General features: G+C 57.1%; 222 protein-coding genes, 4 tRNA genes, 3 pseudogenes and 1 riboswitch (2 of these 230 running past the window's edge). Of the genes and pseudogenes, 102 read left to right on the top strand and 127 right to left on the bottom strand.

The annotated features are described in order from the left end of the window. Window positions 1-2, bottom strand: partial view of a Zn-dependent hydrolase gene (locus ACR0I8_RS07260; protein WP_170689968.1) — a 2-nt sliver only. Its footprint begins 1,249 nt before the window's first position; just 2 of its 1,251 coding nucleotides fall inside the window; the start codon is cut by the window's left edge — 2 of its three bases fall inside, at window positions 1-2; the stop codon falls past the left edge of the window. A gap of 171 nt (window positions 3-173) precedes the next feature. Between ACR0I8_RS07260 and ACR0I8_RS07255 the strand changes: the two genes are divergently transcribed. After that, window positions 174-788, top strand: a complete 615-nt coding sequence (locus ACR0I8_RS07255) for a TetR family transcriptional regulator C-terminal domain-containing protein (RefSeq protein ID WP_170689966.1) — start codon at window positions 174-176, stop codon at window positions 786-788. 3 nt (window positions 789-791) lie between these two features. Here ACR0I8_RS07255 and ACR0I8_RS07250 read toward each other — a convergent pair whose 3' ends face one another. The 5 genes from ACR0I8_RS07250 to ACR0I8_RS07230 form a co-directional block, all read right to left on the bottom strand. Next, window positions 792-1,271, bottom strand: a complete 480-nt coding sequence (locus ACR0I8_RS07250; RefSeq protein WP_170551386.1) for a PAC2 family protein — start codon at window positions 1,269-1,271, stop codon at window positions 792-794. Between the two features lie 73 nt (window positions 1,272-1,344). Next, entirely contained in the window at window positions 1,345-2,649 is a 1,305-nt protein-coding gene (gene preA / locus ACR0I8_RS07245; RefSeq protein ID WP_170551389.1) for an NAD-dependent dihydropyrimidine dehydrogenase subunit PreA, read from the bottom strand. Window positions 2,650-2,667: 18 nt separating this feature from the next. Then, window positions 2,668-3,504: a methyltransferase domain-containing protein gene (locus tag ACR0I8_RS07240; RefSeq protein WP_170689964.1), complete on the bottom strand. Its 837-nt coding sequence runs from the start codon at window positions 3,502-3,504 to the stop codon at window positions 2,668-2,670. Between the two features lie 46 nt (window positions 3,505-3,550). Then, window positions 3,551-4,885 (bottom strand): NAD(P)-dependent oxidoreductase, encoded by a 1,335-nt coding sequence (locus ACR0I8_RS07235; protein ID WP_170689962.1) that lies wholly within the window; start codon window positions 4,883-4,885, stop codon window positions 3,551-3,553. 157 nt (window positions 4,886-5,042) lie between these two features. Continuing rightward, window positions 5,043-5,675, bottom strand: coding sequence for a cupin domain-containing protein (locus ACR0I8_RS07230; RefSeq protein WP_170689961.1), 633 nt, complete (start codon window positions 5,673-5,675; stop codon window positions 5,043-5,045). 127 nt (window positions 5,676-5,802) lie between these two features. Here ACR0I8_RS07230 and ACR0I8_RS07225 point away from each other — a divergent pair, with 127 nt between their 5' ends. The 3 genes from ACR0I8_RS07225 (at window position 5,803) to ACR0I8_RS07215 (ending at window position 8,884) form a co-directional block, all read left to right on the top strand. Then, window positions 5,803-6,792: a hypothetical protein gene (locus ACR0I8_RS07225; protein WP_170376527.1), complete on the top strand. Its 990-nt coding sequence runs from the start codon at window positions 5,803-5,805 to the stop codon at window positions 6,790-6,792. Window positions 6,793-6,876: 84 nt separating this feature from the next. Then, window positions 6,877-8,169 (top strand): O-acetylhomoserine aminocarboxypropyltransferase/cysteine synthase family protein, encoded by a 1,293-nt coding sequence (locus ACR0I8_RS07220; RefSeq protein ID WP_170551394.1) that lies wholly within the window; start codon window positions 6,877-6,879, stop codon window positions 8,167-8,169. 4 nt (window positions 8,170-8,173) lie between these two features. Further along, window positions 8,174-8,884 carry a GNAT family N-acetyltransferase gene (locus ACR0I8_RS07215; protein WP_170689959.1) on the top strand — a complete coding sequence of 237 codons (711 nt, stop codon included), beginning with the start codon at window positions 8,174-8,176 and terminating at the stop codon, window positions 8,882-8,884. 2 nt (window positions 8,885-8,886) lie between these two features. Here ACR0I8_RS07215 and ACR0I8_RS07210 read toward each other — a convergent pair whose 3' ends face one another. Then, the gene (locus tag ACR0I8_RS07210; RefSeq protein ID WP_170376520.1) at window positions 8,887-9,582 is read right to left on the bottom strand and encodes an SIMPL domain-containing protein; all 696 of its coding nucleotides are present in this window, start codon (window positions 9,580-9,582) and stop codon (window positions 8,887-8,889) included. Window positions 9,583-9,746: 164 nt separating this feature from the next. Between ACR0I8_RS07210 and ACR0I8_RS07205 the strand changes: the two genes are divergently transcribed. After that, window positions 9,747-11,636, top strand: coding sequence for a hypothetical protein (locus tag ACR0I8_RS07205; RefSeq protein WP_170689958.1), 1,890 nt, complete (start codon window positions 9,747-9,749; stop codon window positions 11,634-11,636). Continuing rightward, window positions 11,629-12,264: a class I SAM-dependent methyltransferase gene (locus ACR0I8_RS07200; RefSeq protein WP_170689956.1), complete on the top strand. Its 636-nt coding sequence runs from the start codon at window positions 11,629-11,631 to the stop codon at window positions 12,262-12,264. The genes ACR0I8_RS07205 and ACR0I8_RS07200 overlap by 8 nt, the downstream gene beginning before the upstream one ends. 84 nt (window positions 12,265-12,348) lie before the next feature. On the opposite strand, the gene hppD is transcribed toward ACR0I8_RS07200, so the two are convergent. Continuing rightward, entirely contained in the window at window positions 12,349-13,446 is a 1,098-nt protein-coding gene (gene hppD / locus ACR0I8_RS07195) for a 4-hydroxyphenylpyruvate dioxygenase (RefSeq protein WP_170376512.1), read from the bottom strand. A gap of 147 nt (window positions 13,447-13,593) precedes the next feature. On the opposite strand from hppD, the gene ACR0I8_RS07190 reads away from it, so the two are divergent. After that, window positions 13,594-14,049: an Lrp/AsnC family transcriptional regulator gene (locus ACR0I8_RS07190; RefSeq protein WP_170376867.1), complete on the top strand. Its 456-nt coding sequence runs from the start codon at window positions 13,594-13,596 to the stop codon at window positions 14,047-14,049. A 19-nt stretch (window positions 14,050-14,068) separates the two neighbouring features. Further along, window positions 14,069-15,949 carry a monovalent cation:proton antiporter-2 (CPA2) family protein gene (locus ACR0I8_RS07185; RefSeq protein ID WP_170689954.1) on the top strand — a complete coding sequence of 627 codons (1,881 nt, stop codon included), beginning with the start codon at window positions 14,069-14,071 and terminating at the stop codon, window positions 15,947-15,949. Between the two features lie 30 nt (window positions 15,950-15,979). Here ACR0I8_RS07185 and cobT read toward each other — a convergent pair whose 3' ends face one another. Then, window positions 15,980-16,990, bottom strand: a complete 1,011-nt coding sequence (gene cobT, locus ACR0I8_RS07180) for a nicotinate-nucleotide--dimethylbenzimidazole phosphoribosyltransferase (protein ID WP_170689953.1) — start codon at window positions 16,988-16,990, stop codon at window positions 15,980-15,982. A gap of 78 nt (window positions 16,991-17,068) precedes the next feature. Between cobT and cobS the strand changes: the two genes are divergently transcribed. Next, window positions 17,069-17,833 carry an adenosylcobinamide-GDP ribazoletransferase gene (cobS, locus tag ACR0I8_RS07175; RefSeq protein ID WP_170689951.1) on the top strand — a complete coding sequence of 255 codons (765 nt, stop codon included), beginning with the start codon at window positions 17,069-17,071 and terminating at the stop codon, window positions 17,831-17,833. Here cobS and ACR0I8_RS07170 read toward each other — a convergent pair. The 6 genes from ACR0I8_RS07170 to ACR0I8_RS07145 form a co-directional block, all read right to left on the bottom strand. After that, entirely contained in the window at window positions 17,830-18,591 is a 762-nt protein-coding gene (locus ACR0I8_RS07170) for a potassium channel family protein (protein WP_170469956.1), read from the bottom strand. The two genes, cobS and ACR0I8_RS07170, sit on opposite strands and share 4 nt — an antisense overlap. A gap of 118 nt (window positions 18,592-18,709) precedes the next feature. After that, window positions 18,710-19,225 carry a CarD family transcriptional regulator gene (locus tag ACR0I8_RS07165; protein ID WP_170376497.1) on the bottom strand — a complete coding sequence of 172 codons (516 nt, stop codon included), beginning with the start codon at window positions 19,223-19,225 and terminating at the stop codon, window positions 18,710-18,712. A gap of 286 nt (window positions 19,226-19,511) precedes the next feature. Then, complete coding sequence (gene fdxA, locus ACR0I8_RS07160; protein WP_170469959.1) at window positions 19,512-19,850, bottom strand: ferredoxin FdxA; 339 nt, start codon at window positions 19,848-19,850, stop codon at window positions 19,512-19,514. A gap of 53 nt (window positions 19,851-19,903) precedes the next feature. Further along, window positions 19,904-20,278 (bottom strand): RNA-binding S4 domain-containing protein, encoded by a 375-nt coding sequence (locus ACR0I8_RS07155; protein WP_170551423.1) that lies wholly within the window; start codon window positions 20,276-20,278, stop codon window positions 19,904-19,906. Window positions 20,279-20,284: 6 nt separating this feature from the next. Beyond that, complete coding sequence (locus ACR0I8_RS07150) at window positions 20,285-23,095, bottom strand: helicase-related protein (protein WP_170689950.1); 2,811 nt, start codon at window positions 23,093-23,095, stop codon at window positions 20,285-20,287. 23 nt (window positions 23,096-23,118) lie between these two features. After that, window positions 23,119-23,727, bottom strand: coding sequence for a tetratricopeptide repeat protein (locus tag ACR0I8_RS07145; RefSeq protein WP_170689948.1), 609 nt, complete (start codon window positions 23,725-23,727; stop codon window positions 23,119-23,121). A 30-nt stretch (window positions 23,728-23,757) separates the two neighbouring features. Between ACR0I8_RS07145 and ACR0I8_RS07140 the strand changes: the two genes are divergently transcribed. The 3 genes from ACR0I8_RS07140 (at window position 23,758) to ACR0I8_RS07130 (ending at window position 26,908) form a co-directional block, all read left to right on the top strand. Beyond that, the gene (locus tag ACR0I8_RS07140; protein ID WP_170457946.1) at window positions 23,758-24,048 is read left to right on the top strand and encodes an SCP2 sterol-binding domain-containing protein; all 291 of its coding nucleotides are present in this window, start codon (window positions 23,758-23,760) and stop codon (window positions 24,046-24,048) included. Continuing rightward, a complete protein-coding gene (locus ACR0I8_RS07135) occupies window positions 24,048-24,995 on the top strand; it encodes an alpha/beta hydrolase (RefSeq protein ID WP_170689947.1) in 948 nt (315 codons plus the stop codon). The genes ACR0I8_RS07140 and ACR0I8_RS07135 overlap by 1 nt, the downstream gene beginning before the upstream one ends. A 92-nt stretch (window positions 24,996-25,087) precedes the next feature. Next, window positions 25,088-26,908, top strand: a complete 1,821-nt coding sequence (locus ACR0I8_RS07130; RefSeq protein WP_170689945.1) for a M3 family oligoendopeptidase — start codon at window positions 25,088-25,090, stop codon at window positions 26,906-26,908. Here ACR0I8_RS07130 and ACR0I8_RS07125 read toward each other — a convergent pair whose 3' ends face one another. From ACR0I8_RS07125 to ACR0I8_RS07105, 5 genes are all read right to left on the bottom strand, one after another. Beyond that, window positions 26,909-27,766 carry a DMT family transporter gene (locus ACR0I8_RS07125; RefSeq protein WP_170689944.1) on the bottom strand — a complete coding sequence of 286 codons (858 nt, stop codon included), beginning with the start codon at window positions 27,764-27,766 and terminating at the stop codon, window positions 26,909-26,911. Window positions 27,767-27,808: 42 nt separating this feature from the next. Then, window positions 27,809-28,078: a DksA/TraR family C4-type zinc finger protein gene (locus tag ACR0I8_RS07120; RefSeq protein WP_170689942.1), complete on the bottom strand. Its 270-nt coding sequence runs from the start codon at window positions 28,076-28,078 to the stop codon at window positions 27,809-27,811. Window positions 28,079-28,138: 60 nt separating this feature from the next. After that, a complete protein-coding gene (locus ACR0I8_RS07115) occupies window positions 28,139-29,113 on the bottom strand; it encodes a Gfo/Idh/MocA family protein (protein ID WP_170689941.1) in 975 nt (324 codons plus the stop codon). A gap of 168 nt (window positions 29,114-29,281) precedes the next feature. After that, window positions 29,282-30,178 carry an RNA polymerase sigma factor RpoH gene (gene rpoH, locus ACR0I8_RS07110; protein WP_170469987.1) on the bottom strand — a complete coding sequence of 299 codons (897 nt, stop codon included), beginning with the start codon at window positions 30,176-30,178 and terminating at the stop codon, window positions 29,282-29,284. A 145-nt stretch (window positions 30,179-30,323) separates the two neighbouring features. Continuing rightward, on the bottom strand, window positions 30,324-31,358 hold the full coding sequence (locus ACR0I8_RS07105) for an RluA family pseudouridine synthase (protein ID WP_170689940.1): 1,035 nt from the start codon (window positions 31,356-31,358) through the stop codon (window positions 30,324-30,326). On the opposite strand from ACR0I8_RS07105, the gene ACR0I8_RS07100 reads away from it, so the two are divergent. Continuing rightward, on the top strand, window positions 31,357-31,665 hold the full coding sequence (locus ACR0I8_RS07100) for a DUF6476 family protein (RefSeq protein WP_170689938.1): 309 nt from the start codon (window positions 31,357-31,359) through the stop codon (window positions 31,663-31,665). The genes ACR0I8_RS07105 and ACR0I8_RS07100 overlap by 2 nt on opposite strands. Here the strand turns inward: ACR0I8_RS07100 and lipB are convergent. Both lipB and ACR0I8_RS07090 read right to left on the bottom strand, forming a co-directional pair. Then, window positions 31,662-32,318, bottom strand: a complete 657-nt coding sequence (lipB, locus tag ACR0I8_RS07095; protein WP_170689936.1) for a lipoyl(octanoyl) transferase LipB — start codon at window positions 32,316-32,318, stop codon at window positions 31,662-31,664. The two genes, ACR0I8_RS07100 and lipB, sit on opposite strands and share 4 nt — an antisense overlap. Window positions 32,319-32,357: 39 nt before the next feature. Next, the gene (locus ACR0I8_RS07090) at window positions 32,358-33,017 is read right to left on the bottom strand and encodes a DsbA family oxidoreductase (RefSeq protein ID WP_170689934.1); all 660 of its coding nucleotides are present in this window, start codon (window positions 33,015-33,017) and stop codon (window positions 32,358-32,360) included. Between the two features lie 130 nt (window positions 33,018-33,147). On the opposite strand from ACR0I8_RS07090, the gene ACR0I8_RS07085 reads away from it, so the two are divergent. After that, window positions 33,148-33,234: transfer RNA gene (locus tag ACR0I8_RS07085), tRNA-Leu, on the top strand. 665 nt (window positions 33,235-33,899) lie between these two features. Here ACR0I8_RS07085 and ACR0I8_RS07080 read toward each other — a convergent pair. Further along, window positions 33,900-34,322: an HIT family protein gene (locus tag ACR0I8_RS07080; protein WP_170689932.1), complete on the bottom strand. Its 423-nt coding sequence runs from the start codon at window positions 34,320-34,322 to the stop codon at window positions 33,900-33,902. Between the two features lie 307 nt (window positions 34,323-34,629). Between ACR0I8_RS07080 and ctaD the strand changes: the two genes are divergently transcribed. From ctaD to ACR0I8_RS07065, 3 genes are all read left to right on the top strand, one after another. Then, on the top strand, window positions 34,630-36,288 hold the full coding sequence (gene ctaD, locus ACR0I8_RS07075; RefSeq protein ID WP_170376446.1) for a cytochrome c oxidase subunit I: 1,659 nt from the start codon (window positions 34,630-34,632) through the stop codon (window positions 36,286-36,288). Between the two features lie 146 nt (window positions 36,289-36,434). Further along, complete coding sequence (locus ACR0I8_RS07070) at window positions 36,435-37,034, top strand: DsbA family protein (RefSeq protein ID WP_170689931.1); 600 nt, start codon at window positions 36,435-36,437, stop codon at window positions 37,032-37,034. Between the two features lie 44 nt (window positions 37,035-37,078). Next, a complete protein-coding gene (locus ACR0I8_RS07065) occupies window positions 37,079-37,570 on the top strand; it encodes a DUF2244 domain-containing protein (protein ID WP_170689929.1) in 492 nt (163 codons plus the stop codon). A 10-nt stretch (window positions 37,571-37,580) separates the two neighbouring features. Here ACR0I8_RS07065 and ACR0I8_RS07060 read toward each other — a convergent pair whose 3' ends face one another. Next, complete coding sequence (locus ACR0I8_RS07060; RefSeq protein ID WP_170551479.1) at window positions 37,581-38,066, bottom strand: GatB/YqeY domain-containing protein; 486 nt, start codon at window positions 38,064-38,066, stop codon at window positions 37,581-37,583. Between the two features lie 182 nt (window positions 38,067-38,248). On the opposite strand from ACR0I8_RS07060, the gene carA reads away from it, so the two are divergent. Beyond that, window positions 38,249-39,415 (top strand): glutamine-hydrolyzing carbamoyl-phosphate synthase small subunit, encoded by a 1,167-nt coding sequence (carA, locus tag ACR0I8_RS07055; RefSeq protein WP_170551492.1) that lies wholly within the window; start codon window positions 38,249-38,251, stop codon window positions 39,413-39,415. A gap of 95 nt (window positions 39,416-39,510) precedes the next feature. After that, window positions 39,511-41,394 (top strand): glycosyltransferase, encoded by a 1,884-nt coding sequence (locus ACR0I8_RS07050; protein ID WP_170689928.1) that lies wholly within the window; start codon window positions 39,511-39,513, stop codon window positions 41,392-41,394. 96 nt (window positions 41,395-41,490) lie between these two features. Here ACR0I8_RS07050 and ACR0I8_RS07045 read toward each other — a convergent pair whose 3' ends face one another. After that, on the bottom strand, window positions 41,491-42,138 hold the full coding sequence (locus ACR0I8_RS07045) for a GntR family transcriptional regulator (RefSeq protein ID WP_170470033.1): 648 nt from the start codon (window positions 42,136-42,138) through the stop codon (window positions 41,491-41,493). Between the two features lie 100 nt (window positions 42,139-42,238). On the opposite strand from ACR0I8_RS07045, the gene ACR0I8_RS07040 reads away from it, so the two are divergent. The 3 genes from ACR0I8_RS07040 (at window position 42,239) to ACR0I8_RS07030 (ending at window position 44,488) form a co-directional block, all read left to right on the top strand. Then, window positions 42,239-42,883: a pyrimidine 5'-nucleotidase gene (locus ACR0I8_RS07040; RefSeq protein ID WP_170470036.1), complete on the top strand. Its 645-nt coding sequence runs from the start codon at window positions 42,239-42,241 to the stop codon at window positions 42,881-42,883. Between the two features lie 86 nt (window positions 42,884-42,969). Next, window positions 42,970-43,218 carry a hypothetical protein gene (locus ACR0I8_RS07035; RefSeq protein WP_170689926.1) on the top strand — a complete coding sequence of 83 codons (249 nt, stop codon included), beginning with the start codon at window positions 42,970-42,972 and terminating at the stop codon, window positions 43,216-43,218. 73 nt (window positions 43,219-43,291) lie between these two features. Next, on the top strand, window positions 43,292-44,488 hold the full coding sequence (locus ACR0I8_RS07030) for a UbiH/UbiF family hydroxylase (protein WP_170689924.1): 1,197 nt from the start codon (window positions 43,292-43,294) through the stop codon (window positions 44,486-44,488). A gap of 12 nt (window positions 44,489-44,500) precedes the next feature. On the opposite strand, the gene ACR0I8_RS07025 is transcribed toward ACR0I8_RS07030, so the two are convergent. Beyond that, the gene (locus tag ACR0I8_RS07025; protein WP_170689923.1) at window positions 44,501-45,628 is read right to left on the bottom strand and encodes an aminotransferase class V-fold PLP-dependent enzyme; all 1,128 of its coding nucleotides are present in this window, start codon (window positions 45,626-45,628) and stop codon (window positions 44,501-44,503) included. Window positions 45,629-45,859: 231 nt separating this feature from the next. On the opposite strand from ACR0I8_RS07025, the gene ACR0I8_RS07020 reads away from it, so the two are divergent. After that, a complete protein-coding gene (locus ACR0I8_RS07020) occupies window positions 45,860-46,561 on the top strand; it encodes a GntR family transcriptional regulator (protein ID WP_170470049.1) in 702 nt (233 codons plus the stop codon). A gap of 6 nt (window positions 46,562-46,567) precedes the next feature. On the opposite strand, the gene ACR0I8_RS07015 is transcribed toward ACR0I8_RS07020, so the two are convergent. Both ACR0I8_RS07015 and ACR0I8_RS07010 read right to left on the bottom strand, forming a co-directional pair. Then, a complete protein-coding gene (locus ACR0I8_RS07015; protein WP_170376412.1) occupies window positions 46,568-47,026 on the bottom strand; it encodes an Lrp/AsnC family transcriptional regulator in 459 nt (152 codons plus the stop codon). Next, complete coding sequence (locus ACR0I8_RS07010) at window positions 47,023-47,478, bottom strand: Lrp/AsnC family transcriptional regulator (RefSeq protein WP_170376410.1); 456 nt, start codon at window positions 47,476-47,478, stop codon at window positions 47,023-47,025. The genes ACR0I8_RS07015 and ACR0I8_RS07010 overlap by 4 nt, the downstream gene beginning before the upstream one ends. A gap of 131 nt (window positions 47,479-47,609) precedes the next feature. Between ACR0I8_RS07010 and ilvC the strand changes: the two genes are divergently transcribed. Together ilvC and ACR0I8_RS07000 are read left to right on the top strand one after the other, a co-directional pair. Beyond that, window positions 47,610-48,632, top strand: coding sequence for a ketol-acid reductoisomerase (ilvC, locus tag ACR0I8_RS07005; protein WP_170689921.1), 1,023 nt, complete (start codon window positions 47,610-47,612; stop codon window positions 48,630-48,632). Between the two features lie 122 nt (window positions 48,633-48,754). Beyond that, entirely contained in the window at window positions 48,755-49,657 is a 903-nt protein-coding gene (locus tag ACR0I8_RS07000) for a DMT family transporter (protein ID WP_170689919.1), read from the top strand. On the opposite strand, the gene glmM is transcribed toward ACR0I8_RS07000, so the two are convergent. The 8 genes from glmM to ACR0I8_RS06960 form a co-directional block, all read right to left on the bottom strand. Then, a complete protein-coding gene (glmM, locus tag ACR0I8_RS06995) occupies window positions 49,654-50,997 on the bottom strand; it encodes a phosphoglucosamine mutase (RefSeq protein WP_170689917.1) in 1,344 nt (447 codons plus the stop codon). The two genes, ACR0I8_RS07000 and glmM, sit on opposite strands and share 4 nt — an antisense overlap. A 34-nt stretch (window positions 50,998-51,031) precedes the next feature. Then, window positions 51,032-52,030, bottom strand: a complete 999-nt coding sequence (gene folP / locus ACR0I8_RS06990) for a dihydropteroate synthase (RefSeq protein ID WP_480702927.1) — start codon at window positions 52,028-52,030, stop codon at window positions 51,032-51,034. After that, a complete protein-coding gene (locus ACR0I8_RS06985) occupies window positions 52,027-52,947 on the bottom strand; it encodes a dihydroneopterin aldolase (RefSeq protein ID WP_170689914.1) in 921 nt (306 codons plus the stop codon). The genes folP and ACR0I8_RS06985 overlap by 4 nt, the downstream gene beginning before the upstream one ends. A 163-nt stretch (window positions 52,948-53,110) precedes the next feature. Continuing rightward, on the bottom strand, window positions 53,111-53,752 hold the full coding sequence (locus ACR0I8_RS06980) for a cell wall hydrolase (RefSeq protein WP_170638959.1): 642 nt from the start codon (window positions 53,750-53,752) through the stop codon (window positions 53,111-53,113). A 186-nt stretch (window positions 53,753-53,938) separates the two neighbouring features. Further along, window positions 53,939-56,500, bottom strand: a complete 2,562-nt coding sequence (locus tag ACR0I8_RS06975; RefSeq protein WP_170689912.1) for a pyruvate, phosphate dikinase — start codon at window positions 56,498-56,500, stop codon at window positions 53,939-53,941. Window positions 56,501-56,568: 68 nt separating this feature from the next. Then, the gene (glyS, locus tag ACR0I8_RS06970; RefSeq protein ID WP_170689910.1) at window positions 56,569-58,788 is read right to left on the bottom strand and encodes a glycine--tRNA ligase subunit beta; all 2,220 of its coding nucleotides are present in this window, start codon (window positions 58,786-58,788) and stop codon (window positions 56,569-56,571) included. A 9-nt stretch (window positions 58,789-58,797) separates the two neighbouring features. Beyond that, entirely contained in the window at window positions 58,798-60,009 is a 1,212-nt protein-coding gene (gene gltS / locus ACR0I8_RS06965) for a sodium/glutamate symporter (protein WP_170376394.1), read from the bottom strand. 10 nt (window positions 60,010-60,019) lie between these two features. Beyond that, window positions 60,020-60,541: a DUF6446 family protein gene (locus ACR0I8_RS06960; RefSeq protein ID WP_170376392.1), complete on the bottom strand. Its 522-nt coding sequence runs from the start codon at window positions 60,539-60,541 to the stop codon at window positions 60,020-60,022. 79 nt (window positions 60,542-60,620) lie between these two features. Here ACR0I8_RS06960 and ACR0I8_RS06955 point away from each other — a divergent pair, with 79 nt between their 5' ends. Further along, a complete protein-coding gene (locus ACR0I8_RS06955) occupies window positions 60,621-61,253 on the top strand; it encodes a MarC family protein (protein ID WP_170376390.1) in 633 nt (210 codons plus the stop codon). Between the two features lie 8 nt (window positions 61,254-61,261). On the opposite strand, the gene ACR0I8_RS06950 is transcribed toward ACR0I8_RS06955, so the two are convergent. Continuing rightward, the gene (locus ACR0I8_RS06950) at window positions 61,262-62,191 is read right to left on the bottom strand and encodes a glycine--tRNA ligase subunit alpha (protein ID WP_170689909.1); all 930 of its coding nucleotides are present in this window, start codon (window positions 62,189-62,191) and stop codon (window positions 61,262-61,264) included. A gap of 205 nt (window positions 62,192-62,396) precedes the next feature. Here ACR0I8_RS06950 and ACR0I8_RS06945 point away from each other — a divergent pair, with 205 nt between their 5' ends. Further along, window positions 62,397-64,136, top strand: coding sequence for a serine protease (locus ACR0I8_RS06945; RefSeq protein WP_170689907.1), 1,740 nt, complete (start codon window positions 62,397-62,399; stop codon window positions 64,134-64,136). A gap of 60 nt (window positions 64,137-64,196) precedes the next feature. Here ACR0I8_RS06945 and ACR0I8_RS06940 read toward each other — a convergent pair whose 3' ends face one another. After that, window positions 64,197-65,771, bottom strand: a complete 1,575-nt coding sequence (locus tag ACR0I8_RS06940; RefSeq protein ID WP_170689905.1) for a 5-guanidino-2-oxopentanoate decarboxylase — start codon at window positions 65,769-65,771, stop codon at window positions 64,197-64,199. Beyond that, the gene (locus ACR0I8_RS06935) at window positions 65,771-67,219 is read right to left on the bottom strand and encodes a TrkH family potassium uptake protein (RefSeq protein WP_170689903.1); all 1,449 of its coding nucleotides are present in this window, start codon (window positions 67,217-67,219) and stop codon (window positions 65,771-65,773) included. The genes ACR0I8_RS06940 and ACR0I8_RS06935 overlap by 1 nt, the downstream gene beginning before the upstream one ends. Between ACR0I8_RS06935 and ACR0I8_RS06930 the strand changes: the two genes are divergently transcribed. Further along, window positions 67,218-68,027 carry a hypothetical protein gene (locus tag ACR0I8_RS06930; protein WP_170689901.1) on the top strand — a complete coding sequence of 270 codons (810 nt, stop codon included), beginning with the start codon at window positions 67,218-67,220 and terminating at the stop codon, window positions 68,025-68,027. The two genes, ACR0I8_RS06935 and ACR0I8_RS06930, sit on opposite strands and share 2 nt — an antisense overlap. Window positions 68,028-68,321: 294 nt before the next feature. Here ACR0I8_RS06930 and folE2 read toward each other — a convergent pair whose 3' ends face one another. Together folE2 and metZ are read right to left on the bottom strand one after the other, a co-directional pair. Beyond that, window positions 68,322-69,425 carry a GTP cyclohydrolase FolE2 gene (gene folE2, locus ACR0I8_RS06925; protein WP_170689900.1) on the bottom strand — a complete coding sequence of 368 codons (1,104 nt, stop codon included), beginning with the start codon at window positions 69,423-69,425 and terminating at the stop codon, window positions 68,322-68,324. A gap of 219 nt (window positions 69,426-69,644) precedes the next feature. Beyond that, entirely contained in the window at window positions 69,645-70,838 is a 1,194-nt protein-coding gene (gene metZ, locus ACR0I8_RS06920; RefSeq protein WP_170376376.1) for an O-succinylhomoserine sulfhydrylase, read from the bottom strand. Between the two features lie 65 nt (window positions 70,839-70,903). Beyond that, a riboswitch (SAM riboswitch) is annotated at window positions 70,904-70,981 on the bottom strand. A 132-nt stretch (window positions 70,982-71,113) separates the two neighbouring features. Between metZ and ACR0I8_RS06915 the strand changes: the two genes are divergently transcribed. Beyond that, a complete protein-coding gene (locus ACR0I8_RS06915) occupies window positions 71,114-72,049 on the top strand; it encodes a DUF726 domain-containing protein (protein ID WP_170689898.1) in 936 nt (311 codons plus the stop codon). Window positions 72,050-72,072: 23 nt separating this feature from the next. Beyond that, entirely contained in the window at window positions 72,073-72,762 is a 690-nt protein-coding gene (locus tag ACR0I8_RS06910) for a glutathione S-transferase N-terminal domain-containing protein (protein WP_170689896.1), read from the top strand. A gap of 28 nt (window positions 72,763-72,790) precedes the next feature. Here the strand turns inward: ACR0I8_RS06910 and ACR0I8_RS06905 are convergent, their stop codons facing one another. Beyond that, on the bottom strand, window positions 72,791-73,690 hold the full coding sequence (locus ACR0I8_RS06905) for a hypothetical protein (RefSeq protein WP_170689895.1): 900 nt from the start codon (window positions 73,688-73,690) through the stop codon (window positions 72,791-72,793). Window positions 73,691-73,791: 101 nt separating this feature from the next. Then, complete coding sequence (locus tag ACR0I8_RS06900; RefSeq protein WP_170689893.1) at window positions 73,792-74,172, bottom strand: OB-fold nucleic acid binding domain-containing protein; 381 nt, start codon at window positions 74,170-74,172, stop codon at window positions 73,792-73,794. A gap of 127 nt (window positions 74,173-74,299) precedes the next feature. Between ACR0I8_RS06900 and ACR0I8_RS06895 the strand changes: the two genes are divergently transcribed. Together ACR0I8_RS06895 and ACR0I8_RS06890 are read left to right on the top strand one after the other, a co-directional pair. Next, complete coding sequence (locus ACR0I8_RS06895) at window positions 74,300-74,623, top strand: 2Fe-2S iron-sulfur cluster-binding protein (RefSeq protein ID WP_170376365.1); 324 nt, start codon at window positions 74,300-74,302, stop codon at window positions 74,621-74,623. Further along, window positions 74,623-75,390 (top strand): FG-GAP repeat domain-containing protein, encoded by a 768-nt coding sequence (locus tag ACR0I8_RS06890; protein WP_170689892.1) that lies wholly within the window; start codon window positions 74,623-74,625, stop codon window positions 75,388-75,390. Before ACR0I8_RS06895 ends, ACR0I8_RS06890 begins: the two co-directional genes overlap by 1 nt. An 80-nt stretch (window positions 75,391-75,470) precedes the next feature. Here ACR0I8_RS06890 and purD read toward each other — a convergent pair whose 3' ends face one another. Further along, the gene (purD, locus tag ACR0I8_RS06885) at window positions 75,471-76,733 is read right to left on the bottom strand and encodes a phosphoribosylamine--glycine ligase (protein ID WP_170689891.1); all 1,263 of its coding nucleotides are present in this window, start codon (window positions 76,731-76,733) and stop codon (window positions 75,471-75,473) included. A 76-nt stretch (window positions 76,734-76,809) separates the two neighbouring features. Between purD and xseA the strand changes: the two genes are divergently transcribed. Continuing rightward, window positions 76,810-78,294 carry an exodeoxyribonuclease VII large subunit gene (gene xseA, locus ACR0I8_RS06880; protein WP_170689889.1) on the top strand — a complete coding sequence of 495 codons (1,485 nt, stop codon included), beginning with the start codon at window positions 76,810-76,812 and terminating at the stop codon, window positions 78,292-78,294. Between the two features lie 3 nt (window positions 78,295-78,297). On the opposite strand, the gene ACR0I8_RS06875 is transcribed toward xseA, so the two are convergent. Beyond that, window positions 78,298-78,693 carry a hypothetical protein gene (locus tag ACR0I8_RS06875; RefSeq protein WP_480702922.1) on the bottom strand — a complete coding sequence of 132 codons (396 nt, stop codon included), beginning with the start codon at window positions 78,691-78,693 and terminating at the stop codon, window positions 78,298-78,300. A 129-nt stretch (window positions 78,694-78,822) separates the two neighbouring features. On the opposite strand from ACR0I8_RS06875, the gene ACR0I8_RS06870 reads away from it, so the two are divergent. The 5 genes from ACR0I8_RS06870 (at window position 78,823) to ACR0I8_RS06850 (ending at window position 83,025) form a co-directional block, all read left to right on the top strand. Next, window positions 78,823-79,461 carry a lysoplasmalogenase gene (locus ACR0I8_RS06870; protein WP_170689887.1) on the top strand — a complete coding sequence of 213 codons (639 nt, stop codon included), beginning with the start codon at window positions 78,823-78,825 and terminating at the stop codon, window positions 79,459-79,461. A 59-nt stretch (window positions 79,462-79,520) separates the two neighbouring features. Beyond that, window positions 79,521-80,624: a signal recognition particle-docking protein FtsY gene (gene ftsY / locus ACR0I8_RS06865; protein ID WP_170689886.1), complete on the top strand. Its 1,104-nt coding sequence runs from the start codon at window positions 79,521-79,523 to the stop codon at window positions 80,622-80,624. A gap of 86 nt (window positions 80,625-80,710) precedes the next feature. Next, window positions 80,711-81,613, top strand: coding sequence for a DMT family transporter (locus ACR0I8_RS06860; protein ID WP_170689884.1), 903 nt, complete (start codon window positions 80,711-80,713; stop codon window positions 81,611-81,613). Window positions 81,614-81,629: 16 nt separating this feature from the next. Continuing rightward, complete coding sequence (locus ACR0I8_RS06855) at window positions 81,630-82,235, top strand: inner membrane-spanning protein YciB (protein WP_170689882.1); 606 nt, start codon at window positions 81,630-81,632, stop codon at window positions 82,233-82,235. Window positions 82,236-82,356: 121 nt separating this feature from the next. Beyond that, window positions 82,357-83,025, top strand: coding sequence for a Crp/Fnr family transcriptional regulator (locus ACR0I8_RS06850; protein WP_170376330.1), 669 nt, complete (start codon window positions 82,357-82,359; stop codon window positions 83,023-83,025). 222 nt (window positions 83,026-83,247) lie between these two features. Here the strand turns inward: ACR0I8_RS06850 and ACR0I8_RS06845 are convergent, their stop codons facing one another. The 6 genes from ACR0I8_RS06845 to rpiA form a co-directional block, all read right to left on the bottom strand. Next, window positions 83,248-84,684 carry a Do family serine endopeptidase gene (locus ACR0I8_RS06845; protein WP_170642501.1) on the bottom strand — a complete coding sequence of 479 codons (1,437 nt, stop codon included), beginning with the start codon at window positions 84,682-84,684 and terminating at the stop codon, window positions 83,248-83,250. Window positions 84,685-84,869: 185 nt separating this feature from the next. Beyond that, on the bottom strand, window positions 84,870-85,064 hold the full coding sequence (locus ACR0I8_RS06840; RefSeq protein WP_170381551.1) for a DUF2065 domain-containing protein: 195 nt from the start codon (window positions 85,062-85,064) through the stop codon (window positions 84,870-84,872). Beyond that, window positions 85,064-85,942, bottom strand: coding sequence for a protease modulator HflC (gene hflC / locus ACR0I8_RS06835; RefSeq protein ID WP_170689879.1), 879 nt, complete (start codon window positions 85,940-85,942; stop codon window positions 85,064-85,066). Before hflC ends, ACR0I8_RS06840 begins: the two co-directional genes overlap by 1 nt. Beyond that, window positions 85,942-87,087 carry an FtsH protease activity modulator HflK gene (hflK, locus tag ACR0I8_RS06830; RefSeq protein WP_170470140.1) on the bottom strand — a complete coding sequence of 382 codons (1,146 nt, stop codon included), beginning with the start codon at window positions 87,085-87,087 and terminating at the stop codon, window positions 85,942-85,944. Before hflK ends, hflC begins: the two co-directional genes overlap by 1 nt. Window positions 87,088-87,159: 72 nt before the next feature. Then, window positions 87,160-88,518, bottom strand: coding sequence for a glutathione-disulfide reductase (gene gor / locus ACR0I8_RS06825; protein WP_170677561.1), 1,359 nt, complete (start codon window positions 88,516-88,518; stop codon window positions 87,160-87,162). A 124-nt stretch (window positions 88,519-88,642) separates the two neighbouring features. Continuing rightward, entirely contained in the window at window positions 88,643-89,431 is a 789-nt protein-coding gene (gene rpiA / locus ACR0I8_RS06820) for a ribose-5-phosphate isomerase RpiA (protein WP_170457893.1), read from the bottom strand. 169 nt (window positions 89,432-89,600) lie between these two features. Between rpiA and ACR0I8_RS06815 the strand changes: the two genes are divergently transcribed. Genes ACR0I8_RS06815 through ACR0I8_RS06800 form a run of 4 tightly spaced genes read left to right on the top strand, consistent with a single transcriptional unit; the run spans window position 89,601 to window position 93,075 of the window. Beyond that, entirely contained in the window at window positions 89,601-90,302 is a 702-nt protein-coding gene (locus ACR0I8_RS06815) for a glutathione S-transferase family protein (protein WP_170376856.1), read from the top strand. A 1-nt stretch (window position 90,303) separates the two neighbouring features. Beyond that, on the top strand, window positions 90,304-91,677 hold the full coding sequence (locus ACR0I8_RS06810) for an L-serine ammonia-lyase (RefSeq protein ID WP_170690134.1): 1,374 nt from the start codon (window positions 90,304-90,306) through the stop codon (window positions 91,675-91,677). 21 nt (window positions 91,678-91,698) lie between these two features. Further along, a complete protein-coding gene (locus tag ACR0I8_RS06805; protein ID WP_170376319.1) occupies window positions 91,699-92,115 on the top strand; it encodes a GFA family protein in 417 nt (138 codons plus the stop codon). Between the two features lie 45 nt (window positions 92,116-92,160). Continuing rightward, the gene (locus ACR0I8_RS06800; protein WP_170689877.1) at window positions 92,161-93,075 is read left to right on the top strand and encodes a DMT family transporter; all 915 of its coding nucleotides are present in this window, start codon (window positions 92,161-92,163) and stop codon (window positions 93,073-93,075) included. Here the strand turns inward: ACR0I8_RS06800 and ACR0I8_RS06795 are convergent. Next, entirely contained in the window at window positions 93,020-93,631 is a 612-nt protein-coding gene (locus ACR0I8_RS06795; RefSeq protein ID WP_480524587.1) for a thiamine diphosphokinase, read from the bottom strand. The genes ACR0I8_RS06800 and ACR0I8_RS06795 overlap by 56 nt on opposite strands. Window positions 93,632-93,850: 219 nt before the next feature. On the opposite strand from ACR0I8_RS06795, the gene ACR0I8_RS06790 reads away from it, so the two are divergent. Together ACR0I8_RS06790 and ACR0I8_RS06785 are read left to right on the top strand one after the other, a co-directional pair. Further along, window positions 93,851-95,464, top strand: a complete 1,614-nt coding sequence (locus tag ACR0I8_RS06790) for a hypothetical protein (protein WP_170689873.1) — start codon at window positions 93,851-93,853, stop codon at window positions 95,462-95,464. Window positions 95,465-95,640: 176 nt separating this feature from the next. Then, window positions 95,641-96,201 carry a GNAT family N-acetyltransferase gene (locus ACR0I8_RS06785; protein ID WP_170689872.1) on the top strand — a complete coding sequence of 187 codons (561 nt, stop codon included), beginning with the start codon at window positions 95,641-95,643 and terminating at the stop codon, window positions 96,199-96,201. Between the two features lie 151 nt (window positions 96,202-96,352). Here the strand turns inward: ACR0I8_RS06785 and ACR0I8_RS06780 are convergent, their stop codons facing one another. The 5 genes from ACR0I8_RS06780 to nthA all read right to left on the bottom strand — a co-directional run bounded on the left by ACR0I8_RS06780 (window position 96,353) and on the right by nthA (window position 99,724). Continuing rightward, the gene (locus ACR0I8_RS06780) at window positions 96,353-96,595 is read right to left on the bottom strand and encodes a DUF2842 domain-containing protein (RefSeq protein WP_170642268.1); all 243 of its coding nucleotides are present in this window, start codon (window positions 96,593-96,595) and stop codon (window positions 96,353-96,355) included. Further along, window positions 96,595-97,890, bottom strand: coding sequence for an adenylosuccinate synthase (locus tag ACR0I8_RS06775; RefSeq protein WP_170689870.1), 1,296 nt, complete (start codon window positions 97,888-97,890; stop codon window positions 96,595-96,597). The genes ACR0I8_RS06780 and ACR0I8_RS06775 overlap by 1 nt, the downstream gene beginning before the upstream one ends. Window positions 97,891-98,109: 219 nt before the next feature. Then, window positions 98,110-98,439 (bottom strand): nitrile hydratase accessory protein, encoded by a 330-nt coding sequence (locus tag ACR0I8_RS06770; RefSeq protein WP_170642271.1) that lies wholly within the window; start codon window positions 98,437-98,439, stop codon window positions 98,110-98,112. Next, window positions 98,436-99,113 (bottom strand): nitrile hydratase subunit beta, encoded by a 678-nt coding sequence (gene nthB / locus ACR0I8_RS06765; protein ID WP_170642273.1) that lies wholly within the window; start codon window positions 99,111-99,113, stop codon window positions 98,436-98,438. The genes ACR0I8_RS06770 and nthB overlap by 4 nt, the downstream gene beginning before the upstream one ends. Further along, window positions 99,110-99,724: a nitrile hydratase subunit alpha gene (gene nthA / locus ACR0I8_RS06760; RefSeq protein WP_170689869.1), complete on the bottom strand. Its 615-nt coding sequence runs from the start codon at window positions 99,722-99,724 to the stop codon at window positions 99,110-99,112. Before nthA ends, nthB begins: the two co-directional genes overlap by 4 nt. Before the next feature lie 150 nt (window positions 99,725-99,874). Here nthA and secG point away from each other — a divergent pair, with 150 nt between their 5' ends. The 13 genes from secG to ACR0I8_RS06695 all read left to right on the top strand — a co-directional run bounded on the left by secG (window position 99,875) and on the right by ACR0I8_RS06695 (window position 112,904). Continuing rightward, complete coding sequence (gene secG / locus ACR0I8_RS06755) at window positions 99,875-100,240, top strand: preprotein translocase subunit SecG (protein ID WP_480702917.1); 366 nt, start codon at window positions 99,875-99,877, stop codon at window positions 100,238-100,240. 160 nt (window positions 100,241-100,400) lie between these two features. Continuing rightward, window positions 100,401-102,044 carry a CTP synthase gene (locus ACR0I8_RS06750; RefSeq protein ID WP_170689868.1) on the top strand — a complete coding sequence of 548 codons (1,644 nt, stop codon included), beginning with the start codon at window positions 100,401-100,403 and terminating at the stop codon, window positions 102,042-102,044. Between the two features lie 96 nt (window positions 102,045-102,140). After that, the gene (locus ACR0I8_RS06745; protein WP_170689866.1) at window positions 102,141-102,917 is read left to right on the top strand and encodes an isocitrate lyase/PEP mutase family protein; all 777 of its coding nucleotides are present in this window, start codon (window positions 102,141-102,143) and stop codon (window positions 102,915-102,917) included. Between the two features lie 62 nt (window positions 102,918-102,979). Beyond that, complete coding sequence (locus tag ACR0I8_RS06740; protein WP_170689865.1) at window positions 102,980-103,273, top strand: DUF1330 domain-containing protein; 294 nt, start codon at window positions 102,980-102,982, stop codon at window positions 103,271-103,273. 42 nt (window positions 103,274-103,315) lie between these two features. Further along, window positions 103,316-103,765 (top strand): tellurite resistance TerB family protein, encoded by a 450-nt coding sequence (locus tag ACR0I8_RS06735; RefSeq protein ID WP_170470193.1) that lies wholly within the window; start codon window positions 103,316-103,318, stop codon window positions 103,763-103,765. 20 nt (window positions 103,766-103,785) lie between these two features. Next, entirely contained in the window at window positions 103,786-104,223 is a 438-nt protein-coding gene (locus ACR0I8_RS06730) for a tellurite resistance TerB family protein (RefSeq protein WP_170487737.1), read from the top strand. 5 nt (window positions 104,224-104,228) lie between these two features. Next, window positions 104,229-104,972, top strand: a complete 744-nt coding sequence (locus tag ACR0I8_RS06725) for a PhnD/SsuA/transferrin family substrate-binding protein (protein WP_170690132.1) — start codon at window positions 104,229-104,231, stop codon at window positions 104,970-104,972. Between the two features lie 125 nt (window positions 104,973-105,097). Continuing rightward, a complete protein-coding gene (locus ACR0I8_RS06720) occupies window positions 105,098-105,874 on the top strand; it encodes an ABC transporter ATP-binding protein (RefSeq protein WP_170718231.1) in 777 nt (258 codons plus the stop codon). 34 nt (window positions 105,875-105,908) lie between these two features. Then, the gene (locus tag ACR0I8_RS06715) at window positions 105,909-106,658 is read left to right on the top strand and encodes a transporter substrate-binding domain-containing protein (RefSeq protein ID WP_170689863.1); all 750 of its coding nucleotides are present in this window, start codon (window positions 105,909-105,911) and stop codon (window positions 106,656-106,658) included. A gap of 81 nt (window positions 106,659-106,739) precedes the next feature. Next, window positions 106,740-107,627, top strand: a complete 888-nt coding sequence (locus ACR0I8_RS06710; protein ID WP_170689861.1) for an ABC transporter permease subunit — start codon at window positions 106,740-106,742, stop codon at window positions 107,625-107,627. After that, window positions 107,624-108,430: an ABC transporter permease subunit gene (locus tag ACR0I8_RS06705; RefSeq protein ID WP_170689859.1), complete on the top strand. Its 807-nt coding sequence runs from the start codon at window positions 107,624-107,626 to the stop codon at window positions 108,428-108,430. The genes ACR0I8_RS06710 and ACR0I8_RS06705 overlap by 4 nt, the downstream gene beginning before the upstream one ends. 403 nt (window positions 108,431-108,833) lie before the next feature. Then, entirely contained in the window at window positions 108,834-110,048 is a 1,215-nt protein-coding gene (locus ACR0I8_RS06700) for a site-specific integrase (protein WP_170689858.1), read from the top strand. A 567-nt stretch (window positions 110,049-110,615) separates the two neighbouring features. Further along, window positions 110,616-112,904: a P-loop ATPase, Sll1717 family gene (locus ACR0I8_RS06695; RefSeq protein WP_170689856.1), complete on the top strand. Its 2,289-nt coding sequence runs from the start codon at window positions 110,616-110,618 to the stop codon at window positions 112,902-112,904. Between the two features lie 588 nt (window positions 112,905-113,492). Here the strand turns inward: ACR0I8_RS06695 and ACR0I8_RS06690 are convergent. Beyond that, window positions 113,493-114,350 (bottom strand): DUF559 domain-containing protein, encoded by an 858-nt coding sequence (locus tag ACR0I8_RS06690; protein WP_170689854.1) that lies wholly within the window; start codon window positions 114,348-114,350, stop codon window positions 113,493-113,495. A 215-nt stretch (window positions 114,351-114,565) separates the two neighbouring features. Between ACR0I8_RS06690 and ACR0I8_RS06685 the strand changes: the two genes are divergently transcribed. After that, complete coding sequence (locus ACR0I8_RS06685) at window positions 114,566-114,763, top strand: hypothetical protein (RefSeq protein WP_170689853.1); 198 nt, start codon at window positions 114,566-114,568, stop codon at window positions 114,761-114,763. Between the two features lie 172 nt (window positions 114,764-114,935). Here ACR0I8_RS06685 and ACR0I8_RS06680 read toward each other — a convergent pair. Both ACR0I8_RS06680 and ACR0I8_RS06675 read right to left on the bottom strand, forming a co-directional pair. After that, window positions 114,936-115,012, bottom strand: a tRNA-His gene (locus tag ACR0I8_RS06680). Between the two features lie 47 nt (window positions 115,013-115,059). Next, window positions 115,060-115,542 carry a GNAT family N-acetyltransferase gene (locus ACR0I8_RS06675; RefSeq protein WP_170689851.1) on the bottom strand — a complete coding sequence of 161 codons (483 nt, stop codon included), beginning with the start codon at window positions 115,540-115,542 and terminating at the stop codon, window positions 115,060-115,062. A gap of 78 nt (window positions 115,543-115,620) precedes the next feature. Here ACR0I8_RS06675 and ACR0I8_RS06670 point away from each other — a divergent pair, with 78 nt between their 5' ends. After that, a complete protein-coding gene (locus tag ACR0I8_RS06670; RefSeq protein ID WP_170376278.1) occupies window positions 115,621-115,809 on the top strand; it encodes a DUF6324 family protein in 189 nt (62 codons plus the stop codon). 6 nt (window positions 115,810-115,815) lie between these two features. On the opposite strand, the gene ACR0I8_RS06665 is transcribed toward ACR0I8_RS06670, so the two are convergent. Beyond that, on the bottom strand, window positions 115,816-116,247 hold the full coding sequence (locus ACR0I8_RS06665; RefSeq protein ID WP_170689850.1) for an MmcB family DNA repair protein: 432 nt from the start codon (window positions 116,245-116,247) through the stop codon (window positions 115,816-115,818). 115 nt (window positions 116,248-116,362) lie between these two features. Between ACR0I8_RS06665 and ACR0I8_RS06660 the strand changes: the two genes are divergently transcribed. Next, the gene (locus ACR0I8_RS06660; RefSeq protein WP_170376274.1) at window positions 116,363-116,683 is read left to right on the top strand and encodes an ArsR/SmtB family transcription factor; all 321 of its coding nucleotides are present in this window, start codon (window positions 116,363-116,365) and stop codon (window positions 116,681-116,683) included. Next, window positions 116,680-117,105, top strand: a complete 426-nt coding sequence (locus tag ACR0I8_RS06655) for an SRPBCC family protein (protein WP_170551659.1) — start codon at window positions 116,680-116,682, stop codon at window positions 117,103-117,105. The genes ACR0I8_RS06660 and ACR0I8_RS06655 overlap by 4 nt, the downstream gene beginning before the upstream one ends. Before the next feature lie 213 nt (window positions 117,106-117,318). Here ACR0I8_RS06655 and ACR0I8_RS06650 read toward each other — a convergent pair whose 3' ends face one another. The 5 genes from ACR0I8_RS06650 to ACR0I8_RS06630 form a co-directional block, all read right to left on the bottom strand. Beyond that, window positions 117,319-117,624, bottom strand: coding sequence for a hypothetical protein (locus ACR0I8_RS06650; protein ID WP_170470220.1), 306 nt, complete (start codon window positions 117,622-117,624; stop codon window positions 117,319-117,321). Between the two features lie 59 nt (window positions 117,625-117,683). Beyond that, on the bottom strand, window positions 117,684-118,166 hold the full coding sequence (gene nusB / locus ACR0I8_RS06645; RefSeq protein ID WP_170470223.1) for a transcription antitermination factor NusB: 483 nt from the start codon (window positions 118,164-118,166) through the stop codon (window positions 117,684-117,686). After that, window positions 118,163-118,714, bottom strand: a complete 552-nt coding sequence (locus ACR0I8_RS06640) for a 6,7-dimethyl-8-ribityllumazine synthase (RefSeq protein ID WP_170470226.1) — start codon at window positions 118,712-118,714, stop codon at window positions 118,163-118,165. The genes nusB and ACR0I8_RS06640 overlap by 4 nt, the downstream gene beginning before the upstream one ends. Window positions 118,715-118,716: 2 nt before the next feature. Beyond that, complete coding sequence (gene ribB, locus ACR0I8_RS06635) at window positions 118,717-119,838, bottom strand: 3,4-dihydroxy-2-butanone-4-phosphate synthase (protein WP_170689848.1); 1,122 nt, start codon at window positions 119,836-119,838, stop codon at window positions 118,717-118,719. A 109-nt stretch (window positions 119,839-119,947) separates the two neighbouring features. Next, window positions 119,948-120,535, bottom strand: a complete 588-nt coding sequence (locus ACR0I8_RS06630; RefSeq protein ID WP_170689846.1) for a riboflavin synthase — start codon at window positions 120,533-120,535, stop codon at window positions 119,948-119,950. A gap of 140 nt (window positions 120,536-120,675) precedes the next feature. On the opposite strand from ACR0I8_RS06630, the gene ACR0I8_RS06625 reads away from it, so the two are divergent. The 3 genes from ACR0I8_RS06625 to ACR0I8_RS06615 all read left to right on the top strand — a co-directional run bounded on the left by ACR0I8_RS06625 (window position 120,676) and on the right by ACR0I8_RS06615 (window position 125,194). After that, a complete protein-coding gene (locus ACR0I8_RS06625) occupies window positions 120,676-121,974 on the top strand; it encodes a capsular biosynthesis protein (RefSeq protein ID WP_170689845.1) in 1,299 nt (432 codons plus the stop codon). Window positions 121,975-122,053: 79 nt separating this feature from the next. Then, window positions 122,054-123,187 (top strand): polysaccharide biosynthesis/export family protein, encoded by a 1,134-nt coding sequence (locus ACR0I8_RS06620; protein ID WP_170689843.1) that lies wholly within the window; start codon window positions 122,054-122,056, stop codon window positions 123,185-123,187. A gap of 3 nt (window positions 123,188-123,190) precedes the next feature. Continuing rightward, window positions 123,191-125,194: a capsular polysaccharide export protein, LipB/KpsS family gene (locus ACR0I8_RS06615; RefSeq protein ID WP_170689842.1), complete on the top strand. Its 2,004-nt coding sequence runs from the start codon at window positions 123,191-123,193 to the stop codon at window positions 125,192-125,194. Here ACR0I8_RS06615 and ribD read toward each other — a convergent pair. The 6 genes from ribD to ACR0I8_RS06585 all read right to left on the bottom strand — a co-directional run bounded on the left by ribD (window position 125,191) and on the right by ACR0I8_RS06585 (window position 128,776). Next, window positions 125,191-126,291: a bifunctional diaminohydroxyphosphoribosylaminopyrimidine deaminase/5-amino-6-(5-phosphoribosylamino)uracil reductase RibD gene (gene ribD / locus ACR0I8_RS06610; protein WP_170689840.1), complete on the bottom strand. Its 1,101-nt coding sequence runs from the start codon at window positions 126,289-126,291 to the stop codon at window positions 125,191-125,193. The two genes, ACR0I8_RS06615 and ribD, sit on opposite strands and share 4 nt — an antisense overlap. Further along, window positions 126,288-126,758: a transcriptional regulator NrdR gene (gene nrdR, locus ACR0I8_RS06605; protein ID WP_170376254.1), complete on the bottom strand. Its 471-nt coding sequence runs from the start codon at window positions 126,756-126,758 to the stop codon at window positions 126,288-126,290. Before nrdR ends, ribD begins: the two co-directional genes overlap by 4 nt. Before the next feature lie 118 nt (window positions 126,759-126,876). After that, window positions 126,877-127,290 (bottom strand): secondary thiamine-phosphate synthase enzyme YjbQ, encoded by a 414-nt coding sequence (locus ACR0I8_RS06600; RefSeq protein ID WP_170689838.1) that lies wholly within the window; start codon window positions 127,288-127,290, stop codon window positions 126,877-126,879. 25 nt (window positions 127,291-127,315) lie between these two features. Further along, the gene (locus ACR0I8_RS06595; RefSeq protein WP_170689836.1) at window positions 127,316-127,714 is read right to left on the bottom strand and encodes a hypothetical protein; all 399 of its coding nucleotides are present in this window, start codon (window positions 127,712-127,714) and stop codon (window positions 127,316-127,318) included. A gap of 76 nt (window positions 127,715-127,790) precedes the next feature. Then, the gene (locus ACR0I8_RS06590; RefSeq protein WP_170689834.1) at window positions 127,791-128,336 is read right to left on the bottom strand and encodes a DUF4166 domain-containing protein; all 546 of its coding nucleotides are present in this window, start codon (window positions 128,334-128,336) and stop codon (window positions 127,791-127,793) included. Then, window positions 128,333-128,776, bottom strand: coding sequence for a DCC1-like thiol-disulfide oxidoreductase family protein (locus ACR0I8_RS06585; protein WP_170689833.1), 444 nt, complete (start codon window positions 128,774-128,776; stop codon window positions 128,333-128,335). The genes ACR0I8_RS06590 and ACR0I8_RS06585 overlap by 4 nt, the downstream gene beginning before the upstream one ends. A gap of 282 nt (window positions 128,777-129,058) precedes the next feature. On the opposite strand from ACR0I8_RS06585, the gene ACR0I8_RS06580 reads away from it, so the two are divergent. After that, entirely contained in the window at window positions 129,059-130,096 is a 1,038-nt protein-coding gene (locus tag ACR0I8_RS06580) for an AraC family transcriptional regulator (protein ID WP_170689831.1), read from the top strand. Between the two features lie 153 nt (window positions 130,097-130,249). On the opposite strand, the gene rpoD is transcribed toward ACR0I8_RS06580, so the two are convergent. From rpoD to ACR0I8_RS06560, 4 genes are all read right to left on the bottom strand, one after another. Then, window positions 130,250-132,238, bottom strand: coding sequence for an RNA polymerase sigma factor RpoD (gene rpoD / locus ACR0I8_RS06575; RefSeq protein WP_170689829.1), 1,989 nt, complete (start codon window positions 132,236-132,238; stop codon window positions 130,250-130,252). 114 nt (window positions 132,239-132,352) lie between these two features. Next, window positions 132,353-134,302 carry a DNA primase gene (gene dnaG / locus ACR0I8_RS06570; RefSeq protein ID WP_170689828.1) on the bottom strand — a complete coding sequence of 650 codons (1,950 nt, stop codon included), beginning with the start codon at window positions 134,300-134,302 and terminating at the stop codon, window positions 132,353-132,355. Window positions 134,303-134,382: 80 nt separating this feature from the next. Continuing rightward, window positions 134,383-134,679: a hypothetical protein gene (locus ACR0I8_RS06565; protein ID WP_170470269.1), complete on the bottom strand. Its 297-nt coding sequence runs from the start codon at window positions 134,677-134,679 to the stop codon at window positions 134,383-134,385. A 117-nt stretch (window positions 134,680-134,796) separates the two neighbouring features. After that, on the bottom strand, window positions 134,797-136,227 hold the full coding sequence (locus ACR0I8_RS06560) for a Glu/Leu/Phe/Val family dehydrogenase (RefSeq protein WP_170376235.1): 1,431 nt from the start codon (window positions 136,225-136,227) through the stop codon (window positions 134,797-134,799). Between the two features lie 426 nt (window positions 136,228-136,653). Here ACR0I8_RS06560 and ACR0I8_RS06555 point away from each other — a divergent pair, with 426 nt between their 5' ends. Genes ACR0I8_RS06555 through ACR0I8_RS06545 form a run of 3 tightly spaced genes read left to right on the top strand, consistent with a single transcriptional unit; the run spans window position 136,654 to window position 139,590 of the window. Continuing rightward, window positions 136,654-138,342, top strand: a complete 1,689-nt coding sequence (locus ACR0I8_RS06555) for a Tad domain-containing protein (RefSeq protein WP_170376233.1) — start codon at window positions 136,654-136,656, stop codon at window positions 138,340-138,342. Next, window positions 138,339-138,908, top strand: a complete 570-nt coding sequence (locus ACR0I8_RS06550; RefSeq protein WP_170376231.1) for a TadE family protein — start codon at window positions 138,339-138,341, stop codon at window positions 138,906-138,908. The genes ACR0I8_RS06555 and ACR0I8_RS06550 overlap by 4 nt, the downstream gene beginning before the upstream one ends. Further along, window positions 138,898-139,590 carry a hypothetical protein gene (locus ACR0I8_RS06545; RefSeq protein ID WP_170376229.1) on the top strand — a complete coding sequence of 231 codons (693 nt, stop codon included), beginning with the start codon at window positions 138,898-138,900 and terminating at the stop codon, window positions 139,588-139,590. Before ACR0I8_RS06550 ends, ACR0I8_RS06545 begins: the two co-directional genes overlap by 11 nt. Here the strand turns inward: ACR0I8_RS06545 and ACR0I8_RS06540 are convergent. After that, on the bottom strand, window positions 139,579-140,046 hold the full coding sequence (locus tag ACR0I8_RS06540; RefSeq protein ID WP_170376227.1) for a hypothetical protein: 468 nt from the start codon (window positions 140,044-140,046) through the stop codon (window positions 139,579-139,581). The two genes, ACR0I8_RS06545 and ACR0I8_RS06540, sit on opposite strands and share 12 nt — an antisense overlap. Window positions 140,047-140,204: 158 nt before the next feature. Here ACR0I8_RS06540 and ACR0I8_RS06535 point away from each other — a divergent pair, with 158 nt between their 5' ends. Next, complete coding sequence (locus tag ACR0I8_RS06535) at window positions 140,205-141,116, top strand: pirin family protein (RefSeq protein WP_170376225.1); 912 nt, start codon at window positions 140,205-140,207, stop codon at window positions 141,114-141,116. Between the two features lie 24 nt (window positions 141,117-141,140). Here ACR0I8_RS06535 and ACR0I8_RS06530 read toward each other — a convergent pair whose 3' ends face one another. Beyond that, window positions 141,141-141,728 carry a TetR/AcrR family transcriptional regulator gene (locus ACR0I8_RS06530; protein ID WP_170660497.1) on the bottom strand — a complete coding sequence of 196 codons (588 nt, stop codon included), beginning with the start codon at window positions 141,726-141,728 and terminating at the stop codon, window positions 141,141-141,143. Between the two features lie 84 nt (window positions 141,729-141,812). Between ACR0I8_RS06530 and ACR0I8_RS06525 the strand changes: the two genes are divergently transcribed. The 6 genes from ACR0I8_RS06525 to ACR0I8_RS06500 all read left to right on the top strand — a co-directional run bounded on the left by ACR0I8_RS06525 (window position 141,813) and on the right by ACR0I8_RS06500 (window position 146,664). Next, complete coding sequence (locus ACR0I8_RS06525; protein WP_480702908.1) at window positions 141,813-142,076, top strand: hypothetical protein; 264 nt, start codon at window positions 141,813-141,815, stop codon at window positions 142,074-142,076. Window positions 142,077-142,202: 126 nt separating this feature from the next. Further along, window positions 142,203-143,489, top strand: coding sequence for a homoserine dehydrogenase (locus ACR0I8_RS06520; RefSeq protein ID WP_170689826.1), 1,287 nt, complete (start codon window positions 142,203-142,205; stop codon window positions 143,487-143,489). A gap of 71 nt (window positions 143,490-143,560) precedes the next feature. Further along, window positions 143,561-144,544, top strand: a complete 984-nt coding sequence (gene glpX, locus ACR0I8_RS06515) for a class II fructose-bisphosphatase (RefSeq protein ID WP_170642301.1) — start codon at window positions 143,561-143,563, stop codon at window positions 144,542-144,544. Window positions 144,545-144,637: 93 nt separating this feature from the next. Beyond that, a complete protein-coding gene (recJ, locus tag ACR0I8_RS06510) occupies window positions 144,638-146,380 on the top strand; it encodes a single-stranded-DNA-specific exonuclease RecJ (protein ID WP_170689824.1) in 1,743 nt (580 codons plus the stop codon). Between the two features lie 108 nt (window positions 146,381-146,488). Further along, window positions 146,489-146,563: transfer RNA gene (locus tag ACR0I8_RS06505), tRNA-Glu, on the top strand. 26 nt (window positions 146,564-146,589) lie between these two features. Next, window positions 146,590-146,664, top strand: a tRNA-Glu gene (locus ACR0I8_RS06500). A 269-nt stretch (window positions 146,665-146,933) separates the two neighbouring features. On the opposite strand, the gene ACR0I8_RS06495 is transcribed toward ACR0I8_RS06500, so the two are convergent. Beyond that, window positions 146,934-148,337, bottom strand: coding sequence for an MATE family efflux transporter (locus ACR0I8_RS06495; RefSeq protein WP_480702906.1), 1,404 nt, complete (start codon window positions 148,335-148,337; stop codon window positions 146,934-146,936). Window positions 148,338-148,651: 314 nt separating this feature from the next. Here ACR0I8_RS06495 and ACR0I8_RS06490 point away from each other — a divergent pair, with 314 nt between their 5' ends. From ACR0I8_RS06490 to ACR0I8_RS06475, 4 genes are all read left to right on the top strand, one after another. Continuing rightward, complete coding sequence (locus ACR0I8_RS06490) at window positions 148,652-149,212, top strand: TRAP transporter small permease subunit (RefSeq protein WP_170376848.1); 561 nt, start codon at window positions 148,652-148,654, stop codon at window positions 149,210-149,212. Continuing rightward, entirely contained in the window at window positions 149,209-150,537 is a 1,329-nt protein-coding gene (locus ACR0I8_RS06485) for a TRAP transporter large permease subunit (protein WP_170689823.1), read from the top strand. The genes ACR0I8_RS06490 and ACR0I8_RS06485 overlap by 4 nt, the downstream gene beginning before the upstream one ends. Window positions 150,538-150,602: 65 nt before the next feature. Further along, the gene (locus tag ACR0I8_RS06480) at window positions 150,603-151,643 is read left to right on the top strand and encodes a TRAP transporter substrate-binding protein (protein ID WP_170376212.1); all 1,041 of its coding nucleotides are present in this window, start codon (window positions 150,603-150,605) and stop codon (window positions 151,641-151,643) included. Between the two features lie 112 nt (window positions 151,644-151,755). Next, complete coding sequence (locus tag ACR0I8_RS06475) at window positions 151,756-152,178, top strand: VOC family protein (protein WP_170487806.1); 423 nt, start codon at window positions 151,756-151,758, stop codon at window positions 152,176-152,178. A gap of 86 nt (window positions 152,179-152,264) precedes the next feature. Here the strand turns inward: ACR0I8_RS06475 and xylA are convergent, their stop codons facing one another. The 4 genes from xylA to xylF form a co-directional block, all read right to left on the bottom strand. Next, the gene (xylA, locus tag ACR0I8_RS06470; RefSeq protein WP_170689821.1) at window positions 152,265-153,572 is read right to left on the bottom strand and encodes a xylose isomerase; all 1,308 of its coding nucleotides are present in this window, start codon (window positions 153,570-153,572) and stop codon (window positions 152,265-152,267) included. Window positions 153,573-153,581: 9 nt separating this feature from the next. Further along, the gene (locus tag ACR0I8_RS06465) at window positions 153,582-154,379 is read right to left on the bottom strand and encodes an ATP-binding cassette domain-containing protein (protein ID WP_170470561.1); all 798 of its coding nucleotides are present in this window, start codon (window positions 154,377-154,379) and stop codon (window positions 153,582-153,584) included. Continuing rightward, window positions 154,379-155,677, bottom strand: a complete 1,299-nt coding sequence (locus tag ACR0I8_RS06460) for a sugar ABC transporter permease (protein ID WP_170376204.1) — start codon at window positions 155,675-155,677, stop codon at window positions 154,379-154,381. Before ACR0I8_RS06460 ends, ACR0I8_RS06465 begins: the two co-directional genes overlap by 1 nt. Window positions 155,678-155,743: 66 nt before the next feature. After that, window positions 155,744-156,763, bottom strand: a complete 1,020-nt coding sequence (gene xylF, locus ACR0I8_RS06455; protein ID WP_170470315.1) for a D-xylose ABC transporter substrate-binding protein — start codon at window positions 156,761-156,763, stop codon at window positions 155,744-155,746. 153 nt (window positions 156,764-156,916) lie between these two features. Between xylF and ACR0I8_RS06450 the strand changes: the two genes are divergently transcribed. Both ACR0I8_RS06450 and ACR0I8_RS06445 read left to right on the top strand, forming a co-directional pair. Next, entirely contained in the window at window positions 156,917-158,134 is a 1,218-nt protein-coding gene (locus ACR0I8_RS06450; RefSeq protein ID WP_170689819.1) for an ROK family transcriptional regulator, read from the top strand. After that, a complete protein-coding gene (locus ACR0I8_RS06445) occupies window positions 158,124-159,635 on the top strand; it encodes a CRTAC1 family protein (RefSeq protein ID WP_170689817.1) in 1,512 nt (503 codons plus the stop codon). The genes ACR0I8_RS06450 and ACR0I8_RS06445 overlap by 11 nt, the downstream gene beginning before the upstream one ends. Here ACR0I8_RS06445 and ACR0I8_RS06440 read toward each other — a convergent pair. The 4 genes from ACR0I8_RS06440 to ACR0I8_RS06425 form a co-directional block, all read right to left on the bottom strand. Further along, on the bottom strand, window positions 159,629-160,912 hold the full coding sequence (locus ACR0I8_RS06440; RefSeq protein ID WP_170689816.1) for a cytochrome c peroxidase: 1,284 nt from the start codon (window positions 160,910-160,912) through the stop codon (window positions 159,629-159,631). The genes ACR0I8_RS06445 and ACR0I8_RS06440 overlap by 7 nt on opposite strands. A gap of 2 nt (window positions 160,913-160,914) precedes the next feature. After that, window positions 160,915-161,814: an aldose epimerase family protein gene (locus ACR0I8_RS06435; RefSeq protein ID WP_480702984.1), complete on the bottom strand. Its 900-nt coding sequence runs from the start codon at window positions 161,812-161,814 to the stop codon at window positions 160,915-160,917. 335 nt (window positions 161,815-162,149) lie between these two features. Beyond that, window positions 162,150-163,076, bottom strand: coding sequence for an aminotransferase class IV (locus ACR0I8_RS06430; RefSeq protein ID WP_170376192.1), 927 nt, complete (start codon window positions 163,074-163,076; stop codon window positions 162,150-162,152). After that, window positions 163,073-163,804: a sulfotransferase-like domain-containing protein gene (locus tag ACR0I8_RS06425; protein WP_170689812.1), complete on the bottom strand. Its 732-nt coding sequence runs from the start codon at window positions 163,802-163,804 to the stop codon at window positions 163,073-163,075. The genes ACR0I8_RS06430 and ACR0I8_RS06425 overlap by 4 nt, the downstream gene beginning before the upstream one ends. A gap of 270 nt (window positions 163,805-164,074) precedes the next feature. Between ACR0I8_RS06425 and maiA the strand changes: the two genes are divergently transcribed. Further along, a complete protein-coding gene (maiA, locus tag ACR0I8_RS06420) occupies window positions 164,075-164,710 on the top strand; it encodes a maleylacetoacetate isomerase (protein ID WP_480702903.1) in 636 nt (211 codons plus the stop codon). Window positions 164,711-164,737: 27 nt separating this feature from the next. On the opposite strand, the pseudogene ACR0I8_RS06415 reads toward maiA, so the two are convergent. The 3 genes and pseudogenes from ACR0I8_RS06415 to ACR0I8_RS06405 form a co-directional block, all read right to left on the bottom strand. After that, window positions 164,738-165,229, bottom strand: a pseudogene (locus tag ACR0I8_RS06415) (DDE-type integrase/transposase/recombinase); the annotation flags it as partial. 162 nt (window positions 165,230-165,391) lie between these two features. After that, window positions 165,392-165,799: a universal stress protein gene (locus ACR0I8_RS06410; protein WP_170689808.1), complete on the bottom strand. Its 408-nt coding sequence runs from the start codon at window positions 165,797-165,799 to the stop codon at window positions 165,392-165,394. Between the two features lie 57 nt (window positions 165,800-165,856). Then, window positions 165,857-166,306, bottom strand: coding sequence for a phasin family protein (locus tag ACR0I8_RS06405; protein ID WP_170376182.1), 450 nt, complete (start codon window positions 166,304-166,306; stop codon window positions 165,857-165,859). A 200-nt stretch (window positions 166,307-166,506) separates the two neighbouring features. Between ACR0I8_RS06405 and ACR0I8_RS06400 the strand changes: the two genes are divergently transcribed. After that, window positions 166,507-167,664 (top strand): cation:proton antiporter domain-containing protein, encoded by a 1,158-nt coding sequence (locus ACR0I8_RS06400; RefSeq protein ID WP_170689806.1) that lies wholly within the window; start codon window positions 166,507-166,509, stop codon window positions 167,662-167,664. A gap of 15 nt (window positions 167,665-167,679) precedes the next feature. Here the strand turns inward: ACR0I8_RS06400 and ACR0I8_RS06395 are convergent, their stop codons facing one another. Together ACR0I8_RS06395 and ACR0I8_RS06390 are read right to left on the bottom strand one after the other, a co-directional pair. Then, entirely contained in the window at window positions 167,680-168,087 is a 408-nt protein-coding gene (locus ACR0I8_RS06395; RefSeq protein WP_480702901.1) for a c-type cytochrome, read from the bottom strand. Window positions 168,088-168,226: 139 nt separating this feature from the next. Further along, complete coding sequence (locus tag ACR0I8_RS06390; RefSeq protein WP_170689804.1) at window positions 168,227-169,852, bottom strand: Na/Pi symporter; 1,626 nt, start codon at window positions 169,850-169,852, stop codon at window positions 168,227-168,229. A gap of 440 nt (window positions 169,853-170,292) precedes the next feature. Here ACR0I8_RS06390 and ACR0I8_RS06385 point away from each other — a divergent pair, with 440 nt between their 5' ends. Both ACR0I8_RS06385 and ACR0I8_RS06380 read left to right on the top strand, forming a co-directional pair. Further along, a complete protein-coding gene (locus ACR0I8_RS06385; RefSeq protein ID WP_170689803.1) occupies window positions 170,293-171,513 on the top strand; it encodes an amino acid permease in 1,221 nt (406 codons plus the stop codon). A gap of 283 nt (window positions 171,514-171,796) precedes the next feature. Beyond that, the gene (locus tag ACR0I8_RS06380) at window positions 171,797-173,173 is read left to right on the top strand and encodes an MFS transporter (protein ID WP_480702899.1); all 1,377 of its coding nucleotides are present in this window, start codon (window positions 171,797-171,799) and stop codon (window positions 173,171-173,173) included. Here the strand turns inward: ACR0I8_RS06380 and ACR0I8_RS06375 are convergent, their stop codons facing one another. Both ACR0I8_RS06375 and ACR0I8_RS06370 read right to left on the bottom strand, forming a co-directional pair. Beyond that, the gene (locus tag ACR0I8_RS06375) at window positions 173,174-174,766 is read right to left on the bottom strand and encodes a S1 family peptidase (RefSeq protein ID WP_170689799.1); all 1,593 of its coding nucleotides are present in this window, start codon (window positions 174,764-174,766) and stop codon (window positions 173,174-173,176) included. Between the two features lie 219 nt (window positions 174,767-174,985). Then, a complete protein-coding gene (locus tag ACR0I8_RS06370; RefSeq protein WP_170376171.1) occupies window positions 174,986-175,489 on the bottom strand; it encodes an Hsp20/alpha crystallin family protein in 504 nt (167 codons plus the stop codon). A 278-nt stretch (window positions 175,490-175,767) separates the two neighbouring features. Between ACR0I8_RS06370 and ACR0I8_RS06365 the strand changes: the two genes are divergently transcribed. Both ACR0I8_RS06365 and ACR0I8_RS06360 read left to right on the top strand, forming a co-directional pair. Continuing rightward, window positions 175,768-177,072, top strand: a complete 1,305-nt coding sequence (locus ACR0I8_RS06365) for a ferredoxin reductase family protein (protein WP_170689797.1) — start codon at window positions 175,768-175,770, stop codon at window positions 177,070-177,072. 335 nt (window positions 177,073-177,407) lie between these two features. Beyond that, window positions 177,408-177,971: a flavodoxin domain-containing protein gene (locus ACR0I8_RS06360; RefSeq protein WP_170689795.1), complete on the top strand. Its 564-nt coding sequence runs from the start codon at window positions 177,408-177,410 to the stop codon at window positions 177,969-177,971. Between the two features lie 79 nt (window positions 177,972-178,050). Here the strand turns inward: ACR0I8_RS06360 and ACR0I8_RS06355 are convergent, their stop codons facing one another. From ACR0I8_RS06355 to ACR0I8_RS06260, 20 genes and pseudogenes are all read right to left on the bottom strand, one after another. Continuing rightward, window positions 178,051-178,896: a universal stress protein gene (locus ACR0I8_RS06355; protein ID WP_170689793.1), complete on the bottom strand. Its 846-nt coding sequence runs from the start codon at window positions 178,894-178,896 to the stop codon at window positions 178,051-178,053. Between the two features lie 88 nt (window positions 178,897-178,984). Beyond that, a complete protein-coding gene (locus ACR0I8_RS06350) occupies window positions 178,985-179,362 on the bottom strand; it encodes a SnoaL-like domain-containing protein (protein WP_170689791.1) in 378 nt (125 codons plus the stop codon). Window positions 179,363-179,450: 88 nt separating this feature from the next. Continuing rightward, a pseudogene (locus ACR0I8_RS06345) lies at window positions 179,451-179,570 on the bottom strand (IS6 family transposase); the annotation flags it as partial. Between the two features lie 84 nt (window positions 179,571-179,654). Then, a complete protein-coding gene (locus tag ACR0I8_RS06340; protein WP_170689789.1) occupies window positions 179,655-180,662 on the bottom strand; it encodes a LacI family DNA-binding transcriptional regulator in 1,008 nt (335 codons plus the stop codon). A 5-nt stretch (window positions 180,663-180,667) separates the two neighbouring features. Next, complete coding sequence (locus ACR0I8_RS06335; protein WP_480702897.1) at window positions 180,668-181,837, bottom strand: dihydrodipicolinate synthase family protein; 1,170 nt, start codon at window positions 181,835-181,837, stop codon at window positions 180,668-180,670. 4 nt (window positions 181,838-181,841) lie between these two features. Continuing rightward, on the bottom strand, window positions 181,842-182,150 hold the full coding sequence (locus ACR0I8_RS06330; protein ID WP_170689785.1) for a Dabb family protein: 309 nt from the start codon (window positions 182,148-182,150) through the stop codon (window positions 181,842-181,844). Window positions 182,151-182,152: 2 nt separating this feature from the next. After that, window positions 182,153-183,739: a GMC family oxidoreductase N-terminal domain-containing protein gene (locus ACR0I8_RS06325; protein WP_170689783.1), complete on the bottom strand. Its 1,587-nt coding sequence runs from the start codon at window positions 183,737-183,739 to the stop codon at window positions 182,153-182,155. Window positions 183,740-183,755: 16 nt separating this feature from the next. Further along, window positions 183,756-184,514 (bottom strand): 3-ketoacyl-ACP reductase, encoded by a 759-nt coding sequence (locus ACR0I8_RS06320; protein WP_170689782.1) that lies wholly within the window; start codon window positions 184,512-184,514, stop codon window positions 183,756-183,758. Beyond that, complete coding sequence (locus ACR0I8_RS06315) at window positions 184,511-186,001, bottom strand: GMC family oxidoreductase (protein ID WP_170689780.1); 1,491 nt, start codon at window positions 185,999-186,001, stop codon at window positions 184,511-184,513. Before ACR0I8_RS06315 ends, ACR0I8_RS06320 begins: the two co-directional genes overlap by 4 nt. Beyond that, window positions 185,998-187,110, bottom strand: a complete 1,113-nt coding sequence (locus ACR0I8_RS06310) for a sn-glycerol-3-phosphate ABC transporter ATP-binding protein UgpC (protein WP_170639052.1) — start codon at window positions 187,108-187,110, stop codon at window positions 185,998-186,000. Before ACR0I8_RS06310 ends, ACR0I8_RS06315 begins: the two co-directional genes overlap by 4 nt. A 6-nt stretch (window positions 187,111-187,116) precedes the next feature. After that, complete coding sequence (locus tag ACR0I8_RS06305) at window positions 187,117-187,998, bottom strand: carbohydrate ABC transporter permease (protein ID WP_170689778.1); 882 nt, start codon at window positions 187,996-187,998, stop codon at window positions 187,117-187,119. Further along, complete coding sequence (locus ACR0I8_RS06300) at window positions 187,998-188,891, bottom strand: carbohydrate ABC transporter permease (RefSeq protein ID WP_170376146.1); 894 nt, start codon at window positions 188,889-188,891, stop codon at window positions 187,998-188,000. Before ACR0I8_RS06300 ends, ACR0I8_RS06305 begins: the two co-directional genes overlap by 1 nt. Before the next feature lie 101 nt (window positions 188,892-188,992). Further along, on the bottom strand, window positions 188,993-190,231 hold the full coding sequence (locus ACR0I8_RS06295) for an ABC transporter substrate-binding protein (RefSeq protein WP_170690125.1): 1,239 nt from the start codon (window positions 190,229-190,231) through the stop codon (window positions 188,993-188,995). 68 nt (window positions 190,232-190,299) lie between these two features. Then, window positions 190,300-191,823: an aldehyde dehydrogenase family protein gene (locus ACR0I8_RS06290; protein ID WP_170689777.1), complete on the bottom strand. Its 1,524-nt coding sequence runs from the start codon at window positions 191,821-191,823 to the stop codon at window positions 190,300-190,302. Between the two features lie 4 nt (window positions 191,824-191,827). After that, complete coding sequence (locus ACR0I8_RS06285; RefSeq protein WP_170376140.1) at window positions 191,828-192,595, bottom strand: enoyl-CoA hydratase/isomerase family protein; 768 nt, start codon at window positions 192,593-192,595, stop codon at window positions 191,828-191,830. Next, complete coding sequence (locus ACR0I8_RS06280; protein WP_170689775.1) at window positions 192,592-194,163, bottom strand: CoA-transferase; 1,572 nt, start codon at window positions 194,161-194,163, stop codon at window positions 192,592-192,594. The genes ACR0I8_RS06285 and ACR0I8_RS06280 overlap by 4 nt, the downstream gene beginning before the upstream one ends. Further along, the gene (locus ACR0I8_RS06275; protein WP_170689773.1) at window positions 194,163-195,164 is read right to left on the bottom strand and encodes a Gfo/Idh/MocA family protein; all 1,002 of its coding nucleotides are present in this window, start codon (window positions 195,162-195,164) and stop codon (window positions 194,163-194,165) included. The genes ACR0I8_RS06280 and ACR0I8_RS06275 overlap by 1 nt, the downstream gene beginning before the upstream one ends. Before the next feature lie 212 nt (window positions 195,165-195,376). Continuing rightward, window positions 195,377-196,201: a TauD/TfdA family dioxygenase gene (locus tag ACR0I8_RS06270; protein WP_170689772.1), complete on the bottom strand. Its 825-nt coding sequence runs from the start codon at window positions 196,199-196,201 to the stop codon at window positions 195,377-195,379. A gap of 43 nt (window positions 196,202-196,244) precedes the next feature. Further along, entirely contained in the window at window positions 196,245-196,652 is a 408-nt protein-coding gene (gloA2, locus tag ACR0I8_RS06265) for an SMU1112c/YaeR family gloxylase I-like metalloprotein (protein ID WP_480702894.1), read from the bottom strand. 612 nt (window positions 196,653-197,264) lie between these two features. Then, window positions 197,265-198,242, bottom strand: coding sequence for a serine hydrolase domain-containing protein (locus ACR0I8_RS06260; protein WP_170690121.1), 978 nt, complete (start codon window positions 198,240-198,242; stop codon window positions 197,265-197,267). Between the two features lie 205 nt (window positions 198,243-198,447). Here ACR0I8_RS06260 and ACR0I8_RS06255 point away from each other — a divergent pair, with 205 nt between their 5' ends. Beyond that, on the top strand, window positions 198,448-199,428 hold the full coding sequence (locus ACR0I8_RS06255) for a hypothetical protein (RefSeq protein WP_480702892.1): 981 nt from the start codon (window positions 198,448-198,450) through the stop codon (window positions 199,426-199,428). 207 nt (window positions 199,429-199,635) lie between these two features. Here the strand turns inward: ACR0I8_RS06255 and ACR0I8_RS06250 are convergent, their stop codons facing one another. Beyond that, the gene (locus tag ACR0I8_RS06250; RefSeq protein WP_170689770.1) at window positions 199,636-200,340 is read right to left on the bottom strand and encodes a helix-turn-helix transcriptional regulator; all 705 of its coding nucleotides are present in this window, start codon (window positions 200,338-200,340) and stop codon (window positions 199,636-199,638) included. Between the two features lie 106 nt (window positions 200,341-200,446). Between ACR0I8_RS06250 and ACR0I8_RS06245 the strand changes: the two genes are divergently transcribed. Next, window positions 200,447-200,884 (top strand): VOC family protein, encoded by a 438-nt coding sequence (locus ACR0I8_RS06245; protein ID WP_170689768.1) that lies wholly within the window; start codon window positions 200,447-200,449, stop codon window positions 200,882-200,884. Between the two features lie 41 nt (window positions 200,885-200,925). Beyond that, entirely contained in the window at window positions 200,926-201,282 is a 357-nt protein-coding gene (locus ACR0I8_RS06240) for a VOC family protein (RefSeq protein ID WP_170376129.1), read from the top strand. 878 nt (window positions 201,283-202,160) lie between these two features. Here the strand turns inward: ACR0I8_RS06240 and ACR0I8_RS06235 are convergent. From ACR0I8_RS06235 to ACR0I8_RS06225, 3 genes are read right to left on the bottom strand one after another with little or no spacing between them, the layout of a single operon-like run. Beyond that, window positions 202,161-202,325: a hypothetical protein gene (locus tag ACR0I8_RS06235; RefSeq protein ID WP_170689766.1), complete on the bottom strand. Its 165-nt coding sequence runs from the start codon at window positions 202,323-202,325 to the stop codon at window positions 202,161-202,163. Between the two features lie 47 nt (window positions 202,326-202,372). Beyond that, window positions 202,373-202,723 carry a hypothetical protein gene (locus ACR0I8_RS06230; RefSeq protein ID WP_480702890.1) on the bottom strand — a complete coding sequence of 117 codons (351 nt, stop codon included), beginning with the start codon at window positions 202,721-202,723 and terminating at the stop codon, window positions 202,373-202,375. Window position 202,724: 1 nt separating this feature from the next. After that, window positions 202,725-203,345, bottom strand: a complete 621-nt coding sequence (locus ACR0I8_RS06225; RefSeq protein ID WP_170689764.1) for a hypothetical protein — start codon at window positions 203,343-203,345, stop codon at window positions 202,725-202,727. Between the two features lie 613 nt (window positions 203,346-203,958). On the opposite strand from ACR0I8_RS06225, the gene ACR0I8_RS06220 reads away from it, so the two are divergent. Then, window positions 203,959-207,558, top strand: coding sequence for an adenylate/guanylate cyclase domain-containing protein (locus tag ACR0I8_RS06220; protein ID WP_170689762.1), 3,600 nt, complete (start codon window positions 203,959-203,961; stop codon window positions 207,556-207,558). A 27-nt stretch (window positions 207,559-207,585) separates the two neighbouring features. Continuing rightward, window positions 207,586-207,843: a DUF4242 domain-containing protein gene (locus ACR0I8_RS06215; RefSeq protein WP_170376838.1), complete on the top strand. Its 258-nt coding sequence runs from the start codon at window positions 207,586-207,588 to the stop codon at window positions 207,841-207,843. Between the two features lie 95 nt (window positions 207,844-207,938). Here the strand turns inward: ACR0I8_RS06215 and ACR0I8_RS06210 are convergent. Next, a pseudogene (locus tag ACR0I8_RS06210) lies at window positions 207,939-208,606 on the bottom strand (IS6 family transposase). A gap of 138 nt (window positions 208,607-208,744) precedes the next feature. Between ACR0I8_RS06210 and ACR0I8_RS06205 the strand changes: the two are divergent. Together ACR0I8_RS06205 and ACR0I8_RS06200 are read left to right on the top strand one after the other, a co-directional pair. Beyond that, the gene (locus ACR0I8_RS06205) at window positions 208,745-209,095 is read left to right on the top strand and encodes a GntR family transcriptional regulator (RefSeq protein ID WP_170689761.1); all 351 of its coding nucleotides are present in this window, start codon (window positions 208,745-208,747) and stop codon (window positions 209,093-209,095) included. Window positions 209,096-209,097: 2 nt separating this feature from the next. Further along, window positions 209,098-209,433: an FCD domain-containing protein gene (locus tag ACR0I8_RS06200; protein WP_170689758.1), complete on the top strand. Its 336-nt coding sequence runs from the start codon at window positions 209,098-209,100 to the stop codon at window positions 209,431-209,433. 194 nt (window positions 209,434-209,627) lie between these two features. On the opposite strand, the gene ACR0I8_RS06195 is transcribed toward ACR0I8_RS06200, so the two are convergent. Next, entirely contained in the window at window positions 209,628-210,449 is an 822-nt protein-coding gene (locus tag ACR0I8_RS06195; RefSeq protein ID WP_480702887.1) for a phytanoyl-CoA dioxygenase family protein, read from the bottom strand. Then, window positions 210,442-211,500: an L-idonate 5-dehydrogenase gene (locus tag ACR0I8_RS06190; protein ID WP_170689755.1), complete on the bottom strand. Its 1,059-nt coding sequence runs from the start codon at window positions 211,498-211,500 to the stop codon at window positions 210,442-210,444. The genes ACR0I8_RS06195 and ACR0I8_RS06190 overlap by 8 nt, the downstream gene beginning before the upstream one ends. A 69-nt stretch (window positions 211,501-211,569) precedes the next feature. Between ACR0I8_RS06190 and ACR0I8_RS06185 the strand changes: the two genes are divergently transcribed. Beyond that, window positions 211,570-212,337 (top strand): SDR family oxidoreductase, encoded by a 768-nt coding sequence (locus ACR0I8_RS06185; RefSeq protein WP_170689753.1) that lies wholly within the window; start codon window positions 211,570-211,572, stop codon window positions 212,335-212,337. A gap of 47 nt (window positions 212,338-212,384) precedes the next feature. On the opposite strand, the gene ACR0I8_RS06180 is transcribed toward ACR0I8_RS06185, so the two are convergent. The 5 genes from ACR0I8_RS06180 to ACR0I8_RS06160 are packed head-to-tail and all read right to left on the bottom strand — an operon-like array spanning window position 212,385 to window position 217,367. Further along, window positions 212,385-212,975: a LysE family translocator gene (locus ACR0I8_RS06180; protein ID WP_170689751.1), complete on the bottom strand. Its 591-nt coding sequence runs from the start codon at window positions 212,973-212,975 to the stop codon at window positions 212,385-212,387. Window positions 212,976-212,991: 16 nt separating this feature from the next. After that, window positions 212,992-213,915, bottom strand: a complete 924-nt coding sequence (locus ACR0I8_RS06175; RefSeq protein ID WP_170689750.1) for a 2-hydroxyacid dehydrogenase — start codon at window positions 213,913-213,915, stop codon at window positions 212,992-212,994. Next, entirely contained in the window at window positions 213,908-214,756 is an 849-nt protein-coding gene (locus tag ACR0I8_RS06170) for a fumarylacetoacetate hydrolase family protein (RefSeq protein ID WP_170689748.1), read from the bottom strand. The genes ACR0I8_RS06175 and ACR0I8_RS06170 overlap by 8 nt, the downstream gene beginning before the upstream one ends. 11 nt (window positions 214,757-214,767) lie before the next feature. Further along, window positions 214,768-216,564, bottom strand: a complete 1,797-nt coding sequence (locus tag ACR0I8_RS06165; protein WP_170689746.1) for an IlvD/Edd family dehydratase — start codon at window positions 216,562-216,564, stop codon at window positions 214,768-214,770. Continuing rightward, on the bottom strand, window positions 216,561-217,367 hold the full coding sequence (locus ACR0I8_RS06160) for an SDR family oxidoreductase (RefSeq protein WP_480702885.1): 807 nt from the start codon (window positions 217,365-217,367) through the stop codon (window positions 216,561-216,563). Before ACR0I8_RS06160 ends, ACR0I8_RS06165 begins: the two co-directional genes overlap by 4 nt. Window positions 217,368-217,397: 30 nt before the next feature. On the opposite strand from ACR0I8_RS06160, the gene ACR0I8_RS06155 reads away from it, so the two are divergent. Together ACR0I8_RS06155 and denD are read left to right on the top strand one after the other, a co-directional pair. Further along, the gene (locus tag ACR0I8_RS06155) at window positions 217,398-218,282 is read left to right on the top strand and encodes an NAD(P)-dependent oxidoreductase (RefSeq protein ID WP_170689744.1); all 885 of its coding nucleotides are present in this window, start codon (window positions 217,398-217,400) and stop codon (window positions 218,280-218,282) included. Continuing rightward, window positions 218,279-219,247: a D-erythronate dehydrogenase gene (denD, locus tag ACR0I8_RS06150; protein ID WP_170689742.1), complete on the top strand. Its 969-nt coding sequence runs from the start codon at window positions 218,279-218,281 to the stop codon at window positions 219,245-219,247. Before ACR0I8_RS06155 ends, denD begins: the two co-directional genes overlap by 4 nt. Here denD and ACR0I8_RS06145 read toward each other — a convergent pair. Next, window positions 219,244-219,894: a GntR family transcriptional regulator gene (locus ACR0I8_RS06145; protein WP_170689741.1), complete on the bottom strand. Its 651-nt coding sequence runs from the start codon at window positions 219,892-219,894 to the stop codon at window positions 219,244-219,246. The genes denD and ACR0I8_RS06145 overlap by 4 nt on opposite strands. A gap of 198 nt (window positions 219,895-220,092) precedes the next feature. Here ACR0I8_RS06145 and ACR0I8_RS06140 point away from each other — a divergent pair, with 198 nt between their 5' ends. From ACR0I8_RS06140 to ACR0I8_RS06120, 5 genes are all read left to right on the top strand, one after another. Beyond that, window positions 220,093-221,106 (top strand): TRAP transporter substrate-binding protein, encoded by a 1,014-nt coding sequence (locus ACR0I8_RS06140; RefSeq protein ID WP_170376099.1) that lies wholly within the window; start codon window positions 220,093-220,095, stop codon window positions 221,104-221,106. A 79-nt stretch (window positions 221,107-221,185) separates the two neighbouring features. Beyond that, the gene (locus ACR0I8_RS06135) at window positions 221,186-222,355 is read left to right on the top strand and encodes a mandelate racemase/muconate lactonizing enzyme family protein (protein ID WP_170689740.1); all 1,170 of its coding nucleotides are present in this window, start codon (window positions 221,186-221,188) and stop codon (window positions 222,353-222,355) included. A 16-nt stretch (window positions 222,356-222,371) separates the two neighbouring features. Next, a complete protein-coding gene (locus tag ACR0I8_RS06130) occupies window positions 222,372-223,214 on the top strand; it encodes a TRAP transporter small permease subunit (protein WP_425083442.1) in 843 nt (280 codons plus the stop codon). Then, entirely contained in the window at window positions 223,214-224,836 is a 1,623-nt protein-coding gene (locus tag ACR0I8_RS06125; protein WP_142634770.1) for a TRAP transporter large permease, read from the top strand. The genes ACR0I8_RS06130 and ACR0I8_RS06125 overlap by 1 nt, the downstream gene beginning before the upstream one ends. A 10-nt stretch (window positions 224,837-224,846) precedes the next feature. Beyond that, window positions 224,847-225,028, top strand: the 5' end (the start) of a protein-coding gene (locus tag ACR0I8_RS06120) for a phytanoyl-CoA dioxygenase family protein (protein ID WP_170689738.1). 769 nt of this gene lie beyond the right edge of the window; 182 of the gene's 951 nt are visible here — the first part of the coding sequence; it begins with the start codon at window positions 224,847-224,849; its stop codon lies off the right edge, out of view.

The following is a 225,028-nucleotide window of genomic DNA, read 5'->3' as shown; positions in this document are numbered from 1 at the left end:
ATAGTCTTCTTCCCTGTTGCTTGCGAGTTTGCTCGCTTTTGGTGTCTTGATTTGACCAACTGGTCAAACTCACGCTATCACGGGTTCGACATCAGTCAAGAAATTGCGCGCCGTCGCTGGAGTTTTCAGCAAAATCCCCTATGAGATGGCGCAAAAACAGACACGTTGGACACATGCCGAAAGACCGCGCACCCACCAGAATACAAAAGAAAAATCGCGCTGCGATTCTGGAGGCCGCGCTCGAGGTCTTTTCGACCCACGGGTTTCGCGGGGCCACCGTGGATCAGATCGCGTCCGCTGCCGGGCTGAGCAAACCAAACCTGCTCTATTACTACCGCAGCAAAGACGCGATTTATGCCGCCCTGCTCGAGCGTCTTCTGGACACTTGGCTAGACCCGATGCGCGCCATTGATCCCGATGGCGACCCTCTAACCGAGCTGTTAGGATACATCCACCGCAAGCTGGAAATGAGTCGCGACTACCCTCGCGAAAGCCGCCTGTTTGCCAATGAGATCATTCGCGGCGCTCCACATATCTATGACGTGCTGTCCACAGATCTTAAAGCGCTGGTCGATGAAACCTCGACCCTGATCCGCCGCTGGATGGCCGAGGGGCATATCGCCGAAGTGAACCCCTATCACCTGATCTTCTCGATCTGGTCTTTGACCCAGCATTACGCAGATTTCGACGTCCAGATCCGCGCCGTTCTTGGCTCGGATGAAGCCGATCCTTACCCCGACGCGAAAATCTACCTTGATCAGGTGTTCACGCGCCTTCTGACGCTGTAACCGTTATTTCGCGGGCTTTAACGCCAGAATTCGACGCAAAAGCACGATCACCATGGCGATCAGGATGGTCAGGTCGCCCATGGTTTTGACGGTGTTGATCTTGGGCACCTTTCCGGCATCCTTGACGATCGCGGTGTACATTTTCGGCTGCTGCACCCCAGCCATGTGATCCTTGGCCGAGGCCTTCACGAAGGCGTCAAAATTCTGCAGCGCCTTGACCTTTTTGACCACCTGTCCAAGGAACCGTTGGTCCAGCTGACGCTCTTCCTTCAACTTCGCCATCATCTCTTCGAGAGAGCGTTTCAGCTTTTCAAGGCTGTCCACGTCACGTTTGATCTGCTTCTGATGCTGAAGAAAATTCTTGGCGGCCATCGCGTCACGTTGCTTGGCCTTGGACAGGGCAACGTTCTTTTTGGACGTGTCACGGTCAAGCTTGGTGACCTTGTTGCCGCCCTTGTTCCGGCCCGGTGGTGCCGCTGGCATGACATTCTCCTTTGATCCTGTCTGTCAGCGGCAGTGTAGCACCGAACCGGTGTTTTAGGGATGAGTGTTTCCCTTACTCCGCCGCTTTCGCCATCGGATTGTTCGGATGCGAGGTCCAGTTGGCATAGTCTGGCTGCACAGTTTTGCCAGTACGCGGATCGACCTCGCCAGCCGCCATCGGCTCCATCGTGATGCAGCCTTCGATCGGGCAAACATCGACGCAGAGGTTACAGGCAACGCATTCGTCATCCATCACTTCAAACACACGATCATCAGACATCGAGATCGCCTGATGGCTGGTATCTTCACAAGCGGCATAGCACCGACCGCATTTGATACACTGGTCCTGATCAATCTTGGCCTTGGCCACATAATTCAGGTTCAGATACTGCCAGTCAGTGACATTCGGTACCGCACGACCAATGACCTGATCGACACTGGTATAACCCTTCTCGTCCATCCATTCAGACAGACCCGCCGTCAGCTCATCAATGATCTTGAACCCGTAGGTCATCGCAGCGGTACACACTTGCACATTGCCACAACCCAGCGAAATAAACTCGGCCGCGTCCCGCCAGGTGGTCACGCCACCAATGCCGGAAATGGGCATACCATGAGTGGCCTCAGCCCGCGCGATTTCGGACACCATCGACAGGGCAATCGGCTTGACCGCCGGCCCGCAATAGCCGCCGTGGCTGCCTTTGCCATCAATCGAAGGCTCGGGGCTGAACGTATCCAGATTGACGCTGGTGATTGAGTTGATCGTGTTGATCAGCGACACCGCGTCCGCGCCGCCATTCCGCGCGGCCGCTGCAGGTTTGCGGATGTCGGTGATGTTGGGCGTCAGCTTCACGATGACCGGGCGGTCATAGTATTTCTTGCACCATCGGGTCACCATCTCGATGTATTCTGGCACCTGCCCCACGGCAGACCCCATGCCCCGCTCGCTCATGCCATGCGGGCAGCCGAAGTTTAGCTCGATCCCATCGGCGCCTGTCTCGGCGACGCGCGGCAGGATGGCTTTCCACGCCTCCTCCTCGCAGGGCACCATGATCGAGGCGATCAGCGCGCGATCCGGATAGTCCGCCTTGACCCGCGCCATTTCCTCAAGGTTCACCTCCAGCGGGCGGTCGGTGATCAGCTCGATGTTATTGAGACCCAGCAGCCGCCGATCCGCACCATAGATCGCGCCGTAGCGCGGCCCGTTCACATTCACGACCGGAGGGCCCTCGGCACCCAGTGTTTTCCAGACAACGCCGCCCCATCCTGCCTCGAACGCGCGGCGGACGTTGTATTCCTTGTCCGTCGGCGGCGCAGAGGCCAGCCAATAGGGGTTGGGGCTGGAAATGCCCAGAAAGTTTGTCGTCAGATCGGCCATGGCTTCTCCCTTCCCGGCTCAGCCGGTTTTTTTGAATATCATCTCAGTCGGGCGAATGCGCCCGGCCTTTAGGTTTGTTACGTAGTTTTGGAACTTCTCAGGTGCCGTCTCGCCCATCATCAGGTGGATGCCCAACGCAGGCGGGCCGCTTTCGGCCATACGCGCAAAGGCTTCCTCAAAGAAAGCTAGCGCGAACTCAGTACGGTCGGTCTCAGTCACCAGTTCCAGACCCGCAGCACTTGCGGCATCGCGGTAGACATCGGGCGCGTGGACAAAGGACGTCTCGGCCACGGTGGACCATGGCAGAGGAAACGCAAGCGGCTCAGCCGCCTCACCGCCCATCACGTCGAACAAGGCAAAAGTACCACCTGTCGCCAAGGCCCGAGAGACTTCGGCGAACAATCCCACCTTGTCTTCGATGTTCATGCCAACATGGAACATCACGGCCAGATCGAACCCAGCATCGGGAACCGGCATGTCGAGCGCACTGCCGACCACAAACTCCGACTTGTCGGAATGGCCGACAAGATCACTAAGCGTCTTCGCCGTCTCGACAAACTCAGGCGTCAGGTCGACCCCTGTGACCGTCGAGTCATATCGATCCACGATATAGCGCGATGTCCCGCCGATACCGCAGCCAACGTCCAGCACACGCGTTGCGTGGTTGGGTGACAGCTGAGCGAACAGGTTGTCGGTCGCTTTCACACCACCCGTATGAAACTCGTCCCCGGCCTTGAGGTCGGCAACGGTGGCTGCATCCGGGTCTATACCACTGGCCTCAAGCGCCGCGCGGACGCGTTCGGTCAGGGCACCGGTTGTGTAGTGTTGGGCAACAGCTTGTTCGATCTGGGACATGACGATACCTCAGCAGCAATAAAAATGGGGTGAATACCCCATCTTATCACGAAACGAGCGTTGCGTGGATGTCCATCGCCGCATCACGGCCCTCGGCCACGGCTGTCACGGTCAGATCCTCGCCACCTGCGGCGCAATCACCACCCGCCCAGACACCGTCCAGAGAGGTTCGCCCTGCCCCGGTGACAGCGATCTTGTTGCCATCCAGCGCCAGACCTTCGGGCGCACCTTCAAGCGTTTGACCGATGGCCTTGAGGACCTGATCAGCCGGAAGCCGGATCATCTCACCCGTCCCTTCAAGCCTGCCGTCCCGAGTGGTCGTGTATTCCAGTTCGATATCGACCGCAGAGCCATTGCCGTAGACGGCGACCGGCTGCACATTCGTCAGAATTCGCACCCCATGTGAGGCGGCAAGGTCCTGTTCATACCGGCTGGCACCCATCGCATCGCGACCACGGCGATAGGCAATCGTGACATGCTCGGCGCCCAGCAGTTTTGACTTCACGGCAGCGTCCACCGCTGTCATGCCTCCGCCGATCACGACCACATTCCGCCCGACCGGCAAGTGGGCGAGATCTTCCGCCTGACGCACATCCGAAATGAAATCCACAGCAGCCCGCACACCGTCCTTTTCGGTGCCTTGCGCACGCAGCGCATTCACACCCGCCAGACCGATCGACAGGAACACGGCATCATAGTTCTCGACCAACCCGTCCAGCGAAATCGTATCTCCCAGAACCGAGCCCGTCTCGATCGCAATGCCGCCAATTTTCAGAAGCCAGTCCACTTCGGCCTGGGCGAAGTCATTGGTCGATTTGTAGGCTGCAATCCCGTATTCGTTCAAACCGCCGGGTTTCGGCTTGGACTCGTGAATAACCACGTCATGCCCCAGCATTGCCAGACGGTGCGCACAGGCAAGACCAGCTGGCCCTGCCCCAATCACGGCAACCGTTTTGCCGGTAGGCGCGGCGCGTTCGAAGGGGTGATCACCCGCTTCCATAACGATATCAGTCGAATAGCGCTGCAAGCGACCGATCTCGACCGGTTTGCCTTCGGCGGCTTCGCGAACGCAAGCTTCCTCGCACAAAGTCTCGGTCGGACAAACGCGGGCACACATACCACCTAGAATGTTTTGCTCGAGAATCGTGCGACCCGCTGCTTGCGGCTGACCAGCCTGGATCTGGCGAATGAACAACGGAATATCGATATCCGTCGGACAAGCCGTCACACACGGCGCGTCATAGCAGAAATAACAGCGATCTGCCGCCACGGCGGCCTCATGCGGGGCCAAAGGCGGATGCAGATCGGTGAAATTCGAGGTCAGCTCATCGCTGGAAAGCCGCCCTGGGACAATCCCGGGTGCCATCTGGCCCTGTGCCATCACTCTACTCCCTGTAGATATGTTTGTTGTGAGACTCAGCTTGCCACAATCTGATTTTTTATCAATTGGTAAATTTTATCATTCGGTCAAAAAATGAAAAATCCGGGCTTTTGACCCGGATTTCCGTAATTTTGCTCAAAATTGATGCGGGACCGGGTCAGATCATGCCCGTCAAATGCCCGGATTTCATCCAAACCCGCGCGCCATCCGGCCCCGCAACGGCCTTTGACTGCGATCCGGGCGGCAGGCGTAGCCAGTCCCACGCGGCGAATGATTCACCGCCTTCATCAAAGCTGCCGGTGATGACAAACACCTCAAGCCCACCTTCTGCGCTCAGATCAATGGTCTCACTCGCGGCCCATTGCGCGATGCGCACATCCTCATGCTCATCCTTGAACAAGCGCAGATCGCCCTGCCCGTTGATCGAGCGTTTAACCTCGGTCCGGTCAGACGGATCGAATTGATGCAGCTTGACCAGAATGGTCGCCCCATCAGCCGCCATAGGGGTATGGGACGAGGTCGGAGGGTTGCGAACATAGCTGCCCACCGGAAAATCTCCGGTTTCGTCCTGAAAGACGCCATCCAGAACCAGATACTCCTCACCGCCATCGTGGGTATGGGCCGCGAAGGCACTGCCGGGGGCGAAACGCACGATCGTAGTGGCGCGGGCGACTTCCTCACCGATCCGGTCCAGCATCTTGCGCTCGACCCCTGCCGCTGGCGATTGCACCCACTCGGTCTGAGCAAAGTGCACCGCAGCGCGTTTGGTGAAATCCGCGTTGATCCTCATGGCGGCCTCCTGCTTTGAGTTTCCTGCATGAGATGGGATGGAGAACGCGAAAATCAATCCAACAGTTTTGACGCCCTCTGCGGCTTGCTGTAATCCCAAAGAAAACGGGCGACAGGAACAGGCACGAATGGCTTCGCAGAAATTCAACATTGTCGTCATCGGGCAAAATAACCGTCTGCAATATGAGGCCCTTCTGTTCGCCGCCTCGCTGCGCCACTGTTCCCCCGGTTTTGACGGCAAGCTGTATGTCGCCACGCCAAACCCCGGCCCCCGTTGGAGCCAGAACCCCAGCATCCAGAACGAAGATGTGCGCAAGGCGCTGTTTCAGCTGGACGCCGAGATCCTGCCCTTTGACAACCATGTCTTCGGCGAGAGCTATCCGCATGGCAACAAGATCGAGGCCCTGCTTGCCCTGCCCGAGGGGGAACCGTTTGTCTTCTTCGACAGCGATACGCTGATCACGGGCGATTTGAATTCGGTCCCGTTTGATTTCGACCGTCCGGGCGCCTCGCTCAAGGTTGACGGGACTTGGCCGAAACCCACCCTCTATGGGCCCGGGTTCGAGGGAATATGGAGCGCGCTCTATCGCCGCTTTGGTCTGGATTTCGACAGCTCGATTGATGACAGCCAGCCCAAGGAGCACTGGAAACGGTTTCTGTATTTCAACGCAGGCTATTTCTTCTACAAATGCCCGCGCCAATTCGGCGAGCGGTTCTTGGACTACGCGCAAACCATTCGCGACGAAGAGATCCCCGAACTCACCGGGCAGAACCTTGATCCCTGGCTGGATCAGGCTGCCCTGCCGCTGGTGATCCACTCATTCGGTGGCGGGCGCGATGCCTTGCCGGACGGGCTTCTTGATGGGTCGGTCAGTTGTCACTATCGCCTGTTTCCGCTGCTTTACGCCCGTGAGAGTGACCGCGTGATTGAGGTGCTCGAGACCGTCTCAGCCCCCAACAAAGTCAAGAAAGTCCTCAAGGCCTATGACCCGATGAAGAGGCTGATTTTTCAAGGCAAAGGCCACAAAATCCGCGAGATGTTCGACCAAAACGCCCTGCCCGGGCGCGAACAGGCCATCCGCAAGGCGATCAAGGCCAAAGGTCTCTGGCTGCGCTGACAGGATCGCCCATAGGATCGTTGTGCAAGGGCCTGCAATAGCCTACAGATTCGCCAACGCACATTCCAACAGGAGATTTTCACGATGTCTGACGGCCCTACCTACGGTTTCGACACTCTGCAGATACACGCGGGCGCACGCCCCGATCCCGCAACCGGCGCGCGCCAGACTCCCATCTATCAAACGACGGCTTATGTCTTTCGCGATGCGGACCACGCGGCGGCTTTGTTTAACCTGCAGGAAGTGGGCTTTATCTATTCGCGCCTGACCAATCCGACCGTCGCCGTTCTGCAGGAACGCGTCGCGACGCTGGAAGGTGGCGTTGGCGCGGTGTGCTGTTCCTCGGGACACGCGGCGCAGATCATGGCGCTGTTCCCGCTGATGGGACCTGGTTGCAACGTGGTCGCATCGACCCGTCTGTATGGCGGCACGGTCACGCAGTTCAGCCAGACCATCAAGCGCTTCGGCTGGTCGGCCAAGTTTGTCGACACTGATGATCTGGAGGCCGTAAAGGCCGCCATCGACGAAAACACCCGCGCGGTATTCTGCGAATCCATCGCCAACCCCGGCGGCTATGTCACCGATATTCGGTCGCTGGCGGATGTCGCGGACGGCGCAGGCATTCCGCTGATCGTCGATAACACCTCAGCCACGCCTTACCTGTGCCGCCCGATTGAACACGGCGCGACTCTGGTTGTGCATTCGACCACCAAATACCTGACCGGCAATGGCACCGTCACCGGTGGCTGCATCGTGGATTCGGGCAAGTTCGACTGGTCGGCGAATGACAAATTCCCTTCACTCAGCCAGCCCGAGCAGGCCTATCACGGGTTGAAGTTCCATGAGACCTTTGGCCCGCTGGCCTTCACCTTCCACGGCATCGCCATCGGCCTGCGCGATCTGGGCATGACGATGAACCCGCAGGCGGCACATTACACGCTGATGGGGATCGAAACCCTGTCGCTGCGGATGGAGCGCCACGTCGAGAACGCCCAGAAGATCGCCGCCTGGCTGGAAGCGGATGACCGGGTCGACTACGTGACCTATGCGGGCCTGCCTTCGTCGCCTTATCACGACAGGGTCAAGGCGCAGTATCCGCGTGGCGCCGGTGCGCTATTCACCTTTGCGGTCAAGGGTGGCTATGACGCCTGCATCAAACTCGTGAACGCTTTGGAGATCTTCAGCCACGTTGCCAACCTCGGCGACGCGCGTTCGCTGATCATCCACTCGGCCTCGACCACGCACCGTCAGTTGACCCCCGAACAGCAAGAGGCCGCAGGTGCGGGCCCCAACGTAGTGCGTGTGTCGATCGGTATCGAGGATGCCAACGACCTGATCGCCGATCTGGATCAGGCTTTGGCCAAAGCCAGCGCATGAAGCCATGAGCGGACACGACACCAACGCACTGGGTCAACCCATCGGACGGCCGGTCACGGGCGAGTTCCCGCGCCCGGCGCCACCATATACCCCGATGGAGGGCCAGTATTGCTCGGTTGTGCCGCTTGATGTGAACAGGCATGCGCCCGGATTGTTCCGGGCGTTTGCCAATGATGCCGATCACCACAATTGGACCTACCTGCCCTACGGGCCGTTTGGCTCTGAGCAGGAGTTTGAAACTTGGGCACGCGCAAACTGCATGGACGCCGACCCGATGTTTCACACGGTTCTGGATGCAAACGATGTCCCCGTTGGCATGGCGTCATACCTCAGAATCGAACCTGCCGCTGGCGTGATCGAGGTCGGGCATATCCACTTCTCGCCCCTGCTGCAGCGCAAGCCGCAATCGACCGAGGTCATGTATCTGATGATGCGACGTGTATTCGATGAGCTGGGCTATCGTCGCTACGAATGGAAATGCGACGCGCTGAATGCCCCCTCTTGCAGTGCAGCCCAGAGGTTGGGCTTCACCTATGAGGGCACGTTCCGCCAAGCGACTCACTACAAGGGGCGCAATCGCGATACGGCATGGTATTCGATCCTCGACAGCGAATGGCCGCGTATTCGAGATGCGTTTGAGGATTGGTTGTCCCCGGATAATTTTGACGAAACGGGCCAGCAACGAAAACCGCTGATGGCCCGCGCGAGCGCCTGAACCTATTCTGAAATCTCGAACTCCATCGAAACACTGACAGAAACCGAGATCTCGCCGCCAGCAACCGGCACTCCGCCCGTGTCGGCCATAGCCATCGTTCGCATCTCAGCCATCGGGCGCACACCGCCGCCACGCTCCGAGATTGTCTGAACTGGCCCCAACGTGACATTGGCAGCCTGGGCAAGTTGCTCGGCCTTTGCGGTTGCTTCGCTCACAGCTTTTGCACGGGCCTGAACCTCGATCGGTTCTGAGTCTTGCAAACCAAAGCTCAACCCGCTGAAATCGTTGGCCCCGTCCTGAATGACCGCATCCATGACCTCACCCAGTTGGGTCAGATCACGCACCCGCACGAATACCCGGTTCGAGGCGACAAATCCGGTGATCTCAGGCGGTTCCCCGTTTTGCTGGTTCCGATTCGACCAGATGGGCGACAAAGAAAGATCGCGTGTCTGCAAATCCCGCTCGTCGATGCCCATTTCACCCAAGCGCGCAAGAACCTGCGCCACAGCGTCCGAGGTGGCTTTCATGGCCTCTGATGCCTCGGGGTTTTGATGTGTCACACCCAGGGTGATTGTCGCCATATCAGGGGCAACCTGAACGGTTCCGGTGGCATCCACGTTGATGCGACGTTCTTCCGCATGTGCCAGCCCGGCGGTGGTTGCGGCCATCATCGCGGCCAGAAAAGCGAATGTCTTCAAGGTGATCCCTCCAACTTACTCTGTCTCAACATGGGTCCGGGGGGCCTACACGCACAAGGGGAAGTCCCGGCTTTTTCTTTCCCTCGGCGGGTTCCTGCTTTAGTATCACCCTGCGAATACAAAGGTATTTGCGTTGATATGGTTAACTGTGGTTCCTCCGGATTATGAAACCCGCTTTTGCGCTGACCTTTTCTGCGACCGGAATTTCCCTTCAACACCATTCGGATGGTGAATGGTACGACATTGGCGAAGTGCCTTTGTCGGCCCCGGATCTGAGTGACCAGATCAAAGCCCTGCACGACAAAGCCTTTGCGCTGGAAAACGACCTGAGCTGCAAACTGGTGCTGCCGGCAGATCAGGTGCGGTATCTTGCCCTGCCCACGGAAGGCCAAAGCGATGATCAGATCGCGTCCGAGGTTCAAGCCGCAGTCGCCAAGGCAACTCCGTATGAGTTGGCCGATCTGTCCTATGACAGCGCAACCGAGGGGCCGACCACCTTTGTTGCCGCCGTCGCGCGTGAGACGCTGGATGAAGCGCAGGGTTTTGCCGCGCAGCACGGGTTCTTACCCGTCACCTTTAGTGCGGCCACGACTGAGGCCGAATTCCCGCGCGAGCCTGTATTTGACCTGACCAGCGAGCCGCAGGTCGCTGCGCCTTCACCCGAACCCGAGCTAGAAAGCCCCCCGGTTCATGCCATAGCGGATGACGCGGCGCCCACAGAGTTCCGCTCTCCTGACCCTGCTCCGGCTGCAATCGCGCTACCTCCCACATCGAACAAAGCGCAACGTTGGGCGATTCCTGCGATTGCCGCGCTGATCTGCGTTGGGGTAGGTGTTTGGGCGTGGTCTCTGATCGGGGCACACCCAGACAACGACACGTCTACCGAAAACGATACGGCCGAACTGTCTGCACCGCAGTCTCAGGACGCTTCACCGCCTGAGACGGATCCAGAGCCTGAAACCGAAATCGCGGCGACACCAGCAGCGGAAGAAGAACCAGAACCTGAAGCCCAGCCAGAACCTGAAGCCCAGCCAGAATTGTCCCCAACAGATGCGGCCATTCTCGAAGCGTTGAAAGTCGCGCCGACGCCTGTGGAACAGATTGCACAGGACCCCGAAACACAAAGCGACATCGAAGAGATCGCAGGCGCCCTAGTGGAGGCCCCCGAAGCGCCCATTACCCCGGCATTGATTTCCGAGGATGACCTCTACCTCGCATCCATTCACAACCCGGACTTGTCCAGCGACGCAATTGCCCTGCCCGACCAACGCAGTTTCGACACGGATGCCGCCTTTGAGCGCATCCCCGGCCCCGCAATTGCAGGCGCACAATATGAACTGGACGAGCGCGGCTTGGTCGTGCCGACCGCAGAAGGCGCATTGTCGCCCGAGGGGATCGTGGTCTACCTGGGTCGCCCATCCAAAGTCCCGCCCGAAGTACCGGTGCGGTTCGAGGAAGAACCAGTGGTCGATGAGGTGAACCAGAGGCTGGCCGAACTCCGACCCCGGCCCCGCCCCGGCAATCTGGTCGAGAATTTCGAACGCACGCAATTGGGCGGGCGCAGTCTTGAAGAGCTTGCTGTCGTAAGGCCCAAATTGCGGCCTGAAAGCCTACAGGTACAGCCCGAGATCGACTACACACCCACCGCCTTGGCTGTTGTTCGCGTCCCGCGCCCCAAATTGCGGCCCGCGCGGGCTGTGGCCTCGGCCAGCCCTAGCGGATCAAATCTGGGATCAACCGCCGCAGTCGCGTCGAGCAATGACGAGGCCGGGTCCTTCCAGCCGAAATCCGTGACCCCGAGAATCCCGACAACGGCCTCGGTCGCGCGCCAGGCCACAATCGACAATGCCCTCAACCTGCGTAAGCTGAACCTGATCGGCGTCTACGGCACACCCGCAAATCGCCGTGCCCTCGTCCGGCTTCCGAGTGGTCGGTACAAAAAGCTCAAGATCGGAGACCGGATTGACGGCGGCAAGGTCATCGCCATCAGCGACAGCGAATTGCGGTATGAGAAGAAGGGCCGCAACCTGACTTTGAAAATGCCGCGTGGCTGAGGACCTGTATTTTCAGACAGTCAAAGCTGGGTACGAACACGCCGCCCACCGGTTGATCCCGGCCTATGACGGCCTTTCTCCTACCGAAGTCCTGCGCCCCGTTTTGGATCACGTGCCCGATACCGGGGCGAGCGTTCTCGACGTAGGCGCGGGCACGGGGACACTCGCGCGTTGGCTAGCCAAACGCGGCTGTGATGTGACGACGGTAGAGCCAGTCGATGCCTTTCGAAACCACGCAATGCGCGGTGACGGCGCGCAATCCGTTCGATGGCTTGATGCTTGTCTGCCAAGACTAAGCGCTCTGCCAGACAACGCCGCGTTCGACTCCATTCTGGTCATTGGAGTTCTGCATCACCTGCCTCCGCGTGACCAACACTTGGCTATCCGCGTACTGTCTAAACGGCTGCGGCCGCAAGGGCGGATGATTTTGTCACTCAGACATGGCCCCTGCCCGTCTGACCGACCCGGTTATGTGATTTCGGACGACGCCATAGTTGATCAAGCGGCAGGTTCGGGCCTGCAGGTGCACCACAGGTCCCGAATCGACTCGATACAACCGGCCAACCAGCGCGCAGGTGTAACCTGGACCTGGCTGGTATTTGGCGCAGCTTTTAGCGTTTCGGTTTAAACCTGCGACACGAATACCCTGCCACGCTTTCAGCGTTCTCGGGACATTCGTGCCACTTGGCGCTTCAGGTAAAACCGAAACGCTTTAGGCCGCCGAAATCTCTCCGCTTTCGATTTGTTCGCGTTCGATGGATTCGAAGAGGGCCTGGAAGTTACCCTCACCGAAGCCATCATCACCTTTGCGCTGGATGAACTCGAAGAAAATCGGGCCGATCACGGTTTTTGAGAAGATTTGCAGCAGAATCCGTGTCTCTCCCCCGTCCACAACGCCTTCACCGTCGATCAGAATGCCGTGCTTCATCATCCGATCCAGCGGCTCATCGTGGTCCGTTACACGGTCTTTGGACATGTCATAATAGGACTGGTTTGGACCAGGCATGAACTTCAACCCGTTCTCGGCAATGGCGTCGGTCGAGGCATAGATGTCCTCGCTGCCCACCGCGATATGCTGAATGCCCTCGCCCTTGTACTTTTTCAGGTAAGAGACGATCTGACCCGTTTCGCCCCGATCCTCGTTGATCGGGATACGGATGCGGCCACAGGGCGATGTCAGCGCGCGGCTATAGAGACCGGTGAACTTGCCCTGGATGTCAAAGAACCGGATTTCACGGAAGTTGAACAGGTCGCCATAAAACTTGAACCACTTGTCCATATTGCCCCGGTAGACATTGTGGGTGAGGTGATCGAGATAATAGAACCCCTCGCCGCGCGGTTTCGATTCTTTGATCCACGCGAATTCCTCATTGTAGGGCGAGGTATCGTAATACTGGTCAATGAAGTAGATCAGCGATCCGCCAATCCCCTTGATGGCCGGGACATTCATCGTCTTGTCCGCACCGTCATACGGCTCCGCCCCTTTTGCGACGGCATGCTCGTAAGCTTTCTGCGCATCCACAACGCGCCAGCCCATCGAAGGTGCACAAGGGCCGTGTTCCGCGACGAACTTGTCGGCATAGCTTTCGGGGTCCGCGTTCAGGATGTAGGTGACATCGCCCTGCTGCCACAGTTCGACCAGAGGTTTGGATTTGTGGCGCGCAACCAGATCGAAGCCCATTTTGGCGAACAGATCACGCAGCTCCTGCGGTTCAGGGTGCGCGAACTCGACAAACTCAAACCCGTCGGTACCTGCGGGGTTTTCGGGACTGATGACAGATTTCGGGGCGTTATGCGGGAAAGGACCCATGGCGCGTCTCCTTCGAAAACAGGAATTTCTTTGCTGATTCTAAAATACGCCTTAAGCAGTGCTGTTTCCGCGCATTGTTTTCATGTAAACTCTCTAAGTGTGCGCAAACTGCGCATGAATGACCTGAAATATGAGATCTTGCCGCATATGCTTGATGCAACCGATACACGCCTACTCTCAGCGCTTCAAAAGGACGCGCATCTGACCGCGCATCAATTGGGTGAGCTGCTGAACCTCTCCCCCAGCCAGGCAGGCCGCCGCCGTCAGCGCCTTGAGGCCGAGGGCTATATCACCGGCTACGCGGCTCGGCTGGATCCCCTGAAACTCGGCTTGCAGGTTCAGGGCTTCGTTCAGGTCCATCTTGGCACACACGGCCCCGATCAATCCGCCAGCTTTGCCCGGATGGTTAACACCCAACCCGAGATCACAAGTGCCTGGACGATGACGGGCGAGGCAGACTACCTGCTTCACGTCTATTGTGACGATCTTTCTGCGCTCAACAGCTTGCTTCACGAGGTGATCCTGCCGCATCCTGCAGTGGCACGGGTACAAAGCCAGATCGTGATGGACCAACTCAAACGCGACGCACCCCTGCCAACCTGAGCGGGCAATGAGGACATAGATGGACGATTTCCTATACCAGGCTTCTATTTATCTGGCTGCGGCCGTGATTGCCGTGCCCCTGTCGGCGCGGTTGGGCCTTGGGTCGGTTCTCGGATACTTGGCGGCTGGCCTGATCATCGGCCCCGTCCTCGGGCTTGTCGGCGCCGAGACTGAAGACCTGCAACATGTCGCCGAGTTCGGCGTGGTCATGATGCTGTTCCTCATTGGACTCGAGTTGGAGCCTCGCGCCCTGTGGGATATGCGCGACAAGCTGTTGGGTCTTGGCGGGCTTCAGGTTCTGTTGTCCACCGCCGTTATTGCCGGTGTCGCGATGTACGCGAACCACCCGTGGTCCGTCGCTCTGGCGGTGGGTTTGACCCTTTGTTTGTCCTCAACTGCGATCGTACTGCAAACTCTGTCTGAGAAGGGTTTGATGCAAACGAACGGAGGCCGCGCAACCTTTTCCGTTCTGCTGACACAGGACATTGCCGTCATCCCGATTCTGGCCCTGCTGCCGCTGCTCGCGCTTCCTGCCATGCCGCATATTGAGGCAGACGGCTCCATCGACCGCGGCGCTGAGCATCTGCATGATGCCGGGCATCACAGCCTGTCTCTGGTAGAAGGGCTGCCGGGCTGGGCTGTCACTCTGGTCACCATCGGCGCAATTGCTTTTGTCATTCTGGCGGGCGTCTACCTGACCCGCCCACTGTTCCGGTTCATTCACGCAACCCGCCTGCGCGAGATGTATACCGCGCTGGCGCTGATGATCGTGGTCGGAATTTCGTTCCTGATGACACTGGTGGGCCTGTCACCCGCTCTGGGTGCGTTTCTGGCGGGTGTGGTTTTGGCCAGCTCGGAATTCCGCCATGAAATGGAAAGCGACCTTGAGCCATTCAAGGGCCTCTTCCTAGGGCTGTTCTTCATTACGGTCGGAGCCGGGATCAACGTCGGCTATTTCTTCAACGATCCGTTTGACCTGATCGGTTTGGCCCTGCTGGTTATCCTTGTCAAAGGCATCATCCTCTATCTCGTCGGCAAAGCCTTCAAACTGAAGGGCCGGGATCACTGGCTGTTCACCCTTGGACTGGCCCAGGCGGGTGAGTTCGGCTTTGTCCTTTTGGCGTTTTCGACGCAGCAGAATGTCATCCCGCCGGACCTGTCGCAAAAGTTGCTGATGATCATCGCGCTGACTATGCTGATCACCCCGCTTCTTTTCATCATATACGACCTTTTGTCCCGCAAGATGGCCGACACCAACGCCGCGCCGGAACCCGATGAGATCGACGAAAAAGGCCCCGTTATCATCGCCGGGATCGGTCGGTTTGGCCAGATCGTCAATCGGTTGGTCCGGGCCAGCGGCTTCAAGACCGTTGTTCTGGACCACGATATCGAGACGATTCAGCTGATGCGTCGTTTTGGCGTAAAAGGCTTTCTGGGTGACCCGACCCGGCCGGAACTATTGCGCGCTGCGGGGCTTGAGAAAGCCTCGGTGCTTGTCGCTGCGATGGATGATCGAAAGACGGTAACGCGGTTGGTTGGCTACGCTCGCCGGCAACGCCCCGATTTGCATATCATCGCACGGGCGCATGATCGGACACATGTGTATGAACTGTATCAGGCCGGGGCCAATGACATCGTGCGCGAAATGTTCGACAGCTCTTTGCGCGCGGGCCGTTATGTGCTCGAGAATATCGGGCTGAGCGAGTACGAGGCCGCGCAGGCTGAACAGACCTTCTATCACCATGACCGGACGTCCGTACGCGATTTGGCCGAGCTTTGGATTCCCGGCATGCCCACGTCCGAGAATACGAAATACATCGAACGCGCGCAAAAGCTTGAGAAGGATCTGGAAACCGCTTTGCTGGAATTGGCGGAACAGCACGCCAAGGATTCTGCCTGACCCAAGCAATTGCCCGGTCAAGCGCTTGGGTTACCCGTCCGAGACGCCCGCCTCAGCAAAGGTTGCCATGCCCGAGTGGCAGGCAACCGCGCTTTTGAGAATGTTGATCGCAAGCGCACCGCCTGATCCCTCACCAAGACGCAGGCCGAGGCTCAGCAGAGGCTCTTTGCCCAGTTTTGACAGCATCGCTGCATGCGCGCCTTCTGCGCTTTGGTGCCCCGCGATGGTGTGATCCAGAGCCGAGGGCGAGATGCGCGCCAGACAGGCCGCTGCCGATGTGCAGATGAAGCCATCCAGGATGACGGGAATGCGCAACATACGGGCCGCCGCAATCGCTCCGGCCATGGCCGCGATCTCGCGCCCGCCGAGGCAGCGCAGAACCTCCACCCCGTCTTCACTGCCATGCAGCGCAACGCCTTCGGCCACTACGCGGGTCTTGTTTGCAAGGCCTGCATCGTCGATCCCTGTACCGCGACCAGTCCAATCGGCGGCCTCGCCTCCGTAAAGGGCGCAGGCAATAGCAGCGGCGGGGGTGGTGTTGCCAATCCCCATCTCGCCTACCACCAGCAGGTCGGACTTCGGGTCCACCGCCTGCCAGCCGGTTTGCAAAGCGCTCAGCAACTCGGCTTCGCTCATGGCCGGGGCTTGGGTGAAATCTGCCGTTGGATGATCCAGATCCAGCGCGTGGACGTCCATCTTTGCGCCCGCCGCCTTGGCCAACTGGTTGATCGCCGCGCCGCCATGTTCAAAATTCATAACCATCTGCACGGTCACTTCGGGCGGAAAGGCCGAAACGCCCTGCGCCGTGACTCCATGGTTGCCCGCAAAGACAATGACCTGAGGGGCCGCAACCTGCGGTCGCGCATCCCCACGCCACGCCGCATACCAGATCGCCAGATCCTCAAGCCGCCCCAGCGCGCCCGGCGGTTTGGTCAACTGACCATTGCGTTCAGCCGCGCCATCGGCCGCCGCCATGTCCGGCCCCGGAGCGCTGGTCAACGCGTCGCGGAACGTGTTCAAATCATTCAGTTCAGGCAGCATCAAAGCCTCATTGCATCAGAGTGGTCCTGTGTGTTTAACCGAAGCACTGAAACCAACAAGGCCTCGAAAGGCGCAGAAGTGCAAAAAAACGACACCAATCCGGTTTCCGCATGGGATATCCCGCTGGCGCTGGTCCTGTTGACGCGCCTGCCCCTGCCCCGTTTGCCTGAGAGGGTCTTTGCCCGGCAGGCGCAGGCGGTTTGGGCCTTTCCGGTGGTCGGCTTGGTGATTGGTACATTGGCTTGCGTCATCGGGTGGCTTGCACTGACATTATCGGTTCCGCCTTTCGTGTGCGCCGTTTTGCTCGTCGCGACCCTGACCATGACAACGGGCGCAATGCATGAGGACGGGCTGGCCGATACGTTTGACGGCCTATGGGGCGGGTTCACGCCGGAACGCCGGTTGGAGATCATGAAGGACAGCCATATCGGCACATATGGCGTGCTGTCCCTGATTGGTTCGCAGCTGATACGGATTGCAGCGGTCGCCGCCCTTCTGTCAGCAGGTGCGTTTCTGGCGATCATTGCCGCCTGTATGGTGTCACGCGCGTTCATGCCCTTGCTGATGGCTGCATTGCCCAATGCGCGTAAATCCGGTCTCAGCCATTCTGTCGGTGCCCCGTCCGTGGGTCCTGTCGCGGTTTCGCTTGCTCTGGCGGGTTCGACGGGAGTGTTGCTGATCGGTGGGCTGGTCATTTTGCCCGCCCTATGCGCCGCGGTCGTTGTGGGTGTTCTGGCCCTCGTGGCAAAGGCCAAGATAGGCGGCCAGACCGGAGATATCCTCGGCGCTTCTCAGCAATTGGCCGAAATCACCATCCTGATAGCAATAGCGGCTCAGCTTTAAGACACCCCGCCCGTCTCAATCCGCAGGGTGCAGCCGCAATGCTTGCAATGCACCGCGTCCGGATCATGCCGGAACAGCCCGCAGCTGGGGCATTTGTGGCGTACTTTCTGAGGCATGAATATCGCCTGTGCCAGACGCACGAACAGGGCAACACCCACCACCATGATAAACACCGAAAACAGCTTTCCCCAAGGCGTTGACAGGGTGATGTCGCCAAATCCCGTCGTCGTCAGGGTCGCCATGGTGAAATACAGCGCGTCAATATAGGGGTTCTTAGCATCTTCAGGGATGAAAAAGACAAGAACCGCTGTCGAAGTTGCAAACACGAAAACCAGCAGATTGATGGCCGCGATGACCGCATCTTCATGCGTGCGGAAAAAGGTACTGTCGCGCCGTAAATCCCACAGCAGATGGTACGAGTGGATCAACCGAAGGGCGCGCAGGATACGCAGGAATGCGAGATTGCCGGTCAGAAACGGGTCGAGGATCAACGACACAATCACCACGATATCTGCCAGCGTATAAATTTTACGCAACAGCTTCCAGCGATCCTTGGCGATCCACATTCTGGCGGAAAAATCCAGAAGGATAATAAAGCCAACCACCCAACTGATACCAGTAACCCATGGGCCATGCGGAAAATGCGCGGTGGCGACAAAGAAGATGATGGTGACCACATCGAACAGGATCAAACCATAGCGGAACCAAACCGAAATCGGGGCCTTTCCGATATATAGGAACTTGACCGTCTTCTTCATGCCGAACCGGTATCTGCTTGCATCTACAGAAAAACTAACCGGTTTTCGCCAATCCACCAAGCAACGAAAAAGGCCGCCCCGATGCCGGAGCGGCCTTGCAGTTTCAATCGTCGCGACCTTAAGCGGCAGCGGCGCGTGAGGTCAGAACATCATCGACCTGCTTGGCGGCAGAAATTTCTCCGTCTCCGGACACGGCGGCGACCTCGCGGGTCAGACGCTCGAGCGCGGCTTCATAAAGCTGACGCTCGGAATAGCTTTGCTCGCGCTGATCATCAGTGCGGTGCAGGTCGCGAACCACTTCGGCGATCGAGATCAGATCGCCCGAGTTGATCTTCTGTTCGTATTCCTGCGCGCGACGCGACCACATGGCCCGCTTGACCTTGGCCTTGCCCTTTAGCGTCTTCATCGCCTGGCTTATAACATCCGGCGAGCTGAGCGAACGCAGACCGGATTCGGTCACTTTGTTTGTCGGCACGCGAAGGGTCATCTTGTCTTTCTCAAAAGAGATGACGAACAATTCGAGCGAAAATCCAGCGACGTCCTGCTCTTCGATCGAGATGATCTGACCCACACCATGGGCGGGGTAGACAACATAATCGTTCGGGCGGAACTCAAGCTTTTTCGACTTCGACATTCAATTCATTCCTTGGTTTTGGACCGGGACGCGAACAACAAAAAAACCACGCTCGGTGCCTATTGTGGCCCCGGCAGGCGGTCTGTTTGTCGCAAATTCAGAACTCCAAAGCGAGCATACTTACGGAGTACATCCCAATCTCAGTCATCATGTAGGGACAGAGTATATCACAAAAATGAGACACTCAAAAGTTTCCCTAGGGGAATTTTTTTATAAACGGCCTGCAATCAAGGGATTAGGCTTGGAAGACCGCTTTTCTTTGCCATCCAAATGAGGTGCGAATCACTTACCCGCCTTCACCAGGAGCTTCGGAGAAGTATTTCTCCATCTTGCCTTCCTCGCCATCGCGCTCTTCCGCCTCGGGCAACGGGTCTTTCTTGGTGACAATGACCGGCCACATTTCCGAGTATTTTCGGTTGAACTCGACCCAAGTTTCCATGCCTGGCTCGGTGTCGGGACGGATTGCATCGGCCGGGCATTCGGGTTCACAAACACCACAGTCGATGCATTCGTCCGGGTGGATGACCAGCGTGTTCTCACCTTCGTAGAAACAGTCCACAGGGCACACTTCCACACAGTCGGTGTATTTGCAGCCGATGCAATTTTCGGTAACGACGTAGGTCATGTTCAGAATCCCATTCAGGTTTGGCGTCTAGCTAGTTCAGTCCGGGTTTGGCTTCAAGATGTGGGGCCGTTTGGAGTGCGAGAAAGATCAAGCGCGCGCCGATCTTTCTTGGTTGGACGACCTTTTCCCTCATACGACGGGTTTTTGGGCGGTATGTCCTTCTTTTCCGTCATATCGAAGTACAATGTTTGCGCTTCGGGGGCCGGACCGCGGCGGTCGCCGAGTTTTTCGACGCGAACGACCCGGATGATTTTGCCCTGTGGAAAGGTCAGAACGTCGCCGGGAACCACCGCTTGGGCGGGTTTCAGAACGCGGTTGCCGTTCAGCCTGACATGGCCGCCGCTGACCTGTTTGGCCGACAGGCTACGTGTCTTGAAGAACCGCGCCTGCCAGAGCCATTTGTCGATCCGCAGCTTGGCCTGATCCATGACGGATCAGTTGCCGCCCTTCAAACCCATCAGCGCTGCTGCAAACGGGTTGTCGGGGTCGATCGCCTTTTCCTTTTTCGGAGGTCGGGAAGAGAAGGATTTTGCGCCCTGCGGCTTGCCGCCCTTCTTGCCTTGCGGCTTGCGACCGTCCTGAGATTTCCCTCGCGGCTTGCCTTTGCCCTGCCCCTGCTCGCGGCGCGGGCCGCGATTTTGCTGGCGCTGACGGCCCCATGTGAAGATGTAGAACACCTCGACCTCGGGTTCGTTACTTGCGGCGTCAGCGGCCGGAGTCTCAGCTGCTGCCTCGGTGCTTTCGGTGGCCTCGGCTGGGGCCTCTGTGGGTGCGGCGACCTCTTCGGGCGAAACCTCTACGGCCGGGGTTTCTTCGGCGGCGGGTTTTTCTGCCGCTTCAGTCGCAGGTGCCTCGGCTGGTGCAGCTTTGACTTTTTCGCGCTCGCCACGTTCGGCCTTGTAGCCCAAACCCTGCATCAGGTCCGCGAATTGCTCCAGCGTCATGCCTGTGATCGAGAGCATGTCAGGCTTGGCTTCAAAGCCGCCCCGGCTGTCCTCAGAGCGCACCATATCGGCCAGACGTTCCAGCATGTCGATCCGTATCGAGCGTTCGCCCGCATCGCGGTAGCCGCACATGGTATCGTAGCCCTGCGGCGCATCCTTGGCGACCGGTACAGTAACCAGACCCGGAGGCGGTGCCTCGGGGAATTCCTGCAGACCACTGGACAGCGCCCAGAGAACCAGACGCAGGCGCGTGGGCGCAGGTTTCAACAGCAATGGCATGAAGATAGTGAACTGACCAAAACGGATGCCGTGCTTGCGCAGCGCGCCACGGGCATCCTGATCCAGATCCTTGACCTCTTGCGCGACCTGTGCGCGGGGCAGCACGCCCAACGCCTCGACCATGCGGAAAGCAAAGCCTTTGGCCAGACCGGACAGTTCCTCGTCCCGCGACAGGTTCAACAGCGGTTCGAACAGCGCGGCCACTTTGCGGTCGATGAAGTGCTGCAGGCGGCGCTGCACCTTCTGTTCGACGTCTGGCCCTGCGGCCTCATCCACAAAAACCTCGACCATCGGCTTGAGGGGCTCAGTCCCGGCAACCAGTTTGCCGACAGCGTATTCGCCCCACATCAGGCCGCCCTGATCAGTGAAATCAATTTCGGTATCAGGTGCATTGTAGAAGCGATCGGCACGCAGATGGAATTGCGGCGCGAGAGCTTGCAGCGAGGCCGATTTGAGTGCTTTCGCCTCAGCCCCTTGCGCGCTTTTGTCCGGTGTAAACCGGAACCCTTCCAGACGACCGACGAATTCGCCTTCGACGGTCACTTCACCCTTGTCATTTACTTCGGCCAAAAGGGCCTCCTTCTGTTTGAGCCGGCGCAGCAACACCGAGGTGCGCCGGTCCACAAATCTTTGCGTCAGACGATCATGCAGAGCGTCCGACAACCTGTCTTCTACAGTGCGCGTTTCCTCACGCCAATGCGATTCGTCACGGACCCAGCCGTTTCGTTGCGCAACATATGTCCAAGTGCGAATATAAGCCAACCTTTTGGACAGCGCATCAATATCTCCGTCCGTGCGGTCGATCCGGCGGATTTGCCGCGCCATGAAGTCGCCCGGGATCGCGCCGCGTTCGTGTAGATGGCCGTAGATCACCTCAAGCAGATTGGCATGTTCCGAATGGCTAATGCCCCGAAAATCGGGAATTCGGCACACATCCCATAGCAATCTGATCGATGGGCCATCGCTGGCGCGGGCTGCGACTTCGGTCACTTGCGACAGCGATTTTAACACGTTCAGGTCGTCTGCAGGGCGGGCCTTGGTCAGATGTTCGTCATTCGGGCTGACCTCTAGCGAGTCGATCAGCGCGTCCACTGAGCCGAAGCGAAGGGCGGCATTCCGCCAGTTCAGCTTTTTCATCGGGGTAAAGCGGCTGTCCATGATCGCCTGCGCGACACCTTCGTCCAATGGCGGGGCCTCGCCAGTCACGCCGAACGTGCCATCCGACATACCCCGGCCTGCCCGGCCCGCGATCTGGGCCAACTCATTCGGGGCCAAGGGGCGCATCCGGCGACCGTCGAATTTGGTCAGGGACGAAAACGCCACGTGGTTCACATCTAGGTTCAGGCCCATCCCGATGGCATCGGTGGCAACCAGATAGTCGACCTCACCATTCTGATAGAGGTCGACCTGCGCGTTCCGTGTGCGCGGGCTGAGTGCACCCATGACCACGGCCGCCCCACCCTTTTGGCGGCGCAGCAGTTCTGCGATGGCATAGACGTTTTCGACCGAGAACCCGACAATGGCGCTTCGCGGGGGCATTCGGCTGATCTTTTTCGATCCCGAATACACCAGCTGAGACATCCTCTCGCGCCTTACAAACTGCGCCTCGGGCACAAGTGCCGCAATCGGTCCGCGCATGGTGTCGGACCCCATGAACAGCGTCTCGCTCGTTCCCCGCGACCGCAGCAACCGGTCGGTGAAGACGTGTCCGCGTTCGGGATCCACGCAGAGCTGAATTTCATCAATCGCGACGAAATCTGCGCCCATGCCTTCGGGCATCGCCTCGACCGTGCAGACCCAATACTGCGTACGCGGCGGTACGATCCGCTCCTCGCCGGTCACCAGCGCCACGACCGAGGGGCCGCGAATGGCGACTATCTTGTCATAGACCTCACGCGCGAGCAGACGCAGAGGCAGGCCGATAACACCAGTCCGATACCCCAGCATGCGTTCGATCGCGTAATGAGTTTTACCTGTGTTCGTTGGGCCAAGTACGGCCACTACTCGGGATGACCCGCTCACCTTTGCCCCCTGCGCCTTCCGACTTACAGCGCCTTGCCTTCAACCTGAGGCTTCAGCCGATTCATGGCATTGGTTACTTCTTCATGATGGGGATGTATAGCCAACGCGCGGGAATAAGCCTCAAGCGCCTGATCGGGTTTGCCGACCACCTCAAAGATCAGGCCCAGACCGTAAATGGCCTGATAGTTGTTCGGGTTGAGGGTCAACGCGTGTTCCAGATCGGCGGCGGCCATTCCAAACCGGTCGATGCCGAAAAAGGCCGAGGCCCGCGCGTGCCAGCCTTCGGCAAACTCGGGCGCGTGGTCGGTCAACGCGGTGAGATGTTCGATTGCGGCCTCGATATCGCCGTCATCCAGCGCTTCGCGCCCACGCTCAAGCAACAGATCAGCCGAGGCCGAGCCTGATTGAGACCAGAGCGCCTGCAACTGACGATCCAGACCGATGGCTTGCTCAGGCGTTGCCTGCGAAAGTTGCCGTAACAGCGCCTCTTCGTCGCGGGAATCCGCTTGTTGCGCTCCACCACTGGTGGAAAACATGACTAGAACGGCAAGTGCCGCAACGGTAACTTTGAGATTGGTGATTGCAATACCCATAACAATGGTCAGTGTAGCGTTGCGACCGAGGATGTCCATTCACGGCGCATAAACAATATGAGGAAAAGCATGAGCGAGATTCTTGAAAAGGCTGCGGCCGCGCTGAACGAAAAGCTGGCCGGCGGTGGCTTTGATGCGTCCGCCAAGTTTGCAATCGCCGATCTGGGCGCAATTGTTCTGGATGGCGACGGCGCCCGCGTCAGTGATGACGACGCCGATGTGACACTCAGCGCGGATGCGGACACGTTCGAACAGATCCTCAGCGGCGATCTAAACCCGACCGGCGCGTTCATGTCCGGCAAGCTCAGCGTTGATGGTGACATGGGAATCGCCATGCAGCTTGCATCGGTTCTGGCCTGATGGAGTACTCGCCGGCCCCCTTTTACGATGATGTGGCCGGCGACCCTGCCGGTGGTACAGCCCATTGGCTCCACACCGCCGACGGCAAACGCATCCGTTTCGGGCATTGGCTGCCCGAGGATGCAAAAAACGGCACGGTATTCCTGTTTCCGGGCCGCACCGAATATATCGAGAAATACGCGAGCACCGCAGGGGAGTTCCTGAACCGGGGCTTTGCCGCCCTCGCCGTCGACTGGCGCGGACAGGGTTTGGCCGACCGCATGTTGGACGAACCCCGCATCGGGCATGTCGATAAATTCACCGATTATCAACATGACGTCGCCGTGGTGCTGGAGCTGGCTGAGAAACTGGATCTGCCGCACCCGTGGTATGTGATCGGGCATTCGATGGGCGGTGCCATCGGCTTGCGCGCGGTCATCCAGAACGATTGCTTTGCAGCCTGTTCATTTACCGGGCCGATGTGGGGCATTTTCTTTGTCCCGCTCATGAAGCCACTCAGCCGTCTGACCGCCTATTGGGGCACGGCGCTGGGATTGGGTGAACGCACCCCGCCGACCACGTCGTTGACCAGCTATGTTCTGGCGGAGCCGTTCGAGGGCAACTCGCTGACGCGTGACCCGGACATGTTCAAGATGATGCAGGATCAATTGAAGGCGCACCCCGAACTGGCGCTTGGTGCCCCGTCCAACCAATGGTTGCGTGAGGCGCTCAGCGAATGTGAATGGCTGATGGAGCAACCTGCGCCGGACACCGCGTGCCTGACCTATCTGGGCAGCCACGAGCAGATCGTTGACCGCAAGGCGATCCGCGCACGGATGGCCAACTGGCCCAATGGTCGCCTGGTCGAGATCCCCGATGGTGAGCATGAGGTGCTGATGGAGGCCCCCGAGGTTCGCAACCCGGTTCTGGACGAGTTGACCGCGCATTTCCTGGCAAATCGCCCCTAGGACGTCCGCACGGCACTGATCTTGACTGGTGGCTTGTGATCCGGGCGCGCCAGCCCTAGATGTTTGGCAACAAAGCTAATCAGAGGTATTCCATGCGCGACCTGCCCTTTCCCGTCCGTGATGCAAATGCAGTCGGCGGTTCCGATAACCTTGGCAACCTGCCCGAATGGGACCTGACCGACCTTTATGCCTCGGAAGAGGCGGCCGAGCTGACGCGCGATCTGGACTGGCTTGAGGGCGAATGCGCGTCATTCGCGGCGGACTACGAAGGCAAACTGGCCGATCTGGACGCCGAAGGCCTGCTGACCTGCGTGCATCGCAACGAGAAGATCAACGCCATCGCCGGTCGGATCATGTCCTTCGCCGGTCTGCGTTACTACCAACTGACCACCGATGCCGACCGCGCAAAGTTCCTGTCGGACATGCAGGAAAAGATCACCGTCTTCACCACCCCTCTGGTGTTCTTCACGCTCGAGATCAACCGCATCGAAGACGACGTTCTGCAGGCCCATTTCGCGGCCAATGCTGATCTTGCGCGCTATGAGCCTGTCTTCCGCCGCATTCGCGCGATGAAACCCTACCAACTGTCTGACGAATTGGAGAAATTCCTCCACGACCTCGGCGTTGTCGGTGACGCGTGGGAGCGTTTGTTCGACGAAACCATCGCGGGCCTGACCTTCACCGTCGACGGCGAAGAGCTGAACATCGAAGGCACCCTGAACCTGCTGACCGAACAGGACCGCAGCAAACGCGAGGCGGCCTCGCGCGAACTGGCCTCGGTGTTTCAGGAGAACATCAAAACCTTCGCCCGCGTTCACAACACGCAGGCCAAGGAAAAGGAAATCGTCGACCGCTGGCGCAACATGCCAACCGCTCAGACCGGTCGCCACTTGTCGAACGACGTCGAGCCCGAAGTGGTCGAAGCCCTGCGCGAAGCCGTGGTCGCCGCCTACCCCAAGCTGAGCCACCGGTACTACGAACTCAAACGCAAATGGCTGGGGCTTGACGTGATGCAGGTCTGGGACCGCAACGCGCCACTGCCAATGGAAGACACCCGCATCGTCGGCTGGGACGAGGCCGAGAAGACGGTGATGGATGCCTATAACGCCTTTGATCCGCGCATGGGTGAGATTGCCTCGCCGTTCTTTTCTAAAGGCTGGATCGACGCGGCGGTGAAGCCGGGTAAAGCGCCCGGCGCCTTCGCCCATCCGACCGTGACCGATGTCCACCCTTACGTGATGCTCAACTATCTGGGCAAACCGCGCGATGTGATGACCCTCGCACACGAATTGGGCCACGGTGTCCATCAGGTCCTGGCGGCAGATCAGGGCGAGATGCTGTCCTCGACCCCGCTGACACTGGCCGAGACCGCTAGCGTGTTTGGTGAAATGCTGACTTTCCGCAAAATGCTGGACAAGGCCGAAACCAAGGAACAGCGCAAAGTGCTTCTGGCTGGCAAGGTCGAAGACATGATCAACACGGTCGTCCGCCAGATCGCCTTCTACGATTTCGAATGCAAGCTGCACGCCGCCCGCCGCGAGGGCGAACTGACCCCGGACGACATCAATGCCCTGTGGATGAGCGTTCAGGCGGAAAGCCTCGGGCCGTCATTCGAATTCATGGAAGGGTATGAAACGTTCTGGGCCTATATCCCCCATTTCGTGCATTCCCCCTTCTACGTCTACGCCTATGCGTTCGGAGACGGCCTCGTAAACGCGCTCTATTCAGTCTACGAAAGCGGTGCAGAGGGGTTCGAGGAAAAGTATTTCGAGATGCTGCGCGCCGGTGGATCAAAACACCACAAAGACCTGCTTGCCCCGTTTGGACTAGATGCCAGCGACCCCAAGTTCTGGGACAAAGGCCTGTCAATGATTTCGGGCTTCATTGATGAGTTAGAAGCGATGGAGGGCTGATCACTCCTGTTTCTTTGTCGTCAGGAAGACTGCAGCCACGATCAAAATAGCTCCGAGGGCCGCAATCGGTGTGATCGCGGCCCCAAGGAACAGCGCCGAATTGATAAACGTGAATACGACGGAAGCGGCAAACATCAACGTTGCCGTCAAAGTCGATACGCGCGCGGCGGCCTCGTACCAGAGGTAGTAGGCCATCGCCGTAGGAAGGACGCCCAGTAGGATCAGAAAGATCACATCTTTCGCCGTCGGGGTTTGCAGGGAAAACGCAGCCAATGGCAGCAACAGTACGCCCGCGCAGACAAAAATTCCGAAAAGAAAGTTCAATCGCTCGGCCGTTGAGGTCGAATTGCGCATGGCCTGGCTACTTGAAACCAGAAACACGGCCCAACTAAGCCCTGCGCCAATTTCCAAAAGATCACCGAACAAAGGCTCTCCACCGCCCTGAAAATCGCGGAACACGGTCAGGAACACCCCAAAAATCGCCAGTATCGTGGCGAGTACATCCACACGCATAACTGGTGTATCCGCCAAGAAATAAAGGAAAAGCAGCACAAAAAACGGGGCGGTGTTTTCCAGTACCATGGCATTGGCGGCACCTGTGTATTCCAGCCCTACGTGAAACAGGATATAGTTCACGACTGTCGACAGTACGGCCAGCCGAAAGTTCCAGTCTTTGTGTTCAATCGAAACGGGCACACGCATGACCCGCAAAATGCAATAAACTGCTAGTGCCGCGATGAACAAGCGGGTCACTGCGATCTGCAGTCCACCCAGATCGCTCGTCAGATAGCGCACGATTACACTATGCGTCCCCCAGAGAAACGCGGCTAGAAACCCAAGAAGCAACCCGTTCTGCATCAATGGTTGTTTCGCAGTAGAGTTAGGCATCCTGCGCCTGGCCTACTTTAACTGGCTGTCTTTTGATCCGCGCCGGTTAATGCCTGACCGCTGTTGATATGTCCCGTCCCTCTCCTGCTGACAGTCCAGACAAAGCTTGACGCCGGGCAGTGCTTGTCGGCGTTTCTCGGGAATGGGTTCCTCACATTCCGCGCAATGGGTCAGGCTTTCGCCGACCGGTCGCTTTTGCGCCTGCATACGTGCCAGTTCGTCGGAAATTGACGCCTCGATCTGTTCGCTGACCGCACCATCGCGGGCCCAACCTCCGGCCATGACACCTCTCCGTTTTTTGGATGCAGCACAGGATACGCGCGCCAGGCGACTGCTGGCAAGTCAGAGGGGAACGGCATCCGCGAACACGCGATCAATCATCTCTTGCGTCCCGCGCGAAAACTCCAGCGGGCAAGGATAGGCCACCCCGTCGCGGACCGAGCGACAGAAGGCTTCAACCTGCAGTTTGTAGTGATCGTCGCCTGGGAACCGGGTCACCTGAACCTCAAGCCCCGGTCGATGCAACTCGACCCGCGCCTCGCCAAACACCCGCGCGTTGAACGGGGCGGTCAGGCGGATGACACCGCCTTCACCGTGAAACACCATCTCTTGATGCGGGTGCATCCGGATCGAGACATAGGCCGAATAGGTAAAGCCCGGGAATTGCGCGCGAATTTCGGTGAACGTATCGATGCCGTCCTGCCAACGGATCGCGGATTGAACTGCAGAAGGCTCCTGCCCTGTAGCGAACCGCGCGCCACCGATGACATACACCCCGATATCTCGCAGCCCGCCCCCGCCGGTCTCTGCACGATTGCGAATGTTCGTCACTTCCTCACGATTGTCGAAACTGAACGCGCCTGTCACATGGACCAGCTTGCCAATTGCGCCATCCGCGATGAGTTTCTGCACGAACTGCCATTGAGGGTGATGCACGATCATATAGGCCTCAGCCGCGAGCAAACCTGTCTGATCGCGCTTTTCGATCAACGCATCGAACTCAGCCGCCTGCATCGTCATCGGCTTTTCGCACAGCACATGTTTGCCCGCGTCGAGCGCCCTCAGGCTCCATTCGACATGCATGTGATTTGGCAGTGGGATATAGACGGCCTCGATCTCGGGATCATCCAGAAGCGCGTCGTAGCTGTCATAGACGGTCAGATCGGTGCAAAAAGCCTGAAAAGGCTCGGCCTTGGCCGCGTTTGAGGTCGCAAGCCCGGCCAACCGCGCCCCGTCTGCGGCGTGAATTGCAGGCGCCATATATTGCCGCGCAAATTTGGCAGCCCCCAGAACACCAAATCGAACCGGTTTCTGCATCGCTCTCTCCCTGATCAGGCCATTTAGATGTGCCGCTGACTCAAGACCGAGGCGGGGCAAGTGTCAACAAACGATGCAAAGAGGATGAGGTATCCGGCGCAGCACTTTGATTTTCATCACTATAAAAAAACAGCCCGCAGGTATCTGCGGGCTGTGCGATCCTTGGATCTAGCGGGTAGTTAACATACCCTTCTCGCGGGCTAAATCGCGCATTTTCTTTTGAAGTTTCTCAAAAGCGCGGACCTCAATCTGACGAATACGCTCGCGGCTCACATTATATTGCGTGCTGAGCTCTTCCAAAGTCACCGGCTGATCCATCAAACGGCGCTGGGTCAGGATGTCCTTCTCGCGGTCATTCAGCACCTCAAGGGAGGCTGCCAGCAGCTCACGCCGGGCGTCCAGTTCATCACGGGCTTCGTAGTCGCCCGCCTGATCGGCGTCTTCATCCTCAAGCCAGTCCTGCCATTGCATGGTGCCTTCGCCCTCGGACCCGACGGTCGCGTTCAGCGAGGCATCGCCGCCCGACATGCGGCGGTTCATGCTGATGACCTCTTCCTCGGTCACGCCAAGATCATTGGCGATCTGAGTGACGTTTTCGGGGCGCAGGTCGCCCTCTTCCAACGCACCGATACGGGCCTTGGCCTTGCGCAGGTTGAAGAACAGCTTTTTCTGCGCCGAGGTTGTGCCCAGCTTCACCAGCGACCAAGACCGCAGGATGTATTCCTGGATCGAGGCGCGAATCCACCACATTGCATAGGTCGCCAGACGGAAGCCCTTTTCCGGGTCGAACCGTTTGACCGCCTGCATCAGGCCCACATTGGCCTCGGAAATAACCTCGGCCTGCGGCAGACCGTAGCCGCGATAGCCCATGGCAATCTTGGCCGCCAGGCGCAGATGCGACGTGACCATTTTATGAGCGGACTCGGTGTCCTGCTCTTCGACCCAGCGCTTGGCCAGCATGTATTCTTCTTCCGGCTCCAGCAGAGGAAACTTGCGAATTTCCTGCATATAGCGGTTCAGTCCGCCCTCAGGCGTCGGCGCGGGGAGATTTGCGTAATTTGCCATTTTGATGTCCCTCCGACAAATGTTTAGCTCTTTAACATACGATATGGGTAAGGAACCCATCCCTTTCAAGAGGTACCGTTAACAGTTTGAAATTAAGCTTGGGTAAAGGAAAGCTAAGAAACTCTTACTCACAAGAGTTTGCGTATTATGACAAGGGGGTGCGCAGCGTTTCAATCAGGTCCTGCATGTCCCGCGGCAGATCAGCTTCAAATCGAAGGTTTTCGCCTGTTACCGGGTGTTCAAAGCCCAATACGGCGGCATGTAACGCCTGACGCGGAAAGGCGCGTACGGCCTCAGAAGTTGCCGCACTGAACACTTTGGCCGCCAATTTACGTTTGCCGCCATAAACCGGATCACCGACCAGACCATGGCCTGCATGGGCCATGTGCACGCGAATCTGATGGGTGCGCCCTGTTTCCAGCCAGCATTCGATTAGCGCGAGCCCTGCCGGGGCACCAAATGTTTCAACCACACGCGCCCGCGTCACCGCGTGCCGCCCTCCGTGAAACAAAACCGCCTGTTTCTGACGGTCGGTCTTGTGTCGGGCAAGCTGAGTGGTCAGGCGCATGATATTGCCCGGCTCGAAACTGACGCCTTTGACACCCCGCAAGCGCGGGTCATTGGCATCGGGCACCCCGTAGCAAACCGCCCGGTAATAGCGTTCAACACTATGCGCCTCGAATTGCGCCGCAAGCCCTTGGTGAGCTGCATCCGACTTGGCGACCACTAGAAGCCCACTGGTTTCCTTGTCGATCCGGTGGACAATGCCGGGTCGTTTGACCCCGCCGACCCCGGACAAGTCTGCCCCGCAATGATGAAGCAGCGCATTCACGAGCGTTCCACTCGGCGAGCCCGGCGCAGGATGCACGACCATCCCGGCGGGTTTGTTCACCACAATCAGGTCGTCATCCTCGAAGACCACGTCCAGCGGGATATCCTCGGGGCCGATATGGCTGTCTTCGGCCTCGGCAACCGTGATGATCACCATGGCTCCTTCCGCCACCTTGGCCTTTGGATCGCGCACCTCAGCGCCCTCGACCAGAACCGAGCCCTCTTCGATCAAACGGGCTAAACGAGTGCGTGACAGGTTTTCCTCGGCTGGCACATCCCGCGAAAGCGCCTTATCAAGGCGAGGCGGCGGAGCGGCCGCGATCTGAAACTCAACCTGTCGGGTGCCCATGACTGTCCCTTCCGAACCACAAGAAGAACCGCAGGAAACGCCGCAGCTGAGGCTGCTTCGACGCATGGTCATGTTGCTGACCGCGGTGATGATTGGCGGGGTTCTAGTGACATTCGCACTGATTGTCATCCGGCTATCGGACCGGCCCCCAACCCTGCCCGATCAGATCGAACTGCCGGATGGAGCCAAAGCACAAGCGGTAACGATCGGGAACAACTGGTATGGCGTCGTCACTGACGACAACCGCATCCTGATCTTCGACAAAACCACTGCGAAACTACGGCAAGAGATAGTGCTGGAGCCCTAGGCGTCGGCTTGTTCGAAGACTTCCGCAAAGGTCTTTTGCAGGGCAGTATCCACATCTGCCATGGTCACCGGCAACCCCAAGTCAACCAGCGATGTCACGCCGTGCTCCCGAATGCCGCAGGGCACAATGCCCGAGAAATGGTCCAAGTCAGGCTCAACATTGATCGAGATGCCGTGAAAGCTGACCCATTTGCGCAGGCGCAGGCCGATAGCGGCGATCTTGTCTTCCGCGGGTTGTCCGGTAATTGTCAGCGGTTTGTCGTCTCGCTGCACCCACACGCCAACGCGCCCGTCGCGAATCTCGCCTTTGACGTTGAACTCATCCAATGCGGCGATCACCCAGGACTCGAGCTGCTTTACAAACAGGCGCACATCACGGCCCCGTTTATTCAGATCAATCATGACATAGGCGACGCGCTGACCGGGGCCGTGATAGGTGTATTCCCCGCCACGCTTGCTTTCATAGACAGGGAACCGGTCTGGGTCGGTCAAATCCTCTGGTCGCGCAGATGTACCCGCCGTGTAAAGAGGTGGGTGTTCGAGCAGCCAAACGCATTCCTCGGCCTCGCCTGCAGCAATAGCCGCTACGCGTGCCTCCATAAAGGCGACGGCCTCTTGGTAGTCGGTCAGCCCGTCTGAGATCTTCCATTCCATGCTTGCCTCATACCGTGCCGGTCGGTTGGGGGAAAGAGGTCACGCGGCCTCTTCCAGACATTGCTTGAGGACATTGGCGTACGTCTCGACCCCTTGCGCCCCTGTGGTCAGGTATTTCCCGGCAAATACCATCGAGGGTACGCCGGAAATGCCGCGACTGGTCCAGAATTGCTGTTTCTCCCGCACCGAGGCCTGATGATCCCCGGATGCCAAAGCCGCCCGCGCGGCTTGCGGGTCCAACCCGGCCGCCTCAGCCGCGTCTGTCAGTACATCGATGTCAGAAACATCCTTTTGATCCGTGAAATATGCTTCGAAAAGCGCAAGCTTCAAGGGATGCTGCCGCCCCTGCCCCTCGGCCCAGTCCAACAACTGATGCGCCTGGAACGTATTCACCATGCGGCTGTCGTCGGTGAAATTGAAAGCAAAACCAAGCTCTGCCCCAATCGAGGTCAACCTCTCGCGCGCCTGTGCGCTTTGTTCGGCGGTGCTGCCGTATTTCTCCATGATGTGTTCGCGCAGGTTCTGCCCTTCGGCTGGCATCTGCGGGTTCAGCTCGAACGGATGCCACCTGAGCCGCGCGAGTACGTTTTGCTGTTGCAACGCCTGATCAAGCTGTTTGAAGCCGACGATACACCAAGGGCATACGACATCAGAGACAACATCAATCTGAACAACGGGGCGGGTATCCGGGGTGGTCATCGGGGGCTCCTTCAGGGTGGTTGGCTGATACAGATATGAATGCTGGTGCTGAATTTAAACCAACGCGCTTTTGCCTCTTCACATCCGGGTTCCAAGGGTCTATACGCCGCGCTACCAAGTCATTGGCAGTGCGGTCGTGGCGGAATTGGTAGACGCGCAGCGTTGAGGTCGCTGTGGGGTAACTCCCGTGGAAGTTCGAGTCTTCTCGACCGCACCAACAAAAACAATAGCTTGGCTGTTTCCCCTCAATGCCGCGACTATTCTTTGCAACTGAAAAGTAGCTTTGCGTCCGTCTTTGACGGATCACCATTGCCGCGCCTTAGCTTTCCTACTGTTGCATAGCAAAACGACTTGAGCGCCAAGCAGGTTGTTCAAGGCACCTAGATACGCGATCTTGTTTGGCGGACTGAAGGACCGGCGGCGCGTGGCGTTAATGTAGGACTAGCGCCCGAAGGCATTCCTGTCCGCAACCGCGTTCGTCCCACGCTTTTCCTATTGGCTATGCGTCCTGAGCCTAGCGCATCAAATGCCTCGATCGAATCGGTGAGGCGCCTAAATCCACGTACAATCCCTACGCACGCGCCCCTCTGTTTCCAAGCTGCAGCCATAGGCCATTTCAACCCTGCAATATTCGACAGCAATTGTGGCCATTTAAGTAAAAGCTTAACCAAATTTCACTAAACCGGCATACATTCGCCCGGTTACAGAGTAGCATTGTCCTACCAGTCTTGAGTGAGTGGTATGTTAACCGGTAACCCGGATCTGCTCCGGTGACCCGTGAAGTGTATGGGTACGAGTCTGCCGTTCCGACCCCAAATCGGAACGGCAATTTCGTTCCGAGCTATGTTTCAGGCGCCTAGGGCAGCCCAATACCCGAATGCTCTAAGCCTGGAGCACAGCCTTGATTTGCTCGGCGTGTCTAGCGATCGCTTCGAAATCTCCCATCTTGCCGGGTGCGCGCAGGGGTTCACCTTCATGTCGGGGCAGAATGTGGAAATGCAGGTGGAAGACCTCCTGGCCGCCTGCGGCTTCGTTGAATTGCTGAATGGTCACCCCACCGGCGTCGAACGCCTGCTTGGCAGCGCGGGCCAGTTTCTGAACGGTCGCCATAACGGCATTCAACTGCTCGGGCGTGGCGTCCAGCACATTGCGGCACGGGGTTTTCGGGATGACCAGCAGATGACCATCGGCACGAGGCATGATGTCCATGAATGCCAGCGTCTCATCATCTTCGTATACGCGGGTCGAGGGGATTTCGCCGCGCAGGATTTTGGCGAAAATATTGTCCGGATCATATGCTGACATGTCGGGCCTCTGAATTTGCAATGTGTTCAAAGAAGTTCTGCGGTTCGAACGTGCGTCGGTCAAGGCGGAACTCGGCCGATTCAGGCTGACGAACCTGCGTGACCTCTTGAAAGCTGGGATGAAATAGCCAGATTCGACCCATCGATGATCTGAATTCGCGGCGCAGCGCTCTGCCCGCGACAATTATTCTTGATCCAGATCAAACTCGGCCATTGAAGGCAACCTCAACGCAATCTAAAACCAGCAGTAATCCCGCGCACCGGAGAGGTCTGGTTGCGCGGCGTAGTTGCAACAGGAGGCACCTAAAATGGCAGACGCAGCCATTCATGGCCACGATCATGAAGACGAGCGCTCGTTCTTTCAGCGCTGGTTCATGTCGACCAACCACAAGGACATCGGGATTCTCTACCTGATCTTCTCGGCTATCGCCGGGTTCATCTCGGTGGCGATGACCGTTTACATGCGGCTTGAGCTGATGCACCCCGGTGTTCAGTACATGTGCCTGGAAGGCTTCATGGCCGATCCATGTACACCTAACGGCCATCTGTGGAACGTGATGATCACCTATCACGGTGTTCTGATGATGTTCTTCGTTGTCATCCCTGCCCTGTTCGGCGGATTTGGCAACTATTTCATGCCGTTGCAGATCGGTGCGCCGGATATGGCGTTCCCGCGGATGAACAACTTGTCCTTCTGGCTGTACGTCGCTGGTACCTCTCTGGGTGTGGCCTCGCTGCTCAGCCCCGGCGGTAACGACCAGTTGGGTTCAGGCGTGGGCTGGGTTCTTTACCCGCCGTTGTCCACGACCGAGGGCGGCATGTCCATGGACCTTGCGATCTTCGCCGTTCACGTCTCGGGGGCGTCATCGATTCTGGGCGCGATCAACATGATCACAACCTTCCTGAACATGCGTGCCCCGGGCATGACCCTGTTCAAGGTGCCGCTGTTCAGCTGGTCGATCTTTGTCACTTCGTGGCTGATTCTGCTGTCGCTGCCGGTTCTGGCAGGCGCAATCACCATGCTGCTGATGGACCGCAACTTCGGCTTCACCTTCTTTGATCCAGCCGGTGGCGGTGACCCGATCCTGTATCAGCACATCCTGTGGTTCTTCGGCCACCCGGAAGTGTACATCGTGATCCTGCCCGGTTTCGGCATCATCAGCCACGTGATCGCGACCTTCGCGCGCAAGCCGATCTTCGGTTACCTGCCGATGGTCTGGGCAATCATCGCGATCGGTGTTCTGGGCTTCGTCGTATGGGCGCACCACATGTACACCGTTGGCATGTCGCTGCGTCAGCAGGCCTATTTCATGCTGGCCACTATGGTCATTGCGGTTCCGACTGGTGTTAAGGTCTTCTCGTGGATCGCGACCATGTGGGGCGGCTCGATCGAGTTCAAGACACCGATGCTGTTCGCCTTCGGCTTCCTGTTCCTGTTCACCGTTGGCGGTGTGACCGGTGTGGTTCTGTCGCAGGCTGGTATCGACCGTGCCTATCACGACACCTACTACGTAGTGGCACACTTCCACTATGTGATGAGCTTGGGTGCCGTCTTTGCGATCTTCGCTGGCGTCTACTTCTACTTCTCGAAGATGACAGGCCGCCAGTATTCCGAGTTCTGGGGCAAGATCCACTTCTGGATGTTCTTCATCGGCGCGAACCTGACCTTCTTCCCGCAGCACTTTCTGGGCCGTCAGGGCATGCCGCGCCGCTATATCGACTACCCTGAGGCATTCGCTCAGTGGAACTTCGTGTCGTCGATCGGTGCATTCGTGTCCTTCGCTTCGTTCCTGCTGTTCTTCGGCATAGTGTTCTACGCCCTCTTCCGCGGCGCAAAGGAAACACGTCCGAACCCGTGGAACGAGTACGCGGATACGCTGGAATGGACCCTGCCGACGCCGCCGCCCGAGCACACGTTCGAGCAGCTGCCAAAGCAGGAAGACTGGGACAAAGGCCACGCGCACTAAGCCCCGGCTGAGAAACCAAGAAAACCCCGCCATCCCGGCGGGGTTTTTCTTTGCGCATTTACCTTTTGGAACAACACATCGCCAGAACGGGCAAAATAGGCTATTCTGGTAAGGGAAACTCATCCGGCGATCCGGGGAGGGTCCAGATGCCCGAAATTGACTTTTGGTATTCGATCGGAAGCACATACAGCTTTCTGACGATCATGCGCCTTGATGATTGGTGCACTGATAACGACGCCTCAGTGCGTTGGCGCCCGTTCAACGTGCGCAGCGTGATGTCCGAACAGCAGAACGTGCCCTTTGCAGGTAAGCCGGTGAAATCTGCATATATGTGGCGTGATATCGAACGCCGGGCGGCCAAGTATCACATCCATGCCAAGCTGCCCGCGCCCTACCCCATTTCGGACCTGCCTGTGGCCAATCAGATCGCCCTACTCGGGATGAGTGAGGGTTGGGGCAAGGATTTCACCCAGAACCTCTATCGGATCTGGTTTGAAGACGGCGTCGAAGCAGGCAGTGAGACTGCTCTGTCCGAGGCCCTTTTGCGGTGCCAACAAGATCCCCGCCTTGTCCTTTCTCGCGCGCGCAGCCCCGATGCCGTCGCGGCGCTAGAGGCTGAAACCGAACAAGCAAAACGCCTCGGGGTTTTTGGCGCACCTAGCCTTGTCGTAAGGGGCGAGGTTTTCTGGGGCGATGACAGATTGGACGATGCTTTATCTTGGGTCCGAGTTGGCCACGTCGTGTGATCTTTAACCTTAGACAGCACATAACTTTGCGCTAGTTTTCCACTATGCCCTATCAATGGAATCATACCTCGGACACAGAACAGGAATTGCGCCTCTGGCCGCATAACTCATTGCCTCCGCGCGGCGCGATGATTGTGATTCTGTCGGTTTTCACCTTCGGTCTTATTCCCGTTCTGGCCATGCTGGGATCGGTAGTCTTGTGGGGGTTGCTGCCCTTCCTGTTGCTGACAGTTCTGGGCCTGTGGCTCGCGATCCAGACGAACTACCGAGCGCGCAGCGCGGTCGAGGTTCTGACCCTCAGCGGCTCACAGGCGCGTCTGATCCATCAGTCACCGGGAAAACAGCAGCAGGAATGGTCTTGCAACAGGTATTGGGCCCGCCCCGAGATGCACGAAACCGGTGGGCCAGTGCCGCACTACGTGACCCTGATCGGAGCTGGTCGCGAGGTCGAGATTGGCGCGTTTCTGTCCGAGGATGAGCGGATCACCCTCTATGACGACCTGATAGCAAAACTGCGCGGACCGGCCGCGCAGTAGAGGTTCAGCCTCAGCAGTCGCCGTTCGAGGCGGTACACAGATGGTCTTTGACCATCGGACCGACCTTGCCGAAATCCATCTGCCCGGTGTATCGCGTCTTCAACTCGCCCATCACTTTGCCCATATCGCGGATCGAGCCCGCCCCGGTCGCAGTGATAGCGGTCTGAATTGCTTTCGAGACCTCATCTTCATCCAGCTGCTTGGGCAGGAATTCCTCGATCACCGAGACTTCCAGCAATTCCCGTTCCGCCAGATCCAGACGTCCGCCCTCTTCATAGGCGCGGGCGCTTTCCTTGCGCTGCTTGGTCATTTTACCAAGAATTTCAAGAACCTCGGCGTCACCGCAGCCCTTGGCCTCTTCGTTTTGCGAGCCGCGCGCGGCGATATCGCGATCCTTGATCGCAGCATTAATCAACCGCAGAGTCGACAGCCTCTCAGCCGCCTTGTCTTTCATCGCTTGCTTCAGAGCGGCATTCACCCGTGATCGCATGTCCATATGGTTTGTCCATCCCCATGACAAAGGAACCCCGAACATATCCAAACAAAAAGCGTGACACAACAGGGGGTGAATACCGCTAACCTATTGAAACACAAAGATAGCCTAAAAAATGATCAGACTTGACCCGAACGTATAACCCCCTTAGGTATGCGCCGATTTACCTGCAGGAGAGTTGTGCCATGGCCCAGAACGCCCCGTCCAAGCCCACCGCATGTCTGGCTTTGGCCGACGGAACTTTGTTCTACGGAATGGGCTTCGGCGCCACCGGACAGACCGTGGCCGAGCTGTGCTTCAACACTGCCATGACCGGTTATCAAGAGATCATGACCGACCCCTCCTATGCCGGGCAGATTGTCACTTTCACTTTCCCGCATATCGGCAATGTCGGCGTGAACCCTGAAGACGACGAAACCGGCGATCCGGTGGCTGCGGGCATGGTCGTCAAATGGGACCCGACCGAGCCGTCAAACTGGCGCTCGGCCGAAGAGTTGAAGGGATGGTTGGAGCGTCGTGGCCGTATCGCGATCGGTGGCGTAGACACCCGCCGCCTGACCCGCGCGATCCGCCAGCAGGGTGCGCCGCACGTCGCATTGGCCCACGACCCAGAGGGCAACTTCGATATCGAAGCTCTGGTTTCTGCCGCGCGCGGCTTTGCGGGGCTTGAAGGGATGGACCTCGCGAAGGACGTCACCTGCGCCCAAAGCTACCGCTGGGATGAGATGCGTTGGGCCTGGCCTGACGGCTACCAGCGCCAAGAGGCCCCTGCACACAAGGTTGTCGCCCTTGATTTCGGCGCAAAGCGCAACATCCTGCGCTGCCTGGCGTCGGCCGGATGTGACGTGACCGTTCTGCCCGCAACTGCCACAGCCGCCGAAGTTCTGGCCCATGAGCCTGATGGCGTCTTCCTGTCCAACGGCCCTGGCGACCCGGCGGCCACAGGCGAATATGCCGTACCGATGATCAAGGAGATCCTCGACACCACCAAGCTGCCGGTGTTCGGCATTTGCCTCGGTCACCAGATGCTGGCCTTGGCGCTTGGCGGACAGACCGTCAAGATGAACCACGGCCACCATGGCGCGAACCACCCGGTCAAGGATCTGGAAACCGGCAAGGTCGAAATCACCTCGATGAACCACGGCTTTGCGGTCGATGCGCAGTCGCTGCCCGACGGGGTGGTTGAAACGCACCGTTCGTTGTTTGACGGCTCCAACTGCGGCATCCGCATGACAGACCGCCCGGTGTACTCGGTGCAATACCACCCCGAGGCCTCCCCCGGACCGCAGGATAGTTTCTACCTGTTCGAACGTTTTGCCAGAGCGATGGCGGATACAAAAGCACAGGCATGAACACCAGATTTCCGCGTGTTTATCAGAGTTAACCGTGCGTTAACCTTAGTCGTTCAACCCTGACGCCAACAAAAGGCGTCGGGGTTTTTTCTTCTATGGTTGATTTGAACGCACAACAAATCTCTGCAACACATCCGATCCCGTCGCCTGAGCTTCGCAAACCCTTAGGGGCGTGTCTGGTTGATGCCGGGGTGATCAAGCAGGACCAACTGGATCACGCGTTGGACCTTCAGGCCCGCCAGAACGCTCCTCTCGGAGAAATTCTGGTGAGTGAGCGCTGGGCCAGCCGCAAAGACGTTCTGGCCGCTTTGTCCGCGCAAACCAACCTGCAGATCGCCGATCTGGTGCAGACCCCGCCTTCTGCTGAGCTAAGCGCTCTCAAACCCATGGAGTTCTGGCTTCGCCACAATGTGATCCCTTGGCTACGGATCGGTCCGTTTCTATTTGTCGCCACCGCGCGCCCGGATCGCTTTGCCACGGTATCGGCCGAAATGGCGGGCGGCGATTTGACCATCGTTCCGGTTGTCGCCGCTGCCGATCAGATCGACCGCTCGATTGCGCAGATCTTCTCGGACCAGTTGGCCCAAAATGCCGAGGCCCGCGTGACCGAGGATCAAAGCTGCCGCACCTGGACCGCCTGGAGCCGGACCCGCAGCGCGAGCATTGTGGTGCTGGCGCTGCTGGCTTTCGTTTCGTTTCCGCTGACGGGAATGGCTGTTCTGGCGACGGCGGCTGTGGTGTCGCTGCTGTTGTTCATGATCATGCGGTTCTTAGGCCTCTTGGCTTTTGCCCACCAAAACCTGCGCCCGCAGCCCGCCCCCTCCTCGCCGGTGACCGCTCTGCGACAACCCTGCGTGTCGATCATGGTGCCTTTGTACAAAGAGCGTGAGATCGCAGGCGCGTTGATCCGGCGACTTCAGCGCCTGACCTACCCCAAAGCGCTGTTGGACGTGATTTTGGTGCTTGAGGAAAAGGACGATGTCACGAGGGACACGCTGTCAAAGGTTGAGTTGCCCAGTTGGATCCGAACCATCGAAGTGCCCGAGCTGAACGGCCTGACCACTAAGCCCCGCGCCATGAACTATGCTTTGGATTTCTGTCGGGGCGATATTCTGGGCGTCTGGGATGCCGAAGATGCCCCCCAACCCGACCAAATTGAGCGGGTCGTTGAACACTTCACGCAGGCCGCGCCCGAAGTCGTCTGCTTGCAAGGCGCGCTTGATTACTACAACCCGCGCACCAACTGGCGCTCTCGCTGCTTTACCATCGAGTATAACAGCTGGTTTCGGGTTATTCTTCCGGGGATCGCTAGGCTGGGTTTCGTGATCCCTCTGGGCGGCACAACCTTCTTCTTTCGCCGCGACAAGCTGCTGGAGCTTGGCGGATGGGACGCCCACAACGTAACCGAGGATGCCGATCTGGGCGTTCGCCTCTGCCGCGCCGGCTACCGGACCGAGATCGTGAACACTACCACATTTGAGGAGGCCAACTTTCGCGCCTGGCCGTGGGTCAAGCAACGCTCGCGCTGGCTCAAAGGCTTCATGGTCACCTACCTTGTCCATATGCGCGCGCCGTTTCGACTGCTGTGGGATCTGGGGCCGCTGAAATTCATCGGCATTCAGGCGTTTTTCATGGGTACGGTCGGGCAGTTTTTACTGGCCCCCGTCCTGTGGATGTTCTGGCTGACCACGCTGGGGCTGAGCAACCCGTTCCTGCTAGTGATCCCGATGCAGACATTCAAAACCCTGATCTGGCTGTTTCTGGCCGCAGAAGCGTTGAATTTCATCATCGGCGTCATCGCCGTCTGGGCGAAAGAGCGACGGTTCCTGCTACCCTGGGTCCCTACGATGATCCTCTATTTCCCGCTCGGGGTCGTGGCGGCCTACAAAGCATTGTGGGAACTGGCCGCCAAACCGTTCTTCTGGGACAAAACCCAACACGGGCAGGCCTCCGAGGACCTGCCGCCGCAGGACGCCTAGATCGCTTTGCGTTTGATTTGAATCGAAATACGCTGCCTCTCCCTATCATCGAACGCGCATTTCGATAGCTTTACCTCAGATAAAACGCAAAACGCTTTAGCCGTCACGCCGGATCGCATCCTGCTTCAAACGGGTCATGAACGCGACCGAGATATGCTCTTTCAGGGCCTTCGCTGCGCCCTCTTCATCCCGCGCAGCGATGGCTTCGACGATGCCCTTGTGTTCGCTCTGCGCGATTTCACTACGCCCTTGCGCCGCCAGAGATGTGGTCGCCATCAACGCCATGGTCCGATGCACAAGGTCCAGTTGCTGCACCAGATAGCGGTTGTGTGAGGCCAAATGGATCTGCTCGTGAAAACGTCGATTCGCCCGCGACAGCGCCGCCGGATCATCGACCAACGCGTCATCCTCGGCGACCATCTCCTGCAACACGCGAATTTCTTCCTCGGTCGCATGTTTGGCCGCGAGGCTTGCGGCCAACCCCTCCAACTCGCGCCGCACGATGTAAAGTTCGGCCATTTGGTTGTGGTTCAGGGAGGCCACGATCAGCGACCGCCCGTCCCGCTCCAACAGAGACTGCGTTTCCAGACGTTGCAGCGCCTCGCGAATGGGGGTGCGGGATACGCCGAACCGTTCGGCCAATTCGCTTTCGACAAGACGATCTCCGGGCTTGTAGATACCGACATCAATGGCGTCGAGTATAAGCGTATACGCGTCTTTGCTGGGGTGTCTGGACTGGGGCATGGGGCGATTGGTCTCCTCGTTCGGACCTGTCTATCCGTCCTAACCGTCTGCAATCAAGTGCGGCATTGAAAACCTGCCCCCAGCGCCCTACACCGTAGGCATGGTCAAACCGTCCTTCAGCCACGTCACGCAATGGGTGTTCGATCTGGACAACACCCTCTACCCGCCACAGATGCGCCTGTTCGATCAGATCGAGGTGTTGATGACGGATTACGTCGTGCAAGCCATCGGCGTCGACCGGGCTGAGGCTGATCGGCTGCGGGGGCACTACTGGCGCGAATACGGAACCACGCTGGCGGGTTTGATGGCCGAGTATGATCTGGACCCCGCCCCCTACTTGCACGCAGTTCACCAAGTCGACCTGAGCCATATGGACCCGGACGCCGAACTGGCTGACCATATCCGCGCCCTGCCCGGTCGCCGCATCGTCTACACCAATGGCAGCGCGCCTTATGCCGAGCGTGTCCTTGAAGCGCGTGGGCTGACCGGTCTGTTTGATGCCATCTACGGGGTCGAGCATGCCGGATATCGGCCTAAACCTGAAAAGGCCGCGTTCGAGGCAATCTTTACACAAGACGGGATCACAGCGGAAACGGCTGCGATGTTCGAAGACGATCCGCGCAATCTGGCTGCCCCGCATGAGATGGGAATGCGCACGGTTCACGTCGCACCCGACCCGCATGATGCCGATCATATCCACCACCACACCGACGATCTGACCGCCTTCCTTGCCCGCCTGCGATAGGCTGTCACACTGCGACGATCTGTATATTCTGCAGCTGCAAAATCATCCCTATATGCCGGTCTGCGACGAACAGAACGGAGACCCTGATGACCGCGACAATGATGCCGCACCGCCTGCCGATTTGGCAGCGCCTGCTTTTTGCAATTCCCCTCTTTGGCTGGATGGCCCGCGACGTGGCCGATGGCCGCCCCGAGGATCTGGGCTATACCGCTGTTGCGATTGTCAGCATGTGGGGCTGTTCAGCATTGCTGTTTGGCCTGCCGGGCCTATACATCCCTGCACTGATGATGGTTCCGGTCATGTTTCTGGTCCTCATCCTGATTTCGCGGGGCTAACACGCGGGACAGGATGTCGCTTGGCGCAGAGGCATGAACCAAACTAGGTTTTGCCGGGAACGGAGAATGCGCCATGACTGACAGCTGTGACATCCTGATTTCCGGCGGTGGCATCGCCGGCCTGACCGCTGCCGCCGCATTTGGCGCCGCTGGGTTCAACGTGGTGTGCGTGGACCCGACACCGCCGATCACCGAACGCGACGTGGATGGCTCTGACCTGCGGACCACAGCGTTTCTGCAACCCTCCCGCATTTTGCTGGAACAATGCGGAGTGTGGGACCGGCTGGACAACCACGCCGCACCACTGCAAGTGATGCGGATCGTTGACGCGGGCGGCGACGTTCCCGAACCGCGCGTCGTGCGGGACTTCAACGCCTCGGACATTTCCGAACAACCTTTTGGCTGGAACCTGCCCAACTGGCTGCTGCGGCGCGAGATGGTCGCGCGCCTGTCGGAACTGCCCAATGTCGATTTCCGCCCCGGCACCGCAACGGTCAGCCTGTTCACCCGCACCGCCGAGGCCCGAGTAGGGCTGAGCGACGGCAGCCGTATCCGCTGCAAGCTGGTGATCGCCGCAGACGGTCGCAACTCACCGATGCGCGAAGCCGCCGAGATTTCCGTTCACACCACGCGTTACGGTCAAAAGGCCCTGGCCTTTGCGGTGACACACCCAATCGCGCATGAGAATGTCTCGACCGAGATCCACCGTTCTGGCGGGCCATTCACCTTGGTGCCCTTGCCCGATTGGCAGGGTCAGCCATCGTCGGCCATTGTCTGGATGGAGCGCGGTCCGCGCGCGGTCGAGTTGCTGAACCTCTACGCAGATGCTTTTGAGGCCGCGATGACAGAACGCTCCTGCGGGTTGTTTGGACCTTTGAAGCTGGCCTCACGCCGCACGATCTGGCCGATCATCAGCCAATCGGCTGAGCGGTTGTCGGGTGAACGTATTGCCCTGATGGCCGAAGCCGCCCATGTCGTGCCGCCCATCGGCGCGCAGGGTCTAAACATGTCTCTGGGCGATCTGCGAACCCTGCTGGACCTTGCACAGGCCCGGCCCGACACTCTGGGCGATGCACAGATGCTTGAGGCCTACCACAAAGCCCGCCATACCGAGATCGAGCTGCGGGTGAAGGGGATCGACCTTCTGAACCGCACCTCAATGCTTGAGGCGCGGCCCCTGAGGGATGCACGCGCCATGGGCCTCAACGCACTTTATTCCTTGGCGCCGGTGCGCAAAACGTTGATGCAGATGGGCCTTGGCATGCGCTGAGGCCCTAGCGGCTTACAGAACTTGATCCAACACGCGCTTCAAACGCGCAATCGTGCCGTCGACGTCATAGAGCTTGTCGAGACCGAACAGACCCAACCGGAACGTGCTGAAACCGGCAGGCTCATCACATTGCAGCGGCACACCAGCCGCGATCTGCATCCCCAAAGCGGCGAATTTCTTGCCGTTCTGGATCTCGGGATCGGCGGTATAGCTGACCACGACGCCCGGAGCGCCAAAGCCCTCGGCCGCGACTGAAACGATGCCCTTGTCCTTCAGCATTGCACGCACGCCATTGCCCAAGGCCCATTGCGCCTCGCGCAGCTTTTCAAAGCCGTAGTCCTGCGTCTCGGCCATCGTATCGCGGAACGCGCGCAGCGCGTCGGTTGGCATGGTCGCGTGATAGGCATGACCACCATCCTCATAGGCCTCCATGATTTGCCGCCACTTCTTGAGATCAATGGCAAAGCTGTCGGACTGGGTGTCCTGCAGCCGCGCCTCGGCCCGGTCCGAGAGCATGACCAAACCGGCACAAGGCGACGCGCTCCACCCTTTCTGGGGGGCCGAGATCAGAACGTCCACACCGGCGGCCTTCATGTCGACCCACACGCAGCCCGACGCGATGCAATCCAGAACCATCAGCGCGCCGACCTCATGCGCAGCTGCAGCCATGGCCGAGACATAGTCATCCGGAAGAATCACCCCGGCCGAAGTTTCCACATGCGGGGCAAACACAACATCCGGGCGCTGCTCGCGGATCGCCGCAACCACATCGTCGATCGGTGCGGGCGCAAACGGCGAAGGGCTGTCATTGCCGGTCTCACGCGCCTTCATCACCGTGACCGATCCGGTCAGCGCGCCGTTTTCGATAATCTGGCTCCAACGGTAGGAAAACCACCCGTTGCGCACCACCAAGACATTGGCATCACGGGCAAATTGACGGGCCACGGCCTCCATCCCATAGGTACCACCACCAGGGATGATGGCAACGCTGTCGGCATTGTAGACCTGTTTCAGCATGCCCGAGATATCGCGCATCACCTGCTGAAAGCTCGCAGACATGTGATTCAGGGATCGGTCCGTAAACACAACCGAAAATTCTTCGAGGCCATTTGGGTCGATGGAATCCAGCAAGGCGGGCATTTGATGTCCTTTCAATCAGTGTTGACGGCACCTTCAACACATTATCATTGCGGGTAAAGCGCATTTCCGACGAAAAGGTGACGCAAAGTCATCTTTGTTTTTCAGTAAAAATTAACCCTCAAACACGCCATTATTTTAGTATTGACGCCAACTAGTATCACATACCCTTTACACTTCTGCGTGCTTCTGCCCAGATGCATACACTTTTAAAACGAAGGGAAATTAAAACCCGTGACTGCAAATAAGCGGATCAGCTTTCAGAGTGTTCGAGATGAGGTAAAGCGCAGGATCGAAAGCCGAATTTGGCCTCAGGGTTCGTTGCTGCCGACGGAAACTCAGCTGGCGGAAGAATTCAATTGCGCCCGCGCGACCGTCAACCGCGCCCTGCGCGAACTGGCCGATCAGGGAGTCGTCGAACGCAAACGCAAAAGCGGAACACGCGTCAAGAAAGAGCCCAGCAAACATGCCAAGCTGGAGTTTTCCTTGACTCGTCAGGTGGTTGAAAACCAGAACGCGGCGTATCGCTATGCCTTGGTCGAGCGCAACGTTGTCACCAGCCCCGGCTGGCTGGCATCGCAGCTCAGCGTCGCGCCAGATGCGCGCATCCTGCATGTCATTTGCATGCACTACTCCGACAACAGACCGTTTCAGTTAGAAGAACGCTGGATCAACCTTGAAACCGTCCCCGAAGTCGAGCAGGCCGACCTGAGTGACAATGGCCCGCACGAATGGCTGTTGAATGCAGCACCGTTTACCGATGCCGAAGTCGCATTTTGCGCCGTGTCAGCCGACAGCCGATTGGCCGAGTTCATGGGCACCACCGCGGGCACGTCGATGATTCAATTGGAGCGCACAACCTGGAAAGATGAAAAGCCCCTGACCTTTGCGCGGATGACGCATCATCCGGGCTTCTGCATTCGCACCAAGTACTGATCCGGTTCAACCAATTGGTCCGGGTAACCGTTCTTCGCTGAGCAAGACATTTGCCTCGACATCGCCGGCACCGGGAAGGGTCATAATCCGCCGCCGCAGGACCCGTTCGAAATCCGACAGGTCTCGGGCAACCACGCGTAGGCGGTAGTCGTACAACCCCAGAACATGCTCGACGGTCTGCACCTCGGGGATGGCACTGACGGCGCGCTCGAAATCCTCAAGGCTCACCTGCCCTTTGCGCGCCAGTTTAACACCTAGGAAGACGGTGACACCGAACCCCAAGGCTTCGGCATTCAGGCGTAGACGACGACCTTTGATTACGCCCGCCTCTTCCAAACGGCGGATGCGCCGCCACGTTGCGGGTTGCGACAGGTCCAGACGACGCCCAAGCGCGCCGGCGCTTTGGGTTGCGTCCTGCACCAGTGCGCGGAGGATCTTGCGGTCGATTTCATCCAGCTCAATCATACTGGCAGCACCTCATCCCGTTTGAGGCGCGCGATGTGCATCAATGCTTCGATATCGGCAATATGCGGCAGGGTCAGAATGCGGTCCCGATAGACCTGCTGATAGTGGGCCATATCCCGCGCTAGTACCGAAAGGCGCACATCCACGCGGCCAAGGAAGGTTTGAATCTCGATTACCTCGGCAACCTCGCGCGCGGCCGCAGTAAATTCGTCAAACGCACGTGCTTGTGTCTTGTCCAGTGTGATCCTCAACGAGACCTCGACGGCGTAGCCCAAAGCGGCCCAGTCGATCACGGCCTCTTGGCCTTCGATCACCCCCGCCGCCTGCATTTTTTCGATCCGTCGCCAGCAAACACCCGAACTGATACGGCACCGTTCGGCAAGTTCGGCCGTTGTCAGGCTTGGCTCCGCCTGAAAATGGCGCAGTATCCGCCGATCAACATCATCAAGCATGATTTTTTCACGTTTCCACAATTCAGAGAATTATTCTTCATCTTTTTTACAAATACTCAGTCTCAACCCTATCGCCAATACCAAAGGCTCAGGCTAAAAGCACAGCAATCGAAACAGAAAGGACCAGCGAAATGCGCGTCTATTACGATCGCGATTGCGACATCAACCTGATCAAAGACAAAAAAGTGGCCATCCTGGGCTATGGCTCGCAAGGCCACGCGCACGCGCTGAACCTGCGCGACTCGGGTGCGAAGAACCTGGTCGTCGCCCTGCGCGAAGGCTCGCCCTCGGCCAAGAAAGCCGAAGGTGAAGGCCTGCAGGTCATGGGTATCGCCGAAGCGGCCGCATGGTGCGACGTCATCATGTTCACCATGCCCGACGAATTGCAGGCTGAGACCTACAAGAAATACGTTCATGACAACATCAAGCCGGGCTCGGCCATTGCATTCGCGCACGGCCTGAACGTCCATTTCGGCCTGATCGAGCCGAAAGAAGGCGTCGACGTCATCATGATGGCCCCCAAAGGCCCCGGCCACACCGTGCGTGGCGAATACACCAAAGGCGGCGGCGTGCCTTGCCTTGTTGCCGTCAACAACGACGCAACCGGCAAAGCACTGGAAATCGGCCTGTCCTACTGCTCGGCCATCGGTGGCGGCCGCTCGGGCATCATCGAGACCAACTTCCGTGAAGAGTGTGAAACCGACCTGTTCGGCGAACAAGCCGTTCTGTGCGGTGGCCTGGTAGAGCTGATCCGCTGCGGCTTTGAAACTCTGGTCGAAGCGGGCTACGCGCCCGAGATGGCTTACTTCGAGTGTCTGCACGAAGTGAAGCTGATCGTTGACCTGATCTATGAAGGCGGCATCGCTAACATGGATTACTCGATCTCGAACACGGCCGAGTACGGCCAGTACGTCACCGGCCCGCGTATCCTGAAATACGACGAGACCAAAGCGCGTATGAAAGAGGTTCTGAACGACATCCAGCAGGGTAAATTCGTTCGCGACTTCATGCTGGAAAACGCCGTTGGCCAGCCGACCATCAAAGCGTCGCGCCGTGCCAATGACGAGCACATGATCGAGGAAACCGGTGCCAAACTGCGCGCCATGATGCCCTGGATCTCGGCCGGTAAAATGGTCGACAAAGAAAAGAACTAAGCCCGGCATCCGTCGGCGAAAGGGCGGCCCGCATGGCCGCCCTTTTTCATTTGCACCCGCGCAAAACCCGAACCATAAACGTCTGATCAAAAGAGACTTTCCCCCAACCCACAGGTACTACTATGGTGTCCCAGCCCACAAAACAGGATTGGATCGGCGTCTTCTCGCTTGGCCTTATCTGGGGCGGTACATTCATGGTCGTAGCCATGGCACTTGAGGGGTATGGCCCGATCACGGTTGCGACGTCTCGCACCACGCTCGGCGCTTTGACACTACTGTTGCTGATGCGGATCACCGGACGCCGGTTTCCAACGCTCACTCCGGCACTTGGCGGCTCAATCATCTTGATCGGCGTGCTGTCTACGGCGATACCGTTCATGTTGCTCAGCTGGGGGCAGCAGTTTGTGCCGTCGGCCTTTGCGGGCCTGTCTATGGCGGCTATCCCCTTGATGGTGCTGCCACTGGCGCATTTCTTCTCGGACGAACCGCTCAACTTGCGTCGTTTTCTGGGGGTGTGCCTTGGGTTTTCAGGCGCATTGGTCCTGATTGGTCCGGGGCTTTTGCAACTGGGCCGAGGAACCGAGCCGATTGCGCAAATGGCCTGCATCACAGCCGCCTTGTGCTACGCGGTTTCATCCATCTTGACGCGGCGGTGCCCTCCGATTGATCCGGTTGCACTTGCGGCCCTGACATTGCTGGTGGGCGCGGCGCTGCTGCTGCCGATCATGCTGATGACCGAGGGGTTGCCCGAATGGCAAGGCACCCGCCCCACTCTGGCGCTGATCGTACTGGGCCTGGTACCGACAGCCTTGGCGAACCTCTTGCGTGTCTCGATCACGCGCAGCGCGGGGTCGGTGTTTCTGACCCTTGTGAATTATCAGGTCCCCGTCTGGTCGATGGTTTTCGGAGCGTGGATTCTGTCCGAGGCCCTGCCCCTGCGGTTCTATATCGCGCTGACCCTGATTCTGACGGGCATGGCCATCAGCCAGTGGTTCAGCCTGCGCAAAGCTGTGATCGGCCACTAGGACGCCGCTGCCTCGACCTCGGCCACAATGCCATCAACCACCTGCGTCAACAGGGTGGCGTCCTCGCATTCAGCCATGACACGGATCAGAGGCTCGGTCCCTGACTTGCGGATCAGCAGACGACCCTGCCCGTTGAGGCGCGCTTCAGCATCGGCAATCGCGGCTTGCACACTGGCCACCTCAAGCGGCATTTGGCCGTGTTGATAGCGCACATTCTTCAACAGCTGAGGCACCGTTTCAAATTGCTGAGCAAGTTCAGAGGCTTTGCGTCCGCTCAGAACCATCTCGGACAGGAAATGTAGCCCAGCCATCAGGCCGTCGCCGGTCGTCGCGTAGTCGCTCATGACGATATGGCCGGATTGCTCGCCGCCAAGGTTGAAGCCGCCCTGGCGCATCCGTTCCACGACATAGCGATCGCCAACTGCCGTACGCTCCAGCCGCAGGCCTTGCCCTTGCAGATGTCGCTCCAACCCGAGGTTGGACATGACTGTTGCCACCAAAGCACCGCCACGCAGCTGTTCGGCCCGCGCCCAAGCCCCGGCCAACAGGGCCATCAGTTGATCGCCATCGGCAACCTTGCCATTTTCATCAATAACGACAACCCGATCCGCGTCGCCATCAAGACAGATACCAACATCCGCACCATGCGATACAACGGTTTCCGCAGCCACGCGCGGCTTGGTTGAACCGCATTCGAGATTGATGTTCTTGCCGTTCGGCGACACGCCCATCGGGATGACTTCGGCACCAAGCTCCCATAGGACCTCGGGCGCAGTGCGGTGGGCTGCACCATTGGCGCAGTCGATCACCACTTTCAAACCATCCAGACGCACATCGCGCGGAAGCGAGGATTTGACCCGCTCCCCATAACGGAACCGCGCGTCATCAACCCGACGGGCACGCCCGATATTCTGCGCTTTAGCGGGGTTGACGCCTTCTTCGATCAAACGCTCGATCTCAAGCTCGGCCTGATCTGAGAGTTTATATCCGTCAGGCCCGAAGAACTTGATACCGTTATCTTCCGCTGGATTGTGGCTGGCCGAAATCATGACGCCCAGATCCGCGCGCATAGATTGGGTCATCAGACCCACCGCAGGGGTCGGAACCGGCCCCAGCAACAACACGTTCATACCGGTTGAGGTCAAACCCGCCGTCAGCGCGTTTTCCAGCATATAGCCGGACAGACGCGTGTCCTTGCCGATGACCACGCGGTGAACTCCGGTCGTGTCACGGCGAAAATAGCGCCCGACCGCCGCACCTATGCGCAAGGCCATTTCTGCTGTCATCGGATGCGTATTGGCTGTGCCTCGCACACCGTCAGTTCCGAACAGCTTGCGCATAGTCGACTCTCCGTAAAATTTGCTTGTGACCGGATTAACGGACGGCAGCCCATAGGCGCAAGGCCTGAGCGGTCTCGGCCACGTCATGGACCCGAATGATCTGCACGCCTTGGGACAATCCGTCCAGAGCAACCGCGATTGACCCCGGCGCGCGTGCGGTTTTTCGCGGTTCCTGCCCGATGGACCCGATAAAGCCCTTACGCGACACGCCCAGAAGAATCGGGCAGCCCAGACCATGGAACAGGCTTAAGTTGCGCAGCAGGGCCAGATTGTGGTCCTCGGTCTTGCCGAAACCGATGCCCGGATCGACGATGATCAGATCTCTGTTCAGGCCTAACGCCTCGAGCCGTTCAATCTGACCGGCCAGGAAATCGTAGACATCCAGCACGACGTTTTCATAGACCGGATTGTCCTGCATGGTCGCGGGATCGCCCTGCATATGCATGACACAGACCGGCACGCCCAAACCCGCGCAGAAAGGCGCAAGATCGGGGTCGAAGGTGAAGCCCGAGACATCATTGACCAGCCCCGCCCCGGCCTCACAGGCCGCCTTGGCGACAGCAGCCTTTCGGGTGTCGATTGAGATCAGAGCGTTGGTCTCAGCCCGAATCGCTTCGATCACCGGACGGGTCCGGGTGATCTCTTCGTCTGCGGGGACGAAATCTGCTCCGGGTCGCGTGGATTCTCCGCCGATGTCTAGAATCGTAGCCCCGTGCGAGACCATCTCAATGGCCCCTGCACGCGCGGCCTCAACCGAGCTGTGGATGCCACCGTCCGAGAAGCTGTCAGGCGTTGCGTTCAGGATACCCATAATATGAGGGCGCGCCATATCCAAACCGGACAGCGCCGCGCGCGGTCGGCTGATTCGGTGTAGCACATCCGCGGGGATATTCGCTGCGGCTACGACCTGAGACACTCCATCGCGCGAAAGCACTTCGGCATGAGTGAACCAGAGCGACTGCCCGGCCAAAGGCACGGCTCCATCCGGACGAGCCGTACCGTGCTGTACCAGCGGTCGGTAGTAGCGGCTCACAATTGTGCCTGATCAACGGCCACAGCACGCAGCGGCGTTTTCGGCTCTTTCGGCAATGCGCCTCCGATCACCATCATCTCGCTGGCCTCAAAGGTGGCGGCAAACCATGCCGCCAGCGCAACTGCGTCGGATGGTGCGGCCGAGGGGCCATCGACGGCATCCAGAACGATCTTTGACGGGGCCCAGACGCAAATCTGGCCGTTCTTCATCGCCCAATCCAGCTCGGTCCGGGTCGAGACGACCACGCAGCGATGATCACGCGCGGCCAGAACCCACGCGTTCTGTTCGATCGACAACAGGTCGATGCGGCGCTGGGTCATAGCGTGCCCTGTCTGCGGCACCGGAAGGTCCGAGGCCCCGACACACAGGATCAAGGGACGCTGACGGTTTTCCAACTGATCTATCCAGCCGGTCAGATTGTCCGACGCCATCGCCTCATTCGATAGATAAACAAGACGTGGATGAGGGCGTTCCTCTTCGACGACGTCGTGATGCACGGCATCCTTGCTCCGCACTATCTCGACCCCGAGCGCACCGGGGCCACGATCCAGCTTTTCGATCCGGACAAATACTCGAACCGCTTGCGGCTCCAGCAGGATACGTTCGGCCACACGTTCGGCCAGCGTTTCCAACAGATTCAGACGCTCGGCCGCCAGTTCATAGGCAATTGCCTCGGTCACGCGGTCATAGGACAGGATACGATCCACATCGTCATCAATATCCGAGGTCAGCGGACGCACCTCAACCACGATGTTAAAGCAGATACGCTGGGTCGTGCCGCGTTCGGCCTGAAAGGCACCGATCTCAACCTCGACAGTATGATCACGGAGCGAGATGCGATCCAAAGGTCCTCTGGGCGAGGTCGCCTCGGACCGTTCAGAGGGGTGCGCAAAAGCGAGGCGGATTTCAGAACTCATGGGTCAGGCCTTCTTGGGCTCGTTGAAACATTCGCCAAGTCTAGGCGTTTCGAGGGCCTATAGCATTCATACAAACGCCATTCCAACCGCTGATTTCGACGCTTTTTCTGCGTGCAATGGTATACGCTGCGCCTTGAATTCAAGACGCAGCGCTAGACCTGCCTCAGTTGCTCGCAGTGCGGTAATTGTGACGGTAGAAGATGTGAACACCAATCTTCGCCGTCTGTTTATAAACCCGCGCCCAGGACGGGCGGACCGCAGTGGTATGATAGTGGGTCGCCCCTTCAGTCAGCTCTTTGGCAACGCCATCCATCGCCGCGCGGGCGACTTTCGAGACACGCTCAAAGGCTTTCTTCTCGTGGATCACTTCCTTGCGGCCATCACATGTATAGGTGAACTGGCACTGGTACTTTTTTCCGGTCCCCTGACGGATCACACCGCAAAGGCTATCGGGAAAGCGGCTGCTCTTGACCCGGTTCAGGATAACCTCGGCCACTGCAAACTGACCGCGCACGCTTTCGCCGCGGGCTTCAAAATACAGCGCCTCTGACAGGCATTTCCAGCCTTCATCTCCGGACGCTTTGGGCTGTTGGTCCAGCCAATCCTTGGAATAGGACACTTTGATCGGTTCCACCACTTTACGCGGCTGGAACAATTTCAGATAGTCCCGAAAGCTCTGCCCCGGCAATTCACTGCGGGCAACTAGTTCTTTCTTATTGGCATCCGTAGCTTCCCTCTCAGCGTAGGACGCACTCGGCAGCACGGTTGCCGCCAATGTGGCAACAGCCATTATGTAACGTAGCATCAGATAACCTCGCACAGGCACTTCACGCGCCAAACCCTCCCCCGGCGGGCGCGACGAGGCATTTAGCGCAGTCTTGCGCAAAGGTCCAGATCAGAGGCAAATACAAGTGGAAATTCGCTCGTGGGGAAAAACAATTCCGCCACAAGTTCGCTTATTGACCACTAATCATGGGGTTTCAGGCTGCTGTCAACCCCCAAGTCTGGACGAAATTGCCAGTTGAGCGGCAGCCAGCCGAGCGACCGGTACTCGGAACGGAGAGCAGGACACATAGTCGAAGCCCAGATCGCGGCAAATGGCGATTGATTCGGGGTTTCCGCCGTGTTCTCCACAGACCGAAAGGGTCACATCGGGTTGGGCCGCGCGCCCCCTTTCAGACCCGAGCTTGAGCAATTCGCCCACCCCGTCCGCGTCCAGAACATGGAACGGGTCTTCGGTGAACACCCCCTGCCGAACATAGGCCGACATGAAACGTCCCGCGTCATCGCGTGACAGACCATAAGTCATCTGGGTCAGGTCGTTGGTTCCAAAGCTTAAGAAAGCGGTGTTGGGTGCAATCTCTTCAGCGCGCAGGCAGGCGCGCGGCGTTTCGACCATCACACCGAGGCGGTATTCGAACTCCTGCCCCTTTTCAGCTGCGACAGCGGCCGCCACCGAGTCGATGCGAGACTTTACCAACTCGACCTCTCGCTTGGCCGAGACCAGCGGGATCATCACCTCGGGTACAACTGGCGCACCGTTCTTGCGGGCCTCCAGCGTGGCTTCAAAAATCGCGCGGGCCTGCATGTCGTAGATTTCCGGGACTGTGACGCCCAGGCGAACCCCGCGCAGACCCAGCATTGGGTTGTATTCGGTCATTGCGGAGACGCGACGCTCAACATCCGAGACAGGCAGATCCAGCGCTTCGGCCAGTTCGCGCTGGCCGCCGCGGGTGGTCGGTAGGAATTCGTGCAGCGGCGGGTCAAACAGACGAATACAGACCGGTTGCCCCTCCATTATGCGGAAAAGCTGCACGAAATCGTCGCGCTGCATAGGCAGCAAACGCTCCAACACGGCGGCACGACCCGAGGAGGTCTGCGCAAAGATCATCTCGCGCATCACGATCAGGCGGCCGGGGTCAAAGAACATATGCTCGGTCCGGCACAGGCCGATGCCCTGCGCCTGAAAATTGCGCGCAGTCTGCGCATCCGCAGGGGTATCGGCATTGGCGCGGATTTCGATATCCCGCTCGGCATCCGCCCAGCCCATGAGTGTCTGGAAACAGTCGTCCAGCGCGGCCTCAAGCATCTCGGGCTGCCCCGCCAGAACCTGACCCGAGCTTCCGTCGATCGTCAGAACGTCTCCGGTCTTGAACACTCGCCCATCCGGGGTCGTCAGCATTTTCTTCTTGGTCTGGAACCGCATTTCAGAGGCACCGACGATGCAAGGCAGACCCAAACCCCGCCCGATCACGGCGGCATGGCTGGTCATCCCTCCCTTTTCGGTCAGAACGGCAACGGCGGCATGCATGCCCCGAACATCCTCGGGCGAGGTTTCGCGGCGTACAAGAACACAGGCTTCGCCCCGCGCGGCGCTGGCTTGCGCCTCGGCGGCCGTAAACACGATCTTGCCGGTCGACGCCCCCGGACTTGCGCCAATCGCGGTGGTCAGTACATCCCGCTCTGCCTCGGGGTGGACCTGCCGGTGCAACAGTTCGTTCAGTGCATGAGGGTCCACGCGCATCACCGCCTCTTGTGGCGGGATGATACCGTCTTCAGCCAGCCGCACCGCAATCCGCATCGCCGCGCGCGAGGTCCGCTGAACGCGCACGCCGTCCAGAATATGCACATTGCCGTTCTGGATCACGAATTCGACCTGCATTTCCTCGCGCAGCTTCTCGCGCATCAAAGCGGCCTGAGCTTTCAGATCGGCAAATGCGTTGGGCGCCACTTCTTCCAGAGACGGTCCCCGCGGGTCTTTCTCAAGATACAGCGCCGAGACGTCTTCGCCCAACGCATCCCGCCCCTGACTCTGGCTCAGGTACCGGCCAGTGATCTGAGGCATCCCGGTTGTCGGATCCACCAACTGGAACACACCCGATCCGCATTCGCCTTGTCCGACGCCCGGTATCATCTCTTGGATGACGAGCCCCAACCCCGCATCGGCCGGAGCGCCCTTGGCCTGACGTAACAGGCGCGCTGAGGTGCCATCCCACGCCCGCGCCATCGAGCGCAAAACGCCAATCAACTGCTCACCGCGATCCTCAGGGAAAACCTCATCGGTCTCGTCCTCATAGGCGTGCAGAGTACGCTTCAACCCCGCGACACCATCCTCGTCGATCTCGTCGAACACATCCGCATCCAAACGCGCCACATGTATCGCATAGCTTTGCACAAAGCGCAGATACATGGCTGCGGCAGGCTCATCACCCATCGAGTTCGACAGCTCGGCAAACCGCGCCTCGTTCATGCCGATATTCAGGACCGCACCGGGGCCGCCCCAATCGGGGTCCTCGGAACTGGGACGCACACACAACAAGGCCGTCGGCTCGAATTGCTCAAGGATTGCGGCTAGATCGGGGATTTGTCCTTCGGCGATACGCTGCACCGCGTCAAAAGACAACGCGACCGTGCGCGGCACCGGCATCTCCAACCGGACCAGACGTTGCAGGCACTTTGCCCGCCCCCCATGGGTGTGCGGGGCAACGGGCGCGGTGGACGTGATAAGCGTGGTATGCGGATTATTCTGCACTGCGGCACCTTTTGGTTTCACCGCAGCATAGGCCCATGCGCCCGTCGCGCAAGGGTGATCTGGGCGCGAAAATCCGCGCGCCCGGACCTTTAGCCTTCGATCTTGGTCAGATCGGCAACGCTGGAACAGACCGAGCGGATCTGGCTGAGCAGGTTCAGGCGGTTGCGGCGCAGGATGTCATTGTCGGTGTTGACCTGCACATCCTCAAAGAACGCATCCACTGGCCCACGCAGCGCTGCCATGGCCGCCATAGCGGTTGGGAAATCCTCGGCCCTGAGCGCCAGATCAATCTGGGCCTGCGCCGCGTCAAGCGCCGAGAACAGAGCCTTTTCGCTGTCCGTCTCGGCGAATTTCACATCCGCACCGTAGGAGTATTCGACCCCGTCCTTCTCTTCGGCTTGCGTTAGGATGTTGTTGGCCCGCTTGAACCCCTGCACGAGGTTTTCCCCGTTCTCGGTCGCGATCACTGCGTTCAGTGCGCGGGCGCGTTTGACCAGTAGGTTGAGGTCATCATTGCCGTCCATCGCGATACAGGCGTCGATGACGTCGTGACGGATGCCCTCATCACGGAGGAAGACTTTGAGGCGGTCGTGGAAGAACGACAGGAGATCGTCAGATGCATCTGGGACCTTTTTCTCCAGTTCAAGAAAAGCTGCCGCAGGCAAATCATCTATTTTGTCTCTTACGGTCTGGAATGCAGCGCCAAAGACACCTCGCTCTGCGATTTCTGCCAACAGATCAAGAACGTTAGCCTCCGGCAACGCCTCATTGATCGCGATTTCTGCTCGTATCAGTTGGCTGTCAAAGAACCGATCCAAGGACAGGCGCAGATCGTTTTCGAGTATCAAACGAATTACACCCAAGGCAGCACGACGCAGAGCAAACGGGTCTTTCGAACCGGTGGGCTTCTCATCAATCGCCCAAAATCCTGTCAGCGTGTCCAGCTTGTCCGCCAGCGCCACGGTCACCGAAAGCGGCGCAGTCGGCACGTCATCTGACGGGCCAAGCGGCGAGTAGTGGTCCTGTGCCACAGCGGCCACGGCGGCGTCCTCGCCTGCCGCTTCGATGTAGTAGCGGCCCATAAGCCCCTGAAGTTCGGGGAATTCATACACCATCTCAGAGCTCAGATCGGCCTTGGCCAGACGCGCGGATTTCTCCGCTTGAATAGCGTCCGCTCCAGTCACAGGCGCCAGTTCGCAGGCCAGTGCGGCGACGCGGTCGATGCGTTCAGCTTGTGTGCCCAGCTTGTTGTGGAAGGTCACATTCTCCAGCGCACGGGTCCATTGGGCGATGTCCGACTTGGCGATACGCAGGTCGTTCTCCCAGAAGAATTTCGCATCCGCCAGACGGGCCGAAAGGACCTTCTGGTTCCCGGCCAGAATGGTCGCGCCATTGTCAGCAGTTTCGCGGTTGGCGACGGTGATGAAACGCTCGATCCGGCCGGTTTTGGGGTTCTTCACGGAAAAGAACTTCTGGTGCTCTTTCATCGACGTCTGCAGCACCTCAGGCGGCAGGTCGAGGAATTCGTCGTCAATCTGCCCCATCAGCACCACGGGCCATTCAACCAGACCAGCGACCTCGGCCAGCAGGCCTTTGTCGTCAACCACTTCCAGACCGGAGGCAAAGGCCATGTTCTGGGCATCGTTCCAGATATGTTCGGCGCGTTCCTCGGGCGACAGGACCACGAAGGCGCGTTTCAGTTTGGCGGCGTAATCCTCGAACGAGGAAACGGCAAAGCGGTTCGGGGCCATGAACCGGTGGCCCTCGGTCGTGTCACCGGATGTGATGCCTTCGACCTCAAGCGGGACAACCTGCGCACCCGTCTCATCGATCAGAATGCACAGGATCGAGTGCAGAGGCCGAACCCACCGCATCGGGCCAGAGCCCCAGCGCATCGATTTTGGCCATGGGAAGTTGCGGATCGTGGCTTCAAGCACTTCGGCCACGATCTCTGCCGCCGGGCGTCCGGGCTTTTCGATCTGGGCGAAATAGACCGCACCTTTGGGGGTGTCGCGTTCCTCTAATTGGTCACGGGTCAAACCAGCGCCGCGCAGGAAGCCTTCGATCGCTTTGTCAGGTGCCCCGACCTTGGGGCCTTTGCGCTCCTCGCGGATTGTGGGGCTTTCCGCCAACAGCCCTTCGACCGCCAAGGTCAGACGGCGCGGCGTGGTCAGGGCGGCGGCAGAGGCATAGGTCAAACCGGCCTCGACCAAACCATCGGTGATCCGCTTTTTCAGGTCCTCACCCGCGCGGGTCTGCATACGCGCGGGGATCTCCTCGGAAAACAGTTCGATCAGCAGGTCGGGCATTTTCGGTCCTTAGAAATTTACGATCGTTTGGATGACGATGGCATTGGCGATATCCACAAAGAATGCGGATACAAGGGGCAGCACGATAAAGGCAATAGGCGATGGGCCATATCGCTTGGTAACGGCGGTCATATTCGCGATAGCGGTGGGGGTTGCACCCAACGCGAAGCCTCCAAACCCTGCAGCCAACACCGCGGCGCGGTAATTTGAGCCCATGACCGGGAACAGCACCCACAGCACAAAAACCACCGTGAACAGGGTCTGGGCGGACATGATGACGACAATGGCCATGCCGAGTTCGGCGATGGTCCAGAGCTGAAGGCTCATTAGTGACATCGCCAGAAACGCGCCCAAGGCAAATTCCGAGATCAACGCCAGCGATGGCGTGCGCGATACCGGTGGGGCCGACGGTGCCACTAAGGCGCGTACATTGGCGATGACGATTCCCATGATCAAACACGGCACAAACAGCGGCAGCTTGAGACCAGCAGCCGAGATCGCTTCGCCCAGAGAATAACCCGCAATGATCGCGAGGTTGAGATGCAGCAAAACGCGCATGATCGACACGTGGTCGATATCGAGCGACCTGCCTTCTGTTTCGTCCGGCAATCCGACACTGGGCCCTTCGTCTGGACGGTCGGGGCTGAGATTGCGCCCTTCAACCAGCAACCGCGCAATCGGTCCACCGACCAGGGCGGCCAGAACCAAACCTAGCGTTGCAACGGCAACACCCAACTCGGTCGCGCTGTCCAACCCTGTCGCCCGCGCAACTTCGGGCGCCCATGCGATTGCGGTCCCGTGCCCGCCGATCAGCGCCGCCGAGCCGAACAGAACACCCGCCTGCGCCGGATAACCAAACATGGAAGCGCCAGCCGCACCGATCACGTTTTGCAAAACGATCGTCACAAGGGTCAGGATCAGAAGCAAAAACAGCGGCTTGCCGCCCGAAATCAGGTCCGAAAGACGTGCATTCAATCCGATCCCGGCAAAAAATACGACCAGTAGAAAATCCCGCGTACCCAGCTCGAATGCGAGTTCAAGATCGAATATCAAATACAGCGCCAGAACGGCAAACGAAGCCAGCAACCCTCCGGTCACGGGTTCGGGGATGTTGAAATTGCGAAGTGCGGCGACTTGATCATTGATCCGCGCGCCAAGCAGGTAGACGGCAAAACCTAAGGTCGCCGTCAGAAACTCAGGGATTTCGACGACGTGCTGCATGGCGGTCTCCTTACTGCTGCGGTCTGGGTGGGCATTCCTCGCCGACCACGGTGCCATCATAGGCTTTTTCACCGCAATTGTTCAGAGAATGCCAGACAAAGCCACGCCCATCCTCAGCAATCACAACAATGCGGTCCACCCCGTAGTGGATATTCTTCGCGCTCATGTAGGCCTGCGCCTGCCCCGTCTTCAACGCATCGGCTATAGCAACCGCGTCATAGCAGTCGAACCAACCCGGAGCGGTCAAAGGCTCTGCATTCTCGACCGTTGTGAAGCCCGACAATTGTTCCTTGGAGAGATCCGTGTTGAAGCAGGCCCGGTACCGGATCGGAGAGCTGTCTGCATCAATCGCCTGAAACAACGAATAGGCAATCGGCTGAGGAGTTTCACCGCCCACAGACAAAAGAGTAACGTCCTGTCCGGGCTTGGGTTCGACCTCATAATAAAAGCCGTAGACTTGCAGGTAATACATGCCCGCCCCGGCCAGCACGGCCGAAAGCCCTAGAATGATCGCAAGCAATTTTCCTGTCATTGTCTTAGGCTGCCTCTTTCAAGTTCCTGAAAAATCGGACAGGTTTCGCAGTGAAGATTGATACCAAAAGGGTGTTTTCATGGAATCGACCCTCGCCGTTGGGTTCTTTGGTGCGCTGTTTGCGATCATGAACCCGATCACCAACCTGCCTGTGTTCCTGAGTGTTACGCAGGACTTGCCCCCTGCGGATCAACGTAAAGTCGCAGTTAAAACCGCGCTCTACTGCCTGGTCCTGGGCGGCGCGTTCGCAGCCATTGGGAGTCAGACGCTGAGCTTGTTCGGAATCAGCGTGGACCATCTGCGTGTCGCCGGAGGGTTGGTTGTACTGATGATCGGCCTGAATATGCTGAACGGCAACGAAAGCACCTCGCATCACGGAACGGACGGAGAAAAAGAGGCTTATCCTGCGCCCGACACAGTCGCGTTCTATCCATTGGCCTTTCCCATTCTGGTCGGTCCAGGCACGATCACGACCCTGATACTGTATGCGCATCACGTCAGCAAGCCACTTGAAGCCGTTGTTTTTGCAGGTGTATTCCTGACCGTCGTTGCCTTGCTTCTGGTCACCTTCTGGAATGCCCCATGGCTGTCCAAACGTCTTTCGAGCAACGCACGCGTCATCATGAGCCGCTTCATGGGTATGATCCTGTCGGCCATCGCCATCGGCATGATTTCTGACGGCCTCAAGGCATTGCTGCCCGGATTGGCCTGAACGCTGCATCAGGCCTCGTACCCGGCGGCCTCGGTCAGGACAAACGCATCCGCGCATTGCTTGGCCAGCGCCCGGACACGGCCGATGTACGCCTGCCGTTCGGTCACCGAGATCACCCCGCGCGCGTCCAGCAGGTTGAAGATGTGGCTGGCCTTAATGCACTGATCATAGGCCGGGTGCGCCATCACGATGCGCTTGCCGGTTTTAGGATCATCATGCTGTTGCTCCAGAATGGTGGCGCATTCGGCCTCAGCTTCTTCGAAATGACGCAGCAGAACCTCAGTGTTGGCCACATCAAAGTTCCAACGGGCGTATTCCTCTTCGGTCTGCTTGAAGATGTCACCGTATGTCAGCGGGCTGGGGGACTGAGGATCGTTGAACGGCATATCCATCACATGGTCGATGCCCAACACATACATCGCCAGACGCTCCAATCCATAGGTCAGTTCACCGGAGACCGGCGTGCAATCATGACCACCGACCTGCTGGAAATAGGTGAACTGGCTGACTTCCATACCGTCACACCAAACCTCCCATCCTAGGCCCCACGCGCCGAGGGTCGGGCTTTCCCAGTCGTCCTCGACAAAACGGATGTCGTGCAGCTCCATGTCGATACCGATGGCCTCGAGGCTGCCCAGATATAGCTCTTGCAGGTCCGGCGGGCTGGGTTTGATCAGAACCTGATACTGATAGTAGTGCTGCAGACGGTTCGGGTTCTCACCATAGCGCCCGTCCGTCGGACGGCGCGAAGGTTGAACATAGGCCGCGGCCCATGCCTTGGACCCCAGCGCGCGCAGGGTTGTCGCCGGGTGGAACGTCCCTGCCCCGACCTCCATGTCATAAGGCTGCAAAATCGCACAGCCTTTCGAGGCCCAATAGGTCTGAAGCCGCAGGATGATCTCCTGAAAAGAACGAGGTGCGCTGGACTGATCGGTCATGACATTCCCTTTGGGCGCGCCTGCGCCCGGTTCCGATGGGTTTGGCCCTTCCTATGCAAGGGGCCGAGGGGCGTCAACGGGCCAATAGGTCCCTGCTGTATCTGCGCTGCCACACCGCAAATTCCCCGCATTCTCGCCATGGCTTTCGCCACCCGAAATCGGGTATTCTGAGCAAAAGCATCAAAACTGCATAAACGGGCAGAAAATGACACGAGTATTTACGGCAATTTTATTGTTTCTTTTGGTCGGCCTGCGCGCCGCAACCGCCCAGCAAGATCAAGGTGTCTGGGTTCAGGTCGAGGCGCAGCCATCCCTGCGTGAGGCACAAGATCGTGCGCAGGACTACGCCCGCGCACTCCCTGACGTGAACGGCTTTCGCCTTAACAGCGGTTGGTACGCCATTGTGATCGGCCCCTACCTGCGCAGCGACGCAGAACAGGTGCTGCGGGTTTACCGCGCCGAAGGACAAATTCCTCGCGACAGTTTCATCACCTTCTCAAGTTCCCTAGGCCAGCAGTACTGGCCGATCGGGGCGAATGTGTTGAACCGGGGCACCATTGCCCCGCCGGTAGAACCCGAACAGCCCACCATCGACACGCTGTCTGACGCAACCCCGCAGCCTTCGGATGAAACCCGCTCGCAGGCGTTGCAATCCGAGCGTTTGTTGACTTCTCAGGAACGCAAGGACCTGCAGACTGCACTTCAGGCTGCCGGGTTCTACAACTCGACCATCGACGGAGCCTTCGGCCAAGGCACACGTCGTTCGATGGCCGACTGGCAGAGCTTCAACGGATATGAGTCAACCGGCGTTCTCACCACCGTCCAACGCGCCGCATTGATCGAGGACTATAATGCACCGCTCATCAGCGTTGGAATGGCGCGATACACCGACGATCAGGCCGGGATTTCGGTTGATCTGCCTTTGGAGGCCATCGTCTTTGACCGCTATGAGGCCCCTTTTGCGCATTTCCAAAGCACATCCGACCTGAACGCACAGGCGCTGCTGATCAGTCAGGAGGGTGGCAAATCCACCCTGCGCGCGCTTTATGAGGTGATGCAATCGCTGGAAATCGTACCGCTGAACGGCCCACGAGAACTGCGCGGTGATCGCTTTACGCTTGAAGGGCGCGGCAAGGGCATCGTCTCTTACACCGAAGCGGCGCTGAAGGATGGCAAGATCAAAGGCTTCACGCTGGTCTGGCCCGAGGGTGATGAAGCCCGCCGCGCCCGTGTTCTGGCCGCGATGAAGGCCAGCTTTGCCACCACCGATGCGGTTCTGGATTCCAGCGCAGGCGCAGATGCTGAGCAGCGCGTCGATCTGGTCTCGGGGCTTCAGGTTCGCAAACCGCGCCTGTCCCGTTCGGGCTTCTTCGCGGATGCGTCCGGCACTGTCCTGACCGTATCCGAGGCCGCCAACAGCTGCAGCCGTGTCACGCTGGATGGCGATCAGGAGCTTCAGGTGGCCTGGACGGATGCCGATCTGGGCGTCTCTGTCCTGCGCCCGCGCAAGTCTTTGGCCCCGATCAACGTGGCCGAGTTCCGCTCAGACCAGCCGCGTATTCAGTCCGAGGTCGCGGTCTCCGGTTTCTCTTACGAAGGGGCTTTGGGGGCACCGACGCTCACCTTCGGTCAGATCGCAGACGTGCGCGGCCTGAACGGAGAAGCCGGTGTGAAACGTCTCGCTCTGGCCGCACAGCCGGGAGATGCCGGTGGTCCGGTCTTTGACGACAGTGGCAGCGTTGTTGGCATGCTGCTGCCCACCCCGTCCGAGGGCCGCACCCTGCCCGGCTCGGTCAGTCTGGCGGTTTCGACCCAAGGGCTGAACGACGTCCTGACGAAAGCGGGTATCTCGGGCCAAGCGGCGCAAGAGACGGCTGAGATCTCACCCAACGAGCTGAGCCGCCGCGCCAATGGAATGACTGTTCTGGTGCATTGCTGGGACTAGTAACGTCCCAAAACTGAAAAAGCCGCTGCGCATCTGCGCTGCGGCTTTCTTGTTTCCCGACTAAAGAATGTTCGGCGTCACGTAGATCAATGTCGGTCCCGAGGCCTGAAACGCAGCTTTGACTGCCTCCTGCATCTCATCCACAGTTTTCGGAGCACTGGACAGCGCCCCGAACGCCTCAGCCAGTTTGCAGAAATCAGGATTACGCGCCACAACGGCGTTAGGCGCGATCTGGCTGCGGACCATGCTGTCCTCAATCTCTTTCAGCTTACCGTTGTCCCAAAGGATAATCGGCAACGAAAGGCCCAGTTCCACCGCCACGCCCAGTTCTTGCATCGTGTAGTGGAACCCATAGTCCCCGGCGATCACCGCCGTCGGCCGTCCCCGCCGCGCCACTGCCCCACCGATGCCAGCGGGCAAAGCATAGCCCAAAGTGCCAAAGCCGGTCGGATGGTGCCAGTGGTGCGGATAGGCCATGTCCCAGACCTCTTTCGCGGCATAGGCGAATTGGGTCATGTCCGAATAGATCATGGTGTCGGCAGGCATCGCGGCGCGCAGCGCATCAACGACCGGCACGATGCCTGGGCGCTCTGCATCAACCTCGGCCCGCCAACGGGCGCGCACCTCAGCGACTTCCTCAGCCGTCCAACCCGTCGCAGGTTTGGCGCTCTCAGTAACGGCCCACAGGGCGCGGGCAAAGCTGGCACTGTCGGCCTGAATCTTGACGGCAGCGCGGTGGCGGTCTGACAGGACCTCGGCGTCCAAGTCGACGCGGACCAGATGCGCCGAATGGCCAAGCTCTTCCCGCCAGAGGTCAACCTCGCTCAGCTCGGCCCCAACAGCGATCACCAGATCGGCTGAGGCGATCACCTCGGCGCTGCCGGGCCGAGGCAGCATCGCCCCGAAATCCAAAGGATAGTTCGCCCCGACCATGCCACGCCCCGCGTAAGTCGTGAAACAGGCTGCCCCCAGCTGAGTCAGAATTTGCCGCCATTCGTTCGATTTGCAGCCGCCGCCCAGAATGAACAAAGGTCGTTTGGAGATGTTCAGCAAGGACACAACCGGCGCGACATCCGGGGCAAACACCTTGGGGCGCAGGGCTGTTTGGTTCGGGAACTGCGCGGGATCGGCATCGCCCTCAAGCTGTGCAATCGGCACCTGAATGTGCTTGGGCCGCGGGCGAGAAAGTTCGAACTCCTCAAACGCACGCTCGACCAGACCATAAGCGGCCTGCGCGGTGTTCGCTTGCGCCGACCAATCCGCGACCGTGCCCGCCGCGCCTTGCTGGTCCTTCATCTGGTGCAACTGGCCGCGCTGCGCCTGCGTCTCATCCAGACAGGATGACAGCACCAGCATCGGGACCGAGTCGCTATAGGCTTGCCCCATCGGTGTCATGATGTTGCACAGCCCCGGACCGGTGATGACATAGGCAACGCCCGGCTTACCCGTCGCCCGCGCATAACCATCGGCCATGAAACCGGCGCCCTGCTCATGCCGGGTCAGCACATGGGTGATCCCGGCCTCTTCTATGCCGCGGTACATTTCCTGATTGTGGACGCCGGGGATACCAAAAATCACATCCACGCCGCGATCCCTCAGCATGTGAGACAGCTGCGCGCCAAGGGGTCTTTTCATCAGTCTCTCCAGAATTGGACGGTAAAGATTGCGTAGACGGCCAGCAACTCGAGCCGACCAACCAACATGCCTGCTGTCAGCAGCCATTTCGCGGTGTCGTTCAGGCCGGCGAAATTGCCCGCAGGGCCGATCTGATTCCCCAGCCCCGGGCCGACATTGGCAAGCGCCGTCGCAGCTCCCGAAACGGATGTGATGAAGTCCAGCCCGGTCAACGCCAGCGCCCAGGACAAAATCCCCATCGACAGGACGAAAAACATGAAAAAGCTCATGACCGAGGTCAGAACGCCCCGGCTGACAGGTCTGCCGTCGTAAAGCGGAACAAAAACCCCATGCGGCGATCGAATGCGCCGGATCTGCGTTTTGATCGACGCAAAAAGAAGCTGATAGCGGAACACTTTGATCGAACAGGCGGTCGATCCGGCGCAGCCTCCGATCAGGCCGATCAGGAAGAACAGCATGATCGGGAAGCTACCCCACAGCATGTAGTCGACACTCGCATAGCCAGTGCCCGAGATGATCGAGGTGATGTTGAACAGCGACTCGCGCAGGGCCCTTTCCCAATGGTGCGGAAAGACCGAGGTCAGGAACACAGACATCACGACGACCAGTACCAGAATGGTTGCCAGAAAGGCCCGGATCTGACTGTCTTGCCACAGCGACGAGGTGTTGCCATTGGCCAGTTGCACATAGCGCACGAACGGCAATGCCGCGAGGATCATAAAGACCGAGGCCGCGTATTCCGCCGGGCCACTGAAGGTTGCAAACGAGCTGTCGTAGTTCGAGAATCCACCCGTTGCGATGGTGGTCATAGCGTGGACTGTCGCATCAAAGAACCCCATCCCGACGGCCGCATAGACAAGGCCGCAGGCCAGTGTCAGGAACACATAGATCAGCGAGATCTGGCCCGCGATCTCCTGCGCGCGGGGAAGGATTTTCCCCATGGTTTCAAACCCTTCCGAACGGAAGATTTGCATACCACCGACCCGCAGCTCAGGCAGGAAAACCATAGCCACAACGATGATCCCGATGCCGCCCAGCCATTGCAGGATACCGCGCCATAGCAGCAGGCCCTGCGGTAGGTCATCCAGACCCGAAATCACGGTCGATCCGGTGGTGGTCAGGCCAGACATCGCCTCGAAATACGCGTCGACAAAGCGCAGCTCGGTCTCGCCAAACAGAAACGGAATTGCTCCGAACACCGGCAGCGCGACCCAGACGCCCGAGGTCAGCAAAAAGGTCTGACGGATGGTCAGACCTTCTCCTACGCCATTGGCGCAGCTCAGCGCAAGGACAACGCCGGTCAGAACGGTGATGATCGCGCTTTCAAGAAAGACATGCCACTCGCCCCGCCCCTCGATCATGTCGGCAAGCATAGGCAGCAGCATGGTCGCCCCCAGAATGGCGACCAGCATGCCAATCACATATCCGACCGGGCGAAGATCCATCATGACGCGCAGCGTTGGCGCGCCAGCCCGACCGTGTCAAGCAGATGACCCCGATTACTCGTCGGATTTCGCAACGACCTTGGGCATTGCGGGCGGTTTAGACGGCGCGCGCGTTTTGCGAGGGGCCGGTTTAAGGGCCTCTGTCGTGGCTGCAGCAGCTTTGGCCGGTGCCGCACTTGGTGCCTTGGCCGCGGGTTTTGGCGCAGTCTTGGGGGCCGCCGGAGTTTTGGCCGGTGCCGCTTTTTTTGCCACGGTCTTTGCCGGAGCTGCCTTGGCCGCAGGTTTAGGTGTTGCGGACGCAGGGGCAGCCTTGGCTGCGGGTTTGGATGTCGCCGGTGTAGGCGCTGCCTTGGCCGCTGGTTTTGTCTTTGCTGTTGCCGGGGTCGTCTTATCAGCCGTTTTGGGCTTTGCTACAGCCGGGGCTGCCTTAGCCGCAGGTTTAGGCGTCGCCGGTGCGGGGGCAGCTTTGGCGGCTTCTGGTTTCGTCGCCGTGCGTGGTTTAGCGGTGAATTTTGCAACCGGTTCCGCCTTGGGCTTCGATGCAGCGGGTTTGGGCTGCGCCTTCTTGGCAGTCGAGGCCCGCTTGGCCGGAGCAGGTTTTGCAGCCTGTTTGGCAACAGGTTTAGGTGCCGTCGCACGTTTTGCTGCAGGTTTGGCCGGCGCCGGCTCCGATGCTGTATTGCGCAGCGCGTGCAAGGGCGCCATCGGCAGTTCCATGGCCGACCGGGCCATGATCTGCATAATCTTCATCTGGCTGACCACGGCGTATCCAGCCACGCGCATTGCAGCCGCCTGCAGCTCCAGCGGTTGAGAAATTGGGTTCATGACATGTCTCTCCTGTAAATGCGATGCAGCCGGAACACTGAGAGAGGGATGCCCAGTCCGCGCCGATCACTCGGGCGGTTGGCGGGGTCTTGCAGTCCAAGGCGTCGCACGTCTCGGCTTCCTTCCGGGGGCGGCACACCCGTATAGACGGGCAAGCGGCAGCTGCATTCCCTGCCTTCATAGCCCATTTACTGCGCAGACGCAGCAAATTTCGCTGCATTGCGGCGAAAAAGCGCTGTTTTGGAAAAGACGCGGCTAAATTTACCGCATCTCCGGAGGGTTAGCCCACGTGGAATAAGGTCGTGAACAGACGCGGATCAAGGCTGGAGGTCGCAAATGTGGGCCCTTCCGTCAGGATCGAGACCGCATCATGGCTATGCAGGCTCTCCTGATGGCTGGCGATCACACGGAAATCGCCGACGTGATGATCGGCCAGCAATTCGGCACAGAAGAGGCGCGCAGCATCTTCGACAAAGATCGGATTGGCCGCGTTCAACTCGGCAAAGGCCTGTTCATCCTCGCGTTTGACCATGACCTGTGTTTCCGTCGGTACCGCACGGCGGCACAGCTCGATCAGGTCTTCAAACCACAGGCAATCAGCGTCGCAATCCACCAACACTGAAACCCGCGCGACCGAGCGCTGCGAGTGCGGCGTTGCCAACTGTCCGCGCTGAGACCGGGCGTGCTCGCTCAGTTCCAGCGAGCAAGGACAGGTCGAGGAATAGACATAGTCCAGATGCATGATCTTCTGGCGCACACCGTTCTGTTCGATCAGTTCCAGCGCGATGTCGTAATACTGGTAGCCCTCGAGGCCAGAGCGCAGGCTTTTCACCTTGGCCGGATAGGAAAAGCGCATCTGTAGGCGCGCGTCGAAACTGTCGAGGTCGGTCAGATAGTCGCTCAGTGCGGCTTCCATCACCTCAAAGCTGAAGGTCCGCTCGGCGTGTTTGTAAAAGGACCGCATGATGCGAGACATGTTGATGCCCTTCTTCTCGGCCTCAAGGCTCACCGTGCCGGTGACCGAAGTCTCAAGCGTCAGGTCGTCCCCATCCTTGCGGTGAAAACTGATCGGCAGGCGAAAGTTCGAGATGCCCACGTGCTGGATCTGCTGCTTGGCCCCCCGGATCAGGCTGGACGGGCCGTTTTGCAGATCGGGCAATGTGGCCCGATAGGCCTCGTCCGCGACAAAACCTTCGGGATATTCACGTGACAGAGACGGATAGTTCACCGCCGACATGCCGGGCACGAGCCGCGCCAGGGACGGGTCCAGCTGGCTGATCTCGGCCGCAGGCGCGGTCTTGGCCCATTGCCGCAGCAATTTCAGCGCTTCCGCGGCCTGTTCCCGGTTTGGGGCGTCGTCGATGTCACGGGGGTGAACATTCATAGGCTGAGGTTCCTCGGTTGGCCGTCGAAATTAAAACGGCTGAAGTTCAGTATCCATTTTAACCCGATACGGGCCAATTAACAGGATGGATCGAAAAAACCCAGCGTAAATCCGGCATTCTACGCGCGGTAGCGAAACAGTGTGCCGCCAGCCTCCTCGGGTCAGAGAGGCAGTTTGCACCACCTCTCTGCCTGAAACGTCACCGGTTTGAGGCGTTTTCTACTGACCTTGCGAAACCTCCAACGCATGTTGGATATCGGCCAACAAATCGTTGGCATCCTCAAGACCGATTGACAGGCGGATCAGACCGGGTGTGATGCCCAGTTCATCTTTCTGTTCGTCACTCAGACGCTGATGAGTTGTGGTTGCCGGATGGGTCGCGATTGATTTCGCATCCCCCAAATTATTCGAGATCACCGGGATCGTCAGCGCATTGAGAAACGCAAATGCCGCGTCCTTGCCGCCCTTGATGTCCAGCGACAGCACTGTTCCGCCCTTCCCGCCCAGCTGCGTCTGCACCAGAGCATTCTGCGCATGGGTTTTCAGACCCGGATACAGCGTCCGCTCCAGCGCCGAGTGGCCTTCCAGCGCCTCAGCCACAGCCTGCGCCGTTGCGGCCTGCGCGTTTACCCGCAAAGCCATCGTCTCGAGACCCTTCAGCATGATCCACGCGCTGAACGGGCTGAGCGCACCGCCAGTATGTTTCATGTAGGGTTCGACGGTGCCACGGATGAACTCCTTGGTGCCAAGGATCACACCGCCTAACGCCCGACCTTGCCCGTCGATATGTTTGGTCGCCGAATAGATCACCACATCCGCGCCCTGCTCGACCGCACGCGAGAACACCGGGGTCGAGAACACGTTGTCCACCAGAACCAATGCACCAACTGCATGGGCCAGTTCCGCAACGGCAGTAATGTCGATCACCTCAAGCGTCGGGTTCGACATGGATTCGAAGAACACGGCTTTTGTGTCGGGGCGGATCGCCGCCTTCCACTGGTCAAGATCGGTGCCATCGACAAACGTCACCTCGACACCGTAGCGGGTCAGGATGTTTTCCAGAATGAACAGACACGACCCGAACAGCGCCTTGGCCGAGACCACATGGTCCCCCGCCTTCAGCATCGAGGTCAACGCACCATTGACAGCGGCCATGCCGGACGCCGTGGCAAAGGCATCCTCGGCCCCTTCTAGCGCCGCGATGCGCTGTTCGAACATCGACACTGTCGGGTTGCCGTAGCGGGCATAGATGAACTCATCCGGGCCACATTCCAAGAACCGTGCCTCGGCCTGCTCGGCAGTGTCGTACACGAAGCCCTGGGTCAGGAAGATCGCTTCGCTCACCTCATTGTACTGACTGCGACGGATGCCGCCATGGACGGCTTGGGTGCGTTTGGTCCAGTTCTCGCTCATGTCATTCCTTTCGGCCTCGATCCCAGAGGCGCATCAAAAAAACCCCAGACGCGGTCAAGCGAAAGGGGCCTTTCATCCTGACCTTTTAGCGGTGTTGTTTAGCGTGGCCCGCAATCCGGTAACAAATCGCCACGTGGTGTTGTTGCCCTTACGCCGCAGTTGCGAATTCGTCAAGCCCGACACCTGCAACGTCACGGTTCTGTAATCGTTCATTCACGGAAACGTCATAGCGCCATGACAAAGCGACACCACAACATCTTGTATGGGGCAGAGCTATGCCAGTAATCAGGATCAATGCTGTCAACGGACGTGCTGAGTTGCATGGTACCTCCCGCCCCTTGATTGAGGCTGTGCAAGAGGCCCAACAATCCGACGGACCAGTCGTTATCATGACCCACGGATACAAGTATCGGCCCAACGATGCAGGTGCCTGCCCACACCGGCATATTCTGTCGCTGCACCCCAAGGCGATGCCCTGGTACAGCCCCAGCTGGCCGCAGCATCTGGGCTTTGGTAGCGGGTTTGAGGACGAAGGTCTTGCCATTGCCGTTGGTTGGGACGCGCGGGGCCCGCTCTGGTCAGCGCAACGTCGTGCCGTTGAAGCGGGCAAGGTACTGGCTGACGTCATTCGTAAAGTGCATCATTTAAATCCAAAGCGTCCGATCCATTTCATCGGCCATTCCATGGGTATTGAGGTGGCGCTGGAGGCTCTGCATCATATTCCACCCGGCGCGCTCAGCCGGATCATTTCACTCACCGGGGCTGCCTATCAATCCCGCACCGTCGCGGCCCTGACCACACCTGCCGGGCGCGCGGCTGAATTCATCAACATCATCAGCCGCGAGAACGATCTATTCGACTTTCTTTATGAAACCTTCATCCAGCCACCCCGTCGTGGTGATCTCAGCATTGGCGCGGGCCTGACGGCACCAAACTCGGTCACATTGCAGATCGATTGCCCGGACACGGTGGATCACCTGTCGGCGCTGATCTCCCCGCTCGCCGCGCCCGAGCGGCGTATCTGCCACTGGTCCAGCTACACGCGTCCCGGCGTGCTGCGCGTCTACAACGCCTTGCTGCGCGATCCCGAGCGCCTCTGCCTGCAAAGGCTCAAACGCGGTATCCCCGAAAAACCGCACAGGCGCTGGTCACGGTTTTTTGCCCTAACCCGCCCACAGGGCCTCTTGCCGTTTGCTCAGAAAGCTTCATGATCCCCTCAGCTTGAGGAGACATCATGATCGACCTGTATTTCTGGCCCACCCCGAACGGTTGGAAAGCCTCCATCGCCCTGGAAGAGATGGAGCTGCCCTACACCACGCATCTGATCAATATCGGCAAGGGTGACCAGTTCGAACCAGAGTTCCTTAAGATCTCGCCCAATAACCGCATGCCCGCTATCGTCGATCCGGACGGCCCCGATGGTGCGCCAATCACGGTTTTCGAAAGTGGCGCGATCCTGATGTATCTGGCCCGCAAAACCGGCCGGTTTTACGGCGCGACCGAACGGGACAGGGTTGCGGTGGAAGAGTGGTTGATGTGGCAGATGGGCGGCGTTGGCCCGATGGCGGGTCAGGCGCATCACTTCCTGAAATATGCCCCCAACCTCGAGCCTCCGCAGGACTTGCCCTATGCCAAAGACCGCTACCGGACCGAGGTCGCTCGGCTTTACGGCGTGCTGGATCGTCGCCTGGCCGAGAATGAATATGTCGCAGGTGATTTTTACTCGATCGCCGATATGTCGATTTGGGGCTGGGCGAGCCTTTGGGAGGGTCAGCAGCAGGTTCTGGACGATAAGCCTCACTTCGCCCGCTGGCTAGAGGCTGTGAGCGCCCGCCCGGGCGTGCAAGCCGGACGCGCCTTGTATGCAGAGCTGCGCGGGGATCACAGTAGCAAGCAAGCGCAGAGTGTTTTGTTCAAGCGCTAGCTGAGGCCCGGTCGCCAGCTTTAGAAGTCTACGCGAAAACCTCGGCCATGTTGCGAACAACCGGTTTCTGACGCGCCACGACAAGAACGATACTTGTAAGCCCAAACACAATGAACGGCGCCATCAACACGTTTTCAACCCACGGGTAAACTGCATCCCGCTCTGACAAGTCCTCGAACAGTCGAGTGTGAAACAAAAAGGCCCGAGTGGTTAGCTTGGTGGCGAAAAGCGCGGACATAGCAACGCAGAACTGCAATGCGATATTCCAAAGACTGATAGGCTTTTCGAAATTCCTCACGCTGAGTTTCGATGTGCCAAGCAGAGTCGCGAATATCCACATTACGATACAAACTCCGACCGTGGTGGTCGTCGTCGGACTATTGAGGAATATGACAGACCCCAGAATTGTGCCAGCGATGACAAAGGCAAATGAACACGCAATCAGCCGGGCGGAATAGTGCACTTTTCGCAGCGTTCTGAACTGACCCCAAGGATCTTCATCACCCTCTGGCCAAATTGCACGAAAGGCCCCCAATACAGCAAGGCAACAGTACGAAGCGGCGCACACCAAAATGAAAAACGGCGCGACGTCGTTGGGCGCGACCCAAGAGATCAACGGGGCATCAAGGACGATAAATCCACTCAATATGACCAGAGCGGCGCCGCACAGGCATATCACGGCGTGAAACAGAACATATCCAACTGTTCCGGGCGCAACCACGTGCTCCATCAGTCTCGGCACGGCTAAAAATGCCAGAATGAATGTCAGACCCGCAACGGGAAAATAGGCCTGAACGTCCAAATCAGTTCTGATGTTTCTATCAAGCTGCTGTATGAAAAACGAAATGGACAGGGCGATCACAATCAGAGTGATCACTACGGCAAATCTCAACAACAAACGATGCGTGTGGAAAATAAATGAACTCATAGCTGCCGCGTAGTCAGGGAATTGGGCGAAACTAAGACCTTACGCTTTCTTTGAGCGCGACTAGTGGCGGTCGAATGGCAAGCATATAAGAATTGGAATTTTCAGGCCAACGCCCCCTCTCCCCGCACCAGCACATCCAGCATTCCCGAGATATCCTCGATCTCTTCCGCAATTACATGGATCACGGCGTCGGCCTTCTGCATTCGGCCCGTGACCCTCAGCAACCGCCCCGATATCACCGCGCGGCGGAATTGCTCGTAGATCTTGCGCCAGACCACGATGTTCACGATCCCCGTCTCATCCTCAAGCGTCAGAAAGATCACCCCTTTGGCGGTTCCGGGTCGCTGCCGCAGGATCACCAGACCCGCCACCGCCACCCGCGCGCCTTCGGGCGGCTGATCCAACCGGTTGGCAGGCAAACAGGCCGGCGGTCGGGGCCAGGTTCGGTTTGAAACATCAGGGTAAGTCGCGGCAACAAGCATGAGAACAAAAATAGAACAATTACACAGAAAGTCCAGACGCGGCGCACAGAGTCGCAAATGAGGCTAGAAAGACCTAAATGCCTTGATTAAGGAAGAATTCGAACATCGCAAAAGGAAGACGCAAGCCATGGCAAAGATCACCTATGTCGAGCATAGCGGTACTGAACATACAGTCGACGTCGCCAATGGGCTGACCGTTATGGAAGGTGCCCGAGACAACAACATTCCCGGCATCGAGGCCGATTGCGGCGGAGCCTGCGCCTGCTCGACCTGCCACGTCTATATCCACCCCGACTGGGTCGAGAAAATCCCCGCCAAGGATGACATGGAAGAGGACATGCTGGACTTTGCCTACGAGCCCGACCCCGCCCGCTCGCGCCTGACCTGCCAGATCAAGGTGACGGACGCACTGGACGGTCTGGTCGTGCAAATGCCAGAAAAACAGATCTGATGCCCTCCAAAGCGCCGCGTCTCCCCGCCTGCCCCTGGCACCGTTGGGCACGCGGCGCAACACTGATGTTGTGCCTGTGGCTGGCGGGCGTAAGCTCTGCCGCGGCATCAGAGGAAATCATCGAAGCCCGATTTACCGAACCCACAAAACGCTACGCCCATGGCGTATTGGGGGACGACGTGGAATACGGCGCCTTGGAACTTCGGGTCGAAACGCGCGGTTCAGACAGTGCGCAAACGTTGCGGACGATACGCCTGCCCCAAGATCGTGTTTTCGAAGACCTTTCTCCTCGACTGGTGGACATGGACTCGGACGGAACGCCCGAAGTTGTTGTGGTCGAGTCGCACGCCCAATTTGGCGCACAACTTGCAATCTACGACGAAAGCGGCACAAAGATCGCTGCCACCCCGCATATCGGAACCCGCTTCCGCTGGCTCGCCCCGATCGGAGCCGCCGATCTGGATGGTGATGGCTATACCGAGATCGCTTATATCGACCGCCCTCACCTCGCCAAAACCCTTCGCATTTGGCGCTACAAAGATGGCGCGTTGGCCGAGATCGCCTCTTTACCCAGACTGACCAACCATCGCATTGGTGAAGACTACATCTCTGGCGGCCTGCGTGACTGCGGCGAGACGCCAGAACTGATCACAGCCAGCGCCGACTGGTCGCGCATCATCAGCGTCACCTTTAACAGTGGATGGACCACGTCAGACCTCGGCCCCTTCACAGGCCGCCAAAGCATTAACCAAGCGTTAAAGTGCTGATCCGCTCTTCATCTGGCTAAAAATATCCTGGGGGAGAGGCCGCAGGCCGAGGGGGCAAAGCCCCCTGACCCACATCAAAGTCAAAGCGCCCGCCACCCAATATCGCGGCGATAAAAACCCTCGGGCCAATCCACCCCGTCAACCATGGCATAGGCCCGATCCCGCGCTTCTTGCAACGTTGCGCCGCGGGCGGTGACGTTCAGAACACGTCCGCCAACTGCTTGTATCTGCCCCTCAACAGCCTTTGTCCCCGCATGAAAAACCATGTTGCTGCTGTCTTCAGGAAGGTTATCCAAACCTTTGATAACCGAGCCTTTCTCATAGGCACCCGGATACCCGTTGGCAGCCATGACAATGGTCATCGCATGATCATCGGCCCAGTTCACCCGCGTCTCTTCCAAGCGCCCTTCGGCTGCGGCATGCATCAGGTCCATCGCCTGCGCCCCAAGACGCATCATCAAAACCTGACATTCGGGATCGCCAAACCGGACGTTGTATTCCACCAAACGCGGCTGCCCGTCCTTGATCATCAGACCAGCGTAGAGAACCCCTTGGAACGGCGCGCCCCGGCGCTTCATCTCGGCCATGGTTGGGCGGATGATTTCATCCATCGCTCGCGCCTCAATCTCGGCGCTCAGAACCGGAGCCGGGGAATAGGCCCCCATCCCACCGGTGTTCAGACCTGTATCCCCCTCGCCCACGCGCTTGTGATCCTGCGCGGTGCCGATGGACAGGATGTTCTCTCCGTCGCAGAGAACGAACAGTGAGGCTTCTTCTCCGTCCATAAACTCTTCGATGACAACCTCGGCACCCGCCCCACCGAAGGCCCCGCCAAACATGTCGTCAATTGCGTCCAGAGCGGTCTGCTCGTCCATCGCCACAATCACGCCCTTGCCCGCCGCCAGACCATCAGCCTTGACCACGATCGGAGCGCCCTGCTCTTGGATGTAGGCCTTGGCGGGCGCGGCTTCGGTGAACCTTGCATAGGCGGCGGTAGGCGCGCCCGAGGCATCGCAAATCTCCTTGGTGAAACTTTTCGAGGCTTCCAATCGGGCCGCTTCGGCAGAGGGGCCAAACACCAGCACACCGGCTTCACGCAAGCGGTCGGCCACGCCAGCGGCCAAAGGCGCCTCGGGGCCAACAATCACGAAGTCAATCGCGTTGGCCTCGGCGAAATTGACAACCGCACCGCCATTCTCGATATCCAGCGACGCGCATTCGGCGATCTGGGCGATCCCGGCATTGCCTGGCGCAACGATCAGACGGTCGCATTTGGGGTTCTGCATCACCGCCCAAGCGAGGCTGTGTTCACGCCCACCGCTGCCGAGAATAAGAATGTTCATAAGGTCGTCTCCGATCTGCTTGGCCTCGCCTGCGCGGCGTTCTAAGCTGGCACGGCATTTGACACAAGGCGCTGAAATGTCCGACCTGCTTGACGACCCAATTCCCGGCCAAAACACTCCCGAATACTCAGTTTCCGAGATTTCTGGCGAGGTGAAGCGCACGCTAGAGGGCTCGTTCGGGCGAATCCGTGTACGCGGCGAGGTCGGGCGCGTGTTCAAGGCGCGCTCGGGTCATCTGTATTATGACATCAAGGACGACCGGAACGTTCTGGCCTGCACCACGTGGAAGGGGCAGATTTCCGGCCTGTCCGTTGTCCCCGAAGAAGGCTTGGAGGTCGTCGTCACCGGTCGCCTCACAGCATTCGGCGCGCAATCCAAATACAACATGAATGTCGATGAAGTCGCAGTCGCCGGTCAAGGCGCGCTGATGGCGCTGTTGGAAAAGCGTAAAAAACAGCTAGAGGCCGAAGGACTATTCGCGCCTGAGCGTAAGAAACCGCTACCTTACCTGCCTCAGATCATCGGTGTCGTGACCTCTCCGTCCGGGGCGGTGATCCGCGATATTTTGCATCGCTTGCGCGACCGGTTTCCCCGCAAGGTTCTGATCTGGCCCGTCGCTGTACAGGGTGCAAACTGCGCGCCCGAGGTGACCCGCGCCATCGAAGGTTTCAACGCTCTGACGCCAGGTGGAGCACTGCCGCGCCCCGATCTGATCATCGTTGCACGCGGAGGCGGCTCAATCGAAGATTTGTGGGGGTTCAACGAAGAAAACGTGGCCCGGGCGGCTGCCGCATCAGAGATTCCGCTGATCTCAGCCGTGGGGCACGAGACGGACACGACGCTGATCGACTTAGTCTCCGATCGCCGCGCGCCTACGCCAACGGCCGCCGCGGAATTGGCTGTACCCGTACGTATGGAGTTGATGGCCTGGACCAACGAACAAGGCGCGCGCCTGTCGCGGGCCGCCAGCGATGCGGTTCAGCGCCGTGCGCAGCGTCTGCATGACGTGTCGCGTGCGCTTCCACGTCCGGATAGCTTGTTGAACTCTCCACGACAACGCCTTGATCTGATCGCAGAACGCCTGACGCCCGCATTGAACCGCGGGGTGCAAAACCGCCGCCTGCAACTGGTCGAAATGTCGGCGCATCTGCGTCCCTCGACTTTGCGAGGCGTCGTCTCCTCCCGTCAGGAACATCTACGTAACCTGTCGTCGCGCCTCTCCCTCCGCCCGATTCAGCGCGAGATTGAACAACAGCGCCAATCGACCGCCCGACTGGCTGAGAGACTGGACGCCGCCCAAACCGTCCGACTAGAGCGCCTGCGCCAACAACTGACAGCAACCGACCGCCTACGCGAAACGCTCAGCTACAAGGCAACGCTGGCGCGGGGCTACGCGGTTGTTCGCGCCGAGGGCGAAGTCGTGACCACCAAGGCTCAGGCTGGCAAACACGCTGTGCTTGAGATCGAATTCTCGGACGGTCGCCTGACGACCGGTCCATCTGGCCGCCCTGCCGCGAAAAAAACCAAACCCGAAGCGCCGGATCAGGGATCGCTGTTCTAGCGGTTAAACCCCGACTTCAGGCCCCAGGCATACCATCTCTTCCCCGAGGTCTTCCGCCTCATAGAGTTCGGTCGCTTGCGGGTCGCCTTCGAACTGTGCGATTAGCCCACCGCCCGATCTGGTGAACACCCAGCATTGCGGGTCCAGCCGGTCCTCGTAGACAAAACAGATCTGATCCTCGCGCTGATACCAGACGCCTTCTTTGCAATGGCCATCCAGAAACGACCAGATCACGCGGCGGTTAGGCAAGTATCGCTCAACCCCATAAACCTGCCCTTCAAAGCCATAAAACAAGGTTTTGCCCTGCGTGTACTCATCGAACTCGGCCCCGGACAACGCCGTTTGCGCGCCCGCCGTCTGCGCCGACAGCGCCAATAGAATCACAAGATGCCTCAACATGAGGCCATAGTGTCAGATGCGGGCGGGCATGGCCAATCACCACGCCGGTATTCGCCTGCCCCAACGTCATTATTGTGCCGCGTGCCACCGCAAAGAACAGTGGTCCCGAATACGACAAAGGGGACCGATGTGACACACCTGCTATTCTGGCTCGCCGCCGCGTGCGCCTTGGCCTATTTACCGCTGTCCCCGGGCCCGGCAAGTTTGCTCCGCACCGTTCTGAAAACCGCGTCGGTTGCTGTGCTGGCCCTCGTCGCCCTCCTCAGCGGAGGCGCGACCTTGCTGGTTGTCGCAATGGGCCTCTGCGCGGTTGGGGATGCTCTGCTGTCGCGAGAGTCAGACACCACCTTCATGGCAGGGATCGGCGCGTTTGCCGCGGGGCATTTCGCTTACATCGCGCTGTTCCTAACGCACCCCAGCAGCAACTTTGACCTCATTCTGGAACGGCCGGGATATTTCTGGTCACTCCTCATTCTGGGGATCGTTGCCGCCGCTTTGCTCGCCCCGCGCGCTGGAGAGCTGAAACTCCCGGTTCTGATGTACATCCCGATCATCCTTGGCATGGGCGTCGCAGTTCTGTCTTTGCCCGATACCGGAATGCTGCGTTGGGCCTTACCTGCGGCACTGGCATTCATCGCCTCAGACCTCGTGCTTGCAACCGAGAAGTTTCTACTGCCTCAAGACCACCCGGCGCTGAAGCTGACGCCCTATCTGGTCTGGCCTCTTTATTGGGCTGCGCAGGCTGGACTACTGATCGCTTTCACCTGACCCTTTGCAACTCCGGCAAATCCACATTAGGTGGAGGGGAACACCTGCGGAGACCGAAAATGGCGTTTTTTTCAAAGCTGAAGGACAAGCTGTTCAAATCCTCATCTCGTCTTGAGGAAGGGCTGGACGCCATTGTCGAAGACGGAGGCGAAGAAACCACCGCACCAGAGCCGGTGGCGCAGACGCCTGAACCCGCCCCGCAGCCGCAGCCGCAGCCGCAGCCGCAGGAAGCTGCTCAGCAACCCGAGACTAAGCAAGAAGATCAGCCCGCATCCGGCGGTTTGCTGGGTCGCCTCTTCAGCCGTACGGAAACCAAGGCCGAAATCCGCCGGACCCTGGATGACGATATGCTGGAACAGCTCGAAGAGCTGCTGATCGCCTCGGACATGGGCGTCGACACGGCCCTGCGCGTCACCTCGAACATGGCCGAAGGGCGTTTTGGCCGCAAACTCTCGTCGCGTGAGATCAAACAACTGCTGGCGCAGGAAGTGGCCCGCGTGATGGAACCGGTCGCCCGCCCCCTGCCAATCTATCCCAAACGCCCGCAAGTGGTGCTGGTGGTTGGCGTCAACGGCTCGGGCAAGACCACGACCATCGGCAAACTGGCCAGCCAGTTCAAATCCGCGGGCAAAAAGGTCGTGATCGCCGCCGGAGATACCTTTCGCGCCGCCGCCGTAGAACAACTGCAGGTCTGGGGTGACCGCGCTGGCGTCCCGGTTCTGACCGCGCCCGAAGGCTCGGACCCCGCAAGCCTTGCCTTTGACGCCCTGACCAAAGCGCAACAGGACGGTGCCGACCTTCTGATGATCGATACCGCAGGCCGCCTGCAAAACCGAGCCGACCTGATGGAGGAACTGGCCAAGATCGTCCGCGTGATCCGCAAGGTCGATGAAACCGCGCCGCACAACACGCTGCTTGTGCTGGATGCGACCACGGGCCAGAACGCCCTCAGCCAAGTGGAAACCTTCCGCAAACTCGCCGACGTGTCGGGCCTTGTGATGACCAAACTGGACGGCACAGCCAAAGGCGGCGTGCTGGTCGCGCTTGCCGACAAGTTCGGCCTGCCCATCCATGCCATCGGCGTCGGAGAGCAAATAGACGACCTCGCCCCGTTCGACCCCGAAGAATTCGCAGCGGCCCTGACCGGCCTCGACCAAAACTGATCCGCCTCTTCATCTGGCTGAAAATATCCTCGGGGGTCTGGGGGCAGACGGCCCCCAGCCTCGTCACACTGGACAAGTTCTGACAATTGAGCGACTGGCTGATCTCACTCGAAGGCACCGAAGCGGGCCACAATCTCGCCCTTGGCCTGGCGTTGATGGCCGCCTTCCTGCACGCGGTCTTCGGAGCACTGCAAAAGGGCCGCCACGATCCGTGGCTGTCTCGTGGGGCCATCGACGCCTGCTATTGCCTGATGGCGATCCCCTTTGCCCTATTCGTCGTGCCATGGCCCGAACCCTATATGTGGCCCATTTTCGGCATCGTCTGGCTGATCCACATCACCTACAAGATCCTTCAGGCCTTGGCCTATACCAAAGGCTCCTACACGGTGGTTTACCCGGTTGTTCGCGGTACCGGCCCACTTTTCACTGTGATCGGAGCCTACCTTCTGTTCGGAGAAACCTTCACAGGCACGCAATGGTTCGGTGTGGCCGTCCTTCTGGCCGGTATCTTCGGGCTGGCTGCCTATAACTTCCGGTTTCTGGAAACCAATCGTGAGACTCTGGGTATCGCGCTCACCCTGGCGATTGCCACCGGCCTTTTCGTGGCGCTCTACACGACTTATGACGCCTATGGCATCCGCGCCACCGCCGATCCGTTCACCTTTCTGGCCTGGTTCTTCATGATCGACGGCTTCGCGATGCCGATCTACGCGTTCCTCAGATGGCGTGCCATGATCAACCGCCCTTCCCCAGGTCCGCTGATGCTGCGCGGGCTCGCAGGCGGCTTGATCGCGCCGCTGTCATTCGGAGCCATCATGCTGGCCACCCGATTGGACAAAGTCGGAGAAGCGGCTGTACTGCGCGAAACATCAACTGTATTTGCAGCCTTGATCGGCTGGCTGGTTTTGAAAGAAACCGTTGGCCCAAGACGCATCGCCCTGATGGCACTGATTGCATTGGGCGCTGTAATCGTTGAAATGGGCGGATGAACAGCAGGACACCACGATGACAGGCAAAAAAGAGATCAACCCGTTTCTGAAACAGGTGCTGGAGCTGGGGCCCCCGCTGGCCTTCTTCTTTATCTACCTGCGACTGCGAGATGACAGCTTTCTGATCGGCGGCATCGAGTATTCAGGCTTCATTATCGCAACCATCCTCTTTGTCCCGCTGATGCTGGCGGCAATGGGTATCTTGTGGTTCCTGACTGGCAAGCTCAGCCGGATGCAGATTTTCACCGCTTTCATGGTGATCTTCTTTGGTGGCCTGACCGCCTGGTTCAATGATGAGCGGTTCTTCAAAATGAAAACCACGCTGGTCTACGGGTTCTTCTCGGTCATTCTGGGGATCGGTTTGCTTCAGGGCAAGTCCTACCTCGCCTACGTTCTGGACGAGATGCTACCGATGAAACACGAAGGTTGGATGATCCTGACGCGGCGCCTCTGTGCTTGCTTTGCCGTTCTGGCCATCGCCAATGAGATCGTCTGGCGCACCATGTCCACCGATCTGTGGGTCAAGATCGAAACCTTCGCCTTTCCCATCGCGCTAATGGCCTTCCTGATGTACCAGTTCCACCGCCTGCAGAGCTATCTGGAAGACGCCGATCGCCAGTAGTCGACCCAAAGCCTCTTTGGTATCAGTTTGACACTCATCCGAGGAAACCACTTGGCTTGTTGACCTTGCTGTGAATAATTGAGTAACCACTCACCATCCTACTCCGGAGATTAGTACCCGAATGGCGGTATTCCCAAATAGCGGCTTCCTGTCCGATGCATCCGAAGGCCTGCGCGAGATGCTCTCGGCGCTGGCGACGGAAATCTCTTTGGATAAAAACGAAACCCTGTTCGATCAGGACGATGAAGGCGATGCGCTTTATGCCATCGTCGAAGGGACGCTCGAAGTGTCCTTCCTGGCCATGAGCGGCCGGAAGCTGGCGCTGACGCTCATGCGTCCAGGCGAAGTCTTCGGTGAGATTGCCCTGTTCGACAGCGGCCCTCGCACTGCTACAGTTGCAGCTGCTGAACCTTCTCGGGTTCTGCGCGTACGTCGCAGGGACGTGATGGAGCAAATCCGTCAACACCCCGATCTTGCGGTTGATATGGTCCGTCTGGCCGGATTGCGGATGCGGTCAATGAGTTCACAATTGAACGAGCAGGTCTTTCTGCCGATGCCGATTCGACTGGCGCGCAAACTGCTGCACCTGTCGTCTCTGCAGGACGATCCCACCGAACGCATTACCCTGTCGCAAAGTGAATTGGCCGAATTCGTTGGGGCCACGCGTGAGGCCGTCTCGAAAACCATTTCGATATGGAAACGCGACAATGTGGTCGAAGCTTCGCGGGGCGGATTGCTGATCCACGACATCGAAGCTTTGCGCGCTTTGGCTGAATCGGACTTGATCTGACCTTTTGTGATCTTGTTCACAGACGACTCAGAAGTCAGTGCCCTAGGGTAAAACTGTTACCGTAGGAGGTCAGTAATCATCCCCGATATCTGTCCGCTGATCTCTCCCTGTACCTAAGCCATATGCCCAAAAGGCATATGGCTTATTTTCTTTCGGCCGGACCAAAAAGACATGAAAAGGCCGGGGAAATCCCAGGCCCTTTTCGGTAGCTATGTGATGAGCTTAGTTTTCAAGGCTCAGCGCGACAAAGCGCGGGTCGCCGCCACGGCGCACCAACAACAGCAGTGATTTGCGCCCGGCTTCAGTAGCTTCTTCAATACGCGCCTCAAGGTCACTGATGGATTCGACCTTCTGCTGCCCGGCTTCGGTGATCAGATCACCTGCGCGCAGACCTTTCGCAAAGGCCTCCGAGGCTTCGTCAACCTCGGTCACAACCAGACCGTCCGCCTCGGCATCCAGCCCCAGATCTTCACGCAGCGTATCTGTCAGCGGCGAAATAGTCAGGCCGAGAATGTCGGCGTTTTCATCGGTTGGCGCGTCCGGAGTATCTTCCTCACTCGTTTCGGCACGCTCCGCATCCTCACGGCGCCCCAGAGTGACCAGAATAGTCTGAGTGCCACCATCGCGATGTACGACCACACGAACTGATTTGCCTACGGTCGTCTCGCCGACCTGACGCACCAGACCGCGGGTATCTTCAACCTCGACCCCGTCAAAGCTGAGGATCACGTCCCCTGCTTTCAGACCGGCCTCCTTCGCAGGACCCTCCGGTACATCACTGATCAGCGCGCCACCGGGTTTATCCAGACCCATAGCCTCAGCCATATCTTCAGTCACGTCCTGAATCCGTACGCCCAGCCAACCACGGCGGGTTTCGCCGAACTCACGCAGCTGGTCGACGACCTTGGTCACGACATTCGAGGCCATCGAAAACCCAATACCGATCGAGCCGCCGTTGGGCGACAGAATCGCAGTGTTCACGCCAATGACCTGACCATCCATGTTGAATAAGGGACCACCCGAGTTGCCCCGGTTGATCGCCGCGTCGGTCTGGATGTAGTCGTCATAGGACCCGCTGAGCGCGCGGTTACGGGCGGAAACGATCCCCGCCGAAACCGAGAACCCCTGCCCCAGCGGGTTGCCCATGGCAATCACCCAGTCGCCAACTCGCGCCGTGTCGCTGTCGCCGAACTGAACGTATTGCAGCGGACCCGAGGCTTCTACCTTCAACAGTGCGATATCAGTCTTCTCATCCGTACCGATTACCTTTGCAGGCAGTTCCTTCACGGGCTGACCGTCGCCAGGGAAGAACTCAATCAGGATCTCATCGGCCTCGGCGATCACGTGGTTATTGGTGACGATAAAGCCATCTTCCGAGATCACGAACCCCGACCCCAGCGCGTTGCTGCGGCGCGGGCGGTCGCCATTATCGCCGTTGCGATCCTGAAACTCGCGGAAGAAATCTTCGAACGGAGAGCCCTCGGGCACGATCCCCTGCGGCCCGGTCTGGCCTTCGATCAGGGTCGATGTGGTGATATTGACCACCGCCGGGCTGATCTGTTCCGCCAGCGGCGCAAGGCTTTCCCCACGCGCATACGCCGCAACTGTTTGCGCTGCGATCAGAACCATCGCTCCGAAGGCCAGCCACATCAGTCGCATGAAACCAACACCATCGTCCCGCCGGACGGAAATACTGCGCGCTTGTGCCTGCACTTGGGAACTCCTTGTCGTCAATTTCATACAGACCGCCCTAAGGCAGACCATCTTTCCACCCAATGTAGTCGGTTTGATCACGCTCGCAACTGAGGATCGCGGGGAAATCACCGGCAAGTGAGGTCAGGGCATCAAAACCCCAGCTGATAGGCACCCCAAAGCAGCACCAGACCGCTAACAACACAGAGCAGCCCTGCCAAACGCCGCGCCTGTTCTGGCAGCGTCCGCAGCGCCTCTAACATACGTTCAATAAGCGAAGGGGCCAGCGCATAGGCCAGCCCCTCGACAATCAGCACCAGCCCGAAGGCCAGAAGGATCATACCCATTACTGGGTCGCCTGCCCGGTGGGCGACTTCAGGTAATTGAAGAACTCCGAATCCGGGCTGAGGACCATTGAGCTGTTCCCGCCCTGCAACGCGCGCTCATAAGCTGACAGCGAGCGGTAGAATTCAAAGAACTCAGGGTCTTTGCCAAAGGCTTCTGCGAAGATCGCGTTGCGTTCGGCGTCTGCCTCACCGCGGATGATCTCAGCCTCGCGGTTGGCGTCTGACACCAGTTCAACCACGGTCCGGTCCGCCTGCGCACGGACACGCTGCGCGGCCTCGTTACCACGGGCGCGTTCGTCGGTTGCTTCGCGTTCCCGCTCGGCTTTCATCCGGTCAAAGGTCGCCTCAAGGTTCGCCTGCGGCAGGTCGGTTGCTTTCAGACGCACGTCGATGACGTTAACGCCCAGCGCGCGCGCTTCGGCGATTGCGCTGTTGCGGATACGCAGCATCAGAGCCGCACGGTCAGAGCTCAGGATATCCCGCGAGGAGACCGAACCCAGAACCTCCCGAGTTTCCGCGCGAAGGATACGATCCAGACGGTCCTCGGCCACCGGAATACCACCAACACCAACGGCCTGACGGAACTGCTCCAGATCCGAAATCCGGTAGCGTGCGAAGGCATCAACCACCAGACGACGGTCATCAAGGGGTGTCACCTCAAGTGGCTGCACGTCGATCGACAGAATGCGGTCATCGTAGCGCACAACCTCTTGGATCAGAGGGATTTTAAACGCCAACCCGGGCTCTTCCTTGACCGCAACAACGCGACCAAACTGCAGAACCAGAGCGCGTTCACGCTCATCCACGATGAAGATCGAGGACAGAACACCGACAATCGCGAGGAAGACGACGGGTAGGATAAATGTCGTTTTACGCATCAGTTGCTCTCCGCTGCAGGGGTACGACGCAGTTCATTCAACGGCAGGTACGGCACAACGCCCTGCCCCGAGCCGCCGGTGTTTTCGTCCAGGATAATCTTGTCCACGTCACCCAGAACCTGCTCCATGCGCTCCAGATACAGACGCTTGCGGGTCACATCCGGCGCTTTGGAGTATTCCTCCAGAACCGCGCTGAAGCGGCTGGCCTCACCTTGGGCGCTGTTGATCTGTTGGGCGCGATAGGCTTCGGCCTCTTCCAGAACCTGAGCAGCTTCACCACGCGCTTCCGCTAGAACACGGTTGGCGTAGGCATCAGCGACGTTCTGCAGACGATCCCTTTCCTGCGCAGCGGCCTGAACGTCACGGAACGCGGCAATAACGTCCTGCGGCGGGTCAGCCTTGTCGAAGTTCACGCGGACTATGTTCACACCCGAATCGTAGCTGTCCATTGTCGCCTGAATCAGTTCTTGCAGACGTTCTGCGATAATGCCGCGGTCTCTGTTCAGGATCGGAGCAAGTTCGCTTTGCGCGATAATCTCACGCATCGCCGACTCTGACACAGCCTGAATCGTTTGACGCGGGTCGCGCAGGTTAAAGAGGAACTTGGCGGGGTCGTTGATATTCCAAACGACCTGATAGTCGATATCGACCACGTTTTCGTCACCGGTCAGCATCAGACCATCGTCGCTGCCACGCGCGCCGCCCATATCTTCGTTCTGTTCCCGTGTAACAGGGATGACTTCGGCAGTTACGAACGGCCAAGGTGCAAAGTTCAGACCGGGATTTCCGACAGCCGAAAATTCGCCTAGGAACAGTTCAACTGACTGTTCTTCCGGCTTGACGGTGTAAAAGCTGGCCGCAGCCCAGAGGCCGATCGCGACCAATGCGCCAATTGCCACAGTGCCTTTGGTAAAGATCGGGCCACCGCCGCCACCGCCTGAACCGTTGCTGCCACGGCCGCCGCCGCCGCGACCGCCCATGAGGACGCGCAGCTGCTCTTGCCCTTTTTTCATCAGCTCATCGATCTCGGGGATCTGCGGGCTCTCCCCTTCGGGAGGCTTGCGCCCGTCGCCGTTATTACCCCGATTTCCTCCACCACCAGAGGAGCCTCCGCCCCCCCAGGGGCCACCGCTGTTGCCCGCCATATGTGTCTATTCCCTTGTGTTTGACCGTGTGATCACGGTGTTCCTTGTAACTTGGTTGCGCGCAGTTGCAAATCAAGCCGTGCGTACAGGTTGCCGCATTGTCACCAGTTCTTCGGCCATGACCGGGTGAACTGCAACCGTGCGGTCGAAATCTTCCTTGGTCGCGCCCATTTTGACGGCAATGCCCGCCAGCTGGATCATCTCACCCGCGCCAGGCGCCACGATGTGGCAACCCAACACCTTGCGCGTCGCCTGAGAGACGATCAGCTTCATCAGAACCCGCTGAGTGCCACCGGCAAAAGATTTCTGCATCGGCTTGAACGAGGTCGCATAGACCTCGATCGGTTCCTGCGCGGCCGCCTCTTCCTCGCTGAGGCCCACCGTGCCGAATTCGGGCTGGGTGAAAATCGCGGTAGGGATCAGCTCATGATCCACTGGGGTCGGGTTGCCTTTGAAGACGGTCTCAACAAAGGCCATGCCTTCGCGGATCGCAACCGGGGTCAGGTTCACACGATCGGTCACATCACCAATCGCATAAATCGAGGGCACGCCGGTCTGGCTGTACTCATCCACGATGATCTCGCCCTTGCGACCACGCTCGACGCCCACGTCCTCAAGCCCCAGGTTGTCCGCATTCGGAGTACGCCCGGTGGCATACATGACCACGTCGAAATGATCCTCGGTCCCGTCGGTGGCTTTGACCCGGATCTTGTCGCCCTCTTTGGTCATCTCAAGCACATTGGTGCCCAAACGCACGTCGATGCCGTTCTGACGCATCTCTTCACAGATCAGGCCACGCGCTTCTTCGTCAAAGCCACGCAGGATCTGCGCACCGCGGTAGAACTGAGTGGTCTTGACGCCAAGCCCGTTCATAATCCCGGCAAACTCGCTGGCGATATAGCCGCCGCCGACGATCAGGATGCTTTCGGGCAGCTTCTCAAGGTGGAAGATTTCATTCGAGGTGATCGCCAGATCCGAGCCGGGAAAGTCTGGAACAACCGGACGGCCACCCGTCGCAATCAGGATATGCTTGGCAGTTTTGCGTGTGCCATCGGCCAATTCAACCGTATGCGGATCGACTACATGGGCGCGCTGATCAAAGCTCTCGACACCGTTGTTTTTCAGGATGTTGCGGTAAATACCTTCCAGCCGATCCAGTTCCGTCACCAGCTTGCCGTGGAAGGTGTTCCAGTTGAACGCTCCGGGCTGAATGTCCCAGCCATAAGCCTGCGCGTCACCGACCATCCCCGAATATTCGCTGGCGAAGACCATAAGTTTCTTTGGAACGCAGCCACGGATAACGCAAGTGCCGCCGTACCGATCCTCTTCCGCCAGCGCCACCTTGGCGCCGTTTTCGCCCGCTGCTACGCGCGCCGCGCGGACCCCACCCGAGCCTCCGCCGATTACGAAGAGATCATAGTCAAAGCTCATGCTGGGTTCCTTCATTCAGCTTGCAAAATTCTTTGGATATCTGGGCGCGAAAACCGCCCTGCCAACCCCCAAAGGCGTAAATTTCCAGTATACTCCAACACGTCCTTGGGATGGCGCCTTCCACTCAGTCCGAAAAATCCGAAAATAGGTTGTCCTTGGCGCCATCAAGGAACTGGTCCAACTCAACGGTTCCGGCATTGATATCGCGCAGCTCGACCCGACCATCGCCGTAGCCCACAACGACCTTGTCGCAGATATCTATGAACAGCCCGTTCTCGACGACACCCGGCACCTGGTTCAAAACCAGCGCCATCTGCCGGGCATTGCCGATCCGCTGCAGATGCAGGTCTAGGATATGGTTACCTTCATCGGTCACAAATGGGGCCTCACCATTCATGCGAAGGGCTGAATTGGTGCCAAGCACATCCATCGTATCCAGAACTTCTTCGATCAGCGTTCGAGTAGTCTGCCAGCCAAATGGGATCACCTCGACCGGCAGCGGGAATGCGCCGAGCGTTTCGACCTCTTTCCCGGCATCAGCGATCACCACCATCTGGTCGCTGGCAGTTGCCACGATTTTTTCCTGTAGATGCGCACCGCCTCCGCCTTTGATCAGGTTCAAATCACCGTCGAACTCATCCGCGCCGTCAATCGTCAGGTCCAACCATCCGGCCTGATCCAGCGACACGACCTCGATCCCGACTTCACGCGCCAGTTGCGCGGTTCGGGTTGAGGTTGGTACGCCCTTGATGCGCAGGCCTTCTTGCTGGACACGCTCGCCCAGACGGCGAACAAGCCAGGCGGCGGTCGAGCCGGTGCCCAGCCCCACCCGCATTCCGTCTTCGACCATGTCGGCCGCGCGGTACGCCGCAACGTATTTGGCTGTGTCGATTGGCGACAAATCCGCGGTCATTGGCAGTCTTCCCCAAATAGTCTGCAAGACTTATATGCAATGCTCCACCCAACTTCGAGACCCAATTCACGTCGCCCGGATGCGAAAGATGTCGCTCAATTGCGCGTTTCCTATCGGAAACGTCGCAAACAAGGCTTTTCAGGTTTCGGTTGCTGTATATCTAGTCCGTATGATGACGCCCTATCACCTGCACTATGCCCCTGACAACGCCTCGCTGGTGATCCGGCTGGTGCTGGACGAAATGAGCCAGCCCTATGAGACGGTGCTGGTTGATCGTCGTCAGAACGCGCAAGACAGCGCAGCCTACCGAGCGTTGAACCCGAACGGGCTGATCCCGGTTCTCGAAACCCCTCAGGGGCCGATATTCGAGACGGCAGCCATTCTGCTGTGGCTGGCCGACAGCCATGAGCAACTTGCGCCCGCGTCAAACAGCCCTGATCGGGCCGCTTTTCTGAAATGGCTGTTTTTCGCGTCCAACACGCTCCATGCCGATCTGCGTATCCTTTTCTATGCCGAGAAATACATAGACCCAGAACAGGCCGAGACCCTGCGGGCCGGAATACGCCCAAGGCTGCGCACTCATCTGCAAAATCTGGACGCGGTCGCCGCGCAGGCACCGGAATGGCTAAGCGCAAATCAGCCGTCAGTTCTGACATACTATATCGCCTGCATGATGCGATGGATGGCGCTTTACCCATCCAATGCTGACCGCAGCTGGTACCAACTGGCCGATACGCCCTATCTTCAGCGCATCCTGACACAGCTAGAGATGCGCCCCGCAACGCGAACGGCCATAGCCGCCGAAGGTCTTGGGGCCACGCCGTTCACATCACCCATCTATGCCAACCCTCCTGAAGGCTCAGCTATCTGACATGTTCCTCTCTGTCTTCGATATGTTCAAAGTGGGCATCGGCCCGTCCTCATCCCACACCATGGGCCCCATGGTGGCCGCCGCGCGTTTTCTGGACATGATGCGTGCATCGCCGTTTGAATTTGCCGGGCTGCGCGGCTCACTACACGGCTCGCTGGCCTTTACCGGAGTGGGTCATGCCACCGACCGCGCCACCATCCTTGGCCTCGCCGGATTCGTGCCGGACACATATGACAACGACGAGGCCGAGGCCGCGCTGGCCGCAATTGCTGAGACGCACACGGTAACGCCTGAAGGGCTACCGACGCTGACCTTCAACCCAAAGACCGATCTGGTCTTTGACTACGACCACAACCTGCCCGGCCACGCCAACGGTATGATCCTGATGGCAACCGACGCGCAGGGCGATGTGATCCTGCGACAGGTGTTCTACTCAATCGGTGGCGGCTTTGTTCTGACCGAAGAGGAACTGGCCGCTGGCAAGGCCACCGACGAAGGCGCCCCGGTGCCCTTCCCCTTCAAATCCGCCGTCGAGATGTTGGAGATGGCAAAGTCCAGCGGCAAATCCATTGCTGAAATGAAACGCGCCAACGAAATCGCACGTGGCTGTGCGGATAGCTTCGCCAAAGGCTCTGCCCGGCTGTGGCAGGTGATGAACGACTGTATCGAGCGCGGTCTGACCACAGATGGCATCCTGCCCGGCGGCCTCAGCGTGCGTCGCCGTGCCAAGGGTATCTATGATGCGCTGATGGCCGAGCGCGGTATGAACCTGACCGCGCCGCACACCATCAACGATTGGATGAGCGTCTACGCCATGGCCGTGAACGAGGAAAACGCGGCCGGAGGCCAGGTGGTCACCGCACCAACCAACGGCGCGGCGGGCGTTCTGCCTGCAGTGCTGCGCTACTACCTCGACCACGTGCCTGGCGCGGCGGAAAGCCATATCGAGGATTTCCTTCTGACCGCAGCCGCCATTGGGGGTCTGGTGAAGTTCAACGCCTCGATCTCAGGGGCCGAAGCCGGATGTCAGGCCGAAGTGGGCAGCGCGTCAGCGATGGCGGCGGCTGGTCTTTGCGCCGTCATGGGCGGCACGCCCGAGCAGGTCGAGAACGCCGCCGAAATCGCGCTGGAGCATCATCTGGGTATGACCTGCGATCCGGTTGCCGGGTTGGTTCAGGTGCCGTGCATCGAGCGCAATGGCCTTGGCGCGATCAAGGCCGTTTCGGCCGCGTCACTTGCTTTGCGCGGGGATGGTCAACATTTTGTGCCCCTAGATGCGGTGATCGAGACCATGCGTCAGACCGGGCATGATATGCATGAGAAGTACAAAGAAACCTCATTGGGTGGTTTGGCCGTAAACGTCCCGAACTGCTGAGGTCAGAGAGGAGGTGGCGTGATGCGCGGACATTGTTTGTGTGGCAAGGTTGCGTATAAAGTTAATCCTCCGGTCTTGTCCTGTGTCTCCTGTCATTGCGACAGTTGCCGCCGCCAGTGTGCCGCTCCGATGACGACCTATTTCGGGGTGCGCGACGGCCAGTGGCGCTGGACCGGAGAAGAACCGAAGCGCTTCAACTCTTCGCCTGGGGTCGAGCGGAGCTTCTGTCCACATTGTGGAACTCCGATCTCGTTTCGGTCGACCAAGATGTCGGACGTTCTTCACCTTTACGTAGCGACTCTAGAGAGCCCCGAAGTCTTGCAGCCAACACTTCATGTCTCACATGAAGAGAAGTTGGAGTGGCTGAAACTGAGCGATGATTTGCCCACCTGCATCGGCCCGGACTACACCAAGGTCCAACCACTTCCGAAGGCTTGAGAACAGAGCTTTTCTCGGCCTTGGGAAACCGCTAGCGTCGCGGCCATGACTCAGGATCGTCCCGTATTCGGCATCGTACTGATGCTTGGTTTCTGTGTGCTCGCCCCGATGGGGGATGCGCTGGCAAAGCTGTTGGGGGAAACAACCCCACTGGCGCTGTTGGTCTTCGTGCGTTTTGCCATTCAGGCGGCGATCCTTGTGCCCTTGGTCGCGATGACCGGCAGGCCATGGCGCATGCGAGGCCGTATTCTGCGACTGACCGTGATCCGCACACTTTTGCACATCGCGGGCATCACCGCGATGTTCTCGGCGTTGCAATTCCTACCCCTGGCTGATGCGGTCGCCATCGCCTTCGTGATGCCCTTCATCATGCTGTTGCTCGGGAAATACATACTGAACGAAGAGGTCGGGCATCGCCGCCTTGCGGCCTGTATCGTCGGGTTCGCCGGAACGCTTCTGGTCATTCAACCCAGCTTTGCCGAAGTTGGTCTACCCGCGCTTTTGCCGCTGATCGTTGCAGTTGTTTTTGCCTTGTTCATGCTGGTAACGCGCCAGATCGCCAAAGAGACCGACCCGATGTCGCTGCAGGCCGTCTCGGGCGTGTTTGCCACAATCCTGCTGCTGCCCCTTCTGATCTGGGGAACGCAGTTTGATATCTGGGAGCTGTCATTCGCCCTCCCCTCGGGCAACGAACACTGGCTGCTTCTGTCGATCGGATTGCTTGGGACCGTCGCCCATCTGTTTATGACATGGTCGCTGCGCTATGCGCCTTCGGCCACGCTGGCACCGATGCAGTATCTTGAAATCCCCGTCGCCACCCTGATCGGCTGGCTGATCTTTCACGACCTGCCGAACGGTCTGGCCGCGCTTGGCATCCTGATCACGATCGCCGCCGGGCTCTATGTCATTCTGCGTGAGAGGGCCACGGCGCGCTCTGCCCCGACAGAAACGCCTGCATGACCTGATCCAGAGCGCTACGCGGCACCATCACCAGCATGCCCGGGCCGTCCATCTGAAGCTCAATCTTTGAAATGACACGGTTCGAGGTGCCCACCTGCCCGCTCGGATCGAATTGAAGCCCCTCGATCGGCCACTCCAACCCGCGGCTGCGCCCGGTGACGTGTTTCAGCGGAAAGAGAGAGACGACCTCACCCGGCGTCAGATCCAGCGCGATGTTGGGCGGTGCGTGGAATAAGACCTCATTCGAGCCGATCAGAACGCAGGCCTTGTCCGGATATCGGACAAGAGTGTTCAAGACCGCCAATTGATGGTCCAGCCGCCCGCCAAGGAAACCGGCCCCCAACACCAAAGGGGCCTGCACGTTCCGCAGCGCCTTGTCGAAATCCGTGCTGTCCTGTTCCGCAATCGGAAAAAGGCGATCCTGGGGAATACGAGCTCTGATTTCAGGGGACAACGAATCGAAATCACCAATCACGGCATCCGGAATGCGCCCCGAATCGACCAGAACCGAGGCTCCACCGTCGGCCGCGACCGCAAAACTGACGCGATTCAGCATCAAATTCAGGTCTTCAGGGCCGATCTGCCCCCCTCCAAACAACCCGATTGGGCCATTTGAACGTACAATTGCCCCATTTTTTCTAAGATTGATCATTTTTCCCGGATTTGGACACATTGAGACCACAAAATGATAGGTTCATGCAGTTAGTTCCGAGTCGATCGGGTTGCCCCTGTCCGGGCGGATCGGCTCAGTTAGTTTGTAAAGGACGCATGTCTGATGGTACAGAACAACAAGGTATTGACCGTTTCCTATGGGACTTTCTCGTGCACTTTGGAAGGGTTCGACGACTCTTTCGAGACTATGAAAGCCATAGCCGAATACTTCCGCGATCTTGCGGCAGAAGACAGATACTTTGGTTCTGAACCCCCGCAACCTGACGCCGAAATGCTGACACGGATTGCACAGCGCGACAACGCGCGACAAGTCGAAGCGCGCCCGAGCGATACCGGCCTGCTTCTGCGCGCGACGGAAACACCCCCCCGTACTAAAACGCCCCCCGCCCCTGAAGCGACCCTGCCACAGGATAACGCCATGCCCCAATCCCCCGATCTGAATGTTGTCCAGCCGACCCCCTCTGCGACACCTGAAACAGACAGTGCCGCGTCGTTCTTTTCCAAGACTGCGCCGGTCGATGCCGACGCGGACCCGGCGCCCGATAGCCTGGCTGCCAAGCTGCAACGCATCCGCGCGGTTGTTTCCCATTCGGATGTGGACACGGACAACTATGCCGAGGAAGAGGTCGCCCCCCTAACGGCCGACACCCCGGCGCCGATGGACGCTGTCTCAGCCGCCTTTGCAGCAGGTTCGCTGAGCCCCGACGATCTGACCCCTCAGGCCCCGGCCCCTACCGAGGCACCTGCCGTCGAAGCCGTTGAAGAGGCACATGCGCCGGAACTGTCGGATGCGCCAGCCATGGAATCGGCGCCGCTTGATTTGCAAGATGAGACCCCAATGCAGATCGAGTTTAAAGACGCAGAGGAAGAAGAGGCCCAAGAGGTGATCTTCGACGAAGACGTTGAGACGGAAACCGATGACAGCGATGCGGTTGAGAATATCCTTAGCCCGGCAGACAAAGCAGAAGACGACCAGAAAGGTGTTCTGACCGCTGAGGATGAAGAAAGCCTGTTCCTCGAGATTGACGAGATCGAAGAGGAAATGGATGCTCAAGCGACCGTGGCGTCCTCGGATCTGGATCAGGATGTCTCGCGCCTGATGGCAAAAGCAGATGAGCAAATGGACGACCCGGCCGCTAGCGGCACGCGTGAGGCCTATTCCCATCTGCGTAAGGCCGTTGCTGCAACCTCGGCGGAAGATGTGGCCAAGCAGGCCGCGACTGATGAAGAGTATCGTGGCGATTTGGCCTCAGTCGTCAGCCCCCGCCGTCCGGATGATGTTCAGGTTACCAGCAAACGCCCTGATGCAGACATGGCGGCCCCTCTGAAGCTGGTCGCCGAGCAGCGTATTGACGCGCCCAACGCGGATACAGGCCCGGTGACCCCCCGCCGTGTCACCTCGGATCAGTCCGAGGACGAGTCAGAAGAAAGCGGCTTTGCACAATTTGCACAGGATCAGGGCGCGCAATCTCTGTCCGACCTTCTCGAAGCGGCTGCGGCGTACTTGTCCTTCATCGAAGGGCAGGAACAGTTCTCACGCCCGCAATTGATGAACAAGGTCCGCTCGCTGAAACAGGATGAGTTCAATCGTGAAGAGAGCCTGAAGTCCTTCGGACAGCTTCTACGCGACGGCAAAATCGAAAAAGCTGGCGGAGGGCGTTTTGCGGCCTCACGTGACATCGGTTTTCGCCCGGAAGGTGAACGCGCCGTAGGCTGATACCCTTTTTACCGTTATCAAGAGTGGGTCGGAGATTTCTTCGACCCATTTTTCTTGCACTTACCCTACGGAATCTCGATGCGGACATGATGCCGCTATGCTGCATTGCAGAAAAATGATATCATCTGAGTAAAGGTAACAAGTCTTTCAGTTCATGTTCAAATCAAGGCTCCGCCATGTATGAACTACCTATTCGACGCCTCAGAGCATTCGACAAACCCAAAATAGAAAGCCATTTCAAGAGCCTCGATGCAGAAGCACTGACATCTCGATTTGGCGTACCGGTCAGCCCGGCCTTTGTTGAGACTTATCTCTCAGGCATATTCAAAAATTCTGCGCTGGTATTTGGCGCGTTCCCCGATTCCTGCCTGCGCGGTGTCGGAGAATTGCGGTCCGTCCCGGACAGCCGCAACCATGTGGCTGAACTGGCCTTCACCGTTGAAACCGTCTGGCAGGACCTGGGGATCGGCGATGCACTACTGTCGCGGATAGTCACTGCAGCCCGCAATCGTGGATTTCGCGAAGTCCATATGTTGTGCCTTGCCACCAATCAAAAAATGCGCCGTCTGGCTGCAAAACACGAGGCCGAGCTGAAACTAACGACAGGACAGATCGAGGCAACCCTGACGGCGCCCTGGCCGACCCCCTTCAGTGTTGCCGAAGAAATCTCGGGCGAGTACCATGCCATGGCCCGAGCGATCCTAAGTTGGTCGGGAAACGATCGACGAACAGGCTAAGAACAGACACAGACGCGCAGCGCATATGACGACCAATTGCACTCGTAGAACCGGACAGCCCGAAGCTGAAACTTCGGGCTTGCCCTCATCTCACTGTCTTGGCGGCGCGAAGGGAAATGACGCAAGCCTGTGAACCAAGCAGAGATACTGATCAGTCTGGCTTTTGGTCCGGGTCTTCTTTCCCAACACCCTTGAACACGAACTTGAAGGGCAAAGCCCACAGAATGCCCAGCGCCACGTAAACCAGCAGCTCCAGCCAAATCGGAGGACGATCCAGCCAGTTCACCACCGTGACTACGGCAACAATGTACACAGGCAGGCCGATCACCAGAATGAACAGAGACCAACGCCGGCGCGCCTTGTAGCTGAGCCCGGGTGTCTTGTCGTCAGACATCAGTCTGCAAACGGGTCGGTCACCAGAATGGTGTCGTCCCGCTCCGGGCTGGTGGATAACAGCGCCACTGGGCATTCGATCAACTCTTCGACCCGACGCACGTATTTGATCGCGTTTGCGGGCAGATCCGCCCAGCTGCGCGCGCCTTCGGTGGATTCGCTCCAACCGGGCATCTCTTCGTAGATGGGCGTGCAGCGCGCCTGCTGATCGGCAGCGGTCGGCAGATAGTCCAGACGGTCGCCATCCAACTCGTAGCCGGTGCAGATCTTCAGCGTTTCGAACCCGTCCAACACATCCAGCTTGGTCAGAGAGATCCCATTCACTCCGCTCGTCGCGCAGGTCTGGCGCACCAGACAGGCATCAAACCAGCCGCAGCGACGCTGACGACCCGTGGTCGTTCCGAATTCGTGGCCACGCTCGCCCAGTCGCTGACCATCAGCATCCTCAAGCTCGGTCGGGAACGGCCCCTCACCCACGCGGGTTGTGTATGCCTTGACGATCCCAAGCACGAAGTCGATCGAGCCCGGCCCGATCCCCACACCTGTCGCCGCTTGACCAGCAATCACGTTCGAGGACGTCACAAAAGGATAGGTGCCAAAGTCGATATCCAGCAGCGCACCCTGCGCGCCTTCGAACAGGATACGTTTGCCCGCCTTACGCTTTTCGTTGAGAACCTTCCAGACCGGAGCCGCAAAAGGCAGAATTTCCGCTGCAATTTCTTTCAGGTGCGTCAAGAGAGCATCGCGGTCAACAGGTTCAATCCCCAGACCTTTGCGCAAAGGATCGTGATGCTGCAACGCGCGATCAACACGGGCTTCCAGCGTCGCCTCGTCGGCAAGATCGGCAACACGCACCGAACGGCGTCCGACCTTGTCTTCGTATGCGGGGCCAATCCCGCGCCCCGTGGTACCAATCTTTGTCCCTTTGCTCGCTGCTTCCTCGCGCGCGCGGTCCAACTCACCGTGGATCGGCAGAATCAGAGGGGTGTTCTCGGCAATCATCAGCGTCTCGGGCGTGATCTCAACGCCCTGAGCGCGGACAGTCGCGATTTCTTTGACCAGATGCCACGGGTCCAGCACCACGCCATTGCCGATCACGCTGAGCTTACCGCCGCGTACTACGCCCGAGGGCAACGCATGCAGTTTGTAAACCTCGCCATCAATAACCAGAGTGTGGCCGGCATTGTGCCCGCCCTGAAAACGCGCGATCACGTCTGCCCGCTCGCTGAGCCAGTCGACGATCTTGCCTTTTCCTTCGTCACCCCATTGGGCGCCGACAACAACCACGTTGGCCATATCCGGTCCTTTTCGCGAAAAGATATCAAACTCGGCTGATATAACGAGGCTCAGACGGTAGGGAAACCGATATTTCGCCGCATCTGCAAATCGCGCTGCGCGCAATGCCTCCGGCGGGGATATTTTAAGCCAGATGAAGAACGGATCCCCTGCTTCAGCTGGCCGAAAATATCCCGGGGGAGTCGCCAAAGGCGGCGGGGGTAGCGCCCCCAACTCGTTTTACGGCAAACGGACCGGTTTACCATGAGGCGTGGTCAGATAAGCCTCTTCCCAAGCGCGATGCAGCAAGGTGACCTCATCCGAGCGGGCATCTCCTTGTTCAGCCAACAAGGTCTCAAGGGTTTCTAGCCATGCGTGGAAGTAGTCATCCCCGCCATCCAGCTCTTTGTTCAAACCGTTCCGTTTCAACGTGTTCGAAAACCGGTCTGCCCAGTCGGGCCAGTCAAAACGTCCCGCTTCGTTCAGCGCGACGGTGACCGCAAAGACCTGCGCATGCCAGGGTTCTGAGAACACAGGCTCTGGCGCGGAGGCTGTGATGCAGTTGCTCATGTAGGCTCCAGATAGGATTGCCACAGATCAAGCACCACCTCATCGTTGGCGTGTTCCGGATCGGCCCACAGCTCGGACGCCAGGAAAGATACGGCATAGAGAGGTTCTGGGGCCTCTCCCAGCCCGTGGGCATTGGAATCGGGTAGAACATGCGTTCCGTGCAGGCGTACGATCCGGCCTTGGGCCCCAGCGGCGTAGGTCGGCAAACGTGTATGCCCACCATCAACCAAACGGTTCGCGGAGGGACGCACTGTTTGCACCATCTGTCCGACCTCGAACTGCGCCGCGATGTTCGAATTGCGATCAGCAGGGCCGCCTTTGGCCAATGCAGCTGCGACGGCTTGGGCTTTCAGCGTGCGGTCCGCCAATGGATGATCACCAGCCGTGGTTTCTCTGCGCAAATCGTCGAGAGTCAGCACCCCTTTGGCGACCAACAGATCGGCCAGCCCAGAGATCCATTTCTCATAGTAGGAAAACCGGGTGTAGTCCTTCGGCGACAGCTGCTCACGCGCGTGGCGCGATGTGTCAATGTTCCATTGCCCCAAAAAGCCCGAGGCCAGCGTTACGGCCAAGGCCCGCGCGTGCCAGTCTTCGGCAAAGATGGGAGCGTCTTCAGCTTCCGGGTTGATCGGGCCGTCTCCAAACCGCCCTCCCATATCGTGAACGCGCGTCATGATGCCTCCTTGGGCAGGCCCGCGCCGATCATGCTGTCGCGCGTGACCAAAGCCGCGAGTTCCTCTTCGCCCAACCCTTCAGCCCCCTCGGGACGCATGGGCAACACAAGATAGCGAATCTCGGCCGTGGAGTCCCAGACGCGTACCGCTGTGTCCTCGGCGAGCGTCACACCAAACTCAGCCAGAACCTTGCGCGGTTCGCGCACGGCGCGGGCGCGGTAGGCGTCGGATTTATACCAGCCGGGCGGGATACCAAGCAGCGGCCACGGATAGCAACTGCACAGCGTACAAACGACCATGTTGTGCTGCTCCGGTGTGTTTTCGACCACCACCATATGTTCGCCTTGACGACCATAGTAACCAAGCTCGGCGACAACCGGCGTTGCATCTTCAAGCAATGCGGCTTTGAACGCAGGATCGCTCCAGGCCCTGGCGACAACGCGCGCGCCGTTTTGCGGGCCAATCTTGTTCTGGTAGGTGTCGATGATTTCATCCAGCGCCGCCGGGTCGATCAACCCCTTCCGGGTCAGAATCGTTTCGAGCGCTTTGACGCGCAGCGCGGGTTCGGGGGGCAGCAAGGCGTGCGGGTGGTCAGAATGATCATGAGGCATGGCCGCAGGGTGCGCCAAGCCTGACCGATCTGTCCAGTCCCTTTGGCGTGATGTGCAACATCATCACCTGTGATGCCAACTCGTGACTTGCCCCCAGAACCAAACTTGCATAAGTACCACGCGATACACGCCACGCTGTACAGGACCACCATGGAAAACGTCGTTCTCATCATCCATCTTCTTCTGGCTTTGGGCCTGATCGCCGTCGTTCTGATGCAGCGGTCCGAGGGTGGCGGTCTTGGCATGGGTGGCGGTGGCGGCGGCGTCATGACAGGCCGCGCAGCTGCAACGGCCCTGGGCAAAGTGACCTGGATCCTGGCTGCCTGCTTTATCGTCACCTCGATCACCTTGACGATTCTGGCAGCGCAGAAGTCCTCGGGCAGCTCGGTCATCGACCGTTTGGGCGTTCCGGCTCCGGCCGCAACTGAAGAAAGCGCGCCTGCGGTTCCGTCCGCAGATGACCTGCTACCTCCGGCGCAGGGCGACAATGCCCCGCTGATCCCGCAGGCCGACTAAGCCACAAAACCTAGAAACCTGAAAGAGAACTGCAACAGCATCTTGCGGTTCTCTTGCGCTATTGGCGCGAATCCTTTATACGTGAAGTCCCGTGATGCAGCGGTTTTTCGGAACCGTCGGGCAGCTGATTTTGACGTCTCACGGGAGCAGCCGAAAAAACATGGCGCGTTTTATTTTCATCACTGGTGGTGTGGTTTCGTCCTTGGGTAAAGGACTGGCTTCGGCGGCTCTGGGATCGCTTTTGCAGGCGCGGGGATACTCGGTGCGTCTGCGCAAGCTGGACCCCTATCTGAACGTCGACCCCGGCACCATGTCGCCTTTCGAGCATGGCGAGGTTTTCGTCACCGATGATGGCGCTGAAACTGATCTGGACCTTGGTCACTATGAACGCTTCACCGGCGTGGCCGCACGCAAGACCGACTCGGTTAGCTCGGGGCGTATTTATTCCAACGTGCTGGAGAAAGAGCGCCGCGGAGATTACCTCGGCAAGACCATTCAGGTGATCCCGCACGTCACCAATGAGATCAAGGACTTCATAGCCATTGCCGAGGATGAGGTCGATTTCATGCTGTGTGAGATCGGCGGCACAGTGGGCGATATCGAAGGTCTGCCCTTCTTCGAAGCCATCCGTCAGTTCAGCCAGGACAAGCCGCGCGGTCAGTGTATCTTTATGCACCTTACCCTGCTGCCTTACATCAAGGCCTCGGGTGAGCTGAAAACCAAACCGACCCAGCACTCGGTGAAAGAGCTGCGCTCGATTGGCCTGGCCCCCGATATTCTGGTTTGCCGGTCCGAGGGGCCGATCCCCACGAAAGAGCGTGAAAAGCTGGCCTTGTTCTGCAATGTGCGCCCCGATAGCGTGATCGCGGCGCAGGACCTGTCCACCATCTACGACGCGCCTCTGGCCTATCATAAGGAAGGTTTGGATCAGGCGGTTCTGGACGCGTTCCAGATCAGCCCTGCCCCCAAGCCCGATCTGGCGAAATGGGAAGACGTCAGCGACCGTATCCACAACGCCGAAGGCGAGGTGAAGGTCGCGATTGTGGGTAAATACACCCAGCTGGAAGACGCCTACAAGTCGATTGCCGAGGCGCTGACCCATGGCGGCATGGCGAACCGCGTCAGGGTCAAGATCGAATGGGTCGATGCCGAGGTGTTCGACCACGAAGATGCCGCCCCTTATCTGGAAGGCTACCACGCCATCCTCGTTCCCGGTGGCTTTGGCGAACGTGGCACCGAGGGCAAGATCAAAGCCGCGCAATATGCGCGTGAGCACAAAGTGCCCTATCTGGGCATCTGCCTGGGCATGCAGATGGCCGTGATTGAAGCCGCGCGCAATGCGGCTGGTATCGCCGAGGCGGGCTCGGAAGAGTTCGACCACGAGGCTGGCAAGAAACGGTTTGAACCGGTGGTCTATCACCTCAAGGAATGGGTTCAGGGCAATCACAAGGTCGAACGCAAAGTGGGCGACGACAAGGGCGGCACCATGCGCCTTGGGGCCTATAACGCGGTTCTGGCCGAAGGCTCGAAAGTTGCGAATGTCTACGGCGGCACTCAGATCGAGGAACGCCACCGTCACCGCTATGAGGTCGACATCAAATATCGTGAACAGCTTGAAAAAGCGGGCCTGAACTTCTCGGGCATGTCCCCTGATGGCCGCCTGCCTGAGATTGTCGAATGGTCGGATCACCCGTGGTTCATCGGCGTTCAGTATCACCCCGAGCTGAAATCCAAGCCGTTTGACCCGCATCCCCTATTCCGCGACTTCGTGCGCGCGGCCAAGGACAGCTCTCGACTGGTCTGATGCGGTCGCTGCAACGTGATGTACCGACACAATTAAGCGCTTAGGATTCTGGCGTCCTGGGATTAACTGTTGAACGAGTTTCGACAGGAGATACCCATGACGACCCAAGCCCAACGTGCTGAAACCTTCACGCGCCTGCATGTCAAAGGCGACCCGGTCATCCTGTTCAACATCTGGGACGCTGGCAGCGCCGCTGCCGTGCGCGATGCAGGCGCGCAGGCGATCGCGACGGGTAGCGCTCCGGTAGCGATGGCGCAAGGCTTTGCGGACGGGCAGCACATCCCGCTGGAAGCCGCGCTGGACAACGCAAAGCGCATCGTCAGCGCTGTTGATCTACCCGTCACCCTGGACTTTGAAGGGGCTTATGCCGTCTATCCTGCAGGCATCGCCGACAATACGGCACGGGCGTTGGATTGCGGTGTTGTTGGCTTCAACTTCGAAGATCAGATCGTCGGCGCAGACGGCCTTCACAGCATCCCTGATCAAGCCGCGCGAATCGAAGCGATGCGCAAGGCCTGCGACGCGGCCGGTATTCCCGCCTATATCAACGCCCGCACGGACATCTTCCTGAAAGCACCGGCCGACACGCATGATTCTACGATGCTTGAAGATGCCATAGCCCGCGCTTCGGCCTTCCAATCCGCAGGAGCCAGCGGGTTCTTTGCCCCGGGCCTGAAAGATGAGGCCATGATCCGACGGCTCTGTGAGGCCACCGAGTTACCGGTCAACATCATCGCTCTGCCAGGCACGCCGGATTCAGCGACTCTCGCCAAGCTCGGCGTGGCGCGTATCAGCTACGGCCCGGTGCCCTATCGCCAGATGATTGCGTGGCTAACTGAACAGGCGCGTCATGCCATCGACTACGCCGGATAGGCGCAGCTTGCACTTTTTACGCAAACTTCGCACCTTGCCCTAAACCGATACGGGAGATTTGCATGAGCAAAGGCTACTGGGTGGCCCATGTCGATGTCGAAGATATGGAGACATACAAGAACTACATCGCAGCGAATGCTGAACCATTCTCCGCCTACGGCGCCCGCTTTCTGGTGCGCGGTGGCTCGCGCGAAGTCAGAGAAGGCGCTGCGCGGGCAAGAACGGTTGTGATCGAGTTTCCCAGCTACGAACAGGCCCTCGCATGTTACGAAAGCGAAGGCTACCAAAAGGCCAAAGCGCTGCGCGATCCTGTCTCGCTCGGCGATCTTGTGATCATTGAGGGCTATGACGGGTAGTCTCAACTTGGCGCGCCACAAAATATGGATTAGATTGGCCTCATGTTGAAAAAATTCTTCCAAGCGTTTCGACCGCCACAGACAGAACACCTGCCCGATCCCGACGCCGAACTGGCGCTGGGTGCATTGATGGTGCGTGTTGCGCAAGCGGACCGGGACTACAAACTGGAAGAGATCAGCCTGATTGATCGCATTCTGGCCCGCCTCTATCAGCACAACGCGATCGAGGCCGCCAAGGTTCGTGCCACCTGCGAGAAACTGCATGCAGCAGCACCGGAGACCGATACGTTTGGCAAACTGATCCGCGAAACCACCGACCTGAACGAACGCCTCGCCGCGCTGGACGCGCTGTGGGAAGTTGTGTTGGCCGATGGTGACACGGATGAGGGTGAGATCAAGATCGTTGAAGAGGCCCGCATGGCGATGGGACTCAGCTTCAACGACAGCAAATCCGCCCGTGAACGCGTGCAAAGCCGCTTGGAAGCTCACTAACCTGCCTCTATATCTGTCTCATGTTTCGTGATTTTCTGTCCCGGCTGACACAGCCTGACCCCGACCCTCTGGCCGAAGACGATGCCCGTCTTGCGCTGACGGCGCTTTTGGTGCGCATCGCCCGGTCCGACAATGACTACGCAGACTCGGAGATGGCCCGAATCGACAAGGTCTCGGTCGAACGCTATGGCCTCTCGCCTTTTGAGGCCGCAGGCCTGCGCGCCCGCGCCGAAGACCTTGAGGCCGAGGCCCCCGATACCGTCCGCTTCACCCGCGCCATCAAAGAGGCCGTCGCCTACGATGATCGCTTGGCCGTTGTGCAGGCCATGTGGTCGGTCGCCCTCGCAGATGGGCAAAGGACCGGCGAGGAGGATTCGCTGCTGCGCCTTGTCGTCAGCCTATTGGGTGTCAGCGATGTGGATTCGGCCCTCGCCCGTCAGAAGGCAGCCAAAGCGTGACAGCGATGCTGGGCATGTATGACATGCCCGCCCTGCGCGCCTCCAATAATCGCTTCTGGGATCTGATCAGGACGCATTTGGGGTTCGTTCCCGCCAATCTGGATCGGTCGCGCGATTTCTGGGCAATTTGGCGCGATCCCGATCTGATCTTTGCCCAAACCTGCGGCATGCCCTACCGAACGCAGCTTCATGACGCGGTGCAACTGATCGGCACGCCGGACTACGGTCTGCCCGGCTGCCCCGCGGGTTACTACAGATCCGTCTTTGTCGCCCGCGCCGATGATCCGCGCAGTCTGGCGGAGCTGACGGACGGGGTCTTTGCCTATAACGAACCCCTCTCTCAATCTGGCTGGTCCGCTCCGATCACGCATTTGTCGCAGATGGGGCTTGCACCGAAGCACCTGCAGCAGACCGGAGCGCATGCCAATTCGGCCCAATCCGTGGCCGAAGGCATGAGCGATTTCGCCGCGCTCGACGCGCTGACCTGGGAGCTTCTTAAGAAGCATACCGATCTGGGAGACGCATTGCGCGACGTTACCGAAACGGAACCGACCCCCGGGCTGCCCTATATCACGTCGAAATCGCAGGATGCGCCTCGGATCGCCCGTGCGGTTCAAGCTGCTATTGATGATCTGACGGATGATGATCGAGGCAATCTGCGCATCCGTGGGTTGATCAATATTCCCGCAAGCGCGTACCTCGCTATTCCAACTGCGCCTTCGCCCAAAGCACAGTTGCGCAGCAGCTAACCAATTTGATCACGACCTTTGGTCATTTTGATTGATTCCCCGCTCGAATCTGTGTTTTGCGCATTGCATTGCGCCGGATTTTCCGCCCTATTACCGCACCAACACCACTCATGACTGGAGCTTCCGTGACAGACGCCTCTGCCGTAATCGAGATCAAGGACCTTCACAAAAGCTTCGGTAATCTCGAGGTGCTCAAGGGCGTGGATATCACCGCGAAACGCGGCGATGTGGTCTCGCTCATCGGGTCCTCCGGCTCGGGGAAATCCACCTTGCTTCGGTGCTGCAACCTTCTGGAAGACAGCCAGCAGGGGGAAATCACGTTCAAGGGCGAACCCGTCAAATGGAGCGGCTCGGGCAGCGCCCGCCGACCTGCCGATCCCAAACAGGTTCTGCGCATTCGTACCAATCTGTCCATGGTGTTCCAGCAATTCAATTTGTGGGCACATATGACCATTTTGCAAAATGTCATGGAGGCCCCGGTGACCGTTTTGGGCCGTGACAAGGCCGAAGTGGAAGACAGCGCGCGCAAATATCTGGAAAAGGTCGGCATCGGAGACAAATGCGATGTCTACCCTGCGCAACTGTCCGGTGGTCAGCAACAGCGCGCCGCCATCGCGCGCGGCCTATGTATGGAGCCCGAAGCACTGCTGTTCGACGAACCCACCTCGGCACTCGACCCCGAGCTGGAGCAGGAAGTGATCAAGGTGATCAAGGATCTCGCCGCCGAGGGTCGGACGATGATCATCGTAACCCATGACATGAAGATGGCCGCCGATATCTCAAGCCACGTGGTGTTCCTGCATCAGGGCCGGATTGAAGAGGAAGGCAGCGCCGAGGATATCTTTACCGCACCTGAATCCGAACGGCTTCGGGGCTTTCTTTCCGCCACTCAGGCGGCATAAGTTTCAAAAACAGAACCAAACTGGGGAGTAACCAATGAAAAACCTGATTCTGTCCACCGCAGCACTGGCGCTGACCGCCGGTGTCGCAATGGCCGACACCGTCCGCATGGGCACCGAGGGCGCTTACCCTCCGTATAACTTCATCAATGATTCCGGCGAAATCGACGGGTTCGAACGTGAGGTAGGCGATGAGTTGTGCAAGCGCGCCAATCTGGAATGCGAGTGGGTCAAGAACGACTGGGATTCGATCATTCCGAACCTGGTTTCCGGCAACTACGACACCATCATCGCGGGCATGTCGATTACCGACGAACGTGACGAGGTCATCGACTTTACCCAGAACTACTTCCCGCCTGCAGCATCCGCTTATGTCGGCGCAGCCGAAGGTGTTGACGTGAGCAGCGGTATCGTCGCCGCACAGACCGCAACAATTCAGGCCGGCCACGTGGCGGAATCGGGCGCGACTCTGGTCGAGTTCGCAACCCCCGAAGAAACCATCGCAGCCGTCCGTAACGGTGAAGCCGACGCCGTGTTCGCCGACAAGGACTTTCTGGTGCCGATCGTCGAGGAGTCCGGCGGTGAACTGGTTTTCGTGGGAGATGACGTCCCGCTGGGCGGTGGCATCGGCCTCGGCATCCGTGAATCCGATGGCGAGCTGCGCGGCAAGTTCGACGAAGCGATCACTTCAATGAAAGCAGATGGTTCGCTGAACGAACTGATCGTTAAATGGTTCGGCGAAGGCGTTCCGACCTACAACGCTGACGGCTCTGTCGTTTCCAACTGATCTGCATTAAAAGGTTCGGCGTTTTGATTGCGCCGAACCTGCCCCGGCCTTGCGCCGGAATTGACGTTCGAAAGACGCCACATGTTTTCCTATTGCGCTGATCCCGACATGCTGGGCACGTTCCGCTGGTTTTCCTGCTATTTGACCAACGGCGTGCATTGGTCGTTCTACCTGTCCTTCCTCAAGGTACTTGGCCTACTGGCCGTGACCGCTCCGGTCGCGCTGAGCTTTGGCTTTGCGGGCGCGATGGCAGCCAGGTCACATGTCGCGCCGCTCAGCTGGCTGGGCAAAGGTTACATCGCCATCGTGCGCGGCGTTCCGGACATCGCGTTTTTCCTGTTTTTCGTCATCGCTCTGGATCAGGCCTTCGAGTGGACGCGCCACCAAGTCATGTGTCCGGAATGGACAGATCCAGTTCGTCAAGGCAATGACTTCATCGTCTGTCAGGCCGCCAAACTGCCCTTGGGCAGCGCCCCAGAATGGGTCCACGAGACCTATGGGTTCTTTCTGGCCGTTGTCACCTTTTCCATCGTCTTTGGCGCATTCGCGGCCAACGTGCTGTTTGGCGGTATGCGCGCCGTGCCGCATGCTCAGCTTGAAACGGCCGAGGCTTATGGCATGACCCGCCGCCAAACGTTCTGGCGCATTCTTGTACCGCAGATGTGGGTCTACGCCCTTCCCGGACTGTCCAACCTGTGGATGGTGCTGATCAAGGCCACCCCGCTTCTGTTCCTGCTGGGCATCGAAGACATCGTCTATTGGGCGCGTGAGTTGGGCGGCACGAAGACGTCGCGCTTCACCGACTACCCCCATGGCGACTGGCGCATGTGGTATTTCCTGTTCCTGCTGATTTTCTATCTCGGCATGACCCGCGTCTCTGAAATCGTGCTCGAAAAGCTGATGCGCCGCCTGTCCCACGGTCAGGCCACATCCGGCGGAGAGCTACTGCGCAAGGAGACGACGGCATGAGCTGTATCCAGACGATCCAGGACTACGCCCTGCGCTCTGTCGGCCTTGGCGAACGCCTGCTACCCAAATCAGACTTTACCCTGTGCGAACAGTTCACACTGATCGGCTCGGGCATGATTTGGAATGTTTATTTCGGCATCATGGCCCTTGCGACTGGCTTCTTCCTGGCCACCGCGCTGGCCGTCGGCAAAGCCTCTCCGAACAAATTGCTGCGCAAACCTTCGGAATGGTTCATCTTTCTGTTCCGAGGTTCTCCGCTGTTCATCCAGTTCTTCTTTGCCTATTTCTTCTTCCTGTCGCTGAAGAAGCCCTATCCGATGTTCGACGCCCTGACGTCGGCTTGGTTGGGGGCATTGATCGTGTTGTTCCTTAACACAGCCGCGTACACGGGCGAGATCTTCTATGGCGCCCTTCGCTCGATCCCCAAGGGCGATATCGAGGCGGCGGACGCCTATGGCATGACCGGCTGGGCCCGCTTCCGCCGGATTGTCTGGCCGACCATGCTGCGGTTGGCATGGCCCGCCTATACCAACGAAGCGATCTTTCTATTCCACGCGACAACGCTGGTCTTTTTCTCGGCCTTTCCGGCTTGGCAACAGCGCGGAGACGCGCTGTATTACGCCAGCTATTTCGCAGACAAAACCTTCAACCCCTTCATCCCCTATCCGATTCTGGCCTTCTATTTCATCCTGCTGACGCTGGTCATCATCTGGGGCTTTGGACTGGTCAACAAGCGACTGAACAGGCACCTGCCCGCCGCTCGGAAAAGCAAGATGAAGTTGCGGCTGAACCTGGCGCGCTGATCTCCAGCGCGCCTGAACATCAAAACCAAACGCACTACGCCGCGCTTACAGCGCGGTTTTTCTGTTCGAAACTTAGTTAGATTGAGTGAAATGGTACCGCCTCCCTGGCTTGAACAGGGGACCTCTGGATCCACAAGGGGCGCGGAATCAAGAGGTATTCATTGGAATATCAAGTCACTAAATGATTCGAAAAAATTTTTTGGGCAAAAATTTGGGCAGTAACTTTTGTGAGTGCTTTTGTCATTGTCATTTTAAATGGGCGCCCTTCAAAAATCTTGTCAGAAAGAATGACAAAAAACCGTATTTTTCCGTTTAAAGCCATATATTTACGGCCATTGACTCGATAATAATTTGGTAGTTGGCTTAACTCATTATCCAGATTTGAGGTGATGATTTGTCCAAAATGAAAGCACGCCTTTCCGGTCGCCCGCGTATCGAAACCGTAAACGGAAGTAGTTATTGGGTTCAGGCCTACTACACTCCCTCTGGTCAAAGGAAACGGGTCACAGCCCAGTCGGGAAGAGAAGCTAAACAGTTGGCCAAAGAACGTTTGGCTTCGGAAATGCAAGATGAAGCAATCGCTCAGGGTCACACCACCTTTGAGAAATTCGCGGAAAAGTTCATAGCGGATAGTCGAAATGGCCGCGATGGAGAACAGCCCCTTCAACCGGCGACAATCGCCGGATACGAGTCCTATCTCCGCAACTGGATCAACCCACAATTGGGAGCGCTTCCACTTGCCGATATCAACACTGCAAAAATGCGAGAGTTTCGCGATCACTTGATTGCACGTTGTCCCAGTCGAAACACAGCCAAACACGCACTGAATCTTGCAAAAGCCATTTTCACATATGCTGCGTTGCTCGATGCCGTTTTCGCCAATCCTGCAGAAGGCGTAAAAATCAAGTTGGATTGGAGTGCGCACGAGGACTTGAAATCAGACCGTATTCCATCCGAACAAGACATGGCCGAAATAGACGAAATGGCTCGCGACCTTTACTATTCGGATGATCCCTGTATCGCGCAAACGTACCGTAGGTACTATCCCATGTTTCTTATTCTTAGGATGACTGGGGTACGAATCTCCGAATGCCTTGGACTTCAGTGGGGCGACTTCGAAACTGGGTACTCATCGGTCACAATTAACCGGAAAGTTGATCGCGCACGCGGTAACCAGTCACTGAAGCAGCGTGTAGGGAAGACCAAAACAAAAAACTCGAGACGCACGATACCCGTTCCACCGCCAGTTCGACCAATTATTGCAGAATGGCGTCTCGCTTGCCCAGCGACGAAGGAAGGCTGGGTGTTTCCGACGAAGGCAGGCCGCCCACTGGACTACAACAACGTCAAGAACAAGTTTTGGAAGCCACTTTTGAGACGGGTCAATACTAGGCGGGAAGAACAAATTAAGCCGCAATTGGTAGACCACGGTCTGCATGGCTTAAGACACTTTTTCGTATCACTTCTGGTCAGAGAAGGGCGTATCAAGGAAGCGTCCGCGTTTGCTGGCCATAGCTCAGTTGCATTCACATTGGATCAGTACGGCCACCTAATTCCGAATGACACGCGAACAATGGAGGAAGTGACACGTATTGTCTCGCGGGACTTAATCGTGTGATTGGGAGTCCTGAGCTGGCCCAAAAGCAGGAATGAATCAGCTCAAATTTTTTTCACCTCAATCACTCATCGTCGTTCAGCTTTTGAATCATGTTCAGCCAACCTAGATCCAACGATGCCTCGCCATTGTCAGACTCAACACATTTCTGAATCTCGTTTCTAAAAACTGCCCGCACTACACGCTTAAGAACTTGATGACTCATAGCATCGCCGCCACGGATGTGACGTCGCTCTATGTAACCCTGAACCTTTAAACGGCCAGAGAGTGGTCACAGAAAGCTGAAGACTCCATGGATGACGCGGCGGGGCAACAAGGTCGTATGTTGGCAGATCTTCGGTAGTGGGCTGATCGCCAACCAACGCTAGAAAGGAAATGAGTGGACTAGAACGATTTTGCCTAGCTAAACCAGTATTCTCACCGCATGTTTTTGCCTAAAAACCCGTTGGTTACGCTAGATAGACCATAACATTTTTTTGTCTCATATCTCTAGCTAGGGTTGAATCTCCCTGTCACATTTTAGAGTATCGCAGCAGTTATAATTCAGGTATTCAAAGGACCTTTTTGTTTATGCCATCCAATGTAGCTTTTTTTGCATACCCTGAAGCAAATCCACTTATTCGGGATGCGATACAAGGGGCAGCCACAAGCACTTTGAAGAACGGTATCAATCTCGAGCTTTGGCAAAGCATGAATATCTTAGGATTCAAGCTCGATGATCTTATTCGGGACAGAATCAACTCTGCGTCATTCCTGGCGGCGGACATAACTTACCCAAACCACAATGTACTTTATGAAATAGGTTATGCGATTGCCGCAGACAAACCCGTTTTGCCGACTGTCAACGATGCAATCAAAGGTGCATCTGAAAACGTCCGTAGCGTTGGGTTGTTCGATACAACCGGTTACGCGACTTACTCGAACTCGACCGAGTTAGCCGAGAAACTGTCCAATTGGGAAACCGAAAGTTGGTCCAATCGCTACGGAAAGAAACGTGATTATGCTCAACCTCTGTTCATTTTAGACACCTATAAGAAGACTGATTTTCGAAACTGGATAATGCATGCCGTTGATGAATCCGAAGTAAACTACCGCCTATTTGATCCGGCAGAAGTTCCAAGACTAACTGCAGCACAAGCGTTTTCGGAAATTTCGGCTTCGGCCGGGGTGATTGTGCCCTTACTCTCTGACAACTTGGTGGACGCGGAGAGGCATAACTTACGGGCAGGTTTCATCTTGGGTCTCGCTCACGGGAGTGGAATAGAAACTCTTGCGATTCAATACGAAAACGGACCCGCTCCACTAGACTATCGGGACTTTGTGAAAAACTCGGCGAGTAGAGTCGAGACGCTGCGACATGTATCAGAGTTTTGCCAAGAAACGCTCATTCGCAACCAAAGACCAGCGAACAAGGGCGTTAGGCTTCCGCAAAGCCTTCTAGCAAAAATTGATTTGGGTTCATCCGCAGCAGAGAATGAATCTCAGCAGTTAGGTCAGTACTTTGTTGAGACAGCCGAGTACGCCCGGGCGTTGAGGGCTGAAGGCGCCGTAGTAGTTGGCCGAAAGGGTTCAGGTAAGTCGGCTGTGTATTTGCAAGTGGCTGAACATCATCGTGATGCTTATCCCACTCAATGTGTTGTCGATTTGAGACCTGCATCGCATGACCTTAGTGAAATGCGGGAAGCGTTGACGAGCGTTATGACTGCCGGTGTTTTTGACCATACGATCGCTGCCTTTTGGCAGTACATCATGTATCTTGAAGTACTTCTGAAACTTCGGGAGCTGGTGCTCCCAAAGTCAAAAAACAACTATGATCTTCAGCTTCGAATTGCCGACATTGAAGACCGCTTTCAGTTGAATGACACAGTAGTGTCTGGAGACTTTACCTCACGCCTCAAAAGCGCCGTTGATGAAGTAGTCAGGAAAGTCACCGCCAGCAATAATGTGGAGACGTTGCGAAGCGAGCTTACAAATCTGATGTTTGTTGAGCCAATTCCGGCGTTGAGAGACGCGGTGGTCGAATTAAGTGAGCACTGTTCGACTATTCATGTTCTCATCGATGACTTGGACAAAGGTTGGCCACCACGTAGGGTCGAGAGCCAAGACGTTACTATGGTGAAGCATCTAATTGAAACGCTGAATCGTATTCGTCGCGACCTGGCTAAGCGCGATGTTGATTTTTATCACCTGCTATTTCTCAGAAGCGACATTTATGAAAAACTGGTGGAGCTGACTTCAGACCGAGGGAAATACAATGTCGTAAACGTCGATTGGTCAGACCCTGAGCAACTACGCCATCTGGTGAATGTTCGGGTTGCTACGTCTGTTCAATCCGATGAAATCAACGCCGCTTGGGCATCTTTCAACCCGCCAATGAACTCTGGCGATGCGATGGAAAGGCTAATTTCATCGTCTTTGATGAGGCCTCGATTCTTGATCGACTTGTGCGAAAGGACACTGTCCTTTGCTATAAACCGGGGTCACCAAGCTGTTGAAACCGACGACGTCAACGACGCAATTGAGCAAATGTCTCTCTACTTGGTTTCCGATTTTGGATACGAAATGCGGGACATAGCGGGAACACCAGAAGACATATTCTACCGCTTCATTGGTACAGCCGAACGACTCAGTGAAAGTGACCTAGAAGATATTTTGTCTTTTGATGAATTGGGCATTGGCGTTGAGGAAACAATAGATTTGCTTCTTTGGTACGGCTTTCTGGGGATTAGCACGCAAAACGGAAAGGCTGTGTTCATCTATGACCGCGCTTACGATTTCCGCAGGCTGGAGGCAGAAAGGCGCGCTGCTGGAAAGCGCCTAACGTACGTAGTGAACCCGGCGTTCATGAGCGGTTTGTAGACTGAGTGGGTTCCTGAGCTGGCCCATCAAACTGATGGTCGAAGAACATTCTCCAAGACTTCGCAGTGTCACGGCGAGATTTCCCAAGGTAGGATGGATCTAGTTAACTAGACTTGGAGGGGAACTGTACGAGATCGTTAAAGTAACAGACCATTTTCTCTTTGCCGTCCAAGTACCCGAAAAGGCAGCTTGGGTACTTTCAATGATGTTTGAGCGAAAGACAGGCAACGTTTGGCACTCCACGCTTAGGCGAGCGTGCAAAGACTCCGAATGCAATGAAGCGGAAGGTCGCTCGGCGTCCGTATCGGCCACTTGTCGCGCCTCAGTCTTTTAACCTCCTACCTAGGCGTTAAATGAAACCGGGAACCGGTTTCATCGCCACTCGCTACGCGTGAAAGCAAGACGGTGTTATAGGTTGGCCATGATTGCTTGCTTAATTTAGTCATGTTCAAACTTGCTCAAGGGTCCTTGGAAAAGATGGCAGCTGAATGGTCCAAGCCATGACTAGGGACCCGGTCGTCACGATTTTGCAGTCAATCAGAAACCGAGCGATGCTCGCTTCGACTATTTCAGCAAAAACACTGCAGCCTATTTACTTGATTGTTTAGCGTAGGTGTTCTCCAACCCAAATTCATCACACAGTTCTTGCCACTTTTTCTGCTTCTCAGGATCATTGAGCCATTCATCAAATTCCCGTTTGTCCGTCTCGACTTTCTCCTGAGCCCTTCGCTTTTCTTCTTCTTTTTTTCTTGCCGTTTGCTCATGAACGTACCTGTTGTATTCGCTTAGGCCTTCATTAAAATCCTTAAGTCCCTTCGAAAGCGCACCGAAAACTGATTTGGGACGAAACTCTCGGTTCAATTCAGCCTTTTTTTCTCGGTTTCTTGATTGGAGTATCTCGCAAGCTTCCTTCACTCTTAGTGTCGCTTCCTGCGGAACATAGAGAGGGTATTTTGCTGGAATTCTGAGAACTTGATAGCCTTCAGACACAAGGTCAGCATCTCGTTCGGCGTCTCGTTTTTTAGCCTCAGGAGAGGAATGGTAAGCAGCGCCATCAATTTCGACGATCAGCCGATCATTGACCAAAAAGTCCAGTCGATATCGGGCCACTGGCACTTGAAGGTTTAGCTGAATGCCTGATCCAATCAGGTTTCCGTTCTTGGGCTTGAGGTCGAACTCATCGATCATCGCGTCAAGGAACGCTCTTTCTGCGGGTGATTCACAATACGCATGAAAGGACCCGCGCCAGTTCGTATCCGTTCCGGTCAAATGCTGAAGCCTCTCGTGTCGGTCATGTTTCGACGGAACCAAGTCGAAGAAAACCGAACCGCCAATGATAGCCGCAACTGCCCAAAAAAGCGGAAAAATAAACCCAAAAAGCAAGAAAACGAGCGCCAAACCAATGCGAAGTGAAACGTGTGTGGTTTTAAACTGTTTTGGGGTCATTTTAATGTCCTTGATCGCAATAGCTTCGTATCTGTCAGGAAATAATGGAAAAAATTTGGCAATTGAGAGTACTGATGACGTAAGTCTCCAATCTCTCGACCTGACTCGTCGAAACATATCTTGAAAATTTGATCTCCGGCGTCACAGCGCCTTCGACGCTGTCGTCACTTCACTTTCAGATCAGCGTGGTGTTAGCGCGGCGCAAGGGGATTTTCATGACCCAAACAGATACATCAAAGTTCAACTATCGCCGTGGCTTCTTTAGATTGTGGGCTTTGCTGACCGTTCTTTGGATCGCGTTTATGTTTCTTAGCTTTTGCGAGATGGACATTGGGCTTTTTGATCAGAAAAAGGGCTCTCCTGTGCGGGGATACTTGGACCCCACCGCTGAATCTCAGCGCAAGCCTTGGTGACACTTTTTAGCAAGAAGAGACATGTCTTGTGCCTGTTTCACTTACCTTTTTGGGCAAATTTTGGGCAACTTTGAATTTTACCCCCTTTTTGTTCAAAGTCGGCGCAACGAAATACAGGCTCAATCACGCCGTATAAGATACTGCAATTATTTTGAAATTTAAGATTGGAAGATGGTACCGCCTCCCTGGCTTGAACAGGGGACCTCTGGATCCACAATCCAGCGCTCTAACCAACTGAGCTAAGGCGGCACTTGTGAGGGGCGATGTACCGAACACGCCACGGGAATGCAAGAGGATTAAAGCCTAATTTTCCAGCTTTGTTCGACAAGGTCGACACCGAAAGAATGCACCGGCTTGCTGTCCACCAGCTGCCATCCGGTGGACCGGTATAAGGCGCAGGCGGCCTTGTGGCTTTCATGCGTCCATAGCTGCATTTGATGGTATCCCGCTGCCTTGGCAAAGCCCATACAGGTACTCAGAAGCCGCTTTCCCACCCCCAGACCGCGCGCCTCGGGCACAAGAAGAAAAAGGCGCAGTTTTGCGGTCTGCGTGTCCAGTTTGACGCAAAAGATACTCCCCAGTCTTTGGCCTTCTGCCTCGGCGATCCAGCCCTTCTCACACGCTGGGTCATGATCGGCAATAAAACCATCCAGAATGCGCGCGACCAGCGGGGCGAAGCTGTCATCAAACCCCTCATCGCGAGCATAGAGGGTTCCATGGCGCTCGACCAACCAAGGCGCATCCTGGGGCTGAAAGGGTCTGATCCTTACATTCTCCATACCGTATCAGAGCGCAAAGGCGGGTTGATTCTCAACCCCGTGCGCGCTAGCAGGAACGCTCAGTCCCCGGAGGCGAGTATGGGTATCAACACCGAACGCGACATTCAGGCCAACCTTCAGATCGGCCCTACCGATCAGGGTATGGTACGTCTGTTTATCGAGGCCGACGGCCTTGAGATTCCGATGGATTTCGATCCCGAGGAAGCCGAAGAGATCGCAGATGAGCTGCGTGCCGCCGCACAAGCTGCCCTAGCCGTCAAAGGCTGATCTGCGTTACAGCCGCGGGTCGCGCAACGCCTGCAATCGACGTGCAGCATCTGTGGCGAATTTCTGGATCATCTTTTTACGCCGGGCCGGAGACAGCTTGTCCTCGGGTGCCATGCGAATGATCTCGGCATCATAAGCATCCGCGATGATCAGACCGGTTTCCTGAGGCAAAAGGTCCGTTGGGAACTCGGTATCGACAGCCCAAAAGAATCGGTCACACCACTCCAGATAGCCTTGCCACTTCGAATCTGACTGATAGTCGGCACGGCTGGATTTGCACTCGATCACCCAAAGCTCGCCCTTTGGACCTAGCCCCATCACATCAACGCGCAGCCCGCGCGCCGGCATAAATTCTTCAACGGAAACAAAACCGTGGGCGGTGAGATGGCGCGCGACGCCGCGCGCAAGTTTCTGTCCAGGCTGTAAATCCAGTGTCATGCTGAGAATGTGAACAATTAGTGAACAAAAGTAAAGTCTTCGCTCAACACTTGACATGATACCATTTGGTATCTCAATAATATGATACCAAATGGTATCTTTACCGGGGAGACGAATGCAGACCCTAACCCAAAACGCGTTCCGTGCGCTGGCAGACCCAACCCGTCGGGACATCATCAAACTGCTTGCCTCGCAGGACATGACGATCGGGCAGCTGACGAACCGGTTCGACATGACGAGGGCTGCCGTCAAAAAGCACCTGACGGTCTTGTCTGATGGCGGGCTTATTACGGTGGAAGCACGCGGCAGAGAACGCATCAACCGCATTGAACCTCAGGGCATGGCCCCGATCTTGGATTGGCTCAGCTACTTTGACCAGTTCTGGGATGAACGCCTCAACTCTCTTAAGGAAGCTATTGAAAGGAAAAAAGAATGACGAATGCCGTATTGCAAAAAACGATTTTTCTACGGGCCGATCCAGATGCCGTCTGGGCCTATCTGACTGAGCCCGAACGGTTGGCAGAGTGGTTTCACAAGCCGGAACGCACGCTGACCAAGGGAAGCAAACTGCAAATGTTCGGAACCAACAGCGGCGACCTGCTGATCTGGGGCGAGGTACGGGAAGCACGTGCCCCTGAATATCTTGAGTACACATTCACTGTGAAACCAATGGGAGACGCGGTCAGTCTAGTCAAATGGACGTTGACCCCCGTCGCAGGCGGTACGAAGCTCAGCCTTCAACATGAAGGCCTGCCTCAGGGCGCGGATGCGTTTGACCTAATTCTTGCGCTCGACAATGGCTGGGATGAGCATTTCGGCAAGATGCGTACAGCGCTGCACGAAACTGTTGATGCCTGACCCCTTGTGTAAACCCGCCGGACGCCCTACGTAGGCGCTTGGCGGGTTCTGCCCTTCTTGTGACTGGTAGCATTCTGGTGGCCTTAAGCAATTCCGAGGGGGCTGGCTCTGTTCAGGTCCTGGCCTGATTACCTGGCGCCCACCTGTACATACAGGTCCTCGGGAATCACACCGCACGGTTGACTGGTGGTCCCGCCACACTTTCCCTGAAATTCAGCGCTCTGCGCGGGCTTCCTGCTTGGCCAATGCTGGCTTGAAGCTGTCGACCACAGGCGAGCCGCGACGTGGGCCGCCGGGTTTTTCTGCCATGCTCATGATCTTGTAGCCGAACTGGACACCGGCAAACACGATCCCGTTCATGAACCAGATCATCACAAGCGCGACCAGACCGATTTCCGAGCTGGTGATCAAATGCCGGAGGTTTGCCACGTTAAATGCTAGAAGCACCCCTACAAACACGGCCGAGATAACGAAACCCCAGGCGACTTGCGTGATATACAGGCGGATCAGTTTGGGCATGGCGAACCTCATTGCGCTATGACATTCAGGTTAGCGCATGTTTGGTTCGAGTAAAGGCGTCAGAATGCCTCGGGCTGGGCCTCACGCGCCATGTGGTCCAGCACGGCGTTGACGAATTTCGGCTCTTTGCCTTCGGGAAAGAAGGCGCGCGCAACATCAACGAATTCGGTGATGACCACTTTGGGCGGCGTGTCGCTTTGGGTCAGCTCGGCCCCGGCGGCCCGGAACAGCGCCCGCAGGGTCGGGTCGATGCGTGAGATCGGCCATTTGGCGACCAGAGCGCGGTCTGTCATCTGGTCGATCGGTGCCTGATAGTTCACCGCATTGTCGACCAGCGACCGGAAGACGCTGATGTCGCCGTCCAGCATTTCTTCGCCTTCGTAGACGGCGCCGAACCGGTGATCCAGAAACTCATTTACGACCGCTTCGGTCGTCTGCCCTGATAGCTCCATCTGGAACAGTGCCTGCACGGCGTAAAGCCGGGCGGCGGATTTCATCAGGCGTTTCTGGTTGGCCGGTTTCGGCGCGTCTGTCTGGGTCATGCTGTCGTGGATCCGTTGCTGTCGCCCGCCACAAGGATGGACTCGGACGGCGGCTTGAAACCCACGCCCTTTTTGGAAGAGCCCCACTTACGGCTGAGTGCGATCAGATGCAAGGCCGCAGCGGCCGCTCCGCCACCTTTATTCATCTTTTCGGGATTTGCGCGGACTTCGGCCTGATCGTCATTCTCGACGGTCAGGATGCCATTGCCGATGCAAAGCCCCTGCAGGCCCATCAATTGGATCGCACGACTGGAGTCGTTGCAGACGGTCTCATAGTGTGTGGTCTCGCCGCGAATAACGCAGCCCAGCGCGACATAGCCGTCGAAGTCGCATTGACGATCAGCCATCGCGATAGCGGTTGGGATCTCAAGCGCGCCGGGTACTTCGACAATCTCACAGGTGCCGCCCGCCGCTTCGATCTCGGCCTTCGCGCCTGCGATCAGATTGTCGGCAATCGCGCGGTAGAACGGCGCCGCCACGATCAGCAGCTTCACCGGTTTGTCGAAACTGGGTGTCGGCAGAATGCCATGTTTGTCTTGTTCAGCCATGATCAGTCTTCCTTCAGGATCGGACGGGTGCCAACGATGGACAGCCCAAACGCGTCCAGCCCCAGATAAACGGTTTCGGGCGAGTCGGTCAGCAGGACCAGCTCTTGAATGCCCAGTTTAGAGAGGATCTGAGACCCCAGACCGGTTTGTTTGATCGTCCGCGGGCCTTCATCTTCGGCCGCATAGAGAGAGTTGCGCGGCTGGCGGAACAGACAGACGACCCCCCGGCCTTCTTCCGCGATCTTCTCCATCGCGCGCGGCAATTCACGAGAAGATTTCGGACCGAGGCCCAAGATATCCGGCGCTTCGTGCAGCGCGTGGGTGCGGGTCAGGACAGGCTTGGGCGTCGTGATGTCGCCTTTGATCATGACGACGTGTTCGATGCCGTGAAGCTGATCGGTGAACAGACGCATTTCCCATTCGCCGCCATATTCCGACAAGACCATCTCGCGCGAGGTTTCGACCACGAGGTTATCGTTGCGCGAGCGGTAGGTGATCAGGTCGCTGATCGTACCGATCTTCATGTCATGGGCTTTGGCGAACTCGACGAGATCGGGCAGGCGCGCCATGGTGCCGTCGGGCTTCATGATCTCACAGATCACGCCTGAGGGGTTCAGCCCGGCCAGACGCGAGATATCCACCGCAGCCTCGGTGTGGCCTGCACGGACCAGCACCCCACCCCGCTTGGCGCGCAAGGGGAAGATGTGACCCGGTGTTGCGATATGAGCCATCGTGTTCTGTTCATTGATCGCCGTTGCCACGGTCAGCGCGCGATCAGCGGCGGAAATACCGGTCGACACGCCCTCACGCGCTTCGATGGAAACCGTAAACGCCGTCTCGTGGCGGGAAGAGTTGTTCACCGCCATCATTGGCAGGGCCAGCGCCTCGACCCGTTCAGCCGTCATAGGCAGGCAGATCAACCCGCGCCCATGGGTTGCCATGAAGTTGATCGCCTCGGCATCGGCAAATTCTGCGGCAATGACCAGATCGCCTTCGTTTTCGCGATCTTCGTGATCAACGAGGATATACATCCGGCCCGCGCGGGCCTCTTCGATGATTTCCTCAATCGGGCTGATCGCGTTGCGCAGCTGGGCCTCGACCGGACCGGGGGTTTCAAAGCTCATGGGGCAGCCTTTCACAAGAGCAATTCTGCAAGGCGGGATAGACCACCCCGCATCCAAAAGCCAGAGCACAAACGGCCTTAGCGCGCTCAGACGCGACGTATTCTAACGCTCAGACGGTCTCGGCCAACCGGGCGACGTAGCGGGCGAGAGTGTCGATTTCCAGATTCACCCGATCCCCCACTGCGACGTCACCCCATGTGGTGACCTCTTTGGTGTGGGGGATGAAGTTGATGCCGAAATCGTAGCCCTCGACATCATTCACGGTCAGAGACGTCCCGTTCAACGCAACCGATCCTTTGGGCGCAATGAAACGCGCCAAATCCTTGGGCGCGCGCAAGGTGACCCGAGTGCTGTCACCTTCGTCGCGCAGATCGACAACTTCGGCGACGCCATCCACATGACCCGACACGATGTGACCGCCCAGTTCGTCGCCAACTTTCAACGCCCGCTCAAGGTTGACGCGCTTGCCGAGCGCCCAGTTGTTCAGGTTGGTTTTCGAGACGGTCTCGGCGCTGATCTGAACGTCATACCAATCATCGCCCAGCGCAATCACGGTCAGACAGACACCATCGCTTGCTATCGAGGCGCCAATATCAATCGAGGCCGTGTCATAGCCCGTCTGGATGCGCGCACGCAGGTCGCCTTGCTGGTCCAGCTCGGTCACTGTTCCGATATCGGTCACGATTCCTGTAAACATTCCGTCAACCCTCGCGTTCTACCCTGTCTCAGACTATCAGGGCCGAGGTAAGCTGATCCGCGCCGCCCGGCAAGCCCAACCTTGCGGAGAAACCCTCAGGCGGGCATAGTTTCGACAAGAATATTGGCTAAATCGCGCAGATGCACCACCAAGAACAACACGCTGACCCTCGGGTCTTTCTGTTCCTGCAAGGCCCGCATGGCCCGTTTTTCAACGCGTTGGGCCGGATGCTGCGGGCCTCGGGGGCGCAAACATGGCGCGTTGGCTTCAACGCGGGCGATCAGGCGTTCTGGTTCGACAGGAAAAGCTACATCCCCTATCGCGACGCGCCAGAACACTGGCCCGAGGTGATGCAGGCGCTGATTGCCGAGAAACAGGTGACAGACATCGTTCTATACGGTGACACCCGCCCGATTCACGCAAACGCCGTCAGGATCGCCAAGACACGAGGCATCACCGTGCATGTGTTCGAGGAAGGCTACCTGCGCCCATGGTGGGTCACCTATGAGCGTGGCGGCTCAAACGGCAATTCGCGGCTGATGTCTCTGGATCTGGACCAGATGGCACAGGCACTGTCGCATTCGGGCGCACATTCCCCGCCACCGCCATCCCATTGGGGAGATATGCAACAACACATCTTCTACGGCGCGCTATACCACTGGTTCGTGCTGTTTCTGAACGGGCGATATCGCAATTTCAAACCGCACCGCGCGCTGCCAGTCTCGAAAGAGTTTCGGCTGTATTTCAAGCGCCTTATGCTGATGCCTTTCCACCGACTGCAACGAAGTCTAGCCACGGCACGGGTACGTAGCGGCGCCTTTCCCTATCACCTTGTGCTTTTGCAACTGGGTCATGACAGCTCGGTCCAGTCCCATTCGGAATATTCGGGGATGTGCGCTTTTTTAGAACAAATGATGGAGGGCTTCGCCAAAGGCGCCCCCGCACATCATCATCTGGTCATTAAGGAACATCCGCTTGAGAACCACCGCGAGCCCCTACGTCGACGTGTTCGGGATTTGGCGCTCAAACTCGGGATCAAAGGCCGGGTGCATTACGTCCCCGGCGGCAAACTGGCGAAACTGCTGGACGACGCCAGCTCGGCCGTGACCATCAACTCGACCGCAGGGCAGCAAGTGCTATGGCGCGGCATCCCCTTGCGGATTTTTGGCCGTGCCGTCTATGACAAACCGGAACTTGTGTCACAACAGGAGGTTAGCCGTTTTTTCGCCGCCCCTGAACTACCCGACATTGAGGCCTACCAGTTGTATCGACGATTTTTGTTGGAAACCAGTCAGGTTCCGGGCGGCTACTATTCACGGCGCGGACGTCGGCAATTGCTGCGCCGCGCTGTCGACATGATGCTGAGGGCTGATGATCCCTATCAGGCCATGCTGTCCGACGACGCGACCCCAGAGCCACAGTTGAAAATCGTTGAGTAGACCCGGCCATCCTTCTCTGGAAGTTGTGGCGATAAAAGAGTAGCTTGCCGAAAAACAAGTAGAACTGAGGTTATCGGCAGTGCATCGCTTTCCAATCCGTTGGGTACGGGGGGTCGCCCTTGTGACCTCACTCGTCATACTGAGTGCATGCCAGTTGCCCAAAGCGGGCCCAAACAAGAACGAGATTCTGGCCGGCTCAGTCAATAATGGCGGCAATGCGTTTGTGGTGGAAGTCGATGATCGCGTTTCACGGGCCACGTCATCCGTGCCTCAGTTTGGGTTCTCTTCGTCCTTTACTTCAGCCCCATCGCTGACCGCAGATACTGTGCGCCCAGGTGACGTTTTGGGCCTGACGATCTGGGAGAACGTCGATGACGGTCTGCTGGCTGGCGAAGTCGGTTCCTCGACCGCGCTGGAACAGGTTCAGGTCGATAGTGAAGGCTTCATTTTCGTCCCCTATGCGGGCCGTTTGCGTGCCGCCGGCAACACTCCGGAAGAGTTGCGCGGGTTGATCACGGATGAGTTGGAAGAGCAAACTCCTGACCCTCAGGTCGAAGTACGCCGCCTTGCCGGAGACGGGTCGACCGTTTCGCTGACTGGCACCATCGGCGCTCCTGGTATTTATCCAATCGAAAGACCAACCCGCACTCTGCTTGGCATGCTGTCTCAGGCTGGAGGGGTTTCAGTGGCCTCCGATATCGCACTGGTCACCCTGATCCGAGGCGATCAACGTGGGACAGTCTGGTACGAAGACCTATTCCGAAATCCCAAGCTGGATGTTGCGCTGCGCGGCGGTGACCGCATTCTGGTCGAGGAAGACAGCCGTTCCTATATCGCGCTTGGCGCAACTGGTGGGCAATCGCGCGTCGCCTTCGACAGTCAGGACCTGTCAGCGCTTGAGGCTCTGGCTCAGGTTGGCGGCTTGGTATCCGTCTCATCTGATCCAACCGGTATCTTCGTCCTACGCCGCGAACGTCAGGACATCGCCCGCCAAGTGATGGGCCGTTCCGATCTGCAGGGCGATCAGCGCATGATCTATCTGCTGAACCTGACCGCGCCCAATGGCCTGTTCATTGCGCGTGATTTCGTAATCCGCGACGACGATACAATCTACGTGACTGAAGCACCGTACGCGCAGTGGACAAAGTCGATCTCTCTGATCGCCGGGGGCCTAACGCCGGTCGCGAATGTCGCCACCCTGACCGGCAACTAAACCATGACCCTTGGGGACCCCACCGCAACTGGCGGGGCGCGGTCCCGGGCATTTGTCTACAATGGCGGGTTTCTGACCAACCGGCGCGTCCGGCGCATTCTATCCCTTTCGGGATATGACATCCGGCTGGGCCTGCCCCGACTCGAGGACACCGTTGCCATCTGGGGTGACAGCCCCACGGCCCATCGAGGGAGACGCATCGCTAAGGACCGGGGTACCCCTTTGCTGCGGGTCGAGGACGCCTTTCTAAGATCTCTCCACCCTGGTCGCCAGGGCGAGCCGCCTTTAGGCCTGCTTCTGGATCGCTCGGGCTTACACTTTGATCCAGCTCAACCGTCAGATCTGGAAACGCTTCTAGCGACACATCCGCTGGATGATACCGCGCTTCTGAACCGGGCGCGTGGCGCGATTGAGCGCTTGAAGGAATTGAACCTCAGCAAGTATTCCGCCTTCGACCCCGACGCGCCAATCCCCGACCCCGGCTATGTGCTGGTAGTTGATCAAACAGTCGGTGATGCTTCGGTCACGGCCAGCGCAGGGGATCGTGCCCGATTTCTTGAGATGCTGGTGATCGCGCAGGAAGAAAATCCAGGGATGCCGGTTCTGATCAAGACCCATCCCGAAACACTGGCTGGTCACCGCACCGGGCACTACACCGAGCAAGACCTCTCGGAACGCGTTTCCTTCGTTGCGGAAAACATCAGTCCTTGGCCGCTGTTGGACGGCGCGGTCAGTGTCTATACGCTCTCGTCGCAAATGGGGTTCGAGGCAATTCTCGCCGGTCACAAACCCCGCGTCTTCGGGCAGCCGTTCTATGCCGGCTGGGGTTTAACGCAGGACGAAAACCCCGTTCAACGCAGACAACGTAACCTGACGCGCGCGCAGCTCTTTGCTGCCGCGATGATGCTCTACCCCGTTTGGTATGATCCCTATCGGGACCAGTTGTGTGATCTAGAGGTCGTGCTGGATACGCTTGAGGCACAGACCCGTGCGTGGCGGCAAGACCGCTTGGGATGGACCGCGTCGGGTATGCGGATGTGGAAACGCAAGCACCTGCAAGCCATGTTCGGCCAGCACCAGAAGATACGGTTTTTGCCCTCGCCTCCGGCTTCATCCGCCCGCCCCCATATGGTCTGGGCTAATCAATCCCGAGAGGCCGAGGGTGTCACCCGTATCGAGGATGGCTTTCTCCGCTCACGCGGATTGGGGGCCGATCTTGTGCCGCCCCTGTCGCTGGTGACGGATGATCTGGGTATCTACTACGACCCGACCCAAACCAGCCGATTGGAAGAATGGATATCCAAGCGCGAAACTCTGCGTCCGGATCAGGAGTTCCGGGTTGAGCGGGTGATCTCGGCCCTCGTGTCCGAGGGGTTGAGCAAATACAACACCGGCGGCGCTGCGCCAGCTCTGCCCAAAGGTCACCGCATTTTGGTGCCGGGGCAGGTCGAGGATGACGCGTCTATCCTGTTGGGCACCAGCACCATCCGCACCAATCTGGACCTGCTGCGCGAAGTTCGGGCCGCTAATCCCGATGCCGTTGTGATCTACAAACCCCATCCGGATGTCGAGGCTGGCCTGCGCTCGGGCCAGATCGACGCTGAAGGGCTGGCGGATGTGATCGCGACTGAGACCGACCCGTCAACCTTGCTGTCCGAGGTGCAAGAGGTCTGGACCATGACCTCGCTTCTGGGGTTCGAGGCGCTATTGCGCGGCATTCCGGTGACCAGTTTTGGCGCGCCCTTCTATGCCGGTTGGGGCCTGACCACGGATCTTGGAAGTGTACCGGCCCGTCGCGGCGCACGCCCATCCCTGCTGGGTTTGGTGCATGCCAGCTTGATTGACTATCCCCGCTATCTGGACCCGGTTACCGGCGCGCCCTGCCCCGTCGAGGTCGCCATTGAACGGTTGGCACGGGGTCAGCCCCCCAAACGCGGGCCGCTGAATCGGGCCTGGTCAAAGCTACAGGGTGCTTTTTCCACCCATGCCCATCTCTGGCGACGCTAATGCGTTGTTCGGGCCCAACGGTGCAACACGTCGCCACCGACCGGGCGCGCCTCGATCAACTCGAACCGAGGGGCGCTGTCCAGTTTTTCCAGCCCTAATGCGCCAATCGCCGAAAGTCCCTCGGCGCCGATGGTCAAACCAGCAGTGAAACCGACAAGCTCATCGACCAGATCCTGCGCTAGCAACGACGCCGCTAAAGCCGAGCCGCCTTCGCAGAAAACACTTGTCAGACCTTCCTGGCCCAGCTGTTGCAACAGGTCGCGCGCATCAACCTGATGGTCGTGCAACGCGCATGGTAGCAACTTCGCGCCCAACCCTTCCCACGTGCGGGCGCGCTCGGCGTCGGGATGCGGACCATGACATAGCCAGACAGGTGTTTTTGAGGCCGTGCGTGCCAGTTGCCCCATTAAGGGCAGGTCCAGATGACGCGAGACAACCACGCGCGCCGGCTGACGCTCTATCCCTAGATCCCGAACTGTCAGCGAGGGGTCATCCGCGCGCGCTGTGCCAGCGCCAACCATGACCGCATCGTGTCGGGCGCGCATCGCGTGAACCTCGCGTCGCGCAGTTGATCCGGTGATCCACTGGCTATGTCCGGTTGACGTGGCAATCCGCCCGTCAAAACTGTTGGCCAGTTTTAACGTCACAAACGGACGGCCCTGTTCGGTTTTCAGAAAGAACCCGGCCAGATCACGCTCAGCCTCTTGCGCCAGAACGCCGGTTTCAACCTCGATCCCGGCCTCGCGAAGCATGGCGAAGCCCTGCCCGGAAACCCTAGGATCACTATCTTCGATCGCCGCAACAACGCGGGCCACGCCGGCCGAGATCAGCGCCTCGGCGCAAGGAGGTGTCTTGCCGTAGTGGGCGCAGGGTTCCAGCGAAACATAGGCCGTAGCCCCATTTGCCTGCGCGCCCGCTTGCGCCAAAGCCTCAGGCTCTGCATGGGGACGCCCGCCAGGTTGAGTCCACCCTCGCCCGACAATCCGACCGTCGCGCACGATAACGCACCCGACAGCTGGGTTGGGCCAGCACGACCCTTGACCGCGCCGACCCAAAGACAAAGCCAGCGCCATAAATCGCTTATCTGTTTCGCTCACTCGTCCGTCGAAGGCTGCGGCGGGCGCAGTTCGTGGACAAACTCCTCGAAATCATCGGCCGCCTGGAAATTCTTGTACACACTCGCAAAGCGAACATAGGCGACGGTATCGATCCGCGCCAGAGCTTCCATGACGATCTCACCAATTCTGTTGGACGGAATATCGGTGTCGCCCATGCTTTCCAGACGCCGCACAATACCCGAGATCATCTGATCAATCCGTTCAGGATCAACCGGGCGTTTCTGCATCGAGATACGGATCGAACGTTCCAGCTTGTCGCGGTCAAAATCTTCGCGTTTTCCGTTGGTTTTGATCACCACCAGATCGCGCAACTGAACCCGTTCATAGGTCGTAAAACGCCCTCCGCAGGCAGGGCAAAACCGACGTCGGCGTATCGCAACGTGATCCTCTGCCGGGCGTGAATCTTTCACCTGAGTGTCGATATTTCCGCAAAACGGGCAGCGCATCCGCCGTCTCCTCGTCCCTAGCTGGCCTCTTTTGTAAGCACTTTGGCTTACTTATCCACAACTATAGGGCAGCCGCTAGGATTTGGGTAGTCGGAAATTTGCACCCCAAAATAAAGGGTCAGGACAGATGTGCCGCGACCAGCCGTCGATGTGGGGCGCGGCGGTGTTCAAACAGGTAAATCCCCTGCCAAGTTCCCAAAACCATCCGCCCCTGACGGACGGGGATAGACAAGGAAACCGGCATCATCGCCGCCTTGATATGGGCAGGCATGTCATCCGGCCCTTCATAGGTATGGCGCAAGTAAGTCATTGAGGGATGATCGGACGGAGGCACAAGACGCTCAAAAAACGCATGCAAATCCGTCTGCACCTCGGGGTCTGCGTTCTCTTGCACCAGCAAAGAACAGGAGGTGTGCCTGACGAACAACGTCAGGACACCATCCCGTTCAAGGGAATTAAGCCATTCTGCAATCTGGGACGTGAATTCGTACAAGCCGGGTCCATTGGTCTGGAGCGCGAATTCCGTCTGCATTGCGTTTTGGCCTTTGCTTTAGTTGTTAGAAAATCTGCCGGCGACCGCACCGCGCATTTGCACCCTGCACGGATATGCTGGAGCCGACAACGAAGGGGCCCTGTACGCCACCGGTTTGTGCCGGAGCATCAGCCGGAGGCGGTTTCAGCGAAAACTGAACCGCTGTTACACGCCCAGTTGTTACACTAGGTCCATAGCCGCGCAACACATAGATGGGGTCCTGCCAACCTGCACCAAGGCTGCGGCGCGCGAAATCTGCCGCCTCGCACCAATACCCGTCTGTGTCATCCCGTGTACGGGGAATGACTTCAAAGTCGGTGCTATTGATTGCATTGGCTTGAAAACCCAAACGTGCCGCGTCCACCGTCACCGGAACGCTCAGGGCAAACACCGCCAAAGCGGCGCAATATTGTAACTGTTTCATAATACTCTTTCCTCACTTGCTGCTCCCCTTAGTTTAGAGGTCATCGCGTCCGCGGAAAGCAGGTCTCACAATCATTTCAACCAACTTGCGCCTTACCGTGAAGCGGCGTGAGCCAGCCGTGGTAGCGGATCAGCAATCCCAATCCCGGCATCGAGGCCGCTACATCAAACCGAAAACGCCCCAAACCATCCTGCCATTCACTGGTTGACGATTGCGGCAGCAAAAACTGAGGGAGCGGCACGCCGAAAACCGTCAGGCGATGGATATGAACCTCCAGCCCTTGTTTCGACGCCGCAGGCCTTAGCCAGACCGAAAGCGGCCCGAAACGCTCATGAACATGGCCCGTTTTTGCGTCAAACCTCAGCTCTGACGTCGTTTTGTGCCCCCCAAAGTCTCGCAGCCAGCTGTGGTCTTCATCCTGATTTTGGGTCACCAGTCGAACGGGCACATGCCGGCCTGCAGGGGGAAACCGCCCCAATTTAAGCGCGAGTTGAATGAGAATGCCTTGGCCACGTTCGATATCGCATTCGCCGACATATTCACCCGGCTTGAGATGCAGGTCTCGCACAGATTGGGGCAGAACACTTGGGTCCGCCAAAGCCTGAAGAAACGGATCCGTCACGCGTCAAACCCCTGCTCGGCCAAACGCTCAAGGAGAGCAGCATCCGGCATCATACAGGTATCGTACCGACCGAAAAGAGCATACCGATTTCGAGCGATCGAGAAATACAGCAGGTCTTTCACACCGCTCGGCAGGAACCGCACAAGTGACAACAACGGCCATAACGCCGGCAGCGCACGCATGGCTTCTGCTAAGGCATCAAGGCATTGAAAAACCTTACCATCTACGATCACGAGGTTGGTTTCAAAATCTGTAACGGGCAGATTCAGCGCCTTGTACATCCTTTGACCAAGCGGAGACTGCGCTGTTGCAAACTCAAAGCGTCGGGTTTTGTCGCGTTTCAGCATGAACCGGAAAAAGCCTGAGCACAGAACGCATTCTCCGTCAAAGACGATCAGGTTGCGTCCGTCGAACAGATCGGTTGTGTCAATCCCTGCCATGGCGCCGCTAACTATCCAAGCTTGCACAAACAGCGTGACATAGGGCTACTATGTGGACAATGCGACAAGAAGGGAGGTGTGCCGGGGAACCCGGTGACCGGTTGGTAAGACCGGCGGTGGCTCTGACCTCATCCCCAACAAGGTACTGACCCGGCAACGAAAAGGATATAGGCAGGAAAGACTGACCAGGCTTGTTGCCAGCTGCCAAATCCATTCGAATTTCTGACAGAAAAGCAGTATGCTGGGACGGCCCCGGTCCAGAGAAAGGAAGGCTTCGCTGCGATGAATGTGGATATTGACCGCCTTCACTTTCTGCGCGAGGCGCTCGACGCGCGATTGGAAAAACGGAGCACCCTGGAGGTGCTGGATCGCAGCGGACTTGGCCCGCGGGATCTGCCGGAGGATGCGACCTCCTTTTGCGCCCACAAAGAGGCGCTGTTTGTCCGCTATGCCTGCGACGCTCTGAACGATATCACCTTTGCGGCAAGTGTCGGGCTTGGCGTCACGTCCTCATCGACCTTGACGGCCTACATCAGCAAATACTCACGAGACCTGGAGCAGGTGATTGAAAACACGTCTCATTTCCACGACATGATCGACCCTGCTATCGCCTTCAGCCTGCGGGTTTCGGGGAATTTCGCCGCGTTAGAGGCCCGGTGGAAAGACGCCAGCTTTGCTCGCTATCACCGCCGAACTGAGTTCTTGATGTTTGCCGCCGTCGCCCGAATGCGCAACCTGACACAGACCGATTTCCACCCTATTGAAATCCGTTTTCAGCATGAGGTTGGGGATCATACCCATGCCTTCCAGCAACTGGCAGGTTTTCCGGTTGTCTTCGGCTCCGAAAGCCTTGAGATCGTCCTGTCCCCGGCCTCGCTGAAACTGCCCGTCCCGACTTACGACCCCAGCCTGCGCGCCCATCTACTAGAATACGGGGAACGCGTTCTGGCCGAGCGTCGCTTGCCGAAGCAATTGACTCGCGCCAAGGTCGAAGGGCTGATCACCCGCTCACTGCCGGGCAAAATCCTCAGCGCAGATGATGTCGCGGCAAAACTCGGAATGAGCGCCCGCACCTTTGCCCGCCGGTTGCAAAGCGAAGGCACCAGCTACCGCGACATCACCGAGGATCTACGCTGCGATCTGGCCCAGACCTTCATCACCAATGGAATGAACCTGTCCGAGATCGCTTATTCTCTGGGATACGCCGATCAATCCGCGTTTTCCACGGCGTTCAAGCGTTGGACAGGTCAACCGCCGAGCGCCTTCAAAACGCGGGTCAAACATCCACTGACGCTTGGAAGCCGGGGGTCATCAGCTTAGCCGCCTCGCCCCGGCCCGCCCCATGAGTGGACCATACGGATATAGAAACGGACACGCCACAACACATGTGAAGTCGCGCCAATGTGTTTGACAAATCTGCCAATGTGAACGGTGAAACGAAAAAAGGCGCCTCTGTTCGGGGCGCCTTTGATCTTACTGATCCAGGAAGGACCGCAGTTTCCGCGATCTGCTTGGATGCTTCAGCTTCCGCAGGGCTTTCGCCTCGATCTGACGGATACGTTCGCGGGTCACGCTGAACTGCTGACCAACCTCTTCCAGAGTGTGGTCGGTGTTCATGCCGATGCCGAAACGCATCCGCAGAACCCGCTCCTCACGCGGGGTGAGAGAGGCCAGAACCCGGGTCGTAGTTTCCTTGAGGTTTTCCTGAATGGCGCTGTCCAGCGGCAGCACTGCATTCTTGTCCTCAATGAAATCACCCAGCTGGCTGTCTTCCTCGTCGCCGATTGGCGTCTCAAGGCTGATCGGCTCCTTGGCGATCTTCATCACCTTGCGCACTTTCTCAAGCGGCATCTGCAGTTTTTCGGCCAGTTCTTCCGGCGTCGGTTCACGACCGATTTCGTGCAGCATCTGACGACCGGTCCGGACAAGCTTGTTGATCGTTTCGATCATGTGGACCGGAATACGGATCGTCCGCGCCTGATCCGCGATCGAGCGTGTGATCGCTTGACGGATCCACCAGGTCGCATAAGTCGAGAACTTGTAGCCGCGGCGGTATTCGAACTTGTCCACCGCCTTCATCAGACCGATGTTACCTTCTTGAATAAGATCAAGGAATTGAAGGCCACGGTTCGTGTACTTTTTGGCGATCGAGATTACCAGACGCAAGTTGGCTTCGACCATTTCCTTTTTGGCCTGACGGGCTTCTTTCTCGCCCTTCTGAACCTGTTGCACGATGCGACGGAATTCGCTGATATCCAGACCGACATATTGACCGACCTGAGCCATATCACTGCGCAGTTCCTCAACCTTGTCGGTCGAGCGTTCAATGAACATCTGCCAGCCCCGGCCTGGCTTTTCAGCCATATCGGTCAGCCAGTTCGGGTCCAGTTCACGCCCGCGATAGGCGTCAATGAACTCCCGACGGTTGATCCGGGCTTGGTCGGCCAGTTTCACCATCGAACTGTCCAGAGACATGACGCGGCGGTTGATGCCATAGAGCTGGTCGATCAGCGCCTCAATCCGGTTGTTGTGCAGGTGAAGACCGTTCACCAGTTCAACAATCTCAGCGCGCAGCTTCTGATAGGTCTCTTCGTCTTTTTCACTGAACGAGCCATCTTCGTTCAAAGTGGCCGAAATCCGGCTGTCCTGCATCTCGGACAGCATCGAGAAATCGGTCGAGATCCGTTCAAGCGTGGTTAGAACCTGATCCTTGAGGGCGGCTTCCATCGCGGCCAGCGACATGTTGGCCTGATCGTCCTCGTCATCATCATCGTCATTGCTCAGCGGGTTGCCATCGGCATCCAACTCGGGGCCGGTGTTTTTGGCGGGTTTGGCCGATTGCACGGCCGAGGTATCGACGACCGGCTCTTGCACGTCACCATCTTCGTCCATCTGGTTGCCAAAGGTGGTTTCCAGATCAATGACGTCGCGCAGAAGAATGTCTTCAGACAGAAGTTCGTCATGCCAGATGGTGATCGCCTGGAAGGTCAGAGGGCTTTCGCACAGACCCGCAATCATCGTGTTCCGGCCCGCTTCGATCCGCTTGGCGATAGCGATCTCGCCCTCACGGCTCAGCAGTTCGACCGAACCCATCTCACGCAGATACATACGCACGGGGTCGTCGGTGCGGTCCAGCTTTTCGGTCGCGGCACCGGCCAGAGCCACCTCACGGTTGTTGTCCGTGGTGGTCAGTTCGGTCGAACCTTTGTTTTCTTCTTCCTCGGCCTCTTCATCTTCGATGATGTTGATGCCCATCTCGGACAGCATCGACATAACGTCTTCGATCTGTTCCGAGCTGACCTGATCAGGCGGCAGAACCTGATTGAGCTGGTCGTAAGTGATGTAACCTTTCTCGCGGGCCTCGGCGATCATCTTCTTGACCTGGGCCTGGCTCATGTCCAGCGAGATTTCCTGTTCCTGCTCGTCTGACTTGCGATCTTCTGACGTGTCTTTGGCGGCCATTCAATGCTCCTGCAGGGATGGGTGATTCGTTTGATCCGAATCATTAGCGCGTGAAACTGATTCGGCCACCCGTTTACCTGTTTTTCTTTTCCAGTGCTTTACGAAAACATCACTTCAGCGACGTTTCCGTTCGAAATTGATCCCGGACATGATTGCCTTGAACGCATCCTTTTCGTCGCGATTGATTCGCGCGCCATTGTCGGCAATGTCGAAAACGGCCCTGTCTTCATTCTGGCTGCGGCTTGTACGGTTACGCTCTTCGGCGGCTTGCGCCAGCCGATATGTCAACGCCTCATCGGCCAGATCAGACAGTTCCTCTGCGGCTTCGGCAATCTCAGCATCCAACCCCCGGAGCGCTTTGATTTTCGCGAGTTCCTCGGCCAGTGTCATCTCAGCCTTTTCAACGTCGCCTGGTTTGAACACACAGGGGATCACTGCGACATGGCGAAGGCTCAGCAGATTTTCAAGGGGTTCGGCCCCCAAAGTTTCAACGATGTGATCCCTCAGGTTTTCAGGGTCATCAATCGCATGGCGCAAAATGGCATGACGCAGAGCAGCATGATCAGCATCGTGACAATCCATCTCTTCCAACTGCGCCTCGAACTGGACCACGACCTGCGGGTTCAGAATCGCAATGGCCAGAATCGCGGCTTCGCGCAGATGGATGTCCGCATTGTCCGAAGACGCCAGGAACGAGGCCCGCGCACCCGCCGTCGCAGGCTGTTTCTGCGGCTGCCACTTCCCTTTTGGTTGCCACGCACGGTTTTGTGACTGTCTCTGCGGCCGAAACAATTGCCAGCGCAGATCCTTGATCTCTTGCCCGTAGTGGGACCGGATCGAGGGGTCACGGATCTGCTTGATCTTGTCGCGCAACACCTTGTCGAGCGCGGCTTTGCGTTCAGGGCTGTCAAAAACCTTGCCCTCAGTCTCGCGCTGCCAAAGCAACTTCACCATCGGGATGGCCCCGTCCAGCACGGCCTGTACAGCCCCCGCCCCGTCGGCCCGTAGCAGATCATCCGGGTCTTTTCCTTCGGGCATCAGCGCAAAGCGCAGGGACTTTCCGGCCTCAAGTAGAGGCAAGGCCAGATCAACGGCCCGCATCGCCGCGCGCAGGCCCGCGGTGTCGCCATCCAGCGCAATGATCGGCTCATTCGAAATCCGCCAGAGCAGCTGCAACTGATGTTCAGTAATCGCCGTCCCAAGCGGAGCGACCGACGCGCCGAACCCGGCCTCGGCCAGCGCGATAACATCCATATAGCCCTCGGCCACGATCAGCGGCTGCCCCTTCCCGGCCGCCTGCCGCGCAGGCCCATGATTATATAAGCTGCGGCCCTTATCGAACAACTCGGTCTCGGGTGAGTTCAGGTATTTGGCGTTGTCATTCGGGTCCATCGCCCGACCGCCGAATGCGATACACCGACCGCGCGGATCACGGATTGGGAACATGATCCGGTTGCGGAACGTGTCATATGGCTTCTTGCCCTTGTTCGACGGCTTAGCCAGACCCGCCCCAAGGATCAGATCTTCGGCCACGTTCTTGCCGGTCAGATGATCCCACAGCGCCTGCCAGCCGTCCGGGGCAAAGCCGATCTCCCATCGCTCCAACGCCTTGGCGTCCAAACCCCGACGGGCCAGATAGTCGCGCGCCGCACTGCCCGCCCCAGTCTTGAGTTGCAGGCGAAAGAACTGAACCGCCTGCTCCATCACCTCGGCCAGTTGCGTGCGGCGGTCTTGTTTTTCCTGCGCTTTCGGGTCGCGCGCGGGCATCGGCATGCCAGCTTCGCGCGCCAGAATTTCTACCGCCTCCATGAAGGAAACGTTTTCCGTTTCCTGTACGAAAGTAAACGCGTTGCCTTTGGCATGACAGCCAAAGCAGTAGTAGAACCCCTTTTGGTCATCCACATGAAAAGACGCCGTTTTTTCGTGGTGAAACGGGCACGGCGCCCACATGTCCCCCTTGCCCTGATTGGATTTTCTCTGATCCCACATGACTTTACGCCCAACAACCTGAGACAGGCTCAGCCGGGTGCGCAGCTCATCGAGAAATCCGGGGGGCAATGACATGGCTCAAACCTGCCAGAAATGAAAACGCGCGCCAAGGGGATGACGCGCGGTTGTCCACAGGGAAATTTCTGAGTTGTGGATTATTGCTGCAAACACAGCTCGAGCCACGCCGCACCAAGATCCTTTTTGCGCACGTCGCGCATCTTTTGCTCATAGACCCAGGGCGTGATCAACGGGATCGCCGCGTTATAGTTCTCGGGCCATGTGGGGCTGGTTTCAGCCACCGCCTGCACAACATCGCGCTCTTTCACCTTGTCCAGACGCGCTTTCTGGATCGCGGCCACCACATCGGCCTGATACTGGCAGCTTTGTTCCTTGGTTTCGGCGGCGGCCAGAGGCGTTGCAAGCAAGGCTGCAGCGATGGCGATACGCAACATTGAGGTCTCCCGGATTCGTTTGTCTGCGCGCAGCTTACCTGCCAGCGCCGTTTTCGCAATCGACGAGCAGAATTCAGTTTGCGCACGGGGCAGAAAAGCCACCCCATGCGCCAAGTCTCAAAGGCCTTTGGCCCTGTAGCTTTTGGCCACGCGATCAATTGCAACGATATAGGCGGCTGTGCGCAGATCCTCGACATCGTCGCGGCTGTGCCAAACCTCGCGCATGGACTGGTAAGCGATCCGCATCGTGTCATCGAGGCCTGAGCGCACCAGCTCCAGCTCATCCGCGCCTTTGAGGTACTTGGCCTTGAAGTCCGGCGACATTGACCAGGCATCGCCCAGATAACGATCCAGCCGTTCAAGCTCGCTTACGATCAACTCATGCCGTGCCTCTTCTTGACGGCGCTGCATGCGACCAAATCGAATGTGGCTGAGGTTCTTCACCCATTCGAAATACGAGACCGTCACACCGCCCGCATTAGCATACATATCAGGAATGATGACGGTGCCCTTCTTACGCAGAATTTCATCTGCACCCGCGGTCACCGGTCCATTCGCGGCCTCGATGATCAGCGGCGCCTTGATCCTGTCGGCATTGTCCAGATTGATGACACCTTCAAGAGCCGCCGGGATCAGGATGTCGCAGTCTGCCTCAAGCACCGAAGCGCCATCAGTTGAGTGGGTCGCGTCCGGGAAATCCTTCACGCCACCATGTTTGACGATCCAGTTGCGCACCGCCTCAACGTCGATACCGTCCGGGTTATACAGCGCGCCGTCCCATTCGATGATCCCGATAATACGCGATCCGTCTTCCTCAGCGAGGAACTTGGCCGCGTGGTAGCCCACGTTGCCCAATCCCTGTACAACGACACGCTTGCCGTCCAACTTGCCGGACAAACCGGCCTTGGCGATGTCCTCAGGGTGGCGGAAGAACTCGCGCAGTGCATATTGGATGCCCCGCCCTGTCGCCTCGACCCGCCCGGCAATGCCGCCTGCGTTCAACGGTTTGCCCGTCACACAAGCGCGTGCGTTGATGTCGGTGGTGTTCATCCGTGCGTATTGGTCAGCCATCCAGGCCATCTCGCGCTCACCCGTACCCATGTCAGGGGCCGGAACGTTTTGCGATGGATTGATCAGATCGCGCTTCGCCAGCTCATAGGCAAAGCGTCGAGTGATCTGCTCCATCTCGTGTTCTTCGTATTTGCGCGGATCAATGCACAGCCCGCCTTTCGAGCCGCCAAAAGGCGTCTCAACCAAGGCGCATTTGTAGGTCATCAGCGCAGCAAGCGCCTCAACCTCGTCCTGGTTCACCGCCAAGGCATAACGGATACCGCCCTTGACCGGCTCCATATGCTCGGAATGGACGGAACGGTAGCCGGTGAAAGTGTGAATCTCACCGCGCAAACGCACCCCGAAACGAACCGTGTAGGTGGCGTTGCAGACCCGGATTTTCTGCTCAAGACCAGGCGGCAGATCCATCAGGGACGCCGCCCTGTTGAACATCAGATCCACACTTTCACGAAAGCTCGGTTCCTTGGTGCTGGTCATTAATCCCTCCGTACCGGTGAATGACGAACGTTATGGCGTTTTGTCGCACCACTGGCCCGAAGCTGCAATCTTTTATGATGAAAATTTCATCACTTTATAAACGGGTGATAGAAAACCTCCTACTGAGTCGCCTTGGAAATTTTCGAAGCGACCATTGTCGACACAACAGAAACAAAGCGCCCGCGATCCTGCCAAATGCAGCGGTTTGCCGTTCAATCCCAGCAGCATAGTGGCAAAGTCGCCCAAATCTCGCCACGTTCGCCGACTATATTCTTTAAGTTGATATGACCCGCCTTCCGTGCGCCGGATTACCTGCAGGGACTAGATATGAGAAAAGTGTTTAGGAATTCTGAATCCAGAAGACTCGAGCAATCCAGCCGCTCCGACAAAGGTGCTGCGTCGTTCCTGCGTTCGGAGCGCGGGACCATGACCATCCTGACGCTGAGTTTGATCCTTATCATCTTCACTGTGGGTGGATTTGCCGTCGACATGATGCGCTATGACCATGAAAGAGCGCGTCTTCAGTATTCGCTGGACCGCGCCGTTCTGGCCGCTGCAGACCTCCAACAGGATCTTTGCCCAAAAGACGTAGTGCAGGACTATCTGGTCAAAGAAAACCTAGACACATTTCTGGATGGAGAAGTCGTAGTCTCCCCAAGATCCTGCGATGATGACGGCAACAAGTTGATCGTCGGGCAGCGCCGTGTAGAGGCAAGTGCCACGATGCCGGTCCGCATGCATTTCATGAAATGGTGGGACGTCGATTCGATTAACGTGAACGTTGTCAGCGTCGCCGAAGAGTCCATCGGCAACGTCGAAATCGCTATGGTTCTCGATGTTTCAGGCTCCATGAGAGGGTCGCGCCTGACCAACCTACAAGGTGCAGCCAAGAGCTTTGTCACCAAAATGTATGAGAACACGAGTTCCGACAAACTCTCGATCTCGATCATTCCTTATGCAACGCAAGTGGGTGTTCCTTCTGCCGTCATGAACCAGCTTACGACTGCCGGCTCCAACAGATTTGCCAACTGTATCGACTTTGAAACCTCAGATCTGGCGGCAGGCGCATTCGATCTGACGCAAACCTACAACCAATCGCTATACTATTCACGCTATGGCGGCGATCAGCGTCCGTCCGGTGGGTTCAGCTCACCGCGCATTGACGAACGGTGCCGTTCTGAAGCCAGCCGTCAACTTGTTGTTCACCAGAACAACGAGACGAACCTGCACAACTACATCGACTCGTTTTACGCACGCGACAACACATCGATCAATGTCGGTATGAAATGGGCGCTGACGGTGCTGGATGAAAACTTCCGCCCCGTTGTTACCAACATGATCGCAAACGGCCAGGTACCGGCCGATTTCGCGGGCCGTCCTGCCGATAGCGTCGGTAGTGATACGATGAAAGTCATCGTTCTGATGACCGATGGTGAAAACACTTCTCGCACATGGGTCAAACCGCCATACAACGACGGGCAATCGGGCATCTGGTGGAACGGAGACGAAGATATCTATTCCGTCAACGTGAACCACTATGACGAAGACGAGGACAGCTTCAGATATGCGTGGTTGGGCGTAGACAGGGCATATTGGGACAGCAGTCGCGGTAAATACTGGGTGCGAGACGAGTATCAGGACCACGCATTTGGCAACAGCGATTTCGATGTCTACCTTTGCAGAGGAACGTACTACAGCAGCGGCTATTGCGACAACCTCGACAGGGACGAGGTTCGCCAGATCGATGAAAATGGGACCGCCTTTTCTCTGACATGGCCTGCCTTGTGGGAGCGGACCTCGCGATATGAAATCTATAAGTTGCTGTATGATTCCGTGGGTTCGACCTATGCATACAACTGGTACTATGCGGCGACTGAGACCGAAAACCGTTCTACAAAAGACGATCAGGTCGAAGCGATGTGCGACTATGCGAAATCGGGCGCAAGAAACATCTTGATCTTCTCGGTCGCTTACGAGGCCACCACCAACGGTCGAAACCTCCTATGGTACTGCAAGTCGGATGAAAACGCTTATTTCGCGCCGACAGGATCCGAGATTGGTGAAGTCTTCGACGATATTGCTGCGAGCATCCAGAATCTGAGGCTGACCCAATGATCCGACATCTGAATAAAATGCTGCGAAGGTTTCGCCGCGAAGAAAAGGGAATGGCCACAATCGAATTTGTGATGTGGTTTCCGATTTTCATAATGACCACCTATTCCGGGGTCGAGATGGGGATCGTGGCATGGAACCATGCCAACCTGGAGCGCGCCTTGGACTCAACGATCCAAGATGTGCGCATGAACCGGATTGATCTCTATGAAGGCGAAACAGCTTGGACGCATGATCTGATCAAACAGATCATCTGCGATGAAGCAGGTGGCATTCCGGACTGCATGAATAGCCTTGCCGTTGAGATGACGAGGGTCAATCAATTCGACAGTAGTACGGTCCTTACTGGCGACTTTGATCGTCCGTTTTGCGTGGATACCCCTGAAGAAATTCGCGGCAAAGACGACCAGATCTTTTCACCCGGAACGGCAAACGAACTGATGATCATTCGGGCGTGTGTCGAAATCTCTCCTTTGTTCTTCGGCACTACTCTTGGACAGCTAGCTCGACAAGATCCCGACGGACAGTATGAACTTCATGCAACAACGGTGTTTGTCCATGAACCTTAAGTCATTTTTCAAACGGCACCTTGGCAATGCTACTGCGCGTTTTCTTCAGAAAGAAGACGGCGTCGTCAGCATCGAAGCCATTATGGTGTTTCCCCTACTCTTCTGGTCCGTCTGGACCACATATACCTATTTCGACGGATATCGTCAGGGCGCCAGCAACCTAAAGGCAGCCTACGCCGTTGCCGATATCCTGTCCCGAGAAAAAAACACGGTGACAGATCAGTACATCACATCAATGTACGATCTTCAGAAGTACATGATTGAAGAAGGCAACGGGTTGGCGCTGCGGATCTCTTTCGTGCGTTGGGACACTGGCGACGAAGGCACGGACAGTGATGATCGTCACTTCGTAGAGTGGTCCTGTACACGCGGTGAAGGGCTAGTGCGGTGGTCGAACGAAACAGTTAATCAGGTTTCGGATCGCATTCCGATCATGGCGGACAATGCCACGATGATTTTGGTCGAGACAAGGCACCACTACGTGCGTCCGTTCAAACTCGGGTTCGGCAGCAACGACTTCTTCATCGACAAGTTCATCTTCACACAACCCCGCGGATACACCTTCATCGAAGGGCCAGACTCGTGCAAGGACGCCAACAACGTGGGTGACGGCGGGGGTGATAGCGGACACGACGACAGTACTCCGGAAGATAACACCACCGTGGAGCCGTCAACGCTGTAACACCATAGCCGAGAGTATCTCGGACATGAACTTGGCCTCGGCGGATGCTGTCATGCCGCCGACGCCAACCCGGCGGCCCAGCCGCCACCACAGACCGGGGGCCCAGACATTGCTGGCCTTTTCGCGCGTTCGCACCAGAAACCCATTGGACGGTTTGAACGCGAAAACACCTCGGTCCACAGCTTCAATCTCATCGACCCGCGCAATCACCTGCCCCGATCCGGTGCGCAGCTCTGATGCAGTCAGCTCGATCCTGTCCTGAGTGGCCATCCAAACGCGATAGGCCAACCACAAGGACGACGCGCCAACCGCCAACAAAAACACCTGCCAGACGAGTTCGGGCGGAGAAGCCAGCGCCACGTAAATCACCAAAACACCTACGCTGCCCAGCATGGCAACACCGGCCACCCGTCTAGGGGATGATGCCTCGATCGTTGCCAGCACTTCGTCCTGCATGACTGCCTCCTGTCTGTCTGCTGTCTCGTGTATCCGCTTTGCGCAGAAATAAACAGGCCCTCCCCTGCCCTACATTTGCGCACATTCATGGTGCCTCTGCGCAAATTGACCAGTCCTCGGCTGGGCATACATCCTGCAAACAAATGAAGGAGGTTGCCATGTCCCTCAGACCCACATTGGAAACACGCAAGGCCGTACCGACGATGGAAGGTGCGGGCGTCAAGCTGCATCGCGCCTTCGGGTTTCAAGACCCGTCCGAATTGGACCCGTTTCTGTTGTTCGACGACTTTCGCAATGAGAGCCCGCAGGACTATCAGGCCGGCTTTCCCTGGCATCCTCATCGCGGGATCGAGACGATCACCTATGTGCTGTCCGGTACGGTCGAGCATTCGGATTCGCTGGGCAACAGCGGGACGCTTGGCGCGGGTGATGTGCAATGGATGACGGCGGGGTCGGGCATTCTGCATCAGGAAATGCCGCACGGCAATGCTTCGGGCCAGATGCACGGGTTTCAGCTCTGGGGCAACCTGCCCTCGGATCAGAAAATGACCGCTCCGCGCTATCAGGACGTTCAGGCAAAAGAGATTCCCGAGGTCATCGACGATGACGGCACAACAGTGCGTGTTATCGTGGGTGAGTTCTGGGGAAAAACCGGCCCGGTGGACGGTATTGCTGCAGATCCCCAGTATCTGGACGTGCAAATACCGGCTGGTGTCAAAAAGACCTTCAAGATCGATACCTACCGCCGCGCTTTTGCCTATGTGTTCCAAGGTCAGGCGGCCTTTGCCGATGCGTCCCAGCCGACCGGAGTTTTGTTGGAAAAGGAAGTCGCCGGGCAAGAGGTCAATATCCGCGACATGTCCGGAGACCGCACTCTGGTACGGTTCGGCACCGGGGATGAGATCACGGTTCAGGCCGGGCCTGAAGGCGTTCGATTTCTGCTGATCTCGGGTGCTCCGATTGATGAGCCTGTGGCATGGCACGGACCCATCGTCATGAACACGCGTGCCGAACTGGAACAGGCGTTTCGTGAGCTGCGCAATGGAACCTTCATTCGCCCTGCCCACTAAGGCTAAGCCTGACCCGAATATGGGTCAGGCCGTCACTGCGCGGCGAACCATGTCCCAATAAATCTGCTCAACCTCGTCCAACGACAATCGCCCACCCGAGCGATACCAGGTCATCACACCATTCAGCATCGCAATCACCGCCAGCGTGGCGATCTTGGTGTCCGAGATCGCGAAGTGACCGGCTTTTTGGCCCTCACTCAATATCCGCTCCAGAGAGTCCTCGTAGGCGCGGCGCAGATCCTCGATCTCTGCGAAGTTGTCCGGAGTCAGGTTGCGCAACTCCATATAGGCGATGAAAACCTCGTCGGGGCGTTCCAGATGAAACCGGATGTGGAACCCGACAAAGCGGCGCAGAGCCTCTTGCGCGTCGCCGGTTTCACCAAGCGCATCATAGGCTTGCTGCAGCTCCTGCATGTGGTCGCGCATCAGGCGGAACAACAGGCTTTGCTTGTCGGGCGTGTAGTTATACAGCGCCCCGGCCTGAACGCCGACCTCCTTGGCGATCTGGCGCATCGAAACTGCGGCGTAGCCATGGCGGGCAAAAAGACCCAACGCTGCCTTGCGGATGCGCGGGCCGGTTATGTCCGAATGTGATCCCTGTGTACGAGCCATGGACCGACACTATCTGAACGCACGTTCAGATAGAACCCCGCTTGAACAGATCGGGTAAAAGAGGCATCACAAGACCAGTCCTTTGTGAAAGCACCCGTTATGAAGCGCCTGCACGTTCTGGTTCTGATACTGACCCTTGCCGGATGCACAAACTTCCCCGAGTTGGAAGGCAGCGAATCCCGCGCGGTCAAGACGGCGCCTTACCCCAAGCTTTTGCCTCTACCTAACGTTCTGGGCGCGCCTGCCGATCCGGTCAGCGAAGCCTCAGCCGTTGAGCAGGACCTGACTGCCCGGAGCGAGGCTTTGGCGAAGAAAGCCGAAGCGCTGCAAAACGCGCAGATCAACTAAAGATCGGCTTTTCCCAGCCCCGGCCAACGCGTGACGGATTGCGCCCGTGCCCTGAACCGGCTAAGGCAGCGCTGAATGGGCAAAAGGCCCGAAATCAGACTGGTACGAGCGAAAGGAACCCACGGGATGACACAGGCGCTGCGGCTTGGAATTGCGGGCTTGGGAACTGTTGGCGTGGGTGTTGTCCGGATTGTCCGGCGTCATGCCGATCTGTTGCAGGCACGCACCGGACGCCCGATTGAAATCGTCGCCGTCTCAGCCCGTGATTCAAGCAAGGATCGGGGCGTGAACCTGTCGGACTATGCGTGGGAAACCGATCCCGTAGCCTTGGCAAAACGCGATGACGTGGACGTGTTTGTCGAGTTGATGGGCGGTGAAAACGGTCCAGCCAAAGCCTCGGTCGAGGCGGCGCTGGCCAGCGGAAAGGATGTTGTTACGGCCAACAAAGCCCTGCTGGCCATCCATGGTCAGGAACTGGCCGAGAAGGCCGAAGCCGCAAGCCGCGTGATCCGGTTCGAGGCCGCCGTTGCCGGAGGCATCCCGGTGATCAAATCCCTCACCGAAGGTCTGGCTGGAAACGAGATCACCCGCGTGATGGGCGTGATGAACGGCACATGCAACTACATCCTGACCCGCATGCAATCGCAGGAAAAAGGCTATAACGCGCTATTCGATGAATGCGCTGAACTGGGTTACCTCGAAGCGGATCCGAACCTGGATGTGGGTGGTATTGACGCGGCGCATAAACTGGCCCTGCTGTCCTCGATCGCGTTTGGCACGAAGCCGAATTTCGACGGGATCGAGATTGAAGGCATCCAGCACATCAGCCTCGACGATATCCATCAGGCACATGACATGGGCTACCGGATCAAGCTGCTGGGTCTGGCCCAACGCACCGCACGCGGTCTGGAACAGCGTATGCAGCCCTGCCTCGTGCCCAGCGACTCGCCGCTTGGTCAACTCGAAGGCGGCACCAATATGGTGGTCATCGAAGGCGACGCAGTTGAACAAGTGGTGCTGCGCGGCCCAGGAGCGGGCGAAGGACCAACCGCAAGCGCAGTGATGGGCGATGTTTGCGATCTGGCACGGGGTCTGACAATCTCGACCTTCGGGCGCCCTGCGTCCAGCCTTCAAGACGCCACCCCAGCCATCACAGGCCTGCCTGCGCCGTATTACCTGCGTCTGGGCTTGCTGGACAAACCCGGAGCGCTGGCCAAGGTTGCGGCCATTCTGGGGGACGCGGGCGTGTCGATTGACCGGATGCGGCAGTACGGCCACAGCGACAGCACCGCCCCCGTCCTGATTGTCACCCACAAAACCACTCGGGCCACTCTGGACGTGGCGCTGGACGGGTTCCGCACAACCGATGTTGTTGCGGGTGAGCCTGTCGCGCTGCGGATTGAACAGGTCTGAACCCTTGCAGCCTGCGCCATCCGCAGGCTATGCCAGACGAAACGCCATTGCCTGCCAAAGGAATACAACGCATGAACGCTGCCAAAATCGATTTTAACGACCGCCTGCTGTCCTTGGGCCTAGCGCGGGTCGCGGAACAGGCCGCGCTTGCCTCGGCCTCGCTGGTGGGACGCGGTGACGAGAAAGCCGCCGACCAGGCCGCCGTGAACGCGATGCGCGAGCAGTTGAACCTGCTGGATATCGCGGGTGTCGTGGTCATCGGCGAAGGCGAGCGTGACGAAGCGCCGATGCTCTATATCGGCGAAGAGGTCGGCACAGGCGAAGGCCCCGGCGTGGATATCGCTCTGGACCCGCTGGAAGGCACTACGCTGACTGCTAAGGACATGCCAAACGCGCTGACCGTGATCGCCATGGGCCCGCGCGGCTCGATGCTGCATGCGCCGGATGTTTATATGGACAAACTGGCCGTTGGCCCCGGCTACCCCGAAGGCGTCGTCTCGCTCGACATGAGCCCGCGCGAACGTGTTGAGGCATTGGCCAAGGCCAAGGGGTGCGAACCAGCCGATATTACCGTTTGCATCCTGGAGCGTCCGCGCCATGAGGCGATGATCGCCGAGGTGCGCGAAACCGGTGCCTCGATCCGTCTGATCACCGATGGTGACGTGGCCGGTGTCATGCACTGCGCCGAAAGCGAAACCACCGGCATCGACATGTATATGGGCCAGGGTGGCGCGCCCGAGGGCGTTCTGGCTGCCGCAGCTCTGAAATGCATGGGCGGTCAGATCTTCGGCCGCCTTCTGTTCCGCAACGATGACGAACGTGGTCGCGCCGCCAAGGCAGGCATCACCGATCTTGACCGTGTCTATGCACGTGACGAGATGGTGACGGCGGATGTGATCTTTGCCGCAACCGGCGTAACCGGTGGCTCTCTGCTGCCGCGCATCAAGCGCGAGCCGGGCTGGGTTGAAACCACCACCCTTTTGATGCGCTCGAAAACCGGATCGGTTCGCCGCATGTCCTACCGCACGCCAATGTGGTCGCACGACGAAGCCTAAGCGGCTTGCGCCGATGCCTTCGGCGAGAGTATCTGTGAAAAGATGAAGAGGCCGGGTCCAAATTGGGTCCGGCCTTAGCATATGAGAGGTGCGATGAGTTTTCTTGGGGTTGAGCAATCTTTGACAGGCCGGTGCTGGGTGGGGCCCTCGCCTGAAGTTGAGCGCGCGACTGAAATGCTGGTGCAGCAGGCCGGTTTACCGCGTGCCGTTTGCCAAGTGCTGGCGCGGCGGGGCGTCCCTCCGATGGAGGCTGCCGGTTTTCTGGAACCAAAGCTGAAAGAGCTTTTGCCCGACCCTCGCAGCATGAAAGATATGGAAGCCGCTGCGACCCGGTTTCTGAAAGCGGTGCGCGAAAAGCAGCGGATCGCAGTCTTTGCGGATTATGATGTGGATGGAGGCAGTTCGGCGGCGTTGCTGCTGGTCTGGCTGCGTCAAATGGGGCTGCAAGCGACACTCTATGTGCCGGACCGCATCGACGAAGGCTATGGACCGAACGTGCCTGCGATGCAATCGCTGGCAGCCGCGCATGACCTGATCATCTGCGTGGATTGCGGCACGCTGAGCCATGACCCGATCGCGGCAGTAAAAGGGGCTGATGTGATCGTGCTGGATCACCATCTGGGCGGTGAGACCCTGCCGGACTGCGTGGCCGTGGTGAACCCGAACCGGCAGGATGAAAGCGGCGATCTGGGCTATCTCTGCGCGGCAGGCGTTGTATTCCTGATGCTGGTCGAGGCTGGGCGGCAAATGCGGGAGGCTGGGGCCAAGGGACCGGAATTGGTGCCCCTGCTAGATCTGGTCGCGCTGGCGACTGTCGCGGATGTTGCCCCTCTGATTGAGGCGAACCGCGCTTTGGTCCGACAAGGTTTGAAGGTCATGGCAAGCCGTCAGCGACCCGGCCTTGTGGCCCTGTCGGATGTCGCTCGCATGGATGCCGCGCCCAATAGCTATCATCTCGGGTTTCTTCTGGGGCCGCGGGTGAACGCTGGGGGACGCATTGGACAGGCCGACCTTGGAGCGCGGCTGCTCAGTACTGACTCTTTGCACGAAGCGCAGGCCCTTTCCGAGCGGCTCGATGCGCTGAATACTGAACGGCGCGATATCGAAAACGCCGTGAGGGCCGCCGCGCTTGAGCAGGCGGAGGAGCGTGGTTTGGACGCACCCTTGGTCTGGGCCGCTGGCGAAGGGTGGCATCCGGGCGTTGTCGGTATCGTCGCCTCGCGCCTGAAGGAAAACGCCAACCGCCCGGCGATTGTGATCGGCTTTGACGGGGACGAAGGCAAAGGATCAGGGCGGTCGGTCTCGGGCGTTGATCTAGGGGCCTCGATCCAGCGGCTAGCGGCTGAGGGGTTGTTGGTCAAAGGTGGCGGTCACAAGATGGCGGCGGGGCTGACCGTGATGCGCGACCAGTTGGAACCGGCCATGAAGCGCCTGTCAGAACTGCTGGAAAAACAAGGCGCAGGGCAAGGTGGTCCGGCGGACATGAAGCTCGACGGGGCGTTGATGCCCGGCGCCGCGACAGTGGATCTGATTGAAGAAATTGAGAAAGCCGGGCCTTTTGGGGCCAGCGCCCCTGCTCCGCGCTACGCCCTGCCCGACCTACAGGTGCGGTTTGCCAAACGGGTGGGCGAGGCGCATCTAAAGCTCTCGCTTGCGGATGGTCTTGGCGGCGGGCTGGACGCGATCGCATTCGGAGCCTTCGACGGGCCGATGGGTGAAAAGCTTTCAAATCACGGCGGAGCGCGCTTTCATTTCGCCGGTCGGCTTGAGGTGAACACATGGGGTGGTCGCCAAAACGTACAGCTACGTCTTGAGGACGCGGCCGAGGCGAAATGACCAGTTTCAAGGCAACAGCAGGACAGGTCAAAAAACTTTCGCATCCCTGCATTTTTCGGCTTGCGGGGGTCGGGGTGAAACCGTAAAAGGCCCTCCACAAGCTAGCGTGGCCCGTTCGTCTATCGGTTAGGACGCCAGGTTTTCAACCTGGAAAGAGGGGTTCGATTCCCCTACGGGCTGCCATTTTTGCTTGTGAGCCAAGGCTCAGTGGCCCGTTCGTCTATCGGTTAGGACGCCAGGTTTTCAACCTGGAAAGAGGGGTTCGATTCCCCTACGGGCTGCCACTTCACCAGCATTCAATATTAAAAGAAAATCAGAAGTCTGGCTTCAATCTTGGATTGTTTTCTGTTTGTTGCCTCTTGCTGTGGCTTTTATTGATGCTTTTCCAGTTGTGCTTGCTCCAGTTCTATTCGTACAAAACACTCTGGCAACCTTTCGTTCCAGAACCCCAAACCTCCGCCAGCGTGTTACGCCCTTCGACCGTTTCGACCACAAACTGATCATTGAACCTATGGCAGTCTCAGAGCCACGGTTCACCGGCACCTGCCTCGTGCTACCAGCCGCGACGGCCAAACAGAGAATGCAAGCGGTTCTGACCTGCAAACGGGTCGATCTCCTGCGCGCGTTCTAAGCTAGACACAACACGGCCGACCAAATTCCAACTGATCGCGGCGAAGATGATGCCGCCGAAAGCCTGCCCCAAAAGAACTCCGGACGCCCCGGCCAGTGCCGATCCAATTGAGGCGAAGACCCAAGTGCCCACAGTATGGCGGCCCCAGTTGATCCATGTGGAATAGACCGGGTGGCCAAGGTTGTTGAAACTGGCATTGGCAACGAAAATGACCCCATTGAAGAAAGACGCCAGCGCCAGAGGCCCGCAGAACAGGTAGATCAGCACGCGCGTCTCGCCCTCGGCCGCGAACAAATCCGCGATTGGTGCGCGCAACAGGAAAAGGACCGCCGCCATCCCAAGAACGTAGATCGCAGTAAATTTGATGCCGGCCAGAAAGGCTTCGCGCACGCGGGTGAACTGCTCGGCCCCGAAGTTTTGCCCGATGATGGGACCGATTGCCCCAGACAGCGCAAAGATGACCGAGAACGCCACGGGCAAAAGCCGCCCGATCACAGCCATTCCGGCCACCGCATCCGTTCCGTACTCGGCGATTTCACGCACGACGATGGCATTGCCGATCGGCGTTGCCACATTGGTCAGCACAGCCGGGATCGCGATGGCCCGGACTGGTTTAAGATCGGATGCGACTTGCCGCAGCGATGGGCGGGAAAAGCCTCGGTGGACGCGCAGGGCGGGCCAAAGCGCAGCGGCGAGCATGCAAATCCGCGCCAGCACCGATGCAATCGCTGCACCGTCTAGCCCCAAACCAACCCCGAAGATCAGGATCGGGTCGAGAACCGCATTCACCACGCCGCCATAGATCGTGGCCATCATGGATCGCCGCGCATCCCCATGCGCCCGCAGAACCGCCATTGCAACCATTGCAATCGCCATCACCCACATGGTCGGCAAAATGATCGACACATAGCGTGTGGCGAGCCTCAACACCTCGCCTTCGGCCCCCAATAACGACAACAACGCGCTGAGGTTCCAAAGCACCAGAACCGGGGTTATCAGCCCGACGCACAGACCCAGCGTTGCAACGCTGGAGGCATATTTTCGCGCCTCCTCCGATCGCCCTGCTCCCAAGGTCCGTGCCGTTAACGCTCCGGCCGAGATCGACAGACCGATATTGATCGCATTGGTGAAGAACAGCAGCGTTCCGGCATATCCCACGGCGGCAGCCAACGCGTCATTGCCGAGCATCGAGATGAACACCATATCGACAAAATCGACTGCAAAGATCGCCATCAGACCGATGCTTGTGGTCAGAGACATGCGCGTAACATGTCGCATCAGACTGCCAGTCAGGAAAACGGCTTCGCCTTGGGATTGATTGGCCATGTCCTACCTGCTCTGCGACGGCGTTTGAGTTCTGTCACCTTCTCAGATGGCGGCGCTGCGTCAACTGTTTCGTTTCGCCCAAAAGGCAGGCCATTTCCGGGCGGTCACCACTGAGTCGGGTTTTGCAAGCCCTGAGCCGAAGCCGTGCTTGACAGAATCCAACCATCTCGTTCTGATACCAGCGTGAGCAAAAACACTGAATCAAACCAATGCATTGCCCGGATCACGCGCTGCTGTCAGCATCGCTCTCGGCATGGTTGCGTTCGGTCTGATGACCCCAAACGCCTGAAAGTCTGCCTCTCGTGACAGGACCCATGATGACTTATGTGCGGTTCATCGACCGCGCCAACCGGATGCTGGGTCGCGTGATCATGTATGGCATCTTCGTGATGATGGCGATCCTGCTGTATTCCTCGGTTTCCAAGACATTCTTCGTGCCGTCCCTCTGGACGCTGGAAATGGCGCAGTTCGCGATGGTGGCCTATTACATGCTGGGCGGGCCCTACGCGATGCAGATGGGCGCGAACGTCCGGATGGACCTGCTCTATGGTGAATGGACGGACCGCAAGAAAAGCCAGATCGACGCGCTAACCGTGTTGTTTCTGATTACCTACCTCGGCTTTCTGCTTTGGGGCGGCTGGGACAGCCTGATGTATTCCTTCCAATATGGTGGAGAGCGCTCCTCCTCGGCCTGGCGGCCCTATATCTGGCCGATCAAGACCATCATGGTTATCGGCATCTTTCTGATGCTGCTTCAGGCGATCTCGGAACTCTGCAAGGACATCCTGCGCCTCAAAGGCTTTGACATGGGCAAAAAGGATGATGAGCCCGTCCACATGGCCCCGGAAGACCTTGAAGGAGGGCATCGCGGGTGAGCTACGAACTGATTGCCGCGCTCATGTTCTCGACCATGATGCTGATGCTGCTGACTGGTCAGCGGGTCTTTGGCGCTATTGGCTTTGTTGCTGTGGTTGCAGCATTCTTCCTATGGGGGGACCGCGGAGGATACGATCTCGGCTTTGCGGCGGCGATCAAGGTGATGCGCTGGTATCCCCTTCTGACCCTGCCGATGTTCATCTTCATGGGTTACATCCTGTCGGAGTCACGGATTGCCGATGACCTCTATCGGATGTTCCACGTCTGGATGGGCGGCCTGTCCGGAGGGCTGGCCATTGGCACAATCGGCCTGATGGTTCTGATCTCAGCCATGAACGGACTGTCTGTGGCTGGTATGGCGATCGGAGCCACCATCGCCCTGCCCGAGCTGCTACGCCGCAACTACGACAAGCTGATGGTCACCGGCGTGATACAGGCCGGATCATCACTGGGCATTCTGGTGCCACCCTCAGTCGTGCTGGTCCTTTACGCCATGATCGCGCGCCAGCCGGTCGGGCAACTCTGGCTGGCCGGCGTGATCCCCGGCCTGATGATGGCCACGATGTTCATCATCTACATCGCCATCCGCTGCCGCATAAACCCTGCACTCGGCCCCGTGATGAGCGCGGAGGAACGCGCAGAGGTCACATGGGGCGAAAAGATGCGCCTGCTAGGGGCCGGCCTGCTGCCGCTGGGCATCTTCGCTGTGATGATGGTGCCCTTTGTCAATGGCTGGACATCTTTGGTGGAAAGCTCGGCTTTGGGAGCAATTGCGGCCTTTATGGCGGCCGTTCTGAAACGTCGCATGACATGGCAGGTCTTTGAAACCTCGATCAAGCAGACGCTGGGCATCACCTGCATGTTCATGTGGATCATCCTCGCCGCACTCGCCTTTGGGGCCGTCTTCGACGGTCTGGGCGCGGTCAAAGCAATTGAGAACCTGTTTACCGTTCAACTCGGCCTGAACCCGTGGATCATCCTGATCCTGATGCAACTGAGCTTTCTGCTCATGGGAACGTTCCTTGATGACACGGCCATGCTGGTCATCGTCGCCCCCCTCTATGTGCCGCTGGTCGGCGCGCTTGGGTTTGACCTGATCTGGTATGGCGTGCTCTACACGATCACCTGCCAGATCGCCTATATGACACCGCCTTTCGGGTATAACCTGTTCCTGATGCGGGCCATGGCCCCGCCTGAGGTAACGATCAAAGACATTTACCGCTCAATCATCCCGTTTGTCTGCGTGATGGCTGTGGCACTGGGATTGGTGATGGCCTTCCCCGACATTGCATTGTGGCTTCCGGGCATCGTCTACGGAAACTGAGCATACAAGAGAAGAAGCCGGAAAAACTGGTTCGATTTCAACAAAAAGCACAGGAGAGGAAGACTATGACAACAACAAGACGCAGATTTTTGCGCACTGCTGCTTTGGCCGCGCCTGCGACACTGGCAGCGCCCGCAATCGTCAAAGCGCAGGCCCCGATCAAATGGCGCTTTCAGACCTACGCAGGGGGGGCGTTGGGTGAGCATGTGACCAAACCGGCCATCGATTACATCAACGCCAATGCCAATGGCGAGCTTGAGATCGAGCTGTTCTATGCCGACCAGATCGTCCCCACCGGAGAGCTGTTCCAGGCGCTTCAGCGCGGCACCATCGACGGCGTGCATTCGGACGATGACTCGATGGCCTCGCCCACGCCGCTGCGCGTGTTCGGAGGGTACTTCCCTTTCGCAACCAAGCACATCCTCGACGTTCCTGTCCTGTTCAACCAGTACGGTCTAGCCGATATCTGGCGGGACGAATACGCCAAGGTCGGTGTGCAATGGCTGTCCGCCGCAGGTCAGGACCCATGCAACTTTAACACCAAAAAGGAAATCACCTCGGTCGCCGACCTGGATGGGTTGAAGCTCTATACCTTCCCAACGGCTGGTCGCTTCCTTGCCAAGTTCGGCGTGGTTCCGGTGAACATCCCCTATGAAGACGCCGAAGTGGCCGTTCAGACGGGTGAGTTGGATGGCATGGCATGGTCTGGCATTACCGAGGATTACACGGTCGGCTGGGCTGATGTGACCGACTACTTCCTGACCAACAACATCTCGGGCGCGTGGATCGGATCGTGGTTCGCCAACCAAGAGCGTTGGAACGAGTTGCCGGATCACCTGAAATCTGTCGTGATGGCCGGGATCGAAGCCGGGCACACTTATCGGAACCAGTGGTACTGGGGTGGCGAAGCCGCGTTGCGGGCCAATGGTGACAAGCTGGAGTTGCGCTCGGTTCCACCCGGCGAATGGGCCGAAGTCGAGAACGCGGCCAAGGAATTCTGGGACGAGATTGCTCAGGAAGGCGAAGTCCACCAGAAGATCATCGGCATCTTCCAAGAATACAACAGCGTCATCAATCAGGCTGGCGTGCCCTACAACTTCGAATAAAGAAAACGGGCGACCCCGCGGAAAGGGGTCGCCTTTCCAATTTGTCATCCACAGAAACGAACCGACATGCTAGAGGTCCTGAGACACCGAATGTTCAGGGCAAGGGCAGAGTATGAAACTGGAATTCCATCACATCAACTTCGTCGCCGATGATGTTGATCGCATGCACGATTTCTACACCAACGTGCTGGGGCTGGATGACATCCCGCAGGACAATTTCCCGAGGACCGAGGCCGATGAGGACAGCGGTTATGACGGCAAGATCCGCTTTGCGACCGAGGGCCATATGCAGATGCATCTGGCTGAACGCGCCTTTGACGTCGCCTTCAAGAACGGGCAAGTGATCAACCCGGTGGAACGCGGCCATATCGCCTTTCGTACCGACGATCTGCCAGCGTTCCTGAAGCTGCTGGACGAGCGCGGCATCCCCTATTCTGACTACGGCACCACCTTCGCGAAAGAATGGCATCAGGTCTTCTTTCAAGACCCCGAGGGCAACGTGATCGAGGTTCATCAACAGGTCGACCCGAGCTAATAATCACAAAAAGGCCCGCGCACTCAGGTCGTGCAGCGGGCCTTTGAAAGAGTAGTTGGGCGGGAAGTCCGCCCAAGCGTGGCGGTTCAGACGAATCTGTTGACGTAGTTCTCGAGAATTTCCTGACGACCGGAGCGAGGCTGCGGGTTAATATCCTCGGCCAAGACGCGGGCCGTGATTTCATCCAGACCAGAGGACAGCATGGATTGTGCAGTGTCCGACGACCATCCCGCGTATCTGTCCACCAGCGCGGCTTCTAACCCGCCATCTTCGATCATGGCGGCGGCCGCTTTCAATCCGCGCGCGCAGATATCCATACCACCCACATGTGCGGCGATCAGATCCTCGGCGTCGATCGACTGACGCCGGATCTTCGCGTCGAAATTGGTGCCGCCCGTGGTGAAGCCTCCGGCCTTGAGGATATGATAGTAGGCCAATGCGACCTCGGGCGTATTGTTAGGGAATTGGTCCGTATCCCAACCCGACTGATAGTCGTTGCGGTTCATATCTATGGAACCCAGCATGCCTTCGGCCGTCGCAGTTGCGATCTCATGCTCAAAGCTGTGACCGGCCAGAATGGCGTGCCCCTGTTCGAGGTTCAGCTTGACTTCGTCCTCAAGGCCGTACTTGCGAAGGAAGCCAATGCAAGTGGCAGCGTCGAAGTCATACTGATGCTTGGACGGCTCCTGCGGTTTGGGTTCAACCAGAATGGCGCCCTTAAAGCCGATCTTGTGCTTGTACTCGACCACCATGTTCAGGAACCGGCCCATGTGATCAAGCTCAGCCCCCATATCGGTGTTGAGCAACGTCTCATAGCCTTCACGCCCGCCCCATAGGACGTAGTTCTCGCCCCCCAGCTTGTGGGTCGCGTCGATGCAGGATTTCACCGTGGCGGCAGCAAAGGCAAACACGTCCGGATCAGGGTTCGTGCTGGCACCGCCCATCCAGCGGCGATGGCTGAACATATTGGCCGTTCCCCAAAGCAGCTTGGTTCCCGAGACCTGCATCTTCTCACCGATATAGTCAGTGATCTCTTCCAGAGTTCTCAGGTTATCAGCGTAGTTGCCCTGTTCAGGTCGGATGTCCGCATCGTGCCAGCAGAAATAGGGCTGCCCGAGAATGTCGAACATCTCGAACGCGATGTCGGCTTTCATCTTGGCCCGGCCCATATCATCCTGCGGATGCCAGGGACGCTCAAGCGTCGGGCCGCCAAATGGATCGCCGCCTTCCCAGGCAAACGAGTGCCACCACGCGACGGCGAAACGCAGGTGATCCTCCATGCGTTTGCCCATGATGACTTCATCCGGATCGTAGTGACGGAAGGCGAGCGGGTTCTTGCTGTCTTCGCCCTCGTACCGGATCTTTTCGATCTCTTGAAAAAAACCACTCGCCATTGTCTTCCCTCACTCAGTCTTTTCGCCGGGCTTTTTGCCCAGAATGATCATCGACAGCAGGTCATCATCGGTGACATCGGGGATGTCGACGGTTCCGACCAATTGACCGTTCTTCATGACCGAAGCCCGATCACACAGTTCCATCACAGCATGCACATCATGGTCGATCAGGAAAATCCCAATCCCCTGCGCCTTGAGCTTCTGGATCAGTTCCGCAACCATCTGGGTCTCATGCGGTCCCAATGCGGCTGTGGGTTCATCCATGATCAGGATGCGCGCGTTGAAATACACCGCCCGGGCAATCGCAACCGACTGACGCTGACCGCCAGACAGGGCCGAGACCGGGTCATTGAACTTCTGGAAATTCGGGTTCAGCTGGCCCATGATCTTGCGGCACTCGGCCTCCATCGCGGCATCGTTGACCAACCCCATCGGTGTCACCATCTCGCGCCCCAGAAACAGGTTCGAGCTGGCGTCGAGGTTATCGGCCAAAGCGAGCGTCTGATAGATCGTCTCGATATTGTTGGCCCGCGCGTCCCGAGGGTTGTTGATCTCGACCTTTTCACCGTCGATCCGGATCTCGCCGCTGTCCATCTGGTAGGCGCCGGACAGGACCTTGATCAGCGTGGACTTCCCTGCCCCGTTATGGCCCAGCAGGCCCACAACTTCGCCGGGGTAGAGGTCGACCGACACGTGATCCACCGCCTTGATGCCCCCGAAGGAAATCGAGATGTCGTTCATTTCGACCAGAGGCGGCTTGCCAGAGCCGCGACCCGAATTTGTGTTCTGCGTTTCTTCAGCTTGCATCATTTCGCTCCCAAACGTTTGCGATAGACGATGTCGATGTAGACAGCCAGGACGAGCACAGCACCGACGACGATGTTCTGGAACGGTGCATCCACACCGACCATCGCCATCCCCGATTGCAGCGCCTGCATGATCAGGGCCCCCAGGATCGCACCATAGATCGTCCCCAGACCACCGGACAGGGCGGTCCCGCCAATGACGGCTGCAGCAATTACACGAAGCTCATCCAGCGTACCAATGTCGTTCGAGTGGTTGGCCAGACGGGCGGAAGCCACAACAGCGGACAGCGCACACAAGAAACCCATCAAGGCAAAGATCTTAACGGTCATCATACGGGTGTTGATGCCAGAAAGCTCAGCCGCGTCGGGGTTGCCGCCAGTTGCAAAGATGTAGCGACCGAACCGGGTCTTGCGGGCCACGACGGTCAGTGTGACTGCCACCAGGATCAGGATCAGAACCGAGATCGGGATGCCGTAGCCGACGACCAGACCCTCGGGCATGATCTCACCACGCGCTTCGAACATACGCTCGAGCCGGCGGGTCGGGATGGCGTAGCTGTTGACGATGAAGACATAGCCCATGATCGCGATGCCGATGATCCCGGCCAGCGTTGTTTCAGCCCAGACGGGTTTGACCGGGAAACCATGTGCGGCCTTGGACCGGCGCGCACTCCACAGCGCCCAGATCGCGGCGGCTGTGGCGGCAAGGCCGAACAAAAGGCTGGCCGTGGTGCCAAGCGTTCCGTTGGTGCCGCCGAACATCAGGAATGTGCTATCCAGCGGGCCAATGGTCTGGCCATCGGTCATGTACCAGGCGACGTTACGCCAGACCAGAAACCCTCCGAGGGTCACGATGAAGGCGGGAATTGTCAGGTACCCGATCATCCAGCCTTGAAAAGCCCCGATAAGGGTTCCGACCGCAAGCCCAACGACCAGAGTGATCGCCCAGGTGGCCGGGTTGTTTAGGCCCATGCCCAGCATGTTCGGCAAAAGCTCGGTCTGGGTCATGGCCATCACGGCGGATGTCGTCGCCAGCAAGGCGCCGACAGAAAGGTCGATGTGGCGCATCACAATGATGAACACCATGCCACAGGCCATGATCGCAACCGACACGGTCTGAATGGACAGGTTGAACAGGTTGCGAGGGGTCAGGAAACGCCCATCAGTGACGATATTGAACCCGATGCAAAGGATGATAAACGCGCCGATCATACCCAATAGCCGCATATCCAGCTCAAGCTGCTGGAACAAGTTTTGCTTGCTTTTCTGGGGTACCGGCTGAGACGAAGTTTCGGTCATATCCGATCTTTCATGTTCAGCGATTGGGATCCCGGCCCGCCTGTGCAGGCCGGGAATTATGGTAGTTTAGTTACAGGGGGCTGGGCCGTTTTCCACGCCTTGGCACAGGTCTTCCAGCGGAATCCAGCCTGCGTCCACAACAACCGAGAGGTTGTCTTTTGTGATCGGAACAGGTGCCAGGAAGACCGAAGTCATCTCGGTGCCACCGGGCGACGTCCAGCTGACCGCGCCTTCAACATCTCCTGCAGCAGTGCCACCGCTCAGCGCGACTGCGATCTCGCCTGCGGCTTTGCCCAGCTCACGCGCGTCTTTCCAGACGGATACGGTTTGGGTGCCCAGCGCGACGCGGTTCAACGCGGCATGGTCACCGTCCTGACCCGAGACCGGGATACCTTCCATGCCCTGCGCCGTCAGCGCAGCAACAACACCACCGGCAGTACCGTCATTCGAGGCCACCACGGCGTCCACGTTGTTTTCGTTCGCCGTCAGGATCTGCTCCATGTTGCGCTGTGCGTTGGCGGGCAGCCAGCCATCGGTATAAGCCTCGCCGACAATTACAACGTCACCGCTGTCGACAGCGGCCTGAATGATCTCTTGCTGACCGCCACGCAGGAAGTCTGCGTTCGGGTCAGTCGGGGAACCTTTGATCATAACGTAATTGCCCTTGGGCATCGCTTCGAACACCGCGCGGGCCTGCATGCGGCCAACTTCGACGTTGTCGAAGGTCAGGTAGAATGCACGGTCATCTTCGATCAGGCGGTCATATGCGATAACCGGGATACCTTCGTCTGCCGCGGCCTGAACCGCCGGGCCAATCGCCTGCGAATCTTGCGCAAGGATGATCAGCGCGTCCACGCCCTGTGCGATCAGGCTTTCAATGTCCGCCAGCTGCTTTGCAGAAGACGACTGCGCGTCGGCAGAGATATACTCGGCACCGCCTGCCTCAAGCGCGGATTTGATCGCGGCTTCGTCAGTCTTCCAACGCTCTTCCTGAAAGTTCGACCAGCTGACGCCAACGACGGTTTCAGCGAAGGCAGCCGTGCTCATCAGAGCAGCCGCGACTGAAATGCTTAGGAATTTCTTCATGCTTTCCTCCCGGTTGTTCGAGTCCCTTCGAAGTGATTCGAGGACTTCACCTACCTGAGTAGCACATTTATTTCAGTCGGCAAAATATTTATGCTATCGCTAACATGAGAATCTGACTAAGGTGAATGCCAAGACGAGATTCGCGAGGGCAAGATGCTGAAAAACAAAGCCTCTTCTATCTCTACCGAGCAGCGGAACGTAACGCGGTTGCGCGTGCTGGAGCATATCCGCCGCAAGGGGGCGATCTCGCGCATTGATATTGCGGGTGCTTTGCAGACCAGCCCCGCTACCGTCACCACCGCAACGGCAGACCTGTTGTCTGCGGGGCTGATCCATGAGGTTGAAGGCGACCCTCAGTCCGGATCTCCGCGGCGCGGGCGGCCCCGTGTTTTGCTTAAGTTGAACGGTGGATCATTGCTGATCGCTGGGTTCAAAGTCACACGCCACTATGTCTCGGTTCTGATCGCAGATTTCGAAGGTCTTGAGATAGCGTCGATCAAATACCCGCTGGTCGAAGCCTGCATGACGCCGCTCGACTTTGCCCGAACCATCCGAAAGGCGCTGGAAAGCGCCTGCGCGGCTGCGTCCGTTTCAATGTCGGATATCGCAGGGGTCTCGATCGGGATCGCGGGCCTGATTGATGCCGAGCATAACTTTGTCCATTGGTCCTCTTCGATCTCGGAACGAAACGTGCCCCTTGGACCGCTTCTGCAGCAAGAGGTTGATTGTCCTGTCTTCATTGAAAACGACGCAAATCTTGTTGCAAAGGCGGAGCAATTGTTCGGGCTGGGCAAGGGGCTGCGAAACTTCCTTGTTATCACGATAGAACACGGTGTCGGCTTGGGGATCGTGCTGGGCGGCAAACTTTACCGGGGCGAGCGCGGATGCGGGGCTGAATTTGGCCATACCAAGGTGCAACTGGATGGCGCGCTCTGCCAATGCGGTCAGCACGGATGTCTTGAAGCTTATGTCGGGGAATACGCGCTGATCCGAGAAGCCTCTATTGCCGGTCAGGGTCGCGACCAGATCACCATTGCCGATCTGCATGACAACGCGCAGTCCGGTGATCAACATGCCTTGTCCGTGCTGGATCGGGCGGGGCAAATATTTGGAATGGGTGTTTCGAACCTGATCAACCTGTTCGATCCCGAATGTATCATCATCTCGGGCAGTCAGGTCAGTTTTCAGCACCTCTATTCCGACAGCGTGATGGAGCGGATACGTAAGGGGGTCGTCCATGTGGATGCCCCCCTGCCCGACATCAAGGTCAACCAGTGGGATGACACCATGTGGGCCAAAGGCGCCATTGCTTATGCCATCGAACAGGTCTCGACCTTAAAGATACGCGAGATGCCAGCCCATGCATCGTGAGTGCGCCCTCATACTGGCAAGCGCCACAGCTGTTGCGGCCGATCAGCCCGTACCAAGCTTTCAGCAGATCGAAGTTGCCGAACATGTCTATGACGGCGGGTGGGAACATTTCGTGGGCGGAGGCGTTGCGGTGTTCGACTGCAATGGCGACAGCCTGCCCGACCTCTTCGCCGCAGGTGGATCAAACCCGTCGCAACTGTTTCGCAACGTCTCGGACGGCGACCTGTCTTTCCGCGTCGACACGCCAGAGGCCCTGTCCCTGAACGGTGTGACCGGGGCTTATCCTTTGGATGTCGACGGCGACGGCTTTCAGGATCTGGCGGTTCTGAGGGTTGGTGAGGACCTTTTGCTACAAGGCCAGCCCGACTGCCAGTTTGCTCCATTTCCCGATCTGAACTTCCAGTCGGACGATCATTGGACAACCGGTTTCTCGGCCACTTGGGAAGACGGCGAGACGCTGCCAACGCTGGCCTTCGGAACCTATGTCGACCGTTTTGACCCCGAGGGTCCGTTCGAAACCTGCGGTTCGACGCTCCTCTATCGTCCTGAAGGATCAGGTTACGGCGCGCCGGTACGACTGGAACCGGGCTATTGCTCTTTGTCGATCCTGTTTTCCGACTGGGCGCGCACGGGTCGGGCGGACCTGCGGGTCAGCAATGATCGCCACTACTACGTGCGCGGCGGGCAGGAGCAGCTCTGGGCGATGGAGGCTGAACCGCGGCTGTACACCGAGGACGACGGATGGCTGCCCTATTCGATCTGGGGAATGGGGATCGCCTCGCGCGATCTGACGGGGGACGGGTTCCCCGATGTCTACCTGACGTCGATGGGCGACCAGAAGTTTCAGGTATTTGACGCCTCAAACGACAGCCCTACCTGGCGCGATGCGACTTATGAGAAAGGCACCACCGCGCACAGACCGCATGTTGGCGGCGACGGGCGACCTTCGACCGGATGGCATGCGCAATTCGGAGACGCCAACAACGACGGGCTGGACGATATTTTCGTGACAAAAGGCAATGTCGAACAGATGCCGGTCGCGGCTTTGAACGACCCCAACAACCTGATGCTGCAACAGCCTGATGGCTCGTTTGTCGAAGCCGCCGCCGAGGCGGGCGTGGCCTCGATGGCCAAGTCGCGCGGCGGCGCTTTGGTTGATTTGAACAATGATGGCCATCTGGATCTGGTGGTCGTCAACCGAGGCGCGCCGTTGGAGGTTCACCAGAACACAACCACCGGCGGGAATTGGGTGTTGGTCGATGTTTCTCAGAACACCTCCAACCGTGCTGCGGTGGGTGGGTTTATCGAGATGCGAACGCCGTCCGGCCTGCAGACCCGTGAAATCACCATTGGCGGAGGCCATGCCGGGGGGACCTCAGGCCTACATCATTTCGGATTGGGACCGGCTGAGGCAGTCGAACTTCGGATGATCTGGCCGGATGGTTCCACAAGCGACTGGCATGCGTATGACGCCAACCAGATCATCCGCCTCCATCACTGATCCACAGGCAGCCCGCTGGGAACGGTTTCGGGAACACCAAGCCTTAGGGCCGGGTCTTCAAGGGTGTTCAGAAAACTGAGGATCGCGTTAACCTCATCATCGCTTAACGCAACCGGATCCAGGCTATTGGCTGCAGCGATAGCTTCGGTCGTTTCGCCTAAAGCCTTCTGATCATCTGCACCCGGAAACGCGGGCAGACGTGCTTGTTCCAGCGAATACCGCTGCAACGACCCCACGGGATCAAGGTGGTGGCGCACCACATCCTCCAACTCGGCATAGGCTCCGCTGTGGCCATAAGGGGCGGTCAGGGTCACATTGCGCAGCGACGGTGTACGGAAGGCAAAGGCATCGTCGGCCTCACCGGTCACCCGCATGCGACCATCGTCGCGAGCGTGACTTTCGAACCGCGCACCTTTGCCCGGCCCGATCTGAGGCATGGCGATGGCGTGGAACCCATGATCCGTCTGGAGCCATCCGGAATGGCAGGAACTACACCCAGCCTCGCCATAAAACAGATCCGACCCAGCCTGCGCATCAGGCGGCAGCTCGGCCTCTCCGCGCATCGCCCGATCAAACAGGCTGTTGTCGGCCCTCCATTCGAAGGCGATGAAATCGGCAAGCACGTTGGCGATTGTCGTAAAGGTGATCTCCTCCCCCGGCAGAGCGTCTTCGAACCGTTTCTGATATTCGGGAATGGCTGCGACACGCGCGGCGATCAGGTCCCAGGCCCCGCCCTCTTGCGTCAGCAGACCCAGACGCACCGCTTTGCTGATTTCATTTTCGGAGTAGTGCCCGGCCATTTCGTCCGGCGACAGCACTGGAAACATAGCCTGCGCCGCGAGGGCGGATTTGAACCCCGGCCGCATATGCGTTCCCAGCGGAGTGCGAATGCCGTTGGGGCGGCTCGCGTCAGCCTCAAGCCGCCCGTCATGGAAGAAGACCGTGAACTCGTCCGCGCCAAGGTTCCACAAGGCCGGAGAGTTGCGGGGAATGCGCTGTTCCGGGTGGTTTTCGGGGTCCAACGCACGTTTCACTCCCAGCCCGATGCCGCCCTCACCCACGCCCAGCGACAACCCGTCGGACGTGCCCAGACGCGGATGGTGACACGACCCGCAGCTGATGTTGCGATTTCCCGACAGGATCGGATCGTAGAACAGCAACTGCCCCAGTTCGACAACAGCCAGATCGGGTTCCGCGAATTCGGGAGGTGGGCCAAGCTCTAGCGCTTGTGTGGCCGAGGCCAATCCCATCATTCCAATCGCCGAAAATACCCTCATGCCTAGGTCCCTGTGAGTTTGAGTGTAAGTGTCTGATGATAGGGCCGCTCAGGTGAAAAAACCATGCTGGGGAACCCGCTGATGTTGGGCGCGTTGGGATAGCCGGATGGCTCAACGCACAGACCGGCGCCTACGTGAAACGGTGCCCCCAGTGAACCAGCAGAATAGACCTGCGCCCCTGCCTGATCCGAGAATATGTGCAATCCCAGCCCATTTGCGGCGTCAATCGTGGCGATTGGCTGCTTCGCGTCGCGATCGCTGTCGAACACGTAGAAATGATCGACGTTTTTGCCCGGGCGGCACGGCGTCCTGAAATCCAGAGCCGTGTTTTGTACGTCTTGCAGGTTGCCGGTTGGCACACCCTGCGCATCGGTTTCCAGCACATGATCGGCATTTATTCGGAGGCTGAAATCCTCAACGCCCATAGGACTGCCAAATGTATAGTAGTTATGCTGCGCAATGCTAATCGGTGTTGGTCGGTCCGGCTGGGCCGTGATGGTATAGATCAGATTGGGAAAACTGAGCGAGACGTGCATCTCAAACCTGACCTCGCCCGGAAAGCCGCCTTCGCCATGTAGCGAAAGGTAGGTCATCAACGCCTCGCGTTCCGAAAGCTGCTGCAGTGTCCAGATTTGGCGGGACAGGCCCTCGGCCCCGCCATGCAGTGTGTTGGCGCCCTCGTTCGGGTCCAGCCGGTATCGCGTGCCTGCAAGATCGAAGCCTGCACCCTTTATCCGGTTCGCCACCCGCCCGACAATTGCCCCATGATAAAAGGGATCGTTCAGATAGGCCTGAGGATCGCCATAGCCGAGGATCAACGGCGTATCGTCTATCCACCACCCTTGGGTGATCGCGCCATAGTTAAGGAGGCTGACGGACATGTCTTTGTCTTGCAACCGCACCTGTTCAATCTGCAAATCGCCTCCCCTTTTCCCCAGCGGGTCGCGCAGTGTCGCGACAACTCCGGTCGTATCCAAAGGCAAACTTGAAGACCGACCCAAGTTACTGCGCTCATATGACCGCCGAACAGGTCCCAACTCCACCCAAGGCGGCGGATGCCTTAGCGTTTACGTCTGAATGGCGGCTGCTCGCGCCTCAAAGTTAGCGCTATCATAGATATTGTTGAACGCCTAGACCAGATGAAAATTGCTTTTTTATCCGCACTAAATGGCACTTACTTTCCTTGAGGCAGGGCACCCCAAACAGCGCGATCACGACCCCGCTGGTTGGCCAAGGATCACGTTTGCGCGGCCACGTTCCGGGCGACCAGTTCCTTGTAGAGCGCGCGAATCTGCAATGTCATCGGACCAGCCTTGCCCTCTCCGATCTGTTTGCCGTCGATCTCGGCCACTGGGGTTTGCGCGCCGAAGGTGCCGGTCAGAAACGCCTCATCCGCACCGTAGGCCTCGTAGAGTGAGTAGTTCTTTTCTAAAACCGGTATGTCATTGGCGCGGCACAGGTCGATCACCTTCTGCCGCGTCACCCCGTTCATGCAGTAGTCCCCGGTCGAGGTCCAAACCTCGCCCTTGCGCACGACAAAGAAATTGCAGGCGTTGGTGGTGTTCACAAACCCATGAGGGTCCAGCATCAGCCCCTCATCCGCGCCTGCCTGTTCCGCCTGCAAACAGGCGATGACACAGTTCAGTTTGGAGTGGCTGTTGAACTTCGCGTCCTGGCTGGTCGGCAACCCCCGTACCTGTGGCACGGTCGCCAAACGTATCCCCCGCGCGGTCAGCGCTTCGGCCGGTTTGGAGTGTTCGACGATGGCCACAATCGTCGGCCCCCAGCGCGAAAGCTTGGGATGCTGAAACGGCTTGGCCTTGCGACCGCGCGTGATCATCAGTCGCGCGTGAGCATCGGTTGTCGCACCATTGGCGGCAGCGGTGGCGTCCAGAATCTCGCGAATATCCTCACGCGTTTTGCCGATGTCCAGAGACACGGCCTTGCAGCTGTCAAACAGCCGGTCCATGTGTTCGTCAAAAAAGGCCCAGCATCTATCATAGAGCCTCAGCCCCTCCCACATGCCGTCGCCCAGCATGAAGCCGGAATCATAGACCGAAACCTTGGCCTCATCCTTGTGAACCAACGCGCCATCAACCCAGATTTTCAGGTCCTCGTTGCGGGCATCGTATTCCGCGTCGTGGGTTGAGAGTTCAGTTGTCATGCATCACCTTCCAGAACAAGTGCATCCGATTTGAGCCGCTCATAATATGGCATCGCCGCATCGCAGACGGATTGCAGCGCAGGCGGCAAGGTCGGTAACTCCCCCTCAGCGCCCGCAAAACCGGTTGAGGCATGCACGGCCCCGTACCAGTGGCTGGCCCACACACCGTCCGACGGATGGCCGCCCGCAGGCCACGACAACATGGCCGGGTCAAAGGGCAGATCAATTGCCGCACATAGTTTCCGCAACATCTGTTCGGGCGCCTGACGGATATCATAGCTGTCGACGACCACGCCTGCTCCGGTTCGCGCGCGGATCAGATTGTAGATCTCGGCCTGTTGCACAAAACCAATATCCTCTAGCGTCGGGTTTTCGCGTTTTGCGGCATAGCTGGCCAGCACACGCGCGGGGTGGCGGATCAGAAAGATATGTTTCAGCCCATCCATCCAGGGCTGATCCAAGCCCCAAACCATATGCTGGGTCATGTGTTTCTGGTAGATATGCGCCTTACCTTCGGGCGGCTGAGCTGCACAACCCCGCCCGACCTGAAGGGGGTCCGTTTCGCCCTCGGCGATGATCCGATCTCCCATCGGATGATGCAGCCCGGTCTCAGCCAGATAGGCCGCGTAGAACGGCTCATCCCAGACGGCGCAATCGGCGCGCGCGCCAAAGGCATACATCATCGCAGTGGACAGATTTCTGGGGCCAGACCAGCAGGCTATGTTCATTACTCAAGACCCCTCAATCGGCTTGACGGATGGTATCGCGGGCGGGCCGCAGCCCGAAGTTTTAGTATGCGCTACGGTTACATAAGGGCACAACTTCAAGTTCACACATGCCCCCTCTGCTTGTCACAGCAACACCCTGATTTTGTCAACATCGAGTATTCAGACGGACACTGAACCCGGCCTCAAGCAAACGCCAGGTTCACGTCACGGTTTTTCAGGTTGAATTTCGTTACAAATGTAACAATGCTGCAGCAACGACGGGACAATATCATGAAACTCTATTCCTACTGGCGCTCAACGACTTCGTTCCGAGTTCGCATCGGCTTGAATCTCAAGGGCCTCAGCTACGATTACTGCCCGGTCGATCTGGTCGCCGGAGAGCAAGGCTCGGTCCCATATACCGCGCTCAACCCCGGCAAGGGTGTTCCAACTCTGATTCTCGAAGACGGCACGGCCCTGACCCAGTCGCTTGCGATCATCGACTATCTGGAGGCCATCGCCCCAGAACCTCAGCTGCTGCCCGCCCAACCCCTGTTGCGCGCACGAGTCCAAGCCGCTGCGTACACCATCGCGATGGACATCCACCCGGTGAATAACCTGAGGGTTATGACCTACCTCAAATCTCAAATTGGAATGGACTCCGCCGGGCAGACCGCTTGGTTCGACCGTTGGATGACCGAAGGATTTGCCGCCTACCGGGCGCTGTTGCCGCAAAACACCTACTTCAGTTTCGCAGACACCCCAACCCTCGCCGATATCTGCCTTGTCCCCCAGCTCTATAACGCGCATCGCTGGGGGGGGGGTGGACATGACACGCTTTCCGCGATTGCTCGAGATCGAAAACACGCGCTGTCCCTTACCGCTTTTGATCAGGCGCGCCTGGAAACCCAACCCAGCGCAAGCTGACAAGTTTAAGTAACGGCAATCGGATTATTGTCGTCGGAAAGGAAAGTGCGAATTCTCAACGCGGTTGTGGAGCCACCTGCTCGTTTGTTGTTTTCCCTTGGCACCAAGTTCCCTGAGAACTGTCCGAAATGATACGAAACGATCCGTGACCACATTCTTCGCAACACCGTAGCGTTTCCAAAATTTCTCTATTAATTTCTATGCTTTCCGCCTGGTTCGGCGATTGGTAACGACAGCTTCGAACACCTCTCTTTCGTGATCAACGACGCTCCGCAGGTCTAGCCGCTTTCCATTGATCTAAACAAACACTTCGTCGACATGCCATTTCAATTTTGGGTATGCCCGCAACTGCTGGATCCGTTTTATCCGAATTTCCGATGCGAAAATCGGGCTAAACCAGTTCCACCACTACCGCACGGTCTTGTGGCTGACTTCGATGCCACGCTCATGCATCAGGTCTCCCACATTCCAAAGCAACAGAGGAAACCAAACACATAGAATCACCGCAAAGAGAATGATTTTTGGGCTGGTTCTAAAACACTTGAAGGGAGCTCGCCTTTAGTGAGCAGGAGCTACGAAAGCCCCTTGCCCGACCCTAGACTAGTTCCTCCGATAAGACCTTTATTTTGGTTCAGCAAGTAAGGGGCCATTACAAAAGAAGCTCGTATCGCTAGCTTTGGATCACCGAATTACGTGAACCGAACACTTGGCGTGATGCACCACTCTGTTCGCAGTGGAACCTAGAAATATGTCCTCGAATCCGGGCTTATGCGACGCTAAGACGATGCAATCAACGTCGTTCTGATTTGCGAAGTCGACAATAGCCCTACCCGCATGCCCGGAGATGAGCTGTGCCTTCGCGTCTGGAATTTCAGAGGCAGTCTGATGCAGGTTCTCCAATATCTCATGCCGCGTATGTGCAAGCACTTCGCTTGGGATCTGAGAACCCACATATGCCGGTATAGGCTCCTGGACGTGCACAACGGTGAAAACAGCGTCCGCATCAGCCAATTGGCGCGCGGCCTTAAACGACGCTTGTGTGTCGTGTTCTTTGTCCAGAGCAACCGGGATCAGGATATTCTTGTACATTTGACCTCCTATCTACTGCTCAGATGATTTCAGTTTGGTATTTTGGCAGCAGGAAACCTACACAGGCTCAGACTTTGAAGACTTCCCCGCACTCTTTGTAGCGGCTGCAACATCACCAACTGTTTTCTCAACAGCTTCAACTTCGGTTTCAGCGACATAAGACGCACAACGGGACACGGTTTCGAACCATTCCTGCGCGTCAGCAACCAACCGTTCAGCCGAATGGCGCTGCCATTCTGCCATGCTCTGAAAGGCTTTCGATGGATCGGACGGGTTTGCCGAAGACACTTTGCGTGCAGCTTGCAAAGCCGTCCGAACCGCCTCATGACGCCGTTCGAACCAATGCTGTGCAAAGGCCTCTGTTTCTTCGAGCAATTTTTCTTGCGCGTCCCAAAATTGTTCGATCTGGGCTCCTAAGGCCGGATTGCCAGACATGGGTGGCTGCATTTGCTTGAAAACATCCAACAGTGAGGTCGGGCTGTTTGTGTTAGTTTTCTTTGTCGGCATCGAAAGTTCCTCCTCATTTCCTGAATGAGTCATTTTGCCACTTGCGGCACGCTTTCGCCTTAATACAGATCAATATCCCTTATTTTTCAGGTCTTCGGCCAAAGCTGCGACGGGACCCCCGCATTCTGTCCGACATCGGTTCCTAGAAGGCAGTGTTGGAGTTAGAGTAGTTTAGACAAGAACTTAACGCTTGGGTTTCTATGCAAATTGCCGGCTTTCTGATTACTCTTGGCGTCCTCTTTCTAGCCGGATTGGCGGCCGACCAAGTAGGTCGGGCCACGCATCTTCCTCGTGTTACAACCTTACTTTTCCTCGGTCTGATAGCAGGGAACGCCGGAATAGGGCTGATCCCACTCGACGTTGCAATGTGGTTCGACGAGATTTCCATCGTGGCCTTGACGATGGTCGCGTTCCTTCTTGGAGGATCTTTGACCCGCGAGAACCTGGTTCGGCACGGCCGAGCCATTCTGACGATTTCGATTTCAATCGTGATTGCAACTCTTGTTATCGTGTCTGCTGGATTGACCGCAATCGGCGTACCCTTCGGGCTGGCATTGGTGCTGGCGGCAATTGCCACGGCTACAGCTCCGGCCGCCATGACAGACGTGATCAAGCAATCTGGAGTGTCTAACAGCTTCACTGAGACATTGAAGGGCATCGTCGCAATTGATGACGCTTGGGGTCTGATCGTTTTCAGCATCGCCCTGGTTCTGGCCGGTCATTCGGACGGTTGGACCACCGTCACGACCACAGCAATGTGGGATTTCGGAGGGGCGATTCTTTTGGGTGCCGCACTGGGCGTGCCATCCGCTTACCTGACCGGCCGCTTGAAACCGGGAGAGCCAATGCAGGCAGAAGCAGTGGGCATAGTCTTTCTGACAGCGGGCCTCGCGCTTTGGCTGGAGGTTTCCTTCTTGGTAGCAGGCATGGTTGCGGGCGCAGTTATCGGGAATCTTGCCCGCCATCACGACCGTGCTTTTCATGAGATCGAGCACATTCAGTGGCCATTCATGATCCTGTTCTTCCTGTTGGCTGGCGCCACGTTGGATATCGAAGCCTTCGGCTTGATGGGCTGGGCTGGTGCTCTTTTCCTGATCTTACGCGCCGTGGCCCGTCTTGTAGGAGGGTATTGCGGAGCGAGACTGGGCGGCCTGCCTCGCCATCAGACCCGCTGGTACGGCCCCGCTTTGTTGCCACAGGCTGGTGTCGCGGTAGGAATGGCCCTCGTTGCCGGAGAGCAATTTCCGAACTGGGCATCGTCCATCATGGCCTTTACTCTTGCCAGCACTGTGGCCTTCGAAGTGTTGGGGCCGCCACTGACTCTCATGTCAATCAGACGCACGGCTGATACGGACTAGCAGATTGGTCCGTGACTAGTCGGCTTGGATCGAGTCCAAAAAGGCGAGCAAATTCGCCAACGGCAGGCCAACCATCATTCGTTGCCCGTTGGGCAAAGCCACCGCGATTTGTTGGTCTGTTTCAAACACCGCGCCAAAGATCGGCATTTCGCCCCCATGCGCGAGCAATTGGGATCGACCATCAATCTGTTCAGCTATGCGATCTGTCGGAAAAACACTGTCGTTTTGGCCCGCTAATTTGGTAAGGTCGGGCGTTCGAATAGCCATCATTTCCGCCATCGGCCCGTCTCCGGTCGCTTCGAAACCGTGACATTGCCAGCAATACGTCCGGTACAAATCACGCCCTTCGTCGACGCTGACGTCCTGCGCCAGTGCAGGTCCCGTGACGAACAGTGCCAGTAAAACCCCGCGAACAATCTTCATATGCTCCTCCAATGTGCTGCCCCGGATGCAGATCTTATTAAACCGCATCCTTAAGAAACTTCTTTGACCTTGCTCATGTTGCACGCTTAAGCACGAAGATTGCCGTTTCAGCCGAAGAACGATTGAGCTAGTGCCGAATCTAATCCAGGCTAGCCTCCAACTGCGCCAGTTCGTCATTGACCTCACCACCCCTGCGCCCAGACGGCGCTCCTTCCAATGCGTTCAAATGCCAACGAATGCGCCAGAGGTGATAAGACACGCGATGTAACCATCTGAGGGCATCCAGCCGAGCCCAAACCACGTCGTCCGGCAGATTGTCAGTTGCAGCGTCGGAGATGAGCAAGTCTCTGCGAAGTTTCCTCTGTCGCCGCAGAAAACGGCGAAGGCGGTTCAGCGTGTTTTCACACTGCACCGGATCGTCGATCTCTAAATAGCCGTCAGTTGCTGAAATCAACACCGAAGCAAGCCGCTTCAAACGCCGGTCTTTTGGTAGCTCACTTATCCGATCATCTTGGCTACACCGGTAAAGCAGCCGGTCAAGATGGTCGAGGACATGGTACATACCCTTGATGCTGGATATCTCTGCCTCGGACCTGCTGGGCAGTTCAATCTTGTCTAGGTACGAGCGCGCCTCAGAAACAGCTGTCTCAATGTTGTCCCGCCCATAGCCGGGTCCGCTTGGCAGAGATGCCCCCATACATGACCGAAGGTGCCCCACTTCGGCCCTTACAATTTGTTCGACTGAAGCTTTTGCTGCATCCACCGCTATTTCCGGCACCCCAAGAACCAGCGGATCCAGAGATCGCGTTAAGTCAGCACCCCTGTCGGGTACGAGCGCCTCGATAAATCTGGCGAAGGGTTTCGCGAACGGCAAGATCAGCGCTACGCCTATGGCGTTGAAGAAACTATGGAACGCGACAAGCGCAGTCAGTGAGTTTCCGGCCCCCGTCCCACTTACAAAGACCGAAGTAAACGGCCCCAGCAGAAAAAATGCCATTACTCCTGTCATCACATTGTAGATCACATGCGCAAAACCGGTTCGACGCGCCATCGTGCCCCCACCCAAGGTGGCCAGAACAGCGGTGAAAGTTGTCCCCACATCCATTCCAATGACGAGAGCCGCTGCTTGAGGGAAGTTCACGGCACCCGCGCTTAACGCAGCCAACGCTGTTGCTACACCAGCACTCGAAGACTGCGTCACCATCGTGATAACGACACCGATCAATACAAGCTTCAGCCTGCCCAGTAGTGTATCTGGCGGAAAATCGGCAGGGGTAACTACGCCGCGAAAGGCGTCAAGCCCGGACTTGAGTTGTTCGATTCCAATGAAAATCAAGCTGAACCCGGCCAACGCCAGCCCAAAGCCGGCAACCGCTTTTTTTCCCGAAAGCGCCAGCAAAGCCCCAACAAAAACAACGGGCAACATCACTTGCCCAAGGTCCAGCTTGAACCCCAAGAGCGCGACGAGCCAACCTGTCATGGTCGTTCCGATATTGGCCCCGAAGATGATCCCAAGCGCTTGGGGAAAGGTGAGAAGACCAGACGCGACGAATCCGACGGCCGCGACGGTCGTCGCACTGGAAGACTGGATAGCTGCTGTCGTGACCGCGCCCGTTACCGCCCCGGTAAACGGTGTCGACGTGAACCGGCCCAAAATATCTCGCAGTCGCGCACCTGCCAACGCCTTCAAACCGTCCGTCATCAACAGCATGCCGATAAGGAACAGGCCGATGCCGCCCAGTGCTGGTAACAGGTTCCAGAGCATTGCGAATTGCCTTCCACCCTAAATCTCAAACCGCCTGACATGTTTGCTTTGCCTTTAAGTTCGACGACAAACGACAGTTGGTTGGGATTCAGCCTCGTAGACCTGCGACCGCGAGTTGATTGACATAGATCAAAGCACCAACAGGAATCACATAGTGAAATACGAATGTTTCAGCGTGTTCTACGTTCACCGGTCTGTCCCCAAGCAAACACAAAGGTGAACGGAATTCTGAAGGAGTGGAAGTTCCACCCACTGGGGGCTCGGCAGAAGTGGTGGCGAGCCCCCAGTTAGTTTATTGGCGCCCTATGCGCCCAGACGTTGAGACACAAGGCATTTGGTGCAGCTTTGACCATCGGATCACGCCGCTCCGCCAATCGCGGACAAAACTGGGAAGGACTCCACTGACGACGTTCTGAATGGGCAGTTGGTGGAAAACGCTTATGAACTCTGTTGATCCAAACGAACAGAAACTCAGACGAGCCCTGACAACCCCGTTGCTCACGCTCTATGGCCTCGGGGTAACGGTCGGAGCGGGCATTTATGTTTTGGTCGGCGCGACAGCAGACATTGCCGGACCGTTTGCAGCGTTTTCGTTCGTCGTAGCCGCACTCGTCGTATCACTCACCGCGCTTTCTTATGCAGAACTCGCAACGCGATTTCCCGTCAGCGCAGGTGAAGCAGCCTATGTTGAGGCGGGATTCCAGAAAAGATGGATGGCGGTTTTCGTCGGCCTCGCGGTCGCAGCTTCAGGGATTATCTCTGCCTCTGCAGTTGCAATTGGCGCAGCGTCATACCTGCACGCTTTAACCGGTTTTGCGATCCCTGTTTTGACCGTCAGCGTCGTTTTGATCATGGGGCTAATCGCGCTCTGGGGGATCACTGAGTCGGTCTTTGTTGCGGCTGTCATTACGATCATCGAGATCGCAGGCCTTCTCTTTGTGATGGGCTGGGGCATGTCGGTTCAGGATCCGCAGGGATACGGGATCAGTTCGATGCTTCCGCCGCTTGAACTCGACGCGTGGAGAGGAATTTTCGCGGCATCACTTCTCGCCTTCTTCGCATTTGTTGGCTTCGAGGACATGGCCAACGTCGCGGAAGAGGTCAAAGACCCCGTGCGCACCATCCCAAAAGCGATTTTACTAACCCTCGTTCTGGCCACCGTATTGTATCTAGGAACCTCAATGACTGTTCTACTTGTTGTTCCGATCGATGTTCTTTCTACATCCGCAGCGCCCCTCGCGCTTGTGTTTTCAAACGCACCCGAAGTGATCAAACAGGGCTTTTCCGCAGTCGCGATTGTGGCGACAGTCAATGGTGTACTGATCCAGATGATCATGGCCTCGCGCGTGATCTACGGCCTGGCGGACCGTGACCATTTGCCAAAGGTTTTGGCGGTTGTCCCGAAAGCAACTCAGACACCACTTGTCGCTACTTTACTGGTCGTGGCGATCATCGTTCTGCTGACCCAAACTATACCGATTGGTACTCTGGCAGAGCGCACGTCTCAGATCGTTCTCGGTGTCTTTGTAACGGTCAATGTCTCGCTGATCCTGCTGAAGATGAAGCCGGACGAGGCCGCCAAACACTTCTGCGTTCCTCTTGTGGTACCAATCCTTGGGGTGATCACCAGTGCATTGCTTTTCGGATCTGGATTTCTCTAACTAGATACAACGACCCAAAGGCCTAAACGAGCTGCCACGGCATATGAAGACTGACCAAACTTCCATAGGATCAAAGCTTTCGGCCTGGTGGCATAGAACGTTTGTGGATCTGGCTCAGCAGCTGCAATGGTCTTATTTGCCGCCACTGATGGTCTATTTCGCGGCTGGCGTGTCCGGCCTGACCTCGGTCGTAGGCGCTTTTTTTCTAAAAGATTTTCTCGATTTATCCGCCTCTTTCGTTGCAGGACTTGCATTTTGGGCCGGTCTCCCTTGGATCCTCAAAATGCCACTTGGCCATGTCGTGGACTTGTTTTGGCGTTGGAAGTCCTTGCTGATCTTGTTCGGCGCATCCTTGATCACATTGTCTTTGCTCACAATGTACGGTCTCGTGACCGCGCCTGCACAGATGTCCAAGTTCATGCCGTTGGAAGACTGGTATGTTGTTGCCCTCCTCTTGGCGCCTTCCGGCTATGCCATTCAGGATGTTGTCGCTGACGCCATGACTGTTGAGGCGGTCCCAAAGGTTGACCAGCGCGGCCTACCGTTTACGCCAGAAGAAACCCGTGCTCAGCACACGACGATGCAAACCTTGGGCAGAGTTTCGATCATTTCCGGGTTCGCGGCGGTTGCGGCTGTAAACATCTGGATATTCTCTGGGACCGAAGAACTGCAAAAATCCGAACGCCTTGCGCTTTATGGCCACGTATACCTGATAGCTCTGGCCATACCGGTGTTGTCCGTCAGTGGAGTGGTTCTTCACAGCTTTATCCAGCGTCAGCTTGTCAAGCGCGGCCACCCGCCACATACGCCGGATGAAGCCACCGAAGTCAGATGGTCCATATTGCTCGGCGGTCTTGCATTCGTTTTGCTTAGCATCGTGCTGGGAACCGCGGATTTCGAATTTGCGCAAGAGACCGTTTTTGCGGTTTCCCTGACGGTGATCCTCTACCTCATGTCGCGTCTGCTGAAAGAGTTGGAACCGGCCCAAGCCAAAGCCCTAATCGGGACAGCGACAATCATTTTTGTATTCCGCGCTGTGCCGCTACCGGGACCAGGCCTGACATGGTTTGAAATCGATGAACTGGGGTTCGATGAGCAATTCCTGGCAATATTGGCTTTGTTGACTTCGATGCTGGCCCTGTTCGGGTTAGTCGTCCTTCGACCATTTATGGCCAATCGCTCCATTGCGCATGTGGTGGTGTTGCTGACGATTGCGGCGGGCGTTCTCGCCCTGCCCAACCTTGCGCTCTACTATGGCGTGCACGAATGGACGGCGGCGCGTACCGGCGGAGTTATCGATGCAAGGTTCATTGCCATTCTTGATACAGCCGTTGAGTCGCCGCTTGGACAGATCGCCATGGTCCCGATGTTGGCTTGGATCGCACGCAATGCCCCTGTTCAGTTGAAAGCGACCTTCTTCGCGGTGATGGCGTCGTTCACAAACATGGCTTTGTCGGCCAGCAGCCTCAGCACCAAATACCTCAACCAGACATACATCGTCACGCGCGCTGTCACCAACCCGGAAACCGGAGAAGTCACGTCAACTGCGGACTACAGTCAACTTGGGTACTTGCTGGTCTCCGTGGCCGTGGTCTCAGTGATCGTTCCGCTGGTCACAGTGTTTTTCGTTCAAAACTCGCGCTTCCGAACGAGTGAATGATCACTGGCTTTCGACCTCTCCCAGCAAATCTCTGAGATGTGAGACCGGGACGCCGATGTTTGAGCCACCAAACTCGGGCAAGATCGCAGCATTGATGGCAACGACCTCGCCCCGCCGATTCAATGCTGGCCCCCCGCTCCCACCGGTCGTGGTCTCGGCGTCATAAACGATGGCGCTCCCGCTTGTCCGCGCAACAATCCCCCGGCTTGCTAGCGGGTGTATCTTGCTTAGTGTAGAAAGCCGGGACGCGATCGACCAGAAGTTCAACGTTCCTTCTGCTTCCAGTTCCTCTAGAAAGCCCGGACCGGCCTGCGCGATCAAAGCCTTCAAACCCGTTGGATATCCCAACAGATACAGCTCTTCACCTACGCGCGACGTGGCATCCGCCAAAGGAATTCCGAGGTCCTGAACGCGGCTTGGCTCAACTGCCAAAATCGCCAAATCTGCCGCATCGCTGAATCGGACCAGACGCGCCTCTATTGGTTCCGTCTGATCAGGCAAATAGGCCAGCAGCCTCAACATCTCTGGCTCAAGACCCGCGTCTTTCAGCGCCTTCTCTCGGTCCCCTGATGTCCACGGCAACGCAACATGACGGTTGGTGGCCATCAACGGTACGCCAGCAATCAAAAAGCCGGTTCCGGTGAATTGAAATTCTGCAGGTTCGCCGGCCCCGTCCGGTTCGATCCAAGGCTGGCCAAACGGGGTCTTCAGGTTTTCTCCGTTCGGTCCCAACACGTGCCGCAAAATCTTCCCGCTTTCCACGTGGCGCAGCCCATAAGCCCCCTGGAGGAAAGCGACGGATCGAATTGAGGCAGCTATCACGCGCGTGGGTGCTCCCGCCCGCTGTTCCAAGGTTCCAAGACGCTCTTCGGTCGATAAGACCTGGTTCTCAAAAGCGTCACGCAACGAAGCTAGGTCATCAGGCGTAAGTGCGTCTTCTCGCGTCTGGGCGAGCATAACTGCGACCGCTTCGATCTTGCGGGACTCCTGTTCGATACTATCCGCCAAGCGCTGGTCGTTTTGGTAAAGCAGGTACCCAAACCCCGCGATCACAAGGAGAGTGGCAAGAACCGTGATCCTGAACAGTATCGTGGTTTGAGAGGCAAGCCGCCGCCCACTATCGCGCAGGGCACCAGACATCTTCTTAGCGAAAGGCCTGCGGCTCGTTCGGGTGTAAGCGTATGCATCACTGAGGATATCCTCGACTGTATGGTGCGCGGGAAATGAGTGATCGCACAACCTGTATCGAGACATAGGACCCTTTTCGCCAAACTCGATCATGTCGCCATGCCTAAGAGACGCTAACGAGGCTTTTTCCCCGTTTACCCACACATTGCGCCCAACCGACGCGGTTATCGTGTAGCGGTCGTCAGCCCACTGCAGTGTGGCAATATCGTTATCATGGGGAGGCAGGTCGTCTTTAGGTCGAAGGCTTAGCACCCTGCCATCATCAACAGAAACAGTTAGGGCTTTATCGACCAGCCAGTTCACGTTTCCGCGCGATGGTCCGGTCAGGCTCTCCAGAAAGGCCCGCACCTCACCTTCACCAGCATGCCCTAAGGGTGTCATGCCACTCTCTTCTTGTTTTCGCATTGTGGCCCCCTACCCAAACGCGTGAGGGCATTCTACCACGCTTCAACGCCAAACCCATGGTCTGGTACGAATGTGCAAGAAACACGTTTTTACAAACACTTAAGATGTCCGCCCGGATTCAACCAAAGACACTTTTCAGGCCGCAACTCTAAGAAGGCCGATCCATGATCGACCCTCTACCTTGGCATTTTTATGCACGGCATCGAGCCACCAAACCGTCTATTTCGAAGATACCTTGATCTTACGGCTTGGATCCTGAGGTTCAGTCTTCGGCATTTCTACATGCAGAACGCCCTTGTCGAATGTGGCTGAAATCCTGTCGATTTCTACAGTGTCCGGCAGCGACATGGCTCTGGAAAAGCTGCCATAGCTTCTTTCGCTGACACGCAAATCGCCCGTTTCACCATGCGCAATCTTCTTCTGACCGCTTAAGATAAGCCTGCGGTTCTTGATTTCAATTTCCACATCATCCTCTTCGAGCCCCGGCAATTCAGCCGTCAGGACAATCGCAGAATCCGTTTCTTGGACATCGATTGCCGGTGAAATCGCGCCCGTCATATCAAGAGACGGAAAACCCGTGCGTTGCGCAGCCGTTTCCATCGGCAGGAAGGGTGATCCTCCCCCCAAAAAACGCGACATCAAGGTTTCCATTTCACGCCGAAAGTTGTCAGAGAGCGGATGCATTCCAGTGAAAAGTTGCGGTGACTTTTTGTCTTCCAACATTTTGAGCCTCCTCCTTTGGTCGGATTTCGCGCGCGCAACATTATGACAGGAAAAGCGGTCAAGGACCTTGATCTTGCGCAAGCATGCAACCTCAGCATCAGCCAGACCGAACGCACCGGCTGAACGAACTGAAACGGGAAACTTCGCTCACTAAACTTGCCTCGTCGCGCCGGAGTTAACACCAATCTCAGTAGTCTTGATCGGAATCCAAGGTCAGCTTAGCGTTTGTTTTGAATGAGCCCGAGCTGCCTAGCTTTAGCACAGTGGAGCAAAACCGTATGAAATGGCCTTATCTGGCGCTGATTTACGTTTTGCTGATCTTGGCTCCCTTGGGTTTTTCTTGGTCTTTGGGATGGCCACCACGATCGTTTCATCAAGAGATCGCGTCCGGGCTTGGGATGCTTGCTTTTTCAATAATCTTAGTCGAGTTCCTGCTGTCTGGGCGGTTCAGGTTCATCTCTTCCGGTCTTGGTATGGATGTAACCATGCGGGTGCATCAGTTGATGGCGCGTACAGCACTCGGCTTTGCGCTGATACACCCGCTGCTGTATCAGGGCACGCCTTCAGGCGGACGCCGCCCGTGGGATGAAACAAACCAACTTACGATTTCGACCGACTTTTCTACGCTGGTATCGGGCATCGGCGCATATTTTTTGCTGTTCATTCTGGTCGCCTCGGCAATTGCCCGCAAATCCCTTGATTACAAATACGAAACATGGCGCCTCTTACACGGGCTGGGAGCCTTGGTGATCGCATGCTTGCTGTTGCATCACACGGTCTATGCCGGGCGCTATGGTGGGCATCCGCTATTGACGTATCTCTGGCTTACTCTGACCAGTATAGCAGTCGGGACTTTGCTGTATGTCTATCTCGTTCGCCCTTTACGTCAGAAGAAAAGGCCATGGCGCGTCACCTCTTTGTCTCGACTAACACCGAAGCAATGGGAGTTGCGCCTCAAGCCCCATGGTCACAACGGACAAAACTTCGAAGCAGGGCAATTTGCTTGGCTAAACGTCGGCCACAGTGCTTTTTCGCTGCATGAGAACCCATTCTCGATTAGTTCGGCACCAGCCGAAGGCCCTGAGGTTTCATTCGTGATAAAGGAGCTTGGGGATTTCACATGCGGCCTCGGACAAATCGCTCCGCAAACCACGGCCTATCTGGATGCCCCGCACGGGAATCTGTCGATCAGCCATCGCCCTGAGACAGGCATTGTCCTGATCGCAGGTGGCGTCGGGATCGCGCCCATGTTGAGCATTATGCGTCAAGTTCGACTGAGTGGAACACAGCATGATCTCAAGCTTATCTATGGCAACCGGGTGGAGGAGCAGATTGTTTTTCGTCAGGAGTTGTCCAAAGAAGACACAGTTTTTGTTCTATCCGAACCGCCAAAGGATTGGTCCGGAGAGAAAGGCTTGATCGACGGTCCTCTGTTGGACCGCAATTTGTCTTCTGAACTATTTGAAAGCTGGCTTTTTGTTCTTTGCGGCCCCCCTGCCATGATGGACACCGTCGAAGATCATCTAATTGAGCGGGGCACCGCGTCACACCGGATTTTGTCTGAAAGGTTTGACTATGATTAGACCGCTCAGAAACCTGCCCGCGCGCCAACAAGTGAAACTTGCAGTTTGGTTCATCAGTTTTATAGTCTTCGTCGCTGTCTTGGCCTTTTGCTTAAGGTAGCAAGCTAGACCACAAGGGATTGGCTAGCTTCAAAGCTGCCGGCCGAAAGGGCAGGTTTTCTTGGAGATGGATGTCGTCGCGAACTTCCTTAAAACATGCCCTGCGTAAACAGCCAAAGCGCACAACAACGATCTCAATGTGGTCTCAAGAAACGCCTTTGATGGAGATCAAGGGCAACACACGTCACTTATTCATAATAAGCAATCTATTCAGACCGATTTATGGGAGGATCGGAATGACTGTACTTATCGCCTTCGCCACGGTCGAAGGCCAGACAGCAAAGATTGCGCGCTTTATCAGCGATGTCGCGAAGAATGCCGGTTTCGACGCAAAGCTGATCAATACCGATGAAATACCCAGCCACGTTTCGCTTGACGATGTGGTCAAGGTTATTCTCCTAGCCCCTGTCCACGAGCGTAGGCACCCCAATTCATTCGAGGCATTTATCGCTTCAAATAGAGATGCCTTAATGAAGCGAAGGTCTCTCGTGCTTTCCGTCGGTTTAAAAGCTGCTTTTGCGTCAGGTCGAGAAGAAGCCCGTGACTATCTTGACGAAATGCTTCTGCGAACAGGTTTTAAACCAAATACGACGGCTTTGATCGCAGGCGCGGTGAGGCCCGAAAACTACGGGTATTTTGAGAGGGAGATCCTTAAGCACGTCGTCTTGCTCGGTCGAAAAATCGATCCACGAGAAGGAGCACGAGAGTTTACGGACTGGGATGAGCTAACGTCAATTGTGATAGAGTTCCTTGGCGATAACGGTCGGGCAAACACGCTTCAACCTCAAGCAAACTCTTAAAAAAGTGGTTTCTCAATGATTTACCGATGAATTTAAATAGCTATGCCTCCCAGAAAGTCACAGTCTTCGGCTCACTTGATCAGTGTCCGAAAAGCACTGGTAAACTTGGCTGCTCCAACATTGCTTGCGTAGTGCCCCCAAAAACTGACTCTCGCAAATGGGAATGCCCGTAAGCGCCCATAACAACGAGATCGGCCCGCGCTTCGCTTGCTCGTTCTTGAAGGCAGTCTGCAATTGAATTCCCCCCGCACTGAAACTGCGACACGGTCACGTTGCAACCGTGATGGCCGAGCCATTCAGCTAGGTCCGTTCCGGGCACGCTACTTTCTAGGTCCTCAGGCGACGGCAAATCAAAACACCCAATCACAACTTCTTTGGCCGCCACAAGAATGGGTAAAGCTAAATGCGTTGCCCTAGACGCAGGCAAGCTATCATTCCATGCCAAAAAAACGCGCTCGCGTTGGGCAAACGGGTCTCCATTGATCATCAGAGCGACAGGTGAATGAAACAACACTCCGCACGCGATCTTGTGAAATAAATCGTGGTCTCTTCGCAATCCAGCGTCTAGACAAGCGATATCAGAGCATTTGGCTTGTTCTGCTGCAAGTTGCTGCAACTCTGCTCCAAGTCCCATGAAGCCAGTTACATTAGCAGATACGCCCTGCCCAGCAAGAAGCGCTTCAACTTCAGTGGCGCGAGACTTCAAGGCGGCATTTTTCGCGTGAAGAACGTCCAACCAGTTAGAGGGAAGACCCGCCTCAACGAACCTGTTTGATCCATACTTCAGGTAAGGCAGGTTTGGTAATGCCCCGGTCACTACGCAATTCAAGTGGTCGTTCTGGATACGGGCATTTTCAGCGCATTCCAGAATCGACGCGTCTTCAGCATCAACTCCTACAAAATATGCCACAGTTCTGTGTTGCATTCCCGACCTCCGTCCGGAATTTAACTCTGCCCAAAAGCGGTGTGTACTGATTGAGCCAACAATTAGCTGATGTTGTTAGTAACTCTTCTCACTTCGGCAACATGAAAAACTCTTCCAGCACAATCTTGCCTTCCGCCACCGAATACACTGCGATCTCGCGTAAGGTCATACGCTCACCCGTGGCCTTCTGAACGACTTCGGCCCTGAAACGGACTCCAAAGCGGTTGGGTGGGTGGACGTAGGGGCCATCCACTTCTAGATCTTGGATTTCATGCGATGCCAACCAATCCTCTCTTTTTCCCTTGATGGCTTCGCGACCCTTTGAAACGCGGAATTGTCGAACCGGAGGCACAACGGCCTCTATCGACTGTGCGTTTTCGGCATACATTTCATCAACACTGCCAAGGCCTCTGCGTTCACGCATGGCCTGGACGAAGGACCTACCGATTTCAATCAACTCTTCCATGAATCCCCTCCCCTAGATTGCCATTGAGTGTACCACTTCTTACCCCCTCAATTCTTGACAAGGATCAATAAGCACACTGGTGGAAAGCTTCGGGACTCAAGTCGATGCCACGCTTGTGCAGCAGATCTTCGAGATTCCGAAGCGAGAGCGGGAAGCGGATGATCTCGCGACTAGGTTCGAAGTTTTTGAAAAAGTCAGGTCTGGTTATGGCAAATGCTACGCACCCACCTTGCCGCGCTCGACCAAAGTTCTTCTGACAAGACCTCTCGACAAAGGCTGGTATAGCCTTTTGCTACACTTTGTCTTTCGTAGTTTGCCTCAATACCAAGCGCGTTGAAGTCCGCGTGTGTTGCGCAGGCGCGGCACCATCCTGCAACCACAGTAAAACAGTGTCCGCAACTTGTTCTCCAAACTCAGAGACGCCGCAATGTACGGTAGACAAAGCTGGCCAGCATTCTGATGCTTCCTTGATGTCGTCGAAACCGACAATCTGAAACTCCGTGCCAATTTTAACCTGAGTTTCATGGCAGGCATTGATCATCCCAAAAGCAACAAGATCATTGAAACAAACTGCGGCATCGCACGCAGGATGCTCTTTGAAGAGGTGGGCCGTCGCTTCATGTCCAAATGATCGGCTGGATTCCCCTGTTTTTACAATAGGCTGCAAGTGGTTGTCTTTCATCGCACTGATATAGCCGGACAGCCTTTCCTGAGTGACTTCGGCACCATCCAGACCACCGACAAAGGCGATGTTTCGCGCGCCTGTTTCGATCAGGTACTGCGTTGCCGCGCGTCCACCCTCTGCATAATCAGGGGCGATAAAGGGAAATCTGCCCGTTTCGCTTTCAACCTGTCGCAAGACTTGCATCAATGGAATGCCAGCTCGCTCTACCGCAGAGAGGGTGTTTGTGACATCGCCATAAGCAGGCGATAGGATCAAGGCGGAAACACCGTGCTCCAGCATCGCGCTCACCACCTGATCCTGAAGTTCAGGGTCTTCGTTTGTGTTAGCCAACACAACCGCATAGCCTCGGGACCCCAGCGCCATCTGCAATGAAGTCGCAAACTCGGTGAAAAACGGGTTGGTCAGGTCGTTTATTACCAAACCTATTAGCGCCGTTCCCGTGGATCGCAGATTTGCCGCCGATCGGTTGTAGACATACCCGATCTCTTTCATCGCGGTATGGACGAGCTTGCGTGTCTCCGGCTTCACCTGCGGACTGCCCTGCAACACGAGGCTTACCGTCGACTTGGAAACGCCAGCCGAGTTGGCGACATCTATGATCGTGGGTCTTCGCATTCAGGCTATTGTTCAACTCCATGCAAGCTGAGAAGCGTGGTCATCCGTGCTTTAGCCAGTTCAGGATCCGAGAGTAAACCGGCCTGATCCGCCAATCTGAACACTTGCGCGTAGTGGCAAATGTCACGGCTGGATTGGAACCCACCCGGCATGATGAAATGGGACTGGGCTCCGTTCAGCCATGCCAGATAGGCAATCCCGGCTTTGTAGAACCGCGTCGGAGCCTTAAAAATCTCTCGACTGAGGGGAATAGTCGGTGCGAACAGCGCGTTGTAGCGATCCATGTCGCCCATTGCCAACGCCTCAAGCGCCTGGCTAGCGGCGGGGGCGATAGCAGCGAAAATGCCTAGCAGAGCGTGGGAAAAATCCGTTCCATCCCCGGCAATAAGATCGGCATAATTGAAATCGTCACCGGTGTAGAGGCGTACGCCATCCGGCAACCGCGCGCGGAAGGCTTCTTCATGTGCCTGATCCAGCAGGGATATTTTTATCCCGTCAACCTTGGCAGGGTTTTCGTTGATCAGGGACAGCACAAAGTCGCTGGCCGCGTCGACATCCGTGCTACCCCAATAGCCCGTCAATGCAGGGTCGAACATATCGCCCAGCCAGTGCAGGATTACAGGCTCCGCAGCCCCATCGATAAGCGCGCGATAGACGTCGTGATAAGTGTCTGGACCCGCGTTGATCGCTGGAAAGGCGCGTGACGCCATCAGGATCAATTGCCCTCCCGCGGCTTCGATCGCCTCGGCCTGATGCTCGTAGGCTGACAGGATTTCACCTGCGGTGTTCAACGCGCTTAGAGGCAGGTGATCAGTCCCTGCCCCACAAGCCACCCGAGGCGACAACGGATGCACCTGCGCCGCCTTCATTGTGCGCTGGATCAACTCCAACGCTGTCTCCCAATCGACGCCCATACCCCGTTGTGCGGTATCCATAGCTTCGGCCAGACCCAGCCCTTGGTCCCAGAGCCCCTGACGAAATCGCAGTGTCGCTTCCCAATCAACCGTGGGGCGCCCATCCCAGGGGTTACGTTCTGCCAGCGGGTCTGAAACCACATGAGCCGCAGCAAAGGCCGTGCGCGTCAGAGGCAACTGCGGCGCACGCGGAACTAGCGGCGTTCCAGTCAGCGCATAGGGTTCCATTTGCCCATCTAGATTTGGCAAAATCAATTTCATTGTCTCAAACCTCCAAATCCAGAACCAGAATGCCGTCGATACCACCCACGGCGTTCCCAACCAGCTGCGCGCCCAGCGCCTTGTGCGTTTCGTTGTTCTGATAGGCCTCCAGCGCGGCCCAATCGTCGAAATCGATCACGAACCCATGCATGTATCCGCGTTCGATCTGCTCGGGGCTCTCGCTTCGCCCCCCGGTGAACGCGCTGGCTCCGGGAAGGGCCTTGGACACGTCCTCGAGGCCTTTGTAAATGGCTCCGATTGTCTCTTCGGTCACGTCGGCGCGGAATTTGGTCAGTACGATGTGGCGGATCATTTTTAGAAACCCTGATCTTGTTTGATCATGTCGGCAGCTTTTTCCCCGATCATGATCGTAGGTGCATTGGTGTTGGATGAATTGACCGTCGGCATAATCGACGCATCCGCGACGCGGAGCCCTTCGATCCCATTGAAGCGCAGGCGCGGGTCCAGAACGGCTTCGGCATCGCTGCCCATACGGCAGGTTCCAGCGCAGTGGTGCGATGTTTTGGAATGTACGCAGATAAAATCGAAATATTCTTGCTCGGTCCGCACGCCCGGGCCCGGCAAACGTTCGGCCAGGATGTACGGCTTCAGCGCATCTTGCGCGAGGATGCTCTGCACCAGCTTCAGCCCACGAATGGACATCTCTCGATCGTAAGGATCCGCCAGATAGTTAGGATCAATAAGCGGCATCACCGCGGGGTCCGAGCTTTGCAACCGAACGGTTCCGCGTGACCTGGGGCGCAGGAAACAGGCGTTCAGCGTAACCCCGCCGTTGGGCATCGCCTCGACCCCAGCCTCAATGCCGGTACCAAGCCCCAGATGCATCTGAAGATCCGGTGAACGCGCATCCGGGTCTGCGTACCAGAACCCACCCGTTTCGAACAAGCTGGACGCGACCGGTCCCTTGCGCGTGAAAAGATATTGCAGGCCCGCGAAGGCTGAAAGGTGCAGCTTGGCGAAACGGTCGTAGGTGTGCGGGCCGGTGACTTCACAAATCGAGTACAAATCCAAATGGTCTTGCAGGTTCGCGCCGACCTGAGGCTGATGATAAACCGCGTCGATACCTAGACTGTCCAAATGATCCGCTGGGCCAATTCCCGACAGCTGCAACAAGCGCGGTGAACCGATGGCACCTGACGACAGAATGACCTCTTTCGCGGCCAGGATCTTGTCCCCGTTCATCATCTCGACACCAGTCGCCCTGCCCTTGTCCACAATGATGCGGCGGACCTGTGCGCCGGTGCGCACCGTCAGGTTCGGTCGGCTGCGGTTTGGCGCGATAAACGCCATCGCGGCAGATGAGCGTCGCGCATTGCGCTGGGTCAGCTGATAGTACCCCGCGCCATCCTGCTTCGCCCCATTAACATCGCGCGTTTCAGGAATCCCCACTTCCCCTGCGGCCTTGATGTAGGCATCGCAGATTGGCAAAGGTGCTGCGGGCATGGACACGCCCAGCGGTCCGCCTTTGCCGTGAAACTCGTTGTCGTAGGTGTCGTTGTCTTCGGATTTTTTGAAAAAGGGCAGCACGTCGGCATAGCTCCAACCCTCGCACCCCATCTGTCTCCAGTCATCGTAATCCTGAGCTGCACCCCGTGTGTAGATTTGCGCGTTGATCGCAGACCCGCCGCCAATCACCTTGGCCTGCGTGTAGTTGAAGACCTTGTTCTGCATGTGCTTTTGCGGAACCGTGGACCAGCCCCAGCTGCCGATACCCTTGGTCATCTTCGCGAACCCGGCTGGTAGGTGAAAGAACGGGTGGCGGTCGGTGGAGCCAGCCTCCAGCAACAGCACACGCGCCGAGGGTTCTTCGGAAAGACGTGCAGCAATCACCGAGCCTGCGGAGCCGCCCCCAATGACAATGAAATCATATCCTTCAGACATTCTTATGCGCCCTGACTTACAGACGTGAAATCGACAAGCCGCCATCCACCGGGATGACAGCGCCGTTCGCAAAGTGCATCTGGCCCTGAACCAGTGGGACGACGACGGATCCAATATCCTCGGGCTCACCCCAGCGAGCCGCCGGAACAAGTCCGCCTTCGATACGGTCGGTGTACTTGTCGCGCACGCCGGCCGTCATTTCAGTCGCGATGATGCCCGGTCGCAGCTCAAAGACGCCGATGCCTTCGGGGGCCATGCGTACTGCGAACAACTGAGCCATCATCGCTGCGGCCGCTTTGGACACGCAGTACTCGGCACGTTCGATCGACACCATTGTCGCGCTGACAGAGGTGACAAAGGTGATTGATCGATAGGTATCGTGCGGCTGCCCCAACATGCGCCGAGCCACTTCTTGCGCCAGAAAAAACGCGCCACGCAAGTTGATATTCTGCACGAAATCCCAATTCTCGGGCTTCAGATCCAGCATGTCGCCGCGCACCGGTGCCCCTACGCCTGCGTTGTTTATCAACGCGGTGATCGGGCCCAAAACGGCTTCGATCTGATCCAGTAGCGCCGGAACGTGATCAATGTCGGACACGTCGTGCTGCACATAAATTGCGCTTGGGCCAAGCTCTTCCAAAGCCGCCTGAACCACCGGTTTGTCGGGTGCCGAGCGAGAGGCTATTGCGACCTTGTACCCCGCCGCGATCAAGGCGCGCGCCACCCCGAGACCAATGCCCTGTTGTCCTCCGGTCACCAATGCTGTTCCGGTCATGCGGCGAACTCCGTTTTAATAATGTGACGACCTGCCCGGAGCGCGAGTGCGGCTATAGTGAGGGCCGGATTCACCGCCGCAGATGTCGGAAGAATTGACGCGTCAACGATGAACAGGTTCTTGTGGTCGTGGCTACGACAGAACGTATCGACGACACTGCTTGACGGATCATTGCCCATCCGCGCTGTGCCGCATTGATGTGACGGAGTGCGCCGATCAAATGGTCGCGACAATACAACAGGAAACCCGGCCTGCTTCAGATGCGCCTTTAGCCGCGCAACCAAGGCCTCGTGCGCGGCCCAATTCGAGCGTTTCCAATCCAGCCTGATCTGGTCACCTTCGACCGTCACCCGGCTGTCTGGGTTCGGCAGATCTTCGGACATGGCATAAAAATCAAAACTGCGATTGGCGATCAGTGCTGCAAGTGGACCCGGAAGATGGGTTTGCGACGCAAGAATCGGTCCGGTGATTTTTCCCAACATCTGAATGTTGCCCAAAGGCAAACCACCCTGCCCGTCGCTGTTGTAATAGTCGTTGAACATCAATGTCTTTTGATAGACAGCTCTGTTGCGACGCAGCGGATGAAGGGCCAGCACCGCCGAGCAATTGTGGTTCATGAAGTTCCGCCCGACCTGATCGGACCGATTGGCAAGACCGGTTGGACAATTGTCGTTCGCGGACTGCAGCAACAGGACTGAGGACTGTACCGCACCTGCCGCGAGCACGATGACCGGCGCACTAAGGGCACCGTGGCCATCAACCTCGACGCTTGTGACGCGACCAACGGCATCAGCCTTCAGTTTTCGGACACGCGCGTTAGTTAAAAGTTCGACATTCTCGTGCTTCAATGCTTCGGTAAGCGCACAGGTTTCGGCATCCATTTTGCCGCTGCATGTGTTGGGAAACGCATCCCAAGTTGTTTGCCCAGCCTCTAACCAGGTCTCAATGTCCACGCCCAACGGTACTGAGGATGGCGTCAGGCCTGCATGGCTTAGCCGGTTCCTCAGGTCTGCAATATCAACTTCATCTGGCACAGGTGGGTGGGGGTAACCCCTACTGTGCGGCGGTTCGGTCGGATCTTCTTTGGTGGTTCCACGCGCGTCGTAAAGCTGTTCCGCAGTGGTGTAATCCGTCTCCAGCTCTTCGTAGGGCATGGGCCAGCCGTGCGAGTAGCCCCCCATATGCTGACGCGGCTCAAAATCCTCTTTCCGATAGCGTATCAAAGCTGCGCCGTAGAACTTGGAATTGCCACCCACGCAGTAGTAGTTTCCGGGGTTGAAAGGTTTGCCTGCTCCATCCAGCCATGTTTCATCGGGGCGAAAGTGCCCATTGGCAAAGATCGCCTTTGGGTCTCGATCCTGAGGTGAGGGCTGCAACCACTCTCCTCGTTCAAGGATCAGAATGCGGCGACCGGACGGAGCCAACGCGGCAGCCAGCGTTGCCCCCCCGATACCCGACCCAATGATTATGACGTCAGCCCGATTCATGGGAGGATCCGCATCTCGCTTTCGGGATCAAAAGCCACGGCTTTTTCCATGTTCACAGCAAAGTTGAAATCCTGACCCGGTGCGACTTCGGCATCTGAACGCATACGCGCGATCACATCTCGTCCGCCCAATTGCATCGAGACGAAGGTGTCCGATCCAGCGGGCTCCGTCACCACGATACGGTTGGTCATCTGCGCGATGTTCGACGACTTTCGATCCGCACCATCCATATCGGTGATAGTCTCTGGACGGATTCCCAACAAGATCTCGCGCCCATCCCATGCGGCCAAGTTGTCTTGGCTGAACGGAAGTTGCGCCATAGATCCGTCGTGAACGGCGACCTCTGCATGGGGGCGGCCATTCAAAACCGTAACCTTGGCCGGTAACACGTTCATCGCAGGCGAGCCCATAAACGTTGCAACGAAGATATTCGCAGGCGTGTCATAGATTTCCTGCGGCGTGCCCAGTTGCTGGACATAGCCGCCGTTCATCACGGCGATGCGGCTTGAAAGCGTCATCGCCTCGATCTGGTCATGCGTTACGTAGACGATGGTGGTCCCGAGATTTTGATGCAGCTTCTTGATCTCGGTTCGCATGTCGACGCGAAGCTTGGCATCGAGGTTCGAGAGTGGTTCATCGAACAGAAAGACATCCGGGTTTCGCACCAACGCGCGACCCATTGCAACCCGCTGACGCTGACCGCCGGACAACTGCCCGGGCTTGCGATCCAACAACTGCTCTATCTGCAAGAGCTTGGCAACTTCTTGCATCGCTTTGTCACGTTCGGGCTTAGGCACCCCGTGCATCTCAAGCCCGAAAGTGATGTTTTGCCCGACCGTCATATTGGGATACAAAGCATAGCTTTGGAACACCATGGCGATGTTGCGGTTGGACGGGTGCACCCCATTCATCACCTGATCCTTGATTCGGATTTCGCCGCTGGTGATCTCCTCCAACCCCGCGATCATGTTCAGCAGAGTGGATTTGCCACAGCCCGAGGGGCCGACCAGCACCAGGAACTCTCCTTCCTGCACCGAGATATCGACTTTGTGCAGAACCTCGACCGCCCCGTAGGATTTGGTCGCGTTGTCTATGTCTAGAAAACCCATGAGGTCTTATCCTTTCACCGAACCCGCCATCAGGCCGCGGACGAAGTATCGACCGGCCACGATGTAGACGAGCAGAGTTGGCATGGCCGCCAGAATGGCGCCTGCAAAATGAACGTTGTATTCCTTCACACCGGTTGACGACTGCACCAGATTGTTGAGTGCGACTGTCATGGGTTGGCTGTTGGCATCGGCAAAGGACGCGCCGAACAGGAAGTCATTCCAGATGTTGGTGAACTGCCAGATGATCGAAACCACGGCGATCGGCCCGGAACTGGGCAGAAGAATACGCCAGAAGATCTGGAAGAACCCGGCACCATCGATCTGCGCTGCCCGGATCAGCTCGGTCGGGAACACCGCGTAATAGTTGCGGAAGTACAGCGTGGTGAAGCCAATCCCGTAGACAACGTGGACAAGCGCAAGACCCCAAGTGGTGCCAGCCAGCCCGATTATGCCCAACATCCGCGCCATTGGGATCAGAACAATCTGGAACGGGATGAAGCAGGCAAACAGCATCAGCCCAAACAGGATGGTGTCGCATTTGAAGCGCCATTTCGTCAGTACGTAGCCGTTCAACGCCCCAAGAATGGTCGAGACGATCACCGCCGGAACCACCATCTTGATCGAGTTCCAAAAGTAAGGCTTCAGCCCTGTCGGATCGACACCGATCTGCGCCGAAGACCACGCCTTGAGCCACGGCTCAATCGTGAACACCTGCGGCAGGTTCATCATGCCACCGCCGGTGATCTCTTCCAAAGGCTTCACCGAGTTCACCAGCATGACGTAGAGGGGCAGCAGGTAGAACAAACCGAACAGCAGTAGCACCAGGTAGATCAACGTGCGCGTAACGCGGCCCGTTCGGATTGCGGTATCCTGAGTTGCTTGAGACATCAGCGTTTCTCCCGCAATTCGGCGTAAAGATAGGGGATCATGATCGCCGCAATGGTCATCAGCATGATCGTGGCCGACGCCGCACCGATCCCCATCTGGTTCCGCGTGAACGTGTAGGAATACATGAAGGTTGCGGGCAGTTCGGTGGCACGACCGGGCCCACCCCCGGTCAGGGCGATCACAAGGTCAAAGGTCTTGATCGCCAAGTGGCTGAGGATCACGAAGGCCGACAGGAAGGCTGGTCGCAGTTGCGGGATAATGATCCGGCGATAGAGGTTCCAGTTCGAGGCTCCATCCATTTGCGCAGCCCGCAGGATCTCGTTGTCGATCCCACGCAGGCCAGCCAGAAACATTGCCATTACGAAGCCGCTTGTCTGCCAGACGGCCGCTAGAACCACCGTGTAGATGGCGTAATCACGGTTTTTTATCCAGTCGAACTCGAAGCTGGTCCAACCCCATGTATGCATGACGTTTTCCAGCCCGATGCCAGGGTCAAGGAACCACTTCCAGGCTGTACCGGTGACGATGAAGCTCAGAGCCATCGGATAGAGGTAAATCGGACGCAGCAGCCCTTCCCCCCGGATTTTCTGATCAAGGAAGATCGCCAGACCCAGGCCGATACAGGTGCAGATCACGATATAGAGGCTTGCGAAAATCCCCATATTGATCAACGAGGTTTCCCAATGGCTCAGCCGCCACAATTTGTCGTAGTTTTCCCATCCGACCCATCCAAAGGACGGCAGGATGCGACTGTCGGTGAATGATAGGTAGACCGAAAACAGAATGAACCCGTAGACAAAGACCAACATCATCGCCAACGACGGTGACAGGACCAGCTTGGGTATCCAGTTCTGAAGGCGTGTCTTAAAATCCGCGTCGGCTGAAGCAGCCATGGCGCGCCCTCCTCGTTCGAGTCGTGTTAGATCGGAGCTTTTGCGCCCGCTTGGTGACAGGGCGGCCAGACCGCCGCCCCATCGGGAGGATCACTTATGGATCACTTGGCGATTGAAACGGCATCAACCAGTTCGGTCACGGCATCTTCGCTGCCGTACTCGCCGTTAAAGTGGGCGGTCACCACGTCATAGACGGCGTTCTTGACTGACGCAGGCGCGGCATGTCCGTGTGCCATCGAGCCGAACAGGTTGCCTGACGAAGCCGCAGCAGCCAAATCCTTCATGCCTTGCTGACCACACGCATCCAGATCACTGCCGTCCACGTCAGTACGAGCCGGGACAGAGCCCTTCACCTTGTTGAAGGCAATCTGGAAGGATGGCGACAGGATCGCGCTGGCCAGCGCGGCCTGCTCGGCCGATACCGTACCGCCCTGATCAAACATCATGAACTGATCAGCGTTAAAGGTAACCTGATCCTGAGTACCCGGGAAGCGGAAACACAGGAAGTCCTCACCCGGCACTTTGCCCGCGTTCAGGAATTCGCCTTTGGCCCAGTCACCCATCATCTGGAAACCGGCTTCACCGTTTATGACCATTGCTGTCGCCAGGTTCCAGTCACGACCCGAGAAGTTCTCATCCACGTTGTCACGGATAAAGGCCATACGGTCGAACGCCTCTTTCATCGCGTCGCCACCCAGCGTTTCCTCGTCCAGGTCGATAAAGGCCGCTTTGTAGCCGTCAGGCCCCAGCGTCGACATCGCGATAGCATCGAACACGGTCGCGTCCTGCCATGCCTGACCACCATGCGCGATCGGAGTGATCCCGGCAGCTTTCAACGCCTCAACCGCTGAGACGAATTCGTCCCAGTTGGTGGGCTGAGCAATGCCGTTGGCGTCCAGCACTGCTTTGTTGGCCCAGACCCAGTTGGTCGAGTGCACGTTCACAGGGGCCGAGACCCATTTGCCGTCATGCTTGGCGAAGGCTTTCAGCGCATCTGGGACGACGTCATCCCAACCTTCCTGGGCTGCCACTTCGTTCAGATCGGCCAGCGCGCCCTGATCGGCCCAGTCCAGAATGTCAAAGCCCAGAGCCTGAACGGCTGTAGGAGCGTTGCCTGCGGTGACGCGGGCGCGCAGAACGGTCATCGCCTGCTCACCACCGCCACCTGCTACAGGCATATCGGTCCAGCCGATGCCCTGTCCGGACAGGTCGTCCTTGAGTACGTTCAATGCTGCGGCCTCACCACCAGACGTCCACCAGTGCAGAACTTCCACGTCTTCAGCGTGCGCAAGGCTGGTCGTGCACAGTAGACCTGCCACAAACAGCGATTTTGTCTTCATAAATTTACGCATTCTTGTTTCCTCCCTTAATGCGTGATTCTCACTCGGAACCAATCTGGTGCCCGGTCTTAGTCTTGCGGAACCCATGGCGCCCGGCTGTTGCCTATGCGCATGACCACAGATTTCACTTCGAAGAATTCCTCGAACCCATATCTTCCGATTTCCCGCCCCTGCCCGGATTGTTTGACCCCACCGAAAGCGACCTCGGGGAACCCGTCCATCCAGGTGTTGGTCCAGACCGTTCCCGCTTCTGCTCGGCGGGCAAACTCTAGGCAGGTGTGAACGTTTTCGCTCCAGACCCCTGCCGACAGACCGTAAGCGCTATCATTGGTGAGCGCGATGGCTTCGTCCAGTGTTTTGAAAGTCAAAACAGACAGAACGGGCCCGAATACTTCATCGCGGGCAATGGGCATATCAGGCGAGACGTCAGAAATCACTGTCGGCTGATAGAACTGAGCGCCGAGGCCTTCGACCTCCAGCGGCTCACCACCCAGATCAATAGTCGCACCCGAAGCCTGCGCCTGTTTGACATATGCGTCGATTTTTGACTTGTGCTCGGACGTTACGATAGCCCCAACCTGCGTCGTCGGGTCCAGAGGATCGCCAAATTTGACTTTGCGCGAAAGGGCGACGACACGTTCGCGGAAGTCGTCAGCTATTTCCTCATGCACGATGATGCGACTGCTTGAATTGCAGCATTGGCCAACGTTGAAATAGACGCCGAACACAACGGCATCAGCGGCTGCATTCAGATCGGCGTCGGGAAAGATGACCTGCGGGTTCTTGCCCCCAAGCTCAAGCGCGACCTTCTTAAGTGTATCCGATGCTACTGCGCTGATCGTCTTGCCCACAGCGGTTGAGCCCGTAAAGCTGATCATGTCCACGCTGTCATGGCTCGTCATCACGCTGCCAACGGGAACTCCGTAACCCAGAACGATATTGCATACACCGGCGGGCAATCCGGCTTCGATCAACAATTCGCCCAGCATCAAGGTTGTCGACGGTGTCATCTCAGACGGTTTCACAACAACTGTGCAACCAGCCGCCAACGCGAAGGGCAGCTTCTGACTGAGAATCCAGAACGGAAAATTCCAAGGCGTGATGATGGACACGACTCCGATGGGTTCCTTCAGCACGACACCCATCATATCTGCGCCAAGAGTGTTATGACTGTCGCCGTGCGTGCTGCGTGCCAATGAGGCCGCATAGCGCCAAAGGTCGGCTGCACCGCCGACCTCGCCCTTGGATTGGCTGATCGGCTTACCGCTTTCCAGCGTTTCGATCAGTGCAATCCGGTCGACATTCTGTTCAATCAGGTCGGCAACCTTAAGCAAAACGGTGGCCCGCTCTTTGCCCGATGCCCGACTCCACACACCGCTGTCAAATGCCTTACGCGCCGCCAGGATCGCAGCCTCAGCTTCAGCTTCGCCACCCAAGGCTGACCGGCTGACAATATGCCCGTGCGAGGGCGAGCGCCGTTCGAACGTCTCACCCGACGCGCTTTTCTGCCACCTGCCATCGATGAGATGCCGACCTTCGAACAACGGCGGCAACTCGAAAGGGATAGCAGGGTTGATGGTGATATCTTTCATATCGTCAAAGGCCCGAAAATGTGGGGTTACGTTTTTCCATGAACGCAGCAACGCCTTCTTCGCGGTCCGCTGAGGCCGCAATTGCTGCACTACCAAGGGCTTCGACCACGGCATGAGAGTCTTCACCGACCGCTGCATGGATCATGTTTTTTGAGACTTCGGTAGCGCGGGGCGAAAGGTCGCTTAGTTCGGTTGTGATCTCAAGCGCGCGCGCCAGAACGTCGTCAGAAACCTCGGTCGCATAGCCCAAGGCCACGGCGCGGTCGGCACCAATACGGCGCCCGAAGAGTGCCATCTCTTTCACCGCAGCTTCGGGGACCAGCCGGGTCAACCGCTGTGTCCCGGACCAGCCGGGCACAATCCCAACCCGAGCTTCGGGCAAAGCCAGCGTGGACCGCGGGGTCATCAGGCGCAGATCACAGCAACTGGCCAGCTCTAGCCCGCCGCCGAAGGCGTGACCGTTGATCGCTGCAATTGTCGGCTTGCCGATCCGCGCCAAGCGATCAAATATACGATGTCCATCACGGACCCAATGTCGCGCGAATTCGGCGGGGCTCAGACCACCCCAAGCGCCAATATCGGCCCCACAACAGAACGCTTTTTCGCCTGCACCAGTCAGAACAAGCGCACGAATTGACGTGTCACGCTCGACCTCTTTCAGGCCAGCCTCCAGCGCGTGCAGCATGTCCACAGTTAGCGCATTGAGCTTGGCCTCGTTGTCCAAAGTCAGGACGGCGGTTGCTCCCTCGATATGAATGCGCAGCTTGCTCACAGGGTCATCCCCATTGGGCCAACTGCGAATAACGATTTGGGCATCTGAACCGCGTTTTCTGCGACTTTGACGCGACCGCCCGAAGCTTCGACAATATCGCGCTGCGCCTCAATGCCGGGCATGATTTCCGTCGCAACCAGTCCCTGATCTGTTAGGCGTATGACGCAACGCTCTGTCACATAGAGTACGTCCTGACCGGTTTCACGGGCACGGCGGCCCGAAAATGTGACATGCTCAACCTGATCCACCATCTTGGTGAACTTTCCGGGGGCATTCACTTGAATACCGTCATCCGTCAGGTCGATCTTGGCACCGGCTTCGAACCAGCCAGAGAACACGATCTTTTTGGCACGCGCGGTGATATCGACAAAGCCACCGCATCCTGCAGTCAGGTAGGGCTTCTTGCCAAGTTTGGAAACGTTCACATTGCCTTCTAGATCGACCTCGAGGAACGAGAGGAACGACATGTCGAACCCGCCGCCCTGGAAATAGATGAATTGCTGTGGTGACGGTACGAAAGCATGTGCGTTGGATGCGCACCCAAAGGCAAACCCGGTCAATGGGACGCCACCAACGGCCCCCTGCTCGATCGCCCATGTCACCGCCTGAGGATGGCCCTCCTCCAACAAAACACGCGGGACCATTGCGCTGATGCCGAAGCCCAAGTTGGCGCTCATGCCGCTGCGCAGTTCTTGGGCGGCGCGGCGCGCGATGACCTTCTCGACACCATGCTCGGCCAGCGAAAAACTGTCCCAAGGGCGCATAATCTGGCCAGAGATCGCAGGGTCATAGGGCGTCTCTGTCGTTTGCATCTGCTCTGGGTCTTCAACGATCAGGTCGACCAAGTGACCTGGCACGCGCACGTCATGGGGGCGCAAGCTACCCGCGGCAGTCACACGTCGAACCTGTGCGATCACGAGTCCACCGTAGTTGCGTGTGCAAATCGCTTGCTCCAATCCGCCCAGATAGGCACCTTCATGTTCATAGGTCAGGTTGCCAAACTCATCCGCCGTGGTTGCGCGCAAAACGCACACGTTCGGATTGATGTTTGGGAAGTGCAACCAAGTCTGACCGTCGAATTCCTTTCGGTTAACAATTGGAGCCGCCGCACCACGCGCGTTCATCGCGCATCCTTCTCGAACAGGATCCACGAAAGTCTCAAGCCCGACCTGCGTCAGTACACCGGGTCGATGCGCTGCGGCTTCGCGGTGCATATCGAACAGAATTCCCGATGGTACGTTGTATGCGGCCACTCGATCTTCGACGATCATTTTCCAGATTTCCGGCATCTCAAGGCTGGAAGGACCCGACGGGTATGAACCGGCGAGAACGCGGCTTAGCAGTCCATCCTGCGCCAGATAATCCATTCCCCTCACGCCATACATATCCCCGGCAGCGATAGGGTGCAGCGTTGTAATGTTGCGCGGATGCCCTTCAGTGCGAAACCGCTCTCCAAGTTCCTTCAGCACGAGGTCTGGGCACCCCAACGCAGAGGACGACGATACGGTGACAACCGCATTGTCTGGGATACGAGAAACGGCCTCGGAAACGGAAACAAGCTTGGTCATCAAAAACCGCCATAATCTATGTTGATACGATCACCCGAAGCTGCGGCCTCACGAACGCTCAGCGCGATTGACAGCGATTTCACTCCATCAGGTCCGTCGGCAGCAGGACGGCCTTGTCCCGCCGCTGCGGCGACAAATTCCGAAACGCCTTGAACATAGAGAGAGTGGCCCGAAAACGGGATCTCTTCACTTCCGGCTTCAGTCACCAGCTGTATTGCCCCAACCGGGCGCTGCGTCATGATGCCATCCGCAAATATCGAACCCTCGGTTCCATGCACCTGCAGGCCAGACCCGGCAAAGGGGTGCGTAAAGCTCTCATGCGTCATGACCATCGCGCCTGAGGGCATAGTCCAAACGGACATGCAGGAGTCTTCGACACCTTGCCCCATCCCAGAACTGGCCATTTGCGCAACGACAGACACCGGGTCTTCATTGAGCAGGAAGCGGGTGACATCCGCGTCATGAACAACGATGTCAGGGATCACGCCACCACCAGCATCGGCCGAGTTGATACGCCACCCCTGCAAGTTTTCGGGCAAATGAACTGCGTGATGGATGCGCAACGAAAGAACCTCGCCGACGCGCCCATCTGCGATCAGGTCACGAATGGCACGATGACTGCCAGAGCATCGCAGGTGGTGATTTGTAGCAAAAGCCACGCCAGCCGCGTCTGCCGCGCGCACCATTTCGATAGCTTCCGCTTGCGTCATCCCGAGCGGCTTTTCGCAAAGGACATGCTTGCCAGCCGAAATGGAAGCCATCGCCTGACCGTAGTGCTTCTCATTCGTGGAAGAAATGTAGACGGCTTTCACGTCATCGTCAGACAGCGCCGCGTTCAGGTCTGTGGTTGCATTGGGAATACCGTGCTCTTTAGCCCAGGTTTGCACCCGGTCAGAGGAATTACTGACGACCCAGGTCACGTCGTTGCCTGTCTGCTGACGCACCGCGTCCAACATATATTGCGAAGCTATCGTACTCGCTCCGACAAATGCCCAGTTCATCTGATTTCCCCACAATTGGAACGTTCCAAAATGTGTAATGGAACGTTCCAAATTTGACAAGAAAAAACTCTGCCTTTTCTTTAAAGGCCAGAAAATATGGCTAAAAACGCGACGCTTGCAGCCTCATCCAAAACAATCACAGGGAATCGAAGGGATTCACGGCGTGTCGGTACTCCGACTGAGTCGCTGAAATACGCCGCGCGCTACTTACATCAATGCGTCAGAGCGACCCCTTCCACTGTCACCCTGTGCATAAGACGTCGAAACCCATGGTAGTCGTTGATCGCTTTGTGCCACGTCGCTCTGTTATCCCAAATGGCGATATCCCCTTCCTGCCAACGCAGGCGACATTGGAATTCAGGCTGCTTGCAATGATCATAAATCATACCCAGCACTGCGGCAGACTCATTCACGCTCAAGCCTTTGATTTCGGTCGTGAACACAGGGTTGACGAACAACCCGCGCCTACCGCTGAGAGGATGTGTGATGACAACGGGGTGTAAAGCGTCTTGCGTGGCAGCTTCGGCGTTCCCCAACCGGCCGCTTTTTGCGGCTTCTGTGTCCACAATGCTGTTGCCAAAGACATGGCGAGAGGAATGCACCGCCCACAAACCATCTAAGAAACCACGCATCGTGGGCGACAAAGCTTCGTAGGCGGCAGCCATCGACACAAACAACGTGTCGCCACCATGGGGCGGAACCTCAAGGGCGTGCAGGATCGAGCCCATGGCTGGCTCCTGATCATAAGAGTGGTCAGTATGCCACCCCTCTCCCACAGCCTCTTTCTGATCCTTCTCTTTCAACACCGTGGCAATCTCTGGGTGGCCGTCCACCGGTTTGAAAAATCGGTTCACGTTGATTGGGCCGAACCTTCTCGCAAAGGTCAGATGCTCTTGCGGACTAACGCTTTGGCCCCTCAGTGCGATAACGGAGTACTTTGCGAAGGCTGACTTAATTGCGTCGAATTGATCTTCACGCCGGATGTCCGCCCCGACGATTTCCGCACCCAATCCACCGGTGAGAGGTTTTACTTCCATTCGCCTTCCTCCCTGCTTCGCTCAGCCTAAAAGACGAGAAGTATCACTTCAAAGCAATCGGCTTGGCTTCATACAACTCCAATGGAAGACCGTCCGGGTCGCTGAAGAAAGTGAACCGATGGCCGGTATACTCATCGACACGGATATCTTCGACGAAGACACCTCTCTGTTCCAGGCTATCTTTAAGTGCCTCGATATCATCCACAACAAACGCTAGATGCCGTAGACCTCGTGCTTCGGGACGAGACATACGTTTGGGCGGGTTGGGAAAGGAAAACAGTTCAATCTGAGAGCCGTCCGGCAATGCCAAATCCAGCTTCCAAGATTGCCGCTCAGCCCTGAAATTCTCGGCAACAATCCTCAAACCAAGCGTCTCTGAATAAAACGCCTTGGACCGTTCATAGTCCGAACAAATGACTGCAGCATGGTGGATTGTTTTCAGACTGGTCACGGGCAGTTATCCTCATTAGGTCAATACTTTAATCCAAATTCTTAAGGTAATTTTTCACTTCACCTTCGAATCTGATCGAGAAAACCAAGAGCTGTTTGGCCAAATTTGGCAACCGAACAATACAAGAAAACAGAGCAGTATTCATCAAGCGTCTGTGAACTCACAGCCGATGTTGTAGGCAACTCGTGCCAGCGGCGGCTCGCGGCTCGAAATGCACCTTCAAAACCAAACTTAGCGATTTCCGAGTTGAGAGCCAATGCCGCCACTCTTGGCTGCCTACAAACTCGGTTGAAAGAATTGAGCGTTGCACTCAGACAAACTCGAACCGGACTCAGTTTCGCCAATTGGGAATGCACTCAATGCCGTCCATAAATCGCGCCACACAAGCAATTTCAATCTGAACTGGCGCTTTGACCGACCTGCCTGGACCGGCAAAGCGAGACTTTGGGAACTTAGTCAAGCTGGTCTCCGCCTCTTTCACCTTTCAGAAGAGTAATTTGATCGGCTTTCCAGTTGCTCCACCGCACCGGCGAAGCAAAAAACTGCTTGATAGTCCACCACCGTTGAGGCCAAACGTGACCAACCCTAAGCAGTGTTAATGAACAGGCCGCCTTAGGTAGCGTTCAATATCGGACCATCTAACAATCTGACCAGTTCTCCAAAATAGCCTCCAGAACGCGCGGGACGCGTGGGATCAGATGAAATTGCGACAGCAAGGTTTTGCTCAGGATGGGCCGCTATGATTTGGCCTCCGTACCCACGCGCCAATGCATAGCCGGATGGGGACAGAAACCAGCCATAGCCATAATCCAATCCAGAGAAAGGTGAACGGCCGTGCGGCTTGGTCGATTCCAAGACCCAACTCTCAGGAATGATTTGCCCGTTGGCAAAAGTCCCGCGGTCCCGAAGCAACACCGCGATCTTCAACATAGACCTCGGCGTAATCGCCATCTCATTGCCACCCAAGTAGTAACCCTGTGGATCCCTCGTCCAAGCAGGTATCTCGATACCAAGTGGTGCACCCAGCCTCTCACGCGTCAGTCTCAATAGACTTTGGCCGGTCGCCACAGTCAATGCTGCGCCGAGCACGTGGGTCGATCCCGTGGAATAGAGCATCTGCTCTCCGGGTTCAGCAACCATCGGTCGCGTCAGCGCGTCCGCGATCCAGTTGGGAGAGTTGATCCATTCTCCATAGTTGCTGCCCGAGGTTCTTTCGAGACCTGCCCGCAGCGTCACCAGATCCTCCATCGTAATGCTTTCGGAACCGGGTGTCGCATTAGCGGGCAAAAGCCTCGGAGCGACCTCCTGCAAGGTGGTATCTACAGATGGGATTTCCTCCCGGTCGATCGCCGTCCCAAGCAACAAAGCCACAATGCTTTTCGAACATGACTTTATATTGGCCGGCCTATCCAGGCCTGCACCGTGTTGGGCCTGCGCGAAAATGACGTCGTTTCCGCGTTGAATTTGAAGTGAATGCAACTGGGGAAGACCGCTGATTGCATCATTCAGTGCCACCGCTTGTCCCCGCGCAATATACGGAGCACAAATTGCGGTTGCGGTTGCCAACAGGAACTTTCGACGTGTGATCATGACATTCATTTGGAAGCAAATCTCGGAATGTCCAGACACCTGCGCAACATCCTAGGATTTATTGTCCAAGATGTAAGAAAGCCGCCGCAAACGAAAAGTGGGATTTGAGGCAACAGGAGGCTTCGCTTGTAAACTTGGCCAGCATCCTAGCGCGCAAGAACTGTGGTAGACTGAAACCGAGGACATTCTAGCAGGAGATTTCCCGTTGCTACCGAATTCACTCCGTCTCGCACTCTCGGTCATAACAATCGCCATGTCGGTGGGCGCCCTACCGGACCGCGCCAATGCGATAACGCAAGATGTTCCAGCGTGGCTACAAAAGCACGTGGGTACAGGTGAGGGGCAAATCGCGCCGATCGTTCTGGAAAGGGCACGAGCGCTTTACATCAAGAAACTACGCCGAGGCGAAGTCAGGAACCCTTGCTACCTTGCCAAGGACGCAACCCGCCCTAGCACTGCACGAAACGGCAATCCGGGCAAGCGTTTTTATGTCATCTGCGAGTCACAAAAGTCCTTCCGAGCGGTTTCGTCCGGCTATGGCAACGGCCGAAAACTCCAGCGCGCCAATTTTTCGAATGGCCGACAATGCGCGAAGAACTTCAGCAATGCAGAAGGCTCTAAACTAACCGCCGGAGGCGCCTATGTGACGGCTGAAACCCGCACGTCCTTCAAAGGTTACCACAGTCGTTCCGGCAAAACGCAGCCGTTCTACCGCACATTTCTTTTGTTTGATGGTGAAGGAGAAACGAGCAATGCGCGCGAGCGCGCCATCGGAGGCCATCCGGCTGTCTTCCTTAAGTGGCAATGTCGGTTCAAAAACCCTCAAAGCACTCATGCAGACAACAATGGCTATGTCCCCTACGGAAGGCTTGTGAACTACACCGGTGGTCGTAGCAATGGTTGCACAACCTGGTCACAATCCGCCTCAAAAGAGATTTTGGCGCTCGTAGAAGGAAACCCGACAACCCTGTATATCTACCCAGAATCCAAAGACATACACGCTGTCGCCAAGGCGGTAAAAAAGGGAAAATCACTTTCTCGAGCTGGAGTTTACTGGAACGCAGCTTGCCTAAAAGCGATTGGCGAACCAAAGTTTTGGCCCAAAAGCAGCCTACAGCCGATCATAAATAGTTGGAGAGCATCTTTGCCCAAACAGCCGCCACTGGAATTGCCGATCTGCAAGTAAACTGTAAAGCAGAACCTGAGCGCGCTGCCCTTCAAGCCTTTGTGCTGTGGGCTCGATGCTGGCGTTCAGCGAATTTCGCTCAATATCTTCTTTGCGGACGAAGCCAACCTTCGGTCCACTCCAAGAAACTGGCGGTTCCGGCCCAAACGAGCCGTTGCTAAAGCAGCGCTGCAGATTTCGCAAAGCGGTCCTGCGGCAAGCCCCGCCCTATGCCCCTTCTTCATAGCGCTTTCGTTCTGCATCACCTGCATCGCGCCATTCGGCGCGGAGTAGGTCCATTCGCCGAGGAATACTGTCTTCGAGGACCTCCGCGTCAATGATCCGCTCTGTCCGAAAGTAACGAAAACCTTCTCGCATCTCGCACCATGCGGCGATGATGCGGCTGGTGTCTCGATAACCCAGCAGTATGGGCCATATCACGCGACGGGTCTTTTGGCCTGAGTTATCTGAATACTTCAAGGCTATCTTTTTGCGACACCGAATGGCCAGACGAATTGCCGCCGCGCCGAGTACTTCATCCGGCTGAGTGACGGGCGCGACGCTGACCGCCGGCTGAAGAAACGACGTCCGGTACTTGTCAGGTGCGACAGCTTCCAGCTTGGTGATCAGCTTCTCAGCCGCTAGCGCAAGCTCGGGTTCGCCTCGGGTCTGGACCCACAGCACACCAAGCGTAACGGCCTCGATCTCATCCGGGGTGAGCATCAGCGGTGGAATATGAAAGCCGGGCTCCAACACATAGCCGACCCCCGCCTCGCCATTTATTGGCACGCCCTGCCCCATCAGCGCAGCAATATCGCGATACACCGTGCGTTTGGTCACGCCCAGTTCCTCACCAATGGACTGGGCTGAGATCGGGCCTTTGGCGCGCCTCAGAATCTCGATGACTTCAAATAGCCTGTCGCCGCGCCTCATGTGATCTCCTTTCTAAGAAACAGATCATACTGACACCATGCTGACAACACGCTGTCAGCATAGGCGAGGTAAAAGCAGGAAAGGCTTCAACCAAGGAGATTAGAATATGAGACGTTTCATTGCCTTAACCCTCGCCGCTGTTCTGCCAACAACACTCGCAGCGGAGTCTTCCGAGCGGCGGGGAACTGCGACGATCATGGCCATGGGCGCCTATGTGCCGACCGACAACATGGAGGAATCGGAGGCTTTCTACCGCGCCCTGTTCGACAGTGAACCGACAATCGGGCTACCAGAATTCGTGGCGTTCGACGTGGCTGGTGGCTGGTTCGCGATCGTGTCACGGGATAAGTACGCACCGGGGGCCGAGGCAGGTTCGGGCGCGGTTCCCTACCTGCAATCCGCCGATCTGGAAGTCTTGCACGCCCGTGCCATTGCCGCCGGCGTGGCCGCTCCAAAGATCATCGAAGAGCCGGGCATCCACCTGCTCAAGATCACCGATCCGAACGGTCAACTGATCGAGTTCTTCAGACTGACCCATCAGTGACGCTCTCAACACTCCGCGCTATCTTCAAAGGACATCGCACCATGCAAATGAACTACTTCGTCGTCGGTACCAACGACATGGCCGCCGCAACGCACTTTTATGATCAGCTTTTTGGTCAAACGGGTATGGAGCGTGTCTCGCCCACCGACAGAATGACGTACTGGCTCGGACCTGGCATTGCCTTTGCAGTAGCCATCCCGTTCGACGAAAACCCTGCCACCAATGGAAACGGAACCATGGTCGGCTTCAGCGTCGGGTCGGCTGAAGAGGTCGAAAGGCTGTATGCGTTGGCCATCGAGCTAGGTGGCACGAGCGAAGGCGAGCCGAACCAACGGGGACCGCGTTTCTCGGCCTACGTCAGGGATCCGGACAGCAACAAGATTTGCCTCTCCGCCTGAGGGCAGGTCGCAAGTGCAGTTCGTGATCGAAAGGAGAAGGTTTTTTAGCCCGTTCTTTTGGGCGTGAATGGGTGGAGAGGTAAGCTTGTCCTCGATGCTGCGCTCGCAGAGGATTTAGTCGTCACAGCGATCAATCGTTCTGCAGACAAGGCACCCGATCTCAAAAAAGACTGCACGTGGATGTCGGTGAACCCTGTGACCCTATGTTCCTCGCATCAGTGTTTCGCAACCATTACGCCGTCACTTCGAACTTGGACGGTCGGCTGCCTTCGAAAGGCGCGAAGTCGGTGTACTACCGATCTGCAGCTACGATCCTCAAAGCTGCGTCTCGGGTTAGCCGTTTGACCCGTAAGGCCAGACTAGGTTCAGTATTAAGATTGCCACAAATAAGGTGACAAGCTTAAGCACTGTTGCTTTTCGTTTCGGCATGTTCGCAAAAAGTGGCGTCTGGTCGAGGCCCCAGAGGACAGCAAAGCAGATTGCTACGGTGACAATCATATGTGGTATATCAAGGCTCACAGCGTTCCTTTCAAATAACTGAAATGATGTCTATTGGCGTCGTTTTGTGCGACGGCAAAGCAACGTTAGGATTACAAGATTGAGCACCGGAGCCATACTCGCAAGCCACGGGCGCCAAGTCTCCGGAAAACCATCTGTCAAAAGAACCCATGGCAATCCTATGGGCAGCAGGAATATACCGGACAAAGGGTCTCGCTGCTGACCAAAAAGCCCGAAGGTGCCGACCAGAAGCAGCGCAAGTGCCATGAGGTAAAAGACCCCTACGGTTCGAACAACCCAACGACAGGTATTTGCGGATCCTGACACTGCTTAATCTCTTCGGTATGTTAAAGTGAAACTCTTCGGGTGCCGATGTCAGGTTAGTTGCACGCAGGATAGTTGGCGCGATCCGCTTCCGATACATCCACGGGGCATTCGGTGTTCCGGTTTGCTTCGGAAATATCCGCTTCCGTGGAGAAGGATTGCTCTTCTGCACATCCTGCCAAAACGACGAACAGTGTTGCGGCTGCAAGCGTGTATTTCATGGAACTTCCTTTCAATCAGACAAAGTGTTCAGCCACGACCTAGAGCATTAGCAATCTGCGGCGGGCAGCATAGTGACATCCGAATAACGGCCATCGGCAGTCGCGATGCGTGCGCAGGCACCCGTGCTGCGGTTAAACCAGAAGGCGGTTAGACCGTCTGTCCGGATCAACTCATAGCCGAGGTTTTGTATGCCCATCTCGGCCTGACCGGCCCGCGCACCTTCAAATGCGGAAAGATCGGTGGAGCTTCCCACGGACGGTTGGTCAGTTGAAGGTGCCGTGGGGCTTGAAGTCTCCACGCAACCCGCCACTGCGCAGAGTGTCGCAAATACACAAACCAGCATAAACGATTTCTTATTGGATTCTCCAATTTGATGCGGAAACTCTTCCGTATTCATGTCATTCGATGCCAAAGATCACGTTGTAGGACTGTGCACCGTTCGAAGTGTTGTAGACTTCGATCACGTGATCTCCCGACTGCCAGAGCTGCCCACGATACTCTTGCGCCGCGCCCGTTTCATCGAGCAGCACAGACCCGTCCGGATTATAGATCACATAAGTCATTCCGGGTCCGTTCGCGGCGAGACGGAAATAAAGGAACTGACCGTCGCGCGCACCCAGGATATACCGCCGGCTCTCTTGTGGCAGGAGAGAGCCGGTCAGCTCCGCACCGGAAGTGCCACTTGCGAACTGCACGCGCTCCGTGCTTGGCGCGCCTGTGCCAGAAGAGCCCGCCATCGCACCACCGCCGTCATCTGCGGCTTGTGCAACGCTCAATTCGGCAACCTGACCATCGTTTGAGACAAGGCATCGCCAGATTGTTTCGCCTCTATCTTGCAACATAACAAGCGAGTTTGCTTCGGAAAACTCGGTGGAGAGCACCGTACCAACTTGTCCATCTGGCCCACCGACTTCGCGCAATTGGTCGATACAGCCGTCAATTGCTTCCTGCCCAACATCTGCGGCGACCGCGAGCGTTGGCAAAGCACAAATACATACAGTCAAAAACGTCAATCGCATTAGATAAATCTCCCAATGGAACCGCGGAAAAATTATAAATACTAAAGCAATGCAAACTTTCGCACGCAATAATGCAATAATAATGTGAACACCGCTCCTGACTCAAAGCAGACAAACAACTCACAAATCACTCAGCGAATTTTGCGATTGTTCGTTGGTGTTGTGGGCGTCAAAAAAGATCGTTTTTGGCGCGCTTCCCGAGTGCAGACGTTCTTGCGCAGTGCAGCACCCGGCAAAGTGGGCTCACAACCGACTTCAGAGGCGGCGCAGCATCTGTAGTAGTGTGCCGGGTTGGTTCATCTTGGGCGGTGCAAAGCTGCCCTAAGTAGCTGAGTCTGTATGCCGCGTCTCGGCCAATCAAAGGAGATGTTCACCGCGCCAATATGGCCTAGCGCAGTGCGTACTCGCTCATCGCGGACAAAGCTCTCTTCAAAGACAAATCATCAAATACGTGCAGCTAATTGGCAAGTTGCGCAATTCTAGAATGCTGAGGCAAGAACCGACCTAATCGGTTGATCTGAAGGTAAAGGTATTCTGCAGCTGTTCATCAAAGGTCATCCCGTTTTGAATGCGTATTCTTGATTAGTGATGCGTATCCCAGCATGATCCAAAGATGTCGGTCGAAATTGTAAAGTGGTTGAAAGATCTCGAACTGAGTCAGTACGCAGATGTTTTTGCGGCAAATGATATCGATGCGCGTGTTTTGCCACTTCTGTCAGACGACGACTTAAAAGAGCTCGGGGTGAGCCTTGGCCACCGCAAGATCATCCTCGCCGCAGTGCAAGAGCTAAGTGGCCAGCAACGCGCAACTTCATCGCCACAAGCATCCCGTGAACACCCCCCGGAAAACGTAAACGCGCCCATCTCAAACCATTCACAAAGTGACGATCCACTCAAAAGTAAGCATGGTGAGCCGGCCACTGCGGAGAAGCGCCACGTAACTGTTTTGTTTGCCGATCTCGTCGGCTCGACGGAACTCACCAATCGTTTCGACCCCGAAGATATGCGGGAGTTGCTACAGAACTACCAAGACGCCGTTGCGGGCGCCGTAAGTCGATATGGTGGCTATGTTGCAAAATACTTGGGCGACGGTCTTCTCGTGTTTTTTGGCTGGCCGAGGGCCTACGAAGATCACGCAATTCGGGCGATCAAAGCCGCTCTTGAGGCCGTTCATCGCGTCAGCGAACTCAAAACCCCGGACGGAGAGCGCTTGTCAGTAAGGCTGGGCATTGCGAGTGGTGATGTCGTTGTCGGCGATAATATCGGTGAAAACACGTATGAAGAAGGCGCCATGACGGGCCCAGTTGTCAATCTTGCGGCGCGAATTCAAGAATTTGCGGAACCAAACTCGGTCGTGTTGTCGGCAGAAGAAACCGAGACCGCTTTGCATCGGATTTTTGAATACAAATCTCTTGGCAAGAAAGAGTTAAAGGGTTTTGCTGAGCCTCGGACTCTGCTGAAAGTGGTGTCGGAACGCAGTGCGGAAAGCCGGTTCCGAGCCGCACATCGCGATGAAGTCGACAGTGTTATGATCGGCCGGGACTACGAAAAGGGTATTCTGCTGCAATCATGGCGACGTGCCCAGAATGGTCATGGAGAGGTTGTGTTGCTGTCCGGTGAAGCCGGGATTGGGAAATCGCGACTTACAGAGGAATTCCTCGCAGATATCACCGCGAACGACCAGGCAGATATCATAAGGCTGAATTGTTCTCCTTATCTCAGCAGTAGCCCCTTTCATCCGGTTGCCCAACGGATATCCCAGGACGCAGGTGTCGAACCGGACTTCGATGACAATCTGATCCTTGAACATGTCAGGAAGATGCTGGAAAGACGGCCGGGACTGGACTGGGAACAAGTTCTGCCTGTCTTCGCAGCTTTGGTTGCACCTCGTAGTGCGCTGGCCCAAAAGGTGCTCGAGATGTCGCCGCAGGAGCAGCGCGACATCACAATCCAAACTTTGATTCACACAGTGCAGGTGCGATCAGACGTGTGCCCGGTTGTTCTGTGTGTAGAAGATGCGCATTGGATCGATCCTTCCACACAAGCCTTGTTGGAGCGCTTTAAGTCGATTTCCAGCGACCTTCCTCTGATGATCCTGATTACCCACAGGCCTGGGTGGGAATTGGCCCGCGAGGATGGGGACACGCACGTTCAGTCACTCGTACTGCGCCGGTTCGATTCTGCGCACGTTTCGCACCTTGTCGCAAACATCACGGGCAAAAAACCGGACGATGCCCTGATTGCTAAAATCATTGAAAAGACCGACGGTGTACCTTTGTTCGTGGAGGAATTGACGCGAACGATTGTGGAGGCAGGTGAGCAAGGGCAAATCCATATACCTTCGTCTTTGAAAGGCGCGTTGATGGCGCGTCTTGATGCGGTTTCGCCTAAGGCAAAACAGGTTGCGCTTACAGGGTCTGTTATTGGCAGAGAGTTTGAGCCGAGCATATTGAATGCGGCGATGCGTCTTGCAGATTCTGATATCAAAGATTGCCTCGAAGAGCTTTCGCGAACAGGCATAATCTTCGAAAGCGGTCACAATCGCGGGCATTTCGTATTCCGTCATGCCCTTATTCGCGATACTGCCTATCAGTCCATGCTAAGCTCAACTCGAAAACAACAACACGCAGATGTGGCGCGTGCGTTGATACAGACAAGGTCCGCCGAGATCGCGCGTCGTCCCGAACTGGTCGCCCGACACCTTTCAGAAGCTGAGGATTGGAGGGCTGCGTTCGAAAAATGGCGAATTGCGACAGAAATGGCGTTGGCGCGATCTGCCAGCCAGGAGGCGATGACGAACGCCAGAGAAACGTTGCAAGCTGCTGAAAAACTTGGCTCAGACTCCAAAACAGAATTGATCAAAGGCAAGATTCTTGTTGGCCGCAGCCACGACAGCCTGGGTCAATTGCCTGAAGGTATTGCAGTTCTGAAAGACGCCTCCAACGCGGCCCGGGCGGTGCACGATGTGGAATTGGCCGCTGACGCGGCCAACCATTTCGCTGACTCATGCATGATGTCCAGCGAAAGGCACAATGAAGCAATCGATCTCTGCGACAATGCATTAAAAGACTTGCCCGATGCCGATGAAGTCCGTCGGTGCAGATTGATGAGCCAACTCGCGCGCGCGCACATGTTCGTCGGTCAGTTCTCCGAAGGTGCGCGTTTCGGCCAGAAGTCCATGGAACTGGCCGCAAAACTGGGAGACTATAAATCCCAGTTCTCGGTAATGATGATGCATTTTGGGGCCCCATTCGTTGCGCGGAAGGGGAGAGAGGCCCGCCATTGGCGCGAAAATCTGGAGGCCATGCACGGGGTGGCCGAGCATCTTGGAAGTATCGATCAAGGGCGGGACCGAACTCTGAGCTTGTTTGTAGGCGCCGAGATGGCCGACCGTGAGTTAATGGACCATTCTTTGGGTTTGCTTACCGAAATTTCGGAAAAGGACAATCATCTGCAACTCTATTGGGTTCAGAAACACGCACGCGCCATGGTTGCAATTATGGACGGCGATTTTGAGCAAGCCGAGAAACACGCCACAGAGGCGGTGAAGATTGGTCGAAAGACCCACGGCGAACATGTTGAGGGCGTCTTTGGAGTTCAGATGTTCACGATCCGCCGCGAGCAAAATCGACTGCACGAAGTTGCGCCTGTGATCAAGAAATTGATGACAGACAGCCCCGAAGACATTTCGTGGAAGCCCGGCTTTGGGCTTATCGCTGCCGAGCTTGGATACAAGGAACCTGCCGAACGGATACTGAATGAAATGGCTGCCAATGGCTTCGATCTCCCACCTGACGCCATGTATTCAACGACATTGTCCTATCTGGCGGACATATGTGTCGCCGTTTTGCATCAGGAACACGCCAAGACGCTCTATGGCATGCTTGCTCCCTACGAAGACCTGACGATCACCGCTGGGGCTACTACAGTCTGCACTGGCGCAGCTGCGCGACGCCTCGGAAGTCTGAGTACGGTTCTGAAGGACTGGGATGCCGCTGAGAAGATGTTCGAGAAGGCCATAGAAATAGACACGCGCATGAAATGCCCACCTTGGGTCGCGCACAGCAAGGCGGCATATGCAACGGCATTAAGGCGACGCGGGCGCCAGAATGATGTGGAACAGGCGTTTCAACTGGAAGGGGAAGCGTTGGCAATTTCACAGAAATTGAGTATGGTTTCCCTTAGGTCAAAGCTCGAAGGAGTAGCGAGTTAAGGTAATTAATCTGGTTTGGGGGACTTTATGCCAAGGTACATAATTGAAAGAAATTTCGCCGAGCAGCTCAACGTCACAGACGATGACAAGATTCACATCAAAGAGATCAATGACGAAGTCGGCGTCGAGTGGATTTTTTCGTTTCTCAGCGCAGACAAGCGCAAAACCTACTGCTTGTACGAAGCCCCGGATGAGGAAAGCCTGAGAAAGGCGGCCGAACGCCTGAACATTCCCGCCGATGTCATAACGCCTGTGGATCGGATTGATCCGGCAATTTTCGCCTGATCAGCATCTATTTTACCTAGTTCCGCGAAGCCCCTGCGAGGGGGTGCTGTTAGACAAATCCGAACCAGTATCAGTTTCCCGCGGAAACCGAGAACCTACCCAGAACAAAGTTGACGACACTCGGTGAAAGCGGTGGTATTTTTCAGATTGTGGGTACCTCTGCTAGCGAACGATCTATCTTGGTTTAAGCGGCTATAGACAGATGAGCAGACGGAGGCGTATTTCTGCAAATTTCGCATGCGCCTTAAACGCTGCATCGCGCGTTGGCGCCGTCGTAACGGGAGGTGCGAGTTCTCGACGCGGTTATTCAGCCAAGCGCAGGTCTGTTGTTTTTCAGTGGCTCCTCGCTCTCTGAGTGCGGCCCGATACGATGCGAAGTGGTTCGTGACCATGGTTTCCGCTCTACTGTGTTGCTTTATCAATTTCTTGAGGAATTTCAACGCTGCAGCTTTGTGTCGGCCTTTGATAACAACGGCTTCCAGCACCTTGTCTTCGTGATCAACGGCCCGCCAAAGTTAATGCCGCTTCCATTTGCGAACGCGCGTAGCTGCTGAACACTCTTTCTTCAGATCACAGAAGCAAACACCGGGCCAAACCTGTTCCACAAATATCGGACAGTTTCTCAGTTCACGTCGATGCCTCGCTGGTGCAGCAAATCTTCGAAATTGCGAAGCGAAAGCAGGAAACGGATGTGCAGCATCACAGCAAGGCGGATTATCTCGGGGCTGGTCTTGAGGTACTTGAAAGAGACAGGTCTGGTTATGGGTAAAAAGCTAGGTAACCGCCCTGTCCCGCTCAAGCAAAGTTAATCTGACAAGACCGCGCAATAGTCGTTGGGTCCTGACCCTAACACATTGAATGCCAATGTTTCGGTTGATACAGTCCTGATAGGGGAAACGAAATGGCTCCATTCAACCGCCCGAAATCACTAACCGAGTTAGTGGCTGAAAACATGAAAGAACGCATTGTAGGCGGCGAATTCGATCTAGGTGAACAGCTTTCGGAAGCTAAAATTGCCAAAGAACTGGAAGTTAGCCGAACGCCGGTACGCGAAGCAATCAACAGACTTGAAATGGAAGGGCTATTGGTCGTCGAACCCCAACGTGGATCATTCGTATTTGATCTTGAACCCGACGAACTCGACAAACTAATCGATGCGCGCGTTTGCCTCGAAACCGCGGCGTTAAAATACGCTATGGAATCCGATAGCAATAGGCTCCACGCCGAACTGGAGGATGTGTTCAAGAAATGAACATGGCAAGAGATGCCAGAAATGATGCGGAATACCTTCGTCAGGACACTATATTCCACCAATGTATTTTCGATTGCGCAAACAATAGGTTCCTCAACGACGCCTATCAGACAATAGCTTTGAAAGTCTCAGCCGTGCGCAACAGGCTGGGCAGTCACCCTCGGCATATGTCGAGATCCCACAAGCAGCACATTGAACTCGTCGAGTCAGTGAAACAGGGTGATTTCCAAAATGCTTTCAAAGTATTGGAAAACCACATTGACAAAAAAAGTGGCTCATATTGGAGCGAACTAACTGAAAAGGTCAAAACAAAGGAAGAGTCGCTGAGCGCAAATTAAGAACTAAACAGAATACTTTGAGAGCTTGCAGTGACTATTTTGATTTCGAGCTTGCCGTAGACTTCCTCTACAACTTTTCGCCCAAATGGAAGAAAGGCTGAGCTGCGACGAGAACTCTTGAAAATCCACTAGTTTTCGCGATTTAGGTCGGCTTCCGGGCCGATGGAACAATGGTTCTGAGCTTGTGAAGGGAGTCACTTCACTCCGGCGAAGAGTATTTGTTTCTTGCGGTCTGCATCCCTTTGACACACAACGAAATCCTCCTCATGCAAATATCCCTGAGGGGAGGACGCAACTGAGAAATGCCCAAAATCATCTCGCCCTGCAACTAGCGCAACCAAAGTTTTCACGCCGTTTTGCTGTTTCATTGAGGGCTTTATGAAACGCAACGCCGCACCGATGCGTCTATCGTCGGTGTTATTGGGCCCTGATGCGTGGAAAAGATGCCCGTGATGCATGGACGCCTGCCCCGCACGCAATTCGGCAGCGACTGCATCTTTTTCGTTCACATCGACGGCGATTTCCTGCCCACGTGACAACAGATTGTTTTCGCTGAAGGTGTCCACGTGAGGTACGATCCGGCTTTTGTGGCTGCCAGGAAGAAACTTCATACACCCGCTTTGCTCGGACGCGTCTGAAATCGCAACCCAACAGGTAACCTCTTCAGCATCATCCAGTCCCCAATAGGTCAAGTCTTGGTGCCACGAGACAATCTTCGATGATCGCGCTTCTTTTACGAAAAGTGCACCGCTCCAAACCATGAGGTCCGGCCCCAACACTATTGAAGCAGCCTCAATCAGCTTCGGATGGCGAAGAAGTGCATCGAATGATGGTATCAGCCTGTCCGGATAAGAATACAGAAGCTTGAGTTTCTCTGGGTCGTCTCTGAGAATGCGCTCCGCTTTCTCAAAATCATCGCGTAGCGTTTGGACCTCAGAAGCTGTCAGGATATCCAGCGGAGCTACGAAACCATCTCGTTCATAAGTCTTTGCAATATCACGCGTTCGTCTATCCATTGTCATTGTCCGGAAAGGTTAACTGCACCTTCATTGATTGGCTTCGATCAGACGCAACCTCGAAAGCAGTGACGGCCTCGCCAACCTCGAAGGAATGCGTCACCAATTGGTCGACATTTATTAGACCGCTTCGCATCATCTGGACCGCGACTGAGAACTCGGAATGGAAACGGAAAGACCCGCGAAGTACAATCTCTTTTGCAGTCAGCGCCTGCATCGGCACTGTCATATCTCCGCCCAGACCAAGCTGAACCAATGTTCCACCTGGTCGCAAGCATGTGACGCCAGAAGCCAGAGCCGATTGAGCCCCGGAACACTCCAGTTGGACATCAACCTGGCCCTTGTCCTTTTCAAACTGCTCCAGTTTTTCGGGATCGGCGTAGGTGTTGATGACATCGTCTGCCCCGCATTCACGCGCCAGAGCGAGGGTCTGGTCCGAGATATCCGTCGCCACTATTCTGGCCGCCCCAGAACGACGTGCCGCCAAGATCGTGAGGCAGCCGATCGGACCGCATCCCGTGATAAGTACCGTTTTACCCAGGAGGCTCCCGGCTTGTTTAATCGCGTGCAAACAGACCGCCAGCGGTTCCGCCATGGCGGCCTGCGCAGGGCTCAACCCATCTGCCGGAACGCATTGACTGGCTTTCGCCACGAGTTTGCTTTGAAAAGCGCCTTGGATATGTGGGAACGGCATCGCGCTGCCGTAGAACTTCATATCAAGACAGTGGTTTTGCTGCCCGTTCAGGCAATAATAGCAGGCTTGGCAAGGGCGGGATGGAGAAACTGCAACCAGTTGACCTAGGTGTAGCCCCTGCACGCTTGAACCAACTTTCACGATTTCCCCGGCGACTTCATGTCCTAGCACCATAGGTTGACGCAACTTGATCGCACCAAAACCACCGTGGTTGTAATAGTGCAGGTCAGAGCCGCAAATCCCACCCGCGCGCATGGCAATCAAGATTTCGTCTGGCCCCACATCGTGAACGTCCCGGTTTTCCAACCTCAGATCTTTTGCGGCATGGATAACAACAGCAACACTGGCCGAAGACATTGCACGGACTCCCTATACAGATTGCCAAAAGATACGGATAGTCGGTGCTGACAACCAAGGGATTTTTGCATGACGCTTGAAATGTTCAACTTAAAGGGAACACGCGCACTCGTAACGGGCTCTAGCCAAGGCATTGGATTTGCGTTGGCTCGTGGCTTGGCTGCCGCCGGTGCGCAGGTCGTTTTGAACGGGCGCGACACTGCTAAACTAGCAGCAGCAGCGTCCGAGTTGAGTGAAACAGGCGCCTCAGTACGTGAACTTTCGTTCGATGCAACCGATCACGAAGGTGTCCGATCAGCCGTGGACAACTTTGAAGAGAACGTCGGCCCCATAGACATCCTGATAAACAATGCCGGAATGCAACATAGGACGGAGCTACACGATTTCCCCGCTGATGCGTTCGAGCGCCTGCTACAGACAAATGTCGCGTCCGTCTTTCACGTCGGTCAGGCTGCGGCACGGCACATGATTGAAAGAAAGTCAGGTAAGATCATTAACATTGCGTCGGTTCAATCCGCATTGGCACGACCAGGTATTGCGCCTTACACGGCGACAAAAGGTGCCGTGACTAACCTCACAAAAGGAATGGCAACTGATTGGGCCAAGTATGGTCTGAACTGCAATGCTATTGCGCCTGGATATTTCGATACTCCTTTGAACGCCGCATTGGTTGCTGACCCAGAGTTCAGTGCATGGCTGGAGAAACGTACCCCGGCCGGTCGCTGGGGCAATGTAGAAGAACTTGTCGGTGCCGCCATATTCCTTGCCTCACCTGCATCCAGTTTCGTCAATGGGCATACTCTATATGTCGATGGCGGAATAACGGCGTCACTTTGATTTGTGGCGCTCAATCGTCTGTTAGGTACGACTGACGTACGCTTCGTTCAAAGCGCCGACGCCAAAGCAATCACCACAACAACCATCAACGAAGCCGCCATCGCAAAGTTGATCCATTGATGCGATCTCTCGCTTAAATCAAGGCTGCCCAGTTTTGCGCCAGCACCCAGCCAAATCATGTGCACTGGCACCCAAATCATATTGAAAACTATGATTTTTATGACGACCTCCCAAACGGGCGCATCGGGCAAAAAGGCAAACCCTGAAAACAATGCTGTGCCGACCACGTAAGCCTTGGGGTTAATGAACTGAAGTGTCAGCCCATTCGCAAAACCAAGTGGCGAGACCGCAGGGGAAAACCCGACCTTTGAGCCAGCGCTCGCAATACGCCAGGCGAGAAATCCTAAATAACCGACAGAGGCAAATAGCAGGAAAGTTCTAAGCACCGGAATGGCCAAAGCTACCGCCGCGACACCAGAGACAACCAACATCATGTTGATGAACCCGCCCAGCATCAAACCGGCCACAAAAGCGAGTCCAGCTCGAAAACCAAATGCTGATCCAATGCCTGCAGTTGTTAAAACACCTGGGCCCGGCGTAATCAGCAGAAAGAAAACCGCAACAGCAAACTCAAACACTATTCAGATTGGCCTTTTACAGATCCCGGCATTCCGGCACAGCTGTGATCACCGATCCGTCCTTAAGGTGTTGCAGGAGATTGTCGATAGTCAGGTCACCCATTGCTGCACGCGTCTCAATAGTCGCGCTACCAGCGTGAGGGAGCAGAGTGACATTGGACAGCTCGCGCAATGCTTTTGGAACACGCGGTTCGTCCTCAAAAACATCAAGCCCCGCCCACCCGAGCTCACCGTTTTGCAATGCATTGATGAGGGCAGTTTCGTCGACAACCGAACCTCGGCTAACGTTTATTAAAGTGCCGCCTGCCCCTAACGCGCGCAGCACCTCAGCGTTGACCAGCATATTCGTCGACGGACCGCCGGGAGTGATGCATATGAGGACGTCCACATGTTCTGCCATTTCTACCAAATTGTCGAAATACCGGTATGGGACATCCTTTTGATTGCGGGTGTGATAAGAAATTTCGGGGGCCCACGGCTCCAACTTATCAACGATCGCCTGACCAATGCGACCAAGACCAAGAATGCCTATTTTTTGATTGTCGGCTGATCGCGTCAAAGGGGCATTGCCTTCAACTTCCCACCGTCCGGACCGAACGTAATCATCGTCACGTATGAGCTCTCGATAACATGACAGAAACAGCAGAAGGGCGGTGGTTGCGACTTCTTTGTTCAAAACATTGGGCGTGTGCGTCACAACAATCCCGCGCTCAGCTGCTGCATTTGCGTCGACGGCGTCGTAGCCGACCCCATAGACACTGATCATCTTCAGATTACTGAGTGATGTCATCAGGTCATGAGGAACACCATCGTGCCCGTTCGTAACGATATGCGTAACACTTTCCGCGTTGAAATCGTCCAATTGATGAATGTCGAACGCTGCTGACAGGCGCTCTCGCATCCGTTCTGTGATCCCTCCGATTTGCAACAAGTCAGTCATCTTGGCCGACCTTTTGCCGCTGAACACCAAGTCCATCGATGCGAAGCTCCATGACGTCGCCTTCTTTTAGGTAAACTGGCTCTGGTTTGATCCCCATTCCGACACCGGGCGGTGTTCCAGTTGAAATGACGTCACCGGGGTGCAGTGTGAAAAGTTGGCTTAGGTGCTCAATGATCTCGGCAACGGAAAAGATCATCGTAGCAGTATTCCCGGTTTGCATGCGCTGACCGTTTACATCCAGTGACATTCCAAGGCTTTGGGGATCGGGCACCTCATCCCGGGTCACTAGCCACGGGCCGGTAGGGCCGAATGTATCGCAAGACTTGCCTTTGGTCCATTGACCGGTCAGTTGAGTTTGAAAATGCCTTTCTGACACATCGTTTACGATGCAATAGCCCGCAACATGTTCGAGCGCGTCGGCCTTGGAAACGTATTTGGCCGTCTTACCGATGACGACACCCAGCTCACATTCCCAGTCGGTGTGTGTAGATCCTCGCGGCATGACAACATCATCATATGCCCCAATGACCGCTGAGTTAGCCTTAAAAAAAAGTATCGGATGCTCGGGAATATCTGCGCCGGTTTCTGCAGCATGGTCCGAGTAGTTCAAACCGATGCAAAGAAACTTACCGATGTCACCGACACAGGGTGCGATACGAGGATCACCCTCTACAATTGGCAGGTTTTTCGGATCCAATGAGCGCAAATTTTCAAGCGTTCCATCATCCAGCGTATCCCCCACGATATCATGGATATGAGCGGACAGATCCCGCAATTGCCCCTCAGAGTCGACCAGGGCCGGCTTTTCCGAGCCCTCGGCTCCGTAACGAACAAGTTTCATTTCTGTTCCTTTTAGTGATTGTCACGGGGCATGAAGCCTCGCGCGATATCGCGGTAGTTTTCGGCCCCCTTGAGCGTCATACCGCGATCCAAACGATCTACTTTTTCGCGGAATATTTCCTGCCACGGGGATTGGTTGGGCGGCATTGCATACCAACCACTTGCCTCCAGGTCGCGGGCGCGTTCATGCAGCTCTTCGAGCGAAACCAGCATATCTGCTGTGCCTTTGCCAAGATCGATGCGCAGTCGGTCGCCATTTCGTACCAAGGCTAACCCACCACCCTCTGCAGCTTCGGGTGAAGCGTTCAGGATAGACGGACTTCCTGATGTACCGGATTGCCGTCCATCACCGATGCAAGGAAGGGCTTCGATGCCTTGCTTTATCAAATATGCGGGCGGACGCATGTTCACGACCTCTGCGGCACCCGGGTATCCTTTTGGTCCCGCTCCGCGCATAATCAGAATACAGTTTGCGTCGATGTTTTCTGCGGGATCATCGATCCGATGGTGAAAGTCCTCAGGCCCATCAAACACAACTGCCCTACCCTCAAAGGCATTTGGATCATCCGGGTTCGACAGGTAGGTCTCTCGAAATGCCGGTGAGATCACGGATGTTTTCATAATTGCACTCTCGAACAGGTTGCCCGAGAGATTGATGAACCCCGCCTGTTGCTTGACCGGGTTACCGACAGGCTTGATTACTTCGCTATTCTGAGACCGGCGCGCCGAGCAATTATTGCCCATCGTCTTGCCGTTCACCGTTATCGCATCGGGATGCGGCAGCAATCCAGCATCATGAAGCTCTCCGACAACGGCTGGAACACCCCCGGCCTGTTGGTAATCTTCGCCCAGATACTCACCCGCAGGCTGCATGTTTACCAACAAAGGAACGTCGTGGCCAAGCTTCTGCCAGTCATCGTTGGTCAGTGGAACACCAAGATGCCGGGCGATTGCATTCAGGTGGATTGGCGCGTTCGTCGATCCACCAATCGCCGAGTTTATAACAATCGCATTCTCAAAAGCCTGACGTGTCATCACATCGCTGGGGCGAAGATCCTCCCAGACCATGTCCACAATACGTTTACCGGTTTCATAGCTGATTTGACCGCGCTCTCTATACGGGGCTGGTATGGCTGCTGATCCGGGCAATTGCATACCCAATGCCTCAGCAAGCGAATTCATGGTCGTTGCTGTTCCCATCGTATTGCAATACCCCACCGAAGGAGCGGCGGCGGCTGCGATTTCCATGAACTCATCGGTGTCGATTTCGTCAGCCGCAAGGTCTTCGCGCGCTTTCCAGATAACCGTGCCTGATCCGGCGCGCTCGCCTTTCCACCAACCGTTGAGCATTGGACCAACTGACAAGGCAATCGCCGGGATGTTGACAGTCGCAGCGGCCATAAGAAGCGCTGGAGTGGTCTTGTCACAACCAATGTTTAGAACAACGCCATCAATCGGATACCCGAATAGACTCTCGACCAAGGACAGATAAGCCAGATTGCGGTCAAGCGAGGCCGTAGGCCGTTTGCCGGTCTCTTGTATCGGGTGGACCGGTATTTCGATACACGTTCCCCCGGCGGCGATGATCCCGTCGCGAACGCGTTTGGACAACTCGATATGATGCCGATTACAGGGGCTCAAATCACTGCCAGTCTGAGCAATACCAATGATCGGTTTGCCTGATTGCAACTCCGCACGGGTCAACCCGTAATTCAGGTATCTTTCCAGATACAATGCAGTCATCTCAAGGTTCTCGGAATTCATAAACCACTTACGAGATCGCAGATCGTCCTTTGATACTTTTGTCATTGGGCTGACCAACCTCCGTCAATTTTACGTGTGTGTCCTGTGGTGAATGCACTCTCATCGCACGCCGGATAGACGACATATTCAGCAATCTCTTCTGCTTTCGCTACATGCCCCGTAGGCTGGCGCGCCACAAATTGTGCAAAGGCTTCTTCTCTGCGGCCCAGCTGCTCTCCCAGCGCATCTACGCGGTCACGCCTGCTGGGACTCTCGACTGTTCCAGGGCAAGTACAATTGCGCCGAATTTTTCGCACTATGAAATCCACGGTCACCAATTTCGTCACCCCAACAACGGCAGCCTTTGTCGTCCGCACCATTGAGCGCAGATTGAGGTCCATGGCGAAATCCCATTCACCATCCGTTGCATCAAGAATAGTTCCGTGATGCACGAACCCGTCGCCGTTGAACAAAACATCTGGCTTCAATCGCGCGACCCCATGTTGAATACTGCTATTTTTCGCCACATTCATCTCGAAAATTTCGTAATTTTCGAGATTCTGACCGCGAATCGAATTTAGATTTTTGGAGTTTATATCCGTCGCATAGACTTTCGCACCCCTTCTTGCCGATGCAATCGTGCTTGCAATTCTGATCCCTTGTGAGGTGGCTATGGACAGGTCGCGCTTCTCCTTAAGCCTTTCTAACATATAAACATTCCGACTCATAAGGTGGCGGTTGAACACGCGTTGTTTCGTTCCACAGATCAACCGAAAAGCAAAGAAACCTTGGCGGTTTAGCAACGACTTCTGGCATGTGGGCCCAGAGCCGTTAGCGTATGACAGAGATTTTGGTTTGGCCATAACCATGCGTGGCGCACCTTGGGAAGGACGTAGATGATGAGCAAGCAGTTCAAAGTGGCTCTGTTGGGAACCGGCCTGATGGGTGCCCCCATGGCGCGGAATATTTTGCGCGCGGAATTTCCGCTCACTGTTTGGAACCGCAGCTTAGAAAAGGCAAAACCGTTAGCAGCAGAAGGCGCGACGTTGGCGGAAACTGCCCCGCTGGCGATTTCGGGTGCAGACGTAATAATAACGATGCTCTCGGACGGATACGCGACCCGCGCGCTGCTTTCTGACGAGGCTTTCCGCGAACAACTCAAACCGGGGATGATCTGGATTGATATGTCCAGCGCCAAACCCGAACACGCTAGAGAGCAATCCGCGCAATTATCCTCGATGGGGGTGCAGCATCTGGATGCCCCGGTTTCCGGCGGCACCAAGGGTGCCGAAGCTGGCACCCTCGCGATCATGGTCGGTGGCGATCAGGACGTTATGGAGCGCGTGCGACCGGTTCTGACAGCAATGGGGCGCCCTGTGCATGTTGGCCCAAGTGGCTCCGGTCAACTATGCAAATTGGCCAATCAAACAATTGTCGCTGTGACAATATCGGCTGTCGCCGAAGCGACATTGCTGGCTCAACAAGGCGGTGCAGACCCGACCGCGTTGAGGGCCGCACTGAAGGGGGGCTTTGCGGATAGCATTATCTTACAACAACATGGCGAACGCATGTCTGATGGGAATTTTGTACCAGGAGGACTGTCTAAGTTTCAAATTAAGGATTTGGACAACACGCTAGAAGAAGCGCGCAGCCTTGGGGTCGAGCTACCCAGCACCCAATCCGTGCGCGACCGTTTCGAATATCTGATAGACGAAATGGATGGGGCCGAGCTGGATCATTCGGCTTTGTATCTGGAACTCAAAAAACGGAACGGAATGCTGTGACGCGGATCCTTGTTATAGGCGGTGGAGGAATGCTTGGCCAGAAACTGGCCCACCGCATTTCGACCCAAGAAATTTTTGGAGCAGATGCTCAACTCTCATTGTTCGATCTCTCATTCCCGCTCGACAGTGCGCCAGGTAAGCAAATTGTGGGGAACTTGGCTGCGTCAGGCACCGCCAGGTCCATTGCAGCTCAGCGCCCGGACGTCATATTCCACCTTGCAGCTATCGTTTCAGGCCAAGCTGAGACAGACTTTGCGTTGGGCTGGGATGTCAATCTTTTGGCGACCTGGGCACTGCTGAACGCACTCAGAGATGAACACGCGGCATCAGGAGGCGAGTACACGCCTCGTCTGGTTTTTGCCTCGTCCATAGCAGTTTTCGGTGCACCGTTCCCCGACAAGATAAGCGATGAGTTCCTCTCGGCACCTTTGACAAGTTACGGAGCGCAGAAAGCGGCCTCCGAATTGATGATCACGGATTTCAGCAGGAAAGGATATATCGACGGTATTTCCTTGCGCTTACCCACTTTGTGTGTGCGCCCTGGCAAAGCCAACGCTGCCGCTTCGTCCTTCTTTTCAGGTATAATCCGAGAGCCATTAAATGGGGTTGAGGCTATCTTGCCAGTTGCCGAAACTGTTCGCCACTGGCACGCCAGCCCACGCGCCGCTGCAACTTTTTTGACCCACGCTGCAACAATGGATACGCAGCTTTTGAACGACAGACGCGCGTTGAACATGCCGGGCGTAAGTTGCACCGTCGCCGAACAAATCGAAGCGCTGCGCGCCGTGGCCGGCAAAGATGCAGTTGGCCTAATCAAGCGAGAACCCGACGAGGCAATCGAACGGATAGTCAAGAATTGGCCGCGCGACTTTCAAACAGATTGCGCTCTGGAGTTGGGGTTCGAGGCGGAATCAAGCTTCGACGAAATCATTCGGGTGTATTTGGAAGACGAGTTTCGGCTTTAGTCGCCCATCGTCTTTCCAGTTAGGTGGCGTTTCAGATGATCGTGAATTTTCTCCCGTGTTAACTGCTCATCCCCTGACAATGCTGCTTCAAGTATATCGGCATGGTGTCTTATGTTCTGAGAAATGAACTCAAAGTTCCGGTCTGCCACCATCAACTGCTGTCTGAACTGCGCGTAAACTCGGCCATGCATTTGTTTTAAGGTTTCCGATCCACAGGCAGAAATAAGCGTTTGGTGAAACTCCTTCTCCGATGCAAACCATATCTCGATAAGGCCGCTCGGGTCGTCTGTGGCATGTATGCGTTTTTCGATATGGCTGAGTTTGTGATGCGCGGCCGTCAGTCTTGCTTCCCAATCCACCCCGCCACTACGGATCGACATTGCGGTACCTTCGGCCTCCAACAAAACACGGACATGTGTCAATTCGATAAGCTTCTGCGGCGAACGCATTGGCACGCGGAAACCTTTTTGTTCCTGAAAGTCCACCAACCCTACAGCGGACAATCGAAAAAGGACTTCGCGAACTGCACTCGCAGAACAGCTATACTCTTTACGTAATTCTTCGGCCCGCACCTTGGCTCCATGCTCGAATCCATTCGAGATGAGGCGCATCTTAAGATCTTGATAAATATCGACTTCTTCTTTCATCCTGGTATGCGCCTTCAAAATTTGTCCAAGTAGGGTCCTAAGCCTATTTTCGAGTTTACGCAAGAATCTCGAAATTTTTAGAAATTTCAAATTCTTCTTGTTGCATTCGATTCGTCGGCTTAACGTTTATCTGCGTGACGGCAAAGGAGGCGGCAAGATCTCCCTCTCCGCGCAACGCTCAACGTCTGGGAGGACAACATGAAAATAGTCAAGACAGCGGCCGTGGCGGCCGTAGCCACGACAATGGCAGCCGGTTTCGCGATGGCTGAAACCACGAAGCTTAGAATTCAAACCCATTTTTCGCCCGAAACTCTGTCTGGCCAGATGGCTGCAAAATTCGTTGAAGACATTCAGGAAATGTCGAACGGCGAAATCGAAGTTGAAATGTTCTATTCCTCTTCGGTGGTCAAATCAGTTGAAACCTTCGACGCCGCAGCTACCGGAATTCTGGATTGCGACATGACGGGTGGCGGCTATCAGACCGGTAAAAATCCGGCCTTCCAGTTCGCGGGCGACCTGCTCGGTGGGTATCAGAACCCCTATCAGCAAATGGCCTGGCTTCTTCATGGCGGCGGAAGAGAAGCTGTAAATGATCTTTACAACGGCTACGACATGGAATTCATCGGATGGTGGATTCCCGGGCCGGAATCGCTGTCTTCGACCAAGCCGATTGCAAAAGTGGAAGACTTCAAAGATTGGAAGTTCCGCTCGCCTCCAGGCCTTGCAACCAAGGTATTCGCGGAACTTGGTGCTTCTCCGATCGTGATGGACTTCAACGAAATCTTCACGGCTTTGGAAACCGGCATCATTGATGGTGCGGATGCTGCGAACCTGACGAACAACGTGGGTCTGGGTCTGTACGAGATCGCAGGTCACACAAACTATCCCGGTTTCCACTCGATGCCTGCAGATCACCTGGCCTGTCGCAAAGACGTTTGGGAAGCGATGCCTGCACACCATAAGAAGATCATGGAAGTCGCAATGGACAGCTTGGCATTGCACAATGCGACCATCAACGAAGTGCAGAACGCTCAGACAGCAAAAGACCTGAAAGCAAAGGGTGTTCAGTTGTACGAATGGACGCCTGAAGATCTGGCAGCCTATCGCGCGGCCGTTCAGGTCGGTTGGACTGAGTTCGCAACGACCCCTGAAGCACAGGCGCTGCTGGAAAGCCACATCAACTTCCTGCGTGACCTGGGCGCAATGCAGTAATCAGGCTGCGACCGACTTACGACACACGGAAAGGCCGCACTAGCGGCCTCTCCGGATCGGTGCCGGGATCCAGAACTTCATGAAAATCACCAGAATAATAAGTCACGTACTGCAGTACGACATGCCGGAAGTTCTGGGCTACTCGCAACAGTATTATGACAAACGCACAACCCATCTGGTCGAGGTTCAGACAGATGAAGGGGTGACCGGTTGGGGGGAGTGCTTTGGTCCCGGAAACGTAGCCATTGCCAACAAATCCATCGTGGAAAAGGTCATCCAGCCAATGATCCTCGGCATGGACCCTTTGGACAAAGACGTGATCTGGCACAAGGTGTACAACCTTTTGCGAGACCATGGCCAAAGCGGAATGCCAATACAGGCTTTGTCCGGGGTGGACATTGCACTTTGGGACATCACCGGCAAAATCTCTGACCTCCCCCTCCATAAGCTTGTCGGCGGCGCACATCGCGCAAGCGTTCCTTGCTACGGCTACGGCATGATGCTCCGGGATGAACCGATTTCGAATCTGGCCAGCCGTTTTGAGGATGAAGCCGCAAAGATCAAGGAGATGGGATTTACCGCCACCAAAATGAAAACGGGCTTTGGCCCGAAGCCTGATGTGAAGCTGTGCGAAGCAGTTCGACGCGGGGTTGGTGATGACTTTCCATTCATGGTCGATGCAAACCATGCCTATACGACTTCGGACGCATTTTTTGTTGGTCGGGCGCTGGAAGAACTGGACGCATATTGGTTCGAAGAACCCGTCGCGCCAGAAGACATTGACGGATACCGCGAATTGCGCACTTCGCTGAAGGTCAACATCTCGGGCGGTGAGACGGTATTCAATCGCTGGGCCTGGCGCAGTCTTCTTGAAAATCGCGGCATCGATATAGCGCAGCCAGAAGTTTGCGCTTTGGGCGGTGTTTCAGAGTTTCTCAGGGTACTGGCCCTATGCCACGCACATTTCACTCCGGTCGTAAATCACGTCTGGGGTAGCGCCATTGCTGTCGCAACAAATCTGCATTTACTGGCGGCCATGCCCCCAATTCCAGGCGGCTTGCATCCATGGGAGCCGATGCTGGAGTTCGACACAACGGACAACAAGTTTCGGGACGATCTGCTGACCGTTCCGCTGGAAATTCAAAATCAGGTCAAGGCCAATAACGGCCGTGTCATGATCCCGACTGGCCCTGGACTGGGTGTCGAACCGGATCGAGACTTTATCGATCACTACAGGATCGAAGGATAGGGACGAGGGTTACGCGATGCACAAGAATTCAGGCGGACCAATTGAATGGCTCATACCGTTGGCCTTCGTCGCGACGGCCAGTTGGCTTGTTTGGCATCTCCCTGCATTCCTATTGGATTGGCTGCCTTACACTTCTGAATCCCTCAAAAGTCAGGTAACGGAAATATATCTGCGCAGCGACATCACGCCCGAATTTTCTGGCGTGTTCGGGGGGTATGTCGACATCATCGACGTGGCCGCGCTTGTCCTTCTACCGTTTCTTGCAGTGATTGGTACCAAGACCGTGCGCCCAGCTACGATGGAGTTCGAAGGCACGACGGTTATGGATCGTTTCGCCCTGTTCATAGGCCGAGTGACGATGATGATGATCGCAATCATGACTGTCGTCATGCTCTACGAAGTCTTCATGCGCTATATCCTGGAAAAGCCGACCGAGTGGGCCAACGAAATGACACTCTGGTTCGCCAGCTTTGTGTTTTTGATGTCTGGCTACTACGCCATGCAGCAACGCAGTCACATTCGAATATTCCTACTCTACGACGCAGTTCCACGATGGCTTCAACGCGTTTTTGATACGGTTTCGACAATACTGATCGTGCTGTTTGCATTCTTTTTGGTCTACGGCAGCTACAAACAGGTGTTCGTCAACAAGCTCTATAAATGGGAGCTTTATGGCTCCGCCTTCAATCCTCCGATCCCTGCGACGTTGCAGCCGATGGTGCTGATCGTAATTACGCTCGTCGCAATGCAAGCAATTTTGAACTTGATCGCGGATTGGAACAAAGAACCGGAAATCCACACAGATGAACCGGACGAAGACGAAATTGAAATGATCAAACGAGCGGTGGGACAAGACTGATGGATATTGGAACAATCTCACTCATCCTGATGGTCGCCCTGATCGTGCTTCTGGCGATCGGGATGCCCTTGGGTCTGGCCTCGGCTTCCCTTGCGGTTCTGGTTCTTGTCCTGAAGTTCGAACCAACACTGCTTTTGAACCCATTTTCATTTGGCGACGGGGTTCTCACCGGTCGGCCAGGTACTGGACCGCTCTATATATTGGCGCAGAAGATATACGGGCTCTTAACGGACTACGTGCTCATATCAGTGCCATTGTTTATCTTCATGGCGTCGCTTCTAGAGCGATCCGGGATCGCGCGTGACATGTATTCGTCGTTGAATGTCTGGCTGTCCAGAACACGCGGCGGCATCGCAATCGTGACCTCGATCATGGCGGTGATCATGGCGGCCATGTCCGGCATCATCGGTGGTGAAGTTGTCCTGCTGGGCCTTATCGCCCTACCCCAGATGCTACGCCTCGGCTACGATCAGAACCTCGCGATCGGCGTCATCTGCGCCTCAGGGTCGCTAGGCACTATGATCCCGCCCTCGATCGTTTTGATCATCTATGGGCTGATCACCGAAACTTCGATCAAGTCGCTGTTCACCGCGTCTTTCATTCCCGGCTTCATGCTGGCCTCGATGATCATCCTGTACATTATCATCCGCACGCAGTTGAATCCTCATCACGCTCCGCTGCCGGAACCGGACCCGAACGACCCCGAACCGGCCGAAAAACGCAAACTGTTTGGGGCGTTCATGAGCATCGTCGTCGCCGGATTTTCCACCGTTCTGTTTATCCGGGCCGCGTTTTTCGAGCTCTCAGGCTCGAACGCTGCCAGCCAAGGCGAACCAGCGCGATTAGGGACAGCTGACTACCTGCCCTGGTTTGCCGGCATTACTATCGTTGCCCTTCTGCTGATCTTCTTCGTCTTTGGCAGAGAGCGCGCCAAAATCGGGTGGGAAATGGGCAAAGGCCTCGTTGCGCCGCTGGTCGTCATCGGCGTCGTTCTCGGCTCAATCTACGGCGGGATCACAGGCATCACCGAGGCTGCTGGTATGGGCGCCTTCGCCGTCCTGATCATCGCCATCCTGCGGGGTGAAGGATCGTTCGAGCTGGTTTGGGATAGCTTGATGCGAACCCTAAAATCCACAGGCACCATCATCTGGGTTACGATCGGGGCCGCCGCGCTGGCGGGTGCCTACACAATTGCTGGCGGGCCCCAATACGTGGCCGACCTTATCGTCGGCCAGGAGCTGCCGACCATGTTGGTCATTCTGGTGATGATGCTGATCTTGCTGTTCATGGGCGCGTTCATGGATTGGGTCGGCATCGTGCTGTTGATCATACCGGTCTTTCTGCCGATCGTCCTACGCCTTCCCATCGAGGAAATCGGAGTCTTTGGCCAGTTGGAGCCGAGTCATGTCGCCATTTGGTTCGGTGTCGTGTTCTGTATGAACATGCAGGTCAGCTTCCTGTCGCCCCCTTTCGGCCCGGCGGCGTTCTACCTGAAGTCGGTGGCCCCGCCGCATATCAGTCTGACGGATATCTTCCGCGGCTTCCTGCCATTCATCGGGATCCAGTTGCTGGCGCTTTCCGTTCTTCTGATCTGGCCGGGCATCATCGCGCTGCTGTTATGAGGTTGCACCCATGCTGACACAAGATCAGATTGGCAAGTTCCAGACGGACGGATACCTCGTGGTCGAGGATGTAATTCCCAGCGACGTGCTGGATCGGGTACAGGCCGAATACTCGGATGTCCTGAACCGGCTCTATGACGGTTGGTACGAAAAAGGGTTGGTCAAGGACGAACCGTCAGGAATGACCTTCTG

The sequence above is a fragment of the Ruegeria sp. BG9 genome, from assembly GCF_056538305.1.
The sequence above is the reverse complement of the archived record's forward strand: the minus strand, read 5'-3'. Positions and strand labels throughout refer to the sequence as shown.

Bases quoted from the DNA above. Each gene is read 5' to 3' on its own strand.
- ACR0I8_RS06945 (WP_170689907.1), top strand. From the start codon at position 62,397: ATGACACGAGTATTTACGGCAATTTTATTGTTTCTTTTGGTCGGCCTG.
- preA (WP_170551389.1), bottom strand. From the start codon at position 2,649: ATGGCCGATCTGACGACAAACTTTCTGGGCATTTCCAGCCCCAACCCC.
- ACR0I8_RS06425 (WP_170689812.1), bottom strand. From the start codon at position 163,804: ATGAACATAGCCTGCTGGTCTGGCCCCAGAAATCTGTCCACTGCGATG.
- ACR0I8_RS06900 (WP_170689893.1), bottom strand. From the start codon at position 74,172: ATGCTTGTTGCCGCGACTTACCCTGATGTTTCAAACCGAACCTGGCCC.
- ACR0I8_RS06475 (WP_170487806.1), top strand. From the start codon at position 151,756: ATGAAACTGGAATTCCATCACATCAACTTCGTCGCCGATGATGTTGAT.
- ACR0I8_RS06805 (WP_170376319.1), top strand. From the start codon at position 91,699: ATGCGCGGACATTGTTTGTGTGGCAAGGTTGCGTATAAAGTTAATCCT.
- ACR0I8_RS06480 (WP_170376212.1), top strand. From the start codon at position 150,603: ATGACAACAACAAGACGCAGATTTTTGCGCACTGCTGCTTTGGCCGCG.
- ACR0I8_RS07090 (WP_170689934.1), bottom strand. From the start codon at position 33,017: ATGACCACCCCGGATACCCGCCCCGTTGTTCAGATTGATGTTGTCTCT.
- ACR0I8_RS06845 (WP_170642501.1), bottom strand. From the start codon at position 84,684: ATGCGACTGATGTGGCTGGCCTTCGGAGCGATGGTTCTGATCGCAGCG.
- ACR0I8_RS06340 (WP_170689789.1), bottom strand. From the start codon at position 180,662: ATGCGAAGACCCACGATCATAGATGTCGCCAACTCGGCTGGCGTTTCC.
- ACR0I8_RS06300 (WP_170376146.1), bottom strand. From the start codon at position 188,891: ATGGCTGCTTCAGCCGACGCGGATTTTAAGACACGCCTTCAGAACTGG.
- ACR0I8_RS06735 (WP_170470193.1), top strand. From the start codon at position 103,316: ATGTTGAAAAAATTCTTCCAAGCGTTTCGACCGCCACAGACAGAACAC.
- ACR0I8_RS06855 (WP_170689882.1), top strand. From the start codon at position 81,630: ATGACAGGCAAAAAAGAGATCAACCCGTTTCTGAAACAGGTGCTGGAG.
- ACR0I8_RS06630 (WP_170689846.1), bottom strand. From the start codon at position 120,535: ATGTTTACAGGAATCGTGACCGATATCGGAACAGTGACCGAGCTGGAC.
- recJ (WP_170689824.1), top strand. From the start codon at position 144,638: ATGAGTTTTCTTGGGGTTGAGCAATCTTTGACAGGCCGGTGCTGGGTG.
- ACR0I8_RS06565 (WP_170470269.1), bottom strand. From the start codon at position 134,679: ATGTTGCGTATCGCCATCGCTGCAGCCTTGCTTGCAACGCCTCTGGCC.
- ACR0I8_RS07040 (WP_170470036.1), top strand. From the start codon at position 42,239: ATGGTCAAACCGTCCTTCAGCCACGTCACGCAATGGGTGTTCGATCTG.
- ACR0I8_RS06535 (WP_170376225.1), top strand. From the start codon at position 140,205: ATGTCCCTCAGACCCACATTGGAAACACGCAAGGCCGTACCGACGATG.
- ACR0I8_RS06780 (WP_170642268.1), bottom strand. From the start codon at position 96,595: ATGTCTGACGACAAGACACCCGGGCTCAGCTACAAGGCGCGCCGGCGT.
- ACR0I8_RS06165 (WP_170689746.1), bottom strand. From the start codon at position 216,564: ATGACAAAAGTATCAAAGGACGATCTGCGATCTCGTAAGTGGTTTATG.
- nrdR (WP_170376254.1), bottom strand. From the start codon at position 126,758: ATGCGCTGCCCGTTTTGCGGAAATATCGACACTCAGGTGAAAGATTCA.
- ACR0I8_RS07235 (WP_170689962.1), bottom strand. From the start codon at position 4,885: ATGGCACAGGGCCAGATGGCACCCGGGATTGTCCCAGGGCGGCTTTCC.
- ACR0I8_RS06665 (WP_170689850.1), bottom strand. From the start codon at position 116,247: ATGACACTGGATTTACAGCCTGGACAGAAACTTGCGCGCGGCGTCGCG.
- ACR0I8_RS07130 (WP_170689945.1), top strand. From the start codon at position 25,088: ATGCGCGACCTGCCCTTTCCCGTCCGTGATGCAAATGCAGTCGGCGGT.
- ACR0I8_RS06650 (WP_170470220.1), bottom strand. From the start codon at position 117,624: ATGCCCAAACTGATCCGCCTGTATATCACGCAAGTCGCCTGGGGTTTC.
- ACR0I8_RS06530 (WP_170660497.1), bottom strand. From the start codon at position 141,728: ATGGCTCGTACACAGGGATCACATTCGGACATAACCGGCCCGCGCATC.
- xseA (WP_170689889.1), top strand. From the start codon at position 76,810: ATGTCCGACCTGCTTGACGACCCAATTCCCGGCCAAAACACTCCCGAA.
- ACR0I8_RS06545 (WP_170376229.1), top strand. From the start codon at position 138,898: ATGAACCTTAAGTCATTTTTCAAACGGCACCTTGGCAATGCTACTGCG.
- ACR0I8_RS07015 (WP_170376412.1), bottom strand. From the start codon at position 47,026: ATGATTGAGCTGGATGAAATCGACCGCAAGATCCTCCGCGCACTGGTG.
- glpX (WP_170642301.1), top strand. From the start codon at position 143,561: ATGAACGCTGCCAAAATCGATTTTAACGACCGCCTGCTGTCCTTGGGC.
- ACR0I8_RS06745 (WP_170689866.1), top strand. From the start codon at position 102,141: ATGACGACCCAAGCCCAACGTGCTGAAACCTTCACGCGCCTGCATGTC.
- ACR0I8_RS06555 (WP_170376233.1), top strand. From the start codon at position 136,654: ATGACCATCCTGACGCTGAGTTTGATCCTTATCATCTTCACTGTGGGT.
- ACR0I8_RS06200 (WP_170689758.1), top strand. From the start codon at position 209,098: ATGGCAAGAGATGCCAGAAATGATGCGGAATACCTTCGTCAGGACACT.
- ACR0I8_RS06710 (WP_170689861.1), top strand. From the start codon at position 106,740: ATGTTTTCCTATTGCGCTGATCCCGACATGCTGGGCACGTTCCGCTGG.
- ACR0I8_RS06190 (WP_170689755.1), bottom strand. From the start codon at position 211,500: ATGTCTTCGGCCAGTGTTGCTGTTGTTATCCATGCCGCAAAAGATCTG.
- ACR0I8_RS06390 (WP_170689804.1), bottom strand. From the start codon at position 169,852: ATGCTCTGGAACCTGTTACCAGCACTGGGCGGCATCGGCCTGTTCCTT.
- dnaG (WP_170689828.1), bottom strand. From the start codon at position 134,302: ATGTCATTGCCCCCCGGATTTCTCGATGAGCTGCGCACCCGGCTGAGC.
- ACR0I8_RS07125 (WP_170689944.1), bottom strand. From the start codon at position 27,766: ATGCAGAACGGGTTGCTTCTTGGGTTTCTAGCCGCGTTTCTCTGGGGG.
- nthB (WP_170642273.1), bottom strand. From the start codon at position 99,113: ATGACGCGCGTTCACGATATGGGAGGGCGGTTTGGAGACGGCCCGATC.
- ACR0I8_RS06770 (WP_170642271.1), bottom strand. From the start codon at position 98,439: ATGAGCAACTGCATCACAGCCTCCGCGCCAGAGCCTGTGTTCTCAGAA.
- ACR0I8_RS06495 (WP_480702906.1), bottom strand. From the start codon at position 148,337: ATGGCCAATCAATCCCAAGGCGAAGCCGTTTTCCTGACTGGCAGTCTG.
- rpoD (WP_170689829.1), bottom strand. From the start codon at position 132,238: ATGGCCGCCAAAGACACGTCAGAAGATCGCAAGTCAGACGAGCAGGAA.
- ACR0I8_RS06395 (WP_480702901.1), bottom strand. From the start codon at position 168,087: ATGAAGATTGTTCGCGGGGTTTTACTGGCACTGTTCGTCACGGGACCT.
- rpiA (WP_170457893.1), bottom strand. From the start codon at position 89,431: ATGACCGCGGATTTGTCGCCAATCGACACAGCCAAATACGTTGCGGCG.
- ACR0I8_RS06795 (WP_480524587.1), bottom strand. From the start codon at position 93,631: ATGCTGAATCGCGTCAGTTTTGCGGTCGCGGCCGACGGTGGAGCCTCG.
- carA (WP_170551492.1), top strand. From the start codon at position 38,249: ATGGCCCAGAACGCCCCGTCCAAGCCCACCGCATGTCTGGCTTTGGCC.
- ACR0I8_RS06135 (WP_170689740.1), top strand. From the start codon at position 221,186: ATGAAAATCACCAGAATAATAAGTCACGTACTGCAGTACGACATGCCG.
- ACR0I8_RS06205 (WP_170689761.1), top strand. From the start codon at position 208,745: ATGGCTCCATTCAACCGCCCGAAATCACTAACCGAGTTAGTGGCTGAA.
- ACR0I8_RS06935 (WP_170689903.1), bottom strand. From the start codon at position 67,219: ATGATGGATCTTCGCCCGGTCGGATATGTGATTGGCATGCTGGTCGCC.
- ACR0I8_RS06375 (WP_170689799.1), bottom strand. From the start codon at position 174,766: ATGCGAAAACAAGAAGAGAGTGGCATGACACCCTTAGGGCATGCTGGT.
- ACR0I8_RS07010 (WP_170376410.1), bottom strand. From the start codon at position 47,478: ATGCTTGATGATGTTGATCGGCGGATACTGCGCCATTTTCAGGCGGAG.
- ACR0I8_RS06330 (WP_170689785.1), bottom strand. From the start codon at position 182,150: ATGATCCGCCACATCGTACTGACCAAATTCCGCGCCGACGTGACCGAA.
- glyS (WP_170689910.1), bottom strand. From the start codon at position 58,788: ATGCCCGACCTGCTGATCGAACTGTTTTCCGAGGAGATCCCCGCGCGT.
- ACR0I8_RS07230 (WP_170689961.1), bottom strand. From the start codon at position 5,675: ATGAGGATCAACGCGGATTTCACCAAACGCGCTGCGGTGCACTTTGCT.
- ACR0I8_RS06655 (WP_170551659.1), top strand. From the start codon at position 116,680: ATGACGAATGCCGTATTGCAAAAAACGATTTTTCTACGGGCCGATCCA.
- ACR0I8_RS06360 (WP_170689795.1), top strand. From the start codon at position 177,408: ATGACTGTACTTATCGCCTTCGCCACGGTCGAAGGCCAGACAGCAAAG.
- ACR0I8_RS06490 (WP_170376848.1), top strand. From the start codon at position 148,652: ATGATGACTTATGTGCGGTTCATCGACCGCGCCAACCGGATGCTGGGT.
- ACR0I8_RS06730 (WP_170487737.1), top strand. From the start codon at position 103,786: ATGTTTCGTGATTTTCTGTCCCGGCTGACACAGCCTGACCCCGACCCT.
- gor (WP_170677561.1), bottom strand. From the start codon at position 88,518: ATGAGCTTTGACTATGATCTCTTCGTAATCGGCGGAGGCTCGGGTGGG.
- ACR0I8_RS06125 (WP_142634770.1), top strand. From the start codon at position 223,214: ATGGATATTGGAACAATCTCACTCATCCTGATGGTCGCCCTGATCGTG.
- ACR0I8_RS06875 (WP_480702922.1), bottom strand. From the start codon at position 78,693: ATGTTGAGGCATCTTGTGATTCTATTGGCGCTGTCGGCGCAGACGGCG.
- ACR0I8_RS06600 (WP_170689838.1), bottom strand. From the start codon at position 127,290: ATGCAGACGGAATTCGCGCTCCAGACCAATGGACCCGGCTTGTACGAA.
- ACR0I8_RS06440 (WP_170689816.1), bottom strand. From the start codon at position 160,912: ATGAGGGTATTTTCGGCGATTGGAATGATGGGATTGGCCTCGGCCACA.
- ACR0I8_RS06625 (WP_170689845.1), top strand. From the start codon at position 120,676: ATGCACCACCAAGAACAACACGCTGACCCTCGGGTCTTTCTGTTCCTG.
- ACR0I8_RS06355 (WP_170689793.1), bottom strand. From the start codon at position 178,896: ATGCAACACAGAACTGTGGCATATTTTGTAGGAGTTGATGCTGAAGAC.
- ACR0I8_RS06750 (WP_170689868.1), top strand. From the start codon at position 100,401: ATGGCGCGTTTTATTTTCATCACTGGTGGTGTGGTTTCGTCCTTGGGT.
- fdxA (WP_170469959.1), bottom strand. From the start codon at position 19,850: ATGACCTACGTCGTTACCGAAAATTGCATCGGCTGCAAATACACCGAC.
- ACR0I8_RS06810 (WP_170690134.1), top strand. From the start codon at position 90,304: ATGTTCCTCTCTGTCTTCGATATGTTCAAAGTGGGCATCGGCCCGTCC.
- ACR0I8_RS07190 (WP_170376867.1), top strand. From the start codon at position 13,594: ATGCTTGATGCAACCGATACACGCCTACTCTCAGCGCTTCAAAAGGAC.
- ACR0I8_RS06705 (WP_170689859.1), top strand. From the start codon at position 107,624: ATGAGCTGTATCCAGACGATCCAGGACTACGCCCTGCGCTCTGTCGGC.
- hflC (WP_170689879.1), bottom strand. From the start codon at position 85,942: ATGCGTAAAACGACATTTATCCTACCCGTCGTCTTCCTCGCGATTGTC.
- ACR0I8_RS07155 (WP_170551423.1), bottom strand. From the start codon at position 20,278: ATGGATCAGGCCAAGCTGCGGATCGACAAATGGCTCTGGCAGGCGCGG.
- lipB (WP_170689936.1), bottom strand. From the start codon at position 32,318: ATGGAATGGAAGATCTCAGACGGGCTGACCGACTACCAAGAGGCCGTC.
- ACR0I8_RS06785 (WP_170689872.1), top strand. From the start codon at position 95,641: ATGTATGAACTACCTATTCGACGCCTCAGAGCATTCGACAAACCCAAA.
- ACR0I8_RS07050 (WP_170689928.1), top strand. From the start codon at position 39,511: ATGGTTGATTTGAACGCACAACAAATCTCTGCAACACATCCGATCCCG.
- ACR0I8_RS07115 (WP_170689941.1), bottom strand. From the start codon at position 29,113: ATGCAGAAACCGGTTCGATTTGGTGTTCTGGGGGCTGCCAAATTTGCG.
- ACR0I8_RS06315 (WP_170689780.1), bottom strand. From the start codon at position 186,001: ATGAATCGGGCTGACGTCATAATCATTGGGTCGGGTATCGGGGGGGCA.
- ACR0I8_RS06370 (WP_170376171.1), bottom strand. From the start codon at position 175,489: ATGTTGGAAGACAAAAAGTCACCGCAACTTTTCACTGGAATGCATCCG.
- secG (WP_480702917.1), top strand. From the start codon at position 99,875: ATGGAAAACGTCGTTCTCATCATCCATCTTCTTCTGGCTTTGGGCCTG.
- rpoH (WP_170469987.1), bottom strand. From the start codon at position 30,178: ATGGCAAATTACGCAAATCTCCCCGCGCCGACGCCTGAGGGCGGACTG.
- ACR0I8_RS06230 (WP_480702890.1), bottom strand. From the start codon at position 202,723: ATGAATACGGAAGAGTTTCCGCATCAAATTGGAGAATCCAATAAGAAA.
- ftsY (WP_170689886.1), top strand. From the start codon at position 79,521: ATGGCGTTTTTTTCAAAGCTGAAGGACAAGCTGTTCAAATCCTCATCT.
- ACR0I8_RS06725 (WP_170690132.1), top strand. From the start codon at position 104,229: ATGCTGGGCATGTATGACATGCCCGCCCTGCGCGCCTCCAATAATCGC.
- ACR0I8_RS06715 (WP_170689863.1), top strand. From the start codon at position 105,909: ATGAAAAACCTGATTCTGTCCACCGCAGCACTGGCGCTGACCGCCGGT.
- ACR0I8_RS06950 (WP_170689909.1), bottom strand. From the start codon at position 62,191: ATGACCGATCAGTCCAGCGCACCTCGTTCTTTTCAGGAGATCATCCTG.
- ACR0I8_RS06850 (WP_170376330.1), top strand. From the start codon at position 82,357: ATGGCGGTATTCCCAAATAGCGGCTTCCTGTCCGATGCATCCGAAGGC.
- ACR0I8_RS06350 (WP_170689791.1), bottom strand. From the start codon at position 179,362: ATGGAAGAGTTGATTGAAATCGGTAGGTCCTTCGTCCAGGCCATGCGT.
- ACR0I8_RS06840 (WP_170381551.1), bottom strand. From the start codon at position 85,064: ATGGGTATGATCCTTCTGGCCTTCGGGCTGGTGCTGATTGTCGAGGGG.
- ACR0I8_RS07030 (WP_170689924.1), top strand. From the start codon at position 43,292: ATGACTGACAGCTGTGACATCCTGATTTCCGGCGGTGGCATCGCCGGC.
- ACR0I8_RS06290 (WP_170689777.1), bottom strand. From the start codon at position 191,823: ATGAAAGATATCACCATCAACCCTGCTATCCCTTTCGAGTTGCCGCCG.
- ACR0I8_RS06450 (WP_170689819.1), top strand. From the start codon at position 156,917: ATGCTGAAAAACAAAGCCTCTTCTATCTCTACCGAGCAGCGGAACGTA.
- ACR0I8_RS06815 (WP_170376856.1), top strand. From the start codon at position 89,601: ATGATGACGCCCTATCACCTGCACTATGCCCCTGACAACGCCTCGCTG.
- ACR0I8_RS06270 (WP_170689772.1), bottom strand. From the start codon at position 196,201: ATGGAAGTAAAACCTCTCACCGGTGGATTGGGTGCGGAAATCGTCGGG.
- ACR0I8_RS06335 (WP_480702897.1), bottom strand. From the start codon at position 181,837: ATGAAATTGATTTTGCCAAATCTAGATGGGCAAATGGAACCCTATGCG.
- ACR0I8_RS07250 (WP_170551386.1), bottom strand. From the start codon at position 1,271: ATGCCAGCGGCACCACCGGGCCGGAACAAGGGCGGCAACAAGGTCACC.
- ACR0I8_RS07145 (WP_170689948.1), bottom strand. From the start codon at position 23,727: ATGGACATCCTCGGTCGCAACGCTACACTGACCATTGTTATGGGTATT.
- ACR0I8_RS06905 (WP_170689895.1), bottom strand. From the start codon at position 73,690: ATGAGTTCATTTATTTTCCACACGCATCGTTTGTTGTTGAGATTTGCC.
- ACR0I8_RS06700 (WP_170689858.1), top strand. From the start codon at position 108,834: ATGAAAGCACGCCTTTCCGGTCGCCCGCGTATCGAAACCGTAAACGGA.
- nusB (WP_170470223.1), bottom strand. From the start codon at position 118,166: ATGACCCAGACAGACGCGCCGAAACCGGCCAACCAGAAACGCCTGATG.
- ACR0I8_RS07205 (WP_170689958.1), top strand. From the start codon at position 9,747: ATGAAACCCGCTTTTGCGCTGACCTTTTCTGCGACCGGAATTTCCCTT.
- ACR0I8_RS07070 (WP_170689931.1), top strand. From the start codon at position 36,435: ATGCCCGAAATTGACTTTTGGTATTCGATCGGAAGCACATACAGCTTT.
- ACR0I8_RS06910 (WP_170689896.1), top strand. From the start codon at position 72,073: ATGATCGACCTGTATTTCTGGCCCACCCCGAACGGTTGGAAAGCCTCC.
- ACR0I8_RS06695 (WP_170689856.1), top strand. From the start codon at position 110,616: ATGCCATCCAATGTAGCTTTTTTTGCATACCCTGAAGCAAATCCACTT.
- ACR0I8_RS07060 (WP_170551479.1), bottom strand. From the start codon at position 38,066: ATGGACATGCGATCACGGGTGAATGCCGCTCTGAAGCAAGCGATGAAA.
- ctaD (WP_170376446.1), top strand. From the start codon at position 34,630: ATGGCAGACGCAGCCATTCATGGCCACGATCATGAAGACGAGCGCTCG.
- ACR0I8_RS06930 (WP_170689901.1), top strand. From the start codon at position 67,218: ATGACGCGCAGCGTTGGCGCGCCAGCCCGACCGTGTCAAGCAGATGAC.
- ACR0I8_RS06960 (WP_170376392.1), bottom strand. From the start codon at position 60,541: ATGACAGGAAAATTGCTTGCGATCATTCTAGGGCTTTCGGCCGTGCTG.
- ACR0I8_RS06445 (WP_170689817.1), top strand. From the start codon at position 158,124: ATGCATCGTGAGTGCGCCCTCATACTGGCAAGCGCCACAGCTGTTGCG.
- folE2 (WP_170689900.1), bottom strand. From the start codon at position 69,425: ATGAATGTTCACCCCCGTGACATCGACGACGCCCCAAACCGGGAACAG.
- ACR0I8_RS06670 (WP_170376278.1), top strand. From the start codon at position 115,621: ATGGGTATCAACACCGAACGCGACATTCAGGCCAACCTTCAGATCGGC.
- ACR0I8_RS07220 (WP_170551394.1), top strand. From the start codon at position 6,877: ATGTCTGACGGCCCTACCTACGGTTTCGACACTCTGCAGATACACGCG.
- ACR0I8_RS06640 (WP_170470226.1), bottom strand. From the start codon at position 118,714: ATGGCTGAACAAGACAAACATGGCATTCTGCCGACACCCAGTTTCGAC.
- maiA (WP_480702903.1), top strand. From the start codon at position 164,075: ATGAAACTCTATTCCTACTGGCGCTCAACGACTTCGTTCCGAGTTCGC.
- ACR0I8_RS06580 (WP_170689831.1), top strand. From the start codon at position 129,059: ATGAATGTGGATATTGACCGCCTTCACTTTCTGCGCGAGGCGCTCGAC.
- ACR0I8_RS06385 (WP_170689803.1), top strand. From the start codon at position 170,293: ATGAACTCTGTTGATCCAAACGAACAGAAACTCAGACGAGCCCTGACA.
- ACR0I8_RS06245 (WP_170689768.1), top strand. From the start codon at position 200,447: ATGAGACGTTTCATTGCCTTAACCCTCGCCGCTGTTCTGCCAACAACA.
- ACR0I8_RS06220 (WP_170689762.1), top strand. From the start codon at position 203,959: ATGTCGGTCGAAATTGTAAAGTGGTTGAAAGATCTCGAACTGAGTCAG.
- ACR0I8_RS06790 (WP_170689873.1), top strand. From the start codon at position 93,851: ATGGTACAGAACAACAAGGTATTGACCGTTTCCTATGGGACTTTCTCG.
- metZ (WP_170376376.1), bottom strand. From the start codon at position 70,838: ATGAGCGAGAACTGGACCAAACGCACCCAAGCCGTCCATGGCGGCATC.
- ACR0I8_RS07035 (WP_170689926.1), top strand. From the start codon at position 42,970: ATGACCGCGACAATGATGCCGCACCGCCTGCCGATTTGGCAGCGCCTG.
- ACR0I8_RS06295 (WP_170690125.1), bottom strand. From the start codon at position 190,231: ATGAAGACAAAATCGCTGTTTGTGGCAGGTCTACTGTGCACGACCAGC.
- ACR0I8_RS07255 (WP_170689966.1), top strand. From the start codon at position 174: ATGCCGAAAGACCGCGCACCCACCAGAATACAAAAGAAAAATCGCGCT.
- ACR0I8_RS06465 (WP_170470561.1), bottom strand. From the start codon at position 154,379: ATGCAAGCTGAAGAAACGCAGAACACAAATTCGGGTCGCGGCTCTGGC.
- ACR0I8_RS06955 (WP_170376390.1), top strand. From the start codon at position 60,621: ATGGAATCGACCCTCGCCGTTGGGTTCTTTGGTGCGCTGTTTGCGATC.
- ACR0I8_RS06145 (WP_170689741.1), bottom strand. From the start codon at position 219,894: ATGAAAGAAGAAGTCGATATTTATCAAGATCTTAAGATGCGCCTCATC.
- ACR0I8_RS06365 (WP_170689797.1), top strand. From the start codon at position 175,768: ATGAAATGGCCTTATCTGGCGCTGATTTACGTTTTGCTGATCTTGGCT.
- ACR0I8_RS07140 (WP_170457946.1), top strand. From the start codon at position 23,758: ATGAGCGAGATTCTTGAAAAGGCTGCGGCCGCGCTGAACGAAAAGCTG.
- ACR0I8_RS06310 (WP_170639052.1), bottom strand. From the start codon at position 187,110: ATGGGTTTTCTAGACATAGACAACGCGACCAAATCCTACGGGGCGGTC.
- ACR0I8_RS06130 (WP_425083442.1), top strand. From the start codon at position 222,372: ATGCACAAGAATTCAGGCGGACCAATTGAATGGCTCATACCGTTGGCC.
- ACR0I8_RS06560 (WP_170376235.1), bottom strand. From the start codon at position 136,227: ATGACCAGCACCAAGGAACCGAGCTTTCGTGAAAGTGTGGATCTGATG.
- ACR0I8_RS06685 (WP_170689853.1), top strand. From the start codon at position 114,566: ATGACCCAAACAGATACATCAAAGTTCAACTATCGCCGTGGCTTCTTT.
- ACR0I8_RS06690 (WP_170689854.1), bottom strand. From the start codon at position 114,350: ATGACCCCAAAACAGTTTAAAACCACACACGTTTCACTTCGCATTGGT.
- ACR0I8_RS06280 (WP_170689775.1), bottom strand. From the start codon at position 194,163: ATGACCAAGCTTGTTTCCGTTTCCGAGGCCGTTTCTCGTATCCCAGAC.
- ACR0I8_RS06325 (WP_170689783.1), bottom strand. From the start codon at position 183,739: ATGTCTGAAGGATATGATTTCATTGTCATTGGGGGCGGCTCCGCAGGC.
- ACR0I8_RS07100 (WP_170689938.1), top strand. From the start codon at position 31,357: ATGACTGTCCCTTCCGAACCACAAGAAGAACCGCAGGAAACGCCGCAG.
- ACR0I8_RS06140 (WP_170376099.1), top strand. From the start codon at position 220,093: ATGAAAATAGTCAAGACAGCGGCCGTGGCGGCCGTAGCCACGACAATG.
- ACR0I8_RS06260 (WP_170690121.1), bottom strand. From the start codon at position 198,242: ATGATCACACGTCGAAAGTTCCTGTTGGCAACCGCAACCGCAATTTGT.
- ACR0I8_RS06940 (WP_170689905.1), bottom strand. From the start codon at position 65,771: ATGAAAAGACCCCTTGGCGCGCAGCTGTCTCACATGCTGAGGGATCGC.
- ACR0I8_RS06660 (WP_170376274.1), top strand. From the start codon at position 116,363: ATGCAGACCCTAACCCAAAACGCGTTCCGTGCGCTGGCAGACCCAACC.
- ACR0I8_RS06890 (WP_170689892.1), top strand. From the start codon at position 74,623: ATGCCCTCCAAAGCGCCGCGTCTCCCCGCCTGCCCCTGGCACCGTTGG.
- ACR0I8_RS06320 (WP_170689782.1), bottom strand. From the start codon at position 184,514: ATGACCGGAACAGCATTGGTGACCGGAGGACAACAGGGCATTGGTCTC.
- ACR0I8_RS06460 (WP_170376204.1), bottom strand. From the start codon at position 155,677: ATGACCGAAACTTCGTCTCAGCCGGTACCCCAGAAAAGCAAGCAAAAC.
- ACR0I8_RS06800 (WP_170689877.1), top strand. From the start codon at position 92,161: ATGACTCAGGATCGTCCCGTATTCGGCATCGTACTGATGCTTGGTTTC.
- ACR0I8_RS06160 (WP_480702885.1), bottom strand. From the start codon at position 217,367: ATGGTTATGGCCAAACCAAAATCTCTGTCATACGCTAACGGCTCTGGG.
- ACR0I8_RS06595 (WP_170689836.1), bottom strand. From the start codon at position 127,714: ATGAAACAGTTACAATATTGCGCCGCTTTGGCGGTGTTTGCCCTGAGC.
- ribB (WP_170689848.1), bottom strand. From the start codon at position 119,838: ATGAGCTTTGAAACCCCCGGTCCGGTCGAGGCCCAGCTGCGCAACGCG.
- ACR0I8_RS06305 (WP_170689778.1), bottom strand. From the start codon at position 187,998: ATGTCTCAAGCAACTCAGGATACCGCAATCCGAACGGGCCGCGTTACG.
- xylF (WP_170470315.1), bottom strand. From the start codon at position 156,763: ATGAAGAAATTCCTAAGCATTTCAGTCGCGGCTGCTCTGATGAGCACG.
- ACR0I8_RS06215 (WP_170376838.1), top strand. From the start codon at position 207,586: ATGCCAAGGTACATAATTGAAAGAAATTTCGCCGAGCAGCTCAACGTC.
- ACR0I8_RS06170 (WP_170689748.1), bottom strand. From the start codon at position 214,756: ATGAAACTTGTTCGTTACGGAGCCGAGGGCTCGGAAAAGCCGGCCCTG.
- ACR0I8_RS06675 (WP_170689851.1), bottom strand. From the start codon at position 115,542: ATGGAGAATGTAAGGATCAGACCCTTTCAGCCCCAGGATGCGCCTTGG.
- ACR0I8_RS07215 (WP_170689959.1), top strand. From the start codon at position 8,174: ATGAGCGGACACGACACCAACGCACTGGGTCAACCCATCGGACGGCCG.
- xylA (WP_170689821.1), bottom strand. From the start codon at position 153,572: ATGGCGAGTGGTTTTTTTCAAGAGATCGAAAAGATCCGGTACGAGGGC.
- ACR0I8_RS06540 (WP_170376227.1), bottom strand. From the start codon at position 140,046: ATGCAGGACGAAGTGCTGGCAACGATCGAGGCATCATCCCCTAGACGG.
- ACR0I8_RS06585 (WP_170689833.1), bottom strand. From the start codon at position 128,776: ATGGCAGGGATTGACACAACCGATCTGTTCGACGGACGCAACCTGATC.
- ACR0I8_RS06275 (WP_170689773.1), bottom strand. From the start codon at position 195,164: ATGAACTGGGCATTTGTCGGAGCGAGTACGATAGCTTCGCAATATATG.
- ACR0I8_RS07225 (WP_170376527.1), top strand. From the start codon at position 5,803: ATGGCTTCGCAGAAATTCAACATTGTCGTCATCGGGCAAAATAACCGT.
- gltS (WP_170376394.1), bottom strand. From the start codon at position 60,009: ATGCAGCACGTCGTCGAAATCCCTGAGTTTCTGACGGCGACCTTAGGT.
- ACR0I8_RS06915 (WP_170689898.1), top strand. From the start codon at position 71,114: ATGCCAGTAATCAGGATCAATGCTGTCAACGGACGTGCTGAGTTGCAT.
- ACR0I8_RS06405 (WP_170376182.1), bottom strand. From the start codon at position 166,306: ATGCCGACAAAGAAAACTAACACAAACAGCCCGACCTCACTGTTGGAT.
- ACR0I8_RS07000 (WP_170689919.1), top strand. From the start codon at position 48,755: ATGGTGTCCCAGCCCACAAAACAGGATTGGATCGGCGTCTTCTCGCTT.
- ACR0I8_RS06430 (WP_170376192.1), bottom strand. From the start codon at position 163,076: ATGACAACTGAACTCTCAACCCACGACGCGGAATACGATGCCCGCAAC.
- cobT (WP_170689953.1), bottom strand. From the start codon at position 16,990: ATGCTGCCTGAACTGAATGATTTGAACACGTTCCGCGACGCGTTGACC.
- ACR0I8_RS07080 (WP_170689932.1), bottom strand. From the start codon at position 34,322: ATGTCAGCATATGATCCGGACAATATTTTCGCCAAAATCCTGCGCGGC.
- ACR0I8_RS07240 (WP_170689964.1), bottom strand. From the start codon at position 3,504: ATGTCCCAGATCGAACAAGCTGTTGCCCAACACTACACAACCGGTGCC.
- ACR0I8_RS07185 (WP_170689954.1), top strand. From the start codon at position 14,069: ATGGACGATTTCCTATACCAGGCTTCTATTTATCTGGCTGCGGCCGTG.
- ACR0I8_RS06615 (WP_170689842.1), top strand. From the start codon at position 123,191: ATGACCCTTGGGGACCCCACCGCAACTGGCGGGGCGCGGTCCCGGGCA.
- ACR0I8_RS06775 (WP_170689870.1), bottom strand. From the start codon at position 97,890: ATGGCCAACGTGGTTGTTGTCGGCGCCCAATGGGGTGACGAAGGAAAA.
- ACR0I8_RS06980 (WP_170638959.1), bottom strand. From the start codon at position 53,752: ATGCTACGTTACATAATGGCTGTTGCCACATTGGCGGCAACCGTGCTG.
- ACR0I8_RS06400 (WP_170689806.1), top strand. From the start codon at position 166,507: ATGCAAATTGCCGGCTTTCTGATTACTCTTGGCGTCCTCTTTCTAGCC.
- ACR0I8_RS07065 (WP_170689929.1), top strand. From the start codon at position 37,079: ATGCCCTATCAATGGAATCATACCTCGGACACAGAACAGGAATTGCGC.
- purD (WP_170689891.1), bottom strand. From the start codon at position 76,733: ATGAACATTCTTATTCTCGGCAGCGGTGGGCGTGAACACAGCCTCGCT.
- ACR0I8_RS06895 (WP_170376365.1), top strand. From the start codon at position 74,300: ATGGCAAAGATCACCTATGTCGAGCATAGCGGTACTGAACATACAGTC.
- nthA (WP_170689869.1), bottom strand. From the start codon at position 99,724: ATGCCTCATGATCATTCTGACCACCCGCACGCCTTGCTGCCCCCCGAA.
- hppD (WP_170376512.1), bottom strand. From the start codon at position 13,446: ATGGGTCCTTTCCCGCATAACGCCCCGAAATCTGTCATCAGTCCCGAA.
- ACR0I8_RS07045 (WP_170470033.1), bottom strand. From the start codon at position 42,138: ATGCCCCAGTCCAGACACCCCAGCAAAGACGCGTATACGCTTATACTC.
- ACR0I8_RS07105 (WP_170689940.1), bottom strand. From the start codon at position 31,358: ATGGGCACCCGACAGGTTGAGTTTCAGATCGCGGCCGCTCCGCCGCCT.
- ACR0I8_RS07165 (WP_170376497.1), bottom strand. From the start codon at position 19,225: ATGTCGAAGTCGAAAAAGCTTGAGTTCCGCCCGAACGATTATGTTGTC.
- ACR0I8_RS06235 (WP_170689766.1), bottom strand. From the start codon at position 202,325: ATGAAATACACGCTTGCAGCCGCAACACTGTTCGTCGTTTTGGCAGGA.
- ACR0I8_RS06175 (WP_170689750.1), bottom strand. From the start codon at position 213,915: ATGACTGACTTGTTGCAAATCGGAGGGATCACAGAACGGATGCGAGAG.
- ACR0I8_RS07025 (WP_170689923.1), bottom strand. From the start codon at position 45,628: ATGCCCGCCTTGCTGGATTCCATCGACCCAAATGGCCTCGAAGAATTT.
- ACR0I8_RS06185 (WP_170689753.1), top strand. From the start codon at position 211,570: ATGACGCTTGAAATGTTCAACTTAAAGGGAACACGCGCACTCGTAACG.
- ACR0I8_RS06520 (WP_170689826.1), top strand. From the start codon at position 142,203: ATGACACAGGCGCTGCGGCTTGGAATTGCGGGCTTGGGAACTGTTGGC.
- ACR0I8_RS06240 (WP_170376129.1), top strand. From the start codon at position 200,926: ATGCAAATGAACTACTTCGTCGTCGGTACCAACGACATGGCCGCCGCA.
- ilvC (WP_170689921.1), top strand. From the start codon at position 47,610: ATGCGCGTCTATTACGATCGCGATTGCGACATCAACCTGATCAAAGAC.
- ACR0I8_RS06550 (WP_170376231.1), top strand. From the start codon at position 138,339: ATGATCCGACATCTGAATAAAATGCTGCGAAGGTTTCGCCGCGAAGAA.
- ACR0I8_RS06155 (WP_170689744.1), top strand. From the start codon at position 217,398: ATGAGCAAGCAGTTCAAAGTGGCTCTGTTGGGAACCGGCCTGATGGGT.
- ACR0I8_RS06225 (WP_170689764.1), bottom strand. From the start codon at position 203,345: ATGCGATTGACGTTTTTGACTGTATGTATTTGTGCTTTGCCAACGCTC.
- ACR0I8_RS07120 (WP_170689942.1), bottom strand. From the start codon at position 28,078: ATGGCCGGAGGTTGGGCCCGCGATGGTGCGGTCAGCGAACAGATCGAG.
- ACR0I8_RS06380 (WP_480702899.1), top strand. From the start codon at position 171,797: ATGCCACTTGGCCATGTCGTGGACTTGTTTTGGCGTTGGAAGTCCTTG.
- ACR0I8_RS06250 (WP_170689770.1), bottom strand. From the start codon at position 200,340: ATGAGGCGCGGCGACAGGCTATTTGAAGTCATCGAGATTCTGAGGCGC.
- hflK (WP_170470140.1), bottom strand. From the start codon at position 87,087: ATGGCGGGCAACAGCGGTGGCCCCTGGGGGGGCGGAGGCTCCTCTGGT.
- ACR0I8_RS06195 (WP_480702887.1), bottom strand. From the start codon at position 210,449: ATGGATAGACGAACGCGTGATATTGCAAAGACTTATGAACGAGATGGT.
- ACR0I8_RS06985 (WP_170689914.1), bottom strand. From the start codon at position 52,947: ATGAGTTCTGAAATCCGCCTCGCTTTTGCGCACCCCTCTGAACGGTCC.
- ACR0I8_RS07135 (WP_170689947.1), top strand. From the start codon at position 24,048: ATGGAGTACTCGCCGGCCCCCTTTTACGATGATGTGGCCGGCGACCCT.
- ACR0I8_RS06410 (WP_170689808.1), bottom strand. From the start codon at position 165,799: ATGTACAAGAATATCCTGATCCCGGTTGCTCTGGACAAAGAACACGAC.
- glmM (WP_170689917.1), bottom strand. From the start codon at position 50,997: ATGCGCAAGCTGTTCGGAACTGACGGTGTGCGAGGCACAGCCAATACG.
- ACR0I8_RS06740 (WP_170689865.1), top strand. From the start codon at position 102,980: ATGAGCAAAGGCTACTGGGTGGCCCATGTCGATGTCGAAGATATGGAG.
- ACR0I8_RS07170 (WP_170469956.1), bottom strand. From the start codon at position 18,591: ATGAAGAAGACGGTCAAGTTCCTATATATCGGAAAGGCCCCGATTTCG.